At 72.4% G+C, this 225,519-nt stretch carries 203 protein-coding genes and 3 pseudogenes (2 of these 206 cut by a window edge); 120 read left to right on the forward strand and 86 right to left on the reverse strand.

Annotated elements, in window-relative coordinates; translation table 11 throughout:
* Together egtB and egtA are read right to left on the reverse strand one after the other, a co-directional pair.
* Positions 1–760: the 5' portion of an ergothioneine biosynthesis protein EgtB gene (gene egtB, locus ACZ3IJ_RS01905; RefSeq protein ID WP_467465680.1), read on the reverse strand. 557 nt of this gene lie to the left of the window's left edge; 760 of the gene's 1,317 nt are visible here — the first part of the coding sequence; it begins with the start codon at positions 758–760; the stop codon falls past the left edge of the window.
* Positions 760–2,016 carry an ergothioneine biosynthesis glutamate--cysteine ligase EgtA gene (gene egtA / locus ACZ3IJ_RS01910; RefSeq protein WP_467465681.1) on the reverse strand — a complete coding sequence of 419 codons (1,257 nt, stop codon included), beginning with the start codon at positions 2,014–2,016 and terminating at the stop codon, positions 760–762. The genes egtB and egtA overlap by 1 nt, the downstream gene beginning before the upstream one ends.
* 132 nt (positions 2,017–2,148) lie before the next feature.
* Between egtA and ACZ3IJ_RS01915 the strand changes: the two genes are divergently transcribed.
* Together ACZ3IJ_RS01915 and ACZ3IJ_RS01920 are read left to right on the forward strand one after the other, a co-directional pair.
* Positions 2,149–2,973, forward strand: coding sequence for a TIGR02452 family protein (locus ACZ3IJ_RS01915; RefSeq protein WP_467465682.1), 825 nt, complete (start codon positions 2,149–2,151; stop codon positions 2,971–2,973).
* A gap of 117 nt (positions 2,974–3,090) precedes the next feature.
* On the forward strand, positions 3,091–3,255 hold the full coding sequence (locus tag ACZ3IJ_RS01920) for a hypothetical protein (protein WP_352189670.1): 165 nt from the start codon (positions 3,091–3,093) through the stop codon (positions 3,253–3,255).
* Between the two features lie 130 nt (positions 3,256–3,385).
* Here ACZ3IJ_RS01920 and ACZ3IJ_RS01925 read toward each other — a convergent pair whose 3' ends face one another.
* The 5 genes from ACZ3IJ_RS01925 to ACZ3IJ_RS01945 form a co-directional block, all read right to left on the reverse strand.
* Positions 3,386–3,664 (reverse strand): GlsB/YeaQ/YmgE family stress response membrane protein, encoded by a 279-nt coding sequence (locus ACZ3IJ_RS01925; protein ID WP_352189669.1) that lies wholly within the window; start codon positions 3,662–3,664, stop codon positions 3,386–3,388.
* Positions 3,665–3,861: 197 nt separating this feature from the next.
* The gene (locus tag ACZ3IJ_RS01930) at positions 3,862–5,280 is read right to left on the reverse strand and encodes a flotillin family protein (RefSeq protein ID WP_467465683.1); all 1,419 of its coding nucleotides are present in this window, start codon (positions 5,278–5,280) and stop codon (positions 3,862–3,864) included.
* Positions 5,281–5,362: 82 nt separating this feature from the next.
* Positions 5,363–5,581: a hypothetical protein gene (locus ACZ3IJ_RS01935; RefSeq protein ID WP_391796478.1), complete on the reverse strand. Its 219-nt coding sequence runs from the start codon at positions 5,579–5,581 to the stop codon at positions 5,363–5,365.
* 14 nt (positions 5,582–5,595) lie between these two features.
* Entirely contained in the window at positions 5,596–6,303 is a 708-nt protein-coding gene (locus ACZ3IJ_RS01940) for an alpha/beta fold hydrolase (RefSeq protein ID WP_467465684.1), read from the reverse strand.
* A 15-nt stretch (positions 6,304–6,318) separates the two neighbouring features.
* The gene (locus ACZ3IJ_RS01945; protein ID WP_467465685.1) at positions 6,319–7,605 is read right to left on the reverse strand and encodes an MFS transporter; all 1,287 of its coding nucleotides are present in this window, start codon (positions 7,603–7,605) and stop codon (positions 6,319–6,321) included.
* A 154-nt stretch (positions 7,606–7,759) separates the two neighbouring features.
* Between ACZ3IJ_RS01945 and ACZ3IJ_RS01950 the strand changes: the two genes are divergently transcribed.
* The 3 genes from ACZ3IJ_RS01950 to ACZ3IJ_RS01960 all read left to right on the forward strand — a co-directional run bounded on the left by ACZ3IJ_RS01950 (position 7,760) and on the right by ACZ3IJ_RS01960 (position 10,597).
* Positions 7,760–8,782, forward strand: a complete 1,023-nt coding sequence (locus ACZ3IJ_RS01950) for a LacI family DNA-binding transcriptional regulator (RefSeq protein WP_467465686.1) — start codon at positions 7,760–7,762, stop codon at positions 8,780–8,782.
* A 141-nt stretch (positions 8,783–8,923) separates the two neighbouring features.
* Positions 8,924–9,193, forward strand: a complete 270-nt coding sequence (locus tag ACZ3IJ_RS01955; protein ID WP_467465687.1) for a hypothetical protein — start codon at positions 8,924–8,926, stop codon at positions 9,191–9,193.
* A 216-nt stretch (positions 9,194–9,409) separates the two neighbouring features.
* Complete coding sequence (locus ACZ3IJ_RS01960; protein ID WP_467465688.1) at positions 9,410–10,597, forward strand: thiolase family protein; 1,188 nt, start codon at positions 9,410–9,412, stop codon at positions 10,595–10,597.
* An 84-nt stretch (positions 10,598–10,681) separates the two neighbouring features.
* Here the strand turns inward: ACZ3IJ_RS01960 and trxA are convergent, their stop codons facing one another.
* The gene (gene trxA / locus ACZ3IJ_RS01965; protein ID WP_352189661.1) at positions 10,682–11,056 is read right to left on the reverse strand and encodes a thioredoxin; all 375 of its coding nucleotides are present in this window, start codon (positions 11,054–11,056) and stop codon (positions 10,682–10,684) included.
* Between the two features lie 187 nt (positions 11,057–11,243).
* Between trxA and ACZ3IJ_RS01970 the strand changes: the two genes are divergently transcribed.
* Both ACZ3IJ_RS01970 and ACZ3IJ_RS01975 read left to right on the forward strand, forming a co-directional pair.
* On the forward strand, positions 11,244–12,695 hold the full coding sequence (locus tag ACZ3IJ_RS01970; RefSeq protein ID WP_467465690.1) for a dihydrolipoyl dehydrogenase family protein: 1,452 nt from the start codon (positions 11,244–11,246) through the stop codon (positions 12,693–12,695).
* The gene (locus ACZ3IJ_RS01975) at positions 12,692–13,573 is read left to right on the forward strand and encodes a 3'-5' exonuclease family protein (protein WP_467465691.1); all 882 of its coding nucleotides are present in this window, start codon (positions 12,692–12,694) and stop codon (positions 13,571–13,573) included. Before ACZ3IJ_RS01970 ends, ACZ3IJ_RS01975 begins: the two co-directional genes overlap by 4 nt.
* A 62-nt stretch (positions 13,574–13,635) precedes the next feature.
* Here the strand turns inward: ACZ3IJ_RS01975 and ACZ3IJ_RS01980 are convergent, their stop codons facing one another.
* Positions 13,636–14,262: a TetR/AcrR family transcriptional regulator gene (locus tag ACZ3IJ_RS01980; protein WP_467465692.1), complete on the reverse strand. Its 627-nt coding sequence runs from the start codon at positions 14,260–14,262 to the stop codon at positions 13,636–13,638.
* 140 nt (positions 14,263–14,402) lie between these two features.
* Between ACZ3IJ_RS01980 and ACZ3IJ_RS01985 the strand changes: the two genes are divergently transcribed.
* Both ACZ3IJ_RS01985 and ACZ3IJ_RS01990 read left to right on the forward strand, forming a co-directional pair.
* Positions 14,403–15,800: a purine-cytosine permease family protein gene (locus ACZ3IJ_RS01985; protein ID WP_467465693.1), complete on the forward strand. Its 1,398-nt coding sequence runs from the start codon at positions 14,403–14,405 to the stop codon at positions 15,798–15,800.
* 32 nt (positions 15,801–15,832) lie between these two features.
* Entirely contained in the window at positions 15,833–17,494 is a 1,662-nt protein-coding gene (locus ACZ3IJ_RS01990) for an amidohydrolase (RefSeq protein ID WP_467465694.1), read from the forward strand.
* A gap of 61 nt (positions 17,495–17,555) precedes the next feature.
* Here the strand turns inward: ACZ3IJ_RS01990 and ACZ3IJ_RS01995 are convergent, their stop codons facing one another.
* From ACZ3IJ_RS01995 to ACZ3IJ_RS02005, 3 genes are all read right to left on the reverse strand, one after another.
* On the reverse strand, positions 17,556–18,203 hold the full coding sequence (locus tag ACZ3IJ_RS01995) for a DUF305 domain-containing protein (RefSeq protein ID WP_467465695.1): 648 nt from the start codon (positions 18,201–18,203) through the stop codon (positions 17,556–17,558).
* Positions 18,204–18,295: 92 nt separating this feature from the next.
* Complete coding sequence (locus ACZ3IJ_RS02000; RefSeq protein ID WP_467465696.1) at positions 18,296–18,694, reverse strand: DUF6153 family protein; 399 nt, start codon at positions 18,692–18,694, stop codon at positions 18,296–18,298.
* Between the two features lie 86 nt (positions 18,695–18,780).
* Entirely contained in the window at positions 18,781–19,125 is a 345-nt protein-coding gene (locus ACZ3IJ_RS02005) for a tetratricopeptide repeat protein (protein WP_467465697.1), read from the reverse strand.
* A 145-nt stretch (positions 19,126–19,270) separates the two neighbouring features.
* Here ACZ3IJ_RS02005 and ACZ3IJ_RS02010 point away from each other — a divergent pair, with 145 nt between their 5' ends.
* From ACZ3IJ_RS02010 to ACZ3IJ_RS02030, 5 genes are all read left to right on the forward strand, one after another.
* Positions 19,271–20,236, forward strand: coding sequence for a pirin family protein (locus ACZ3IJ_RS02010; RefSeq protein WP_467465698.1), 966 nt, complete (start codon positions 19,271–19,273; stop codon positions 20,234–20,236).
* 122 nt (positions 20,237–20,358) lie between these two features.
* On the forward strand, positions 20,359–20,532 hold the full coding sequence (locus ACZ3IJ_RS02015) for a hypothetical protein (RefSeq protein ID WP_467465699.1): 174 nt from the start codon (positions 20,359–20,361) through the stop codon (positions 20,530–20,532).
* A 79-nt stretch (positions 20,533–20,611) separates the two neighbouring features.
* A complete protein-coding gene (locus ACZ3IJ_RS02020) occupies positions 20,612–20,932 on the forward strand; it encodes a hypothetical protein (protein ID WP_467465700.1) in 321 nt (106 codons plus the stop codon).
* Positions 20,933–21,169: 237 nt separating this feature from the next.
* A complete protein-coding gene (locus tag ACZ3IJ_RS02025) occupies positions 21,170–23,017 on the forward strand; it encodes an N-acetylmuramoyl-L-alanine amidase (protein ID WP_467465701.1) in 1,848 nt (615 codons plus the stop codon).
* Positions 23,018–23,145: 128 nt separating this feature from the next.
* Entirely contained in the window at positions 23,146–24,492 is a 1,347-nt protein-coding gene (locus tag ACZ3IJ_RS02030) for a PP2C family protein-serine/threonine phosphatase (RefSeq protein WP_467465702.1), read from the forward strand.
* 45 nt (positions 24,493–24,537) lie between these two features.
* Here the strand turns inward: ACZ3IJ_RS02030 and ACZ3IJ_RS02035 are convergent, their stop codons facing one another.
* Entirely contained in the window at positions 24,538–24,957 is a 420-nt protein-coding gene (locus ACZ3IJ_RS02035) for a VOC family protein (RefSeq protein ID WP_467465703.1), read from the reverse strand.
* A 100-nt stretch (positions 24,958–25,057) separates the two neighbouring features.
* Entirely contained in the window at positions 25,058–25,897 is an 840-nt protein-coding gene (locus ACZ3IJ_RS02040; protein ID WP_467465704.1) for a class II glutamine amidotransferase, read from the reverse strand.
* A 163-nt stretch (positions 25,898–26,060) separates the two neighbouring features.
* Here ACZ3IJ_RS02040 and ACZ3IJ_RS02045 point away from each other — a divergent pair, with 163 nt between their 5' ends.
* From ACZ3IJ_RS02045 to ACZ3IJ_RS02055, 3 genes are all read left to right on the forward strand, one after another.
* Complete coding sequence (locus ACZ3IJ_RS02045; protein WP_467465705.1) at positions 26,061–26,525, forward strand: DUF3618 domain-containing protein; 465 nt, start codon at positions 26,061–26,063, stop codon at positions 26,523–26,525.
* Positions 26,522–26,788 carry a DUF4235 domain-containing protein gene (locus tag ACZ3IJ_RS02050; protein WP_467465706.1) on the forward strand — a complete coding sequence of 89 codons (267 nt, stop codon included), beginning with the start codon at positions 26,522–26,524 and terminating at the stop codon, positions 26,786–26,788. Before ACZ3IJ_RS02045 ends, ACZ3IJ_RS02050 begins: the two co-directional genes overlap by 4 nt.
* A gap of 188 nt (positions 26,789–26,976) precedes the next feature.
* A complete protein-coding gene (locus ACZ3IJ_RS02055) occupies positions 26,977–27,534 on the forward strand; it encodes a DUF3291 domain-containing protein (RefSeq protein WP_467465707.1) in 558 nt (185 codons plus the stop codon).
* Positions 27,535–27,540: 6 nt separating this feature from the next.
* On the opposite strand, the gene ACZ3IJ_RS02060 is transcribed toward ACZ3IJ_RS02055, so the two are convergent.
* The 3 genes from ACZ3IJ_RS02060 to ACZ3IJ_RS02070 form a co-directional block, all read right to left on the reverse strand.
* Positions 27,541–28,815, reverse strand: coding sequence for a ricin-type beta-trefoil lectin domain protein (locus tag ACZ3IJ_RS02060; RefSeq protein WP_467465708.1), 1,275 nt, complete (start codon positions 28,813–28,815; stop codon positions 27,541–27,543).
* A gap of 218 nt (positions 28,816–29,033) precedes the next feature.
* Positions 29,034–29,684: a DUF4360 domain-containing protein gene (locus tag ACZ3IJ_RS02065; RefSeq protein WP_467465709.1), complete on the reverse strand. Its 651-nt coding sequence runs from the start codon at positions 29,682–29,684 to the stop codon at positions 29,034–29,036.
* 263 nt (positions 29,685–29,947) lie between these two features.
* A complete protein-coding gene (locus ACZ3IJ_RS02070) occupies positions 29,948–31,663 on the reverse strand; it encodes an ABC transporter ATP-binding protein (protein ID WP_467466254.1) in 1,716 nt (571 codons plus the stop codon).
* A 370-nt stretch (positions 31,664–32,033) separates the two neighbouring features.
* Between ACZ3IJ_RS02070 and ACZ3IJ_RS02075 the strand changes: the two genes are divergently transcribed.
* Complete coding sequence (locus ACZ3IJ_RS02075; RefSeq protein ID WP_467465710.1) at positions 32,034–32,399, forward strand: hypothetical protein; 366 nt, start codon at positions 32,034–32,036, stop codon at positions 32,397–32,399.
* 82 nt (positions 32,400–32,481) lie between these two features.
* Positions 32,482–32,934 (forward strand): YbhB/YbcL family Raf kinase inhibitor-like protein, encoded by a 453-nt coding sequence (locus tag ACZ3IJ_RS02080; protein WP_467465711.1) that lies wholly within the window; start codon positions 32,482–32,484, stop codon positions 32,932–32,934.
* Between the two features lie 138 nt (positions 32,935–33,072).
* On the opposite strand, the gene ACZ3IJ_RS02085 is transcribed toward ACZ3IJ_RS02080, so the two are convergent.
* The 3 genes from ACZ3IJ_RS02085 to ACZ3IJ_RS02095 form a co-directional block, all read right to left on the reverse strand.
* Positions 33,073–33,879: a crotonase/enoyl-CoA hydratase family protein gene (locus tag ACZ3IJ_RS02085; RefSeq protein WP_467465712.1), complete on the reverse strand. Its 807-nt coding sequence runs from the start codon at positions 33,877–33,879 to the stop codon at positions 33,073–33,075.
* A gap of 72 nt (positions 33,880–33,951) precedes the next feature.
* Positions 33,952–34,569 (reverse strand): RNA 2',3'-cyclic phosphodiesterase, encoded by a 618-nt coding sequence (gene thpR, locus ACZ3IJ_RS02090; protein WP_467465713.1) that lies wholly within the window; start codon positions 34,567–34,569, stop codon positions 33,952–33,954.
* A 53-nt stretch (positions 34,570–34,622) separates the two neighbouring features.
* Positions 34,623–36,233 carry an FAD-binding oxidoreductase gene (locus ACZ3IJ_RS02095; protein ID WP_467465714.1) on the reverse strand — a complete coding sequence of 537 codons (1,611 nt, stop codon included), beginning with the start codon at positions 36,231–36,233 and terminating at the stop codon, positions 34,623–34,625.
* A 67-nt stretch (positions 36,234–36,300) separates the two neighbouring features.
* Between ACZ3IJ_RS02095 and ACZ3IJ_RS02100 the strand changes: the two genes are divergently transcribed.
* Positions 36,301–36,930, forward strand: a complete 630-nt coding sequence (locus tag ACZ3IJ_RS02100; protein WP_467465715.1) for a TetR/AcrR family transcriptional regulator — start codon at positions 36,301–36,303, stop codon at positions 36,928–36,930.
* A 5-nt stretch (positions 36,931–36,935) separates the two neighbouring features.
* Here ACZ3IJ_RS02100 and ACZ3IJ_RS02105 read toward each other — a convergent pair whose 3' ends face one another.
* The 8 genes from ACZ3IJ_RS02105 to ACZ3IJ_RS02140 all read right to left on the reverse strand — a co-directional run bounded on the left by ACZ3IJ_RS02105 (position 36,936) and on the right by ACZ3IJ_RS02140 (position 45,229).
* Positions 36,936–37,547 carry a TetR/AcrR family transcriptional regulator gene (locus tag ACZ3IJ_RS02105; RefSeq protein WP_467465716.1) on the reverse strand — a complete coding sequence of 204 codons (612 nt, stop codon included), beginning with the start codon at positions 37,545–37,547 and terminating at the stop codon, positions 36,936–36,938.
* The gene (locus ACZ3IJ_RS02110) at positions 37,544–38,503 is read right to left on the reverse strand and encodes a 3-hydroxybutyryl-CoA dehydrogenase (protein WP_467465718.1); all 960 of its coding nucleotides are present in this window, start codon (positions 38,501–38,503) and stop codon (positions 37,544–37,546) included. Before ACZ3IJ_RS02110 ends, ACZ3IJ_RS02105 begins: the two co-directional genes overlap by 4 nt.
* 131 nt (positions 38,504–38,634) lie before the next feature.
* On the reverse strand, positions 38,635–39,807 hold the full coding sequence (locus ACZ3IJ_RS02115) for an acyl-CoA dehydrogenase family protein (protein ID WP_467465719.1): 1,173 nt from the start codon (positions 39,805–39,807) through the stop codon (positions 38,635–38,637).
* Between the two features lie 44 nt (positions 39,808–39,851).
* Positions 39,852–41,024, reverse strand: coding sequence for an acyl-CoA dehydrogenase family protein (locus ACZ3IJ_RS02120; RefSeq protein WP_467465720.1), 1,173 nt, complete (start codon positions 41,022–41,024; stop codon positions 39,852–39,854).
* A gap of 48 nt (positions 41,025–41,072) precedes the next feature.
* Positions 41,073–43,229 (reverse strand): acetate--CoA ligase family protein, encoded by a 2,157-nt coding sequence (locus tag ACZ3IJ_RS02125; protein ID WP_467465721.1) that lies wholly within the window; start codon positions 43,227–43,229, stop codon positions 41,073–41,075.
* Between the two features lies 1 nt (position 43,230).
* Positions 43,231–43,428: a ferredoxin gene (locus tag ACZ3IJ_RS02130; protein ID WP_467465722.1), complete on the reverse strand. Its 198-nt coding sequence runs from the start codon at positions 43,426–43,428 to the stop codon at positions 43,231–43,233.
* Entirely contained in the window at positions 43,425–44,780 is a 1,356-nt protein-coding gene (locus tag ACZ3IJ_RS02135; protein WP_467465723.1) for an NADH-ubiquinone oxidoreductase-F iron-sulfur binding region domain-containing protein, read from the reverse strand. Before ACZ3IJ_RS02135 ends, ACZ3IJ_RS02130 begins: the two co-directional genes overlap by 4 nt.
* The gene (locus ACZ3IJ_RS02140) at positions 44,777–45,229 is read right to left on the reverse strand and encodes a hypothetical protein (protein ID WP_467465724.1); all 453 of its coding nucleotides are present in this window, start codon (positions 45,227–45,229) and stop codon (positions 44,777–44,779) included. Before ACZ3IJ_RS02140 ends, ACZ3IJ_RS02135 begins: the two co-directional genes overlap by 4 nt.
* A gap of 482 nt (positions 45,230–45,711) precedes the next feature.
* On the opposite strand from ACZ3IJ_RS02140, the gene ACZ3IJ_RS02145 reads away from it, so the two are divergent.
* From ACZ3IJ_RS02145 to ACZ3IJ_RS02185, 9 genes and pseudogenes are all read left to right on the forward strand, one after another.
* Positions 45,712–46,938 (forward strand): aromatic ring-hydroxylating oxygenase subunit alpha, encoded by a 1,227-nt coding sequence (locus ACZ3IJ_RS02145; protein WP_467465725.1) that lies wholly within the window; start codon positions 45,712–45,714, stop codon positions 46,936–46,938.
* Between the two features lie 363 nt (positions 46,939–47,301).
* Complete coding sequence (locus ACZ3IJ_RS02150; RefSeq protein WP_467465726.1) at positions 47,302–48,432, forward strand: polyamine ABC transporter substrate-binding protein; 1,131 nt, start codon at positions 47,302–47,304, stop codon at positions 48,430–48,432.
* 64 nt (positions 48,433–48,496) lie between these two features.
* Entirely contained in the window at positions 48,497–49,318 is an 822-nt protein-coding gene (locus ACZ3IJ_RS02155) for an ABC transporter permease (protein ID WP_467465727.1), read from the forward strand.
* Positions 49,315–50,151 carry an ABC transporter permease gene (locus ACZ3IJ_RS02160; RefSeq protein WP_467465728.1) on the forward strand — a complete coding sequence of 279 codons (837 nt, stop codon included), beginning with the start codon at positions 49,315–49,317 and terminating at the stop codon, positions 50,149–50,151. The genes ACZ3IJ_RS02155 and ACZ3IJ_RS02160 overlap by 4 nt, the downstream gene beginning before the upstream one ends.
* A 5-nt stretch (positions 50,152–50,156) precedes the next feature.
* Positions 50,157–51,311, forward strand: coding sequence for an ABC transporter ATP-binding protein (locus ACZ3IJ_RS02165; RefSeq protein ID WP_467465729.1), 1,155 nt, complete (start codon positions 50,157–50,159; stop codon positions 51,309–51,311).
* A gap of 26 nt (positions 51,312–51,337) precedes the next feature.
* Positions 51,338–52,666, forward strand: a complete 1,329-nt coding sequence (locus tag ACZ3IJ_RS02170) for a flavin monoamine oxidase family protein (protein WP_467465730.1) — start codon at positions 51,338–51,340, stop codon at positions 52,664–52,666.
* Positions 52,659–54,077 carry an aminobutyraldehyde dehydrogenase gene (locus ACZ3IJ_RS02175; RefSeq protein WP_467465731.1) on the forward strand — a complete coding sequence of 473 codons (1,419 nt, stop codon included), beginning with the start codon at positions 52,659–52,661 and terminating at the stop codon, positions 54,075–54,077. The genes ACZ3IJ_RS02170 and ACZ3IJ_RS02175 overlap by 8 nt, the downstream gene beginning before the upstream one ends.
* Before the next feature lie 219 nt (positions 54,078–54,296).
* A pseudogene (locus tag ACZ3IJ_RS02180) lies at positions 54,297–54,626 on the forward strand (amino acid permease); the annotation flags it as partial.
* Positions 54,627–54,903: 277 nt separating this feature from the next.
* Positions 54,904–55,242, forward strand: a complete 339-nt coding sequence (locus ACZ3IJ_RS02185) for a hypothetical protein (RefSeq protein ID WP_391796430.1) — start codon at positions 54,904–54,906, stop codon at positions 55,240–55,242.
* A gap of 43 nt (positions 55,243–55,285) precedes the next feature.
* Here ACZ3IJ_RS02185 and ACZ3IJ_RS02190 read toward each other — a convergent pair whose 3' ends face one another.
* A complete protein-coding gene (locus tag ACZ3IJ_RS02190; protein ID WP_467465732.1) occupies positions 55,286–56,599 on the reverse strand; it encodes an ROK family transcriptional regulator in 1,314 nt (437 codons plus the stop codon).
* A gap of 189 nt (positions 56,600–56,788) precedes the next feature.
* Between ACZ3IJ_RS02190 and ACZ3IJ_RS02195 the strand changes: the two are divergent.
* A pseudogene (locus ACZ3IJ_RS02195) lies at positions 56,789–57,575 on the forward strand (type 2 periplasmic-binding domain-containing protein); the annotation flags it as partial.
* Between the two features lie 429 nt (positions 57,576–58,004).
* Here ACZ3IJ_RS02195 and ACZ3IJ_RS02200 read toward each other — a convergent pair.
* Positions 58,005–58,553 carry a hypothetical protein gene (locus tag ACZ3IJ_RS02200; protein WP_467465734.1) on the reverse strand — a complete coding sequence of 183 codons (549 nt, stop codon included), beginning with the start codon at positions 58,551–58,553 and terminating at the stop codon, positions 58,005–58,007.
* Positions 58,554–58,677: 124 nt separating this feature from the next.
* Between ACZ3IJ_RS02200 and ACZ3IJ_RS02205 the strand changes: the two genes are divergently transcribed.
* The 4 genes from ACZ3IJ_RS02205 (at position 58,678) to ACZ3IJ_RS02220 (ending at position 65,657) form a co-directional block, all read left to right on the forward strand.
* Complete coding sequence (locus ACZ3IJ_RS02205) at positions 58,678–61,608, forward strand: AfsR/SARP family transcriptional regulator (RefSeq protein ID WP_467465735.1); 2,931 nt, start codon at positions 58,678–58,680, stop codon at positions 61,606–61,608.
* Positions 61,609–61,747: 139 nt separating this feature from the next.
* Positions 61,748–62,608, forward strand: a complete 861-nt coding sequence (locus ACZ3IJ_RS02210) for an ABC transporter ATP-binding protein (RefSeq protein WP_467465736.1) — start codon at positions 61,748–61,750, stop codon at positions 62,606–62,608.
* Positions 62,605–63,585 (forward strand): ABC transporter substrate-binding protein, encoded by a 981-nt coding sequence (locus ACZ3IJ_RS02215; protein WP_467465737.1) that lies wholly within the window; start codon positions 62,605–62,607, stop codon positions 63,583–63,585. Before ACZ3IJ_RS02210 ends, ACZ3IJ_RS02215 begins: the two co-directional genes overlap by 4 nt.
* Before the next feature lie 5 nt (positions 63,586–63,590).
* Positions 63,591–65,657: an iron ABC transporter permease gene (locus tag ACZ3IJ_RS02220; RefSeq protein WP_467465739.1), complete on the forward strand. Its 2,067-nt coding sequence runs from the start codon at positions 63,591–63,593 to the stop codon at positions 65,655–65,657.
* A 100-nt stretch (positions 65,658–65,757) separates the two neighbouring features.
* On the opposite strand, the gene ACZ3IJ_RS02225 is transcribed toward ACZ3IJ_RS02220, so the two are convergent.
* Together ACZ3IJ_RS02225 and ACZ3IJ_RS02230 are read right to left on the reverse strand one after the other, a co-directional pair.
* Positions 65,758–68,154, reverse strand: coding sequence for an ATP-binding cassette domain-containing protein (locus tag ACZ3IJ_RS02225; protein ID WP_467466255.1), 2,397 nt, complete (start codon positions 68,152–68,154; stop codon positions 65,758–65,760).
* A 99-nt stretch (positions 68,155–68,253) separates the two neighbouring features.
* Positions 68,254–68,610, reverse strand: coding sequence for a VOC family protein (locus ACZ3IJ_RS02230; RefSeq protein WP_352189957.1), 357 nt, complete (start codon positions 68,608–68,610; stop codon positions 68,254–68,256).
* Between the two features lie 672 nt (positions 68,611–69,282).
* On the opposite strand from ACZ3IJ_RS02230, the gene ACZ3IJ_RS02235 reads away from it, so the two are divergent.
* From ACZ3IJ_RS02235 to ACZ3IJ_RS02245, 3 genes are all read left to right on the forward strand, one after another.
* Entirely contained in the window at positions 69,283–70,365 is a 1,083-nt protein-coding gene (locus ACZ3IJ_RS02235) for a substrate-binding domain-containing protein (protein ID WP_467465740.1), read from the forward strand.
* A 107-nt stretch (positions 70,366–70,472) separates the two neighbouring features.
* Positions 70,473–71,252 carry an ATP-binding cassette domain-containing protein gene (locus ACZ3IJ_RS02240; RefSeq protein ID WP_467465741.1) on the forward strand — a complete coding sequence of 260 codons (780 nt, stop codon included), beginning with the start codon at positions 70,473–70,475 and terminating at the stop codon, positions 71,250–71,252.
* Entirely contained in the window at positions 71,249–72,550 is a 1,302-nt protein-coding gene (locus ACZ3IJ_RS02245) for a sugar ABC transporter permease (RefSeq protein ID WP_467465742.1), read from the forward strand. Before ACZ3IJ_RS02240 ends, ACZ3IJ_RS02245 begins: the two co-directional genes overlap by 4 nt.
* Positions 72,551–72,602: 52 nt before the next feature.
* On the opposite strand, the gene ACZ3IJ_RS02250 is transcribed toward ACZ3IJ_RS02245, so the two are convergent.
* Both ACZ3IJ_RS02250 and ACZ3IJ_RS02255 read right to left on the reverse strand, forming a co-directional pair.
* A complete protein-coding gene (locus ACZ3IJ_RS02250; RefSeq protein ID WP_467465743.1) occupies positions 72,603–73,520 on the reverse strand; it encodes an oxidoreductase in 918 nt (305 codons plus the stop codon).
* A 39-nt stretch (positions 73,521–73,559) separates the two neighbouring features.
* Positions 73,560–74,159 carry a sigma-70 family RNA polymerase sigma factor gene (locus ACZ3IJ_RS02255; RefSeq protein WP_467465744.1) on the reverse strand — a complete coding sequence of 200 codons (600 nt, stop codon included), beginning with the start codon at positions 74,157–74,159 and terminating at the stop codon, positions 73,560–73,562.
* A 64-nt stretch (positions 74,160–74,223) separates the two neighbouring features.
* Here ACZ3IJ_RS02255 and ACZ3IJ_RS02260 point away from each other — a divergent pair, with 64 nt between their 5' ends.
* Positions 74,224–75,081, forward strand: coding sequence for an alpha/beta fold hydrolase (locus tag ACZ3IJ_RS02260; protein WP_467465745.1), 858 nt, complete (start codon positions 74,224–74,226; stop codon positions 75,079–75,081).
* A 109-nt stretch (positions 75,082–75,190) separates the two neighbouring features.
* Entirely contained in the window at positions 75,191–76,159 is a 969-nt protein-coding gene (gene opcA, locus ACZ3IJ_RS02265) for a glucose-6-phosphate dehydrogenase assembly protein OpcA (protein WP_467465746.1), read from the forward strand.
* Here the strand turns inward: opcA and ACZ3IJ_RS02270 are convergent.
* Entirely contained in the window at positions 76,072–77,316 is a 1,245-nt protein-coding gene (locus ACZ3IJ_RS02270) for a 4-hydroxybenzoate 3-monooxygenase (protein WP_467465747.1), read from the reverse strand. The genes opcA and ACZ3IJ_RS02270 overlap by 88 nt on opposite strands.
* Positions 77,317–77,470: 154 nt before the next feature.
* Between ACZ3IJ_RS02270 and ACZ3IJ_RS02275 the strand changes: the two genes are divergently transcribed.
* On the forward strand, positions 77,471–79,159 hold the full coding sequence (locus ACZ3IJ_RS02275) for an IclR family transcriptional regulator domain-containing protein (protein WP_467465748.1): 1,689 nt from the start codon (positions 77,471–77,473) through the stop codon (positions 79,157–79,159).
* A gap of 76 nt (positions 79,160–79,235) precedes the next feature.
* Here ACZ3IJ_RS02275 and ACZ3IJ_RS02280 read toward each other — a convergent pair whose 3' ends face one another.
* A complete protein-coding gene (locus ACZ3IJ_RS02280; protein ID WP_467465750.1) occupies positions 79,236–79,694 on the reverse strand; it encodes a MarR family winged helix-turn-helix transcriptional regulator in 459 nt (152 codons plus the stop codon).
* Positions 79,695–79,869: 175 nt separating this feature from the next.
* On the opposite strand from ACZ3IJ_RS02280, the gene ACZ3IJ_RS02285 reads away from it, so the two are divergent.
* From ACZ3IJ_RS02285 to ACZ3IJ_RS02330, 10 genes are all read left to right on the forward strand, one after another.
* On the forward strand, positions 79,870–80,622 hold the full coding sequence (locus ACZ3IJ_RS02285; protein WP_467465751.1) for a CoA transferase subunit A: 753 nt from the start codon (positions 79,870–79,872) through the stop codon (positions 80,620–80,622).
* The gene (locus ACZ3IJ_RS02290; protein ID WP_467465752.1) at positions 80,619–81,308 is read left to right on the forward strand and encodes a CoA transferase subunit B; all 690 of its coding nucleotides are present in this window, start codon (positions 80,619–80,621) and stop codon (positions 81,306–81,308) included. Before ACZ3IJ_RS02285 ends, ACZ3IJ_RS02290 begins: the two co-directional genes overlap by 4 nt.
* Positions 81,309–81,325: 17 nt before the next feature.
* On the forward strand, positions 81,326–82,096 hold the full coding sequence (pcaH, locus tag ACZ3IJ_RS02295; RefSeq protein WP_467465753.1) for a protocatechuate 3,4-dioxygenase subunit beta: 771 nt from the start codon (positions 81,326–81,328) through the stop codon (positions 82,094–82,096).
* A 6-nt stretch (positions 82,097–82,102) separates the two neighbouring features.
* The gene (gene pcaG, locus ACZ3IJ_RS02300) at positions 82,103–82,675 is read left to right on the forward strand and encodes a protocatechuate 3,4-dioxygenase subunit alpha (protein ID WP_467465754.1); all 573 of its coding nucleotides are present in this window, start codon (positions 82,103–82,105) and stop codon (positions 82,673–82,675) included.
* Positions 82,672–84,021: a 3-carboxy-cis,cis-muconate cycloisomerase gene (gene pcaB / locus ACZ3IJ_RS02305; RefSeq protein WP_467465755.1), complete on the forward strand. Its 1,350-nt coding sequence runs from the start codon at positions 82,672–82,674 to the stop codon at positions 84,019–84,021. Before pcaG ends, pcaB begins: the two co-directional genes overlap by 4 nt.
* Positions 84,018–85,169 carry a bifunctional 3-oxoadipate enol-lactonase/4-carboxymuconolactone decarboxylase PcaDC gene (pcaDC, locus tag ACZ3IJ_RS02310; RefSeq protein ID WP_467465756.1) on the forward strand — a complete coding sequence of 384 codons (1,152 nt, stop codon included), beginning with the start codon at positions 84,018–84,020 and terminating at the stop codon, positions 85,167–85,169. Before pcaB ends, pcaDC begins: the two co-directional genes overlap by 4 nt.
* 200 nt (positions 85,170–85,369) lie before the next feature.
* Entirely contained in the window at positions 85,370–86,110 is a 741-nt protein-coding gene (locus tag ACZ3IJ_RS02315; protein ID WP_467465757.1) for an amino acid ABC transporter ATP-binding protein, read from the forward strand.
* A 38-nt stretch (positions 86,111–86,148) separates the two neighbouring features.
* Positions 86,149–86,991, forward strand: coding sequence for a glutamate ABC transporter substrate-binding protein (locus tag ACZ3IJ_RS02320; RefSeq protein WP_467465758.1), 843 nt, complete (start codon positions 86,149–86,151; stop codon positions 86,989–86,991).
* A 10-nt stretch (positions 86,992–87,001) separates the two neighbouring features.
* Complete coding sequence (locus ACZ3IJ_RS02325; protein ID WP_467465759.1) at positions 87,002–87,667, forward strand: amino acid ABC transporter permease; 666 nt, start codon at positions 87,002–87,004, stop codon at positions 87,665–87,667.
* Positions 87,664–88,578, forward strand: coding sequence for an amino acid ABC transporter permease (locus ACZ3IJ_RS02330; protein ID WP_467465760.1), 915 nt, complete (start codon positions 87,664–87,666; stop codon positions 88,576–88,578). The genes ACZ3IJ_RS02325 and ACZ3IJ_RS02330 overlap by 4 nt, the downstream gene beginning before the upstream one ends.
* A 174-nt stretch (positions 88,579–88,752) precedes the next feature.
* On the opposite strand, the gene ACZ3IJ_RS02335 is transcribed toward ACZ3IJ_RS02330, so the two are convergent.
* Positions 88,753–89,505 (reverse strand): anti-sigma factor, encoded by a 753-nt coding sequence (locus tag ACZ3IJ_RS02335; RefSeq protein ID WP_467465761.1) that lies wholly within the window; start codon positions 89,503–89,505, stop codon positions 88,753–88,755.
* On the reverse strand, positions 89,502–90,089 hold the full coding sequence (locus tag ACZ3IJ_RS02340) for a sigma-70 family RNA polymerase sigma factor (protein ID WP_467465762.1): 588 nt from the start codon (positions 90,087–90,089) through the stop codon (positions 89,502–89,504). The genes ACZ3IJ_RS02335 and ACZ3IJ_RS02340 overlap by 4 nt, the downstream gene beginning before the upstream one ends.
* Positions 90,090–90,309: 220 nt before the next feature.
* On the opposite strand from ACZ3IJ_RS02340, the gene ACZ3IJ_RS02345 reads away from it, so the two are divergent.
* Complete coding sequence (locus ACZ3IJ_RS02345) at positions 90,310–90,942, forward strand: fasciclin domain-containing protein (protein ID WP_467465763.1); 633 nt, start codon at positions 90,310–90,312, stop codon at positions 90,940–90,942.
* A gap of 89 nt (positions 90,943–91,031) precedes the next feature.
* On the opposite strand, the gene ACZ3IJ_RS02350 is transcribed toward ACZ3IJ_RS02345, so the two are convergent.
* Both ACZ3IJ_RS02350 and ACZ3IJ_RS02355 read right to left on the reverse strand, forming a co-directional pair.
* A complete protein-coding gene (locus ACZ3IJ_RS02350; protein ID WP_467465764.1) occupies positions 91,032–93,149 on the reverse strand; it encodes an MMPL family transporter in 2,118 nt (705 codons plus the stop codon).
* A 184-nt stretch (positions 93,150–93,333) separates the two neighbouring features.
* Entirely contained in the window at positions 93,334–93,828 is a 495-nt protein-coding gene (locus ACZ3IJ_RS02355) for a MarR family winged helix-turn-helix transcriptional regulator (protein WP_467465765.1), read from the reverse strand.
* Between the two features lie 135 nt (positions 93,829–93,963).
* On the opposite strand from ACZ3IJ_RS02355, the gene ACZ3IJ_RS02360 reads away from it, so the two are divergent.
* Both ACZ3IJ_RS02360 and ACZ3IJ_RS02365 read left to right on the forward strand, forming a co-directional pair.
* Entirely contained in the window at positions 93,964–95,562 is a 1,599-nt protein-coding gene (locus tag ACZ3IJ_RS02360) for an SDR family oxidoreductase (protein ID WP_467465767.1), read from the forward strand.
* 123 nt (positions 95,563–95,685) lie between these two features.
* Positions 95,686–97,059, forward strand: a complete 1,374-nt coding sequence (locus ACZ3IJ_RS02365; protein ID WP_467465768.1) for a cryptochrome/photolyase family protein — start codon at positions 95,686–95,688, stop codon at positions 97,057–97,059.
* Between the two features lie 9 nt (positions 97,060–97,068).
* On the opposite strand, the gene ACZ3IJ_RS02370 is transcribed toward ACZ3IJ_RS02365, so the two are convergent.
* On the reverse strand, positions 97,069–98,109 hold the full coding sequence (locus tag ACZ3IJ_RS02370) for a MerR family transcriptional regulator (protein ID WP_467465770.1): 1,041 nt from the start codon (positions 98,107–98,109) through the stop codon (positions 97,069–97,071).
* A gap of 133 nt (positions 98,110–98,242) precedes the next feature.
* Between ACZ3IJ_RS02370 and ACZ3IJ_RS02375 the strand changes: the two genes are divergently transcribed.
* The 9 genes from ACZ3IJ_RS02375 to ACZ3IJ_RS02415 all read left to right on the forward strand — a co-directional run bounded on the left by ACZ3IJ_RS02375 (position 98,243) and on the right by ACZ3IJ_RS02415 (position 108,083).
* Positions 98,243–98,902, forward strand: a complete 660-nt coding sequence (locus ACZ3IJ_RS02375; RefSeq protein ID WP_467465771.1) for a sigma-70 family RNA polymerase sigma factor — start codon at positions 98,243–98,245, stop codon at positions 98,900–98,902.
* Between the two features lie 144 nt (positions 98,903–99,046).
* Positions 99,047–101,125, forward strand: coding sequence for an ATP-binding protein (locus tag ACZ3IJ_RS02380; protein ID WP_467465772.1), 2,079 nt, complete (start codon positions 99,047–99,049; stop codon positions 101,123–101,125).
* A gap of 203 nt (positions 101,126–101,328) precedes the next feature.
* A complete protein-coding gene (locus ACZ3IJ_RS02385) occupies positions 101,329–102,585 on the forward strand; it encodes an NAD(P)/FAD-dependent oxidoreductase (protein WP_467465773.1) in 1,257 nt (418 codons plus the stop codon).
* 104 nt (positions 102,586–102,689) lie between these two features.
* A complete protein-coding gene (locus ACZ3IJ_RS02390; RefSeq protein ID WP_467466256.1) occupies positions 102,690–103,391 on the forward strand; it encodes a DUF1365 domain-containing protein in 702 nt (233 codons plus the stop codon).
* A complete protein-coding gene (locus ACZ3IJ_RS02395) occupies positions 103,388–104,701 on the forward strand; it encodes a class I SAM-dependent methyltransferase (RefSeq protein ID WP_467465774.1) in 1,314 nt (437 codons plus the stop codon). Before ACZ3IJ_RS02390 ends, ACZ3IJ_RS02395 begins: the two co-directional genes overlap by 4 nt.
* On the forward strand, positions 104,698–105,507 hold the full coding sequence (locus ACZ3IJ_RS02400; RefSeq protein ID WP_467465775.1) for a DUF1295 domain-containing protein: 810 nt from the start codon (positions 104,698–104,700) through the stop codon (positions 105,505–105,507). The genes ACZ3IJ_RS02395 and ACZ3IJ_RS02400 overlap by 4 nt, the downstream gene beginning before the upstream one ends.
* On the forward strand, positions 105,504–106,178 hold the full coding sequence (locus ACZ3IJ_RS02405) for an alpha/beta hydrolase (RefSeq protein WP_467465776.1): 675 nt from the start codon (positions 105,504–105,506) through the stop codon (positions 106,176–106,178). Before ACZ3IJ_RS02400 ends, ACZ3IJ_RS02405 begins: the two co-directional genes overlap by 4 nt.
* A 120-nt stretch (positions 106,179–106,298) precedes the next feature.
* Entirely contained in the window at positions 106,299–106,694 is a 396-nt protein-coding gene (locus tag ACZ3IJ_RS02410) for an STAS domain-containing protein (protein ID WP_467465777.1), read from the forward strand.
* A 171-nt stretch (positions 106,695–106,865) separates the two neighbouring features.
* Complete coding sequence (locus ACZ3IJ_RS02415; protein WP_467465778.1) at positions 106,866–108,083, forward strand: RNA-guided endonuclease InsQ/TnpB family protein; 1,218 nt, start codon at positions 106,866–106,868, stop codon at positions 108,081–108,083.
* A gap of 14 nt (positions 108,084–108,097) precedes the next feature.
* On the opposite strand, the gene ACZ3IJ_RS02420 is transcribed toward ACZ3IJ_RS02415, so the two are convergent.
* Entirely contained in the window at positions 108,098–111,088 is a 2,991-nt protein-coding gene (locus ACZ3IJ_RS02420; protein WP_467465779.1) for a carbohydrate binding domain-containing protein, read from the reverse strand.
* A 335-nt stretch (positions 111,089–111,423) separates the two neighbouring features.
* Between ACZ3IJ_RS02420 and nadE the strand changes: the two genes are divergently transcribed.
* The 6 genes from nadE (at position 111,424) to ACZ3IJ_RS02450 (ending at position 115,569) form a co-directional block, all read left to right on the forward strand.
* On the forward strand, positions 111,424–112,254 hold the full coding sequence (gene nadE / locus ACZ3IJ_RS02425; RefSeq protein ID WP_467465780.1) for an ammonia-dependent NAD(+) synthetase: 831 nt from the start codon (positions 111,424–111,426) through the stop codon (positions 112,252–112,254).
* 113 nt (positions 112,255–112,367) lie between these two features.
* Positions 112,368–112,754, forward strand: coding sequence for a VOC family protein (locus tag ACZ3IJ_RS02430; RefSeq protein ID WP_467465782.1), 387 nt, complete (start codon positions 112,368–112,370; stop codon positions 112,752–112,754).
* Positions 112,755–112,849: 95 nt separating this feature from the next.
* Entirely contained in the window at positions 112,850–113,107 is a 258-nt protein-coding gene (locus ACZ3IJ_RS02435) for a DUF6381 family protein (protein ID WP_467465783.1), read from the forward strand.
* A 145-nt stretch (positions 113,108–113,252) separates the two neighbouring features.
* Positions 113,253–113,933, forward strand: a complete 681-nt coding sequence (locus ACZ3IJ_RS02440) for an ABC transporter permease (RefSeq protein ID WP_467465784.1) — start codon at positions 113,253–113,255, stop codon at positions 113,931–113,933.
* Positions 113,930–114,604: an ABC transporter permease gene (locus tag ACZ3IJ_RS02445; RefSeq protein WP_467465785.1), complete on the forward strand. Its 675-nt coding sequence runs from the start codon at positions 113,930–113,932 to the stop codon at positions 114,602–114,604. Before ACZ3IJ_RS02440 ends, ACZ3IJ_RS02445 begins: the two co-directional genes overlap by 4 nt.
* On the forward strand, positions 114,601–115,569 hold the full coding sequence (locus ACZ3IJ_RS02450) for an ABC transporter substrate-binding protein (protein WP_467465786.1): 969 nt from the start codon (positions 114,601–114,603) through the stop codon (positions 115,567–115,569). The genes ACZ3IJ_RS02445 and ACZ3IJ_RS02450 overlap by 4 nt, the downstream gene beginning before the upstream one ends.
* Positions 115,570–115,580: 11 nt before the next feature.
* Here ACZ3IJ_RS02450 and ACZ3IJ_RS02455 read toward each other — a convergent pair whose 3' ends face one another.
* Positions 115,581–116,744, reverse strand: a complete 1,164-nt coding sequence (locus tag ACZ3IJ_RS02455) for a betaine/proline/choline family ABC transporter ATP-binding protein (protein ID WP_467465787.1) — start codon at positions 116,742–116,744, stop codon at positions 115,581–115,583.
* A 171-nt stretch (positions 116,745–116,915) separates the two neighbouring features.
* On the opposite strand from ACZ3IJ_RS02455, the gene ACZ3IJ_RS02460 reads away from it, so the two are divergent.
* From ACZ3IJ_RS02460 to ACZ3IJ_RS02480, 5 genes are all read left to right on the forward strand, one after another.
* A complete protein-coding gene (locus tag ACZ3IJ_RS02460) occupies positions 116,916–118,379 on the forward strand; it encodes a cellulase family glycosylhydrolase (RefSeq protein ID WP_467465788.1) in 1,464 nt (487 codons plus the stop codon).
* Positions 118,380–118,499: 120 nt separating this feature from the next.
* Complete coding sequence (locus tag ACZ3IJ_RS02465) at positions 118,500–119,798, forward strand: alpha/beta fold hydrolase (protein WP_467465789.1); 1,299 nt, start codon at positions 118,500–118,502, stop codon at positions 119,796–119,798.
* A gap of 132 nt (positions 119,799–119,930) precedes the next feature.
* Complete coding sequence (locus ACZ3IJ_RS02470) at positions 119,931–120,830, forward strand: SIS domain-containing protein (protein ID WP_467465790.1); 900 nt, start codon at positions 119,931–119,933, stop codon at positions 120,828–120,830.
* 19 nt (positions 120,831–120,849) lie between these two features.
* Positions 120,850–121,602 (forward strand): PIG-L deacetylase family protein, encoded by a 753-nt coding sequence (locus ACZ3IJ_RS02475; protein WP_467465791.1) that lies wholly within the window; start codon positions 120,850–120,852, stop codon positions 121,600–121,602.
* 96 nt (positions 121,603–121,698) lie between these two features.
* Positions 121,699–122,532 (forward strand): enoyl-CoA hydratase/isomerase family protein, encoded by an 834-nt coding sequence (locus ACZ3IJ_RS02480; protein ID WP_467465792.1) that lies wholly within the window; start codon positions 121,699–121,701, stop codon positions 122,530–122,532.
* A 24-nt stretch (positions 122,533–122,556) separates the two neighbouring features.
* Here ACZ3IJ_RS02480 and ACZ3IJ_RS02485 read toward each other — a convergent pair whose 3' ends face one another.
* From ACZ3IJ_RS02485 to ACZ3IJ_RS02500, 4 genes are all read right to left on the reverse strand, one after another.
* Positions 122,557–123,741 carry a hypothetical protein gene (locus ACZ3IJ_RS02485; RefSeq protein WP_467465793.1) on the reverse strand — a complete coding sequence of 395 codons (1,185 nt, stop codon included), beginning with the start codon at positions 123,739–123,741 and terminating at the stop codon, positions 122,557–122,559.
* Positions 123,742–123,852: 111 nt separating this feature from the next.
* On the reverse strand, positions 123,853–124,632 hold the full coding sequence (locus ACZ3IJ_RS02490; RefSeq protein ID WP_467465794.1) for a VOC family protein: 780 nt from the start codon (positions 124,630–124,632) through the stop codon (positions 123,853–123,855).
* 119 nt (positions 124,633–124,751) lie between these two features.
* Positions 124,752–125,651: an SDR family oxidoreductase gene (locus ACZ3IJ_RS02495; RefSeq protein WP_467465795.1), complete on the reverse strand. Its 900-nt coding sequence runs from the start codon at positions 125,649–125,651 to the stop codon at positions 124,752–124,754.
* 41 nt (positions 125,652–125,692) lie between these two features.
* A complete protein-coding gene (locus ACZ3IJ_RS02500; RefSeq protein ID WP_467465796.1) occupies positions 125,693–126,661 on the reverse strand; it encodes an NAD(P)/FAD-dependent oxidoreductase in 969 nt (322 codons plus the stop codon).
* Positions 126,662–126,724: 63 nt separating this feature from the next.
* Between ACZ3IJ_RS02500 and ACZ3IJ_RS02505 the strand changes: the two genes are divergently transcribed.
* The 4 genes from ACZ3IJ_RS02505 to ACZ3IJ_RS02520 all read left to right on the forward strand — a co-directional run bounded on the left by ACZ3IJ_RS02505 (position 126,725) and on the right by ACZ3IJ_RS02520 (position 130,652).
* Positions 126,725–127,321: a helix-turn-helix domain-containing protein gene (locus tag ACZ3IJ_RS02505; RefSeq protein WP_467465797.1), complete on the forward strand. Its 597-nt coding sequence runs from the start codon at positions 126,725–126,727 to the stop codon at positions 127,319–127,321.
* 93 nt (positions 127,322–127,414) lie between these two features.
* Positions 127,415–128,383: an NADPH:quinone oxidoreductase family protein gene (locus tag ACZ3IJ_RS02510; protein ID WP_467465799.1), complete on the forward strand. Its 969-nt coding sequence runs from the start codon at positions 127,415–127,417 to the stop codon at positions 128,381–128,383.
* Complete coding sequence (locus ACZ3IJ_RS02515; protein WP_467465800.1) at positions 128,380–129,579, forward strand: acyl-CoA dehydrogenase family protein; 1,200 nt, start codon at positions 128,380–128,382, stop codon at positions 129,577–129,579. The genes ACZ3IJ_RS02510 and ACZ3IJ_RS02515 overlap by 4 nt, the downstream gene beginning before the upstream one ends.
* Complete coding sequence (locus ACZ3IJ_RS02520; protein WP_467465801.1) at positions 129,576–130,652, forward strand: acyl-CoA dehydrogenase family protein; 1,077 nt, start codon at positions 129,576–129,578, stop codon at positions 130,650–130,652. The genes ACZ3IJ_RS02515 and ACZ3IJ_RS02520 overlap by 4 nt, the downstream gene beginning before the upstream one ends.
* 98 nt (positions 130,653–130,750) lie before the next feature.
* Here ACZ3IJ_RS02520 and ACZ3IJ_RS02525 read toward each other — a convergent pair whose 3' ends face one another.
* Both ACZ3IJ_RS02525 and ACZ3IJ_RS02530 read right to left on the reverse strand, forming a co-directional pair.
* Complete coding sequence (locus ACZ3IJ_RS02525) at positions 130,751–131,956, reverse strand: PP2C family protein-serine/threonine phosphatase (protein WP_467465802.1); 1,206 nt, start codon at positions 131,954–131,956, stop codon at positions 130,751–130,753.
* Complete coding sequence (locus tag ACZ3IJ_RS02530; RefSeq protein ID WP_467465803.1) at positions 131,953–133,563, reverse strand: sensor histidine kinase; 1,611 nt, start codon at positions 133,561–133,563, stop codon at positions 131,953–131,955. Before ACZ3IJ_RS02530 ends, ACZ3IJ_RS02525 begins: the two co-directional genes overlap by 4 nt.
* Positions 133,564–133,688: 125 nt before the next feature.
* Here ACZ3IJ_RS02530 and ACZ3IJ_RS02535 point away from each other — a divergent pair, with 125 nt between their 5' ends.
* The 12 genes from ACZ3IJ_RS02535 to ACZ3IJ_RS02590 all read left to right on the forward strand — a co-directional run bounded on the left by ACZ3IJ_RS02535 (position 133,689) and on the right by ACZ3IJ_RS02590 (position 145,018).
* The gene (locus ACZ3IJ_RS02535) at positions 133,689–134,033 is read left to right on the forward strand and encodes a hypothetical protein (protein WP_467465804.1); all 345 of its coding nucleotides are present in this window, start codon (positions 133,689–133,691) and stop codon (positions 134,031–134,033) included.
* Positions 134,030–134,458 carry a response regulator gene (locus ACZ3IJ_RS02540; protein WP_306324902.1) on the forward strand — a complete coding sequence of 143 codons (429 nt, stop codon included), beginning with the start codon at positions 134,030–134,032 and terminating at the stop codon, positions 134,456–134,458. Before ACZ3IJ_RS02535 ends, ACZ3IJ_RS02540 begins: the two co-directional genes overlap by 4 nt.
* Before the next feature lie 354 nt (positions 134,459–134,812).
* A complete protein-coding gene (locus ACZ3IJ_RS02545; RefSeq protein WP_467465805.1) occupies positions 134,813–135,388 on the forward strand; it encodes a DUF6328 family protein in 576 nt (191 codons plus the stop codon).
* A gap of 89 nt (positions 135,389–135,477) precedes the next feature.
* Positions 135,478–136,671, forward strand: a complete 1,194-nt coding sequence (locus ACZ3IJ_RS02550; RefSeq protein ID WP_467465806.1) for a phospholipase D-like domain-containing protein — start codon at positions 135,478–135,480, stop codon at positions 136,669–136,671.
* A gap of 155 nt (positions 136,672–136,826) precedes the next feature.
* Positions 136,827–138,446: an ABC transporter substrate-binding protein gene (locus ACZ3IJ_RS02555; protein ID WP_467465807.1), complete on the forward strand. Its 1,620-nt coding sequence runs from the start codon at positions 136,827–136,829 to the stop codon at positions 138,444–138,446.
* Positions 138,443–139,435 (forward strand): ABC transporter permease, encoded by a 993-nt coding sequence (locus tag ACZ3IJ_RS02560; protein ID WP_467465808.1) that lies wholly within the window; start codon positions 138,443–138,445, stop codon positions 139,433–139,435. Before ACZ3IJ_RS02555 ends, ACZ3IJ_RS02560 begins: the two co-directional genes overlap by 4 nt.
* Entirely contained in the window at positions 139,428–140,264 is an 837-nt protein-coding gene (locus ACZ3IJ_RS02565; RefSeq protein ID WP_467465809.1) for an ABC transporter permease, read from the forward strand. Before ACZ3IJ_RS02560 ends, ACZ3IJ_RS02565 begins: the two co-directional genes overlap by 8 nt.
* Positions 140,265–140,356: 92 nt before the next feature.
* Positions 140,357–141,277 carry an ABC transporter ATP-binding protein gene (locus ACZ3IJ_RS02570; protein WP_467466257.1) on the forward strand — a complete coding sequence of 307 codons (921 nt, stop codon included), beginning with the start codon at positions 140,357–140,359 and terminating at the stop codon, positions 141,275–141,277.
* Positions 141,270–141,977, forward strand: coding sequence for an ABC transporter ATP-binding protein (locus ACZ3IJ_RS02575; RefSeq protein WP_467465810.1), 708 nt, complete (start codon positions 141,270–141,272; stop codon positions 141,975–141,977). Before ACZ3IJ_RS02570 ends, ACZ3IJ_RS02575 begins: the two co-directional genes overlap by 8 nt.
* A 168-nt stretch (positions 141,978–142,145) precedes the next feature.
* Complete coding sequence (locus tag ACZ3IJ_RS02580; RefSeq protein ID WP_467465811.1) at positions 142,146–142,988, forward strand: phosphatidylinositol-specific phospholipase C/glycerophosphodiester phosphodiesterase family protein; 843 nt, start codon at positions 142,146–142,148, stop codon at positions 142,986–142,988.
* Between the two features lie 113 nt (positions 142,989–143,101).
* Positions 143,102–143,296, forward strand: a complete 195-nt coding sequence (locus ACZ3IJ_RS02585) for a hypothetical protein (RefSeq protein WP_352190023.1) — start codon at positions 143,102–143,104, stop codon at positions 143,294–143,296.
* Positions 143,297–143,425: 129 nt separating this feature from the next.
* On the forward strand, positions 143,426–145,018 hold the full coding sequence (locus ACZ3IJ_RS02590; protein WP_467465813.1) for a hypothetical protein: 1,593 nt from the start codon (positions 143,426–143,428) through the stop codon (positions 145,016–145,018).
* A 68-nt stretch (positions 145,019–145,086) separates the two neighbouring features.
* Here the strand turns inward: ACZ3IJ_RS02590 and ACZ3IJ_RS02595 are convergent, their stop codons facing one another.
* From ACZ3IJ_RS02595 to ACZ3IJ_RS02605, 3 genes and pseudogenes are all read right to left on the reverse strand, one after another.
* Complete coding sequence (locus ACZ3IJ_RS02595; protein ID WP_467465814.1) at positions 145,087–145,887, reverse strand: VOC family protein; 801 nt, start codon at positions 145,885–145,887, stop codon at positions 145,087–145,089.
* A 125-nt stretch (positions 145,888–146,012) separates the two neighbouring features.
* A pseudogene (locus ACZ3IJ_RS02600) lies at positions 146,013–146,549 on the reverse strand (phosphodiester glycosidase family protein); the annotation flags it as partial.
* Between the two features lie 147 nt (positions 146,550–146,696).
* Complete coding sequence (locus ACZ3IJ_RS02605; protein ID WP_467465815.1) at positions 146,697–147,074, reverse strand: DUF779 domain-containing protein; 378 nt, start codon at positions 147,072–147,074, stop codon at positions 146,697–146,699.
* Positions 147,075–147,201: 127 nt separating this feature from the next.
* Between ACZ3IJ_RS02605 and ACZ3IJ_RS02610 the strand changes: the two genes are divergently transcribed.
* Positions 147,202–148,281 (forward strand): NAD(P)H-dependent amine dehydrogenase family protein, encoded by a 1,080-nt coding sequence (locus ACZ3IJ_RS02610; protein WP_467465816.1) that lies wholly within the window; start codon positions 147,202–147,204, stop codon positions 148,279–148,281.
* Positions 148,278–148,757 carry a carboxymuconolactone decarboxylase family protein gene (locus ACZ3IJ_RS02615; protein WP_391796347.1) on the forward strand — a complete coding sequence of 160 codons (480 nt, stop codon included), beginning with the start codon at positions 148,278–148,280 and terminating at the stop codon, positions 148,755–148,757. Before ACZ3IJ_RS02610 ends, ACZ3IJ_RS02615 begins: the two co-directional genes overlap by 4 nt.
* A 12-nt stretch (positions 148,758–148,769) precedes the next feature.
* Here ACZ3IJ_RS02615 and ACZ3IJ_RS02620 read toward each other — a convergent pair whose 3' ends face one another.
* A complete protein-coding gene (locus tag ACZ3IJ_RS02620; RefSeq protein ID WP_467465817.1) occupies positions 148,770–150,347 on the reverse strand; it encodes a GMC oxidoreductase in 1,578 nt (525 codons plus the stop codon).
* A gap of 160 nt (positions 150,348–150,507) precedes the next feature.
* On the opposite strand from ACZ3IJ_RS02620, the gene ACZ3IJ_RS02625 reads away from it, so the two are divergent.
* Positions 150,508–151,107 (forward strand): DUF6197 family protein, encoded by a 600-nt coding sequence (locus tag ACZ3IJ_RS02625; protein WP_467465818.1) that lies wholly within the window; start codon positions 150,508–150,510, stop codon positions 151,105–151,107.
* Positions 151,108–151,157: 50 nt separating this feature from the next.
* Here ACZ3IJ_RS02625 and ACZ3IJ_RS02630 read toward each other — a convergent pair whose 3' ends face one another.
* Positions 151,158–151,886, reverse strand: a complete 729-nt coding sequence (locus ACZ3IJ_RS02630) for a VOC family protein (protein WP_467465819.1) — start codon at positions 151,884–151,886, stop codon at positions 151,158–151,160.
* A gap of 179 nt (positions 151,887–152,065) precedes the next feature.
* Here ACZ3IJ_RS02630 and ACZ3IJ_RS02635 point away from each other — a divergent pair, with 179 nt between their 5' ends.
* Positions 152,066–153,280 (forward strand): FUSC family protein, encoded by a 1,215-nt coding sequence (locus ACZ3IJ_RS02635; protein WP_467465820.1) that lies wholly within the window; start codon positions 152,066–152,068, stop codon positions 153,278–153,280.
* A gap of 44 nt (positions 153,281–153,324) precedes the next feature.
* On the opposite strand, the gene ACZ3IJ_RS02640 is transcribed toward ACZ3IJ_RS02635, so the two are convergent.
* Positions 153,325–153,516 carry a hypothetical protein gene (locus ACZ3IJ_RS02640; RefSeq protein WP_352188955.1) on the reverse strand — a complete coding sequence of 64 codons (192 nt, stop codon included), beginning with the start codon at positions 153,514–153,516 and terminating at the stop codon, positions 153,325–153,327.
* Positions 153,517–153,698: 182 nt separating this feature from the next.
* On the opposite strand from ACZ3IJ_RS02640, the gene ACZ3IJ_RS02645 reads away from it, so the two are divergent.
* Both ACZ3IJ_RS02645 and ACZ3IJ_RS02650 read left to right on the forward strand, forming a co-directional pair.
* Positions 153,699–153,977, forward strand: coding sequence for a hypothetical protein (locus ACZ3IJ_RS02645; protein ID WP_467465821.1), 279 nt, complete (start codon positions 153,699–153,701; stop codon positions 153,975–153,977).
* Positions 153,978–154,392: 415 nt separating this feature from the next.
* Complete coding sequence (locus ACZ3IJ_RS02650) at positions 154,393–156,237, forward strand: S8 family serine peptidase (protein WP_467465822.1); 1,845 nt, start codon at positions 154,393–154,395, stop codon at positions 156,235–156,237.
* Here the strand turns inward: ACZ3IJ_RS02650 and ACZ3IJ_RS02655 are convergent.
* On the reverse strand, positions 156,234–156,455 hold the full coding sequence (locus tag ACZ3IJ_RS02655; protein ID WP_467465823.1) for a hypothetical protein: 222 nt from the start codon (positions 156,453–156,455) through the stop codon (positions 156,234–156,236). The two genes, ACZ3IJ_RS02650 and ACZ3IJ_RS02655, sit on opposite strands and share 4 nt — an antisense overlap.
* Positions 156,456–156,492: 37 nt before the next feature.
* Positions 156,493–157,038, reverse strand: a complete 546-nt coding sequence (locus ACZ3IJ_RS02660; protein WP_467465824.1) for an EF-hand domain-containing protein — start codon at positions 157,036–157,038, stop codon at positions 156,493–156,495.
* Positions 157,039–157,094: 56 nt separating this feature from the next.
* Here ACZ3IJ_RS02660 and ACZ3IJ_RS02665 point away from each other — a divergent pair, with 56 nt between their 5' ends.
* Both ACZ3IJ_RS02665 and ACZ3IJ_RS02670 read left to right on the forward strand, forming a co-directional pair.
* Positions 157,095–158,369: a M28 family peptidase gene (locus tag ACZ3IJ_RS02665; protein ID WP_467465825.1), complete on the forward strand. Its 1,275-nt coding sequence runs from the start codon at positions 157,095–157,097 to the stop codon at positions 158,367–158,369.
* An 85-nt stretch (positions 158,370–158,454) separates the two neighbouring features.
* Positions 158,455–158,751 (forward strand): antibiotic biosynthesis monooxygenase, encoded by a 297-nt coding sequence (locus ACZ3IJ_RS02670; protein ID WP_352188949.1) that lies wholly within the window; start codon positions 158,455–158,457, stop codon positions 158,749–158,751.
* Positions 158,752–158,763: 12 nt separating this feature from the next.
* Here ACZ3IJ_RS02670 and ACZ3IJ_RS02675 read toward each other — a convergent pair whose 3' ends face one another.
* A complete protein-coding gene (locus ACZ3IJ_RS02675) occupies positions 158,764–159,225 on the reverse strand; it encodes an RrF2 family transcriptional regulator (protein ID WP_467465826.1) in 462 nt (153 codons plus the stop codon).
* A gap of 141 nt (positions 159,226–159,366) precedes the next feature.
* Here ACZ3IJ_RS02675 and ACZ3IJ_RS02680 point away from each other — a divergent pair, with 141 nt between their 5' ends.
* Positions 159,367–162,117: an FAD/NAD(P)-binding protein gene (locus ACZ3IJ_RS02680; protein WP_467465827.1), complete on the forward strand. Its 2,751-nt coding sequence runs from the start codon at positions 159,367–159,369 to the stop codon at positions 162,115–162,117.
* A 7-nt stretch (positions 162,118–162,124) separates the two neighbouring features.
* On the opposite strand, the gene ACZ3IJ_RS02685 is transcribed toward ACZ3IJ_RS02680, so the two are convergent.
* Positions 162,125–163,354 carry a Tm-1-like ATP-binding domain-containing protein gene (locus tag ACZ3IJ_RS02685; RefSeq protein ID WP_467465828.1) on the reverse strand — a complete coding sequence of 410 codons (1,230 nt, stop codon included), beginning with the start codon at positions 163,352–163,354 and terminating at the stop codon, positions 162,125–162,127.
* A 103-nt stretch (positions 163,355–163,457) separates the two neighbouring features.
* On the opposite strand from ACZ3IJ_RS02685, the gene ACZ3IJ_RS02690 reads away from it, so the two are divergent.
* The 3 genes from ACZ3IJ_RS02690 (at position 163,458) to ACZ3IJ_RS02700 (ending at position 165,388) form a co-directional block, all read left to right on the forward strand.
* Positions 163,458–164,036: a Type-2Aa cytolytic delta-endotoxin gene (locus tag ACZ3IJ_RS02690; protein ID WP_467465829.1), complete on the forward strand. Its 579-nt coding sequence runs from the start codon at positions 163,458–163,460 to the stop codon at positions 164,034–164,036.
* 77 nt (positions 164,037–164,113) lie between these two features.
* Positions 164,114–164,734 carry an L-threonylcarbamoyladenylate synthase gene (locus ACZ3IJ_RS02695; RefSeq protein ID WP_352188944.1) on the forward strand — a complete coding sequence of 207 codons (621 nt, stop codon included), beginning with the start codon at positions 164,114–164,116 and terminating at the stop codon, positions 164,732–164,734.
* 15 nt (positions 164,735–164,749) lie between these two features.
* Positions 164,750–165,388: a DUF4232 domain-containing protein gene (locus tag ACZ3IJ_RS02700; RefSeq protein WP_467465830.1), complete on the forward strand. Its 639-nt coding sequence runs from the start codon at positions 164,750–164,752 to the stop codon at positions 165,386–165,388.
* Positions 165,389–165,562: 174 nt separating this feature from the next.
* Here ACZ3IJ_RS02700 and ACZ3IJ_RS02705 read toward each other — a convergent pair whose 3' ends face one another.
* Positions 165,563–167,233: an FAD-dependent oxidoreductase gene (locus ACZ3IJ_RS02705; protein ID WP_467465832.1), complete on the reverse strand. Its 1,671-nt coding sequence runs from the start codon at positions 167,231–167,233 to the stop codon at positions 165,563–165,565.
* Between the two features lie 39 nt (positions 167,234–167,272).
* A complete protein-coding gene (locus ACZ3IJ_RS02710; RefSeq protein ID WP_467465833.1) occupies positions 167,273–168,187 on the reverse strand; it encodes an AurF N-oxygenase family protein in 915 nt (304 codons plus the stop codon).
* A 261-nt stretch (positions 168,188–168,448) separates the two neighbouring features.
* On the opposite strand from ACZ3IJ_RS02710, the gene ACZ3IJ_RS02715 reads away from it, so the two are divergent.
* The 4 genes from ACZ3IJ_RS02715 (at position 168,449) to ACZ3IJ_RS02730 (ending at position 175,452) form a co-directional block, all read left to right on the forward strand.
* Positions 168,449–171,262 (forward strand): hypothetical protein, encoded by a 2,814-nt coding sequence (locus ACZ3IJ_RS02715; RefSeq protein WP_467465834.1) that lies wholly within the window; start codon positions 168,449–168,451, stop codon positions 171,260–171,262.
* Between the two features lie 201 nt (positions 171,263–171,463).
* Positions 171,464–172,270 (forward strand): N-formylglutamate amidohydrolase, encoded by an 807-nt coding sequence (locus tag ACZ3IJ_RS02720; RefSeq protein WP_467465835.1) that lies wholly within the window; start codon positions 171,464–171,466, stop codon positions 172,268–172,270.
* 42 nt (positions 172,271–172,312) lie between these two features.
* Positions 172,313–173,905, forward strand: coding sequence for a molybdopterin-dependent oxidoreductase (locus ACZ3IJ_RS02725; protein WP_467465836.1), 1,593 nt, complete (start codon positions 172,313–172,315; stop codon positions 173,903–173,905).
* A gap of 101 nt (positions 173,906–174,006) precedes the next feature.
* Positions 174,007–175,452: a glyceraldehyde-3-phosphate dehydrogenase gene (locus tag ACZ3IJ_RS02730; RefSeq protein ID WP_467465837.1), complete on the forward strand. Its 1,446-nt coding sequence runs from the start codon at positions 174,007–174,009 to the stop codon at positions 175,450–175,452.
* A 74-nt stretch (positions 175,453–175,526) separates the two neighbouring features.
* Here the strand turns inward: ACZ3IJ_RS02730 and ACZ3IJ_RS02735 are convergent, their stop codons facing one another.
* From ACZ3IJ_RS02735 to ACZ3IJ_RS02765, 7 genes are all read right to left on the reverse strand, one after another.
* Positions 175,527–175,769, reverse strand: a complete 243-nt coding sequence (locus ACZ3IJ_RS02735) for a hypothetical protein (RefSeq protein ID WP_467465838.1) — start codon at positions 175,767–175,769, stop codon at positions 175,527–175,529.
* Position 175,770: 1 nt separating this feature from the next.
* Complete coding sequence (gene mmsB / locus ACZ3IJ_RS02740; RefSeq protein ID WP_467465839.1) at positions 175,771–177,024, reverse strand: multiple monosaccharide ABC transporter permease; 1,254 nt, start codon at positions 177,022–177,024, stop codon at positions 175,771–175,773.
* Positions 177,021–178,571 carry a multiple monosaccharide ABC transporter ATP-binding protein gene (mmsA, locus tag ACZ3IJ_RS02745; RefSeq protein WP_467465841.1) on the reverse strand — a complete coding sequence of 517 codons (1,551 nt, stop codon included), beginning with the start codon at positions 178,569–178,571 and terminating at the stop codon, positions 177,021–177,023. Before mmsA ends, mmsB begins: the two co-directional genes overlap by 4 nt.
* A gap of 28 nt (positions 178,572–178,599) precedes the next feature.
* Positions 178,600–179,706: a multiple monosaccharide ABC transporter substrate-binding protein gene (chvE, locus tag ACZ3IJ_RS02750; RefSeq protein WP_467465843.1), complete on the reverse strand. Its 1,107-nt coding sequence runs from the start codon at positions 179,704–179,706 to the stop codon at positions 178,600–178,602.
* 4 nt (positions 179,707–179,710) lie between these two features.
* A complete protein-coding gene (locus tag ACZ3IJ_RS02755; protein WP_467465844.1) occupies positions 179,711–180,697 on the reverse strand; it encodes a hypothetical protein in 987 nt (328 codons plus the stop codon).
* 150 nt (positions 180,698–180,847) lie between these two features.
* Positions 180,848–181,873, reverse strand: coding sequence for a zinc-dependent alcohol dehydrogenase (locus tag ACZ3IJ_RS02760; protein ID WP_467465845.1), 1,026 nt, complete (start codon positions 181,871–181,873; stop codon positions 180,848–180,850).
* Positions 181,870–183,036: a mandelate racemase/muconate lactonizing enzyme family protein gene (locus tag ACZ3IJ_RS02765; protein ID WP_467465846.1), complete on the reverse strand. Its 1,167-nt coding sequence runs from the start codon at positions 183,034–183,036 to the stop codon at positions 181,870–181,872. The genes ACZ3IJ_RS02760 and ACZ3IJ_RS02765 overlap by 4 nt, the downstream gene beginning before the upstream one ends.
* A gap of 201 nt (positions 183,037–183,237) precedes the next feature.
* On the opposite strand from ACZ3IJ_RS02765, the gene ACZ3IJ_RS02770 reads away from it, so the two are divergent.
* Positions 183,238–184,008: an IclR family transcriptional regulator gene (locus ACZ3IJ_RS02770; protein ID WP_467465847.1), complete on the forward strand. Its 771-nt coding sequence runs from the start codon at positions 183,238–183,240 to the stop codon at positions 184,006–184,008.
* Positions 184,005–184,853 carry an SMP-30/gluconolactonase/LRE family protein gene (locus ACZ3IJ_RS02775; RefSeq protein WP_467465848.1) on the forward strand — a complete coding sequence of 283 codons (849 nt, stop codon included), beginning with the start codon at positions 184,005–184,007 and terminating at the stop codon, positions 184,851–184,853. The genes ACZ3IJ_RS02770 and ACZ3IJ_RS02775 overlap by 4 nt, the downstream gene beginning before the upstream one ends.
* Before the next feature lie 46 nt (positions 184,854–184,899).
* Here the strand turns inward: ACZ3IJ_RS02775 and ACZ3IJ_RS02780 are convergent, their stop codons facing one another.
* Both ACZ3IJ_RS02780 and ACZ3IJ_RS02785 read right to left on the reverse strand, forming a co-directional pair.
* Positions 184,900–185,718, reverse strand: a complete 819-nt coding sequence (locus tag ACZ3IJ_RS02780; protein ID WP_467465849.1) for a hypothetical protein — start codon at positions 185,716–185,718, stop codon at positions 184,900–184,902.
* Positions 185,719–185,722: 4 nt separating this feature from the next.
* Positions 185,723–186,817 (reverse strand): AI-2E family transporter, encoded by a 1,095-nt coding sequence (locus ACZ3IJ_RS02785; RefSeq protein WP_467465850.1) that lies wholly within the window; start codon positions 186,815–186,817, stop codon positions 185,723–185,725.
* Between the two features lie 151 nt (positions 186,818–186,968).
* On the opposite strand from ACZ3IJ_RS02785, the gene ACZ3IJ_RS02790 reads away from it, so the two are divergent.
* Positions 186,969–187,820, forward strand: coding sequence for a DMT family transporter (locus tag ACZ3IJ_RS02790; protein ID WP_467465851.1), 852 nt, complete (start codon positions 186,969–186,971; stop codon positions 187,818–187,820).
* Entirely contained in the window at positions 187,817–189,034 is a 1,218-nt protein-coding gene (locus ACZ3IJ_RS02795) for an MFS transporter (RefSeq protein ID WP_467465852.1), read from the forward strand. Before ACZ3IJ_RS02790 ends, ACZ3IJ_RS02795 begins: the two co-directional genes overlap by 4 nt.
* 97 nt (positions 189,035–189,131) lie before the next feature.
* On the opposite strand, the gene ACZ3IJ_RS02800 is transcribed toward ACZ3IJ_RS02795, so the two are convergent.
* From ACZ3IJ_RS02800 to ACZ3IJ_RS02815, 4 genes are all read right to left on the reverse strand, one after another.
* The gene (locus tag ACZ3IJ_RS02800) at positions 189,132–192,017 is read right to left on the reverse strand and encodes an NHLP bacteriocin export ABC transporter permease/ATPase subunit (RefSeq protein WP_467465854.1); all 2,886 of its coding nucleotides are present in this window, start codon (positions 192,015–192,017) and stop codon (positions 189,132–189,134) included.
* 1 nt (position 192,018) lies between these two features.
* Entirely contained in the window at positions 192,019–194,283 is a 2,265-nt protein-coding gene (locus tag ACZ3IJ_RS02805) for an NHLP family bacteriocin export ABC transporter peptidase/permease/ATPase subunit (RefSeq protein ID WP_467465855.1), read from the reverse strand.
* The gene (locus tag ACZ3IJ_RS02810; protein ID WP_467465856.1) at positions 194,280–195,086 is read right to left on the reverse strand and encodes a biotin/lipoyl-containing protein; all 807 of its coding nucleotides are present in this window, start codon (positions 195,084–195,086) and stop codon (positions 194,280–194,282) included. Before ACZ3IJ_RS02810 ends, ACZ3IJ_RS02805 begins: the two co-directional genes overlap by 4 nt.
* A 97-nt stretch (positions 195,087–195,183) precedes the next feature.
* Positions 195,184–195,435 carry a hypothetical protein gene (locus tag ACZ3IJ_RS02815; RefSeq protein WP_391796311.1) on the reverse strand — a complete coding sequence of 84 codons (252 nt, stop codon included), beginning with the start codon at positions 195,433–195,435 and terminating at the stop codon, positions 195,184–195,186.
* Between the two features lie 349 nt (positions 195,436–195,784).
* On the opposite strand from ACZ3IJ_RS02815, the gene ACZ3IJ_RS02820 reads away from it, so the two are divergent.
* The 5 genes from ACZ3IJ_RS02820 to ACZ3IJ_RS02840 all read left to right on the forward strand — a co-directional run bounded on the left by ACZ3IJ_RS02820 (position 195,785) and on the right by ACZ3IJ_RS02840 (position 202,939).
* A complete protein-coding gene (locus ACZ3IJ_RS02820) occupies positions 195,785–197,833 on the forward strand; it encodes a prolyl oligopeptidase family serine peptidase (RefSeq protein WP_467465858.1) in 2,049 nt (682 codons plus the stop codon).
* A gap of 316 nt (positions 197,834–198,149) precedes the next feature.
* Positions 198,150–199,604: a globin domain-containing protein gene (locus ACZ3IJ_RS02825; protein WP_467465859.1), complete on the forward strand. Its 1,455-nt coding sequence runs from the start codon at positions 198,150–198,152 to the stop codon at positions 199,602–199,604.
* Positions 199,601–200,401: a pyridoxamine 5'-phosphate oxidase family protein gene (locus ACZ3IJ_RS02830; protein WP_467465860.1), complete on the forward strand. Its 801-nt coding sequence runs from the start codon at positions 199,601–199,603 to the stop codon at positions 200,399–200,401. The genes ACZ3IJ_RS02825 and ACZ3IJ_RS02830 overlap by 4 nt, the downstream gene beginning before the upstream one ends.
* A 101-nt stretch (positions 200,402–200,502) precedes the next feature.
* The gene (locus ACZ3IJ_RS02835; RefSeq protein ID WP_467465861.1) at positions 200,503–201,144 is read left to right on the forward strand and encodes a DUF998 domain-containing protein; all 642 of its coding nucleotides are present in this window, start codon (positions 200,503–200,505) and stop codon (positions 201,142–201,144) included.
* Positions 201,145–201,367: 223 nt separating this feature from the next.
* Positions 201,368–202,939, forward strand: a complete 1,572-nt coding sequence (locus tag ACZ3IJ_RS02840) for a pectate lyase family protein (RefSeq protein WP_467465862.1) — start codon at positions 201,368–201,370, stop codon at positions 202,937–202,939.
* 43 nt (positions 202,940–202,982) lie between these two features.
* On the opposite strand, the gene ACZ3IJ_RS02845 is transcribed toward ACZ3IJ_RS02840, so the two are convergent.
* From ACZ3IJ_RS02845 to ACZ3IJ_RS02855, 3 genes are all read right to left on the reverse strand, one after another.
* The gene (locus tag ACZ3IJ_RS02845; RefSeq protein WP_467465864.1) at positions 202,983–203,765 is read right to left on the reverse strand and encodes a hypothetical protein; all 783 of its coding nucleotides are present in this window, start codon (positions 203,763–203,765) and stop codon (positions 202,983–202,985) included.
* 107 nt (positions 203,766–203,872) lie between these two features.
* A complete protein-coding gene (locus ACZ3IJ_RS02850; protein WP_467465865.1) occupies positions 203,873–205,126 on the reverse strand; it encodes a serine hydrolase domain-containing protein in 1,254 nt (417 codons plus the stop codon).
* 231 nt (positions 205,127–205,357) lie between these two features.
* Positions 205,358–206,161, reverse strand: a complete 804-nt coding sequence (locus ACZ3IJ_RS02855) for an endonuclease I family protein (protein ID WP_391796303.1) — start codon at positions 206,159–206,161, stop codon at positions 205,358–205,360.
* Positions 206,162–206,451: 290 nt separating this feature from the next.
* Between ACZ3IJ_RS02855 and ACZ3IJ_RS02860 the strand changes: the two genes are divergently transcribed.
* Positions 206,452–207,801 carry a flavin-containing monooxygenase gene (locus ACZ3IJ_RS02860; RefSeq protein WP_467465866.1) on the forward strand — a complete coding sequence of 450 codons (1,350 nt, stop codon included), beginning with the start codon at positions 206,452–206,454 and terminating at the stop codon, positions 207,799–207,801.
* 21 nt (positions 207,802–207,822) lie between these two features.
* On the opposite strand, the gene ACZ3IJ_RS02865 is transcribed toward ACZ3IJ_RS02860, so the two are convergent.
* From ACZ3IJ_RS02865 to ACZ3IJ_RS02895, 7 genes are all read right to left on the reverse strand, one after another.
* Positions 207,823–209,052 carry a tryptophan dimethylallyltransferase family protein gene (locus ACZ3IJ_RS02865; RefSeq protein ID WP_467465868.1) on the reverse strand — a complete coding sequence of 410 codons (1,230 nt, stop codon included), beginning with the start codon at positions 209,050–209,052 and terminating at the stop codon, positions 207,823–207,825.
* 102 nt (positions 209,053–209,154) lie between these two features.
* Entirely contained in the window at positions 209,155–210,510 is a 1,356-nt protein-coding gene (locus ACZ3IJ_RS02870; protein WP_467465869.1) for a cytochrome P450, read from the reverse strand.
* 15 nt (positions 210,511–210,525) lie between these two features.
* Positions 210,526–211,119, reverse strand: a complete 594-nt coding sequence (locus tag ACZ3IJ_RS02875) for a GTP-binding protein (protein ID WP_391796299.1) — start codon at positions 211,117–211,119, stop codon at positions 210,526–210,528.
* Complete coding sequence (locus tag ACZ3IJ_RS02880) at positions 211,094–211,474, reverse strand: DUF742 domain-containing protein (protein ID WP_467465872.1); 381 nt, start codon at positions 211,472–211,474, stop codon at positions 211,094–211,096. The genes ACZ3IJ_RS02875 and ACZ3IJ_RS02880 overlap by 26 nt, the downstream gene beginning before the upstream one ends.
* Entirely contained in the window at positions 211,471–211,872 is a 402-nt protein-coding gene (locus ACZ3IJ_RS02885; RefSeq protein WP_352188906.1) for a roadblock/LC7 domain-containing protein, read from the reverse strand. The genes ACZ3IJ_RS02880 and ACZ3IJ_RS02885 overlap by 4 nt, the downstream gene beginning before the upstream one ends.
* Entirely contained in the window at positions 211,869–213,038 is a 1,170-nt protein-coding gene (locus tag ACZ3IJ_RS02890; RefSeq protein ID WP_467465873.1) for an ATP-binding protein, read from the reverse strand. Before ACZ3IJ_RS02890 ends, ACZ3IJ_RS02885 begins: the two co-directional genes overlap by 4 nt.
* A gap of 281 nt (positions 213,039–213,319) precedes the next feature.
* Positions 213,320–214,300, reverse strand: coding sequence for a LuxR family transcriptional regulator (locus ACZ3IJ_RS02895; protein ID WP_467465875.1), 981 nt, complete (start codon positions 214,298–214,300; stop codon positions 213,320–213,322).
* A gap of 152 nt (positions 214,301–214,452) precedes the next feature.
* Between ACZ3IJ_RS02895 and ACZ3IJ_RS02900 the strand changes: the two genes are divergently transcribed.
* Positions 214,453–215,865: an aminopeptidase P family protein gene (locus tag ACZ3IJ_RS02900; protein WP_467465876.1), complete on the forward strand. Its 1,413-nt coding sequence runs from the start codon at positions 214,453–214,455 to the stop codon at positions 215,863–215,865.
* Between the two features lie 88 nt (positions 215,866–215,953).
* On the forward strand, positions 215,954–218,020 hold the full coding sequence (gene recQ, locus ACZ3IJ_RS02905) for a DNA helicase RecQ (protein ID WP_467465877.1): 2,067 nt from the start codon (positions 215,954–215,956) through the stop codon (positions 218,018–218,020).
* Positions 218,021–218,059: 39 nt separating this feature from the next.
* Here recQ and ACZ3IJ_RS02910 read toward each other — a convergent pair whose 3' ends face one another.
* Positions 218,060–219,169 carry a MarR family winged helix-turn-helix transcriptional regulator gene (locus ACZ3IJ_RS02910; RefSeq protein ID WP_467465878.1) on the reverse strand — a complete coding sequence of 370 codons (1,110 nt, stop codon included), beginning with the start codon at positions 219,167–219,169 and terminating at the stop codon, positions 218,060–218,062.
* 120 nt (positions 219,170–219,289) lie between these two features.
* The gene (locus ACZ3IJ_RS02915; protein ID WP_467465879.1) at positions 219,290–220,237 is read right to left on the reverse strand and encodes a methionyl-tRNA formyltransferase; all 948 of its coding nucleotides are present in this window, start codon (positions 220,235–220,237) and stop codon (positions 219,290–219,292) included.
* Positions 220,238–220,488: 251 nt separating this feature from the next.
* On the opposite strand from ACZ3IJ_RS02915, the gene ACZ3IJ_RS02920 reads away from it, so the two are divergent.
* The 3 genes from ACZ3IJ_RS02920 to ACZ3IJ_RS02930 form a co-directional block, all read left to right on the forward strand.
* Complete coding sequence (locus tag ACZ3IJ_RS02920) at positions 220,489–221,841, forward strand: lysine N(6)-hydroxylase/L-ornithine N(5)-oxygenase family protein (protein ID WP_467465880.1); 1,353 nt, start codon at positions 220,489–220,491, stop codon at positions 221,839–221,841.
* Between the two features lie 148 nt (positions 221,842–221,989).
* Positions 221,990–223,033 (forward strand): iron-siderophore ABC transporter substrate-binding protein, encoded by a 1,044-nt coding sequence (locus ACZ3IJ_RS02925; RefSeq protein WP_467465881.1) that lies wholly within the window; start codon positions 221,990–221,992, stop codon positions 223,031–223,033.
* A gap of 175 nt (positions 223,034–223,208) precedes the next feature.
* Positions 223,209–225,519, forward strand: the beginning of a protein-coding gene (locus ACZ3IJ_RS02930; protein ID WP_467465882.1) for an amino acid adenylation domain-containing protein. The gene runs 11,996 nt beyond the window's last position; the window shows 2,311 of its 14,307 coding nt (coding positions 1–2,311); it begins with the start codon at positions 223,209–223,211; its stop codon lies beyond the right edge, outside the window.

Below are 225,519 nucleotides of genomic sequence, written 5' to 3' on the forward strand. Positions count from 1 at the left end.
ACGGCGCGGCGATGTCGTGCCTGCGGATCTGCTCCCAGCCCTCCGCATGCCACCAGCGCTCGTCGGTGTAGCCGCCGTCCGCCAGGAACGCCATGTAGGCGCCGTTGGTGACCGGCACGGTGTCCATGAAGAACGCGGGGACGACCCGGGTGTGCGCCGGGCGCTCGTTGTCCAGGGCCCAGGCCTCGTCCGAGGTGCCCATCGTGAACGCGCCCCCAGGAACCAGGACTTCGGCAGGAAGGGGGCCGATGTCCGTGACGGGCGGCGGGGGTGCGCTGAGCGCCTGCGGTCCCTTTCGCAGCTGATGGGTGATCAGCATGGTCTCGTCGTGCTGCTGTTCGTGCTGGGCGATCATCCCGAAGGCGAACGCCGCCTCCACCAGCGGCCGTCCCTCCAGCGGTGTGCGCTCCAGGATGTCCAGGACCCGGCTCCGGACGTCCGAGGCGTACGTACGGGCCTCGGCGGGCGCCAGCAGCGGAAGGGTGGGGCGGGACGCGCGGGGGTGCTCGAAGGCGTCGTAGATCGAGTCGATCTCCGGGCGCAGCGCGTCACGCCCGGCCACCGTCCGCCAGAGCCACTGCTCCTCCTGGTTGCCGATATGGGCCAGGTCCCACACCAGCGGGGACATCAACGGCGAGTGCTGAGCGGTGAGTTCGTCGTCCTCGACGCACGAGGTGAGCAGCGCGGTGCGGGCCCGCGCGGTCGTGAGCGCGTCCAACGCCCGCCGCCGCAGCGCCGTCGGCTCGTCGGTCACGGTCATCACGCCACCTCCTGGTGCTCGTCGGCGGGACAGCTGCCGGTCCGTACATGGCGCTCGTGGAAGTCGGCCACCGCCTGCCGGACCGCCTCGCTCGCCCCGATCCGGGGCAGCGCCTCGAGGGCCGCGGGGAACGCGACCAGCGCGGCCGCGTGCAGATCGGGGTCGGTGAGCCCGTCCCGCGCCGCCGCCAGCCAGAGTTCGTTGCGCGGAGCGGCCAGTGAACCAGCCCGCTCAGCAAGGGGTTTGACGGCCCGGTAGACCGTCTCGGCCGCCTCCGCGTCGTCGAAGAGCGCCGTGGTCACGGCGACCGGAACGATCCAGCCGTCCGGGCCGGGTTGGGCGTCGATCATCCGCAGCTCCAGATGCCCGCGTGGCCGCACCGGCGGGAAGAGGGTCGTCAGGTGATAGCGCAGATCGTCCTCGTCGGCAGGCCGGGGACGCCCGGTGCGCAGCCACTCCCGGAACGTCAGCGCCTCCGGAACGTCCCAGGGCGTCTCCGCGCCGCGTACGCACATCACCGGGGTGTCCAGCACATGCGCCGCCCAGGCGGCACGCGGCTCGCCGTCCGGCGGCGGGGCGAGCGCCCGCGCCGGGTCGAGATCCGTCCACAGGGCCTGCCGGGTGGACCGCCAGCCGGTCCGGCTTCCGCCGTGGACGGGGGAGTTCGCGAACGCCGCCACCAGTACCGCGCCCAGCAGATGCGCCATCTGCCAGCGGCGGTGGTAACCGAGCGGCCCCGGCTCCTCGTGACCCGCGTCCAGGCAGACCTGCACGGACGCCGAGTCCCGCATCATGGCCCGGCCGGCGGGACCCGTACGGTCGAGTGCGGTCTCCATCGCGTCGTAGCGGGGCTCACGCAGGATCCGCTCGCGCGGCGCGTTCCACGGATCCACGCCGTACCCGTTGAGGGAGAGTCCGAGAGGGGAGAGGGCGCCGCGCACCGCGCGCAGGTCGGCCGAGAGGGTGTCGACGCAGCTCATGAGGGATCCGGCGGGCGGCGAGCTGAGCTCCAGCTGTCCACCGGGTTCGAAGGTGATGGCCGAGGCCAGGGGCAGGGACCGTACGGTGTCGACGGCCGCGGCCAGTCGTTCGGGCGGGACGGGAAGCCGCGGATCCCGCAGCTCGTGGACGAGCCATTCCACTTCCACCCCTACCGTGCGGGGTGGACCCGTCTTGAAGCAGATACATCGGAGCAGGTCTTCGGCCTCGTCCACGCTGAGGCCCTGATCGCCCTGCGGTATGCCGCTCGACGCCATGTCGTCTCCTCCTTCTCGTGAGGCGCTGATTCCACCTAAAGCCACCACCGACGGGCGTGCAAGAGCGCCTCACCGGCCCCGCGGTGAATATCCCGTTGCTCAGGGTCAACGGAATCGATCAAGCTTGCGTTCATGAGCGCACGACTGCGGGGGATCGCGAAGCAGACCGAGGAGATCGTCGAGGCGGGCCGTTACCGGGCCCCCGGCGGCCGGGCGGTCTCCATAGAGAAGGCCCTGAGCGCCGCGCTCGCGGGCACGACGCTGTACGGCCCCGAGGCCGTGCCCGTCACGCCGGACACCGATCGCTCCACCTCCGTCGAGGTCACCGACGAGAGCAGTCTCGTCGCCGCCCGGCGCCTGACCGGGGCCGATCCGGCCACGCCGGTGGCCGTCCTGAACTTCGCCTCGGCCCGTAACCCCGGTGGGGGATACCTGAACGGCGCGCAGGCCCAGGAAGAGGCCCTCTGCCGGGCCTCCGCCCTCTACACGACGCTCCTGCGCGCCCCCGAGTACTACACGCACCACCGGGCCGAGCGAGACGCCTTCTACACGGACCGGGTGATCCACTCGCCCGGTGTCCCCGTCTTCCGCGACGACCGCGGCGGACTGCTCGACGAGCCCTTCACGGTCGGTTTCCTCACGTCGCCCGCCCCCAACGCGGGCGTGATCCGCCGGCAGACGCCCGCGCTCGCCGACCGTGTCCCGGCCGCCCTCGCCGCCCGCGCGGAACGGGTCCTGGAGACGGCCGTGGCGGCCGGCTACCGGCGGCTCGTCCTCGGCGCCTGGGGCTGCGGGGTCTTCCAGAACGACCCGGCCGAGGTCGCGGGCGCGTTCCGGGCACTGCTCATGGACGGCGGCCGGTTCGCCGGCCACTTCGACGAGATCGTCTTCGCGATCCTCGACCGCACGGCCGACCGGAGGACGCTCGGCGCGTTCCGGCGCGTCGTCACCGGCTGACCCGCCCCCCGATCTCCTCGGAAATCCGGGCACGCGCCCCTGACGTGCGGCGTCCGTACGCCCGTGCGAGGCTGAAGACGGCCCCAGCGTCCGAGTTCCGGTACAGGAGGCACGATCGTGGGCAAGAAGCAGACCCGGGTGAACCGCGGTGCCCGTACGGGCGGCCACGAGCACAGGACCGAGGCGACGTCGAAGGAACAGACTCCGGCCGTACGGGAGACCCCGCGCCCGATCATCGAGCAGGTCTCCCACAAGAAGGAACGGAAGTTCGGTCACAACTGACCGTTCCGAACGGACTTGCGTGCCCGGTGGGCGGCAGCGGGGCGGGCCCCCCCCCGGGGGGGCCCCCCCCGGGGGGGCCCCCCCGGGGGCCCCCCCCGCCCCGGTACGCCGTCTCCCGCCCCGCGAGAGGTCAGGCGTGCCGGTGGGAGCGTCGGTTCCCGGTGAAGAGGCGGTACAGCGCCAGCAGGATGAGGGATCCCACGATCGCGGCGACCCAGGTGGAGAGGTCGAAGAAGCCGTCGATCGAGTCGACGCCGAATATGACCTTGCCGAGCCATCCGCCGAGCAGGCCGCCCGCGATCCCGATGAGCATGGTGATGATGATGCCGCCCGGGTCCTTGCCCGGCATCAGGGCCTTCGCGATGAGACCGGCCAGCAGTCCGATGAGGATCCAAGCGATGATGCCCATGATGCGTCTCCTACCTCGCGTGATAAGAACGGTGTCAGACAGTCGTCTTTACCCGTTCGGCCCGTCCAAACACGGGGACCCCGGTACGGCACACCGGGGGAGGGGAGACGCGCGGAGCAGCATCGTGGCGCGTGAACGGCACGGCCGGGGCCCGGCGCCCACCGGCGCCGGGCCCCGCCTGTCCCGCTCCCGCACGGCTACCCCTGGTCGCCGCCGACCGGGATCGCCTCCGTCCGGGGAGCGGGCGCGGTCGCGCCGTTCACCGAGGGCGCCGCAGCCGCCTGGGCGCCCGGATTCATCGTCGAGAGCAGCTGACGGGCAAGCCCCAGACCCGTCCCGCCCATGGTCAGCGCCTTGGCGAACATCTCCGCCATGCCGTCGGCACCGTTCAGCAGGACCATCTGGTCCACATTGCCGAAGGCCGACGCGCCGGCCTCGACGATCTCCGGCCACCTCTCGGCCAGCTGCTGCGCGACCACGGCCTCCTGGTTCTCGGCCAGCGCCGCGGCCCTCGCCTTGATCGACTCGGCCTCCGCGAGACCCTTGGCGCGCGTCGCCTCGGCCACGGCCAGACCCCTGGCGTGCTGGGCGGCGGCCTCCGCCTCACCGGTGAGCCGGGTCGCGGTGGCCTTGGCCGCGCTCGCCAGCTCGGTCTCCTTCGCCTCCGCCTGCGCCGCCGAGATCCGGGCGTCGCGCTCGGCCTCGGCCAGCGTGCGCGTCTCGTAGGCCATGGCGTCGGCGGGCTTGCGGACCTCCGCCTGGAGCTGCTGCTCCTTGCGGTGCCCCTCCAGCTCGGCGACCCGGGTCTCCTGGACGACGACCTCCTGGCGCGCCCCCGCCTCGGCCAGCGGACCGGCCTGCCGGGCCTTCGCCGAGGCCTGGTCCCGCTCGGCCTGGTAGCCGGCCTGCAGGATCTCGCTGTCCCTGGTGGCCTCCGACATCCGGGCCGCGGCCTGCTGCTCGGCCTCGGTGGCCCGCCGGTTGGCCTCCGCCTGCGCGATCCGGGCGTCGCGCTGAACGGCCGCCGCGTGCGGCGCGGCCAGGTTCTTGATGTACCCGGTCGGGTCCTCGATCTCGTGGATCTGCAGCGAGTCCACGATCAGACCGAGCTTCTCCATCTCCGTGCCACAGGCCGAACGGGCCTGCCCGGTCAGCTTCTCCCGGTCACGGATCATGTCCTCCACCGTCAACCCGCCGACGATGGCGCGCAGATGACCGGCGAAGACGATGTGCACCCGCTCCGACATCAGCTTCTGCTGGTCGAGGAAGCGGCGGGCCGCGTTGGCGATCGACACGAAGTCGTCGCCCACCTTGAAGATCACCACACCACGGACCTTGAGCGGAATGCCCTGATGGGTGACGCACTCCACCTGCAACTGGGTCTCGTTCAGGTCGAGCGACAGCTTCCGTACGGCCTGGACGCCCGGCATCACGAGCGTGCCGCGCCCGGTGACGATCCGGAAGCCCATGCCCTCGCCGAGCCCCTCCATCTTGTGGTTGGAGCCGGAGATGATCAGCGCCTCGTTGGGTTCCGCGACGCGCCACATGAGTTTGAACAGTGCGATGAGGACGAGGACGGCGACGACAGCGCCGCCCGCCAGGATGCCGATTCCCATGGGCAGCTCCCCCTTCACCGGAGCCGGTGCGGATCCGGTGAAGGGAGTGTGCGCCTCGCCGGACAGGCGCTCAATGGATCGGTCAGCCCTCGTACGCGGCTGTGACATAGACGGTGCGTGGAGGGAGATGTTCCACGACCATCACGACCGTTCCGAGACCGATCCGTTCCGTGGCGTCGGCCGCGTACGCGAGGAAGTGCTCGGCTCCGCCCCGGATCCTGACGATCACCTCGCCGACGAGTCCCGGCCCGACGGTGCCGGTGACCCGGCCGACCATGCCCACCATCGAGAGCTCGTCCATGACCACACGGTACGTCAGATCCATCCCTTCAAGGCGGTCATGAACCCGTCGAAGTCGTCGCGGTGGATCGTGTGTCCCGCGCCGACGACCGTACGGAGTTCGAAACCGCGCCCGGAGAGCATCCGGGCGTCGTCCGCGGTCACGAGCGGGCTCGGGTCGGCGAGGGCGACCAGCGAGGGCACGGCCGGTCCCGCGGGCCACATGTCCCGGCCGGCGAGGGCCACGAGACTCTGCGCCGTGCGCTCGTCCCACAGCCCGACGGTGTCGATCTCGATGTCGAGATCCTCCTCCGCCCAGCGGGGGTTGAAGACCCTGATGTGCTCACGGGTGAGCCGCTTGGCATGCGCGAAGAGCTCCGCCCGGGCGCTCGCGTCCCCCGCCGGGAGATGCCAGGCAGGGTCGACGTACACCGCTCGACGCGGGGCCAGGCGCTCCACCGCGGTGGCGAGGGCCAGCGCTCCGAGCGAATGCCCGATCGCCAACTCGGCTCCCGCGGAGAGGGTTTCGACGAGATCGTCGGCGTAGCTCTCCGGTGTGTACTCCTCCGGCCCGGCGGCCCGGCCGCTGGCGCCGTGCCCGCGCAGATCCACCGCCACCACCCGGTATCCCTGCTCGGCCAGGGCCGGTCCGACCCGCCGCCAGGTGCGGTGGTCGGACATGATGCCGTGGATCAGCAGGGCGACCCGGTCGCCGGATCCCCAGGTGGTGGTGTGCAGGCGCACGTCGTTCCCTCTCGGTCAGCGCACGGTACGGATCGGGCGCACGGCGAGTGCCCCGAGGACCGACAGTACGGCGGCGATCACGAAGAGGGCCGTGTACCCGCCGCTGAGCGAGACGATGAGCGAGGCCACGAAGGGCGCGACGATCTGCGGTCCGGCGTTCGCCACGTTGAGCACGCCCATGTCGCGGGCCGCGTCCTCCGCCTTCGGCAGCACCATGGTGACCAGGGCCGTGTCCACGGCCATGTAGCAGCCGAAGCCGAGGCCGTTGACGACGGAGAAGACGAGCATCGCGCTCCAGCTCGTCGAGACGGCCGGTATGACGAGCGCGACGGCGGCCAGCGCGGCCGAGGCGCCGACGAACAGCTTGCGGCGGTCGTAGCGGTCCGAGAGCCAGCCGCCCAGGACGGTGGAGACCACCATGGCGACCGAGTTGACCGGCATCAGGATGGCCACCGCCTCCTCCGGGGTGAGCCCGCCCGGCAGGTCGGTGTGGTCCTTGAGGATGTACAGCTGGAAGCCGGCGACCGCGAAGTAGCCGAGGACGAGCAGCGCGCGCCCGATGAACGCCCAGCGGAAGTCGTGGTCCTTCAGTGCGCTGCCGAAGGCGGCGATCTGCTGCCTCACGGGCAGGGGTGCCTTGGCGGGCATCCGCTGCTCGGGGGCGCAGGTGGTGAACAGGACGGCGGTGGCCGCCACGATCACGCCGAAGACCAGGTAGCCGGTGCGGTAGTTCTCCGAGAAGGCGGCGCCGATGAGCGCGCCGACGGTGGACCCGATGGGCATGCCGAGCCCGACGGCGGCCGATGCCTTGCCACGTGCGGCGAAGGGCACCCGGTCGGGCACGACCGAGGTGATCGCCGCCTGGTAGATGTTCATGACGGCCTGGCCCAGACACCAGGCGATCGTCACGAGCAGGATGGTGTCCACGCTGCCCAGCAGGAACATCACCGGTATCGCGAGCAGTCCGCCCGCCAGGATCCACGGGTTGCGCCGGCCCGAGCGGTCGGACAGCGCGCCGGCGACCGGATTGAACACCGTCGCGAAGATCGCGGAGACACCCGAGACCAGGCCGAAGTTGGCGACCTTGTTCGCGGGGTCGATGTCCTCGATCTGCAGGGCGAGCAGCAGGCCGGGGACGCCGATGTAGAGCGCGTACATCGCCGTGTTCCCGGCGAGGAGGAGGGACAGCAGACCGCGGGTGGGCCGGGGCTCCGCGGGGGAGCCGGCTGCGGCTGCGGCGGGGGTTTCGGGTCCGGTTCCGGTGCCGACGTCGGGTCCGGTGTCGGAGGAGGAAAGGGCCACGGTGCCCTCCTGGTGAAGATCGCCCGATGCGGGGGCGAGGAGCGGATGTGCGAGAGGTGACACGTGTCAGTGACACGCGTCAGCATTGTGTAGCACCCGAATCCGGCCATCCGGAAGACCCTGGCTCGGATTGGTCTGGAAAGATGCCGGAGCGATGACCAAGTCACCCGAACAGTCCGCCGAACGTCCCGTCCCGACGAGCGCCGATGTGGCGCGCCTCGCGGGAGTGTCCAGAGCGACCGTCTCGTACGTCCTGAACAACACCGCCGCCGTACGGATCAGCGAGCCGACCCGGCAGCGGGTGCGCGAGGCGGCGGAGGAGCTGGGATACGTCCCGCACGCCGCGGCGCGCAGCCTGCGTGCCGGTCACAGCCGGATGGTGCTGCTGCCCACCGCCCATGTGCCGATCGGACCCCTCTACAGCCGTTTCTTCAACGAGCTGCAGTGGGCCCTGCGGCGCCTCGACTACACCGTCGTGCAGTACGGCAGCCTCGGCCTCGAAGGCGACGAGGCCGCCCGTGCCTGGGCGGAGCTCCGTCCGGTCGCCGTGGTCTCGCTCGGTGAGGTCCAGCTCTCCCCGCACGGCGTCGAGATCCTGAAGCGGTCCGGGGCGAAGGCCGTCATCACCGTCGGCCCGCACCGGGTCGACGGCGCGCACGCCCTCGTCATGGACCAGGGCCGGGTGGGGCGGGTCGCCGTCGAGCACCTCCTGGAGCGCGGCCGGCGCCGGATCGGCGTGGTGATCCCCGAGGAGCCGGGGCTCGAGATGTTCTCCGGGCCGCGGCTCGAAGGTGCCCGGCAGGCGGTGGCGGGGACGGAGGCCACCGTCGTACCGCTGCCGCTGCGGTACGAGGAGGAGTCGGCGAACGGGCTCGCCGGACGCTGGCGCGAGCTGGGCCTCGACGCGGTGTTCGCGTACAACGACGAGTACGCGATGCTGCTGATGCGGGCCCTGCAGGACGCGGGGATCTCCGTCCCGGACGAGACGGCGGTCGTCGGCTCGGACGACCTGCTGCTCGGGCGGCTGCTGCGGCCGCGGCTGTCGACGGTGCAGATCGACATGGTGATCGGCCGGCATCTCGCCGAACTCGTCGACAGCACGGTCCGCGCCCCCGAGAGCACGCCCATGGCGCAGGAGCTGATGGCCTCGCGGGTCGTCGCCCGCGAGTCGAGCTGAGCCGTGCCCGCGGGGCGGCGGGCGTGGCAGGCGCGGGGCGGCGGGCGCTGGGCGTCGGGCGCTGGGCCTAGGGGCGTCGGGCGGTGAACGCGGGGCGCCGGGTGGCGGGCGCCGGTCGGCGATGCGGCTTAGCGTCGAAGCATGAGCACAGTTCCGCGGCGCTTCGAGATCCTGCTCGTCGCCGAGCACGTGGAGGACCGGGGCGGCGCGTCCGTGGAGGACAGCGCGGTCCGGACCGCGGTGGTGGAGGCGACGGGCCACACGGGCTCGTCGGGCTACCCGCGCTACGAGGGTCACGGCATCGCCGCCGACATCGACCCGGAGACCCGCACGGTCGAGGCGCTGCTCGTCGACGGCCGTGAGCTCGACTACGGTCTGACGGCGCTGGTCAGGGTCCCGACGGGGTCCTGAGCGGTGGCGGTGTCGTCTGGGTTCACACGCCACGTACGGGACGTCCGGCACCGTTGACAGAAGCCGCCGCCGGGCGGAGACTCGGCGCGCACGTCAACGAAGGAAAATTCACCAGGCGAACGCAGCCCGGCAGGCACGCGCACGGCGCACACGTACAAGCACACGCACGCGGCCCGTACGCAACAGCCCGCCCGAGGGTCACGTGGGAGAGAACCGATGAGCATCCGCGACGTCTACATCGTCGACGCCGTCCGCACCCCGATCGGCAAGTTCGGAGGCGCGCTCTCCTCCGTACGCCCCGACGACCTCGCCGCCCATGTCGTCGCCTCGCTCGTGAACCGGTCGCCCGACCTCGACCCGGCCAGGATCGACGACGTCTACTTCGGCGACGCCAACGGCGCGGGCGAGGACAACCGTGACGTGGCCCGGATGGCCGTCCTGCTCGCCGGGCTCCCCACCTCCGTGCCCGGTGTCACCGTCAACCGGCTCTGCGGCTCCGGTCTGGAGGCGGTGATCCAGGCCGCGCGCGCGATCGCCGTGGGCGACGCCTCCGTGGCCGTCGCGGGCGGCGTCGAGTCGATGTCCCGCGCTCCCTGGGTCCTCCAGAAGCCCGAGCGCGCCTTCCCGGCCGCCCACCAGCAGCTCCACTCCACGACGCTGGGCTGGCGGATGACCAACCCGAGGATGCCCGCCGAGTGGACCGTCGGCCTCGGCGAGGGCGCGGAACTGATCGCCGACAAGCACGCCCTCACCCGCGAGCAGCAGGACGCGTTCGCCCTGGCCAGCCACCAGAAGGCGGCCGAGGCGTGGGCGAAGGGGCTGTACGACGGCGAGGTCGTGCCCTACGAGGGCGTGGAACTCGACCGGGACGAGTGCATCCGCGACACCACGTCCCTGGAGGCGCTCGCCAAGCTGAAGCCGTCCTTCCGCCGTGAGGGCGGGACGGTCACGGCGGGCAACGCCTCGCCGCTCAACGACGGTGCCGCCGCGCTGCTCCTGGTCGACGAGGAAGGGCTGCGGGAGACCGGCCGTGAGCCGCTCGCCCGGATCCGCGCCTCGGCCGTCACCGGCATCGAGCCTCAGCTCTTCGGGCTCGGGCCCGTGGAGGCGGTGCGGCGCGCGCTCGGGAAGGCGGACCGGTCCTTCGCCGACCTGACCACGTTCGAGCTCAACGAGGCCTTCGCCGCCCAGTCCCTCGGCTGCCTCGCCGAGTGGCCGGATCTCGATCCCGCCGTCGTCAACCCGCGCGGCGGTGCCATCGCCATCGGGCACCCGCTCGGCGCCTCCGGCGCACGGCTCGCGGGCGCGGTGGCGCACCAGCTGGCGGCGGCCGGCTCGGGTACCGGACTCGCGGCCCTGTGCATCGGCGTCGGCCAGGGTCTCGCGCTGGTCCTGGAGCGCTGACCCCGAGGAGTACCGACCTCCGAGGGACACCACGCACGCGGGGGGCGGTACGGGAGATCCCGTACCGCCCCCCGCGACGCGCCGTTACTGCTGCTGCTGTTGCTGGGCGTCCTCGATCGACTTGCGCACCTGGTCCATGTCCAGCTTGCGCGCCTGACCGATCACGTCCTCGAGCGCCGCCTCCGGCAGCGCGCCGGGCTGGGCGAACACGGCCACGTTGTCGCGGACGATCATCAGCGTCGGGATCGAGCGGATCTCGAAGGCGGCCGCCAGCTCCTGCTGCGCCTCGGTGTCCACCTTGGCGAAGACCAGGTCCTCATGGCGCTCGGAGGCCGCCTCGAAGACCGGTGCGAACTGCCGGCACGGACCACACCAGGAAGCCCAGAAGTCGATCAGAACGAATTCGTTGTCGCTCACGATCTGGTCGAAGTTGTCCTTGGTGAGCTCAACAGTGCTCATGTTTTCTGCCTCTCCGGGTCTCCTGGTGGGTGTCCTCACGGTCCCCTGGGGACTCGACCCGCACAACGGCGTATCGAGTCGCGCTATTCCACGCGGTTCCGCTCCTGTGCACGGCCCTCGTCGCGGGCGTGCAGGGCCGCACCTTCCCCTGTGGCCACGGTGCACACCTGCCAGCAGACTGGGGCTCATGACACATGAGGTGGAGCAGGAGTACGACGTGGTGGTCCTGGGCGCGGGACCCGTGGGCGAGAACGTGGTGGACCGGGTCAGGGCCGCCGGTCTGAGCGTGGCTGTGGTGGAGAGCGAACTGGTCGGCGGCGAGTGCTCGTACTGGGCCTGTATGCCGAGCAAGACCCTTCTGCGCCCGGCCATCGCCCGCTCGGACGCGCGCAAGGTCCCCGGCCTCCGGCAGCTGGTACAGGGACCGCTCGACGCTGCGGCGGTCCTGGCCCACCGCGACTACTACGTCTCCGACTGGAAGGACGACGGCGCCGTCGACTGGCTGGAGTCCACCGGGGCCCGCCTCTACCGTGGCCACGGCCGTCTCGCCGGCCCCCGGAAGGTCGTCGTGGAAGGCCCCGAGGGCGATCGGCATCTCCTCTCGGCCCGTCACGCCGTCGCCGTCTGCACCGGCAGCCGCGCGGCGCTGCCGGAGCTGCCCGGCCTGACCGGGGCCCGGCCCTGGACGAGCCGCGAGGCGACCAGCTCACACACCGTTCCCGGCCACCTGATCGTGGTCGGCGGGGGAGTGGTCGCGGCGGAGATGGCCACCGCCTGGCAGGCGCTCGGCTCGCGGGTGACCGTCCTGGTGCGGGGCAAGGGGCTGTTGCCGCGCATGGAGTCCTTCGTCGGCGAGCACGTCGCGGACGCGCTGACCGAGGGCGGCGCCGATGTGCGCACCGGCGTGTCCGTCGCCGCCGTGGTACGCGACGGAGGCACCGGCCCGGTCACCGTCGTCCTGGAGGGCGGCGACCGGATCGAGGGCGACGAGGTCCTGTTCGCGACGGGCCGGAGCCCGCGCACCGACGACATCGGTCTGGAGACCGTCGGCCTGGAGCCCGGCTCGTGGCTCTCGGTGGACGACAGCCTCCGGGTCGAGGGAAGCGACTGGCTGTACGCCGTCGGCGACGTCAACCGGCGGGCCCTGATGACCCATCAGGGCAAGTACCAGGCGCGGATCGCCGGTGCGGCCATCGCCGCGCGCGCCGCCGACGACGCCTCCGTGACGGCCACCCCCTGGGGCGCGCACGCGGCCACCGCCGACCACGCGGCCGTACCCCAGGTCGTCTTCACCGACCCCGAGGCCGCGGCGGTCGGGCTCTCCCTCGCCGAGGCCGAGAGCGCCGGTCGCCGGGTCCGCGCGGTCGACCTCGACCTCACCTCCGTTGCGGGTGCCGGGCTGTACGCCGACGGCTACCGCGGCCACGCCCGGATGGTCGTCGACCTGGAACGCGAGATCGTCCTCGGCGTCACCTTCGTGGGGCCCGGCATCGGAGAGCTGCTCCACTCGGCCACCGTCGCCGTCGCGGGGGAGGTGCCGATCGACCGCCTCTGGCACGCCGTTCCGGCGTATCCGACCCTGAGCGAGGCCTGGTTGCGGCTCCTCGAGGCGTACCGGGACGGCGCGACCACGGCATGAGTCCCGGCGCCCCCGACCTCACCAACGCCTACGACGGCCGCTGCGCGGTCTGCGGGTCCGTCGTGCCGGCGGGGACGGGGGTGCTGCGCCACGGCCACGGCCCCAAGGACGGCTGGGAGGTCTTCCATCCGGGGCACGTGCCCGAGGACGGACCGCCGGCCCGGCAGGACCTGCCGGGCTGGCACCGCCGCCGCCTCATGGCGGTGGACATCGTGACCACCGGATACCGGGCGGCCGTGGACCGGATCCTCGCCGCTTCGGTACGGACGAGCGACGGCGCGGGCAACGGAGATTGGATCCTGGATCCTGGATCCGATCTCCTCGATCCGGACGGCGGGGCGGGACTCGGCGCCGCCGTCGAGCGCGCCCGCGCCGAAGGCGCCCCCGCTGCCCGCGCGCTCGACGAGCTCACGACCGTCCTCGCCGGTCACCTGGCCGCGAACGAGGTGCTGGTCGTCTGGTTCGCCCCCCACGTCCTGACCACCCTCCACGCCGAGCTCCGGCGCCATGACCTGGCCCCCCTCACCGCCCGGCTCCCGCACGGAGTGGCCCCCGTCTGCGACCCGCTCGTCCTGGACCGCCACGCCGACCGCTACCGCCCCGGCAGCCGCTCCCTGCGGGCCGTCACCGCGTGGTACGGCGTCCCGCACGCCCGCCCCGGAGACGCGGCCTCCGACGCCGAGGCGTCCCTCGCCCTCGCCCGGGTGATCGCGGACTCCTATCCCGCCGTCGCCAAGCTGTCCCGCCCCGGACTCCACGCCGAGCAGATCCGCTGGTACGCCGACCAGATGAGGCGCCACCCCGACGCCCTCGAGTGGCCGTACAGCGCCGTCGGGCCGCTCCCGTGGGAGGACCCGCCGACCGCCGCCGGTGCGTAGCCGCCGCTCACCCCCCGAGGGATCAGTCGCGCGACCTCAGCCCGCGACCTCAGCCCGTGGGATCAGCCCGCGGGATCAGCCCGCGGGATCAGCCGCGCGGCCGCCGCCCGAGCCGTGTCGATCGCCGGGCGCGGGTCGGGGCCGTACTCCTGGCCCAGCACCATGCGGGTGCTGAGACCGTCGAGGAGTGCGAGGAGTTCGGAGGCGCGCTCGGTCACCTCGGCCGCGTCCATGGGCGCGAACCGGGCCTGTGTCACACCCTTCGCGAGCAGGGCCTCCAGGTCCTCCTGCCAGCCCCTATCCAGCTCCTGCTGCGCCTCGCGCAGCGTGTCGTTCCCCTGGGTGCGCGCCCAGAGTTCGATCCAGAGCATCCACCGGGGATCGCGCGGACCCTGCGGCAGATAGAGCCGCAGGAACAGGTCGAGCTTGCGCTCCGCCGTCAGCCGCCGGCCGAGCAGCGCCCGACGCTCCTCGGTGAGGGCCGCCTCGCTCCAGCGCAGCGCGGCGAGCAGCAGCAGGTCCTTGCTGCCGAAGTAGTACAGGATGTGGCCGCCGCTGGTCCCCAGGCGCTCGGCCAGCGCCGACATGGTGAGCGCCGCGAGACCGTTCTCGGCGATGGCCGCCATGGCCTCCTCGAGCATCCGCTCCTGGGCGATGTGCCCGTCGCGCCGTCGTGCTGACCCTGCCACCCGTGCCGCCTCCATCCCCGTCACCCGCCAGGTCACGACTTTAACCGCAGGGCCCGGAGGTCTTGACGCGGCCGTCATCTCTCCCACATCTTGAATGCTGTTCTAAGTTCTAGAACACCATTCAAAGTCTGGGAGTGGGCATGCTGCACCAGGAGAGAACGGCGGACGCCGGCCGCGACGAGGTCTTCCAGGTCGAGGGCCACGGCATCGACCCCATTCCGGACGCCGAGCGCCACGGCGGCGCCAAGGACCTGTTCTGGCTCTGGTTCGGCTCCAACCTCACCTTCACCTACGTGATCAACGGCGCCCTCGCCGTCGCCTTCGGCCTCTCCTTCTGGCAGGCCACCGCGGCCGTCGTCATCGGCGGCCTCTCCTTCTTCGCGATCAGCGCGGCCGGGCTCAGCGGCGTCCGCACCGGCACCGCCACCCTCGTGATCTCCCGCGCGGCCTTCGGGGTGCGCGGGAACTGGCCCGCCGGACTCCTCAACTGGGTCGTCAGCATCGGCTACACCATCGTCAACACCGTTGTCGGCACCCTCGCCCTCGAAGCCCTCCTCGCCGACCTCGGCTGGGCCACGGGCGGCCACACCGCACGAGCCGTCGCCCTGCTCGTGACGCTCGCGATGACCTTCGCCGTCGCCCTGTGGGGTCACGCCACGGTCCAGTTCGCCGAACGCTGGATGGCCTACGCCCTCGCGCTCGGGTTCGCCGCCCTGCTCGTCTTCGTGCTGCCCGGCGCCGACACCACCGCCCCGGCCGAGGGGCCCGGCGCCGCCGGCTGGAGCCTCGCGTTCGTCGTCGTGCTCGCCGGCCCCATCTCGTACGTCCCGATGCCCGCCGACTACACCCGTTACCTGCCGCGCACCACCTCACTCAAGGCCCTCACCTGGAGCGGTGGGCTCGGCGGCTTCCTCTCCTCCGTCGCCCTCGGCATCGCAGGCGTCGCCGCCGCGACCCAGGCCGACATGACCGACGCGGTCGCCGGGGCCGAGGGACTGCTCCCGAGCTGGTTCCAGCCGCTCTTCCTCGCCCTGATCCTCGGCGGCTCGGTCACCAACTCGATCATCACGCTCTACTCCTCCAGCCTGAACCTCCAGGTCCTCGGCATCCCCTGGAGCCGCTCGCGCGCCATCGTGATCAGCGCCGCCGTCACCGCCGTCGGCTCCCTCGGTGCCCTCTTCCTCACCGACTTCACCACCTCTCTGCTCGCCTTCCTCTCCCTCCTGATCATCGTCTTCGCCCCCTGGGGCGGGGTCTTCCTCGCCGACATGGTCCTGCGCCGCTGCACCTACGACTCCGACGCCCTGCACGCCGGCGAGCGCGGCGGCTACTGGTACCGCTCCGGATGGAGCCCCGCGGGAACGACCGCGCTGCTCGCCGGGATGGTCTTCGCCGCCCTCACCTGCGACTCCGAACTCTGGACCGGCCCCCTCGTCGCCCCGCTCGGCGGCGCCGACCTCACCCTCCTCGGTGCACTCGTCTCCGCGCTCGTGTACGTCCTCCTCGCGCGCCGCGCCGCCACCCCCGTACAGCCGTGACACCTTTGCCAGGAACTGGAGTTCGCCCCCTCATGAACAGCGCAATCCCCGCCGACCTCGTGCTCACCGGGGCCCGCATCCACACCGTCGACCCCCGGCTGCCCGAGGCCGAGGCGCTCGCCGTGCGCGACGGACGCATCGTCTGGCTCGGCACGGACGCCGACGCCACGCGCTGGACCGGTCCCGGCACCACGGTCCTCGACGCGGGCGGCCGCCTGGTCCTGCCCGGCTTCGTCGACGCCCACAACCACGTACGCCTCGGTTCCGACGACGCCTGCGTCCAACTCGCCGGGGCCCGTACCCTCGACGCGATCCACGAGCGCATCGCCACCTGGCGCGCCGCCCACCCCGAAGCCGCCTGGATCGAGGCCGAGGCGTTCGACTACTCCGCGATACCCGGCGGGCGCATGCCCACCGCCGCCGACCTCGACCCCGTCACCGGGGACACGCCCGCCCTCGTGCTCAGCTACGACGTGCACACCGCCTGGCTCAACACCGCCGCCCTGCGCGCGCTCGACGTCACCCGCGACCGCACGGACCTGCCGTTCGGCACCGCCGTCATCGACCCCGGGACCGGCGAACCGACCGGCTTCGTCAAGGACTTCGCGATCAAGGGCCTCTCCCGGGCCGGCCACCGTGCGCTGCGGGAGCTCGGCCTCCCGTGGGCCTCGCCCGACCGCCAGTACGGCCGGCTCGCCAAGAGCCTGGACGACGCGATCGCGTTCGGCATCACCACCGTCGTCGAACCGCAGAACTCCCTGGACGACCTCGCCCTCTTCGAGCGCGCCCGCGCCGAGGGCCGGCTCCGTTCCCGGATCGTCGCCGCGCTCTTCCACCCGCGCGGCACCACCGACGCCGAACTGGACGAGTTCGCCGCCGCCGCCCGTACGTTCGCCGACGACCGGCTGCGCGTCGGACCGCTCAAGCTGTACATCGACGACGTCGTCGAACCCCGCACGGCCGCGCTCCTGGAGCCGTACGCGGGCTGCGGGCACCACCGCGGCGACACCTTCTACCCGCCGGAGGAGTTCGCCGCGCTGCTCACCGGGCTCGACGCGCGCGGCTTCCAGTGCTTCGTCCACGCCACCGGCGACCGCGGCATCCGCACGGTCCTCGACGCCGTCGCCCGAGCCCGCGCCGCCAACGGGCCGCGCGACGCCCGCCATCAGGTCGTCCACGTGGAGTGTCTCGACCCGGCCGACACCCCGCGCTTCGCCGAACTCGGTGTCGTCGCCTGCATGCAGCCCCGCCATGCCGCACCCGACATCGCGGGCCCCGGCCAGGACTGGGCCGAGAACATCGGCCCCGACCGCTGGCACAAGGCGTGGCCGCTGCGCAGCCTCCATGCCGCAGGGGCCGTCCTCGCCCTCTCCAGCGACTGGAACGTCGCCGAGATGGACCCCATGGTCGGCATCTACACAGCCGTCACCCGCCGTCCGCTGCACGGCGGGGGAGAGCCCTGGACGCCGGAGGAGACGATCGACGTCGCGACCGCCGTCGAGGGCTACACCATGGGGTCCGCCTTCGCCAACTTCCTGGAGGACGAGCGGGGTTCGCTGACCGTCGGCAAGCTCGCCGACTTCGTCGTCCTCTCCCGCGACATCCTCCGCGTCGACCCCGAGGAGATCCCGGGGACGGTGGCCGAGACCGTCGTCGTGGGCGGCGACATCGTCCACACGCGTACGGGCGCCTGAGCCCCCGTACGGCGGGCCTGCGGCACCCCGGAATCCGGGGCGCCGCAGGCCCGCGCCCGGGTCAGAGCCGGTCGAGGATCCTCTTCAGCTCGGCGATCTCGGCGGACTGGGTCCGTACGACGTCGTCGGCGAGCTTCTTCGCCGTGGCGTCGCGGCCGTCCGTCTGCTCGGTCCTCGCCATCTCGACCGCCCCCTCGTGATGGGCGATCATCAGCTCGGCGAACTTCCGGTCGAAGGCCTTGCCCCGGAGGGACTCCAGCTCCTTCATGTCCTGCTCGGACATCATCCCGGCCATGGCGTGGCCACTGCCGTGTCCGCCGCCGTGACCGCCCTCGCCCGCCGACTCGGGCTTGCCCCAGGACTTGAGCCAGGACCTCATCGTCCGGATCTCCGGGTCCTGGGCCTTCTCGACGTCGGCGACGATCTTCCTGACGCCGGCGTCCTCCGCCCTGCCCTCGGCGAGCTTCGCCATCTCCAGGGCCTGCTGGTGGTGCGGGATCATCGCCTGGGCGAACGCCACGTCCGCGTCGTTGAACGCGCCGGCCGCGGAGGAGCCGGGAGCCGAGGCCGCGGCGCCCGGCTTCGTCCCGCCGGCCGCGTCGTTCGCGGAGTCTCCGGCGGAGCCGCAGGCGGCGAGCAGCAGGGCCGCGACGGCCGCGGCGCCGGTCAGCGTGAGCTTCCGGGCGGTGGGATGGTCGAACGTACGCATGTCTGTCACACCTCGTGTGCTGTGAAGGTTCGGAAGGGTCGAAGCGGCGCGTGTGCGGGCAGCGCGAGGCGCGCCCGCGGTGGCGGTTCGGCCTATATCCGCAGGATCGACAGCTGAGCGAGGCCGGGAGATATGGGTGGCGGGGCGTTCGGGGCGAGCGACCGGGTGAGCCGGCCGAGCAGCCGGACCAGCCGGTCGGGACGCCGTCCGAGGGCGGCGAGGACCAGCCGGGCGAGAGCCCAGACCCCGAGGACGGCCACGCAGAGCGTGCTCATGTCCGTCGCCATGCCGGAGTCGTGCGACGGGGCGGCGGGAGCCTCGGTGCCCGGGGGGTGGACGGGGGCGTCGTGGACGGGGGCGGAGACGTGCGACATGCCGTCCGTCCCCGTGTCCGAGGCGCTCTCCGGGTGGCCGACCGCGTGCATCACGAAGACGCCGAGGGCGAGCACCACCACGAGCATCAGGTGCGCGACGGCACCTCCCGCTCGCATGCGGCTCCGTCCCACTCGTCCCGTACGCACGGCCGAACCTCCCGCGACGACCCTATCGAAGGCCGCCGCGGGACCGGCTCAAGGGCCTACTCCGGCAGGTCGCCGCTCATGGCGGCGGCGAGCCGGAGGTGCGGGGCGGCCTCGGCGGGGCGGCCCTGCCGCTGCAGGGTGCGGCCGAGCATGAGCCGGGCGTAGTGCTCCACCGGGTCGCGGTCGAGCACGGCGCGCAGCTCGGTCTCGGCACGGGACAGCTGGGCGGAGTGGTAGTACGCGCGGGCCAGCAGCAGGCGCTGGGCGGTCTGTTCGGGGTGCTCGGCGACGAGACCGCGCAGGATGCGCGCCGCCGACTGGTACTCCTTGGCCTCGAAGAAGAACCGGGCGCGGTCCCAGCGCTCGCCGGCCGTGCCGAACTCGTAGTACGTGTCGTTCACTCGCGCTCCCTCGTGGCGTCCATACCCTGCCACCCGGTGGGGTGGTGCCGTCGTCGTCAACATCGCAAGATGATTGAACATTCCACTACTATTTCCGGGTGGAGACACGCCCACCTCGTCCCGTGAGAGGAATAGGTTGACTGGCATGAGCAATCTAGATCGTCAGGCCGCCCTCACCGTGTGCGGCGGCCGCGGCTTCGTCGTCGCCGAGCCGGTCCGGGAACTCCTCAGCCCCCGTCACGTCCAGCTCGGCGAGTCGACCGAGGTCCGCCGTCTGCTCCCCAACCTCGGCCGCCGCATGGTGGGCGCCTGGGCCTTCGTCGACCACTACGGTCCCGACGACATCGCGGACGAGCCCGGAATGCAGGTTCCGCCGCACCCGCACATGGGACTCCAGACGGTGAGCTGGCTCCACGAGGGCGAGGTCCTGCACCGGGACAGCACGGGCAGCCTGGAGACGATCCGCCCCCGGGAACTGGGCCTGATGACCTCGGGCCGGGCGATCTCCCACTCCGAGGAGAGCCCCCGCTCGCACGCGCGCTTCCTCCACGGGGCCCAGCTCTGGGTCGCGCTCCCGGACGCCCACCGCCACGTCGAACCCCACTTCCAGCACCACGCGGACCTCCCTCAGGTCACGGCCCCCGGCCTCACGGCCACCGTGATCCTCGGCGAACTCGACGGCGCCGCCTCGCCCGGCACCACCTACACCCCCCTGATCGGCGCGGACCTCGCCCTGACGGCGGGCACGGAGGCGAGTCTCCCCCTGGATCCGGACTTCGAGTACGCGGTCCTGTCCATGTCCGGGGAGGCCCACGTCGACGGCGTCCCCGTCCTCCCGGGCTCGATGCTCTACCTCGGCTGCGGCCGCACCGAACTCCCCCTGCGCGCGACCTCGGACGCGGGCCTGATGCTCCTGGGCGGCGAGCCGTTCGAGGAGGAGATCGTCATGTTCTGGAACTGGATCGGCCGGTCGCACGAGGAGATCGCGCAGGCCCGGGAGGACTGGATGACGGGCACCCGCTTCGGCGAGGTGAAGGGCTACGACGGCCTCCCGATCCCCTCCCCGGAACTCCCCCCGACCCACCTGAAGCCCCGGGGCAGGGTGCGCTGACCGCGAAGCCCGCGGCCGCGGTGGACCAGGGCGCCCCGGTCTGTCGCCGGTCGAAGCCTCGCCCTCGGCGTGGACCGGCGATGCGGGGGCAGACGGACAGCACCCTTCGAGAGGAGCTGTTCATGCTTGGCATAGTGGCTGCGGTCCTGTTCTTCATCGCTTGGCTGATCAACGCCGCGGACATCGGTACCAACGACGTCTTCTCCTCGGCGAACGTGATGCTGCTCGGGTTGACCGCCCTCGCCCTTCACGTGGCGGGTGTCGGGGCCGGCCGCACCTTCAAGCGCCGCCGCTGACCTTGCCGGGGCAACCCGCTGGGACGTTCTGACGTCTCGTTCTCCGGAGGACGTCCGCCGACCACACCCGGGAGAGCACGTGGCGAAGAAGAACGAGACGACGGACGCGGCGGCGGAGAAGGACCGCGAGAAGTGGATGGCGCGTTTCCAGGTTCGGCTGGCCAGGCAACCGGGCGTGGACCGGGCAGTCGTGCTGCGGGCGGTCAAGGAGGTCACGGCGCACTGCGCGGAGACGGGAGAGCATCCGCGGGTCGCCTTCGGTGATCCGGACGCCCACGCCGTGCAGGTCGCCGAGCGGCTCGTGCCGGCGGACCGGGCGGCCGAGGCCCGGCGTCGCGACGCCGGGGTGGACGCGCTCGACTCCGTACTCAAGAGGGCACGGGACATCGCCGGACTCTGACCGCCCGCGCCACCTCGCTCCCGGTGGGACTCGTCGTGTCGTGGCCGGCGACTGCTCCGGTGCGGTGACGGACCCGCACGCATGCGGCGTGTCGGCCGGAACGTAAAGCTGTCGCCCCAAGGATTGTGGCGGCCGCTGGACCGGCCTCGACGACGACTCCGACCGCCGAAGCGAATGGGACGTGGTGTGGCCAGAAGACACAGGGGGCAGCGGCGTCTCGGCGCGACGGGTGTGGCAGTGGCCCTCATCTGGGGGTGCGCCGGCGCCGGGACCGCCCGGCCGTCCGATGCGACGCCGAGTGACTTCGAGCGGGCGGCCGAGCAGGCGGCCGCGGAGTTCGGCGTACCGAAGGATGTGCTCCTCGGGGTCAGCCACGAGGCCTCCTGGTGGGAGGGCAACCAGGGCCGCCCGAGTACCAAGGGCGGCTACGGACCGATGCACCTGACGGACACGACGTCCGGGAGGACGTACGCCCACCGCCCGGGCGAAGGGCCCGTGGACACCACCGGCACCGACGACCCCTCCGAGCACACCGTGCAGGCCGCCTCCGCACTGATCGGCGTCGCACCACGGACCCTCAAGACCGACGAGCGGCAGAACCTCCGAGGTGGCGCCGCCCTCCTCGCCTCGTACCAACGGCAGATCACCCGGGGGGCCTCGCCGGATCCCGGCAGCTGGTACGGGGCCGTGGCGCGCTACAGCCAGGCGGCCGACACCGCGACGGCCGGCCGGTTCGCCGACGGCGTGTTCAGCGTGATCCGTACGGGCGCGCAGAGGGTGCGCGAGGACGGCCAGACGGTGACGCTGGCGAAGAGGCCGGCCGTTCGTCCGGCGACGTCACAGCTCGCGTCCCTGAGGCTGCGGACGCTTCCCGCGACGGAGGTGCCGGAGTGCCCCACCGAGCTGAACTGCCGGTTCGTCCCGGCCGCCGCCTCGAACTACCAGGTGTCCGCGCGGAATTCCAACGGCATCGACGTCGACTTCATCGTCATCCATGACATCGAGGGGCCCTACGACGCGGGAATCAGCTGGTTCCAGGACCCGTCCAGCGGGGTCTCCGCGCACTACGTGATGAAGGCCGACGGCAGCGCTGCGACCCAGATGGTCGCCACCAAGGACATCGCCTTCCACGCCGGGAACTACTGGGTCAACCTGCACGGCGTCGGCATCGAGATGGAGGGTTACGCCGCCCAGGGGCCTACCTGGTTCACCCCGGCCCAGTACAAGGCGACGGCCGCGCTGGTGACCTATCTGGCACGGCGCTTCGACGTCCCGCTCGACCGCAGGCACATCGTCGGGCACGACAACGTCCTCCCACCGCGTCCGGCCCGCGCGCCCGACGCCCACTGGGACCCCGGCCCCTACTGGGACTGGGAGAAGTTCATGGCTCTTCTCGGCGCAGGCGACCGCCGGGAGCCCGGGGCCGAAGGGCGCGCGGGCGGCGGGAGCATCGGGATCGGGCAAGCGGTCGGCATCGCCCCGGAGTACGGCGGGAACCCGCAGGCGGTCCGGGTGTGCGATCCCAAGTGTCGTACGCAGAACCAGCCTTCGAACTTCCTCTACGTCCGCACGGCGCCGCGTGCCGATGCTCCGCTCGTCTCCGATCCCGCGCTCCATCCGGACGGGTCGGCGGGAACCGAGCGCATCGACGACTGGGGAGCCACCGCGATGTGGGGGCAGGAGTTCGTGGTCGCCGACGTGCGAGGAGACTGGACGGCCATCTGGTTCGGTGGGCAGAAGGGCTGGATCCACAACCCGGCGGGCGCGCACACCCGCCCCGCCCCGAACGCGCGGATCGTCCGTCCCGCGGACGGGGTGACGTCGGTCGCCGTCCACACGACGGCCTATCCTCGCGCCGCCGAGTACCCCCGGGGTGTGGTCGCGTCGGAACAGACGCGGTTCACCATGTACGCGTTCCCTCCCGGTCAGGCGTACGTGGCCGCCCGCACCCCGGTGCGTGCCGACGACTTCTTCCCCGCCACGCCGTCGCGCGCCGAGGTCGTGGTCACCGGTGACCAGAAGTACGACGTGATCCAGTACAGCCGCCGCCTCGCCACCGTGGACCATGCCCAGACCCGCGGCTGAGCGCTTCGTCACCAGGCGGGTCGGGTCGTCCACACAACTGAGCCGTAGCGGTGTGCTGGCGCGCGGATGGCCGGAGGGCTGAGTAGGTTGGCGACAGAGGCATCCCCGGGAAGAGGAGCCGGTGGGCCGTGGAGCTGGAGATCGATTACAGGGCGCTGTTCACCGCGACGCCGAGCCCGTATCTGGTGCTGTCACCGGATCTGGTGATCGTCGATGTCAACGAGGCGTACCTGCGGGCGACCGGACGCAGCCGTGAGGAGCTGCTGGGCCAGCCCTTGTTCGAGGCCTTCCCCGACAACCCCGCGGACCCCGACGCGGACGGTGTGAGCAATCTCGGGGCGTCGCTGGGGCGGGTGCTTGCCACGGGCCAGACGGACATCATGGCGCTGCAGAAGTACGACATCCCCGTGACCGAGCGCCCCGGAGTGTTCGAGGAGCGCTGGTGGTCCCCGGTCAACGCCCCCGTCACCCGTCCGGACGGACAGGTGGCATGGATCATCCACCGGGTGGAGGACGTGACCTCGTTCGTCCGTGCCCGCCGGTTCCACCGTTCCGCCGAGGGCGAGCAGCTGCCCGGGAGGGGAGGCCGAAGCGGGAACGAGACGGGGAGCGGGAAGGAGGACGGCGGCGAGAGCGAAAGCTCGAGCGGGGACGAGAACGGCAACGGGAACGAGAACCAGAGCGAGGACGGGGTGGAGGCCGAGCTGTACGCCCGGGCGCGGGAACTGCAGCTCCTGAACGAGGAGCTGCGCCGTGCGCATACCCGGGAACGGGAGGTCGCGCTCGCGCTGCAGGAGGCGATGCTGCACTCCCCGGACCTGGCCCGGCATTCGGATGTCGCCGTGCGCTACCTGCCGGCCATCGGCTCGCTGAACGTGTGCGGCGACTGGTACGACACCGTCGACCTGGACGAAGGACGCTTCACGGTCGCCGTGGGTGATGTCGTCGGCCACGGCCTGGAAGCCGCCACGGTCATGGGCATGCTCCGCAGCGCCCTGTCCGCCGCCGGCCGGTCGGTGGCGGGGCCCGCGCAGGCCCTGGAGGTGCTGGGGATGTACGCCCGCTCCATCGAGGGGGCGCTCGCCGCCACCGCGGTGATGGCGTTCGTGGACACCAGGTCCCAGCTGGTCGTCTACTCCAGCGCCGGTCACCCGCCACCGGTGCTTCTGCACGCGGACGGCACCTGCGAGCTGCTGGATCAGGCCACGGACCCGCCGCTGGGAGCCAGGCCGGAGCATGTGCTCCGGCCGCAGTCCGGCACCTCCTACCGCCCCGGAGACACGCTCGTCCTCTACACGGACGGGCTGATCGAACGCCGCGACGAGGACATCGACCACGGCCTGGACCGGCTCACCGCCGCGCTCGGCGACCTCCACGGCCATGACCCGGAGCTGCTCGCCGACGAACTGCTCGCACGGCTGGGGGTCGCCGGAGGCGCTCGCGACGACATCGCCCTCGTCGTCGTCCGTCTCTGACCCTCCACGTCAGCCGCACCGAACCACCGGACCGACAGGGGGAGTTCACACCGTCTGACGAGAGCCGTCGGCGGATCGAGCGGCCAGGACGAAGGAGTGCCCGGCCGGATCGGTGTAGCGGCGCAGGTCGGTACGCCGGTCGGACCGCGTACCGTCGCGCACCGCCGCGACGGGGCGCGCACCGAGCGAGACCGCCTCGCGCTCCGCCGCGTCGAGCGCGTCGTGGGCCACGAAGAACTGCAGGTGGGCCTGGAGCGAGTCCTCGGGGCGGGGCCAGCTCGGCGGCGCCTGTCCGAGGTCACGGCGGATCCCGAGGACCACTCCGGCGTCGCCGGAGACGAGCAGCAGATCGGGATCGCCGTCGGCCGGCTCCACGGTGGCGGCCAGCAGGGCCGCGTAGAACTGTGCGAGGGGTTCGGGGTCGGTGCTGTCGAGGACGAGGACACTGGTCTTGGGTACGGTCATGCGACCCGTCTGCCCCGCGCCGCCACGGACAAGCGCACCGGCCGCCGACCACCGGCCGCGGCCCGCTCTCGGCTGGCGACGGCTGCCTTTACGGCCACGCCTACGGCAACTCCGGAACGAACGGAAGGTAGTCGGTCTCCGGACCGGAGGGGATCACCGCGTAACTGGACTCCGGCAGTTCGTTCCACACGCCCGGCAGGTCGCCCAGGGGCTCGGAGACGACGATGCGGGTGTCGTCGGAGATCTCGCTGAGATAGTGGATCTCGGGGTGAAGGCGCCGGACCGCCTCGGCCCTGCTGCTGTAGAAGAGCGAGCGGGACTTTCCCTCACTGGAGTGCCGGAACGCCCAGACGCGCTCCCCGTCGCTCACCGCCACCGTCATCTGCATCGGATCGGGCACGCCGTGTTCCCTGCCGAGGTGCTCCACCGTGCCCACCATACGGGCCACCGCGCCCGGGACGTCCTGGTCGAGGCCGAAGGTGACGGCCAGGTAGAACATCACCTCGGAGTCCGTCGATCCCTCGATGGAGGGGAAGAGCGCCGGGTCGACCGCCATGCAGAGGTCGCGCTGCAGGCGGGGGAAGTCCGCGATGGCCCCGTTGTGCATCCACATCCACCGGCCGTGCCGGAAGGGGTGGCAGTTGGTCTGCTGGACCGCCGAGCCGGTCGAGGCCCGGACGTGGGCGAAGAACAGGGGGGAGCGGACATGCGCCGAGAGTTCGCGCAGGTTGCGGTTGTTCCAGGCCGGCCCGACATCGCGGAACACGGCCGGCGTCCCGTCCCCGTCCGTGCTGTACCAGCCGAGGCCGCAACCGTCACCGTTGGTCGTCTCGACACCCATCCTGGCGTGGAGACTCTGATTGATCAAGGAGTGTTCGGGACGGTAGAGCACGGTGTCGAGCAGCATCGGCGTACCTGAATAGGCGAGCCAGCGACACATACGCCCCATCCCCTTCGGGAGCCTGTTTCGAGCGTACGTGGTGAGCGCCGGAAGTGCCCGTCCGTGACGGCTCCGGGCCGTGTGGACCGGGCCAGGCCGGGTACGCGCGCAGACACGGGGGTCGGAAGACCGTGCACGAAAGATCGACAAGGAGGGCGAAGCGATGACCCCGTCCCGGCACGAACCGCAGAACAACGGCGCCGAAGCGACCGAGAAGCAGCGAGAGAAGGTGCAGCAGACCCGGGAGCAGCTCGGAGCCACGGTCGACGCGCTCGCCGCGAAGACCGACATCAGGGCCACGGCGCACGACACGGCCGCCGCCGTGAAGGACAGGGCGGGCCATGTCGCGACCCAGGTGCGGGACAAGGCCGCCCACGCCGCTCAGGCCGTGCGGGAGAAGACTCCCGAGCCCGTACGGGAGAAGGCCGGCAGCACGGCGGCTCAGGTTCGCGACAAGACCGTGCACACCGCGCACCTGGTGCAGGAGAAGGCACCCGAACCCCTGAAGCAGCGGGCCGGCCAGGCCACCCGCACGGCGCGGGAGAACCGCGTCGCGCTGCTCGCCGCCGCCGGAGTCGGGCTGCTGGCCGCGGCGGTGATGCGCCGACGCAGGAAGGCACGTCGATGAAGGCCTCGAAGGTCGCCTACAAGCCGTTCGGCCTGGCGCTGGGCGCCGCGACCGGCATGATCTCCGGAGTGCTGTTCAGGCAGGTGTGGAAGAAGCTCGGCCACGAGGACGACGCCCCTGACGCCACGGACGAGGAGCGCACCTGGCGCGAGGTCCTCATCGCCGCCGCGCTGCAGGGCGCCATCTTCGCCACCGTGAGAGCGGCCGTCGACCGCTCCGGCGCCACGGCGATCCGCCGGGTGACCGGGACCTGGCCCGGCTGACCTGCCGGGCCGGGCCCCGGAGCGCGTCGGGGAGGAACGCTCAGCAGGGGGGGTGCCTGCTGTTGACTCCCGTGTGCGAGAGGCCACTTGGACAGGGAGAACGCAACTTCGACAAGGCCCGGAGAGGTCGCTACCTTCACCTGGTCCTCGGGCGATCGCCCCGCAGGCACCCCACCAGGGAGAGACACATGCCCCATCTCGCGCTGTACACATTCGGCGTCCTCAAGTCACCTCTCGCCGATGCCGGGCCTCTCACGCGCGAGTTCTACGACATCGGTGAAGCCGTCTACCGGACGATCAGTCAGCAGCCCGGCTACCTCGCGCGTGCCGAAGCGGCGGGCGGCGACCGGGGCATGCTCTTCGAGGCGGACTGGGGTGCGTGGGGAGAGTTCGCCGTACCGAGTTGGTACGGCAAGGGCCGGACGGTGGAGAGCACCGCTCTGGCCGCGACCCTCTCGCTCTGGACAGGCCTGTGCCCTGCCTTCGACGCCGTCTACGCCGGTCCGCACCGTGAGGCGCTGAACAGGCGGCACGACTGGTTCGAGAGGGCAGGGCACCCGAGTCACGTGGCCTGGTGGGCCTCCGACGGTGTGAAACCCACCTGGCAGGACGGGGTTTCCAGGCTGGAAGCCCTCCATGACCACGGCCCCGCGCCGCACGCCTTCACCTTCCACCGCGCTTTCGACCCGGAGGGAACGCCGACCGGGATCGAAGGCGCCGGGCCGAGGAGCCGCCGCGTCCGCTGATGGCGCTCAGCCCACCGTCCACTTCTGGTTCGCCGTTCCGGCGCACGTCCACAGCTGGAGCCGGGTGTTGTTGGCGGAGCTGTTGCCGGTGGCGTCGAGGCACTTGTTCGCCTGGGGGTTCACGATGTCCCGGGCCGCGCCGGCGACCCAGCGCTGGGCCGGGGTGCCGTTGCACTGCCAGAGCTGGACGAGGGTGCCGTCGGCCGTGCCGCCGGAGGCCGCGTCGAGGCACTTGCCCAGGGCTCGGATCGTGCCGTCCGTACCGACCGTCCACTGCTGCGCGGCGGTGCCGTTGCAGTCGTAGAGCTGCACCGGCGTGCCGTCGGCCGTGTTCGCGCCGGCGACGTCCACGCACTTGCCGCCGAGTCCGGTGATCCGGCCGCCGGTGGTCGGGCCGTCGCCCGTGGTGACGCGGACGTGGTCAACGACGAGCTGCTGCGGGAAGACGGTCGAGCCGTCGGGGTCGCCGGGCCAGTAGCCGCCGACGGCGAGGTTCAGGATGAGGAAGAAGGGCTTGTTGAAGACCCAGGAACGGCCGCCCAGATCGGCCGGCGTACGGGTCTGGTACACGGTCCCGTCCACCGACCAGGTGATCCGGTCGGGGGCCCAGTCGACGGCGAAGGTGTGGAACGCGTCGGCGAACGCCTGCCCGCCGGGCAGCGTGTAGCCGGCGCCGATGCCGCCCGAGCCGGAGTAGCCCGGGCCGTGGAGGGTGCCGTGGACGGTGGAGGGCTCGAAGCCCACGTTCTCCATGACGTCGATCTCGCCCGAGTTCGGCCATCCGACCTGGCCGAGGTCGTTGCCGAGCATCCAGAACGCCGGCCACATGCCCTGGCCGCGGGGCACCTTCATCCGGGCCTCCACCCGGCCGTACTGTGCCGTGAAGCGCCCGGCGGTGTTGAGGCGGGCCGAGGTGTACTCGCACCGTCCGTACCAGCACGTGTAGTTGCCGGGGTTCTCGCGGCGCGCGGTGATGACGAGATGACCCTGACCGTCGAGCGCCGCGTTGGCGGTTCCGGCCGTGTAGTACTGCCGCTCGTGGTTGTTGACGTTGTCGCCGGTCTCGAGCTGCCAGCGGCCGGCGTTGACGGCGGAGCCCGCGGGGCCGTCGAAATCCTCCGCGAAGGTGACGGCGGCCGCCTCGGCGGCGGGCGCCGCGCGTATGCCGTCGTCGGCGGGGGATGCGGGGGCGGTGCCGGCGACGCCGAGCAGCAGAGCGGCGCCCGCCAGGGCGGACAGGGCCGCCCGCAGGGCGCGGCGCGGTGGGCGGGAGGAGTGCATGGCTCTCTCTTCCGTCGGATGTGGGGGATGTGGGGGATGGGGTGGCGGAGGTGGCAATGGAGGGGACGGCAGCAGGAAGGCATGCGCATGACATGCCTTCGTCACCTTCATGATTTAAGAAGTAAGTTAAGTGGCCGTCAAGAGGCTTGAGTTGGTCGCCGGGAGACGCGGCCGCCCCCGGCCGGGACGGGGGGCCCGGCCGGGGGCGGCCGCAAGTGTCAGTTCGCCGGACACTCCTTCCAGGCGAGGTGGTACACGGTGCTGATGTCACCGTCGGTGGAGTCCATCGTCATGTAGCTGGTCTTGGCCGGGTTCGACGTGCCGGCGTTCACCCGGAGTTCGGTGTTGATGTTGAAGTTCCGCTGCACACCGCAGGGCGCCCACACGAGCTGAGCCCAGTCGGTGTTGTCGGTGGCCTGCCAGTTGTCCTCGTACGGGCCCTGGAAGGCGTGGGTCCGCGACGCGGTGTTCGGTGAGCCCTGGAAGTAGTACGACGCCTTCTCGGTGCTGCTCGCGCCGGGCTGGAGTGACGCGTAGCCGCGGTAGTCGGCGCTGGCGATCGCGTAGGTGAAGCCCTGGGGGACGTGCACCAGGAGGTTGAGCTGGCAGTTCCTGCGGGCCGCCGTGGGGGCGGAGCCGCCGCCGACCTGTGCCAGGTACTCGCTGTACGTGACGGTGAAGGCGGTGTTGTCCTCGGAGACGGCGATGGCCGCGGTGCCCAGGGGGCAGCCGGAGCCGTTCACCGTCGCGATGTCGATGACGATCCTGTCCGGGGGCGGATCGACGATCGACGACGGGCTCGCCTGCGTCGGCAGGGCCGAGGCGAACAGAGCGGCGACCGCTCCGCTCACGAGCAGGGGGACTCTCATGATTTCTCCGATCCGGTGGTTCGCTGCGCCACGGGGGTGGTCCAACCGGCAACGGTTGAACTATCATGTACATGTCAGACGTGTCTGCTGGGGCTCCCCGCCGGTGTGGGCGGGGGTGGTCGAATGCTAGGCGCCCGGGTACGGCGGGGCAGGGGGGTGCCCGGCCAACAATCCCCCCGCGAACGACCCTCCTTTTGGCGCGGAACAGTGGTTGGCGCCCCCTGAGTTCCACGAGAACCGAGTGCCCCAGGGGTAACGCCGCCTCAGCTTTCGGCGGTGGCCAGGAACTGGGTCGCGGCGAGCTCCGCGTACAGCGGGTCGACGGCGACGAGTTCGCGGTGGGTGCCCACGGCCCGTACCCGCCCCGCGTCCATGACGACGATGCGGTCCGCCATGGTGACCGTCGACAGCCGGTGGGCGACGACCATCACGGTCGTGGTGCGCGCGACGTCCGCCACGGTGTCGCGCAGCGCGGCCTCGTTCACGGCGTCGAGCTGGCTCGTGGCCTCGTCGAGCAGGAGGAGCCGGGGGCGGCGCAGCAGCGCGCGGGCGATCGCGACGCGCTGGCGTTCACCGCCGGAGAGCTTGGTGCCCCGGTGGCCCACGAGGGTGTCCAGGCCCTTGGGGAGCCGCTCGACGAGACCGTCGAGCCGGGTGGTCCCGAGCACGCGCAGCACGTCGGCCTCGTCGGCGTCGGGGTTGCCGAGCAGCAGGTTGTCGCGCAGGGTGCCGGAGAGGACCGGCGCGTCCTGCTCGACGTATCCGATCGCGGCGCGGAGCCGGGGGATCTCCCAGGTGTCCAGGTCGCGGCCGTCGAGGGTGATCCGTCCGGCCTCCGGGTCGTAGAACCGCTCGATGAGCGAGAAGACGGTGGTCTTGCCCGCGCCGGACGGGCCGACGAAGGCGGTCATGCCGCGCTGCGGCACGGAGAAGGTCACGCCGTGGTGGACGTGCGGCAGGTCGTCGGCGTAGCGGAACCGGACGTCCTCGAAGGTCAGCGCGGCGGGCTCCGCGCCGGGCGCGGGCAGTGGTGCCGGCGCCGCCGGCGGCTCGGCCGGGAGCTGCAGGGCCTCGCGGATCCGGGCCAGGGCACCGGCCCCGGCCTGGTACTGCGTCACGGCGCCGACGACCTGCTGGATCGGCGACATCAGATAGAAGACGTACAGCAGGAAGGCGACGAGAGTGCCGACGTCGATCGCCCCGGTGGCGACCCGGGCGCCGCCGACCGCGAGCACGGTGATGAACGCGATCTGCATGGAGAGGCCGGCGGTGTTCCCGGCCAGCGCGGACCACTTCGCGGCGCGGAGGCTCTGCCGCCAGGACTCCTCGGCCGCCGCGTGCACGGCCCGCTCCTCACGGTGCTCGGCGCCGGACGCCTTGACGGTACGCAGCGCGCCGAGGATGCGCTCGAGCGACGCCCCCATGGCCCCGACGGCGTCCTGCGCCTGCCTGCTGGCCTTGTGGATACGGGGCACGAAGACACCGATCACCGTGCCCGCGCCCAGCACGACGCCGAGCGTGACCGCGAGCAGCACCGGGTCGACCACGCCCATCATCACCAGCGTCGCGACGAGCGTCAGCCCGCCGGTGCCGAGACCCACCAGCGAGTCGGTGGTGACCTCGCGCAGGAGGGTCGTGTCGGAGGTGACCCGCGCCATCAGGTCGCCGGGCTCGCTGCGGTCCACGGCCGCGATGCGCAGGCGCAGCAGGTACGACGACAGGGTGCGCCGCGCGCCGAGGACGACCGACTCCGCGGTGCGCTGCAGGACGTACCCGCCGAGCGCGCCGATGGCCGCGTTGGCGACGACCAGCGCCGTCATCAGCAGCAGCGCGCCGGCGATCGGACGGTCGTCGGAGAGCGCGTCGATCAGGAACTTGGCCACCAGCGGCAGCGCGAGCCCGGTGGCTCCGGTGACCAGGGAGAGCACAGCCCCGAGCAGCAGCGTCCAGCGGTGCGGCCGCACGTACCCCAGGAGCATGCGCCAGGCGGGCGTGGTCGGCCCGGCCGGCTCACCGCTCGCGTACCCGTCCCGCGGTGCGGGATCGGTGGGCGGGGCGGACTCTGTGGTGGTGGCCACGCGTGCTCCTCGTCGTCGTGCCGTGCCGTGCCGGGTGGGCGGCCGGGGTCCGCCCCGGACGGGAGGAGGCATCAATGTACGTCCGGGCCGCGAGGGTACGGGCCGTGGGGTGGGCCTCCAGGAAGCCAGACGCGGTACGGGGCGTGGCGGTTGAGGACGTCGGCCGTGTCCGCTCCCCGTGACGTCGGGCACACCGGACGGCGTCCGTGGTTCGGCTGAGGCCACCGGGGCAGGTAGGGCGAGGGGCGGCTGAGGTCAGGGGGGATGCCGCATGATGTTCGGTTACTCGGACGACTGGATGGCCCTGCTGTTCGTCCCGGTGGTGTTCTGGGTGCCGCTCGGGCCCTTCCTCATGGCAGGTTTCGGTGTGTGGTGCGCCCGGCGGCCGGGCTGGGTGCCGCGACTCTGGTCGGTGCTGGTGCCGGCCGTGCCGGTGGGGATCTCGGGCTCCATCCTGGTGTCAGGCCTGATCCGCCTGAAGGAGGAGACCTGGCAGGAGGACCTCACCGGCTATCTCGCTGTCTACGTCTTCGGCATCACCGTGCTGCCCTGGCTGCTCGGCTACGGCATCACGCGCACCTCGCGCGCGCTGCGCGCCCGCCGGAACCGGGTCGCCCCGCCGGCTCGGCAGGGCTGAGCGCGCGCGGGGTGCTCCGCCGAACGGAGGTTTCCGGGCCCGGACCGGTGCCGGGGCCGCCGTGGCGGGTAGGGCGGCGCCTATGAGCGGAATGGAACTCAGCAGCACCGCGTTCGACGACCACACCACGATCCCCCGCCGGTACAGCGGGGAGGGGGAGAACGTCTCGCCGCCCCTGACCTGGTCCGGAGTGCCCGAGGAAGCCACGGAGCTGGTGCTTGTCTGCGAGGACCCGGACGCGCCGGGGGAGACGTTCCTGCACTGGCTGGTGACCGGCATCGATCCGGAGACCACCGGGGTGCCGGAAGACACGAAGCCGCGGGGCGGGCTGCCCTGGCCCAACGGCTTCGGCCGTATGGGCTGGGGCGGGCCGATGCCTCCGCCCGGCCACGGTCCGCACCGCTACCACTTCCGCCTGTACGCCCTGTCCGAGCCGCTGCCCCTCCACGGTCACCCGGGCGTCGAGGAGGTGCACGGCGCGCTGAAGGGCCGCGAGCTGGCCTCCGCCACGCTCCTCGGGACGTACGAGCGCTGAACGCGTCGGTCATGCCGTCAGGCCTGATGCCTTCATGCCGTAAGGCCCCAGGCCCCAGGCCCCAGGCCCCAGGCCCCAGGCCCCAGGCCCCAGGCCCCAGGCCCCAGGCCCCAGGCCCCAGGCCCAGGCCTCAGTCCGTCAGTCCGTGAAAGACCCGTGGCGACCCGCCCCGCGTGCGAAGCGTGCGGCGCCGGAGAGGGTTTCGCCGGCCGACAGCGGCACCATGCCGTGACGCAGCTCGGCCGCCAGCGCGTCCGGTTCGGGGAGCCCGTGCTGCTCCCGTACCGAGAGCCGGTCGTGGCGCAGGCAGAGCTGAGGGAACGCGGCGATCTCGCGGGCGAGTTCCTCGGCCGCCGGCCGGGACCGCCCCGGGGGTACGAGACGGTTGGCGAGTCCGATCTCGTACGCCTCGGCGGCCGGGACCGGGCGGCCGGTCAGGATCAGGTCCATGGCGCGGCTCTCGCCGATCAGCCGCGGCAGCCGGACCGTGCCGCCGTCGATCAGCGGGACGCCCCATCGGCGGCAGAACACCCCGAGGACCGCGTCCTCCTCGACCACGCGCAGGTCGCACCAGAGAGCCAGTTCGAGCCCGCCGGCCACGGCGTGACCGGCGACGGCCGCGATCACCGGCTTGGTCAGGCGGAGGCGGGTCGGGCCCATCGGGCCGTCGCCGTCCGGCTCCACCCGGTTTCCGTCCTCCGTGCCGACGGCCTTGAGGTCGGCGCCCGCGCAGAACGTCCCGCCCTCACCCCACAGCACCGCGACCGACGACTCGTCGTCGGCCTCGAACGCCCGGAACGCGTCCGCCAGTTGCCGGGCGGTCGGCCCGTCCACCGCGTTGCGGGCGGCGGGCCGCGACAGCACCACGGTGGTCACCGGCCCGCTCCTTTCCATACGTACGGCAGGGGCCAACGAGGCGTCCGGTGCGGCTGGGGTGTCGGTCATGGGGGCATTCTCACGCGCCCACGGCCCGAGGGCCAGAGCGCCGATCACGACGGCACGAGGAAGCCGGCCGTCTCACGGCGTTCTTCGCCGAACCGACGTCTCAGGGCCCTCGACGCCGCCGAAGCTCCACGCCTCGATGTCGCGGTAGTGGATCGGTCCGGGGCCGCGGCCGAAGTTGCTGCCGACCAGGTGCAGTCGCCCGGCCGGCCAGGTGCGGCCGATGAACGCGGCGAGCCCGGCAGCGGTCTCCACCACGGGAGCGGTCTCGTTGCGGCGGGCCCGGGCGAGCGTGAGGTGCGGGCGGAGCGGCCGGTCCTCGAAGGCGATACCGCACGAGCGGACCACGGCCCGCACCTCCGACGCGAGCACGTGCAGACCGTCGAGGTCCCCGTCGATTCCGCTCCAGAGCACGCGCTCGTCGAAGTGCCCGCCCCCGCGCAGAGCCAGTTCCAGGGGGCGGCGGGCCGCCGCGAGTGCGGCCAGCGGCGGACGGAGGAGCGGCACGGTCTCCACGGGGAGTTCCCCGAGGAACGCCAGCGTGATGTGCCAGTCCTCGATCCGGTTCCACCGCAGGTCCGGGTACGCCCCGTAGGCGGGCCGCAGCGCCCGCGCCAGCTCGTCCTTGGCGTCGTCCGGAGGGGCGAGCGCGACGAACACCCGAATGGTCGAGGAGTGGTTCTGATCGTTCACAGAGCACTTCGTACCTCACCCCGAGCGGTTCGGTCACCTTGTCTTCGCGGCGCTCAGTCGACGAGGACGCCGGGGTTGAGGATGCCCCGGGGGTCGAGTGCGCCCTTCGCGGCCCGCAGAGCGAGGGCGAACGGCTCGGGGCGCTGGCGGTCGTAGCCGGGGCGGTGGTCGCGGCCGACGGCGTGGTGGTGGGTGATCGTGGCCCGATGGCGGTGCAGTACCTCGCTGGCCACGGCCTTGAGGTCGTCCCAGAAGGCCACCTCGTCGCCGGGGCGGCCGGCGGCCAGGACGGTGAAGTACGGGGCCGCGCCGTCCGGATAGACATGGGTGAGGCGGCAGTTGACGGTCGCCGGGTGGCCGGTGGCCTTCAGCGCGGCATCGCCGACCTCCGTGCGCACCGCTTCGATCAGGGCGGGGATCCGGTCCCATGTCGCCGCCGTCTCGAAGGTCTCGGCCACGGCCCCCATCCTGGCCAGGCCGTCGCGGAGATACGGCATCCGCAGGAAGGCCGAGCGCCAGGCGCTCACGGCGGCGTCGGCGGGCGCGCCGTCCGCCGAGGCGGTGTCCGCCGTACGTCGGCCGCCGTGGGAGCGGGCCAGGTCGACGGCCTGTGCCAGGCGCGACGTGACCGGTCCGTCCGCGGACTCGAACCCGAGGACGAGGACGGCGGAGCCGTCGTGCGCGGCCCCGGAGAGCGCGGCCTCTCCGGAGTCGAGGAGCCGGCAGTTGGCCGGGGAGAGGTCCGACTGGGCAAGTGCGCGTACGGCTTCGAGTGCGGTGTGGAAGTCGGTGAACGAGAGGGACGTGGACGCCTTGTGGGCGGGGCGCTCCTGAAGCCGCACCCATGCCTCCGTGATGACGCCGAGCGCTCCCTCGGAGCCGAGGAAGAGCCGGTCGGGGGAGGGGCCGGCGCCCGACGCGGGGAGCCGCCACGAGGCGCTGGTGCCGGCCGGGGTGACCACGCGCAGCGACTGGACGAAGTCGTCGATGTGCGTCCGGCCGGTCGCGTAGTGGCCGCCGGCCCGGGTGGCGAGCCAGCCGCCCAGGGTGGAGAACTCGAAGCTCTGCGGGAAGTGCCGCAACGTCAGCCCGTGCGGCCGCAGCTGGTCCTCCAGGCTCGGACCGAGGGTGCCGGCCTCGATGCGTGCGGACCGGCCACGGACATCGACCTCCAGGACGCGGTCCATGGCGGTCAGATCGAGGGACAGCACGGCGCGGTGGGCGTCACCGCGGTACTCCACGCCGCCCGAGACCGAGGACCCGCCGCCGTACGGGACGACCGCGACCTGCCGCTCGCCGGCCCAGTCCAGCAGGTCGGCCACCTCCTGGTCGTCCGTCGGGCGTGCGACGAGGTCGGGGATGCGGCCGGGGCGCCCGCGCAGGGCGCGTGCGACATCGCGGTACGCCTTGCCCATGGCGTGCGCCGCGCGCTGCCGGGGGTCGGTGTCGACCAGGTGGGCGAGGCTCAGGGGCGGCGCGACGGCGGGGTCCTCGATGCGCAGGTCGCGGACGCGCGGAACGGGGAGCGGACGGGCGAGGGTGCCGGGGAGCAGGGCGCCCATCGCGGCGCACTCCGCGTCGTCGGGATGCGCGTCCTCCCACCCCCAGCCCCACCAGGAGCGGGTACGAGGAGAGGGAACGGGCTGCGTCGTCGTGCCGGACATGGGTGCGCTCCCGAAGTCGCCGAATGAATTTACCTAGCGGTAAATTACTTACTGATAATATCGGCGCATGGCAACCCCCCGCTCGAAGGCAGGCACCAAGGGAGTTCCGCGGCAGCACCGTCAGCAGCAGATGCTGGAGGCCGCCACGGAGGAGTTCGGCACGCGCGGCTACGCGGCCGCCTCGCTCGCCGCGATCGCGGAGCGCGTCGGCGTCACGAAGACGCTGCTGCACCAGTACTTCGGTACGAAGGAGGACCTGTACCTCGCCTGTCTCGTACCGGTCGGGGACCGGCTCCTGGACACCATCCGCACGGCGATGGGCGAGCACGGGACCACCGGGCAGACGCCCCTGCGCGTGCTGGACAGCATCTTCACCGCGCTGGAAGGGCAGCGGGAGGCGTGGTTCGTCCTCTACGACACCTCACTGCCGGCCGGTGGCGAGGCCGCGCGCCGGGCCGCCGAGTACTGGACGGCCATCGACCGGCTCGCGGCCGGCGGCACCGCCGACCTGCTCCGCGCGGCCGGATCCACCGACCCGTCGGACGCGGACGCGCTCCGGTACGTCTGGCGCGACCTGGTCGCCACCCTCGTCCGCTGGTGGGTCAAGCACCCCGACGAGTCCCCCGAGGCCATGACCCGGCGCTGTGCCCGCCTCTTCGCGGCCGCCGCCGCCCTCACGGCCGACCCGGCCGACTGAACCCCTCAGACCTCGGGGAACGCGGGGTCGATGCCGAGCGTCGGGGCGATCGTTCCCCAGATCGTCGAGCGGGCCGTCGCGAGGTCCACGCGGGGGTCGTCCAGCATCAGACGGATGCCGAGGCCGTCGCAGAGGGCCAGCACCTGCGTGCACAGCGCGTCGACGTCGCAGTCGGCGAACTCCCCGGACGCGACGCCGCGTTGCACCGCACCGCCGACCCAGACATGCAGCTGGTCGTACAGGTCGACGGCCAGATCGCGGGCCGCCGTGTCGCGCAGGGCCCGCACCCACAGCTCCTGCCAGAGCTTCCAGTCCTGGCGCAGCTCCGCGTCCGTCGGCAGCATGCTCCGTAGGATGCGGGCCAGGGCGACGGCCGCCGGGACCGCTTCGGCGCCGTCCTCGGCCTCCGTACCGGTCTGGGCGAAGGAGTGCGTCATCGCGTCGGCGAAGAGCTTCTCCCGGGTGTCGAAGTGATAGTGCAGCAGGGCCTTCGACACTCCGGCGTGCTCGGCGACCTTGCGCATGCTGACGTTCTCGAAGCCGATGTCGGCGATGACTTCGCACGCGGCCGTGAGGATGCGCTCTCGCGTCTCCAGTGCGCGTTCGGCCTTGGTCACGTCGGCTGCTCCCCGTGTCGGTGTCCGTGGACCGGGCGGGCGGACCCGGTCGCCCGGTCCGCCACTCCGTCATTCTCGCGCATCGCGCTTGCCCGGCCGCCGTAGGTGTGGAAGCCCCGGCCCGTCTTGCGGCCCAGCAGACCCGCGTCGACCATGCGGGCGAGGAGCGGCGGCGGGGCGTAGAGGGGCTCCCGGTACTCCGCGTACATCGATCGTGCGATGGCCTGCACCGTGTCCAGGCCGATGAGGTCGGCAAGGGCGAGCGGGCCCAGGGGATGCGCGCAGCCCAGGGTCATGCCCCGGTCGATGTCCTCGGCCGACGCCGTCCCGCACTCGGCCATGCGTACGGCGGCCAGCAGATACGGCACGAGGAGGGCGTTCACGACGAACCCCGCCCGGTCCTGGGCGCGGACGACCTCCTTGCCCAGGACCTCCACGGCGAACGCCCGCGCCCGCCGGACCGTCTCCTCACCGGTCAGCAGGGAGGGGACCAGCTCGACCAGGGGAAGCACCGGCACCGGGTTGAAGAAGTGGAGGCCGACGACCTGCGCCGGCCGCGAGGTGGCGGCCGCCAGACGGATGACCGGGATGGAGGAGGTGTTCGTCGCCAGGACGGCGTCCCGCCGCTCCACCGTCCGGTCGAGCACGGCGAAGACCTCCAGCTTCGCCCGCTCGTCCTCCGCCACCGCCTCGACGACGAGGTCCCGGTCCGTGATGCGCTCCATCTCGGTGGTCACCGTGATCCGGCCGAGGGCGGCGTCCCGTTCGGCGGCCGTCAGCCTTCCCGATGCCGCGGCGCGTTCCAGGGAACGCGCGATCCGCTCCCGGCCGGCTGCCGCGGCCGTACGGCCCGACTCGACCACCACGACGTCCCGCCCGGCGCGGGCGCAGACCTCCGCGATACCGGAACCCATCAGTCCGCAGCCCACGACCCCGACCCGCTCGACGTCCGTCACCGGTGCGTCCTCCCTCCCCTGATCCTGTGGTGCCTCGGCTGTTGCGTACGCGTACGAGGTGCGGGTGGTCCGGACGGCGGCGCGGAGCATCGAGCCGCCGGGCGCCGGCCGGACCACCCGGGAGAAGGCGTCTATCCGGCGGACGGCATGTGCAGGACGCCCGTACCCCGCTTGACCAGTTCGCCCGCGATGATCAGACGCTGGATCTCGGAGGTGCCCTCCCAGATCCGGTCCACGCGCAGTTCGCGGTAGAGCCGCTCGACCGGGTACGAGCGGTCGTAGCCCCGGCCTCCGAAGATCTGCAGGCACCGGTCGATCACCCGGCCGGACGCCTCGCTCGCCGCCAGCTTGGCGATGGCCGCCTTGGCGTGCAGCGTCTTGCGGTCGGCCAGCCCCTCGTCGACCTCCCAGGCGACCTGGTGGGTGTAGGCGCGGTTGACGGCGATGTCGACGGCGGAGTCGGCGAGCATGCCCTGGATCAGCTGGAAGTCGGCGATGCGGGAGCCGAACTGGCGCCGCTCCACCGCCCAGTCACGGGCCAGTTCCAGGCCTCGTTCCGCCGCTCCGATCGTCCGCGCGGCGATCATCAGCCGCTCCTCCGTGAACCAGGAGCGGGTGATGTCGTAGCCCTGGCCCACCTCGCCGAGCACCGCGTCGTCGGGTACGAAGACCTCGGTGAAGGTGAACTCGGGGTGCTCGTACACGAAGGTGTGCATCCAGCGCGGCACCCGCGTCATCTCGATGCCCGCCGTGTCCTTGTCGACGAGGAACAGGGTCGGAGCGCGCTCCTCCCCGGCGGCCGCGAGCACGATCATGAAGTCGGCGTGGTCGCCGACGGTGACGAACCACTTCTCGCCGTTCAGCACCCAGCCCCCGTCGGCCCGGGTCGCGGTGGTGCGCAGGCTCTGCGGGTCGGAGCCGGCCTCCGGCTCGGTCACCGCGTAGCAGTCCCGGCGCTGCCCCCTGATCACGGGGACGAGGTACCGCTCGCGCTGCTCCGGGGTGCAGTAGGAGAGCGCGTTGGCCGGGCGCCACACCATGTCCCACAGCGCGCCGGTGAGCCGTCCGAGCTCCGCCTGGACCGTCACCTGCTCCAGGATCGTGAGCCCGGCGCCGCCCCATTCCCGCGGCATGTTGACCGCCTGGAGCCCGCTGTCGAGGACGGCGTCGCGGATCTCGGCGTGGGCCCGAGGGGGCAGCCCGTTGTTCTCCTCGCAGTCGAGTTCGTACTTCATGATGACGTCGGTGAGGGCGCGCGCCGCGTCCCGGAGCTCTTCCTGGCGGGCGGTGAGGCGGAAGTCCATGGGTGTGTCTGTCCTCTGGGTCGGGGTGGGCGGGCGAGCGGTCGTCAGGAGTGGGGAAGGGCGAGGGCCCGGGTGCCGCGCTTGATCAGCTCGTTGGCGATGATCAGGCGCTGGATCTCGGAGGTGCCCTCCCAGATCCGGTCGACGCGCAGTTCGCGGTACATGCGCTCGACCGGGTACGTGCGGTCGTAGCCGCGGCCGCCGAAGATCTGGACGCACCGGTCGACGACCCGCCCCGCGGCCTCGCTCGCCGCGAGCTTGGCCGTCGACGCCTTGGCGTGCAGCGTCTTGGGATCGGCGTCCGGCCGGTCGGCCTCCCAGGCGACCTGGTGGGTGTAGGCGCGGTTGACGGCGATGTCCACGGCGCAATCGGCGAGCATGCCCTGGACGAGCTGGAAGTCGGCGATGGGGGAGCCGAACTGGCGCCGTTCGACGGCCCAGTCCCGGGCGAGCTCCAGGGCCCGCTCGGCGGCGCCGACGGTACGGGCGGCGATCATCAGCCGCTCGTCCGTGAACCACTCCTTGGTCAGTTCGTAGCCGTTGCCGACGCCGCCGAGCACGTCCTCGTCGACGACGAAGACGTCGGTGAACGTGAACTCGGGATGCCCGTTGACCGCGGAGTGCATGAAGCGGGGGACACGGGTCATCGCCACACCCGGCGCGTGCTTGTCCACGAAGAACAGCGTCGCCGCCCGCTCGGGTCCCGCGTCGGCCTGAACGAGCAGGAAGTCCGCGATGTCACCGCAGGTCACGAACCACTTCTCGCCGTTGAGGAGCCAGCCGCCCTCGGTCCGGGTCGCCGTGCTCGTGCCGGAGGCCGGGTCGGAGCCCGCGCCGGGCTCCGTCACCGCGAACGCGTCGAACCGCTCGCCCCGGATGACCGGCAGCAGGTACTTCTCCCGCTGCTCCTCGGTGCCGTACGCGAGGACGTTCGCGGGCCGCCAGGGGATGTCCCAGAGGCAGTTGGTGACCTTGCCGAACTCCTCCTCGACGATGACCTGGTCCAGCAGGGAGAGGCCCGCGCCGCCCCACTCGGCCGGCATGTTGATGGCGTAGACCCCGGCGTCGATCGCGGCGCGGGTCAGCTCGCGGACCGTGTCGGCGGGCAGCGGGCCGCCCGCCTCCTCGGCCTGGTCCTCGTACGTCATCAGGAGGCGCGTGTAGGCGGCGGCGCGGCCCTTCAGCTCGGCCTGTTCGGGTGTGTAGCGGAAATCCATGTGTCCTCCAGGGCACAGATGGCGGGGTGGTGGGTCCGGCAGCCGGCGTCAGCGCGGATCGGCGGGCCGGGCGAGATCGGCGGGCGGGGCGGAATCGGCGGCCGACGCGGAATCGGCGGGCGGGGCGAGGACCGCGCGGGCGTCCAGGGCGAGTGCCCCGTCCGGGCGTACGAGCAGCGGGTTGACCTCCAGTTCGGCGATCTCCGGGTGCGCGGCGGCAACGGTGGTGATGCGCTCGACGACGGCCGCGGCCGCGGCCACGTCGACGGCCGGCCGCCCGCGCACGCCGTCCAGCAGCGCGGCGCTGCGCAGGCCGCGCAGCAGGGCTTCGGCCCGCGACGCCGGTACGGGCGCGAGGGCGAAGGCCACGTCCCGGAGCGTCTCGGTGAGCACCCCGCCGAGCCCGACCAGGGCGACCGGCCCGAACCTCGGATCCCGGTTCACGCCCACGATCAGCTCGACACCGTCCGACAGGTCGGCCATCGCCTCGACCGAGTAGGCGGGCGCCCCGAGCCGGGACCGCATCTCCCGGTACGCGGCGAGGAGGGCGTCGCGGTCGGGTAGCCGCAGCGCCACACCGCCGGCGTCGGACTTGTGCAGGACGTGCAGGGCCTTGAGTACGTACGGTCCGTCGAACTCGGCGGCCGCGGCCAGCAGTCCGGCCTCGTCCGTGATCTCGCGCGCCGCCGGGAACGGCACGCCGGCGGTGGCGAGCAGCGCCCGCACCCCGTGATAGCCCGGCTCCCGCAACGGTTCGGCGACGGGCGGCAGCGGTGGGACGTCACTCGTGCCGGCCGCCGCCCGGCCGGTCATCGCCGCCAGCGCGCGGGCCGCGTCCTCGGTGGCACCGAACACCGGAACCCCGGCCTCGGCGAGCACCCGGCAGCTCGGCGACCGCGGGTACATCGACTGCACGACGAGCGGCTTCGGCGCGACGGCGAGGCGCGCGGCGATCTCCTTGGCGGCGCGGGTCTCGCCGTCCGCGAGTACGGAACCGCCGGCCGGACCGCCGCCCAGACCGCCGTCGGACGCGGCGTAGCCGCCGAAGTACCCGGTCATCAGCACGGCGTCGACCTCGTCGGCGGCGAGGAGTTCCCCGACCGTGTCGGCGTACGACAGGGGGCGCTGCTCGCCCATCCCCGCCAGATCGACGGGGTTGCCGACCGAGGACTGCTCCCAGAGCACGGCCCGCAGCCTGTCCTGGGCCGGCCCGCCGAGTTCCGGCACGTCGAGCCCGGCGTCCTCGGCGGCGTCCGCCGCGATCGCGCCGTGACCGCCGCCGTCGGTGAAGACCGCGGTACGCCGGCCGGCCGGACGCGGTCGGGTGGTGCGAGGCCCCGTGCCCAGCGCGGCCAGGACCACGGTCATCTCCCGTGGTGTACGGACGAGTTCGACGCCCGCGTCCCGGCAGGCGGCGGCCACCACGTCGGACGAGGTGGTGAGGGCCCCGGTGTGCGACTGGGCGCTGCGCGCGGAGGCGGTGCCCCGGCCGGCGGTGAGCAGCACCACCGGCTTGCCCGCCGCGGCGGCGGCCGCCGCGAACGCCCGGCCGTCGCCGAAGTCCTCGGCGTACACCGCGATGGCCGACGTGGCGTCGTGGCGGGCGCAGTCCTCGACGAGGTCGACGAGCGTGACGTCGGCCTGGTTGCCGAGGGAGACGAAGCGGGAGAACCCGAGGCCGTGCGGCTCGCCCCGGAGCTGGAGTTCGAGAGCGAGGTTGCCGCTCTGGCTGAGCAGGGCGACACCGCCGGGGGCGAAACGGTCGGAGGCGAGGTACAGCTCCGTGGTGTTGTCGGCGATGCCCAGGCAGTTGGGCCCGACGAGGACGGCTCCGGCGGCGCGTACCCGGGCGGCGACCGCCCGCTGCCGGGCGAGGCCCGCGGGGCCCGCCTCCGCGAAGCCCGCGGTGATGGCGACGATCGCCTTCGCCCCGCAGGCGAGGGCCTCGTCGACGGCGGCCTCGAAGCCGGCGCCGGGCACGGAGATCACGACCAGGTCGACGGGCTCGCCGATCGCGGTGAGGGAGGTGGCCGCCGTCCTGCCGAGGACGGTGCCGCCGCGGCGGTTGACCAGGTGCACGGGCCTTCGGTCCGGAGCGCGCAGCGCCTGGGAGGCCACCGCGTGGCCGTACTTCGCCGGGTCGTCGCTCGCGCCGACGACGGCGACGGAGCCGGGGTCGAACAGGGCGGTCAGGTCGCGTGCCATGTCATCCCTCCACGCGGAGGGCGGAGTTGGGGCAGCTCTCGACGCAGGCACGGGCGCGGGCGGCGGCCTCGGGACCGGACGGGACGTCGAGGGCGATGACCCGCGCGTAACCCCATTCGTCGAGTTCGACCAGGTCGGGCGCGGGTTCCTGACACAGTCCGTAGCCCTGGCAGCGGGTGGAGTCCAGAAGGAGTTTCACGGCGTTCCTTTCAGCGCGGGCAGCGGGAGGGCGGGGGAGGAGAGGGGCGAGACCGGGGAGGGGAGCGGAGAGACGGAGGAGGGGAGAGGGGCGCGGGTGCGGCCGGCGTCGGCTTCCGCCGGTGGCACGGACACGGTCAGACGGCGGCCGTCCGGGGGAGTGGCGGCACATCGCGGGCAGGGCGCGTCGAGATGGGAGCGGACGAGCCGGGGGAAGGCGCGGAGCAGGCTGCCCGCGATACCGGCGGAGGCGTCGAGCAGCCCGCAGGCGCCGCGTCCGGGCAGGCCCTGCGACCAGCGGTGCAGGCTGTCGGCGGTGTCCGGGCCCGCGGTTCCGGCGGCCAGTGCGCCCAGGGCGTCGCCGACGGCCCGGGTCCCGGAGACGCAGACCCCGCACTGCCGTGCGCTCTCGGCCGCGAGATGGGCGGCCGCGTCGGCGGCGGCGGCCACGGGGCAGTCGCCGGGGGAGAGGAAGCGGATCGCTCCGCATCCAAGGGCGGTGCCCGCGGCGGTGAGCGCGTCCGGTTCCAGGGGGAGGTCCAGGGCGTCCGCGCCGACGAGTCCGCCGAACAGCCCTCCCATCAGCGCTCCGGTCGCGTCGGGTACTCCGAGCTCGGCGGCCAGTACGCGCAGGGGGACTCCGTACGGGACTTCGGTGAGCACCGGGGCGACCGGGCCGCCGGAGAGCGTCACCAAGGTGCCGAGGGCGATGGAGCGCCGCAGGTCGGGCCGGGCTGCCGTGAGGGCGATCCGGGCGAGGGTCTCGACGTTGGAGACCAGGGTGGGCTCACCGCCGACCCCGTGCTCGAAGGGGCGGGGCGGCTTGGCCGTGGGCAGTGCGGGTCCGCCGTCGATCCTGCGGACCACCGCCGTCTCCTCGCCGGCGACATAGGTGTGTCCGGTCTCGACGATCTCGACGGGCAGGGGCGGCGGGTGCTCGACGAGGGCCCGGCGGACGCTCCCGGCCGCCACCGGGTCGGAGAGGTACACGATGCCGCGTGCGGCCCCGATGACCGAGGCGGCGCGGGCGAGCCCGTCGAGGACCAGATGGGGACGGGCCCGCAGCAGCCAGCGGTCCTTGACCGAGCTGGGCTCGCCCTCCTCGCCGTTGGCGACGACCACGGGGGCGCCGCCGCGGTCGCGTACGGAGCGCAGCTTGACGGCGGCGGGAAATCCGGCGCCACCGCGGCCGCGCAGTCCGGATTCGGCGAGGTGGGCGAGGAGGTCGTCGGGCGCGGTGCCCCCGTCGTAGCCGCCGGTGGCGCGGTAGTCGTCGGCGGTCTCCGTCAGGCCCGGAGCGGCCCCGAGGACGGTGCCCGGCGGGTTCGCCGTCGGGAGCCGGATCGTGGTCATCGGCTGGTGCCTCCTGTCCGAGTGGGGGCCTGGGGGCCGGTGGGGGTGGGCGTGGGGGTGTGGCCGCGAAGGGTCCGTACGGCCTCTTCCAGCGCGGCGCGGTCGCCCGCCGTGCGGCCGTATCCAGGACCGGGAAGGCCGATGAGCATGCGGTGGTGGTCGAGGACGACCTCGCCGGCGAGCAGGGCCGCGGCGGGATCACCCGCCCGCGACCCGGTGGCCACGCCGGTCACCAGATCGGTGACCTCGGCGAGGTAGCGGAGCCAGGTGTGACGGCTTCCGCGCAGGACCAGCCGTTCGACGCGCCGCCGCTCCGCCGCCGCCAGGTCCTCCGCCCGCCGCGTCGGCGCGCCGGGTACGGAGGCGCGCAGGGCGGCCACCGCGGTGGGGAGTTCTCGCTCCGGTTCGGGGGTGAGCCCGAGCCAGTCCAGACGCCGACGACCGCTCATGCGTGCCTCCGGAGGTTGGGTGCCGCCCTGCCGGTCCGGTGCCTCGCGGAGAGCCTTCGGTACGGGGAGGCCGATGGCTCGATGTGCGTGGGCGCCGACCTGGTGGGACGGCCGGATGTCGGGGGATCGAGGAGAACGGATGGATCGAGGGGGAGGGGTTCGAGACCGCGAGGAGCGCGGGGCCCGGCCTGCCGGGCGGGCCGCCCCACTGCTTCCACGCCTGTGAACAGGGCGAATGAGGAGCAGCGCCGGGGCGGCGACATGAGAACACGTTTGCTGACCGATCGGTCAGGCAAGAATTACGCTAGCTGACCGATCGGTCAGTGAACAAGTCTTGACCCGACGGAAACGAGCCAGCAATCTGGCTGTCCAATCGGTCAGCCCGGTCCGGCTTCCCGCCCCGACCGCCTGTCCGCAGCTCGGTCGTACCGACATCGCACGCCCATACCGATCGCCGCACCGGCGGCACGGAGGAGTCACCGATGTACTCCAGAGCACCGGAGAAACCCGAAGTCGCTCAAGCACCGGCAGTCACCGAAGCATCAGGAGACGCCGGAGCGCCGTCGGCCGCCGGAGCGCCGTCGGCCACCGAGACGCCGGTGGCCCCCGCGCTTCCGGCGCGCTACTACACCGACCCCGCCACCGCCGCCGCGGAGACGCGGCATGTGTTCGGCAGGTCCTGGCAGCTCGTCTGTCACGAGTCCGACCTGCCGAACCCGGGGGCCCGCCTCGCGGCCACCGTCGCGGACCGGGAGGTCCTGGTGGTCCGCACCGAGGACGGCGACCTCGCCGCCCACCTCAACGTCTGCCGTCACCGCGGCACGCGCCTCGTCACCGCCCCCGAACCGGCCGGCAAGGCGATCCGCTGCCCATACCACGGCTGGACGTACCGCCTCGACGGAAGCCTGGTCGGCGCGCCGGAGGCACGGCAGATCCCCTGTCTCGACAAGCCGAAGCTCGGCCTGTTCCCCGCTCGCGTCGAGTCCTTCCTCGGCTTCGTCTTCGTCAACCTCGACCTCGACGCGGTACCGCTGGCGGAGAGCTGCGCCGGGCTCGAAGCGGCGGTCGGCCACTACGCCGGAGCCGACCTGGTGCCGGTGGGCCGCGCCCGTATCCACGACCTGGCCGGCGCGGAGGTGCAGCACGCCAACTGGAAGGTGGCCGTCGACAACTACCTGGAGGGGTACCACGTTCCGGTGGCTCACCCCGGCCTCATGCGGCTGCTCGACTACCAGGGCTACACGCATGAGATCGAGGAGTCCTACGCCCTCTTCGCCTCGCCGCTGCGCGACAAGCCGTCCTCGAACTGGGCCGAACGCCTCTACCAGCGCATCGCCGCGCCCATGCCCGGCCTCGCCGAGGCGGACCGCCGGGTCTGGCGGTACGCGGTCATCTACCCGAACACCCTCATCGACTTCTATCCCGACCACGTGCTGGCCTGGACCGCGATCCCCACGGCGGTGGACCGCGTGGCCGTGCCCGGAGCCTTCTACACCCGCCGCGGCACCGGACTGCGCACCCGGCTCGCCCGGCGCCTGAACATCCACATCGGCTGGATCACCAACGACGAGGACGCCGAGCTGGTAGCCCGTGTCCAGAAGGGGCTCACCACGCCCGGGTTCGAACCCGGACCGCTGTCGCGCCGCGAGTCGGCGGTCGGCTGGTTCGCCGACCGCGTGCGGGCCGACCTCGACGGCGCCGCGCCGTAGCGGGACCGCCGTCCAGCCCCCGTACGAGGAGGTCCGACGGCCGCGACGCGCACACAAGCAGACCGGGCCGCACGCCGTCACCGAGCACACGCCCGCGCCGCGACCGGCGCAACCCCGACCGGCCCGCGCACCGCACGGCCCGCCCGCACCAGGCCACCTCCCTCAGGGGGCCCCACGCTCCCGCCAGGCCGCCCCCCCCGTGCCCCGGCCGAGGCCCACGCCCCACGTCCTCCCGCACGCTCTCACCGGCCGCAACCGACTCCCCCCGCACCGCCGGCGACCGTGCCCCCACCCCACCCACGACCGAGCCCCGACGCCCCGCTCGTTCCCGCCGTCCCCCTGCGGCCCTACGGAGAGGACCCCATGTCCCCCGAGGCACTCCCCCCGACCCGTCGCTCCTTCCTCCGCGCCGGAACCGCCGCCGCTGTCGCCCTCACCGCTGCCGGCTGCGGCTTCAGCTCCGCCGACGACCCGGCCGGCAAGGAGCGCGCCGAGACCCCCGTCGACGCCAAGGTCGACGGCGATCTCGTCTACTTCAACTGGGCCGACTTCGTCGACCCCGCCGTCTTCGAAGGCTTCCAGAACGAATACGGAGTCAAGGTCGTCCAGTCGAACTACGACTCCATGGAAGGCATGGCGGCCAAGCTCAACGCAGGAAACCGCTACGACATCATCTTCCCCACCGCGAAGTGGGCCGAGCGCCTCGTCGCCGGCGGCCGGCTGCGCAGGATCGACCACTCCCGGCTCCGCAACGCCGAGGCCGTGTTCGGCGGTTACGACTACTTCGCCGACCCCTGGTACGACCCCCGCTCGGCGCACACGGTCCCCTTCACCATGTACAAGACCGGGATCGGCTGGCGCCGGGACCGGCTCGGCGACCTCACCGGTTCCTGGAACGACCTGTGGAACGACAAGGCCAAGGGAAAGGTCTTCGTCCTCGACGACCGCGACGAGGTGCTCGGCCTGGGCGCGCTCAAGCTCGGCCTGGACCTCACCACCGGAGACCGCGAGGACCTCGCCCGCGTCACCGACACCCTGCGCACGCTCCGCCCCCGCCTGCGCGGCTTCTCCAGCGACAGCTACAACAACCTGCTCAACGGCAACGCCGACATGACCCAGGCCTGGAGCGGCGACATGGCCGCCATGCTCGCCCAGGCCGAGGACCCGGACGTCTTCGGCTTCGAAGTCGCCCGCGAGGGCGCCCCGGTCAACTCCGACTGCTACGCCATACCCTCCGACGCCCGGCATCCAGGGACCGCGATGCTCTTCATCGACTACATGCTCCGGCCGGAGAACGTGAAGAAGAACATCGAGTACATCGGCTACCCGATGCCGGTCCGCGGCACCGAGGACACGTACGCCGCGCTCGTCGAACCGTTCCCCCAGTGCTCGGTGACCGCCGACGACCTCAAGGCCGACCTCTTCTTCCGTAACGGCGACACCCAGCAAGAACGGGCCCGCGACGCCGCCTGGACCGATGTGAAGGCCGGCTGACATGGCATCTGGCAAGCGATCCGGGGCGGCGGCCGGGAGGCAGCCCCGACTGTGGACCTGGCTCATGCTCCCCGGAACCCTCTGGATGACGGGCTTCCTCGTCGCCTCCCTCCTCCTGGTGGCCACGCTCTCGCTCGGCTCCACCGACCCGCTCGGCAACCCGCGCTTCGGGTTCGACCTCGGGAACATCACCGCACTGGCCGACCCGGCCTACAGCACGGTCCTGGTGCGCTCCCTCGGCTACGCGCTGATCACCTGTGTGATCTGCCTGGCCGTGGCCTACCCCGTCGCCTACGCCATCGCGCTGCGCGGGGGTCGCTTCAAGAACCTGCTGATCGCCGCGATCGTCGTGCCGTTCTTCGCCAACTACCTCGTGCGGATGTACGGCTGGTCCGTCGTCCTCTCCGACGACGGGCCGCTCCTGAAGGGCCTGCGTGCCATCGGTCTCGCCGACGACGGCACCAAGATCCTCCAGACCGGTGCGGGCGTCGTCGCCGGACTCGTCTACGGCTTCGTCGTCTTCATGATCATCCCGCTCTACGCGGCGATGGAGCGCATGGACACCTCGCTCATCGAGGCGGGCCGCGACCTCTACGGCGGCCCCCTGCGCACCTTCCTCTTCGTCACCGTCCCCGCCACCCGGCAGGGAGCGGCCGCCGGCTGCGTCCTCGTCTTCCTGCCCGCCATGGGGGACTTCGTCAGCGCCCAGCTCATGGGAGGTCCCGACCAGATCATGATCGGCAACCTGATCCAGGACAAGTTCTTCCAGGGCCAGAACTGGCCGCTCGGATCCGCCCTGACCATGCTCCTCATGGCGGTCCTGTTCCTCGGGATGCTCGGGTACCTGCGACGCACCCGCAAGGACGAGACGGAGGCCGTCCGATGAGCGCCCGGCAGCGCCGCCGCCGCGGCGCCGAACGGCGGCCCCGGTTCGCCGTCGCGGTCACCGCCGTCTTCTTCGCGCTCCTCTACCTCCCCGTCGGCGTCGTCGTCCTGTTCTCCTTCAACTCGCAGAAGTCCCTCACGGTCTTCGAGGACGTCAGCCTCCGCTGGTACGAGGCGTTCGTCCACGACGACGTGCTGCTCTCGTCGCTCGGCATGAGCCTGCGGGTCTCGCTGGTCGCCATGGCGGGATCGCTCGTCCTCGGCGTCGCCCTGGCCCTGGGCCTCGTGCGCGGCCGCAGCCGGCTCGGCTCCTTCGCCGGCCTGGTGATGCTCGTCCCGCTGATCACACCGGAGATCGTGACCGGTGTCGCGGCGATGCTCCTCTTCAAGGGCCTGGGCATCACCCTGTCCACGACGACCGTGATGCTCGCCGAGATCACCTTCTCCATCTCGTACGTGACGGTCATCCTCCGTTCCCGGATCGCCGCGCTCAATCCGGAGGTGGAGGAGGCGGCGACGGACCTCGGCGCCACCCGCCGGCAGGCCTTGCGCCTGGTCACCCTGCCCGCGCTGCTCCCGAGCATCCTCGCGTCGGCGGTGCTGATCTTCGCCCTGGTCTTCGACGACTTCGTCCTCGCCTACTTCACCACCGGCGTCGACCCGCAGCCCCTGTCCGTACGCATCTACTCGGCGATCCGGTTCGGCGTGCAGCCGACCATCAACGCCGTCGGCACGCTGATGCTGGCCGGGTCCATCGGCCTCATCGTCCTCGCACTCGCCATCCCGCGCCTGTTCGGGCGGCGCGGCGGCCTCGATCTGCTCTCCGGGAAGTGACACCGATGCACCCGACCTCCGCGAACCCGAACCCCGACGCCCCGACCTCCGCGCACTCCGACCCCGACGTCCCGGACCCCGACGTCCGGACCCCCGCCGTGCGGCTCGACCGCGTCAGCAAGCAGTACCCCTCCGGCGACGGCACGTACGCCGTACGCGACGTGGAACTCGACATCGCCCCGGGCGAGTTCTTCTCCCTCCTCGGCCCGTCCGGCTGCGGGAAGACCACCCTGCTGCGGATGATCGGAGGCTTCGCCGACCCCACCGAGGGCAGCGTCCTCCTCGACGGCCAGGACGTCACCGGGCTGCCGCCCGACAAGCGCAACGTCAACACGGTCTTCCAGAGCTACGCCCTCTTCGACCACCTCTCGCTCGCGGACAACGTGGCCTTCGGCCTCAAGCGCCGGGGCGTCGGCCGCGCCGAGATCCGGCACCGCGTCGCCGACATGCTCGACCTCGTCCAGCTCGGGCACCTGGCGGACCGCAAGCCGTCCACCCTCTCCGGCGGCCAGAAGCAGCGGGTCGCGCTCGCCCGTGCCCTGGTCAACCGGCCGCACGTACTCCTGCTCGACGAACCGCTGGCCGCACTCGACCTCAGACTCCGCCGCCACATGCAGGTCGAGCTCAAGCAGATCCAGCGGGAGGTCGGCATCACCTTCGTCTTCGTCACGCACGATCAGGACGAGGCGCTGAGCATGTCCGACCGCCTCGCCGTGATGAACGACGGGCGCGTCGAGCAGTGCGGCACCCCCGAGGACGTCTACGAGCGCCCCACGAGCAGCTTCACCGCCTCCTTCATGGGCACCTCCAACCTCGTCCCCGGCACCTACCGTTCCGGCCGCGTCGTCCTCGACGACGGGCCCGAACTCCCCGTCGGCGACCGGCCGGCCGTCGCCGACGGCAGCAGGGTCAACCTGTCGATCCGACCCGAGAAGATCTGGCTCTCCGACCTGGAACCCGACATGGCCCGCGTCAGCGGGGTCGTCCGGGAGACGGTCTACTGCGGCCCGACCACCACCTACCTGATCGAACTGGCTCCCGGCGTCACGGTGTCCGTGCTGGAGCAGAACACCGACCGCTCCCGCATGGAGGACCGCTGGAGCGGCGGCGAACACGTCGAGGTCGGCTGGAGGCCCGAGCACTGCCTCGTCCTGGACTGAAGCGGCACCGACCGAAGGAACACCCCATGAACCACGACGTCATCGTGCTCGGTGCCGGCCTGGCCGGCCTCACCGCCGCACGCGACCTCGCCGCCGGCGGAGCCGACGTCCTCGTCGTCGAGGCCCGCGAGCGGGTCGGCGGACGCGTCGAGCAGACCGAACTCCCCGACGGGCGGCTGGTCCAGCTCGGCGGAGAGGTCGTCGGCCGCGCCCACACCGCGTACACGACCCTGGCCGCCGAACTGGGCCTCACCCTGACCCCCAGCTACGTCGCCGAGCCCGGCGCCCTCGCACGCGCCACCCCCGAAGGCGTCTCCGCAGGCGACCCACCCCACTGGTTCGGCCCCGGCGACGACGCCTGCCACCGGAAGGTCACCGCCGCCTTCCGCGCCCTCGCCCGCACCGTTGCCCCGGACGACCCCTGGGCCCACCCCGAGGCCGTCGCCCTCGACCGGCTTTCCGTCGCCGACTGGCTGCGTGCCGAGGGAGCGACCCCGGCCGTGGTACGGCTGTGGGAGATCGGCCAACTCGCCCTCGCCGACGGTTCGTACGAGCGCACCTCACTCCTCGCCGCCCTGCGCAAGCACGCCGCCGTACCCGTCGCGGGGGAGGGCCCCGAGCACTACGACTACGAGGCCTGGGAGGGGCTGCGGGTGGCCGAGGGGTCCGCGACGGTGGCCCTGCGCATGGCCGCCGCCCTCGGCGGGCGGATCCGCACCGGCTCGCCCGTGGAGGCGGTCGCCGTACGAGGTTCCGGCCGCTGCTCCGTACGGCTGGCCGGGGGCGAGACCCTCACCGCCGGCGCCGTCGTCAGCGCCCTGCCCGTCGGCCCGCTCCGGTCGGTCGCCGTCACCGGCGTCTCCGAGGAGCGCCTCGCCTCCCTGCACCGCCAACGCCAGGCGCTCGCCGCCAAGTTCGTCGCCGCGTACGACCGGCCGTTCTGGCGGGACCTGGGCCGCAGCGGACTCTCCGAGTGCGAAGGCGTCCTCGGCAGCACCTGGCCGCAGAGCGAGGGCATCCTCTCCGCCCTCGTACCGCCCGAGAGGCTCGGCGTCCTGCTCGGCATGCCCACCGCACTGCGGACCGGCGAACTCCTCGCCGACATCGCCCGCCTCTACGGTGACGCGGCGCACCGGCCGCTCGCCGCCTTCGTGCGGATGTGGGGCACCGACCCGTGGACCCAGGGGTACGTCACCCAGTGGACCCCCGGCGACGTCACGGCCGTCGGCCCCCTCCACGGCACCCACGAACCCCGCTTCTACGTCTGCGGATCCGACCAGTGGGTCGCCGGCTACATGGAAGGCGCCGTCCGCACCGGACGCGACGCGGCCAGGGAGGCGCTGCGCCGTGGCTGAGACCGTACGGAACCACATCGCGGGCACGGACCGGCCCGCCGCCTCGGGCGCGACGATGGAGCTGGTCGACCCCGCCACCGGCCGCGTGCACCGCCACGCCCCGCGCTCGGGCCGCGCCGACACCGACGCCGCCTGCGCGGCCGCCGCCTCCGCGTACCGGCACTGGTCCACGACCACGCCCGTCGAGCGGCAGCGGGCCCTGCTCGGCCTCGCCGACGCCGTCGAGGAGCACGCGGACGCGTTCACGACGGCCGAGACCGGGGACACCGGCAAGCCTCCCCACCAGTTCAGGGCGGAGGAGCTCCCCGCGATCGTCGACACCCTCCGCTTCTTCGCCGGAGCCGCCCGGAACCTGCCCGGTGTCGCCGCCGCCGAGTACACCGAGGGCCGCACCTCGCTCCTGCGCCGGGAACCGGTCGGGGTCTGCGCCCAGATCACCCCGTGGAATTACCCGCTGATGATGGCCGTGTGGAAGATCGCCCCGGCGATCGCCGCAGGCAACACGACCGTGCTCAAGCCCGCCGACACCACCCCCTCGTCGTCCGCGCTGCTCGCCCGTCTCGCGGCGGAGCATCTGCCCCCGGGCGTGCTCAACGTGGTCTGCGGCGACCGCGACACCGGTCGCGCGCTCACGGCCCACCCCGACGTCGCCCTGATCGCCGTCACCGGCAGTGTCCGGGCGGGCCGGGAGATCGCGGCCGCCGCGGCCGCCGACCTCAAGCGGGTCCACTTGGAGCTCGGCGGCAACGCCCCGGTCCTCGTCCACGACGACGTGGACGTCGAGGCGACCGCCGCCACCCTCGCCGCCGTCGCCTACTACAACGCCGGCCAGGACTGCACCGCGCCCACCCGGATCCTGGTCCATCACCGGGTCCACGACGCGTTCCTCGCCGCCTTCGCGGCGGAGGCCCGCAAGCTGCGCACCGGCCCTCCGGAGGAGCCGGGGATCGACGTCGGTCCGCTCAACAGCGCCGCTCAACTCGCCTCGGTACAGGGGCTGCTGGAACGGCTTCCGGCGCACGCCGAGATCGTGACCGGTGGCGTCCGGCCGCCCCGGCCCGGCTTCTTCCACGAACCCACCGTCGTCGCCGGCGTGCGCCAGGAGGACGAGATCGTGCAGGAGGAGATCTTCGGGCCGGTCGTGACGGTGCAGCCGTTCGCGGACGAGGCGGAGGCGCTGCGCCTGGCCGACGACGTCCGGTTCGGGCTCGCGGCCAGTGTGTGGACGGCGAACCACGACCGCGCGATGCGCGCGACCCGCGCCCTGCACACCGGCATCGTCTGGGTGAACACCCATGGCACCACCGTCTCCGAGATGCCGCACGGAGGTGTCAAGCACTCGGGCCACGGCAGCGATCTCTCGATGTCGGGCCTGCTCGACTACACCCAGGTCAAGCACGTGATGCTGTGAGTCCCTCACCGTTCCCGCCCCGGCTCTGCCCGTCCGCTCCGGGTCGAGACGCGGTGCGTATCGGAGAAAAATGATCATTTCAGGCTGGATTTCCCTTCGATGGGCCGGCTCAGGGCGGGCGTCGCCCCCTCTCGAAGGGGAACGGGTGACGGACGAAGCGCGGCCCGCCGACACGGACGGCGAACCGGCGGTCACACTGACACTGCCCACCCTGACCGGGTCTTCTCCCTCCCGAGCCGTTTCGCCCAGGAGACGGGTGTCGCCGGGACGCTCATCGCTGGGCGGTCGCGGGCTTCGGGATGCTCATGCTCGCCTTCGTCTTCCAGACCCTGGCCGTGCGCAGACCGGACCTGGACGCCGGTGTGTACGCGTACGCGAAGCCGGGCTTCGGGGAGTACCTGGGCTTCTTCTCGGCGTTCGGCTCCTGGGCGAGCGCCTGCGTCGGCAACGTGACGTAGTGGGTGCTCATCATGTCGCCGATCGGCGCGATCGCTCCGGCGCTGGGCGACGGCGGCACCGCCCCTGGCCATCGTCCTGTCCTCGGGGCTGTAGGCGTTCTTCCTGCTGATCCGACGCGTCGTGAAGGCGGTGCCGAACTGGGGCGTGGTCGCGGCGGCGGCCACTGCATGACGTGCCCTCACGCCCGGGACGCCGTCACGTTCTACCACGCGCGGGCGGGGTCGGCGGTCCTGACGTCCGTCGGTTCATCTCTTGTGTGACGAGATGGAGTTGGGGACATTCGGGTGGAAGGCGGGGCGGACCGCAACTGCGCCGGGTGCTTTCGTAGTCGTCCTCCTCAGTTGCACCACGAACTGAGGAGGCACTCATGACCGGGTTTCAGGGTTTCGCCACTGGCACCGCTGAGCTGCTGGATCTCGACCCGTACCGTTTCCCCGCCATGCTCATGGCCGACGAGCCCGAGGCGACGTCCATGACCCGCGGGGTCATGGAGTTCGGCGACTACGTCCTGCCCGCCCCGGCGCCGGAGAGCCGTCTGTCCTTCCCGCTGGCGCCCGCCGACCGCCGCCGGCTCGACCTGCACGCCGCGCTCACCACGGCGGGCATCGCGCCCCTCCCCGGCGACCTCGGCGCCATCGAGGCGCTGTGCGGGCTCGACGACACCATCCACGACGCGCTGCTGCGCTGGATCACGCCGGAGCGCTGACCGGCCCCAGGGGGTGCCTCGTGGATCAGACCTCCGGCACCCCCTAGGACGTCGCGCGGTGCCGGAGGGCGGGTTCCCAGGCGGGGACCGGCTCCTCCGGCGGGGCCTCGCTGTGGCGGCCGCCCCGGGCGAAGAACGCCTCGAGAGGCAGGATCGCGGCCCCCACCGTGACGGCGTCCGGGCCGAGCGTGCCCAGCTCGATCCGGGTCCGGCTGGCCGGGTAGCGCAGGGCGAAGGCCGCGGCGTGGGGCTTGACCGTCTCCAGGAAGCGGGAGCCGAGCTGGAGGCCGGCCCAGCCGCCGACGAGGATGCGCTCGGGCTGGAAGAGGTTGATCAGGTCGGCGAAGCCCGCGCCCAGGTACTCCGCGGTCTCCTCCAGAACGGCGAGCGCCGTCGCGTCGGGCTTCCGCTCCGCTCCGTGCGGCGGGTAGGCGGCCGCGATCATCGACGTCAGCGCGGTCTCCTCGTCCGCCCCCGCGGGCGGCTGCCCGCCCGCCTCCCGCCAGCGGTCGAGGAGCGCCTCGGCACCCGCGTACGCCTCCAGGCAGCCTTGGGAGCCGCAGCGGCAACGGCGCCCGCGCACCCGGACCGTGAGGTGGCCCCACTCGATCGCCCGGCCGGTGCCCATCCCCTCGCCGATCACGCACGCGCCGACACCGGAGCCGAAGAGGACGACCACGGCGCTCGCGGTGCCGCGCCCGGCCCCGAACCACATCTCGGCCTGGCCGAGTGTCTTGGAGCCGTTGTCGATGTAGTACGGCACGCTCGCGGGCACCGCGTCGGTCTCCCGGAGCAGCCGCTCCAGGGGCACGGCGTCCCAGCCGACGGTCTGGCCGTGGACGACGGCGCCGTCCTCGGGCGTATGCGCGACGATGCCCGGGACGCCGATGCCGACGCCGAGCAGCCGCTCCGGCGGCACGTCCGCCGCGCGCAGCACCGTGGCGATGCCGTCGCGCACGTGGCCGACCACGACGTCGACGTCGTAGCCGCCGTGCGGGCCGGTGTCGTCGGGCGACAGCGGACGCTCCACGCGTGCCAGCTCGGTCAGGGCGAGATCGAAGAGCTCGACCCTGATGCGGGTCTCGCCGACGTCGATACCGATCATGCAGCCGCTGGCCGGGCTGACGCGCAGCAGGGTGCGGGGCCGGCCCCCGGCGGAGTCGACACTGCCGGCCTCCTCCACCAGGCCCTCGGCCAGGAGTTCACCGACCACGTTGCTGACGGAACCGGAACTCAGCCCGGTGGCCGGGCCGAGCGTCAGACGGCTCTGCGGCCCGTCGAAATACAATCGTTGCAGAACCGCGGTGCGGTTCTCCCGCCGCAGGTCACGCACCGTACGACTGCTCTTCGCTCGCACCCTGCCCCCTGTTCGTGAAGTCTCTCCTCGCAAGATACCCCTGCCGGGGCCCTTGACGCGCTCTTCTCTCGGTATTTAACTCACATCCTAAAATAAGCAGGGGGTCGTCCGGTGCCGTTCACCCCCTCCTCCTCCCCACCGCCGCCGCCTGCGGAGGCGGCGCAACCGACGGTTCGGGCTCCACCTCCCAGCCGCATCCTCACCGCGACCACCTCCGACCACTCCGGCCAGAGCCCCGTCCCCAACATGGGCAACACCTGGAGCGCCACCCTGCCGTCCACCGGCGCCCTGCCGGCCTGGGACGCCGCGAACCTGGAGAAGATCGGCGGCAAGGATGTTCAAGGACGCCGGCGTCGACAAGCCCCCGGGCGCCTGGGACGAACTGGTCGCCACCGACAAGCGCCTGAGCAGGACGGCAAGTGGGCCATCGGTGTCGAGGGCGCCAACCTCTCGAACAACATCCACCAGGTCTTCGTCCTCGGCAAGCAGCACGGCGCCGACTTCGTCACCGCCGACGGCAAGGCCGACTTCACCTCCTACGGAGCCGTCGCCGCGGTCAAGCAGTACGTCGACCTGATGGCCGCGTCCAGGATCGTCGCTCCCGGCGACGCGGAGTACGCCCAGAACCCGTGCTTGAGCGACTTCGCCAAGGACGGGACGGCGAGGGTCCTCTGGGAGATCCCCTCGCAGGCGTTCGCCTCGCAGGGGATGAGGGAGGACGAGTGCGGCGTCGCCCCCGCGCCCCGCCGGTCAAGACCGCTCAGCAGGACCCCGCCTTCTCCGCGCCGTCGCTCACCGTCATACGCGACACGCTCGCCACCAGCGCCTCCGCCCTGCCGCTGGTCCCGAGGAGTCCCCGTTCGAGACCGCGGTCGGCACCGCGGTCAAGGAGCTGTTCGCCGACGCCGCGGGCGGCCGCCCCGTCACCGACGCGTCCGTGAAGGACGCGCTCGAAAAGGCACAGCAGCAGATGCCGAGAAGTAGGCACGGGACCCGTCATGACCTCTACCGTCACGCCCTCGGCGGCACGGGCGGTGCGGAAGGCCCCGCCCGGAGAGGCAGGCTCCCCGCGCCGCCGCTCAGGGCGGCTGCGCCGCATCGGGCTGCCGTGCCTGCTGCTCCTGCCCCGCCCTGGCCCTCGAACTCCTCGTCCACCGCGTGCCGATGGCGATCGGCATGGCCATGAGCTGACATCGGAGCGCCCACGGCCGGCAGCGACACCATCCCCTCGACCGTCGTCTTCTTCCCCTGACCCAGTCTCCACCCTCCCGGGCGGGGGGGGGCCCCCCCCCCGCCCCCCCCCCCCCCCGCCCCCCCCCCCCCCCCGGCGGGGGCCCCCCCCCCCCGGCGCACCCCGGCCCTCCGGCCCCCCGTCCCCCGTTCGGGGGGCCGATCCGGGACGCCCTCAGACCGCGGAGCGTTCGCCCGTCGGCTCGACGATCACGATCCGGACATGCGACGGGGCGTAGCCGCGCGCCTTGCGGACCAGCTTGGGCAGGCTGAACTTGGCCCGCTGTACGGCGACATGGATGGGCGCGGGCATCGCCGGGTTCGGCGGCGGAACGACGGCGCCGGGCGGCAGGGCGGCGCCGGGGCGGAGCCGGACACCGATCAGGGCGTGCGGATCGTCCGGTGGGGTCGCCACGGCGAACTGCGCGACGTCGGTCCACGGCAGCAGCACGTTGCCGACACGCACACCCGCCGCGTCGAACTGGAAGGCCGTGCGCCGCTGTTCGAACCAGGAGATGATGAACGGCAGGGCCGCGACGATCACCACGCCGCCCGCCATCTCCAGGGCCCAGCCGAGCAGTAGGGCGAGCGCCACGACCCCGATGATCGCCCCCCACAGGCCCGCCAGGTCGGCGGGGGAGAACGGGCGGGTGACCCGGAAGCGCTCCCATCGCGCACCACGGCGGGTGGGCGGGGTCCCGGTCGGGCGATCGACGTTCGACATGGTGGCTGGTCCTCTCTCGCTGACGTGGCCGACCCTCTCGCGAGACGCTGGAAAGGCGATGAAATCCTGCTGATGCGAGCCGGACGGTCACGCGAGCGGGCGACGACGGGGGAGGCCAGGGGGCATGGGGGATTCGGGGATGGACGGGGATCCGGCGGCACGGCTGCGGATCGACCTGCTGGGACCGGTCGGCGTCCGCCGGGGCGAGGCGCGGCTCGACATCGGTCCCGTACGGAGGCAGGCGGTCCTCGCCGCGCTGGCCTTACGGGACGGGACCCTGATCACGCGTCAGCAGCTGCTCGACGACGTGTGGGGAACGGAGCCCCCGGGGACGGGCCACCGGGTCCTGCCGAGCTACGTCTACCCCCTGCGGAAGGCGCTGGACGCACCCGGCACCGCGACCGCACGGTCCGTGATCCGGGGTGAGCGCGGGGGCTACCGCTTCGTCGCCGGCGCGGCGAGCACCGACGTGGCCGAGCTGACCGAGCGGGCGGCCGGGAGCCGGCGCGCCAAGGCCGCGGGCAGCCTCGACGGCGCACTGGAGCTCTGCACGCGGGCCCTGGACCTCTTCCGCGGCGAACCGCTGGCCGGGCTGCCGGGACCCTTCGCCGAGGCGGAGCGCCAGCGCCTCGCCCAGCACCGGCGCGCGCTGCGGCACGAGCGCGCGGAACTCCTGGTCCTCCTCGGCCGCTTCGCCGACACCCTGGACGGCCTCGCGGCCGCGGCCGTCTCCCAGCCGTACGACGAGGCCCTCGCCGCCCTGCGGATGCGGGCGCTGTACGGCAGCGGCCGGCAGGCGGAAGCCCTCGCCCTCTACCGGGAGATGCGCGACCGGCTCCTCGAAGAGCTGGGCCTGGAACCCGGCGACGAGCTCCGGCGGATCCACCAGGGCGTCCTGCGCCGGGACGATGCCCTGCTGCTCGGCGACGGCGCCGAGGGCGCGCCCCCGGCCCGGTCCGCCGCCGCGCGCCCGCGCAGGCCCCGCGTCGACCTGCCGGGCGACACCGCGTGCCTCGTCGGCCGCGAGGCCGAACTCGCCCTGCTCACGGCCCCGGTGCCGGACGCAGCCGTGTCCGTCGCGGCCGTGGACGGGACGGCGGGGGTCGGCAAGACCGCGCTGGTGGTCCGCGCGGGCTGGACGCTCCACGCCCGGTACCCGGACGGCTGCCTCTTCGTGGACCTGCGCACGCACGACGGGGCCCACGAGAGCGTCGGCCCGCGCCGTGCCCTGCGCCGGTTGCTGCGCGCCGTCGGGAGCGACGCCGACGGCCTTCCGGACGACCTGGACGAACTGGTCGGGGCCTGGCGCGCGGCGACGAGCGCGCTGCGGCTGCTCCTGGTCGTCGACGACGCCCGCAGCGCGGAGCAGGTGCGCCCGCTGCTGCCGGCCGGACCCGGCAGCCGGGTCCTGGTCGCCGGGCGCGGTCGCCTGCCCGACCTCGACGCCGACCTGCGCCTCACCGTCGAGCCGCTCGGCACGGCAGCGGCGGTCGAACTGCTCCGGCGGCTCCTCGGCGAGGAACGCGCGGACAGCGAACCGCAGGCCGCGCGCGAACTCGCCCGGCGCTGCGGCGGACTGCCGCTGGCACTGCGCATCACCGGCGCGCGGCTGCAGCACCGCCCCTCCTGGACGATGGCCCACCTGGCGGGCCGGATGCCGGACGACGAGCACGGCCTCGACGAGCTGAGGGCGGGGGACCGCAGCGTGGAGGCGGCGTTCCGGCTCTCGTACGACCAGCTCACGCCCGAACTGCGGCGCGCCTTCCGCACGGTGGGGGCCGCCCCGACCCCTGTCTTCGACGGCCTCACGCCTGCCGTGATGCTGGGCTGCACCCGCGAGGCGGCCGAGGACCTCATGGAGCGGCTCGTCGACGCGAGCCTGCTCCAGCAGCCGCGCCCCGGCCGCTACCGGCCGCACGACCTCGTCAGGGCCCATGCGCGGCGGCTCGCCGAGGCGGCACCCGAGGAGGCCGCCGCCGACCGCGCGGCGGTCCTGCGGCTCTACGTCGCCGCGGGCCGCGGTGCCGGAGACTGGGGCCCCGGCGGCTTCCCGACCGGCCCCGCCGGCCTGGGCTCGCCCTTCGGCGACTGGAGGGCCGCGGCCGCCTGGCTGGAGGCCGCCGGCGGTGAGCTGGTGGACGTCGTGGCCTACGCGGTGGCCGCCGGTGAGTACGACCACGCCTGCTGGATCGCCGAGAGCCTGGTCGACCCCCTGGTCCGCCAGGGCCGTTCTCACGAGTCCCGCGCCGCGCTCGAACTCGTCCTGCCGTACGCGGAGATGAGCACCGACCGGCGGATGCCCGCCTCCCTGCGCAACTGTCTGGGCGTCACCGACATCTACGGAGGGAGGCTGCGGCAGGCGCGCGCCTGGTTCGCGGACGCGCTGCGCCGTGCCGAGAGCCAGGGTGACCCTCTCGACCGGGCGCGGGCGGTCGCCGGCCTCGGAATCGTGGAGTGGCCCCTCGGCGACACCGAGGAGGCCGTCGCCCGGCTGAACGAGGCGGCGGAGCTGGCGACCGGGCTCGACGACACCTGGCTGGCCGGGATGGTGATCTGCAATCTGGGCGGGATCCACGGCCGGCAGGGGCGTCATGAGCTGGCGTTCGAGCACTACGACACCGCCCTCGCCTTCGCGGAGAAGAACGGCCGCCCCGGACTGATCGCCCGCTTCCTCTGCTTCGCGGCCGACGCCCAGCTGGCCCTCGGCCGCCACACCGAAGCGGCGCGACTGGTGGGCCGGGCAGCCGAACTGGCCCGTGAGGCGGGCGAGGAGGAGCTGCGCACGGTCACCCTCTCCCGCCTCGGAACGGTGGAACACGGCAGGGGCTGTCTGGACCGGGCCGTCGACCTCCACCGGGAGGCGCTGTCCACGCTCACCGAGCGCACCAGTACGTGGCTGGAGATGGATGTCCGTATCCGGCTGGGCCAGAGCTACGCCGCGGCAGGCCGTCGGGCCGAGGCCCGGCAGCAGTTCCGGGAGGCCCTCGCCCTCCCCGGGGCCGACGCCCACGTCCCCGCGTACGACACGGCGCTCGATGGTCTGAACGCCTGCTGAGCACCCGTCGGCCGATCCGGAGCAGCCGGAACCGACCGAACGTCATCTGACCGGATATAACCGAATTTGCCCGGCTTGTCCGGTCCAGCTTCGGGCACCCGGTATTCAGAGTTAATTAGGTTAGGCTAACCTGCATGGCGTGAGAGTTGGTGAAGAAAGCCCGCAGGCCACGGCCGTGCGCGGTCACGCCCTGTCGGCCCGAGAGGTCACCGTCGCCTACGACGGTGTCGACGTCGTGCACGACGCGTCCGTGACGTTGCGACCCGGCGAAGTGACCGTGCTCGTCGGGCCGAACGGAAGCGGGAAGTCGACGCTCCTGCGGACGATCGCCCGTCTGCAACGGCCCCGCAGCGCCACGCTGACCATCGACGCCGAGACGGACGGCCTCGCCCTGACGCCCCGCGAGTTCTCCCGGCACGTGGCCCTGCTGACGCAGGGTCGCCCCACGCCGAGCGGCCTGACGGTACGGGACGTCGTCGAGTTCGGCCGGTACCCGTACCGCGGCCGCTGGGGCAAGGCGGACCCGGGCGGCAGGCTGGCGGTGGACCGCGCGCTCGGCATGACGGGCGTCGAGGAGTTCGCCGACCGCGGCGCCGAGTTCCTCTCCGGAGGGCAGCTCCAGCGGGTCTGGCTCGCGGGCTGCCTCGCCCAGGAGACCGGTGTGCTGCTCCTCGACGAGCCGACGACCTATCTCGACCTGCGGTACCAGATCGAACTCCTCGACCTGATCCGCGACCTGGCCGACGACCACGGCATCGCCGTCGGCGTCGTCCTGCACGACCTCGACCAGGCCGCGGCCGTCGCCGACCGGATCGTCCTGCTCCGCGCGGGACGGATCATCGCCGAGGGCCGCCCCGAAGACGTCCTGACCGCACCGCGGCTGACGGACACGTACGGCATCCGCATCGAGGTCGACACCGACCCCACGACAGGCCGGCTGCGCACCCGCGCCATCGGCCGCCACCACACGCGAAGCGAAAGGCTCGGCACCACCTCATGAGACGCCTCCTCCTCACCGCCGCGGTCGCCACCACGGCGGCCCTCACCCTGACCGCCTGCGGGACCACCGAGCCCGCCGAGGACGACGCGAAGAAGTCCGCGGAGCCCATCACCCTCACCGACTCCACCGGCGTGAAGGTGACCCTCGACGGACCCGCCAAGAAGGTCGTCGGCACCGAGTGGAACGTCGTCGAGACCCTGATCTCCCTCGGCGTCGACCCCGTCGGCGTCGCCGACGTCAAGGGCTACAAGACGTGGGACACCGCCGTCCCGCTGAAGAACGACGCCAAGGACATCGGCACGCGCGGCGAGCCGAGCGTGGAGACCGTCGCCGGTCTGAAGCCCGACCTCGTCGTCGCCACCAACGACCTGCCCCCGGCCGCCGTGAAGCAGCTGCGGAAGATCGCCCCGGTCCTGGAGCTCAAGGCCGCCGACGCCGCCGACCCGATCGGCCGGATGACGAAGAACCTCGACCTCATCGCCCAGGCCACCGGCACCACCGAGAAGGCCGGCAAGCTCAAGACGGAGTTCGAGGCGAAGCTCGCCGAGGGCAAGAAGGCCCTGGCCGACGCAGGCCTGGCCGGCAAGCCGTACGCCTTCGCCGACGGCTACGTCGTCTCCAACCAGGTCTCGATCCGCCCCTTCACCGGCGGCTCCCTCATCGGCGCCGTCAACGAGAAGCTCGGTCTGAAGAACGCCTGGACGGTCGAGGGCGACCCGGCCTACGGCCTCGGCACCACCGACGTCGAGGGCCTCACCAAGCTCGGTGAGGGCACGCACTTCGCGTACATCAGCAACAACGGCGACCCGAGCAGCACCCCGTTCGACGGCGTCCTGAAGAAGGACAAGGTGTGGACCTCGCTGTCGTTCGTGAAGAAGGGCGACACCCACCGGCTGCCCGACGGCATCTGGATGTTCGGCGGGACCGAGTCGATGAACCAGTACGTCGACTCCGTCGTCAAGGCGCTGACGAAGTAACCCCCATGGCCGTCACCGCACCTTCCTCCGCCACCCTTCCGTCGGCGGCCGCGTCCCGGACGGGCGCGGCCGCGGTGACGGCCGCACTGCTCCTCCTCGTCGCCGGCTTCGCGCTCGTCGACATCACCCAGGGCACGGCCTCCGTCGGCGCGTCCGAGGTCTGGAAGGCCCTCACCGGCCGGGCCGACCCGTCCGACGCTTCCGTCGTCATCGCCTCGCGCCTGCCGAGAATGGCAGCCGGACTGCTCGTCGGCGCCGCGCTCGGCATGGCCGGCGCCGCCCTCCAGGCCGTCAGCCGCAACGTGCTCGCCTCGCCCGACACCCTCGCGGTGAACGCGGGCTCCTACCTGGCCCTCGGACTGGCCGCCGTCAGTGGAGTCTCACTCCCGTTGCTCGCCTCCTCGGGCGTCGCGTTCGTCGGCGGACTCGCCGCGGCGGCCGTCGTCCTCGGCCTCTCCGGCCTGGGCGCGGGTACCGTGCGGCTCGTGCTCGCCGGCAGCGCGCTCCTGCTCGGCCTGACCGCCGTCACCGAGGGGCTGCTCCTGCTGTTCCCCCAGCAGACGGTGGGCCTCTTCGCCTGGAACCAGGGCAGCATCTCCCAGAACGGGTTCGACGGTGTGCTCCAGATGGCACCGATCGGACTCCTCGGCCTCGTCGGGCTGCTGCTCATCGCCCGCAGGGTCGACGCGCTGGCACTCGGCGACGACGCGGCCCGCGGCCTCGGCGTGCCCGTGCGCTCCACCCGCGTCACCGCGGTCGTGCTCGCGTCGATGCTCTCCGCGGCGGCCGTCACGCTGGCCGGCCCGATCGGCTTCGTCGGTCTGTGCGCCCCCGCCCTCGTGCGTCCGCTCGTCCGCCGCTACCGCGGCTTCTCCCGCGCGCGGGCCGGACTTCCGGTGGCGGGTCTCGTCGGCGCGGCCCTCGTCATGGGTTCGGACGTGCTGCTGCGCGCCATCGTGCCGGCGGACACGGCGGTCGCCGTGCCGACGGGTGTCGTCACGAGCCTGGTCGGCGCCGTCTTCCTCATCGTGATGGCGACACGGGCACGCGACACCGCCGGAGCCGCCGCGGCCGACCGGCTGCGCATCCGAAGCCGGGCCGTCTTCCTGACCACCACCGCCGTACTGGTGGCGGTGCTGGCGGGCGTCACGATCGCCGCCGTCCTGCTGGGCGACAGCAAACTGCTCCTCGGCGATGTCATGAACTGGGCGCAGGGCAGGGCGGGGCAGACCACGACCTTCATCCTGGACAGCCGGGTCCCCCGGGTCCTCGCGGCGCTCCTCGCCGGCGCGGCACTCGCCCTGGCCGGAACGCTCGTCCAGGCCGTCACCCGCAATCCGCTCGCCGAGCCCGCGACCCTGGGCGTCTCCGGCGGCGCCGCGCTCGGCGCCGTACTCCTCGTCACGACCGTTCCGCTCGCGACTTCGTGGAGCGTCGCGGCCGCCGCCTTCGTGGGCGCGGCGATCAGTTCGGTCGTGGTCTTCGGACTCGCCGCCCGCGGCGGCTTCCAGCAGAACCGGCTCGTCCTCGTCGGCTTCGGAGTCGCCACCGGTACGGCCGCGCTGATCAACCTCCTCATCGTCCTCACCGACCCGTTCAACGCGACCAAGGCCCTCACCTGGCTCTCCGGCTCCACCTACGGGCGGACCCTGGCGGACGCGGTGCCCCTGGTGGCTGTGCTCGCCGTGGGCGGGGTCGCCGCGGTCCTGCGGCGTACCGAGCTCGACCTCCTGTCGCTCGACGAGGACACCCCACGGCTCCTGGGCCTCGGCGTGGAGCGCGGCCGGCTCGGCTTCCTGGTCCTGAGCGTCCTGCTCACTGCCACCGCCGTCGCCGCCGCGGGCACCATCGGCTTCGTGGGCCTCGTCGCCCCGCACGCGGCCCGCGCCCTCGTGGGCAGGCAGCACACGCGCGTGGTTCCGGTCGCGGTCCTCCTGGGCGCCGTACTCGTCTGCACGGCGGACCTGTTGGGCCGTACGGTGATCGCCCCGGCACAGCTCGGCGCCGGGATGATGACCGCGGTGATCGGCACGCCGTACTTCCTCTACCTGCTCGTCCGCAGCCGCCGCTGACACGGATACGTCGGAGCCTGAGCGAGGACCAGCCGACGCGACACGAGCCCCGCCACCGCCCTTCCGGCGGCGACGGGGCTCGTGCGGTGCCGTGCCTCGCTCAGGCTCCGACGTACGCCGCGAGGTGCTCGCCGGTGAGGGTGGAACGGTCGGCGACGAGCTTCGCGGGCGTCCCCTCGAAGACGATCTTCCCGCCGTCGTGGCCGGCGCCGGGGCCGAGGTCGATGATCCAGTCGGCGTGCGCCATGACGGCCTGGTGGTGCTCGATGACGATGACCGACTTGCCCGAGTCGACGAGCCGGTCGAGCAGCCCGAGGAGCTGCTCCACGTCCGCGAGGTGGAGGCCGGTGGTGGGCTCGTCGAGGACGTAGACACCGCCCTTGTCGCCCATGTGGGTGGCCAGCTTGAGCCGTTGCCGCTCGCCGCCGGACAGGGTGGTCAGCGGCTGGCCGAGGGTGAGGTAGCCGAGGCCGACGTCGGTGAGCCGCTCCAGGATCTTGTGCGCGGCCGGCGTGGCCGCGTCGCCGGATCCGAAGAACTCCTCGGCCTCGGTCACCGACATCGCGAGCACCTCGCTGATGTCCCGGCCGCCGAGGTGGTATTCGAGCACCTCCGCCTGGAACCGCTTCCCCTCGCAGTCCTCGCACGGGGTGGCGACGCCCGCCATCATCGCGAGGTCGGTGTAGATGACCCCGGCGCCGTTGCAGGTCGGGCACGCACCCTCGGAGTTGGCGCTGAAGAGCGCGGGCTTGACGCCGTTGACCTTCGCGAACGCCTTGCGGATCGGGTCGAGCAGACCCGTGTACGTCGCCGGGTTGCTCCGCCGCGAGCCCCGGATCGGCGTCTGGTCGACCGACACGACGGGCTCACCGGCCGGGATCGACCCGTGCACGAGGGAGCTCTTGCCCGAGCCGGCGACACCCGTGACGACGACCAGCGCGCCGAGCGGGATGTCGACGTCGACGTCCCGCAGGTTGTTCGCCGCCGCGCCGCGGATCTCCAGGGTGCCGGTGGGCGTGCGCACCGACTCCTTGAGCGCGGCCCGGTCGTCGAGGTGACGGCCGGTGATCGTGTCGCCGTCCCGCAACTCCTCGACCGTGCCCTCGAAGCAGACCGTCCCGCCCGCCGTTCCGGCACCGGGACCGAGGTCCACGACATGGTCGGCGATCGCGATCGCCTCGGGCTTGTGCTCGACGACGAGGACGGTGTTGCCCTTGTCGCGCAGCCTCAGCAGCAGGTCGTTCATCCGCTGGATGTCATGGGGGTGGAGCCCGATGGTGGGCTCGTCGAAGACGTACGTGACGTCGGTGAGGGAGGAGCCGAGGTGCCGGATCATCTTCACGCGCTGCGCCTCACCGCCCGACAGCGTGCCCGCGGGCCGGTCGAGCGACAGATAGCCGAGGCCGATCTCGACGAACGAGTCGAGCGTCCGCTGCAGCGAGGCGAGCAGCGGTGCCACGGACGGCTCCTTGAGGCCGCGGACCCATTCGGCGAGGTCCCGGATCTCCATGGCGCAGGCGTCGGCGATCGAGATCCGCTTGATCTTCGACGACCGCGCGCCCTCGCTGAGCCGGGTGCCGTCGCACTCGGGGCAGGTGGTGAAGGTGACCGCGCGCTCCACGAACGCCCGGATGTGCGGCTGCATCGACTCCTTGTCCTTGGACAGGAACGACTTCTGGATCTTCGGGATCAGTCCCTCGTAGGTGAGGTTGATGCCGTTGACCTTGATCTTGGTCGGCTCGCCGTAGAGAAAGGCCTGCATCTCCTTCTTGGTGAACCTGCGGATCGGCTTGTCCGGGTCGACGAAGCCGGACTGCGCGTAGAGCTGCACGGTCCACTGGCTGTCCGACTTCCAGCCGGGGATGGTGAACGCGCCCTCGGAGAGCGACTTGGAGTCGTCGTAGAGCTGCGTGAGGTCGATGTCGGAGACCTTGCCCCGGCCCTCGCAGTGCGTGCACATGCCGCCGGTGCGCTGGAACGTCGCCTTCACGGTCTTCGTCTTCGCGGCGCCGCGGTCGACGGTGATGCCCCCGCTCGCCCGGACCGAGGCGGTGTTGAAGGAGTACGCGCTGGGCGGTCCGATGTGCGGCTTGCCGAGCCGGCTGAAGAGGATGCGCAGCATCGCGTTGGCATCCGTGGCGGTGCCGACGGTCGAGCGGGGGTCGGCGCCCATCCGCTGCTGGTCGACGGTGATCACCGTCGTCAGACCGTCCAGCACGTCCACCTCGGGGCGGGCGAGCGTCGGCATGAAGCCCTGGACGAAGGTGCTGTACGTCTCGTTGATCAGCCGCTGCGACTCCGCGGCGATCGTGTTGAACACCAGCGAGCTCTTGCCCGAGCCGGAGACCCCGGTGAACACCGTCAGCCGGCGCTTGGGGATCTCGATGCTGACGTCCTTGAGGTTGTTCTCGCGTGCGCCGTGCACGCGGATCACGTCGTGGCTGTCGGCACCGTGCGGCGTCGTCGGCCGCGCGCCCTTCCTCGTGGCCATGCTGATCGTGTCTCCATCTGTGAGCGGGTACGTCTCTGGGGCTACGTCGTCGTTCTACGTCGTCGGCGCCCCGGCGGCAACGCCCGGCGGCCGGGGCGCCGGCGCTCACCGGTCCTGGACGAGCCCGAGGACGTTGCCGTCGGTGTCGGTGACGGTGGCCACGAGGCGGCCGCCGCCGACGTCGTGCGCGGGCTCCTTGACGGTGGCGCCGGCGGCGGTGACCTCGGCGATCTTGGCCTCGATGTCCGGTACGTGCCAGTAGGCGACCGGCGAGGTCATGCCCTGCGGTCCACCGCTCGGCACCAGCCCGATGTGCTGGCCCCCGGCCTCGAAACCGACGTAGTACTCCCCGTCGACCTGGGGATCGGTGCCGAGCAGCGCGGCGTACACCGCCTTGGCCTTCGCGAGGTCGGAGACGGGGTGCAGCACGGTCTTGACGCCCTGCGTGGAAGAGGCGCTCATGGTCACTCCTGGAGTCGTGGGTCATGGGGACCCGGTGGCGTGGCGGAGACGGAAACCAGGTCCGGGCGGGTAGCTCCGCGGCCCGCCCGTCCCCGTACGACAGCCACGCTACGTGCGGCCTGGAGCGGGCGCTTCTCGATTCCTGACCGTTCCCGTGACGGGATCCGGGACCGGACCGGGGCCGGGATCCGGGGCCGGACCGGGGCCGGGACCCGGGGCCGGACCGGGGCCGGGTCCGGGACGCCTACGAGCGCCAGGCACGGGGTCGCCGCGGGGGTGCGGCCGGCGCGGCTCCGGACCACGTACTCCACGCGCGTCGGCGCGTCGGTCACCTCGGCCGCCCCGGGAGCCGGGGCACGAAGGCGGCCGGGAGCAGGGCGGCGGCGAACTCCTGCGCGACGAGCCGGGCCATCAGGAGGTCCGCGGTGCTGACCTCGAAGGCGACGTCCCGGCGGAGCCCGGCGGCCGAGAAGGCCTGGTCGCCGCGCTCGGCTCCCCCTGGCTCGGCGTCGTCGGCGGTCTGTGCCAGCTGCCCGCGGGTCGACGCCCGGCGCGGTCACCCGCTTGCCGGTCCTCCAGTTGCGGCTAATGTCGTATTAAGGCCATAAGTACACCCCTTCGACTCCCGCGTTCACCTGGTGAAGGGAAGGGGGCGTACGGAAGGAGCCCCCGATGACCCGCACATTGCGTGGCGCGATAGCCCTGGTCGGAGCCGCGGCCCTCTCCTTGGGAGCCGTCTCCGTCAGCAGCGCCCAGCCCGGCGCCGCGCAGCAGGACGACATCAAGATCGGCCTGCTGCTCCCCGAGAGCAAGACCACGCGCTACGAGAAGTTCGACCGGCCGTACATCGAAGAGAAGATCAAGGAACTGGCGCCCGACGCCCAGATCGACTACTACAACGCGGCCGAGAGCGCCACCACTCAGCAGCAGCAGGTCAACACCGCGCTCGCCAAGGGCGATCAGGTGCTGATCCTGGACGCGGTGGACTCCAAGTCCATCCAGTCGTCCGTGCAGAAGGCCAAGGACGCGGGCGTGAAGGTCGTCGCGTACGACCGGCTCGCGCAGGGCCCCGTCGACGCCTACGTCTCGTACGACAACTTCAAGGTCGGCGAGTTGCAGGGCCAGGCACTGCTGAAGGCGCTCGGCGACAAGGCCGACAGTGGCCAGATCGTCATGCACAACGGGTCTCCCACCGACCCCAACGCCGCCGAGTTCAAGGCCGGTGCTCACTCGGTCCTCGACGGCAAGGTCGACATCGGCAAGGAGTACGACACGCCGAACTGGGACCCCAACAACGCCAACCAGCAGATGTCGGGCGCGATCAGCGCGCTGGGCAAGGACAACATCGTCGGCGTGTACTCGGCCAACGACGGACTGGCCGCCGGCATCGCCACCGCCCTCAAGGCGTCCGGCATCAATGTGCCGTTGACCGGGCAGGACGCCCAACTCGACGCCATCCAGCGGATTCTGCTCGGCACCCAGACCATCACCATCATGAAGCCCTACAAGCCGGAGGCCGACATCGCCGCCACCATGGCGGTCAACCTGGCCGAGGGCAAGGAGCTTCCCGCGTCCCTGGTGCCCACGACCGTCACCAGCGGCAGTGGTGAGAAGGTTCCGGCCAACCTGCTGACGCCGATCGTGGTCGACAAGAACAACATCGGCGACACGGTCGTCAAGGACGGCCTCTACACGGTGGACGAGATCTGCACGCCCGCGTACGCGTCCGCCTGCGCGGAGGCCGGTCTGGAGTAAGGAGCCCGCGGCGCGCGGCGACCGCGAGGTCGCCCGCGGCGCGAGCCGTACCGGCCGGACAGGATCGTGAGCGAGTCCGCCGGGATCCCGGCAGGAGGCGGTTGACGGTGCTCGGAACACCTGTGCTCAGTCTTCGGGGAATCTCCAAGCGGTTCGGAGCCGTCCAGGCACTCTCGGAGTTCGACCTGGAGGTCCACGCCGGAGAGGTCGTCGCCCTCGTGGGCGACAACGGCGCCGGCAAGTCGACCGCCGTCAAGGCGATCGCCGGGGTGAACCCGCCGGACGGCGGAGTCATCGCCTGGGAGGGCAGACCGGTCTCCATCCACCGGCCCCACGACGCCCAGTCCCTCGGCATCGCCACCGTCTACCAGGACCTGGCGCTCTGCGACAACCTGGACGTCGTCGGCAACCTCTTCCTCGGCCGTGAGCTCAAGAGGTGGGGTGTGCTCGACGAGGTCCGCATGGAACAGCGCTCGCGCGAACTCCTCGACACGCTCTCCATCCGCATCCCCAGCGTCCGCATTCCCGTCGCCTCGCTCTCCGGCGGCCAGCGCCAGACCGTGGCGATCGCCCGCTCCCTGATCGGCGCACCGAAGGTCGTCATCCTGGACGAGCCCACCGCCGCGCTCGGCGTGGAGCAGACCGCCGAGGTCCTCGACCTCGTCGAGCGGCTCCGCGAGCAGGGGCTCGGCACCATCCTGATCAGCCACAACATGGTGGACGTGATGGCGGTCGCGGACCGCATCGCCGTGCTGCGCCTGGGCCGGAACAACGGCGTCTTCGACAAACGCGCCACCACCACCGAGGAGATCATCTCCGCCATCACCGGCGCCAGCGACAGCGCCGTGACCCGCCGTCAGGCGCGGAAGCGGGAGGAGGAGCGATGAGGCGCGACCGAGGCCCGCACGACCCCTCCACACCCGGATCCGGCGACGCGGCGGGCCAGGAACCGGCCCATGACGCCATGCCCGCCGTGGACGCCCGGCTGATCGTCCGGGAGGAGGGCATCAAGGGCTACCTCGGGGAGTTCAAGCGCAAACTGCGCAGCGGTGAGCTGGGCTCCCTGCCGGTGGTCATCGCCGTGATCATCATCTGGACCGTCTTCGGCTCCCTGGACAGCGCGTTCCTCTCGGCGCAGAACCTGTCCGACCTGAGCCAGCAGATCGTCGGCACGGGCATGATCGCCATCGGGATCGTCTTCGTCCTGCTGCTCGGCGAGATCGACCTCTCCGTCGGCTCGGTCAGCGGCCTGTGTGCCGCGATCTTCGCCGTACTCAACGTCCTGAACGGCATGAACGAGTGGCTCGCGCTCCTGGTCGCCGTCGCGGGCGGAGCCGCCGTCGGACTTATCCAGGGCTTCTTCTTCGCCAAGGTCGGCGTGCCCGCGTTCGTCGTCACGCTCGCCGGCAACCTGGCCTGGAACGGACTCATGCTCCAGGTGCTCGGCACCAGCGGAACGGTCAACATCCCGAGCGAGAGCATCGTCTCCGAGCTCTACTCGAAGATCTTCCACTCCTCGGCGGCCTCCTACGTGACGGCCGCCGTCGGTGTGGGGCTGTTCCTCGCGGCCTCCCTCCTCGACGCCAGGCGCCGCCAGAAGGCCAGGGTGCCGTTCCGGCCGATCGCCGAGATCGTGATCCGTACGGCGGTCATCGCCGCGATCGCCTTCGCCGCGGCCTACATCCTCAACCAGTACCAGGGGCTCCCGCTGGCGCTCCTGATCTTCCTGATCGTGCTGGTCGTCATCGACTTCGTCCTGCGCCGGAGCACCTACGGCCGGCAGGTCTTCGCCGTCGGCGGCAACATCGAGGGCGCGCGCCGGGCCGGCATCAGCGTGCCGTTCATCCGGATGACCGTCTTCTCGATCTCCGGCACCATGGCGGCGGTCGGCGGCCTCTTCCTCGCCGGGCAGATCCAGTCCGCGAGCCAGACCTCCGGCGGCGGCAACCTGCTGATGAACGTCATCGCCGCGGCCGTCATCGGCGGCACCAGCCTGTTCGGCGGGCGCGGTTCGGTCTGGTCCGCGCTGCTCGGCGCGCTGGTGATCGGGTCGATCCAGTCGGGCATGAACATCATGGGCGTCAGCAACGCCGTCCAGTTCATGATCACCGGTGCGGTCCTGCTGGCCGCCGTCGTCGTCGACTCGCTGTCCCGCCGCAGCCAGAAGGCCGCGGGCCGCGCCTGAGGGGAAAGGCCGGTGCGGCGGTCTGCGGACGCACCGCCGCGCCACCCCGGTACTACGCCTCGCCGCGACGGTGCAGGGCGTCCAGAGTCTCCCGTTCGTCCTCGGTGAGGCGCAGCGCCCCTGCCGCGATGTTGGCCTCCAGGTGCCCCAGGTCACCCGTCCCGGGAATGGCGAGCATGTGCGGACCCCGGTGCAGCGTCCACGCGATGCGCACCTGCGCCGGACTCGCTCCGTGCGCCCGGGCGACGGCCAGCACCTCGGCTTCCACCGCGGCATGGGCGGCGCCCGCCTGGCCCGCCGCTCCGGCGATGGAGTAGAAGGGGACGTACGCGATGCCCTGTTCGCCGCACTCGCGGACGAACGCGTCGTGGTCCGGACGCACCCCTATCCCGTACCGGTTCTGCACGCAGACCACCGGGGCGATCTCCTGGGCCTCGGCCACGTGGTGGGGGTGGACGTTGGAGAGGCCCAGGTGGCGGATGAGTCCGGCCCGGCGCAGGTCGGCCAGCGCCCCGAAGCGCTCGGCGATCGAGTCGGTGCCGAGGATCCGCAGGTTCACCACGTCGAGGTGGTCGCGGCCGAGCTGGCGCAGGTTCTCCTCGACCTGCGCGCGCAGCTCCCGCGCGGTCGTGGCGTGCGCGGCCCACCGCCCCGCCGCGTCCCGGCAGGGTCCGACCTTGGTGGTGACGACCAGGTCGTCACCGTAGGGCGCGAGGGCCCGGTTGATCAGCTCGTTGGCGGAGCGCAGGGGTGAGAAGTAGAACGCGGCGGTGTCGATGTGGTTCACGCCGAGCTCGACGGCCCGGCGCAGTACGGCGACGGCCTGGGCCCGGTCGCGGGGGACGGCGTTCTCGACGAGCGCCTCTCCGGTCTGCGGCAGGCGCATCGAGCCGAAGCCGATCCGGTTGACCGTGAGGTCGCCGAGTGTCCAGGTGCCCGAGGCGGCTGCGGTGATCGTTTCCGTGGTCATCCGGAGATGATCTCCCGCCGGCGGCTCCGGGCGCCAGGGTCAGCCGTCGGTCCGGAGCCGGTCGCGCTGCAGCTGGTGGGCGAGGGTGCGGCGCATCGAGGGGGTGGCCGAGGAGGGGGCGGGAGCGGACGCGGCGGTCTTCGCGGGGACGTCGAGAGCGCGGCTGATCTCGTCGTACGCCGCCTGGTACGCGGTCCGACGGGTGGCGGGGAGCCGGTCCCGGTGCGCCCTGAGGTCCTCCTCGACCAGACGGCGCAGCTCGTCGACGGTCCGGGCGGTGAAGCGCTTCCGGCCGCGCGCGAACGCGTGGACGTACGGCGTGCAGTGGGCGGTCTCGCCGCAGGACTCGGAGATCGCCTCCGCGAGGCCCCACAGCCGCCCTTCGAGCCACGGGGTGTCGCCCTGCCGGAGGGAGAGCGCCATCGGCGCCTCCGGCGACCTGGCCCTGACCTGCTTGGACACGGCCGGCTGGCTCATCTCCGTGAGCCGTGCGATGCGTTCCTGTGTCCAGCCGTAGCCGACGAACACCTTGATCATCTCGCCCCGCAGCCGCCGCATGTCCTCGCCCGCCCGGATGACCTCGTTCATGGCGGCGAGCATGCGCGCCGCCTGCTCCTCGGTGATCTCCTCGCTGTCCATGACTCGGTTATACAGGGTCATAACCAGGTTGTACTACTCGGTTGTGGATGGCAGGGTCCTCTTTATGCCCGCCTACTTCGCCGCATCGGACGGAACCCGCCTCGCCCACCGCACGGAGGGCCCGGCGGAACCGGCCGGCGACCCCGTCATCTGCCTTCCCGGAGGCCCCACGGACTCCCGCTACCTCGGAGACCTCGGCGGCCTCTCCGCGTACCGCCGCCTCGTCCTTCCCGACCCGCGCGGGACGGGGGACTCCGCCGTCCCCGACCATCCCGCCTCCTACCGCTGCGACCGCGTCGCCGAGGACGTCGAGGCGCTGCGCGTCCACCTCGGCCTGGACCGCGTCGACCTGCTCGGCCACTCCGGGGGCGCCAACACCGCCGTCACATACGCCGCCCGGTATCCGCACCGGGTGCGCGGCCTCGCCCTGATCGCCCCCGGGACGGCGGCCGTCGGCATCGAAGTCCGCGGTGAGGCGCGGCGCACGGCGGCGCTGCTCCGGAGGGGCGAGCCGTGGTTCCCCGGCGCGTTCGCCGCCCTGGAGGCCCTCACCGAGGGCAGGGGCGCGGACTGGGACGCCATCGCCCCCTTCTTCTGGGGCCGTTGGGACGAGGCTGCGCGCCGCCACCACGCGGGCGCACGGCCGGGCAACGCGGAGGCGGTCGCGGGCTTCGCAGCCGAGGGCGCCTTCGACCCGGAGTCCGCCCGCGCCGCGCTCGCCGCCCTCCAGGCCCCGGTCCTCGTGCTCGCCGGGGAGTTCGACCTGAACAGCCCGCCCGGTCCGGTCTCCGAACTCGCCGCGCTCTTCCCCGGCGCCGCGTTCGCCGTGCAGTCGGGGGCGGGTCACTACCCGTGGATCGACGACCCCGAGGCGTTCACCGCCACGGTGGGAACCTTCTTCTCGGCGCCCTCGCCCCGCTGACCGCCCTGCCCGCGGTACCCGTGGACGGGGCGGGAGCCTCGCCGTCCGCGTAGGCTCGGGGGGACAGTCCGCAGCGAGCGCTGGGCGACGGAGGGAACGGGCGCGGGCCATGAAGATCGACCTCACGGACACCACTTCCAGCAAGATCAACAAGGCGATCGTCGAGGGCCGCAGGGCCGTCGGCACACCCGCCGTCGGCATGGTGCTCACCCTCGTGATCGTCACCGACGAGGAGAACGCCTACGACTCGCTGAAGGCCGCCAACGAAGCCTCGCGCGAGCACCCCTCGCGCACGCTCGTCGTCATCAAGCGACACGGCCGTTCACCCCGGCGGCGGTACGAGGACCGGCTGGACGCGGAGGTGCGCGTCGGCAGCGACGCCGGCTCGGGGGAGACCGTCCTGCTCCGGCTGCACGGCGAACTCGGCGCCCGTGCCGACTCCGTGGTCCTCCCGCTCCTGCTCCCCGACGCCCCCGTCGTCGTCTGGTGGCCGGTCGACGCCCCCGACGTGCCCGCCAAGGACCCGCTCGGCTCGCTCGCGCAGCGCCGCATCACCGACGCGTACGCCGTCGAGGACCCACTCGGCGCACTGGCCGTCCGAGCCGCCTCCTACGCCCCGGGCGACACCGACCTCGCCTGGACCCGGCTCACCCCCTGGCGCTCGATGCTGGCCGCCGCCCTCGACCAGGCCGCCGCGACGGTGGTCTCGGCGGCCGTGGAGAGCGAGGCCGACAACCCGAGTGCCGAGCTGCTGGCCCGCTGGTTCGAGGACCGGCTGCGGGTCCCGGTCGAACGGGTCGTCACGGACGGGCCGGTCGTCACCGCCGTGCGTCTCGGCACGCCCGACGGCGAGATCCGCATCGACCGGCCCGAAGGCCCGGTCGCCCGGCTCTCCATCCCCGGCCAGCCCAACCGGGTCCTCGCCCTCAAGGTCCGTACGACGGCCGAGCTGATCGCCGAGGAGATGCGCAGGCTCGACCCCGACGAGATCTACGCCTCGGCGCTGCGGACCACGGCCTCCTCCGCTCCCGCGCCTGCCACGACGTCCACGCCCTCCTCGATCGGCAACCCCACGTAGTTCTGGGCGAGTTCCGCCGCGGCGTGCGGCGAACTCGCGATCCGGTCCAGCTGAGAGAGCTGGAGTCGGGTGTCGAAACCGGACTGGGCCGGATCGGTGTGCAGGGTCGTCGTCATGGCGTACGAGAAGTGCTCGGCGCGCCACACCCGGCGCAGGCACGCGTCGGAGTAGCCGTCGAGCAGCCGCGTCGAGCCCGTCGCCGCCCGGTGGGCGAACGCCCGCGCCAGGACGATCACGTCGGCGGCGGCGAGGTTGAGCCCCTTCGCACCGGTCGGCGGAACGATGTGGGCCGCGTCCCCGGCGAGGAACAGCCGGCCGTACCGCATCGGTTCGGTCACCGAACTCCGCATCGGAAGCACCGACTTCTGGGTGATCGGGCCACGCCCGAGACGCCACTCGGGAGCCTCGCCGAGCGCGAAGCGGGCGTCGAGCTCGTCCCAGATCCGGTCGTCCGGCCAGTCGGCCGGGTCGGTCCCGTTCGGCACCTGGAGGTAGAGCCGGCTCACGGCGGGGGAGCGCATGCTGGCGAGCGCGAAACCCCGTTCGGAGTGGGCGTAGATCAACTCCTCGTACACGGGCGGGGCTTCGGCGAGGATGCCGAGCCAGGAGTACGGGTACGTCCGCTCGTACGTCGTCCGCTCACCCTCCGGCACCGCCGTGCGCGCGACCCCGTGGAAGCCGTCGCAGCCGACCACGTAGTCGCAGGTCAGGATCCGTTCGCGGCCCTCATGGGTGTAGTGGATCGCCGGGCGGTCCGTCTCGACGCCCTCCACGGACCGCACCTCGGCACCGAACAGCAGCGGCCCGCCGTCGGCGAGTTGAAGGGCGATCAGGTCCTTCACCACCTCGGTCTGCGCGTAGACCCAGACCCGGCGGCCGCCGGTGAGCGCGGGGAAGTCGACCCGGTGGGCGCGGCCGTCGAAGCGGAGCTCGATGCCGTCGTGGGCCATCCCCTCCTTGTCCAGCCGCGCACCCGCCCCCGCGGCCCGCAGGGCGTCGACGGTCGCCTGCTCGAGAATCCCGGCGCGCTGCCGCTGCTCCACGTACGACCGGTCGCGGGACTCCAGGACCACGGTGTCGATGCCGGCGCCCCGCAGCAGACGGGCGAGGAGCAGCCCGGAAGGGCCGCCGCCGATGATGCCGACGGTGGTGTGCATCGAGCCTCCATGTTCGTATAGTGAAATAAACTTCACCGAAGAGTGGGCCGAGTCTGCGCCCGCCGTGCCCCGCTGTCAACGCCCCGCGTGGACGCCGCGGTCCGCCGCGGCGTCCGTCCTCTACGGTGTCCCCCAGATCGTTCAGGGAGAGTCCATGCCATCGACCGGAACCGTGCCGCCCGAGGCCGTCGCGCCGCTGATGCGCGGGCTCATGGTGCTGCGCCGGCTCACCGACGCCGACGGGGTGCTCAGCCTCAGTGAGCTGGAGCGCATCACCGGCCTGGCCCGTTCCACCGTCGACCGGGTGACCGGCACGCTCGCCCGCATGGGATACGTGCGCCTCGACGGCCGTGATGTCTTCCTCGCGCCCCGGCTGATGGATCTGGGCAACGCGTACCTGGCCGCACTCGGGCTCCCCGGGCTGCTCGGCGGCCCCGCCGACGCGCTCGCCGACGCACTGGACGAGTCGGTGTCCCTCGCCGTCGCGGACGGCGACGGCGTCCGCTTCGTCCACCAGGCCACCCGTCGGCGCGCGATGTCACTCAGCTTCCGCATCGGCGACCTGCTCCCGGCCGAACGGACCGCCCCGGGGATGCTGCTGGCCGCCGACTGGACGCTGGAGGAGTGGGCGCGGTGGCGGGCGCGCAGGGCGGCGGACCCCCGGGCTGCCGGTTTCCCCGCCGTCCCGCCCGGCGACGGGCCGGACGAGAGGGAGTTCGCCGCGCGGGCGGCGCGGGCCGGTGAGCGCGGCTGGGCCCTGGACGACCAGCTCATCGAACCGGGCCTGGTGGCGCTCGCGCTGCCCGTACGGGACACCGACGGCGCCGTCGCCTGTGTGGCGAGCGTGGTCAGCCACACCAGCCGTCACACGGCCGATTCGTTGCGCGAGGCGATGCTGCCCCGCCTGCGGACCGCGGTCGCGGAGTGGGAGGCCCTGCTGAAGGGACAGAGGCAGGGGGAGGGGCAGGAGGCGGTCGGCGGTCCGCGTTCCCGTCCGCGGGAACCGGCAGACCCTGCGCCCGGCCTCGCCGACTGGACCCATGCCTCGAAGCAGGAGCTCGGCCGGGGCTTCATCGAGTCCCTCGCCCGCGGGCTCACCGTCCTCACCGCGTTCGGCGAGGGCCGGGCCGGGCTCTCCCTGAGCGCCGTCGCCGAGGCCACCGGGCTCGCCCGCGCCACCGCCCGCCGCGCCCTGATCACCCTGGAGCATCTGGGATACGTGGAAGCCGAGGGCCGCCTCTTCCGGCTCGCCCCGAGAGTCCTGGCGCTCGGCTACCCGTACCTCTCCCGGCTGCCGCTCCCGCAGATCGCCGCACCGCACCTCGCCGAACTCTCGCGGCGCGTCCACGACTCGGCGTCCCTCGCGGTGCTCGCCGGCCATGACGTCCGGTACACCGCCCGGGTGGCCACGCGCCGGATCATGAGCGTCCACATCACCGTCGGTACCCGCTTCCCCGCCCACGCCACCTCGCTGGGCCGGGTGATGCTCGCCGATCTGCCGTCCGACGCCCGCGCCGCGTGGCTGTCGGAGACCGAGCCGCAGGCCCTCACCCCGTACACGCTCACCTCGGCCGGAGAGCTCGCCGCCGTCCTGGACCGGGTCCGGGAGCAGGGGTACGCCCTCGTCGACGAGGAGCTGGAGCAGGGGCTGCGCTCGATCGCCGTGCCGGTGCGCGACCGCGCGGGCGCGGTGGTGGCCGCCGTGAACGTGGCCATGCACAGCAGCCGCCGCACGGTGGAGGAATGCGTCGGCGAGGTCCTCCCCGAACTGCGCGCCACGGCGGCCCGGATCGAGGAGGACCTCCGCACGGCGGGCCGCTTCACCCCCGTACCCGAAGCCTGACAGGCCGGGTCCCCGTACCCGAAGCCTGACAGGCCGGTCGCTTGCGGCGCCCTGCCGCCACCGTCCCCGGATGCCGTCAGGAGTCGGCTGACTCCGACGGGTCCCGCAGGCGTTCCGCCGCGTCCGACACCCGCAGCAGCAGGCTCATGAACTGGGCCTGCTCCTCCGTCGAGAGAGGGGCCAGGAAGACCTGGTTCATCCGCGCCGTGCGGACCGTCAGCCGGCGGTGCGTCCGGCGGCCGTCCTCGGTCAGGCGCAGCAGGAAGCGGCGGCCGTCCTCGGCGTCGCGCACCTTGTCGAGCAGGCCGCGGCGCGTGAGCCGGCCGACGACCTCGGCGATCGTGGAGCGGTCCAGGCCCACGCGCTCGCCCACCGTGCGCTGATCGAGCCCCGGCTCGGCGGTCAGCGCGTTGAGGACGCCGAACTGCGGGGAGGTGATCTCCTCCGAGACCATCGTCGTCCACAGCAGGTGGTGCGCCTGCTGGAGCCGTCGGGCCAGGTGCCCGGGATGGGTGGTCAGATCGACCGCGGCCATCGTCTGCCTCCGGTTGAGTTCGTCGGTGTACTGAACGATACGCCCCTGTCGCTGGTGGCTATTGACGCCCACGAGTGACGATGCCAGCATGGCGGCATCGCTCAGATGCTCAGTGCACTGACTAATTTCGATGACTGCTTCTCGATCCCTCGACTCGACTTCGGAGGCTCCCCGTATGGACAAGGTCGTCCCCACCGCAGCCGACGCGGTGGCCGACGTGGGCGACGGGGTCTCGCTCGCGGTCGGCGGCTTCGGCCTCAGCGGCGTGCCCGTCGTGCTCGTCGACGCCCTCCACCGACGCGGCTCCACCGGGCTGCGCGTCGTCTCCAACAACTGCGGGGCGATGGACACCGGCCTGGCCGTCCTCCTCGCAGCGGGCCGCATCGCCCGGGTCACGGGCTCGTACATCGGCGCCAACAAGGAGTTCGCACGCCAGTACCTCGCCGGCGAGCTGGAGGTGGAGCTGATCCCGCAGGGCACGCTGGCCGAGCGGCTCCGGGCCGGCGGCTGCGGCATCCCCGCTTTCTACACCCCCGCGGGCGTGGGTACCCAGATCGCCGACGGCGGCCTGCCCTGGCGCTACGACGGCGAGGGCGGCGTCGCCCTCGCCTCGCCGCCCAAGGAGGTACGGGAGTTCGAGGGCGTCGCACACGTCCTGGAGCGCGCCATCCGCACCGACTTCGCGCTCGTCCGCGCCGCGCGCGGGGACCGCCACGGCAACCTCGTCTTCCGCAAGTCGGCGCGGAACTTCAACCCCCTCGCCGCGATGGCCGGAAAGATCACGATCGCCGAGGTGGAGGAGCTGGTCGAGCCGGGCGAGCTCGATCCCGACGCCGTGCACCTCCCCGGCGTCTTCGTCCAGCGCGTCGTCGCCCTGACGCCCGAACAGGCCGGGGCGAAGCGCGTAGAGAGGAGGACCACGCGATGAGCTGGACCCGCGAGCAGATGGCCGCCCGCGCCGCGCGCGAGCTGAGGGACGGCCAGTACGTCAACCTCGGCATCGGACTGCCGACCCTGATCCCCAACCATCTCCCCGAGGGGGTCGAGGTGATCCTGGAGTCGGAGAACGGAATTCTCGGCACAGGGCCGTACCCCACCGAGGACGAGGTCGACCCTGATCTGATCAACGCGGGCAAGGAGACCGTCACCGTCCTGCCCGGTGCCTCCTACTTCGACTCCGCCCTGTCCTTCGGGATGATCCGCGGCGGGCACATCGACGTCGCCGTGCTCGGAGCCATGCAGGTCTCCGCCCGCGGCGACCTCGCCAACTGGGCCGTGCCGGGCAGGCTCGTCACCGGCATCGGCGGCGCGATGGACCTCGTCCACGGGGCCAGGACGGTCATCGTCGTGATGACCCACACCGCCAAGGACGGGACGCCGAAGATCGTGGAGGAGTGCACCCTCCCGCTGACCGGCCGGGGCTGCGTCGACCGGATCGTCACCGACCTCGGCGTCCTCGACGTCACCGACGACGGCCTCGTCCTCACCGAGACCGCGCCCGGCGTCGACCTCGCCGACCTCCTCGCCAGGACGGCCGCCACGGTCCACCTCGCCATCCCCGCCGCCCCCGCCCCCGGCATTCCCGCCTCCGCCGCCGGCACCTCCGCCCGCTGACACCTCCGGGAACCTCCATGGCACTCACCCAGTCGGACATCGACACCGAGATCGACGAGCTCCAGAACGCCTACGACAGGGAACGGGCAGCCGGCGCCGCGCCCCGCGTCCACCCGCCCCGCGCCTACGCCCCGTACCGCAGCTCCCTGCTCCGCCACCCCCGGCTGCCGCTCGTCGCCGTCGACGGCGGCGACCCCGAGACCGTCGAGCTCTCCGGCCCCGTCTTCGGCCCCACCGACGTCACCGAGACCGACAACGACCTCACCCGCCGGCACGCGGGCGAGCCCCTCGGCGAGCGGATCACCGTCTCCGGGCGCCTCCTCGACCGGGCGGGCCGCCCCGTACGCGGACAGCTCATCGAGGTGTGGCAGGCCAACGCCTCCGGCCGGTACGCCCATCTGCGCGACCAGCACCCGGCGCCGCTCGACCCGAACTTCACCGGCGTCGGCCGCACCCTCACAGACGGGGAGGGTCGTTACACGTTCACCACCGTCAAGCCCGGCGCCTACCCGTGGCGGAACCACACCAACGCCTGGCGCCCCGCCCACATCCACTTCTCCGTCTTCGGCACGGCCTTCACCCAGCGCCTCGTGACGCAGATGTACTTCCCCGGCGACCCGCTCTTCGCCCACGACCCGATCCTGCGCTCGGTCACCGACCCCGCGGCCCGCGAACGGCTCGTCGCCCGATACGACCACGCGCTGTCGCGGCCGGAGTTCTCCCTCGGCTACGCCTGGGACATCGTCCTCGACGGTCCCTCCGCCACCTGGATCGAAGAAGGGCGCTGACCCGCGATGACTCTTCTCCCCACTCCCTCCCACACCGTCGGCCCGTTCTACGGGTACGCCCTGCCCTTCCCCGACGGGGAGCGCATAGCGCCCGACGGCCATCCCGACCGGATCGTCCTGCACGGACACGTCTACGACGGCGAGGGCGCACCCGTCCCCGACGCGCTCCTCGACTTCTGGCAGGCCGCGCCCGACGGATCCCTCACCGGTGCGCCCGGCTCGATGCGCCGGGACCCCGTCACCGGCGGCCATCTCGGGCGCGGCGGAACCGACTTCACCGGGTTCGGACGGGCGGCCACGGACGCCGACGGCCACTACGCACTGGCCACGCTGCCGCCCGGCAACACGGGCCTGCCGTACATCAGCGTCTGCGTCTTCGCCCGCGGCCTGCTGCACCACCTCTTCACCCGGGCATACCTCGGGGACGGCCCCGACACGCTGCTGGACGCCCTCCCGCCCGAGCGCCGCGCCACACTGGTAGCCAGGCCCGACGGCGAGACGGTGACCGCGCCCCGTGCGTACCGCTTCGACATCCGCCTCCAGGGCGAGGGTGAGACGGTCTTCCTGGAGTTCGCATGACGGCCGACCTGATCGACGTGGGCCTCCTCGCGCCGGGGCGCGCGGGCTCACCGGCCGAGGCGGCGACCGGCGACACCGCGTTCCTGCGGGCGCTCCTCGACGCCGAGGCGGCCCTCACCCGCGCCCAGGCCGCCGCCGGGCAGGTGCCCCACGGAGCCGCCGAGGCGGTGACGGCGGTCGCGGCGGACACCACCCGCTTCGACGCACGGGACATCGCCCTGCGCGCCCGGTCCGGCGGCAACCCCGTCATCCCCCTCGTCGCGGACCTCACGAACGCGGTGCCCCAGGAGTGGCGTCCGTACGTCCACCGGGGGGCGACGAGCCAGGACATCATGGACACCGCGACGATGCTGGTCGCGCGCCGCACGCTGGACCTGGTCCTGGACGGACTCCACGGTACGGAGCGGGCGCTGCGCACACTCGCCGCCGCGCACCGGGACACGGCCATGCCCGGCCGTACCCTCACCCAGCACGCCGTGCCCACCACCTTCGGCCTCAAGGCCGCCGGCTGGCGGGCGCTCGTACTCGACGCGCGCGACCGCATCCGTACGGTACGGGACGCACTGCCGGTCCAACTCGGCGGCGCGGCAGGAACGTTGGCAGCCTTCGACGCCTACGGCGAAGGGGTGCCGGAGGGTGCCGACCGGCTCGTGGCCGCCTACGCGCGGGAGACCGGCCTCGCCGAGCCCGCGCTGCCCTGGCACACCCTGCGCACCCCGGTGGCCGACCTCGCGGGAGCCCTCGCCTTCACCGCCGGAGCCCTCGGGAAGTGCGCCGCCGACGTCCTCACCCTCTCCCGTACCGAGATCGCGGAGGTGGCGGAGGGGGCGGGCGGGGGCTCCTCCAGCATGCCGCACAAGACGAACCCCGTTCGGGCGACGCTCCTCGCCGCGGCCGCGCGGCGGGCCCCGCACCTGGCCGCCGCGCTGTACAGCTCGCTGGCCGCCGAGGACGAGCGGCCAGCGGGCGCCTGGCACACCGAGTGGGAACCGCTGCGCGAACTGCTCCGCCTCGCGGGCGGGGCGGCCCGCGACGCCGCGGAACTGGCCTCGGGGCTACAGGTCCACCCCGACGTCATGCGTCACCACCTCGACCTCACCGGCGGGCTGATCGTCTCCGAGCGCCTCTCCGCGGCTCTCGCCCCCGTGCTCGGACGCCCCCGTGCGAAGGAACTCCTGACCGAACTCGCCCGGCGCTCCCGCGCCGAGGGGCTCCCGCTCGCCGAACTGCTCGCCGGAGTACCCGAGCTCCGCGACCTCGGCCTCGACCTCGACGAGCTCGCCGACCCCACCCGTTACACCGGATCCGCCCGAGCCCTGACCGACCGCGCCCTGGAGCGACCGTGACCGTCACCGCCACCCCGCCGCCGCACGCGGGACTGCACCACCGCGTCGAGGGGCCGCCCGGCGCGCCCGTGCTGATCCTCGGCCCCTCCCTCGGCACGTCCACCGCCCTCTGGGACGCGGTCGCACCCGAGCTGTCGGCCACCCATCGGATCGTCCGCTGGGACCTGCCCGGCCACGGCGGCTCACCCGCCTCCCTCATCGGCCCCGGAGCGACCGTCGCCGACCTGGCCCGCCTCGTGGGCGACCTCGCCGACGCGCTCGGCGCCGACCGCTTCTCGTACGCCGGAGTCTCCCTCGGCGGCGCGGTGGGCCTGCACCTCGCCGCACACCACCCCCGGCGGGTGGAGCGGCTCGCGGTGGTCTGCTCCTCCGCGCACTTCGGGCCCGCCGCGCCCTGGGCCGACCGCGCGGCGACCGTCCGTCGCGAGGGTCTGGCCGCACTCGCCGAGACGGCACCCGCGCGCTGGTTCACCCCGGGCTTCACCGTTCCGCGTCTCGTCGACGACCACCGCCGCGCCGACCCCGAGGCCTACGCCGCCTGCTGCGAGGCCCTCGCCGCCTTCGACCTGCGGGACCGGCTCGCCTCGATCACCGCCCCCACGCTCCTCGTCGCCGGGCGCGAGGACCCGGCGACCCCGCCGGCGCATCTGCGGGAGATCGCGGACGCGGTCCCCGGCGCGACGCTCACCGAGATCCCGGGCGCCTCGCATCTGGCCCCGGCGGAACGGCCCGAGGCCGTCCTCGCCGCACTGCGCGGTCACTTCACGGACGGCGGCGCCAAACGGGGCATGGAGGTCCGCCGCCAGGTGCTCGGCGACGCGCACGTGGACCGAGCGCAGGCGGGCCGGACCGCGTTCACGGCGCCCTTCCAGGACTTCATCACGCGCTACGCCTGGGGCGAGATCTGGACCGACCCCACGCTCTCGCGGCGCGAGCGGAGCCTCGTGACCCTGACGGCCCTGGTGGCCCGCGGTCACCTCGACGAGCTGGCGATGCACGTGCGTGCGGCCCGGCGCAACGGCCTCACGCCGGAGGAGATCGGGGCCGTCCTGCTCCAGACGGCGGTCTACTGCGGTGTTCCGGCGGCCAACGCGGCCTTCGCCGTGGCCCAGCGCGTCCTCGCGGAGGAGCCCGCGCCCGGGGAGTGACCGATTCCGCCGCCCGCCGCCCCCGCCCGCCGACGGACCATCGCCCGCCGCCGGGGCCTCCGATCGATACGACAATCGTTTTCATCGCGTTGGTTCGGCGCGTGGACTCCGCCGTGTGGCGGACGCCCGGCGTGCGGTCCACCGGCCGAGGGCGGAGCATGAACGTGAGGAGGGTGGGGGCGGCGAACCAGGAGGCTGCCATGCCCGACGCGCTCGTCGTGCTGAAGGACGTCGACAAACACTTCGGCGCCCTCCATGTGCTTCAGGCCATCGACCTGACCGTCGGCCGAGGCGAGGTCGTCGTGGTCATCGGACCCTCCGGCGGCGGGAAGTCGACCCTCTGCCGTGCCATCAACCGTCTGGAGACCATCGACTCCGGCGAGATCGTCATCGACGGCAAGCCGCTGCCCGCCGAGGGCCGTGAGCTCGCCGCGCTCCGTGCCGACGTCGGCATGGTGTTCCAGTCGTTCAACCTCTTCGCGCACAAGACCGTGCTCGAGAACGTCACCCTCGGCCAGATCAAGGTCCGTAAGAAGGACAAGAAGGCCGCGGAGAAGCGGGCCCGTGAGCTGCTCGACCGTGTCGGGGTCGCGTCCCAGGCGGACAAGTACCCCGCGCAGCTCTCGGGCGGCCAGCAGCAGCGTGTCGCCATCGCGCGCGCGCTGGCGATGGAGCCGAAGGTGATGCTCTTCGACGAGCCGACCTCCGCGCTCGACCCCGAGATGATCAACGAGGTACTGGAGGTCATGCAGCAGCTCGCCCGTGACGGAATGACCATGGTCGTCGTCACGCACGAGATGGGCTTCGCACGCTCCGCGGCCAACCGTGTGGTGTTCATGGCGGACGGCAGGATCGTGGAGGAGACCACGCCCGACCAGTTCTTCAGCAATCCGAGCAGCGACCGCGCCAAGGACTTCCTCTCGAAGATCCTTCACCACTGACCGCGGTCGCCGTGCCCAGCAGCCCCAGGGGTGATCACATGAATCCGCGCAAGCGCACCAAAGCCGTCGTGGCGGCCGCCGCCGCTCTCACCCTCTCCTTCTCCCTGGCCGCGTGCAGCGACGACAGCGGGAACGGGTCGAGCGGCGACGAAGAGAAGATCACCGTCGGCATCAAGTACGACCAGCCCGGCGTCGGACTGAAGACGCCGGACGGCACGTACACCGGCTTCGACGTCGACGTGGCCACCTACGTGGCCAAGCAGCTCGGCCGCGATCCCGGCGACATCGAGTGGAAGGAGGCCAAGAGCGCGGACCGGGAGACGATGCTGGAGCGCGGCGACGTCGACTTCATCGCCGCCTCGTACTCCATCAACGACGAGCGGGCGCAGAAGGTCGACTTCGCGGGTCCGTATCTCCTGGCCCACCAGGACGTGCTCATCCGCGCGGACGACAACTCCATCAAGCAGCCGTCCGACCTCAACAACAAGCGGCTCTGCTCGGTCACCGGCTCGACGTCCGCGCAGAACGTCAAGGAGAAGCTGGCCCCGCAGGCCCAGCTCCAGGAGTACGGCGGGTACTCGGAGTGCCTGACCGGTCTGGAGAACGGCGTGATCGACGCGGTGACCACCGACGACTCGATCCTCGCCGGCTACGCCTCGCAGCCCGAGTTCGAGGGCAAGTTCAAGCTCGGCGGCTTCAAGATGAGCAACGAGAACTACGGCATCGGCGTGCAGAAGGGAAGCGAGCTCAAGGAGCAGATCAACGACGCGCTCGAGCAGATGGTCGCGGACGGCTCCTGGGACAAGGCGGTGAAGGACAACTTCGGTCCTGCCGAATACCAGAACGAACCCGCGCCGGAGATCGGCGTCGTCGTCAAGTGAGTGGGCCTCCGTGTTCGATTTCCTCGAAGGCTACGACCTGCTGGGAGCTTTCTGGGTGACGGTGCAGCTCACCGTCTACTCCGCGATCGGCTCCCTGATCTGGGGGACGCTGCTGGCCGCCATGCGCGTCAGCCCCGTCCCCCTGATGCGGGGCTTCGGCACCGCCTACGTGAACATCGTCCGTAACATCCCCCTCACCGTCATCATCGTCTTCACCTCGCTCGGGCTCTTCCAGACCCTCGGCGTCAACATGGGCGCCAAGGACTTCACCACCATCAACTTCCGGCTCGCCGTCCTCGGTCTGATCGCCTACACCGCGGCGTTCGTCTGCGAGGCGGTGCGCTCGGGCATCAACACCGTCCCACTCGGTCAGGTCGAGGCCGCCCGCGCCATCGGGCTCAGCTTCCCCCAGGTCCTGCGCCTCATCGTGCTTCCGCAGGCCTTCCGCTCCGTGGTGGGGCCGCTCGCCAACGTCCTGATCGCCCTCACCAAGAACACCACGGTGGCCGCCACGATCGGCGTCGCCGAGGCCGCCCTGCTGATGCGGGAGATGATCGAGAACGAGGCTCAGCTGCTCCTCATCTCGGCGATCTTCGCCTTCGGCTTCATCTGCCTGACGCTGCCCACCGGGCTCTTCTTCGGCTGGCTGAGCAAGAAGGTTGCGGTGAAGCGATGAAGGAACGGCCCACCGTCCTCTACGACGTCCCGGGACCGCGCGCGAAGCGCCGCAACGTCCTCTACACGCTGCTGTTCCTGATCGCCCTCGCCGCCGTGATCTGGTGGGTCCTCGTCAGCCTCGCGGACAAGAACCAGCTCGCGGCGGACAAGTGGGAGCCCTTCGTCACGGACTCCCGGGTCTGGACGACGTTCCTCCTCCCGGCCCTGAAGAACACCGTCATCGCCGCGGCGCTCTCCATGCTCATCGCCCTGCCCCTCGGCGCCCTCTTCGGCATCGCCCGGCTCTCCGACCACCGGTGGGTACGGGGCGCGGCCGGCACGGTCGTGGAGTTCTTCCGCGCCATTCCGGTGCTCATCCTGATGCTCTTCGCCAACGCGGCCTACTCCGAGTTCACCGACATCAGTCCGGAGAGCCGCCCCCTCTACGCGGTCGTCACCGGACTCGTCCTCTACAACGCCTCGGTCCTCGCCGAGGTGGTCCGGGCAGGCATCCTCTCCCTGCCCGGCGGCCAGTCGGACGCCGCGAAGGCGATCGGCATGCGCAAGGGCCAGACCATGGCGTACGTCCTGCTGCCCCAGTCGGTCACCGCGATGCTCCCGGCGCTCGTCAGCCAGCTCGTCGTCATCGTCAAGGACACGGCGCTCGGCGGAGCCATGCTCGGCTTCTCCGAGCTGCTCGCCTCCGTCCGTCCGATGAGCGCCAACTACGGCGCCAACACGATCGCCAGCTTCACCGTCGTCGCCGTCATCTTCGTGATCCTCAACTTCGCGCTCACCACTTTCGCCGGCTGGCTGGAGCGCCGGCTGCGCCGCGCGAAGAGGTCCACGGGCGCGGTCGTCGGCGCGGGCGCGGTGGAGGAACTCGCCACCCCCGGCGAACACGTCGGCCCCGCCGACGAGACCAAGTGACGGCTACCGGCCCCTCGGCCGACGCCCCCGAGGGATGGAGACGCCGGCCCGGGGAAGCGGCGCCGGCCCGAGGGAGCGGCGCCGGCCCGGGGGAGCGGCGCCGGCCCGGGGGAGCGGCGCCGGCCCGTGGGAAGGCCCGGCGCCCCCTCCCACCGGGGGGCGCCGCCCGACGTGTCAGCCCCGGGGGAAGGCGAGGACGACCACCGGGTCCGAGGTCGGGTGGTCCGACCCGCCCGCCGGTTCCACGGTGATGCCCATGCCCGACGCCCCGCTCACGGGGCCCTCCAGCAGGGTCGCCTCGGTGGTGGCGCGCGGGTCCATCAGCCCGGCCGGGCGCATGGTGCCGGCGTCGTCGTACCAGAGCTGGTAGACCTTTCCGCTCGGCGGCGCCGCCATGCCGGCCGCCGCGAACACCGCCCGGTCGAGCGAGCGGGAGACGACGACCGTCCCCACGGCGCCCCCCTCGACGCGGGTGGTGGAGATCCGGGCGTCCGAAGCGGCCAGGACCGCGGCGACCGCGTCGTTCGCCCCGCGCGCCTGGCGGGCCTCCTGCCGCGCCTCCTCCGCCTGCCCGTACTGCCAGACCGCGACGCCACCCAGCCCGACGGCCCCCGCCAGACAGGCCGCGAGGGCCCAGTGGGACAGCCTGCGCAGCCCGCGACGCCCCGGCAGGGAGCGCCCCGCCGACGTCGCCGGCGGATCCTGGCGTACGGTCGCGATCCGGCCCATCACCCCCGTCCGCAGCGACGCGGTGGGCGCCACGGCGACGGCGAGACCGAGCCTGGTCACCGTCTCGGAGAACTCCCGCACCTCATCGGCACACGACGGACACCCCGTCAGATGCCGCTCCACCGCCTCGCGCTCCCCGGAATCCAGCGCGTCGAGCGCGTACGCGCCGGTCAAGGTGTGCGGATCCATCGCGTTCACGCGCTCACTCCCAGGCAGTCCCGGAGCCGGATGAGACCGTCCCGCAGCCGCGTCTTGACGGTTCCCAGCGGCAGAGTCAGCAGTTCGGCGACCTCCCGGTACGTGAGGCCGCGGTAGTAGGCCAGCGTCACCGACTCGCGCTGCAGCTCGGTCAGACCCCGCAGACAGCGCCGGAGCTGTTCCCGTTCCAGCCGGAGCTCGACCTGTTCCACCACCTCGTCGTACGCCGGTGTGTGTTCCAGGAGGGCGACCCGTGCCTCCCGGTCGCTCGCCGCCTGTTCGGAGCGCACCCGGTCGACCGCCCTGCGGTGCGCGAGCGTCAGGACCCAGGTCATCACCGAACCCCGCGAGGGCTGGTAGCGGGCCGCCGTCCGCCAGACCTCGACGAGCACCTCCTGCGCGACCTCCTCCGACTGCGCGGGGTCCCGCAGCACCGTGCGGACCAGGCCGAGGACCGGCCCGGAGACCGCCTCGAAGACCGTGGCGAACGCCTGCTGGTCCCCCGTGGCCACGCGCGCCATCACCTCGGGCAGGTCCGGAGCCGGGGACGGGGCGGCCCGGCCGATCTGCACGTTCTCTCTCACCGGGAAGGCCTCCAGAAGCACTCGGGGTCGAGGGGTATTCGGAGCCGTCGGCCCGCCGGACGGGTCGCGTTCCGGACGTGTCCGGGCGCGGGCCCGTGCCGCCGAGGGCGACAACCGTTCCTCATGACTCTTTCGGGTGAGAGAGCCATCCGGAGGCGCTCGCGTGACGAATAAGCGGCGTGGGTCACCGATCGGTGGGCCCCCCGACTCAGGAGTGATCATGAACAGCCAGAGCTACCGCCGCGCCGCCGTTGCCGTCACCGCCGCCGTGCTGCTGCCGCTGGGCCTCTCCGCCTGCGCGGGCGGCGGGTCGGAGAGCGAGGCCGCGGCGGCGCCGGACGCCGCCACCTCGCAGCCGGCCTCGGGCGGCACGACGGCCGACGAGCCCTTCGGCCCCGCCTGTGCCTCGGTGCCGAAGGAAGGCGCCGGGTCCTTCGACGGGATGGCCGAGGACCCGGTCGCCACGGCCGCCTCGAACAACCCGGAGCTGTCCACGCTGGTCGCCGCCGTCAAGCAGGCCGGCCTCGTGGACACCCTGAACAACGCGGAGAACATCACGGTCTTCGCACCGACGAACGACGCCTTCGCCAAGATCCCGAAGGCCGACCTGGACAAGGTCCTCGCCGACAAGGAGCAGCTGACCAACATCCTCACGTACCACGTCGTCGGCCAGAAGCTGACGCCGCAGCAGATGGAGAACGGCACGTTCGAGACCCTTCAGAAGAGCACGCTCACCACCTCGGGCTCGGGGGAGAGCTACACCGTCAACGACTCCTCGAAGGTCGTGTGCGGCAACGTGCCCACCGCCAACGCCACGGTCTACATCGTCGACACGGTGCTGATGCCGAAGTAGTCCGAGCCCCGCTCGCGCGGTACTCGCGCCGTACTCCCGCCCTACGTGGCCGCCACCCGCCCCTCCCGGGCCGGGTGGCGGCCACGGCCTCACCCGGTGGTGGCCGGGTCCTTGCGGCGGCTGAGCTCGCCGGGCCACCAGGCGACGGGGCCAAGGTCCCGTACGAGGGCCGGCACCAGCAGGGAGCGGACGACGAGGGTGTCCAGGAGGACGCCGAAGGCGACGATGAAGGCGATCTGCACCAGGAACGCCAGCGGAATGACGCCCAGCGCCGCGAAGGTGGCGGCCAGGACGACACCGGCCGAGGTGATGACACCACCGGTCGCGGTCAGCCCGCGCAGAACGCCCTCACGGACCCCGTGCCGCAACGACTCCTCCCGGACCCGGGACATCAGGAAGATGTTGTAGTCCACGCCGAGGGCGACCAGGAACACGAACCCGTAGAGCGGGACCGAGGAGTCGGTGCCGGTGAAGCCGAACACGTGCTGGAACACCAGCGCCGAGACGCCGAGCGTGGCGACGAAGTTCAGCGCCACCGTGGCGACGAGGAGCAGCGGCATCAGCAGGGAGCGGAGCAGGCCGACGAGGATGACCAGGATGATCGCGAGCACCACCGGCACGATGAGCATCCGGTCCCGCTCGGCGGTCTGCTGGGTGTCGTACCGCTGAGCGGTGTACCCGCCGACGAGGGCGTCCGCCCCCGGCACCGCGTGCACGGCCGTACGGAGCCGGGCGACGGCCTCCTTGGCGGCTTCGCCGTCCGCGGCGTCGGCCAGGGTGACGTCGACCCGGACCCGGCCGTCGACGACGAGCGGGGCACCGGCCCCGGGCCGGCCGGAGGCGGTGACCGCGGTGACCGAGTCCACGCCGTCGACGCCCTCGGCGGCCGAGGTGACGCCGTCCAGCGCGTCGGCGTCGGCGATCACGATCGCCGGATTGCCCGCGCCGCCGGGGAAGTGGCGGCCGAGGGTCTCCTGAGCGGCGACGGAGGGGGCGTCGTTCACGAAGATCTCGTCGAGCGGAACCCCCTGGGAGTTCAGGGTGGGTGCGAAGGCGGCGCAGGCGAGGAGCCCGGCCAGCGTCGCCGCCCAGACCTTGCGCGGCGCGCGGTCCACGAGCGCGGCCACCCGGCGCCAGATGCCGTGGCCGCCCCTCTCGGCGTCACCGCTCACGGGGTCCGCCGGGCGCGGCCGTGCGGGCCAGTACGCGGCGCGGCCGAGCAGGACGAGGACGGCGGGCAGGAAGGTCAGGGCGCTCAGCACGGCGCAGACGATGCCGATGGCCCCCACCGGGCCCAGCGCCCGGTTGTTCGTCAGATCGCTGAAGAGCAGGGCGAGCAGGCCGAGGGCAACGGTGGCCGCGCTGGCCGTGATCGGCCCGGCGGACCGCCGCAGCGCGGCGCGCATGGCGGGGAACCGGTCGCCGTCGCGGCGGGAGAGCTCCTCCCGGTACCGGGCGGCGAGGAGCAGCGCGTAGTCGGTGGCGGCGCCGATGACCAGGATCGACAGGATGCCCTGCACCTGGCCGTCCACGCGGACGACGTCGTGGTCGGCGAGGACGTACACGACGGCGCAGGCGAGGGCGAGCGAGAACACCGCGCCCAGGATGATGACGAGAGGCAGCAGCACGCTGCGGTACACGAGCAGCAGGATGAGCAGCACCGTGACCAGGGCGACCGCGAGGAGCAGCCCGTCGATGCCGGCGAAGGCGTCCGACAGGTCGGCCTGGGTGGCGGCGGGGCCCGCGAGCCAGACGGTGGTCCCCGGCACCGAGGACGCCGCCCGGTCGACCGACTGCAGCGTGGGCGCCAGCTCCTCGCCCAGGTCCGGGCGGAGCTGCACGACTCCGCGCAGCGCCTCCCCGTCCTCGGAGGGCAGGGCGGGGGAGGGCGTACCGACGACTCCCGGCTCTCCGGCGAGGGTGGCCAGCGCGCGGGTGGCGGCGGACCGCTGCTCCGCGCCGATCTCGCCACCGCCGGGCGCCGTCCAGACGACGAGCGCGGGGAGGGTCTCCTCCTGCCGGAAGGCGCGCTGGGCCTCGATCACCCGGGTCGACTCGGCGCTGCGGGGGAGGAAGGCGGCCTGGTCGTTGGTGGCCACCTCGCCGAGCTTGCCCGCGTACGGGCCGAGCCCGCCTCCGACGGCGAGCCAGACGACGAGCAGGACGAGGGGCAGCAGACGGCCTGCCCATCGTGTGGGGCTGGACATGCGGACTCCAGGGACGAGGTCTCTCACGGGCAGAAGGTATCTCGAAGGAAAAGAATCTCAATGATTGAGAGAGATTGAACCACGGTGGATCTCGGACACGACGGCACGGGGCAGCCTCGGCTTCGAGGAGTCCCGCTCCGGAGCCCCTTCCGGCGCGCGAGCCCGTCCGGATGCACCGACGAGTTCAGCGACGGGGTACGCGCAGTGCGCCGAGTTCGTCGTTGAGCGCGCTCAGGAACCGCAGCGCCACAGCCAGCTCGTCCTCGTCGAACCGGAGCCGGGCCCGCTCCGTGGCCTGCGCCAGCGGCATGAAGTAGCTGCGCGCGGCGGCCTTCGCCCCCTCCACGTAGTGCACATGGACGACCCTGCGGTCGGCGCTCTCGCGGGAACGGCGGATGTGTCCGGCCCGCTCGAGCCGGTCGAGACAGGCGGTGACCGCCCCCGAGGTCAGCCCCAGACGCTCCCGCAGCCGGCCCGGCGTCAGCGGCTCGCTGCTGTCCAGGACCACCGACAGCGCCTGCACGTCCGTGGGATGCAGACCCTGCGCGAGTGCGAAACCGTGGACTAGCCGGTTGATCTCTCCGTTCGTCCGCCGCAGCTCGACGGCGAAACTCTGCAGATCGCCCGGTGCGCGCTCGGACGCGGTGTCCCCGGTCTCGGATTCCTCGGTGCTGGCCACACGATCAGCCTATAGAAACCGGTCCGTGCATCCACAGCGGCCGTGCCCCGGGAAGAGTCGGACGAACAACACCCGGCCGTCGGGGCGGCGCGGCACACGCCCCACCTCACCCGACCGGCGGAACGGAGCACCTCGATGACGGACGCACCAGGACATGGGGCCCCCGAGCCCACCCCCGGGCCGCTCTGCCTCGTGACCGGCGCCAGCGGCTACATCGGCGGCCGCCTCGTCCCCGAACTCCTGGCGGCCGGATACCGGGTGCGCTGCCTGGCCCGTACCCCCGCGAAACTGCGGGACCATCCCTGGGCCGAGGAGGTGGAGACCGTACGCGGCGACGTCACCGACGCCGAGAGCCTCGCCTCCGCCTTCCGGGACGTCGAGGTCGCCTACTACCTGGTGCACGCCCTGGGCGGCGGGTCCGACTTCGAGAGCACCGACCGCAGAGCGGCCACGACCTTCGCCGAGGAGGCCCGCGCCGCCGGCGTCCGGCGCATCGTCTATCTCGGCGGGCTCGCTCCGCGCGGCGTCCCCGACCGCGACCTCTCGCCGCACCTGCGCTCGCGCGCCGAGGTCGGACGCATCCTCCTGGGATCGGGGGTCCCGACGACCGTCCTCCGCGCCGCGGTCATCATCGGATCCGGCTCGGCGTCCTTCGAGATGCTCCGCTACCTCACCGAGCGCCTCCCGGTGATGGTCACCCCGAGCTGGGTGCGCACCCGGATCCAGCCGATCGGGGTCCGGGACGTGCTGCGCTATCTCGTCGGCAGCGCGCGGATGCCCCAGGAGGTCAACCGGGCCTTCGACATCGGCGGGCCCGACGTCCTCACGTACCTCGGGATGATGCGCAGCTACGCCTCGGTGGCCGGGCTGCCGCGACGGCTCATCTTTCCCGTACCGGTCCTGACACCGCGTCTGTCCAGCCTGTGGATCGGCCTGGTCACACCGGTTCCCCGGTCCATCGCCCGCCCCCTCGCGGAGTCGCTGAAGTACGAAGTGGTCTGCGACGAGCACGACATCGCGGACTGGGTGCCGGATCCGCCGGGCACCCCCCTCAGCTTCGGCCGGGCGCTCTCCCTCGCGCTCCAGCGGGTACGCGACGCCCAGGTCACCACACGCTGGTCCTCCGCGGCCCTCCCGGGCGCCCCGAGCGACCCGCTCCCGACCGACCCCGACTGGGCGGGCGGCAGCCTCTACACCGACGACCGAGAGCTGACGGTCGACGCGTCACCGCAGGCGCTGTGGCGGGTGGTCGAGGGGATCGGAGGGGAGAACGGCTGGTACTCCTTCCCTCTCGCCTGGGCCGTACGAGGCTGGGTCGACCGGCTCGCCGGCGGCGTCGGGCTGCGCCGGGGCAGGCGCGATGCCACGCGGCTCAGGGTCGGCGACTCGCTGGACTTCTGGCGGGTCGAGGAGATCGAGCGCGGCCGGCTGCTGCGGCTGCGCGCCGAGATGCGGCTCCCGGGACTCGCCTGGCTGGAGATGTACGCCGAACAGGACCCGGACGGGGCGACCCGCTACCGCCAGCGGGCCCTCTTCCACCCGCGGGGCCTCGCCGGACACCTCTACTGGTGGAGTGTGTCGCCCTTCCACGCCGTGGTCTTCGGCGGCATGGCCCGCAACATCGCCGAGAAGGCCCGGGCCACCGAGACCACACCGACCCCGGCCGCCACTCCTCCCCCCGCGCCTCCGGGCAGCCACGCGCCCGCCACGACGGAGACGGACGGTGACCGGTGACCGGCGGACGGGCCGCCGCATCCGGCGCGGCCCCGGCGGGCGAATGGACCCGCAAGGTCAGCGCAGTGACCCTCGCGGGCGCCCGTCGGGCGGCCGTCCGGTGACGAAGCCAGGAGCGGTGCCATGAACGTCTCGGTCGTCCTGTTCACCTCGGACCTCCGCGTCCACGACCATCCGCCGCTGCGCGCGGCGCTGGGGCCGGGGAACGAGACCGTGCCCCTCTTCGTCCGGGACCCGGCCGTCGACGGAGCGGGCTTCGCGGCCCCGAACCGGCTCGCCTTCCTCGCGGACTGCCTCGGCGACCTCGACGCCGGACTGCGTGAGCGCGGCGGGCGGCTCGTGGTGCGCTCCGGCGACCCCGTCGACGAGGTGCGTGCCGTCGTGCGCGAGGCCGACGCCGACGAGGTGCACATGGCGGCCGGTGTCAGTGCCTTCGCCCGGCGCCGCGAGGACCGGCTCCGCCGCGCCCTGGAGGAGGACGGACGGCGCCTGTACGTCCACGACGGCGTCGTCACGGCGCTGCCCGCGGGGGCCGTCACCCCGGACGGATCGGACCACTACGCCGTCTTCACCCCCTACTTCAACCGCTGGTCGCGCGAGCGGCTGCGGGAGCCGCTCGCGGCACCGCACAAGGTCCGGGTGCCGCGGGGCGTCCGCTCCGAGGACCTCCCCGCCCGCGCGGACGTGCCCTCCGTCTCCGAAGGCCTGGCCACCGGCGGCGAGAAGGAGGGCCGCAAACGGCTCACCGCCTGGCTCGGCCGGGGCGCCGACGCGTACGAGGAGCGGCACGACGACCTCGCCGGCGACGCCACGTCCCGCCTGTCCCCGTACCTCCACTTCGGAGCGGTCTCGGCGGCCGAGGCGGTCCACCGGGCCAGGACCCGGGGAGGACCGGGCGCGGAGGCGTTCGTACGGCAGCTCTGCTGGCGCGACTTCCACCACCAGGTCCTGGCGGCGCGACCCGAGGCCGCCGAGGACGACTACCGCTCCCGGTCCGACGCGTGGCGGCACGGGACGCAGGCGGATGCCGACCTCCGGGCCTGGCAGGAGGGCCGCACCGGGTACCCCGTCGTGGACGCGGCGATGCGCCAGCTCGCCCACGAGGGCTGGATGCACAACCGGGGGCGGCTGCTCGCCGCGTCCTTCCTCACCAAGACGCTGTACATCGACTGGCGCGCCGGAGCGCGCCACTTCCTCGACCTGCTGGTCGACGGCGACGTGGCCAACAACCAGCTCAACTGGCAGTGGATGGCGGGCACGGGCACCGACACCCGCCCCAACCGCGTGCTCAACCCGGTGACCCAGGGCAAGCGGTACGACCCCCAGGGCGCGTACGTGCGACGGTGGGTGCCGGAACTCGCCGGGCTCGAAGGCCCCGCGGTCCACGAGCCGTGGAAGCTGCCCGGACTCGAACGCGCCCGTTACGACTATCCGGACCCCGTGGTCGAACTCCCCGACGGGCTGGCCCGGTTCCGGCGCGCCCGGGGCCAGGACTGAGCCGGAGGCTCAGGACCGACCGGCGGAGGAGGCGGGAGAGGCGGGGGAGCCGGGAGCGGCGGCCGGTTCGCCGCCCCGCGCCGCCTCGCAGAGCCCGCGCAGCAGGGCCAGGGCCTCCCGGAGCCCACCGGGGCGCAGCATTCCGGGGCCGGGGGTCTGCCCCGCCCAGCCGGGGCCCGCGAGAAGGACGGTCGTCCGGGCCCGGGCGCCCTTGACGCCCCAGGAGGTGTCGGCCACGTGGCGGGCCAGCGGATGGTGCGCCGTGGACCGTGCCTGGGCCCACAGCACGACCGCGGCGGGGCCGGTCCTGCGCACCGCCTGGTCGAGCGCCTCGGGCGGCACGGCGGCACCGAACATGCGGGTGGGCAGGGCGAGTTCCGCCAGGCCCGCGGCGAGCGCCTCCAGCGGCAGGGTGTGCTGTTCGTTCGGCACGCAGGCGAGCAGGACCGGGGGAGTGTCCGCCGCCCGCGCCGTACGCCCGGGAGCACCCACCCGGCGCAGCGCGGTCGACACGTGCCACGACAGCAGGTGCTCCACCTCGACGTACCGGTCCTCCGAGGTGTCCCACTGGCGGCCCACGGCGTGCAGCGCGGGCGCCATCACGTCCTCCCAGGCAGCGACCAGACCCCGCCTCGCGAGCACGGAGTCCAGCAGCTCGTCCATGGCGGCGGAGTCGAGGCGGACGGCCGCCCGGCCCAGTCCCCGGCGCTCCTGGCGCACCTCGTCCGGGAGCGCCGGCCGCTTCTCGGGGAGCGGCGGCCCCTTCTGCGGAAGCGGACGCGCCGGCGGTACGTCCTCGACCGCAGCCGGGGAGGCCGCCGCGGCGCGGGCGGCGCGTGCCGCCTCGGCGGGCGGGACTCCCGACGCCGTCAGACGGCACATCTCCTGGAGGACGGCGATGTCGCCGGCGGTCCACCGGCGGTGCCGCCCGCTCTCCCGGGACGCAGGCCCGATGCCGTAGCGCCGGTCCCAGGAGCGCAGTGTGGTGGGCGCGACCCCGAGGCGGCGGGCCACCGCCCCGCTGGTGAGGCCCGGGGTGGGTTCGGTCATGAGTCCAGCATACGACGCACAATCGATGCGAGTGGTGTGAGGCAGCAGCCGGATCGGAGTCTGGAGGTGCCCCGCACCCGGGGCTCCGCCCCCGACCGATCCTCTCCGGTCCCGGCCGTCAGGAGCAGTCGTCATGACCGTCATGACCGCACCGCCCGTCGTCTCCCCGCCTCCCGGCCTCGACGACGGCCTCCCCGCCCGCGCGTGCCTCTCCGTCGACGAGTGCCTCTCCGACCAGGACGTGGCCCGGGGGTTCGTACGCGGCGAGGAGCGGTGCCTGATCGTCGCGTACCACCGGTGGAACGGCCTCGTGCGCACCCTGGCCGCACGCACCCTCGGAGATCCGCGGGAGGCCGAGGACGTGAGCCAGCAGGTCTTCCTCGCCGCCTGGAAGGGCCGTGCGGGCTACCGGCCCGAGCGCGGGCCGTTCCCCGGCTGGCTCGTCGGCATCACCCGGCGGAAGATCGCCGACGCGCTCTCCGCGCGCACCCGGCGCCGGGACCTGGTCACCGCGGCCGGAGTCCGGCTGCCGCGCGAGGGCGAGCCGGCCCCCGGCCCCGACGCGGTCCTGGATCGGCTGGTCGTCACCCGCGAGCTGGCGCGACTCCCCGCCGTCCAGCGGGAGGTACTCGCCATGGCCTTCTACGGGGACCTCACCCAGGTGCAGATCGCCGAGCGCACCGGAATGCCGCTCGGCACCGTGAAGAGCCACGCGCGGCGCGGGCTGCACCGGATGCGCCGCGCGCTGAGCGAGGGCCCCGACCGTCACCCGGCGACGGGTGCGGTCCGCTAGCGACGCACAATCGATGCATTCGTCCTGGCGGCGGCCAGGGGCCGGGACCGGAGACCACCGCTCCCGATCCGGCGGGACCGCGTCACCGTGGAATGACCCGGGGCGGGGGGTCCGTTCGAGCGAGACATGAGGGACACTGCTGCCGTGCGTGGACATCTCCCGGACGAGAACACCAGTTTCGTGGGGCGCGACAGGGAACTGGACCGGCTGGCAGCGCAGTTGAAGGACCGCCGCCTGGTCGTGGTCACCGGGGTCGGAGGCGTCGGCAAGACGCGGCTGGCCCTCCACACCGCGGCCCGCCTCGCCGACGGCTTCCCCGACGGCGCGTGGTGGGCCGACCTCACACCGCTGGAGGGCGACCGGCTGCTCGTGGCGACGGTCGCCGACGCCGTCGACCTCACCTTCCACACCCCCGGCATGCCCGCCGCCGTCCTCGGCCGATGGCTCGCCGACAAGCGGCTGCTGCTGGTCCTCGACTCCTGCGAACACGTCACGGACGCGTGCGCCCGGCTCCTCACCGACCTGCTCGCCGCCGCTCCCGGGCTCACCGTCCTCGCCACCAGCCGACGCCCCCTCGGGCTGCCCGAGGAGAAGGTGCTCACCCTCGAACCGTTCGCCGCCGCCGGGCGCGACGCCATGGACCTGCTCCGGCAGCGCACCGCGGCGGGCCCGAGGCGCGGCGCCCGCGTCCCCGCCCAGTGGGCTGCCGGGCCCGCCGCCGAGATCTGCTCCCGGCTGGAGGGAATCCCCCTCGCCCTGGAACTCGCCGCTGCCCAGATGCGCCTCCAAGGCGTCGAGCCCGTCCGCGAACAGCTCGACTCCCGCCTCGAACTCCTCGTCCACCACGAGCGCGTGTGGCCCCAGCGGCACCAGACCCTGCGCGCCGCGATCGGCTGGAGCCACGAGCTGTGCGACCCCCTCGAACGGCTGCTCTGGGCGCGGCTGACCGTCTTCCGAGGCCCGTTCGACCTCGACTCCGCCGTCTTCGTCTGCACCGGGGGCCCGCTGACCCGGGAGACGCTCCCCGCCGCCCTCGACGCGCTCGTCCGCGCCTCCGTGGTCCGCAGGGAGGGCGCCCGCCACCGTCTCCTGGACACCATCCGCGAGTACGGGGCCGGCTGGCTCGCCAGACTCGGCGAGAAGGAGGCGGTCGCCGACCGGCACGCCGCCTACTGCCTGGACCTGGCCCGGCGGGCCGACGCCGGATGGCTCGGTCCCGAGCAACTCCACTGGTACACCACCGTCGACGAGCACTACACCGACCTGTGCACCGCACTGGACCGGCTGCTGCGCACCGACCCCGACGCCGCACTCGCGCTCGCCGGGGCCGTCGGCTTCTACTGGTCGTGCAGCGGCCGGCTGCGCGAGGCCCGCGACTACCTCGAACAGGCCCTGGTCCTCAGCGAGGCCAGGGGCGCAGACCGGGCCCGTGCCCTCTGGGCCCTGGGCGTGGTCCTGACCCTGCAGGGCGACTTCGTGCCCGCCCAGGACGTCAGCGAACGCTGTGCGCGCGAGGCCTGGCACGCCGAGTACGCCTCACGGACAGCGGCCCCGCCCACCAGGCCGGCCGGTGTGGGGACCGACACCCTGGACGCCGCCTACCTCGCGGGACTGCTCGCGCTCATGACCGGCCGGCCGATGGCCGCGCTCGTCCTCGTCGGACACGTACTCGACGCGGCCCCCGGCCCTCCGACCGACTCGGCCGCCCGCCTGCGCTGCCTCCTCGTCCGGGTCTTCGGACTGACCGGACTCGGGAGGTTCGACGAGGCCCGTGTGGAGGCCCACGCCCTCCGGACGGCCTGCGTGGAGCTCGGCGAGCACTGGACCCGCGCCTACCTGGACTACCAGCTCGCGCTCATCGGCCTCCTCGAAGGGGAGCCCAAGGCCGCGGCCGACCACGCCCGCGAGATGCTGGCGGGAAAGCGGAAGCTCGGCGACGGCTTCGGCGTCGCCCTCGGCCTGGACGTCCTCGCCGCCGCGCTCGCCGCCTCCGGGGACGGCGAACTCGCCGCCGACGTCTCCGGCACCGGCGAGTCGTACTGGCGCTCCACCGGCCACCCCCAGCGCGGCATGCCCGAACTGCACGCCCTGCGCCTCAAGTACGAGGACACCGCCCGCGCGACGATCGGCTCGACCGCCTACGAGGAGATCTTCCTGCGGGCCCTCTCCGGGCTCGCGCAGGACGGCCTCGAACGCGCCCTGCGCGGGTCACGGCACACCTGACACCCGTCCCTCCGCCCTGCTCCGGGGCCGGGAGCGCCGCGCGGACCCGCGTCTTCCCCCGCGAGGCGCCGGTCGGATGCGGTACGACCCGAATATCGGACCATGGGACCAGATCCCCATCCGGCAGCCCCTCAGCTCCGAAGTACCTCCTGAGACACCCGCGCGCACCAAGCGCGCGGTCCGACAGGGAGGGGTCGAGGAACGTGGAACGGCAGAGGGTCGCGGTCGTCGGCGGAGGAGTGGCGGGGCTGACCGCCGCCCACGTGCTCCGCCGCGCGTACGACGTGGTGCTGTACGAGGCGGACGACCGCCTGGGCGGCCACGCCCACACCCACGAACTGCCCACCGGAGACGGCGGGACCGTCCACGTGGACAGCGGATTCATCGTGCACAACGAGCGCACCTACCCCCACCTCCTCCGGCTCTTCCGCGAACTGGGCGTCACCACCCAGGACTCCGAGATGAGCATGTCCGTGCGCTGCGACGGCTGCGGCCTGGAATACGCCGGAGCGCGCGGCCCCGCCGGTCTCCTGGGCGGCGGAAACGTGCTGCGCGGCCGGCACCTGCGCATGCTCGCCGACGTCCCCCGCTTCCACCGGGCCGCCCGCCGGCTGCTCGCCTCCGGGGACGACGCCCCGACCCTCGGGGACTTCCTCGAAGCACACCGGTTCTCCGCCCACTTCACCGGCCACTTCGTCATCCCGCTGGTCTCGGCCGTCTGGTCGTGCGCCCCCGGCACCGCGCTGCTCTACCCCGCCCGGTACCTCTTCCGCTTCCTCGCCCACCACGGACTCCTGTCCGTCACCGGATCGCCCCAGTGGCGCACCGTGACCGGAGGATCGGCCACGTACGTCGCCCGGGCCGCCAAACACCTCACCGCCGTACGGACCTCCACCCCGGTCCGCGCCGTCCGGCGCGCCGCGGACCACGCGCGCGTGACCACCGAGGACGGCGACACCGCGACGTACGCCGCCGTCGTGCTCGCCGTCCACCCCGACCAGGCGCTGCGGATGCTCGCCGACCCCACGGACGCAGAGCGGCGCGTCCTCGGAGCCTTCACCTACTCCCGCAACCCCACCGTGCTCCACCGCGACACCTCCCTGCTCCCGCGCGCGCCGCACGCGCGCGCCTCGTGGAACTACCGGCTGCCGTCCTGCACCGCTCGTCCCGACGCGGTCCAGGTCAGCTACGACATGAACCGGCTGCAGCGGCTGGAGACACCCGACCCGCACATCGTCACGCTCAACGCCGGCGACCGCGTCGACCCCGGCACCGTGCTGGCCCGGATGGTCTACGAGCACCCCGTCTACACCCCCCGGTCCGTCGCCGCGCAGCGGGAACTGCCCGGTCTGAACACGACGGTCACCGCCTTCGCCGGCGCCTACCACGGCTGGGGCTTCCACGAGGACGGCTGCCGCTCGGGAGTCGCGGCGGCCGAGGCCCTGGGGGTGACGTGGTGAACACCCGCCCCAGGGAGCCGGACCGGCCCCGCGTTCCCAAGGGGGACCGGCCCCGTGTCCCGGAGCCGGACCGGCCCCTTGTCCCGGCCCTCTACGAGTCGACCGTGGCCCACGCCCGCCTCGCGCCCGTCCGCCACGTCTTCCGGACACGCACCTACTTCTGGCTCGTCGACGTCGACGACCTCCCCCGGCTGCCGCGCGGCCTGCGCGCGCTCGCCCGCTTCGACACCCGGGACCACTTCGGCGGCCGGGCACCGACAATCGGCGCCGCCCTGCGCGGATACCTGCGCGCGAACGGGGCGCACGACGCCGACGGGCGCGTCCTCATGCTGACCCAGGCCCGGGTCCTCGGCCATGTCTTCAACCCGCTGACGCTCTACTGGTGCCACGACCGCGACGACACCCTCGTCTGTGTCGTCGCCGAGGTCCACAACACCTACGGGGAGCGCCACTGCTACCTGATGCGACCCGACGCGCACGGCCGCGCCGACGTACCCAAGGACTTCTACGTCTCGCCCTTCTACGCCGTCGAGGGCACCTACCGCATGCGGCTGCCCGTGCCCCGGGACTCCCTCGACCTGACCGTCCGGCTGCACCACGGCGCGGGCCGGCCGCCCTTCACCGCGACCGTGCGCGGCCGCCACCGGCCGGCGAGTCCCCGCGCGCTCCTCTCCGTCGCCCTGCGCCACCCCTGGTCGACCGCGAAGGTCTCCCTCGGCATCCGCCTGCACGGCATCCGTCTCTACCTCCGCGGACTTCCCGTCCAACCCCGACCCGTCCATCCCACGCACGAAGGAACGCTGTGACCGCTCCGCACTCTCGGGCGCAGACGAGGGCCGACGAGCCCCTCCCCGAGGCCGCGCCCGGCACCACCCCGACCACGCGCCGGTCCGACGTCGCCGAGCCGTCGCGCGGCTCGGCCCTGCGCACCGCCATCGCAAGGCGGATCGTCGAACGGGCCTTCGCCCGCATCCCGTTGCGCATACGGCACGCGGACGCCGGCGCGCCCGGCATCCCCGCGGTGCGCGGCGCCGCTCCCACCCTCACGCTGCACGACCCCGAGGCCTTCCACCGCCGGATCGGCGCCGACGGACTGATCGGGTTCGGCGAGTCCTACATGGCCGGCGAATGGGACAGCGACGATCTGGTCGGCCTCCTGACCGTGCTCGCCACCCACGTCGACGACCTGGTCCCGGCCCCGCTGCGCCGGCTGCGCGGCGCGTGGGTGCGCCGCAGGCCCGCCCACCAGCGCAACACCCCGGACGGCGCCCGGGAGAACATCCACTGCCACTACGACCTCTCCAACGAGCTGTTCGCCCTCTTCCTCGACGCGAGCATGTCCTACTCCTCGGCCGTCTTCGCCGCGTTCCCCGCCTCACCCGCGACGTTCACCGCCGCCCAGCACCGCAAGATCGACCGGCTGCTCGACCTGGCCGACGTCGGACCGGGCACCCGGCTCCTGGAGATCGGCACCGGCTGGGGCGAACTGGCCCTCCGCGCGGCGGGCCGCGGCGCCCGGGTCCTGACCGTGACCCTCTCCGAGGAACAGGCGGAGCTGGCACACGCGCGGATCGCGGCCGCCGGGTTCTCCGACCGGGTCACCGTCGAACTCCGGGACTACCGGGACGTCAAGGGATCCTTCGACGCCGTCGTCAGCGTCGAGATGATCGAGGCCGTCGGCGCCGAGTACTGGCCCGCCTACTTCGCGACCCTGGACCGCCTCCTCGCCCCCGGCGGCCGCGTCGCCCTCCAGTCCATCACCATGGAGCACGACAGGATGCTGCGCACCGCCCGTACCCACACCTGGATCAGCAAGTACATCTTCCCCGGCGGCCTCATCCCCTCGCGCGAGGCCATCGCGGCGGAGAGCGCGGCCGTGGGCCTGCGGATCACCGAGGACACCGGCTACGGCGACCACTACGCCGAGACGCTCCGGCTGTGGCGCGAGGAGTTCGTGCGACGCGCCGACGAGGTGGCAGCCCTGGGCTTCGACCACGTCTTCCGCCGTATGTGGGAGCTGTACCTCGCCTACTCCGAAGCGGGATTCCGCTCCCGCTACCTGGACGTGCGCCAGATCCGGCTGGTCTCCGACGACCTGCGGCGAGGGCTCCGGTGAACGGCTTCGACGGCGGTGCCTTCGCCCTGAACCTCGGTGTCGCCGCCGGTGTCGCGCTCGCCGTCATGCTGGCCGCCTTCGCCGTCGGCACCGCCAAGGGGGTGCACCGGATCGTCGACATCGCCTGGGGCGCCGCCTTCGCCGCGGTCGCCGTCGCCACCTGGCTGCTCTCGGCGGGCCACGGCGACGACGGCCGGCGCCTCGCGGTCACCCTCGCCACCGTGGTGTGGGGGCTGCGCCTCGCGCTCCACATCGCGCGGCGCGGCCGGGGCCACGGCGAGGATCCCCGGTACGCCCGCATGCTCGCCCGCGCCCCCGGCGACCCCCGGCTCTACGCGCTGCGGAATATCTATCTGCTCCAGGGCGGGCTCGTCTGGCTCGTCTCCCTGCCCGTCCAGGCCGCCGCGTACCTCACGGAGCCGCTCGGCGCGCTGGGCGCGCTCGGACTGCTCCTGTGGGCCGGAGGGCTGGCCTTCGAGGCGGTCGGCGACCACCAGCTCGCCCGTTTCAAGGCCGACCCCGCCCACCGCGGAATGATCATGGATCGGGGGCTGTGGAGCTGGACCCGACACCCCAACTACTTCGGCGACTTCCTGGTCTGGTGGGGGCTCTGGCTCCTGGCCTGCGCGACCTGGCAGACTGCGGCGCTCACCCTGGTCGCACCGGTGGTGATGAGCGCGCTGCTCATCTGGGGCAGCGGCAAACGACTGCTGGAGGCGCACATGGCGGACCGTCCCGGCTTCGCCGACTACGCCGCCCGTACCAGTGGCTTCTTCCCGCGCCCGCCGCGCCGGGCGGCCGGATGAGCGCCGCAGCCGACCGCCGCGGAGCGACGACGGACGACGAGGGCGCGCTGGTGCTCCGTGCCTCACCGGCCGCGCCGAAGGCGGCCGTCCTGCTGCTGCACGGCGGCCGGGCCGACGGACCGGAACCGCCGCCCGCGCTCAACCTCCCAGCCCTGCGGATGCGGCCCTTCGCCGCGGCGGTCGTGCGCGCGACCCGCGGAGCCGACGTCCTCGTGGCCGAGGTGCGCTACCGGCACCGGGGCTGGAACGGCGACCGGTGCGACGCGGCCAGGGACGCCGCCGCCGCCCTCACCCGCGTCCGGAAGCTCGTCGGCGAGGTTCCCGTGGTCCTCATGGGGCACTCCATGGGCGGCCGCGCGGCACTCCGCGCGGCAGGCGACCCGCACGTCCGGGGCGTGGTCGCCCTCGCCCCCTGGTGCCCGCCCGGCGAGCCGGTGGACCATCTGGGCGGCCGCCGCCTCTACCTGCTGCACGACGAGCGGGACCGGGTGACCTCGGCGGCCCAGTCCTGGGAGTTCGCCCGCCGGGCGCGCAGGGCCGGCGCGGACGCCGTCGCCGTCCGGATGCCCGAGGGCGGCCACAGCATGCTCCGGAGCGCGGGCTCCTGGCACCGGCGGGCGGCCCGGCTCGCCGCGGCCCTGCTCGACGACGCGCCGGCTCCGGACGGCTGAGGAGCCACCCCCGTCTCCGCCGGCCCGGTTGTCCCCCGGAAGTGGATCACTGCCGCGCTCCGGGGTGACCGGGCGGCGCGCCGTTTTCCCGTGGACGGGGCGACCGGTGTTGATGGAGGGGTGAGTACCCAGCGCACCGCACCGATACTGACCCGCATCCCCCGCCCCGTCGTGTGCGACGAGGGCGCGGACACCGCGCCCGGGGACATAGCGGTCCACTCGTGCCGGAACCTCGGCGCCACGGGCCTGCTGGTCCGGTTGAAGGGCGAGGTCGACCACCTCGGCGCGGCACCGCTGCGCGCGATACTGGCGTCCGCCGCCGAGGCCGGGGTCACCGACCTCGTCCTCGACGCCTCCCGCGTGACCTTCTGCGACTCGGGTCTGCTCGGCGTCCTCGACCAGTGGACTTTGATGGGCGGCCGGTACCGCATCGACGCGCCCACGCCGGTCGTCCTGCGGCTGCTGCGGGTCTCCGAGGGGACCCTGCGCGGCCCGCTGCGGCGCACCGACGGCTGACCCGCCGCCTCCTGCCCGGAGCGGGGCGGACGGCGTCACCCCTCGCCGCCGCCCGCCCCGCCCCGCCCACGCCTGCGGAACGGCGGCGCGCTCCTCGGCGCAGTCGGGAAGCGTGTCGAATGCTCTGGTACTCGGTGTAGCTGTGGCATGACTTTAAGTACGATCAGGGGCATGCAGCTTCGGTACAGCTTCCGGCTGTACCCGAACGGTCCTCAGCGCTCGGCGTTGGCCAGGGCGTTCGGGTGTGCGCGGGTGGTTTACAACGATGCCCTTCGGACTCGTGAGACCGCCCGTGCTGCGGGGCTGCCGTTCGTCACCTCGGCGGAACTGTCGAAGCAGGTCACGGTGGCGAAGCAGACCCTCGAGCGGTCCTGGCTTGCCGAGGTGTCGGCCGTTGTGTTGCAGCAGTCCCTTCGAGACCTGGATTCCGCGTACCGGAACTTTTTCGACGGCCTCAAGGGCAAGCGCCCACGCATGGGTGCACCCCGCTTCAAGTCCCGTCGGGACACCCGGCAGTCGGTGCGATTCACGGCGAATGCCCGGTGGAAAGTCACTGCGGGCGGTGACCTCTCGTTGCCGAAGATCGGCGATGTGCGGGTGAAGTGGTCGCGTGCCCTGCCGTCTGTCCCGTCCACGGTGACTGTGGTGAAGGACGCGGCGGGTCGGTACTTCGCTTCATTCGTGGTCGAGACCGGTGCGGACGAGGCACTGCCGGAGGTGATGCCCGTGGTCGGGATCGACCTGGGGCTGACGCACTTTGCGATCCTCTCGGACGGCACGAAAGTCGACAGCCCGCGCTTCCTGCGTCGGGCCGAGAAGAAGTTGAAGAAGGCCCAGCGGGACTTGTCCCGTAAGGCCGAGGGCAGCAACAACCGGGCGAAGGCCCGGCTCAAGGTCGCCCGCGCTCACGCACGCACGGCCGATGCGCGGCGCGAGTTCCACCACCAGCTCTCCACGAAGATCATCCGCGAGAACCAAGCGGTCGCAGTGGAAGACCTGGCGGTCAAGGGACTCGCCCGGACCCGTCTCGCGAAGTCCGTGCACGACGCCGGATCGTCTGCGTTCCTCGCGATGCTGGAGTACAAGGCCGCTCGGTACGGGCGCACGTTCCACCGAATCGGACGCTTCGAGCCGACATCTCAGATGTGCTCGCAGTGTGGCGTCAAGGGCGGCCCCAAACCGCTGAACGTCCGCGTATGGGAGTGCTCGGCGTGCGGGGCCGTCCTTGACCGGGACATCAACGCGGCGGTCAACATCGCCAAGGCCGCCGGACTGGCGGTGCCAGCCTGTGGAGCGCGGGTAAGACCGGGACTCGTCCCGGCACAGCGCGGAGAAGCAGGAACCCACCGAGACGGTCGACCGACCGTGGTAGGAACCTCCGTCCCGTAGGGCGGGGGCGGAAGTCAATTCAGGTATGGTCCCGCGGTCCCGATCCGGCCGGGCCCGTTCAGGACGTACACCCGCAGGTTGCCCTTGCCCGGCGCGGCGACGCTCAGGGTGCCGTCGGAGACGACCCGCCGGTCGCCGGTGACGGCGTCGGTGTAGGTGCCGTTCGGGATGCCGGTGAAGGTGGCCGCACCGCTGACGGTGACGAGTGCGAAGCTGTCGGTCGTACCGCTGGTGTAGCGGCGCTTGTACGCCATCGAGCCGCTGATGCCCTCGGTGGAGTACTGACCCGTCTGCAGTGCCGGAACGGCCCGGCGGATCTGGTTCAGCCGCTGGACGTGCCGGACCAGCGGCTGGGCCAGGGTCTGGGCGACCGCTCCGCTCGCCGACTCGACGGTGGAGAATCCGGAGGCCTTCACGTCCCCGGCGAGATGGTCGCCGAAGTAGGCGCGGCCCGTGGTCGCCAGCGGGCAGGTGGGTCCGCAGTCGATCTTCCTGCCCTTCTGGAACTCGATCTCGGAGCCGTAGTACAGCGTCGGGATGCCGCGGAAGGTCCACATCAGGGACATGTTCTCGGCCCACGCGTCCGTGCCGCCGGCATAGCGCTCGCTGCTCTTGTTGGGCCCGTAGTCGTGGCTGTCGACGTACACGACGTTGTAGGTGGCGTCGTTGTAACTGTCGTCGGAGTCCTTGCCGTTGCCGAAGGCGTTCTGTGCGTCGCCGAAGTTCATGTGCATGCGCATGTCGATGACGTTCATTCCGGAGAACCTGCTGTGGTCCGGCGCGTGGTAGTTGTTGCCGTCGAGGAACGCGTTGTTCGAGGTGGGCTGGTTCCCCGTGCCCTGCTGCTGCTCGTAGTCGTACATCTCCAGCGCGGCTCTGGTGTCGTCGGCGTCGTACTCCCTGCGTTCCTTCCAGGTGTAGAACTGGGCGGAGTGGTTGACCGAGCCGCGGTTCCACTTGTCGTTGACGAAGGCGGCGACCTCGCCGAAGACGAAGAAGTTCTTCGCCGCCTCCGCGCCGAACCTCTGCGTGACCCGCTCCTGGATGGCGGGCAGGAAGCGCCGGTTCCAGGTGGTCCGCGGGATGTGGACGGCGGTGTCGACGCGGAAGCCGTCGACGCCCATGTCGATGTACTTGTCGTAGGCGCCGATCAGGTAGTTCTGCACGGGCGCCGACTCGGTGTTGAAGTCGGCCAGATCGTCGTGCAGCCAGCAGGAACGGGAGTCCTCGCCCTCCCAGTTGCCGATCCAGCAGGTGTGGTAGAGCGACTTCGGGAACATGCCCGACGTGGGGTTCGGCCACTGGCAGTTGTAGATCCGGTAGCCCTCCGGGGAGGTGTACGGGGTAGGGGTGCCCCAGTTGACGCAGGTGTTGCCGGTCGGTTCGGCCGTCGACCAGAGGTCGCCGTTGTAGTAGGACTTCCCCGACTTCGGTTCGACGCTCAGCCCGTCGTACTCGAACGAGGAGTTCGGCTCGTCGTAGTACCAGCTCCACTGGCTGTCACGGACGCCGTACGTCCTGGGGGTGAAGAGCCCTTTGGCGCCCCAGCGGGAGGAGTGGTTGTAGACGACGTCCTGGTAGATCTTCATGCCCTTGGCGTGTGCCGCGTTGATCAGGTCCTGGTACGAGGCTCCGGCCGACTCCAGACGGGCGTCGACCTCGTAGAAGTCGTAGCCGTGGTAGCCGTGGTAGTCGTAGTCGGACCGGTTGAGCACCACGGGGGTGATCCAGACGGCGGAGAAGCCGAGCCCCTTGATGTAGTCGAGCTTGTTCACCAGCCCCTTGAAGTCGCCCCGGAACATCGGATCGCCGTTGGCCGCGTTCCCCGACTTGGTGTGCTGGCTGCCGCCTCGGTTGTTCGACGTGTCGCCGTCCTCGAAGCGGGCGGTAAGGACGAAGTAGATCGGGTCCTTGCGGGGGTCGGTGCCGAGCGGCCGGCCCGGGTCGGGAGCCGGGGGCGCCGTGCCGGTGGTCGCCCGGGCGGGCGCGGAGTCGGCGGAGGCGTTGCCCGCGGCGTCGAGGGCCCTGACCGTGTAGGTGTAGGCGGTGTTCTCCGCCAGGCCCGTGTCGGAGAGCACGGTGGAGCCGACGTCCGTGACCGTCGTGCCGCCCGTGCCTCCGGTACGGGTCACCTGGTAGCCCGTCACCCTCGTGTCGTCAGTGGAGGGTTCCCACGTCAGGACGACGGAGGTGCCGTCGGCGTTCGCGGTGACCCCGGCCGGCACGCTGGGCGCCCGGGTGTCGGGGACCTCGGCGGCGCACGGATTCGCGGCGCCGCCGGTGACCACCCGGTCCTTGACGGTCGTCGTGCCGGCGGACAGCGCGTAGTTCGCCCCGTTGTTGTTGTCCCAGACGCCGTTGCCGTTGTTGAAGACGGCGCTCAGGGTGGTGGCGGCGCCGAGGTCGACGGTCCGCTTCCACCAGCCGGCGCAGGCCGTCTCCATGCCGATGCCGGGGACGGTGGTCCAGGCGCCGCCCGCGGGGGCGTAGTGCAGGTTGGCGGTGGTCCAGCCGAGCGCGGCGGTGGAGTAGTAGACGGTGGCCTGGTTGCCGGGGTCGGCGGGTCCGCCGGGATCGTCGGCGCACGGGTCGGAGTGGGCGACCACGCCGTCCTTGACCGTGATCGTGCCGGTGCCCAGGTCGTAGTTCTGTCCGCCGTTGTTGTCCCAGGTGCCCGCGCCGTTGTTGAAGGTGGCCTGGAGCCCTTCGGCCGAGCCCAGGGCGACGGTCTTCTTCACCCAGTCCGTGCAGGCCGCCTCCATCGCCACGCCCGGGACGGCGGTCCAGGCGCCGCCGTCGGGGGCGTAGTGGAGGTTGTGGGCCGACCAGTTCTTCGTCTTCGTGTAGTAGAAGACCGTCGCCGTGTTCTCCGCGGCCGCGACGGGCACCGAGGGTGCGGTGGCCGGGCCGGCCGGGGGTGTGGCGGAGAGCAGTCCGATCAGACAGGCGGCTGCCAGGGGCGCGGCCGGGGCGCGACCGAAGCGCGGAACGGGGGAGCGTCGCATGCGTCTCTTCTCCGGGACAGGGCCATGGCGGGGAGGCCGCGGCAGGGGAGTTGAAAGTTCGTTCGGCAACTTGCTGCAAGCGCTTGCGTGGGCCGAAAATTACCCGTGCATGACAGGGCCGTAAAGAGTCGCGGCAGCTTCTGTGGCGAACGGGGCCGGACGCGCGGGATGCGGGCTCCCGATGGAGCCGGAGTCGGGAACCAGGCCGGGCGGGGCCGGGAACGGGGCGCCGGGCGGGGCCGCATAGAGTCGGCTGTGGCGAGGATCCGGCGCCTCACCCGCGCACCGGACCCGCGCCCGTCCCCGTACCGTCGCACCACCCCGAGGAGCACCCCGTGACCGACGCGGCGTCCACCGCCCTGCAGCAGCAGATCGCCCGGGAACTCGAGGTGTCCCCGACCTTCGACCCGCTCGTCGAGATCGAACGCCGGGTCGCCTTCCTGGCCGAGCGCCTTACCTCCACCGGTCTGCGCAGCCTGGTCCTCGGCATCAGCGGCGGCGTGGACTCCACGACCGCGGGCCGGCTCTGCCAGCTCGCCGTGGAGCGGGCCCGCGCGGCGGGCCACGACGCCACCTTCTACGCCATGCGCCTGCCCTACGGCGTCCAGGCCGACGAGAAGGACGCCCAGCTCGCCCTGGGCTTCATCGCCGCCGACCGGGTCCTGACCGTGGACGTCAAGGCGTCCAGCGACGCCGCGCTGGAGGCCTCCCTGGCCGGCGGGGTGACCTTCCGGGACGCCCACCACCAGGACTTCGTCCAGGGCAACATCAAGGCCCGCCAGCGCATGATCGCGCAGTACGCCGTCGCGGGCGCCCACGACGGGCTCGTGGTCGGCACCGACCACGCGGCGGAGGCGGTCTCCGGCTTCTTCACCAAGTACGGCGACGGCGCGGCGGACGTCGTCCCGCTGACCGGCCTGACCAAGCGTCGCGTGCGCGCCTGCGCCGAGGCCCTCGGCGCCCCCGCCGAGCTGGTGTGGAAGACCCCGACGGCCGACCTGGAGACCCTCGACCCGGGCAAGCCCGACGAGGACGCGCTCGGCGTCACGTACGACGACATCGACGACTTCCTGGAGGGCAAGCCGGTCGCGGAGGCCGCGTTCGCCTCGATCGTCCGCCGCTACGAGCTGACCGACCACAAGCGTCGGCTGCCGATCGCTCCCTGAGGGTGACCGGCGACGACCATCCGGCCGTCAGCCCGCGTGGCGGGCGTTCGGATGGTGGTCCGCTGGGTGTGCCCTCGGAGATCCCGAACGGCACACGCGAAGGAGACAACGGCATGTTCGGACAGTCGAAGGCGTTCAGCGGCTTCTCGGTCGACGACATGGACAAGGCGCGACGGTTCTACGGAGAGACCCTCGGCCTCCAGGTGGAGGACACCGGTGGCGGACCGATGCGGATGCTGACGATCAAGCTGGGGAGCGGCGCGAACGTCTTCGTCTACCCGAAGGACGACCACACGCCCGCCTCCTTCACGATCCTGAACTTCCCCGTCGACGACATCGACGTCGCCGTCGACGAGCTGGCCAAGCGGGGCGTGACCCTCAAGCGCTACCCGGGGTTCGAGCACGACGCCAAGGGCGTGGTCAAGGGCCCCGAGGGGCCGGCCGCGATCGCCTGGTTCACGGACCCGGCGGGCAACGTCCTCTCCGTCATCCAGGAGTAGCGAGCCGTACGCCGAGGCCCGGCCCCTCGCTCGGGTTCGGGCCGACGCGTTTCCCTCGTCGTCGTACGGGAAGCCGCCGGCCGAGGAGGTGTGCCATGTCAGGACCCGACGGCAGGGGCCCCGAGGGCGGGGCAGGGGAGAGCGGAAGAGAGGGCGAGGCGGCGCACGCGCACGCCCAGTACCAGCGCGACAAGGCGGAGAACCTTCTCCAGCGGGCCCGGCAGAGCGCCGACCCCGAGGAGGCGGCCCGGCTTCGCGATCAGGGCGAGGAGCTCAAGGAACGCAGCGAGAAGGCCTTGCGCGAGGAACACGAACCCCGGCCCGACGACCTCCACGAGCGCTATCCGGGCTGAGCCCGTCTCCTTGCCGCGCGGACGGGCCGCGCGCGGACAAGCCGCGCGGGGGCGATCGGCGCGCGGGGGTCGCGAGGGCTCCGGGGTGGTGCTCGAACGGACCGTTCGGGGTGCGAACGCCGGGGGCTGCGCCTGCAATGGGGGGATGACCGCGCCTCCCGACGACTGCCTCGCGCGCAACGAGTGGATCTGCGGCGCTTATCTGACCTCCCGGAGCGAGATCCTCGGTGACGCCGTCGTCCAGCATCTCCAGCTGACCTTCCTCTCCGTGGCCCTGGCCGTGCTGCTCGCCGTACCCCTCGCCGTCGCCGCCCGCCGCTGGCGGTGGGCCGCCGGGCCCGTCCTGGGCGTCACCACGATCCTGTACACGATCCCGTCCCTCGCGATGTTCTCACTGCTCCTGCCGGTCTACGGCCTCAGCGCCTCGATCGTCGTCGCCGGGCTCGTGCTCTACTCGCTCACCCTGCTCGTGCGGAACATCCTGGCCGGCCTCCGCGCCGTCCCCGAGGACACCCGGCAGGCCGCGCGCGGCATGGGCTACGGACCGGTCCGGCTGCTGCTCACCGTCGAACTGCCGCTCGCGCTGCCCGCCTCGATGGCCGGACTGCGCATCGCCACCGTCTCCGCCGTCTCCCTCGTCACCATCGGCGCGATCGTCGGCCACGGCGGCCTCGGCAACCTCATCTACTCCGGGATGAACACCTACTTCAAGGCGCAGGTCCTCACCGCCTCCGTCCTCTGCGTGATCATCGCCGTCGCCGCCGACCTGGTGCTGCTCGGCGCGCAGCGGCTGTTCACGCCCTGGGTCGGCAGGAAGGCCGCGTGAACACCGTCACCGCCGGCTGGGACTGGCTCACCAGCGCCGCCAACTGGTCCGGCGACAACGGGATCTGGCACCGCCTCGCCGAGCACGTCCTCCTGACCGCCGTCTGCCTCGCGCTGAGCTGCGCGATCGCCCTCCCGGTCGCGCTCGTCCTCGGTCACCTCGGCAAGGGCGGCGCCCTCGCCGTGAACCTCTCCAACGTCGGCCGCGCCGTGCCCACCTTCGCCGTCCTCGTCCTGCTGCTGCTCAGCCCGATCGGCTCGTACGGGGAGTGGCCCACGATCATCGCCCTGGTCCTGTTCGCCGTCCCGCCGCTGCTCACCAACGCGTACGTCGGCATGCGCGGCGTCGACGCCGACGTCGTACGGGCCGCGCGGGGGATGGGGATGACCGGCAGGCAGATGCTCCTCGGGGTGGAACTGCCTCTCGCGCTCCCGCTGATCCTCACCGGTGTCCGGATCGCCGCCGTGCAGCTCGTGGCGACCGCGACCGTCGCCGCGCTCGCGGGCGGAGGCGGTCTCGGGCGGATCATCACCGCCGGGTTCAACCTCGCCTCCACTCCGCAGGTCGTCGCGGGGGCGGTCCTCGTCGCACTCCTCGCACTGGTGGTCGAGGGCGTCTTCGAGGGCGCGCAGCGCCTCGCCCCGTCCTGGGCGCGGGGGAGCGCCGGATGAGCGGGTGGCGCGTCCCGGCGTGCGCGGTGGCCGCCGTGCTGAGCCTCTCCGTTCTCGGCGGCTGTGCCACCGGCCCGTCGCTCGAGAATCAGGGTGAGGTCACCGCGCCGCCCGGCGACAGCCGCGACCTCACGGTCGGCTCGGCCGGCTTCACCGAGAGCGATCTGCTGGCCCAGATGTACGCACTGCTCCTCGAAGAGGCCGGCTACGGCACGAAGATCATCTCCGTCACCAACCGCGAGATCTACGAACCGGCGTTGGAGAGCGGTCGGATCGACGTCGTGGCGGAGTACGCGGCCACGTTCGCGGACTGGCTGAACGCGAAGGTCCACGGGCCGGACGCGCCGACCGTCGGGTCGCCGGACCTGACCGCCACCATGGCCGCCCTGCGCGGACTCGCCGGACCACGCGGACTCACGGTCCTCGACGCGGGCCGCGCCGTCGACCAGAACGCCTTCGCGGTCACGCGCGCCTACGCCGCCGAGCACGGTCTGAAGACCCTGAGCGACGTCGGCGCGGCGAGACTTCCCGTACGGCTCGCGGCGGGCGACGAGTGCGTGCAGCGGCCGTACTGCGCACCCGGTCTGAGGGAGACCTACGGCATCGACGTCACCGGCGTCGACCCGAAGGGTGTGGGCACGACCCAGGCCAAGCAGGCCGTGCAGAGCGGTGAGAACCAGATGGTCCTGACCACGACCACCGACGCCACGCTCGACGAGTTCGGCCTGGTGCTGCTCGCCGACGACAAGAACCTCCAGAACGCGGACCACATCGTCCCCGTCGTCAACCGCTCCCGGGCCGGCGGCGAGCGCGTCACCGCCGCCCTGGGCAGCCTCAACACCGTGCTGACCACGGCCGATCTGGCGAACCTGAACGAACAGGTCGACAGCTGGCGCCGCCTCCCGGAAGACGTCGCGCGGACCTATCTCCGGGAGAAGAGGCTCCTCCCCGCCGAACCGGGCTGACCCCGGACCCCTCACGCGTCGGCGACCGAGTCGAACTCCACCTGGTCCCGGGCCAGGCCCTGCGCGTCGGCGTCCACGGAGCGGCGCAGGGCCTCGTGGAGCTTCGCCGGGGTCAGGACGCCGAGGAAGCGGGTCCCGTCGAGGACGGCCACCCAGCCCGCGTCGTGCTGGAGCATCTCGCTGAACGCCTGCTTCAGCGGTGCCCCGACCGGAACCCAGGCCTCCATCCGGCGGGTGAGGTCGCCGACCGTGCCGGCCCGGCCCGCGAGCGCGAGGACGTCGGTGGCGACCCAGCCGTGCAGATCGCCGTCCGCGCCCAGGACGACGGCCCAGCGGGACCCTCGGCCGCGCAGCCGGGCCGCCGTGTCCGGCGCCGGCTCGTCGAGCCGGACCACGGACGGCTGTTCCAGGTCGGCCGGTTCGATCGTGGTGACCGAGAGTCGCTTCAGCCCCCGGTCGGCGCCCACGAACTGGGCGACGTAGGGAGTGGCGGGCGTGCCGAGCACGGCCGCCGGGGTGTCGAACTGCTCGATGCGGCCCTGTCCGTAGACGGCGATCCGGTCGCCCATGCGGACCGCCTCCTCGATGTCGTGGGTCACCAGGAGGACGGTCTTGCGCACGGTGGCCTGGAGGCCCAGGAACTCGTTCTGGAGGTGCTCGCGGACGACGGGGTCCACCGCCCCGAAGGGTTCGTCCATCAGCAGGACGGGCGGGTCGGCGGCGAGTGCGCGGGCGACCCCGACGCGCTGGCGCTGGCCGCCCGACAGCTGTGCGGGATACCGCGGGCCGTAGATCCCGGGGTCGAGGCCGACCAGGTCGAGGAGTTCGGCGGCGCGGGCCCGCGCCCTGGACTTCTTCCAGCCGAGCAGCGCGGGCACGGTCGCGGTGTTGTCGAGGATCGTCCGGTGCGGAAAGAGCCCGACCTGCTGGATCACGTAACCGATGGTCCTGCGCAGCTCGACCGGATCGACCTTCGCGATGTCCTCCCCGTCGACCAGGATCCGGCCCGAGGTCGGTTCGATCAGCCGGTTGACCATCATCATCGTGGTTGTCTTGCCGCAGCCCGACGGGCCGACCAGTGTGACCAGTTCGCCCTCGGACACGTCGAAGGAGAGGCCGTCGACCGCGGTGGTGCCGTCCGCGTACACCTTGCTGACCTGCTCGAACCGGATCATGGATCCACGCTAGGAGGCGCGGATGCGCCGCGCACGGGGGCCGGGACCGTCCGGGGACCGACAGCCCGCTGAACGCCGTCTCTTGTCATGACCCTTGCGAGCCGCTCTCCCGGGCTGCTATTCAGTCCGTTAGGAAACTTTCCTTCCAATCCATCGTTCCGGGAGACCCCCATGACATCGGCACGATCGGCACGTCTCCGGCTGCGCTCCCTGGGCGGAGCCGGCACCGCGGCGGCCGCACTCCTCCTCGGCCTCGCCACCGCACCGCCCGCGGCGGTCGCCGCCCCCGTCACCCACGAGGCGGAGACCGCCACCGTCTCGCGGGGCGTGGTGGAGTCCAACCACGCGCGCTTCACCGGCACGGGCTTCGTCAACTACGACAACGCCGCCGGCGGTTACGTCCAGTGGAACGTCAACGCCACCCAGGCCGGCCAGGCGACCCTGACCCTGCGCTACGCCAACGGCACCACGGCCAACCGGCCCATGGACATCGCCGTCAACGGGACCGTCGCCGCCGCCGGCAAGGCCTTCGCCGGCACGGGCGCCTGGACCGCCTGGGCCACCACCACCCTCACCGTGAATCTCAAGGCGGGCGCCAACACCGTCCGCGCCACCGCGACCACCGCCAACGGCGGCCCCAACGTCGACCACATCAAGGTCGACACCGCCACGGCGCCCCCGGTCGGCGACACCCCGGTCGCGATCAACGGACAGCTCACGGTCTGCGGCGTCAGGCTCTGCAACCAGTACGGCAAACCCGTCCAGCTCCGCGGCATGTCGAGCCACGGCACCCAGTGGTACCCGCAGTGTCTCACCGGCGGTTCGCTGGACGCCCTCGCCAAGGACTGGAAGGCGGACGTCCTGCGCGTCTCCACCTACGTCCAGGAGGACGGCTGGGAGACGGACCCTGTCAGGTTCACCAACCTCGCCCACACGCTGATCGACCAGGCCACGGCCCGTGGCATGTACGTGATCGTCGACTGGCACATGCTCGACCCGGGTGACCCGCACGCCAATCTCGACCACGCGAAGAGGTTCTTCACCGACATCGCCGGCCGGCACAAGGACAAGAACAACATCTTCTACGAGGTCGCCAACGAGCCCAACGGTGACAGCGTGACCTGGTCGAGGATCAAGAGCTACCACGAGCAGATCGTCCCGGTCATCCGGAACATCGACGGCAACGCCCCGATCCTGCTCGGCACCCGCGCCTGGTCCTCCCTGGGCGTCTCGGACGGCGGCAGCGAGACCGAGGTCGTCAACAACCCCGTCAACGCCACCAACGTCATGTACACGTTCCACTTCTACGCGATGTCCCACCGCGAGGAGTACCTGAACACCCTCTCCCGGGCCGCCGACCGGATCCCCGTGTTCGTGACCGAGTTCGGCACCCAGGACTACGCGGGTGAGGGCGCCAACGACTTCACCATGACGCAGAAGTACATCGACCTGATGGCCGCCAGGAAGATCAGCTGGACCAACTGGAACTTCTCCGACGACCACCGCTCGGGCGCGGTCTTCAAGACCGGCACGTGCGACGGCAACGGTCCCTGGACGGGCACCTCGTCCCTGAAGGAGGCCGGCGTCTGGATCCGTGACCGGATCAGGTCCGCCGACGACTTCCCCACCTCCTGACCCCTCCCCGGCCACCTTCCGCACCACCTCCTGACGCACCTGCCGACCCACCTCGACGCGCCCCCGTCCCATGCCCTGTGATGCACTGGGCGGGCGGGGGCGCATCGAACAGGAGCCGCATTGACCAGCTACCGCCAGCCCGGCCTCGTCCTCACCGACCGCCGCTTCGCCGTTCCGCTCGACCACGCGGACCCCGGCGGCGAACGGATCGAGGTCTACGGCCGTGAGGTCGTCGCCGGCGACCGGTCGGCCGACGACCTCCCGTGGCTGGTGTACCTGGAGGGCGGGCCCGGCTTCGGGGCCCGCCGCTTCATCGGCCGGCAGGCGTGGCTGGGCCGGGCCGTCCAGGACCATCGCGTCCTCCTCCTCGACCAGCGGGGGACCGGCCACTCCACCCCCGTCAACCGCCAGACCCTGCCCCTGCGCGGCACCCCGCGCCGGCAGGCCGACCACCTCGCCCACTTCCGGGCCGACTCGATCGTCAAGGACTGCGAACTCATCCGGAAGCGCCTCACCCGCGGCGCCCCCTGGACCGTCCTCGGCCAGAGTTTCGGCGGCTTCTGCGCCACGCACTATCTCTCCACCGCCGCCGAGGGCCTGCGCACGGCCCTCGTCACCGGCGGACTGCCCTCCCTCCACGCCACCGCCGACGAGGTCTACCGCGCCGCCTACCCCCGTGTCCGGCGCAAGGTCGAGGCCCACTACGCCCGCTACCCGCAGGACGTCGACCGCGCCCGCGCGATCGCCGCCCACCTGCTCGAACGCCCGGCGACCCTGCCGAACGGCGGGCTCCTCACCGTCCAGGCCTTCCAGTCGCTCGGCATCCTCCTCGGCGGCGGCGAGGGGACCCACGAGCTCCACTACCTCCTGGAGGAGGCCTTCGTCCCCACGCCCGGCGGCCCCGCGCTCTCCGACGCCTTCCTGGAGAACGTCCAGGGCCGGCTCTCGTACGCGGGGCACCCGCTCTACGCCGTGCTGCACGAGGCCATCTACGCCCAGGGCCACGGGCCGACCGCGTGGGCCGCCGAACGGGTCCGCGCCGAGTTCCCGGAGTTCGATGCGGAGAAGACCCTCGCCGGCGACGCGCCGCTCCTGTTCACCGGCGAGACCGTCCACCCCTGGCACTTCGAGACCGATCCGGCGCTGCGCCCGCTCCGCGAGACCGCCCACCTCCTCGCCGAACGGGCCGACTGGGCACCGCTCTACGACCCCGCGCGTCTCGCCGCGAACGAGGTGCCCGTCGCCGCGGCCGTCTACCACGACGACATGTACGTCGACACCGCCCACTCGCTGGAGACCGCGCGCGCCGTCCGGGGGCTGCGGACCTGGGTGACGGACGAGTTCGAGCACGACGGCGTACGGGCCGCAGGGCCGAGGGTGCTCGACCGGCTGCTCGCCCTCGCCCGGGACCAGCTCTGACCGTCCGCGCCACGGAACGACCCCCGACCCGGACCCGCGCAAAAGTCCAAGCAGTGCGTCCTGATTACTCATGGTGCGTGCGGGTCCGGCGGGATAGAACTCCTCCGGAGCGCACCGAGGAGAGGACCGGAGATGACCACCCACGTCAGTGCCGAGATCGCCGCACAGCCCGACTGCTGGCGGCGTGCGGCGGACATCGCCGCCGACCACGCCGGGCTGCTGCCCCGGCCGGGTGAGCGGATCGCGGTCGTCGGCTGCGGCACCTCGTACTTCATGGCCCGCGCCTACGCCGCCCTGCGCGAATCCCTCGGCGCGGGCGAGACCGACGCCTTCCCGGCCTCCGACGAGACCCCGCTCGGCCGCGGCTACGACCGGATCGTCGCCCTCACCCGTTCGGGAGCCACGACCGAGGTGGTGACCCTGCTCGCGCGCGCCTCGGGCCGGATCCCTGCGCTCGTCCTGACCGGTGTCCCCGGCAGCAGGGCCGCGCACCACGCGGACCGGTCGATCGTGCTCGACTTCGCCGACGAACGCTCCGTGGTCCAGACCCGGTTCGCCACCACGGCCCTCCAACTGCTGCGCGCGGGCCTGGGCGTGGATCTGACCCCCTCGATCACCGACGCGGAGCTCGCCCTCTACGAACCGCTGCCCACGGTCTGGGAACGTCGCACCCAGTTCACCTTCCTCGGCACCGGCTGGACGGTCGGACTCGCCGACGAGGCCGCCCACAAGCTCCGTGGCGTGGCGCGCGCCTGGGCGGAGTCGTACGCCGCGATGGAGTACCGCCACGGGCCGATCGTCATCAGCGACCGTACGAGTCTCGTGTGCTGCCTCGGTCCTGAGCCGGCCGGACTCCGGGACGAAGTGGAGGCCACCGGAGCGCTGTTCGCCGCCGACGCCATCGACCCCCTGGCCGCAGTGGTACGCGCCCAGCGCCTCGCCGTCACCGTCGCCGCCCGGCGCGGCCTCAACCCGGACCGCCCCCGCCACGCGTCGCGCTCGGTCATCCTTTCCGCCGCGATCCGCGGGTGAATCCCCGTATCCTGCGCCCATGATCGACACGAGCAGCTCACCCCTCGACGACATGCCGGACGACTGGCAGCGCGCGCTCGCCGTGGTCGCCCACCCGGACGACCTCGAGTACGGCTGCGCCGCGGCCGTCGCGGCCTGGACGGACGCGGGCAAAGAGGTCGTCTACGTCCTCGCGACCCGCGGCGAGGCCGGTATCGACTCGCTCGCCCCGGCCGCCTGCGGCCCGCTGCGCGAGCGGGAGCAGCGGGCGAGCGCGGAGGTGGTCGGGGTGTCGACCGTGGAGTTCCTCGACCACCGGGACGGGGTGATCGAGTACGGACTCGGTCTGCGCCGCGACATCGCGGCGGTCGTCCGCCGGCACCGGCCCGAGCTGGTCATCACCCTGAACCACCGCGACACCTGGGGCTTCGGCCCCGGCGGGTACTGGAACACCCCGGACCACCTGGCCGTGGGCCGCGCCACGCTCGACGCCGCGGGCGACGCGGGCAACCGCTGGATCTTCCCCGAACTGACCGAGCAGGGCCTGGAGCCGTGGAACGGCGTGCGCTGGGTGGCGGTCGCCGGAACGAGCACACCGACCCACGCCGTCGACGCCACGCCCGGCGCCGAGCGCGCCGTACGGTCGCTGCTCGCCCACCGCGCGTACATCGAGGGCCTGACGGACCAGGACCCCGAGGAGTACGTCCGTACCTTCCTGGCGCAGAACAACGACCGCTTCGCCGCCCGCTACGGCGACCGGCCGGCGGTCGCCTTCGAGCTCTTCTCCCGCTAGGGCGTGTCTCGGCCGGGGCCTTCCTGTGGCAGTGCTGACCGCCTAGCCTGACCCTCTGTCTGACGGTACGTCAGGAATCAGGGGTGAGGTGAAGCTGTGATCGACACGCTCGACACGGAGATCCCGGAGGGCGAGGAGCGCCTCGCGCTCACGGTCGAGGACGGCGTGGGCGTCCTCACGCTCTGCCGGCCGGAGCAGCTCAACGGCTGGAGCTGGGAGGCCAGCCGGCAGCTCGGCCTCATGGCCGACCGGATCCGCTTCGACGAGCGCGTACGGGTCGTGCTGCTCCGGGCCGAGGGGCGGGCCTTCTGCGCGGGCATCGACGTCACGGCACCCGGCGGCGGGATCACCGGCCGGACGGGCGCCGCGAGGATGCAGCGGTACGACGAGGGCATCCGCTGGGTCCACGAACGCTTCGCGGTCTTCGCCCGGCTGCCCCAGCCCGTCGTGGCCGCCGTCCAGGGCTACTGCCTCGGCTTCGGCTTCGAGCTCGCGCTCATGGCGGACATCCGGATCGCCGCCGACGACGCCGTATTCGCCCTGCCCGAGGCGGGGATCGGTGTCGCCGTCGACGCGGGCGGCGATCTGCGGATCGCCCGCGAGGCCGGCGCCGGCTGGGCGAAGTACCTGGCCCTCACCGGACGTCGGATCGACGCCGCCACCGCCGAACGGCTCGGCCTCGTCCAGGTCGTCACGGGCCGCGACGACCTCGATCGCACGGCCCGCGAGACGGCGGACGCCATCGCGTCCGCCGCGCCGCTCGCCGTCCGCGCGATCAAACGGAACATCGACGCCTACGCGGACCAGGGCCTGACCGCCGCCCTCGACCGTACGGCTCTGTCCGCCGCGCTCACGCTCACCTCCGACGACGCCCGCGAGGGCTACGCCGCGAAGGCGGCCCGCCGCACCCCGCGCTTCGAGGGCGGCTGACACACCCCCATGTGGCTCGTCCCGCTACGGCGTGTATCCGGAGGTGACGAAGTAGGCCCCGTACGTGAAGGAGAGGAACGCCAGCGCGGAGAGCGCCGCGACCCGGGTGAGCGGCTTCGCCCTGGCCAGAGCGACGGCCGCGGGCAGCAGCAGAGTGAAACAGGGCAGCAGAAAACGCGGCTTGATCTGGATGAAGCCGCTCACGCCGACGGCCACGGCCACCAGGACCAGGGTGAAGACGACGACGGCCGTCGGCGGACGTGAACTCAGAAGAGCCCACAGGAGGACGAGGCCCGCGATCACGATGAGCACGGATGCCTGTTCCACCGCGCTCACATGGCCGGCGGCCACCCTGCTCGTGGCCGCGATCACGGACTCGCCGAAGTCGACCTCTGTCTTCCAGTCGCGCTGCACGTCGAAGTAGCCGAGCGGTCGCCCGGTGCACAGCCCGGCCCACACGGCATAGCCGAGCAGCCCCAGGGGCGCGATCAGGACCGGGGTGAGCGTGCGGCGCCCGCGCGGCGAGGCGAGCAGCGCCGTGACGACGACGGCGGCCACCACGGCGATGCCCAACGGGCGCGTCAGGCCCGCGGCCACGGCGAGCACGGACGCCGTGATCAGGCGTCGCGTCACCAGGGCGTACAGCGTCCAGGCGCACAGCGCGGTGAACATCGCCTCCGGGTAGGCCATGGACTGGATGAACGACTGCGGCAGCAGACCCCACAGGACGGCGAGCAGGACCCCGACGCGATGGCTGTGCAGGGCCGTTCCGAACGCGTGGATCCCCCATGCCGCGACCACGGAGGACACACAGGTGATCAGCAGCGCGGTACCGGTGAGCGTCATCGGCAGCAGCTCGCCGGCCGCCCGCACGGCTCCCGGATACAGCGGAAAGAACGCGAGGTCCTGCCATCGGCCGGCCGGGCCGCCGCCGTAGCCGGGAATCAGATCCGCGTGACCGTAGCCGTGCTGTGCGATGCCCAGGTACCACCGCGCATCCCACACGTAGCCGAGCGACGTCTCGAGAGGCATGCCGCTCTCCGCGGCTCGCACCGCGATCCAGCCGACCCCCAGGACCTTGCACGCCAGGTAGCAGAGGATCGCCGGCCTGGCGCGCCGGTACGACAGGAAGGCGCGTCGGACGAGAGGGTTCCGTGGTGACGTCCGCGGAACCGCCTGCCGGGTCTCCGCGCCGGTGTCGACGGTCAATGCGTGCCCAATCGTCGGAGCCGCCCTGGAAAGCGCGGTCGTGAACCGGTGACGCTCCGGACCCTACGCAGAGCGCGACCGGGAATCGCCGCCAAGGGCGCGGAACACGCCCTAGTTCGGCGGTTCGGGCTTCAGTACCGCGAACGGGGCGCCGAAGGGATCCGCCAGCCAGGCGATCCGCCCGACGTCGGGGATGTCGGCCGCCGGCATGAGGACCGACCCCCCGTTCCCCTGGGCGCGGATGACGATGTCGTCCGCGTCCGCGACACCGAAGTACGGGATCCAGCGCGCCTCGTTCCCGCCCTCCTGGAGCTCGGCGACCCCGCCGAAGGTGGCGTCCTCCAGGTCGCCCTCGGCGGTGGACAGCACCCGGTAGGTCATACCCGGGGCATCCATCTCCTGCGAGCGCCAGCCGAAGAGCCTTCCGTAGAAGTCCAGGGCGGCCGCCGGGTCGGGCACATGCAGCTCGGCCCAGCACAGCGTGTTGTTCTCCGAGGTCCTGTCCAGGCCCTTCGTCTCACCCGGCTGCCACACGGCGAAGTCGGCGCCCGCCGGGTCGGTCAGCTGGGCCATCCGTCCGGCCGTCATGACGTCCATCGGCTCGGCGCGGACCGCGCCGCCCGCGGACTCGGCGGTCTTCACCGTGGCGTCGGCGTCCGGCGTCTGGAAGTACAGCGTCCACGCGCTGCTCGCCCCCTGCTCCGTCAGCGGACCGAGGGCGGCGACCGTCCGGCCGTCCTGCTGGAAGAAGCCGTAGCCTCCGGCATCCGGGCCGGCCGACGCGAACTCCCAGCCGAAGACGGCGGTGTAGAACGCGGCGGCGACCGCCGTGTCGGGGCTGCCCAGGTCGACCCAGCTGGGCGATCCCTTGGTGAAGTCCGTACCGAGCATGTGATGTGCCCTGCCTTTCCGCGTCTGGAGGTCGTCCGGTCACCCTCGCCGATCCTCGCCGTTCTCCCACGCCCGCGCAGCCGCAGCCGCCCGGGTTCATCCGCGTGGACCAGCGGGCGTCACTCCCCGAACCTGCCGCGCCCCAGCTGCTCGCGCAGCGGCACCACGGGATCGTTGACGAGGGCCCGGCGCTGCCAGTTCGCGCCGTCCACCACCAGCGTGTGCCCCGAGACGAACCGGGCGTAGGGAGAGGCCAGGAAGGTCGCCGCCCAGCCCAGCTCCCGCGGGTACCCCACCCGCAGGGCGGGCTGCCGGGCGTCCTTGCCGGCCGCCCGCGCGAGCGCGCCCCGGATGTCGTCCGTCATGTCCTCGTGCGGCATCAGCCCCGGCACCAGGCCGTTGACCTGGATCCCGTACGGCCCCCACTCCACCGCCAGCGTCTCGACCAGGTTCTTCACACCGGCCTTCGCCGCCGCCGAGTGCGCGAAGCCGGGACCGCCGGTCCAGGCGTAGGAGGCGCCCACGTTGACGACGGACCCGGGCGTACGGGCCGCGAGGTGGCGCCGGGCGAACTCCCTGGTCATGAACCAGGTCCCGGTCAGCGTGATGTCGACGACCGCGCGCCAGCCGTTGGGCGACAGCTCCTCCGCCGGCACGGGGAAGTTGGCCGCCGCGTTGTTCACCAGGACGTCAGGCCGGGAGCCGAGGGCAACCTCGCAGGCGTCGAAGGCTCCGGCCACGGCGTCGGGATCACGGATGTCGCAGACCGCGGTCGCCACCCCGCTCCCGCCGGTCTCCGCCAGCTCCCCGCGCGCGGACTCCAGCCGCGCGGCCGTCCGGCCGACGAGCATCAGCTCCGCGCCCAGCCGGGCGAACTCGGCCGCGACGGCCTTCCCCAGACCCGAACCGCCCCCGGTCACCAGGACCGTCCTTCCCTCGTACGTCCCCGGTGGCAGTGCGCTCGCGCCGAGCGGGGGAGGGGCGGGCAGTCCCGGCGGATCCGTCTCCGTGTGCGTCATGCCGCATCGATAGCGTGCCAAGGGCGAGAACTGAAGCCCTGTCAGCCCGCCGCGGCAGCGGCCTTGCGGTCCAGGTCCTCCATGAGCAGCTCCGTGTTGATCGCCACGCCGGCCCGGTAGCCGCCACTCGCCGCGTTGATCACCTGTTCCTGCGCGCCGATCGCGTTGCCCGCGGCCCAGACGCCGGGCACGCTGGTCCGGCCGGTCTCGTCCACCGCCACGAAGTCGCCGAGCGGGGTCTCCCGGGTCTCGGCGCCCAGCGCGGTGAGCAGCCCGTCCCGGGGCGTCATGCGCGGTCCGACGAAGAGCACCTCACGCGCGACGACCCGGCCGTCCGCCATCCGTACGCCGGTGAACCGGTCGTCCTCGACGACCAGGCCCGCGACCTCGCCCGTCACGACCTCGACCCCGGCCGCCGCCACCCGGGCGCGCTCCTCCTCGGAGAGCGGCCCGGCCGTGTGCGCGAAGAGGGTCACGTCCGGGGACCAGTGGCTGAGGATCAGCGCCTGATGGGCCGGCATGCCCGGGTGCGCGATCACCCCGAAGGCCCGGTCGCGGACCTCCCAGCCGTGGCAGTACGGGCAGTGCAGCACGTCCCGTCCCCAGCGTTCGGCGACGCCGTCGATCGCGGGGAGTTCGTCGACGAGTCCGGTGGTGACGACGAGCCGGCGCGCGCGGACCAGGTGGTCGTCGTCCACGGTCACCATGAAGCCCTCGGCGTCGCCGAGCTCCCGGACCGCTCCCGTCACCTGTCCGTTCGTCCACTCCACCCCGTACGCGGCGATCTCGCGCCGGCCCACCTCCAGGAACTCCGCCGGGTCCATCCCGTCCCGGGAGAGGAACCCATGCATGTGGGCGGACGGGGCGTTGCGCGGTTCGCCCGCGTCGACCACCAGGGTCCGACGCCGCGACCGGCCGAGGATCAGGGCGGCGCTCAGCCCGGCCGCTCCACCGCCGGCCACCACCACGTCGTAGGACTCGGGCTCGTGCGGGCTCGTGTGTTCGCTCATACCAGCAGCGTCTCCCCGACCGGCGAGGTTGACAAACGCGTTTGCTGTTTCTGCAATGGAGGGATGAGTGAGACAGATACCGGGGACGACCGCATCGACGCCGTGCTGAACGAGGTCGGGCCACGGCTGCGCCGGATCCGGCGCGATCGCGGCGCCACGCTCGGGGACCTCTCCGCCTCCACCGGGATCTCCGTGAGCACCCTCTCGCGTCTGGAGTCCGGGCAGCGCAGGCCGAGCCTGGAGCTGCTGCTCCCCATCGCGCGGGCCCACCAGGTGCCGCTGGACGAGCTGGTCGGCGCGCCGCCGGTCGGCGACCCCCGGGTCAAGGCCAAGCCCATCGTGCGGCACGGCCGGACGATGTTCCCGCTCACCCGCCAACCGGGTGGACTCCAGGCGTACAAGGTGGTGCAGGAGAAGCCGCACGAGGACCCGGACCCGCGGGTCCACGAGGGGTACGAATGGCTCTATGTGCTGTCCGGGAGGCTGCGCCTCGTCCTCGGCGAGCACGACGTCGTGCTGGGGGCGGGGGAGGCCGCCGAGTTCGACACGCGCGTACCGCACTGGTTCGGGCCCACGCCCGACGGGCCGGTGGAGTTCCTGAGCCTGTTCGGTCCGCAGGGTGAGCGGATGCATGTGAGGGCCCGGCCCAAGCAGTCCTGAAGAAGTCCCCGGCGCATGGTTCCACCAGGCACAAGCGACCGCTTAGTATGCGACCGACCGCGCAGTACGGACGACGGCTGGTGGAGGACCGCGATGCAGGCATGGCGAGTGCACGAGAACGGCGAGCCTGGCGAGGTGATGCAGCTCGACGAGGTGGAGGCGCCCACCCCCGGTGAGGGGCAGCTCCTCCTCAGGGTCCGCGCGGCCAACGTCAACTTCCCGGACGCCCTGCTCTGCCGGGGCCAGTACCAGGTGCGGCCCCCGCTCCCCTTCACGCCCGGGGTGGAGATCTGCGGGGAGACCGAGGACGGGCGGCGGGTCATCGCGACCCCCGCCCTGCCGTACGGCGGCTTCGCCGACTACGCGGTGGCGGACGCGGCGGCGCTGCTGCCCGCCCCCGAGGCCCTCGACGACGCCGAGGCGGCCGCCCTCCACATCGGCTACCAGACGGGCTGGTTCGGGCTGCACCGGCGCGCCGCCCTCAAGGAGGGCGAGACCCTGCTCGTCCACGCCGCGGCGGGCGGTGTCGGCAGCGCGGCCGTCCAGCTCGGCAAGGCGGCCGGGGCCACCGTCATCGGCGTGGTCGGCGGAGCGGAGAAGGCCGAGGTCGCCCGGGCGCTCGGCTGCGACGTCGTCGTCGACCGGCGCTCCGAGGACGTCATCGCCGCCGTCAAGGAGGCCACCGGAGGACGTGGCGCCGACGTGATCTACGACCCCGTGGGCGGCGACGCCTACACCCAGTCCACGAAGGTCGTCGCCTTCGAGGGCCGCATCGTGGTGGTCGGCTTCGCCAGCGGGGTCATCCCCTCGGCCGCGCTCAACCACGCCCTGGTCAAGAACTACTCGGTCGTCGGGCTCCACTGGGGCCTGTACAACCTCAAGGATCCGGCCGCCGTCCTGCGCTGCCACGAGACGCTCACCGCGTACGCGGCCAAGGGCCTGATCAAGCCCCTGGTCAGCGAGCGCGTGCCGTTCACCGGAGCGGCGGACGCCGTACAGCGCGTGAGCGAGGGCGTCACCACCGGCCGTCTCGTCGTCGTCCCGGAAGGAGCCGCCGGATGACCGCCGCCGCCCCGGACGCAGCCGAACTGCGCGCCCGTACACAGCGGTTGATCGCCGAGCACCCGCCCGCGACCACCGACCGCACCGACTTTCTGCGCGCCCGCTTCGACGCCGGACTCGCCTGGGTCCACTACCCCGTCGGCCTCGGCGGCCTCGACGCCCCGCGCTCCCTGCAGGCGGTCGTCGACGCCGAACTCGCCGCGGCGGACGCCCCCGACAACGATCCGCGCCGGATCGGCATCGGCCTCGGCATGGCGGCGCCGACCCTCCTCGCGTACGGCTCCGACGAGGTAAAGCGGCGCTTCCTCAGGCCGCTGTGGGTGGGCGAGGAGGTGTGGTGCCAGCTCTTCAGCGAGCCCGGCGCCGGCTCCGACCTCGCCGCCCTCGGCACCCGCGCCGTCCGCGACGAGGCCACCGGCGACTGGATCGTCAACGGCCAGAAGGTGTGGACCTCCAGCGCCCATGCCGCCCGCTGGGCCATCCTCATCGCCCGCACCGACCCCGGCCTCCCCAAGCACCGGGGCATCACGTACTTCGTCTGCGACATGAGCGACCCCGGCGTCGAGGTCCGGCCGCTCCGCCAGATCACCGGCGAGGCCGAGTTCAACGAGGTCTTCCTCAGCGACGTCCGCATCCCCGACGCACACCGGCTCGGCGAGACCGGCGACGGCTGGCGCGTCGCCCAGACCACCCTGATGAACGAGCGGGTCTCGATCGGCGGAGCCCGCATCCCCCGCGAGGGCGGCATGATCGGGCCGGTCTCCACCACCTGGCGCGAACGTCCCGAACTGCGCACCCACGACCTCCACCGACGGCTGCTCGACCTCTGGGTGGACTCCGAAGTGGCCCGGCTCACCGGGGAACGGCTGCGCCAGCAGCTCGTCGCCGGACAGCCGGGACCCGAGGGCAGCGCGATGAAGCTGGGCTTCGCCCGCCTCAACCAGGCCATCAGCGGTCTGGAGGTCGAACTGCTCGGCGAGGAAGGCCTGCTGTACGGGGACTGGACCATGCGCCGCCCCGAGCTGGTCGACTTCACCGGCCGTGACGCCGGCTACCGCTATCTGCGTTCCAAGGGCAACTCGATCGAGGGCGGAACGACCGAGGTCCTGCTGAACATCGTCGCCGAACGCGTCCTCGGACTGCCCGCCGAGCCCCGCAACGACAAGGACGTCGCCTGGAAGGACCTCGCGCGATGACTGACCTCCTCTACTCCGAGACCGAGGACGACCTGCGGGCGGCGGTCCGCTCCCTGCTCACCGACCGGGCCGGCCCGAGCGTGCTGCTCGGCCGGATCGAGACCGGCGACCCGTACGTCCCCGGCCTCTGGAAGTCCCTCGCGGGCGAGATCGGCGCGGCCGGGCTGCTCGTCCCCGAGAAGCTGGGCGGCCAGGGCGCGAGCCACCGCGAGGCGGCCGTCGTCCTGGAGGAGCTGGGCCGCGCGGTGACCCCGGCGCCGTACCTCACCAGCGCCGTCGTCGCGACCGAGACCCTGCTCGCCCTGGACACCGAGAGCGCCCCGGTCGCCGAGCTGCTCGCGGGGCTGGCCTCCGGGCGCAGCGTCGCGGTGCTCGCGCTGCCGCTGTCCACCGCGCCCGACGCGGAACCGCTCACCGCCGGCACCGTGCACGGTGTCGCCGACGCCGCCCTGGCCGACGTCTTCCTCGTCCCGCGGGCCGACGGCCTCCACGCGGTCGCGGCGGACGCCGCCGGCGTGGAACCGCAGACCCCGCTCGACCTGACCCGGCCCCTCGCGAGGGTGACCCCCGCCGACGCGGGAGGCGTCCGGCTCGCCGACGCGGAGGCCTCCGCGGCGGCGGTGCGGCGCGGCCTGCTCGCGGGCGCGGGGCTGCTCGCCTCCGAGCAGCTCGGGCTCGCCGAGTGGTGTCTGGAGGAGACCGTCCGCCACACCCGCACCCGCTTCCAGTTCAACCGGCCCGTCGGCTCGTTCCAGGCGCTCAAGCACCGCATGGCGCAGCTCTGGCTGGAGGTCGTGAACGCCCGGGCGGCGGCCCGCGCCGCCGCCGACGCGCTGGCCACCGGCAGCCCCGACGCGCCCCTGACCGTCGCCGTCGCCCAGGCGTACTGCGCGAAGGTCGCCGTCCACGCGGCGGAGGAGTGCGTCCAGCTCCACGGCGGCATCGGCATGACGTGGGAACACCCCGCGCATCTGGCGCTGAAGCGGGCCAAGTCGGACCAGATCGCCCTGGGTTCGACGGGACGCCACCAGGACACCATCGCCGCCCTGGTCGGCCTCCCCGCGCCCGCCTGACGAGCGACGGCGGGGCGGAGGCCTTCCGCCCCGCCGTCGCGGCCGGGGTGGCCCCTCGTGGGGGACGGCCCCGGCCGCACGTCGTGAGCCCGTCGGGGTCAGCTTCCCTCCGAGGGCCCCCGAGGGCCCCAGTCGAGGCGCAGCACGGCCAGGTCGTCGGTGTGCCGTCCCGCGTTGAGCGCGCGCGCCTCCTTGATGAGGAGGTCGACGTGCGTACCGGGATCCGTCGGCGGCAGGCGGTCGATCAGGGCGAGCAGACCGTCGACCCCCAGGCGGCGGTCCGTGTCACCCGCGTACCCCTCGGTCAGGCCGTCCGTGTAGAGCGTCAGCCCTCCGGTCGCCGGCAGCGGGATGACGGTCTGCGGCCACTGTCCGAGCTCCGGGGCGATGCCGAGGGCGATGCCGTGCGCGGAGGACACCTCCAGAGTGCCCTGATCCGTGCTCAGCAGGGGCGCGTCGTGCCCGGCCAGGTGCAGGGTCGCCGTCCGGGCGCCCTGGTCGAGCGTGATCAGCGCACAGGTCGCGAAGAGGTGCGGCTCCCGCCGCTCCGCGCTCAGGATGCGGTCGAGCAGTCGCAGCAGCTCGGCCCCGCGGTGGCCGCCGAGGACGAGCGAGCGCCACGCTATGCGCAGGCACACCCCCAGGGCGGCTGCGTCGGGGCCGTGGCCGCTGACGTCACCGACGATCCCGTGCAGTACACCGTCGTCCTCGACCGCGTCGAGGAAGTCGCCGCCCAGCAGCGCCTGTTCCCGCCCCGGCAGGTAGCGGGTCGTGATCGTGACGGCCCGGGTCTCCAGGAGGGGCTGCGGAAGGAGCCCGCGTTCCAGCCGCTTGTTCTCCTGCGCCTGGAGCCGCGCCGCCTGAGCCTCGACGGCGGCGCGCTCGCTCCTGCTCCGGTACACCGCGTACCGCACGGTCCGCCGCAGGAGATCGGGCTCCACCTTGCCCTTCACCAGGTAGTCCTGCGCTCCGGCCGCCATGGCGTCGGTGCCGGCGTGCCGTTCGGACAGGCCGGTCAGCACGACCACGGCCGTGTGCGGGGCGCTCGCCCGCACGGTCGCCACGGCGGCCGGCCCCGAGGCGTCCGGCAGGTGCAGGTCGAGCAGGATGCAGTCGGCGGGCTCGCCCGCGAGCTCGGCGCAGGCATCCGCCAGCGTCGTCGTCACCGTCAGCCGGAAGGGCAGCCCGGTGTCGTGCAGCAGCTCCTCCACGAGCAGGGCGTCGGCCTCGTCGTCCTCGACGAGAAGCACCCGGTACAACGGGTCGTCCGCGTACGTGGCGAATGCCGGTGCCGTGGCGGTCACAGCGCTCTCTCCGTTCCGGTGCTCGTGGCGTCCTGCGTGCCGGACCCGAGCTCCTCGGCGGTCTGGGGCTCCTGGGCCAGGGTGAAGACGATTCGGGTCCCCTCGGTACAGCCGGTGTCGATCGCGATGGTCCCGCCGTGGAACTCGACGATCTTCTTGCACATGGCCAGGCCGATGCCACTGCCCGGGTACGCGTCCTTGGTGTGCAGCCGCTGGAAGATGACGAAGACCTTCTCCGCGTACTCGGGCGCGATGCCGATGCCGTTGTCCGTCACCGTGAACCGCCACGACGAGCCCTCCTGCTGCGCGTCCACCGAGATGCGGGGCGCCACGCCGGGGCGGCGGAACTTGACGGCGTTGCCGATCAGGTTCTGCCAGAGCATCCCCAGCTGGGTGGGGTCGGCGACGACGGTCGGGAGCGGCGAGCGGGTGATCTCCGCGCCCGACTCCTCGATGGAGACACTGAGGCTCTCGAGGCAGCCGTCCAGCACCTTGTCGAGGTCCACCCGCTCCAGGGCGTTGTGGATCCGGCCGACGCGGGAGAAGTCGAGCAGGTCGTTGATCAGGGTCTGCATCCGGTTGGCGCCGTCCACCGCGAAGCCGATGTACTGGTCCGCCCGGTCGTCGAGCTGCCCTCCGTACCGCCGCTGCAGCAGCTGGGTGAAGCTGGAGACCTTGCGCAGAGGCTCCTGCAGGTCGTGCGAGGCCACATAGGCGAACTGCTCCAGCTCCGCGTTCGAGCGGCGCAGGTCGGCCGCCTGGGCGTCCAGGCGGGCCCGCGCCTCCTCGGTGAAGGACAGCTCCCGGACCAGCCGCCGGCGCATGACGTCGAACTCGTCGGCGAGCCGCGCCAGGTCCGCCGGCCCCGTGGGGGAGATGGCGTGGGCGAAGTCCCCTCCGGTGACCGCGCGGGCGTCGGCCCCCAGCTGTTCCAGCGGCTCCTTGATCCCTCGGCGCAGCCCTTCGAAGACGAGGGCGGCCAAGGCGGCGACGACGACGGCGATGGCGCTGAAGATCCAGTTCCTCAGCGTCATGATGCCCTGGAGTTCCCGCCGCATCTGGTCCCGGTCGGCGCTCAGGTGCCGCTGCAGATCGCCGACGGCGTCGCGTACGTCGTCGAAGGCGGCCTTGCCCCGGGTCGCCCGCTCGACGGCCGCAGGGGAGGACGCACCGGCGGCCGTGGCGGCGATCGGCCGGGCGGTCTGCTCCTGCCACGCCTCCAGGGCCTCCTCGGCCTCGGCCAGGGCGGCCCGCCCGGCCGCGTCGTCGACCAGCAGCTCCGAGAGCCTGGCGGTGGACGACTCCTGCGCGCCCAGACCCTCGCGGTACGGATCGAGGAAGTCGGTCCTGCCCGTGAGGGCGTAACCCCGGATGCCGGTCTCCTGGTTCAGCACGGCGAGCTCCAGTTCGCCCGAGGCCGTCAGGGCCACCGAGCTGACGTCCACCAGCTCGCCGCTGATGGCCGCGGTCCGGCTGAGGACCCAGCCGCCCGTCAGGCCGAGAGCGGTCAGCACGACCAGCCAGACGGTGATGCCCACACGCAGCCACGTCCGCGTCGTCCACGTGGAGAAACGCCGATCGGACGGTCGTCCCTCATTGCCGGTCACTCTGTACACCCCTCCACCGAAGCCACCGTCCTCCGTCCTCCGTGGAGGTACGGCCCGCACACTCTAGAGCCCCCGGTGACAACGGCAGTTGTCGAGGGGGCGTTCCCCCGCCTACAGTGCGGGGCATGGACGGCATGACAACCTCCGCGCCCACCCCGCGGCTGGACCTTGCCTCCGTCGCGGACACAGGAGTCCATCAGTTGGCCCAGAGCCTCACGCACCATGTCCTGGACACCTCGTCCCGGCTCGGGTCGGATGCTCGGACACCGGCGCTGACACGACTGTTCGTGCTGGAGGAACTGCGCCGGGCCGCCGAACGGCTCCAGCGGGCCGCGGCGGCCGAAGCCGCGAGCGCGGGCGCCGGATATCCACAGATCGGCGAAGCCTGCGGCATGACCCGGCAGGGCGCGCGACGCCGCTGGCCCGGACTCCTCGACCACCCCCACGACCACTCCACGGAGCAACGATGACGACCGCCCCCTCCCGTCCCTTCGACGTTCTCCTCGTCGAGGACGACATCGCCGACGCGATGCTCATCGAGGAGGCGCTCTCCGAACGGGGGACCCGCAACCTCGTCCAGGTCACCGACGGGGTCGCCGCGCTGGAGCACCTTCGCGCGCCCGACAGCGCCCGCCCGGACCTCATCGTCCTGGACCTCAACATGCCCCGCATGAGCGGTCGCGACCTCCTCCAGGTCCTGAAGAACGACGAGGCGCTCCAGACCATCCCCGTCGTCGTCCTCACGACGTCCTCGGCCCCCGAGGACATCTCCGGGGCGTACAGCAGCCACGCCAACGCCTATGTCACCAAGCCGGTCAACCTCGACGAGTTCGAGCGCGCCGTGCAGAGCATCGACGCCTTCTACCTCGAAACGGCCGTGCTGCCGCGTAGCTGAGGCACCGTCCTCCGGCCGCCCGGAGCGCCCTCGCACTCCGGGCCCGGGCGGGCCGCTACCGCCGGGGCGGCGCGTGCCCCGTCCGGCCCCGTGCGGAGCGGCTCGCCGTCCCGCCCTCATCGGCCTCATGCCTCGGTACCCTCCCGGTCGTCCCACGTTCCGCGCGCTCACCTGCCCCCGCCGGGGCCGGACCACGCTCCTTCGTCCGGGTGGATCGCGGATCGGCGGGACGATCCACGCCACGAGGCGACCTTCCGCCCGGTTCGTCCGCGATCGCCCGGACGGTCTCCGGGGGAAGTCCACGATTTCGCGCGGAGTGCGTATACCGCCGTGGCGACCGGGCATCCGGGCGCCATGGATACGACGAAGCCGGCCCCCGGGGCCGGAGACGACACCGCCGGAAGAAGCAGCGCCGAGCAGAGGTCGACCCGACCGAGCACGGCCGAGGAACGTGGCGCCGGACGCCGGGAGACGGAGGACGAGCGGGCGGACCGCCGCTGGCAGGAACTCATCCAGGAGATACGCGTCGCTCAGACGGGCGTCCAGATCCTGCTCGGTTTCCTGCTCACGGTCGTCTTCACCCCGCATTTCCAGTCCTTGGACTCGACGGACAAGACGATCTACCTCGTCACGGTCGTCCTCGGCTCCCTGGCCACCGGAGCGCTGATAGGCCCGGTGGCCTTCCACCGCATCGTCTCCGGCAGGCGCATCAAGCCCGAGGGCGTCGTGTGGGCCTCCCGCCTCACCTTCACCGGACTGGTGCTCCTCCTCGTCACCCTCGCGTCGGCGCTCTTCCTGATCCTGCGCGTCGCCACGCACGACAGCCACGTGCCGTGGATCGTCTCCGGCGTCTGCGCCTGGTACGTGCTCTGCTGGTTCGTCCTCCCCTCCTGGGCGCGCGTCCGCTACGCCACCGGCTCCGAGAGCTGAGCGGCCCCCCGGCCCAGCACGGAGACCGCCCGCCCCCGGCCCAGCACGGAGACCCCGCCTCCCGGCCCCTCCCGACCGAAGGACCCCACGTGACCCTCCTGGAACAAGGACAGAGACCCGCCCCCGCCGCCGCCCGTGTCCTGCGCCTGCGCCGGCGCCTGGAACGGCTCATCGGCATCGCGGCGACGGAAGGGAACCAGCTTCTCGCCCTTCGCAACGGGGACGAGATCTTCCCCGCGATGCTCGAAGCCGTCGAGGAGGCCGAGCACACGATCGACATGATGACGTTCGTGTACTGGCGCGGGCAGATCGCCCGCGACTTCGCCGCGGCCCTCGCCCGGCGGGCCCAGGACGGGGTGCGGGTCCGGCTGCTCCTGGACGGCTTCGGAGCCAGCCGGATCGAGCCGGAACTCCTCGACGCCATGGACGCCGCCGGCGTCCAGGTGGCCTGGTTCCGCAAACCCCTCTGGCTCTCGCCGATGAAGCAGAACCACCGCTGCCACCGCAAGGCGCTGATCGTCGACGAGCGCACCGCGTTCACCGGTGGCGTCGGCATCGCCGAGGAGTGGTGCGGCGACGCCCGCGACCCCTCCGAATGGCGTGACACCCATGTGCGGGTCCAGGGCCCCGCGGTCGACGGGATCGCCGCCGCCTTCGCCCAGAACTGGGCCGAGTGCCACGACGAGTTGTACGACGAGCGGGACCGCTTCGTCGAGCACGACCAGCCGGGCGGCAGCATCGTCCAGGTCGTCCGGGGCTCGGCGAGCTTCGGCTGGCAGGACATGCAGACCCTGATCCGGGTCATGCTCACCTCCGCCGAGCACCGCTTCCGCCTGGCCACCGCCTACTTCGCCCCCGACACGTACTTCGTCGACCTGCTGTGCGCGACCGCGCGGCGCGGCGTGACCGTGGAGATCCTGCTGCCCGGCCCCCACACGGACCAGCGTGCCTGCCGGCTGGCAGGGCAGTTCCACTACGAACGGCTGCTGGAGGCCGGTGTGTCGATCCGCCAGTTCCAGCCGACGATGATGCACGCGAAGATCATGACGGTCGACGGGGTCGCGGCGCTGATCGGATCGACGAACTTCAACCGCCGGTCCATGAGCCACGACGAGGAGGTCATGCTCGCCGTCCTGGACGAGGGCTTCACCGCCGGACTCGACGAGGACTTCGACGCCGACCTGCGGCGCAGCGTCGCCGTCGACCCGGCCCGGTGGCGGCGCCGGGCCGCGCTCCAGCGCGTCGCCGAGGCCGCCGTCCTGCCCATTCGCCGCTTCCTCTGACACGGGCCCCTGGTCCCGCCCGCGCCCGTCCCTCGTCCCGCCCGCGTCCGCCCCCGTCCGGCCCGGTCGGGGCGAGGGGAAGGGTGCCCCCACCATGCTGTTTAATTGCGAGTCGTTCGCAATAACAGTTGATCTTCAAGAGGGGTGTGGGCACGATGACCGCCCGATCCATACGCGGCATGGCGGCCGCGACGCTCGCGGGCTCCCTGGCCCTCACCGCCGCGGGCTGCTCGAACCCGGGTGGGACCGGTGCGGGTTCGGGCGGACCGAAGGACTCCGCGGTCGTCGGCATCGCCTACGAGCCCGAGACCCTGAGCCCCCTCCTCGGCTACGGCAAGGACGGCAACTCCAAGATCTTCGACGGGCTCCTCGCCTTCGACGCCGACATGAGGCTGAAGCCGGCGCTCGCGGCCGAACTGCCCAAGGTCGGCCGGGACGGGCTGACGTACACCTATAGGCTCCGCAAGGGCGTGACCTTCAGCGACGGCGCCCCCTTCACCGCGAAGGACGTCGTCTTCACCTACCGGACGGTCCTCGACCCGAAGACGAACAACCCCTCCCGCAGCGAACTCGACGCACTCAAGAGCGTCGAGGCGGTGGGCGACGACACCGTCGTCTTCACCCTGAAGTACCCCTACGCGCCCTTCGCCGAGCGCACGGTCCTCGCCATCGCCCCCGAGCACGTCGCGGGCAGGCAGGACGTCAACACCGGCGCCTTCACCACCCGGCCCGTCGGCACCGGCCCGTACGTCCTCACCGACTGGTCCAGGGGCGAGAAGCTCAGCTTCAAGGCCAACCCCACCTACTGGGGCGGCGCGCCGGAGGTGAAGAAGTTCACCATGGCGATCATCAAGGACGACGACGTCCGTGCCACCCGGCTCCGCTCGGGCGACCTCGACGGCGCCATCCTGCCGCCCAACCTCGCCGCCGGCTTCAAGGGCGACAAGGCGAGGAAGACGTACGCCGCGAAGACCTACGACTACCGCACCGTCACACTCCCGACCCACAACGAGGTCACCGGGGACACCGCCGTCCGCCGCGCCCTCGACGTGGCCGTCGACCGGCAGGCGATGGTCGACAAGATCCTCGAAGGCGCCGGCAAGCCCGCCTACGGCCCCGTCCCCACCGACAGCGAGTGGTTCGCCAAGGGCACCGAGCGCCGGCACGACCTCGACGCCGCCAAGAGGATCCTCGACGAGGCGGGCTGGAAGCCCGGCGCCGACGGCGTCCGCGAGAAGGACGGCGTACGGGCCGAGTTCCCGCTCTGGTACCTCTCCGGCGACAAGCTCCGCCAGGACCACGCCCTCGCCTACGCCTCCGACGCCAAGAAGGCCGGCATCGCGATCAGGACCCAGGGCGGCACCTGGGAGGTCATCGAGCCCCGGATGAAGACCGACGCGGTCCTCGCCGGCGGCGGCTCGCCCGGGGACCCCGACTTCGACCAGTACCTCCTGCTGACGTCCGGCCTCGGCGGCGACGGCTTCAACAACATGGCCTGGTACGACAACAAGGCCGTCGACAAGGCCCTGGAGGACGGCCGCCGCACCGACGACACCGTCAAGCGGCGCGCCGCCTACTCCCTCGTCCAGCGCGAACTGGTGAAGAACCCCGGCTACACCTTCCTCACCCACATCGACCACCTGTACGTCGTCGACGACGACTGGGACGGCCTGACCACCCAGACCGAGCCCCACGACCACGGTCTCGCCTCCGGCCCCTGGTGGAACGTCGAGGCATGGAAGCCCAAGGGCGGCGCGGAGAAGGCCGACCAGTGAGCCGACGCCTCCCCTGGGGGGCCATGGCACGGATGACGGGACGGCGGGCCCTGTTCGCCGTCCCCGTCCTCCTCGCCGTCACCTTCGCGGTCTTCGCCGTCGCCGAGGCCTCCCCCTTCGACCCCGTCAAGGCGTACGCCGGCACCGCCGGACTCACCGCCTCGCAGGAGAACCTGGACCAGCTCCGCGCCAACCTCGGCGTCGACCGGCCGCTCACCACCCGCTGGTGGGAGTGGCTGACCGCCGCGCTCCACGGCGACCTCGGCGACTCCGGCGTCATGCGGCAGCCCGTCGCCGACGTCATCACCGAGCGCGTCGGCTGGTCCGTGCTCCTCGCCACCACCGCCTTCCTCCTCGCCATCGTGCTCGGCACGGTCCTCGGCGTCCTCGCCGGGCGCCGGCGCGGCGGGCTCCTCGACCGGGCCGTCAGCTCGGCCGCGTACACCCTGGAAGCCGCCCCGGCCTTCTGGCTCGGACTGCTCGCCATCTGGTTCTTCGCCCTCACGCTCGGCGCCCTGCCGGCCGGCGGACTCACCGACACGGCGAGCGACACCGTCACCGCCGGCCAGGTCGCCACCCACCTCGTGCTGCCCGCCCTGGTCCTCGGCGTCTCCCAACTGCCCTGGTTCTTCCTGTACGTCCGGCAGGGCGTCGGGGACGCGCTGGAGGAGGACCCCGTACGCGGCGCACGGGCGCGCGGACTGCGGGACCGGACCGTCCTGATCGGCCACGCCCTGCGCTCCGGCATGCTCCCGATGCTCACCCTCGTCGGCTCCCGGGTCCCCGAACTCATCACCGGAGCCCTGCTCGTGGAGACCGTCTTCAGCTGGCCCGGGATCGCCGCCGCGACCGTCCAGGCGGCCACCTCCGTCGACTTCCCGCTGCTGGCCGCGCTCACCGTGCTCGCCACCGCCGCCGTACTCCTCGGCAACCTCCTGTCCGACCTGCTGTACGGACTCGCCGACCCGAGGGTGGGCTTCGATGGCTGATCCCCGCACCCGCCGACTGCGCCTCTGGTCCTCCGCCGGGACCGTCGGCGTGGTCCTCCTCGCCGTCCTCCTCGTCCCGCCCCTCGTCCAGCTCGACGAGCAGGCCGTCGACCTGTCCCTGAAACTCCTGCCCCCGTCCCCGGAACACCCCTTCGGCACCGACGACGTGGGCCGCGACCTGCTGCTGCGCTGCGTCTACGGTCTGCGGATCTCGCTCCTCGTCGGCCTGGTCGCCGCGCTCGTCGCCACCGTCATCGGCACGGCCGTCGGCGCCGCGGCCGCCTCCCTCGGCGGCTGGACCGACCGGCTCGTGATGCGGATCGTCGACGCCTTCTCCTCCGTACCGCACCTGCTGCTCGGCATCTTCATCGTGGCCATGTTCCGGCCGGGAGTGTGGCCGGTGATCGTCTCCGTCGCGCTCACCCACTGGCTGTCGACCGCCCGGATCGTCCGATCCGAGGTCCTCTCGCTGCGCTCGCGCCCCTACGTCGACGCGGCGATCTCCGGCGGCGCCTCGCGGTGGCGGGTGACCGTACGCCATCTGCTGCCCGCCGTCCTGCCGCAGGCCGGACTCGCCGCCGTCCTGATGGTGCCGCACGCCATGTGGCACGAGTCCGCGCTCTCCTTCCTCGGCCTCGGGCTGCCCAGCCACCAGGCCAGCCTCGGCAACCTGGTCCAGTCCGCGCGCTCCTCGCTCCTCGCCGGCGACTGGTGGCCGACGCTCTTCCCCGGTCTGCTCCTCATCGTGCCGACCCTGGCCATCGCCGGGCTCGCCGGAGTGTGGCGGGACCGCCTCAACCCGCGCCGCCGATCGGAGCTGATGCTGTGAACCCGCGCGTCGCACGAGCCCTGGAGGCCGTGACCGCCGAACGCGGCCACAAGGCCGTCCTCAGTGTCCGCGGGCTCTCCGTCCGCTTCCGGATGCGCGGCGGACGACACGTCGCCGCCGTCACCGAAGCCGACTTCGACCTGGCGGCGGGGGAGTGCCTCGCCCTCGTCGGCGAGAGCGGCTGCGGCAAGTCGGTCCTCGCCTCCGCGCTCCTCGGGCTGCTGCCCGGGAACGCCGAGGCCTCGGGCACGGCGCTGCTCGACGGCGTCGACCTGCTCGCCGCCGGCGAGCGGACCCTGGCCCGTACGGTACGGGGACGGCGCATCGGTCTCGTGCCGCAGAGCCCCGCCGCCCACCTCACCCCCGTCCGGACCGTGCGCGCCCAGCTGGAGGAGACCGTCCACGAGCTGACCGGCACCCCGCGGCGGGAACGGCGCGCCGCGGCCGAGGCGGCGGCGGAACGGGCCGCGTTCCCGGCCGGCCACCTCGACCGGTACCCGCACGAACTCTCCGGCGGCCTCGCCCAGCGCGCCGCCACCGCGCTCGCCCTCATCGGCGACGCTCCGCTCCTGCTCGCCGACGAGCCGACCACCGGTCTCGACCGCGACCTCGTCGAGCGGACGGTCGACGAGCTGCGCCGTCACGCCGACGACGGCCGGGCGCTGCTGCTGATCACGCACGACCTGGCGGCGGCGGAACGGATCGCCGACCGGGTGGCCGTGATGTACGCGGGCCGGATCGTCGAGACGACGGCCGCCCGCCGCTTCTTCGGACGGCCCGGTCCCCGCCACCCCTACGCCCGGGGCCTCCTGAACGCCCTGCCCGACCGCGCGTTCACCCCGATCCCGGGCATGCCCCCCGAGCTGACCGCCCTGCCGTCGGGCTGCGCGTTCGCCCCGCGCTGCGAGCGGGCGACACCGGCCTGCGACACGTTCCCGCAACCGCTCGCGGGCGTCGCCTGCCACCACCCGACGGGGCAGCCGGCCGACCTGCCAGGAGTGCCCCGTGCTTGAACTCGAAGCCCTCACCGCCGGCTACGACCGTCGTACGCCGGTCTTCGTCGACACCTCTCTCACCGTCGCGCCGGGCGAGTCGGTCGGCCTCCTCGGGCCCAGCGGCTGCGGCAAGTCGACGCTCGCGCGGGTCGCCGCGCTGCTGCACCGGCCGGACGCCGGGAGCGTCACCGTCGACGGCGAGCGCGTACGGGGCTGGCGGCACCGCGCGCCGCGCGCTCTGCGGACCGCGGTCGGCGTGGTGTTCCAGCAGCCCCGGACGTCGGCCGACCCCCGTCTTCGGCTGGCCGATCTGATCGTCGAACCGCTGCGGGCCGGCGGCCGCCGCGCCGAGGCCCCCGAACGGCTCGCCCGACTCGCCCCCGCCGTGGGGCTCACCGACGACCTGCTGGCCCGCCGCCCACACGAGGTCAGTGACGGACAGTTGCAACGTGCCTGTTTGGCAAGGGCGTTGGTGCTGCGGCCGCGCTGGCTCGTCTGCGACGAGATGACCGCCATGCTCGACGCCTCGACGACCGCGGCGCTGGTCGCCGCGGTGGAGGCGTACCGCGCCGAATCGGGCGCGGGCCTCCTCGCCGTCGGTCACGACCGTGTCCTCCTGAACCGCTGGTGCGACCGCACGGTCGAGTGGTCCGACTGCGCGGGCGGCGGAGGCGGCGGTAGGGAAGCCGGTCCCGGGGCCGCCTCGAAGACGCGCTGACCGGACCCGGGGGCCCTCCGCCCCCCGGTCCGTCTCCGGAGGGCGGGCGAACCTCCGGCGACCGGACGGCATCGCGTCAGCCAACTCTTCGTCCGGCACGGTCCGTTGGGAGCCCGGCCCGCACATACTCGTGCGGGTCCGCCCTCCCGACACCTCCGGAGTCGTCCCATGGCGCCCCTGTCCCGCCGTACCGCCGTCGCCGCCCTGGCCGCCGCCGCGACCTCGGTCGCCCTGCCCGGCACCGCCCTCGCCGCCCACCGCGTGCGCCCCCTGCCGCTCGCGCACGCGCACAACGACTACCTCCACGACCGTCCCCTCCACGACGCCCTCGACCACGGGTTCACCAGCGTCGAGGCCGATGTCTTCCTCGTCGACGGGGAGTTGCTCGTCGCCCACGAGCCTGCCGGGCTCGACCCGAGCCGTACCCTCCGCTCCCTCTATCTCGACCCGCTCCTCGCCCGGGTCCGCGCCCACCACGGCTCCGTGTACGCCGGTCACCGCCGTCCCGTGCAGCTCCTCGTCGACATCAAGGCCGACGGTGTCGCCGCCTACCGGGAACTCGACCGCCAGCTCCGCCCGTACCGGCGGATGCTGTCCACCGTCACCGACGGCCGCGTCCGCCTCGGTGCCGTCACTCCCGTCGTCTCCGGCGACCGCGCCGCCCGCGGCCCCATGGAGGCCCAGCGCGTCCGCCACGCCTTCTACGACGGCCGGCTGGACGACCTCGCGGCGCAGAACCCCGCGCCCGCCTCCTTCATCCCGCTCATCAGCTCCAACTGGACCCAGTCGTTCGACTGGCGAGGCGAGGGACCCTTCCCCGCCGCCGAGCGGGCCCGGCTGACCTCGATCGTCGGGACCGCCCACGCACGCGGCCAGCGGGTCCGCTTCTGGGCCACCCCCGACCAGCCCGGACCCGCCCGTGACGCCCTCTGGGGCGAGCTGCGCGCCGCCGGTGTCGACCACATCAACACCGACGACCTCGCCGGGCTCCGGGACTTCTTGAACCGCTGACGGCCAATCCCACCCGTTCGGCCGACATGCCGTACGGCCGGACGGCGCTCCCGCTGCGCCACACTGGCCGCCGAACGCCGCGATTCCGGCGCGGCGCAAGGAGGGTGTGGGCGATGGCCGTGTCCGTTTCTGTCGTACTGCTGCTGCTCGTCCTGGCGGTGATCTTCCTCCGCAACGGCGGCCTCAAGTTCTCCCACGCGCTGGTCTGCGCCCTGCTCGGCTTCTTCCTCGCGGGCACGAGCATGGCGCCGACCATCCAGAACGGGGTCGCCGCCACCGCCAACGTCGTCAGCAGCCTCAAGCCCTGAGCCACCGCGCCGTCACGTTTCACGGCCGTGAAGTGGGCATGAAACCAGCGGCAGTTCCATGTACATCTCACGCACTCGGGCCTAACGTCGGCCGCCGGCGCGACCGACGAACGCACCCGAGGAGCCGCTTTGACCACGCCCCCACGACGAGCCCGTGTGCTCGCCCTGATCGCCGCGGTGAGCGCCGTCGCGCTCGCGTTCGCCACCCCCGCCGCCGTCGCCGACGAGATACCCCTGGCCCCCGGTCACCGCCTCGTCGAGCACTATGACGGCGCTCCCGCGCCCGCCCGGCCCGTGCCGGGCGACGCGCCCGCCCAGCATCCGTACCTCGCGCCCAACGGGCGCAGCGGCATGCACGCCGACGGCGCCGGCAGCGGCACGCACCCCTTCTCCGGCCCGCTCGGGCGCGACCCCGAGGTCTCCAGCGAGAAGATCGCCGCCGTCGGCGGCGAGTGCGCCACGGTGACCTTCGACGCGGGCGGCCGTCTTCTGACCGTCTGCGGAACCTTCTCCGGCTTCCTGCTGAAGCTGCTCGACCCGCGCACGCTGGACACCCTCGCCGAGTACAAGCTGCCGCAGCGCTCCTCCACCGTCGAGGCCATCACCCGCCTCGACTTCGAGAGGATCTTCAAGGACACCTCCGGCGGCGCCTACTTCTACCTCGACGACCGGGACCGGGTCGTCCTGGCCGACTCCCGTCAGCACGTCCTGCGCATCGCACACCGTCAGAAGCCGGACGGGGCGTGGGAGTTCGTCGTCGAGGACGACTGGGACCTCACGCCTCTCGTCCCGCACGACTGCGTCAGCTGGACCAATCTCTTCCCGAGCGGCGTCTGCGACCCCGTCACCTCCGTCATGCCCGACTGGGACGGCCGCATCTGGTGGGTGACCCGCCTCGGCCGGGTCGGTACCGTCGACCCCGCCACCGGAGCGCTCCGCTCGATCCGGCTGAACGGCGAGGAGATCCAGAACTCCTTCTCCGTCGCCGAGGACGGCGTCTCCATCGTCTCCGACCACGCCCTCTACAGCTTCCGCGCCGACGCCGACGGCACCCCGCGGATCCAGTGGCGCCAGACGTACGACCGGGGGACCGGCACCAAGCCGGGTTCGGTGAACCAGGGTTCGGGGACCACGCCCGACCTCTTCGGCGACGGCGGCTCCGCCGGGCCGTACGTCGCGATCACCGACAACGCCGACGACCGGATGAACGTCCTCGTCTTCCGCCGCGGCGCCGACGTCCCGGCCGAGCGGCGCCTGGTCTGCAAGGTCCCGGTCTTCGGCTCCGGGGCCTCGACCACCGACAACTCCCTGATCAGCTGGGGTGACAGCCTGGTCGTGGAGAACAACTACGGCTACGAGAACCCGACCACGCTGACCTTCGGGCGCAGTGTGGTCGGCGGCGCCGCCCGGATCGACGTCCGGCCCGACGGCAGCGGCTGCGACACCGTCTGGGAGAGCGACGTGCGCTCGCCCTCCACCGTCCCCAAGCTCTCCACCGCCAACGGCCTGCTCTACTTCTACGAGAAGCGGCCGAACCCGCTCGGCGTCGACGCCTGGTATCTGACGGCGGTCGACTTCCGCACCGGGAAGCGTGCCTGGCAGCGGCTGACCGGCACCGGCCCGGCGTACGACAACAACTGGGCTCCGATCACCATCGGCCCCGACGGCACCGCGTACGTCGGCGTCTTCAACGGGATCGTCGCCGTCCGCGACGGAGGCTGAGCGGGCGCGGCGCGAGGATGCCCGGGGACGGAGGGAACGACCCCGGGCACCGCGTGCCTGCCGTGCGCTCAGACCATGTCGGGCACGTCGCCCACGGTGGTCCTGGTGTCGATCACGGCGAACGCCGCGCCCTGCGGGTCGAGGATCGCGGCGAAGCGGCCGAAGGGGCTGTCCATCGGCCCGAAGACCTTCTGCCCGCCCAGCTTCACGGCCCGGTCGACCGCCTGGTCGCAGTTGTCGACGGCGAAGTAGACCTGGATGTACGACGGGACCTCGGCCGGGAAGTCCTCCGGCGTCATCGTCATCCGCCCCAGGACGGGCATCTCGTCGCCCAGGTCGAAGACCTTGTAGTCCATGGTCTCGTCGACCATCTTCTTGGCGTTGTACCCGAAGACCGACGTCAGGAAGTCGTCCGACTTCGCGGGCTCCCGTGTGAAGACCTCGGCCCAGGCGTAGGAGCCGGTCTCGCCCTCCAGCTCGAAGCCCTCGTGGACGCCGGGCTGCCAGATGCCGAAGATGACACCGGCCGGGTCCTGCGCCAGACACATGGAACCGAAGTCGCCGACCGCCATCGGCTCCATGATGACCGTGCCGCCGCTGTTCCTGATCTTCTCGGCCGTGGCGGCGACATCGGGCGAGGCGAAGTAGAGACACCAGGCGGTCGGCTGGGAGCCGTCCTGGCCGGGCATCGGCGGAACGACGGCCGCGACCGCCTTGCCGTCGCGGTACGCCTGGGTGTAGTTGCCGAACTCCGAGGACGATTCGCCGAAGGTCCAGCCCAGCACCTCGCCGTAGAACGTCTTGGCGCCCTCGAAGTCGTTGAACATCGCGTCGGCCCAGCAGGGTGTGCCTTCACGTCGTGCGGCCATGACTCTGACTCTCTTCCGATCGATGGGGCTCGCCGGTGTTGCCGAGTCCCACGCTAGTCAGGGCGGGCCCTGGCCGCTCGGTGACGGACCGTGTCCGTACGGGGCCGGTGTCGGACGGGCGGCGTTCAGCGGCGGGAGAAGATCCCCACGGCGTTCGGCACCGGCCGCTCGGCGCCGCCGGAGGGTGGTTGCGTACGGTGACCGACGCGGCGCCCGGGTCCCGGGTCACCAGAGTGGACGAACCACCGCCGTCGAGGCTGAAACCGTCCTTCGCCCCCACCTGGTCGAGGAGTGCCGCCACCTCGGCGACCGTCAGCCCGGTGCGGAAGCCGGGGGGCGCCGTCCAGCGCCAGGAGCAGCAGCCGGCGTCCGCCGTCGGCGACACCCGCCGCGGAGCGGACGGCGGCGGTGCGCGGGTCGAGACCGGGCAGCGGCGCGCCCGCCCGCAGCACCGGATATCCGCCCACCGCGAAGACGTAGGGGACGCGGGGGCCCTCCGCGACCATCCGGTGCCGTACCCCCACCCGGTCGCCGAGTGCCAGCCCCCGCAGTGACCGCGCGCCCGCCTTCCGGCCCACGAGGACCTCGCTCTCCTCGGCGATCGGGCCGCGCCCCGGCGAGTCACCGGTCGCGACGACCCGCCCGTCGCGCACCGTCACACGGCCGTACCCGGCGTGGCCCGGCCCAGCAGGGCGCAGCAGGCCAGCAGGAAGGCCGCCGCCGCGCGCGTGCGCGTACCCGGACTCCGCATGATCCCCTCCCGGCGACCCGGCCCCTGTCCCGCTCGCACCAGAAGATCTGATCAGGCGTCAGTGGCCGGCTTCCGGAGAGGAGTCGACGAGCCGGGAACGGATGAGGAAACGGACGCCTTCCGGTGCCTCCAGGGAGAAGCCGCTGCCCCGGCCCGGCACGACGTCGACGATCAGCCGGGTGTGACTCCACAGCTCGAACTGCGCCTTCGACATCCAGAACGGCACCGGCTCGGCGACACCGGCGACGTCGAGCGAGGCGAGCAGTACGTCCGCCGCGCCCGTGCGGAACTCCCCCTCGGGATAGCACATGGGCGCACTGCCGTCGCAGCAGCCGCCCGACTGGTGGAACATCAGCGGACCGTGCGACTCCCGCAGCCGCCGCAGCAGGTCGGCCGCGTCGGGCGTCAACTCCACCCGCGCTCCGGGTCGATCCATCTCCCGCCCCCTCCTCGTGCGTCCGCCGGGGCTCCAGCGAACACCGCCGGAGGTTGCGAGAGGGTTGCGTCCGCCGAAATCCGCCGCACCTCTAGGAACTGACGGTCCGTCAGGTTACTCTCCCCGCATGATTCCGACCGTTGTCTGGGGAACCGGGAATGTCGGCCGCGCGGCCATACGGGCCGTCGACGCCCATCCGGCGCTCGCCCTCACCGCCGTCCTCGTCCACGACCCCGGCAAGGTCGGCCGTGACGCGGGTGCGCTCGCCGGACTCGACCGCTCCCTCGGGGTGGCGGCGACCGACGACATCGACGCCGTGCTCGGCGCCCGCCCCCGCGCGGTGGTGTACGCCGCATCGGGCGACATCAGGCCCGACGAGGCGCTCGCCGACGTCGTCCGGGCCGTCCGCGGCGGCGCGGTGGTCGTGACCCCGGCGCTCTACCCGCTCTACGACCAGCGCGGCGCCCCGCCGGAGTTCCGTGACCCGGTCCTCGCCGCCGTGGCGGAGGGCGGCGGCTCCCTCTTCGTCTCCGGCGTCGACCCCGGCTGGGGCAACGACGTCCTGCCCCTGCTCATCAGCGGTCTCGGCACCCTCGTCGACGTCGTCCGCTGTCAGGAGATCTTCGACTACTCCACGTACGAGCAGGAGGACTCGGTCCGCCATCTCATCGGCATGGGGCACCCCATGGAGTACGAACCGCTGATGCTCGCCCCCTCCATCCCGACCATGGTCTGGGGCGGCCAGATCCGGCTCATGGCGCGGGCCCTCGGCGTCGAACTCGACGAGATCCGCGAGACCATGGAGCGCCGCGCCCTCGACACCACCGTGACCACCCGCACGATGGGCGTCTTCGAGGCCGGCACCCAGGGCGCCGTACGGTTCGAGGTCCAGGGGATCGTCGACGGCGAACCCCGCATCGTCATCGAACACGTCACCCGGATCCACCCCTCCTGCGCCCCCGACTGGCCCACCCCGCCCGACGGCGCCGGCGCCCACCGGGTGGTCATCGAGGGCCGCCCGCGCATCGAGGTCACGGTCGAGGCCACCGACGAGGGCGAGAACCGCTCGGCGGGCGGCAACGCCACGGCCGTCGGCAGACTCGTGAACGCCGTCGACTGGCTCGTGGACACGAAACCCGGACTCTACGACGCGCTCGACGTCCCGCTGCGCCCCGCGGTGGGCCGACTGGGAAGGAAACGGCCATGAGGATCGACGTCCCCGAGGGGAGGCACCCGATCGAGTACGTCTGGGGCGAGATCGTCCCCGAGATCGGGACCGCCGCAGCGAACTTCTCCCTCTCCGTCTACGCCCACACGACCCTGGGCCTGCGCGAGTTCGAGGCCGCGCGGCTGCGGATCGCGCAGGTCAACGGCTGTCTGTTCTGCCTGGACTGGAGGACGGACCGGGACGGCGAGAAGGTCGAGGAGTCGTTCGCCGACGCGGTGACCCAGTGGCGCACCACCGATGCCTTCGACGACCGTACGCGGCTGGCCGCGGAGTACGCCGAGCGGTACGCCCTGGATCATCACGGTCTCGACGAGGACTTCTGGACTCGTATGACCGCTCACTACAGTCAGCCCGAGATCGTGGAGCTGACGATGAGCATCGGCTCCTGGCTGTCGTTCGGCCGGCTCAACCGGGTGCTGGGCCTCGACGCCGTGTGCGTGCTGCCCACCCAGTGAACCGGAGGCGACTCAGAGGTCGGTGGCGATGATCTTCTCGATGTTGCGTTCGGCGAGGGCGGTGATCGTGACGAACGGGTTGACGCTGGTGTTGCCCGGGATCAACGCGCCGTCGATCACATAGAGACCCGGATGCCCTTGGAGACGGCCGTAGTTGTCGGTGGCCCGGCCGAGCACCGCGCCGCCGAGCGGGTGGTAGGTGAGGTGGTCGCCCCAGATCTTGTACGCGCCGAACAGGTCCGTGCGGTAGATCGTCCCCTCCTTGGCGTTGATCTTGTCGAAGATGGTCTTTGCCGCGTTGATGGACGGCTGCTTCCAGGCGGTCTGCCAGTTGAGCTCGACCCGGCCCGTCGTGGGGTTCCACGAGAACTCGGCGCGGTTCGGGTTCTTGGTGATCGACAGATAGAACGAGGCGTACGTCTCGATGCCCGTGGGCAGCGGCGCGACCTCGGCGAACGCCCCGCCCGCGTCCCAGTTGTCGATGCCGGCCGTGGGCATGGACGCCTGGAGCTTCCCCGTCGGGTCCCACATGTGGTTGGCGCGCCCGCACATGACGTTGCCGTTGTCGCCCCAGCCCTTGCCGACCTCGCCGTTGAGACCGGGCAGCGCCCCGGTGGCCCGCAGCTTGGTCAGCAGCTTGCTGGTGCCGACGCTGCCCGCGGCGAAGAACACCCGGTCCGCCAGGATCGTCTCGGTGGACGTGGTGTTCCCCGCGGTGTCCAGCCGGTCGACGAGGACCGCGTAGCCGCCGCCCGCCGCCGGGGACACCGACGTCACCCTGTGCAGCGGTGAGACGGTGACCCGCCCGGTCGCCCGGGCCTGCGCGAGGTAGGTCTTCTGCAGGGTCTTCTTGCCGTGGTTGTTGCCGTAGAGCACCTCCCCGGCCAGCGCCGACTTCGGTACGGCGCCGGCGGCCTCCTGCTTCATGTACTCCCAGTCGTAGACGTTGGGCACGAAGACGAAGGGGAAGCCGGAGCGCTGGGCGTGCTTGCGGCCCACCCGGGCGTACTGGTAGCACGCCGCGCTCTCCCACCAGGACGGGTCGACGTCGTTCACGCCTAGCCCGGCGTTGGCGCGCGGGTAGTAGACGCCGTACATCTCGTCGACGTCGACCGACGGGAGGATCGCGCCGAACCTCTCCCGGCGCGGGGTGACGGCCATGCCGCCGTTGACCAGGGAACCGCCTCCGACGCCCCGGCCCTGGTAGACGGTGATGCCGCCGAACTCCTCGGCGTCCAGGATGCCCGTGTGGCGGGGGACGTCCTTGTCGAGCGGGAAGCCGAGGAACTGGCTGAGGGGCTGCTTGGTGCGGGTGCGCAGCCAGAAGGACCGGTGGTCGGGGGTGGTGGTGTTGGCGAAGATCTTGCCGTCGGGGCCGGGGGTGTCCCAGGCCATGCCCATCTCGACCATGCGCACGTCTACACCCGCCTGGGCGAGCCGCAGCGCGGCGACGGATCCCCCGTAGCCGGTGCCGATCACCAGAGCGGGGATTCGGGACTGCGTGGCCGAGGCGTAGGCGTGCGCGGGGAGTGCGAGAGTGCCGAGAATAGAACCTGTTCCCGTGATGAATCCACGGCGTGTAACAGCCATGAGGAGCCCTCACTGTCGGTGGAATGGGAACGAGTTCTACTGCCGCCCGCATGGGAAGTCACGGCATACCGATTGGTAACTTTTGGCTGGATCGCTCAAGAATGTTCCGGGCAAAGCCGACATTCTGATGACTGAAGGATCCGCCGAGACCGGAGCGCCCATGTCCCTGCCGCCCCTGGCCCCCGACGTCCTCGACCGGGCGGCCGCAGCACTCCACGACACCGCCGCGTGGCAGGAGATCGTCCGCCACTGGGACGCTCCGTACGAGGAGCCGCCCGCGGTCCGGGACGAGTGGCGCGGGCTGCTCTCCGTCCCCGTGGACCAGCTCGTGGCCACCGCCCTCGCCGGCCTCACCGCGCCCCCGCCCGCCGAACGGCGGCTCCCGGGCCGGCTCGGCGCCGTCCTGCCCGACCGGCTGCACACCTGGCGCCGCATCGGTCAGAGCGATGTACGCCCCTCCGTCCATCTCGCCCACGCCCGCCACGTCCTCGTCGAGTGGGGCTGGCAGAACAGGCCGTACCGCCTCCGCGACGCCCGGGGCGCCCGCTGTCTCTGCGGCGCGCTGCTCGCCGCCCACCGCCTCGGCCACGGCAGCGCCGACACCATGAACCGCTCCGCCGCCTGGATCGTCACCGAACTGCGCGCGCAGGGCTGGACCGGGCTCATCGGCCCCTGGAACCGCGCACCCGGACGTACCGCCGACGAGGCCCTGGCGCTCCTCGACGCCACCATCCGGCGCGCCGCGCACGCGGGGGAGTGACCGGACCCGTCACGCGGGACCGCGCGGGGAGCCCCGTCACCGCCCCGGCCTCACTCCACGCTGTCCGCCACGGTGAACAGCCCGCCGTCCGGATCGCAGAGCGTGATGCGCCGCCCGTTGCCCGAGGGGCTCACGGGCGAGACCGTCTTCCCCCCGAGCCGCACGGCCGCCTCGGTCGCCTCGTCGACGTCGGGGACCCGGAAGTGGACATGCCAGCGCGGCCGTACCTGAGGGTCGGGGGCCGCCTCCACCGCCCCACCGAAGAGCCGGGCGACCGTGACACCCGCATGGCTCAGAACGACATGATCGTCCTCGTAGCTCACCTGGCAGCAGCCCGGCCGCTCGCCGGCCCAGTCCAGCACCTCGGCGTAGAAGATCGCCGCGTCGAAGGCGTTCCGGGTCCGCAGTTCGAGCCAGGCCGGAGCCCCGCCCTTGCCGACGCTCCAGTCGGGGATCACCTCGCCCTCCCAGATGCCGAAGACGGCACCCTCCCGGTCGGAGGCGAGCGCGGCCCGCCCGGTCCCGAAGCGCAGCGGCCCCACTGCCACCGTGGCGCTGCGCTCCCGGATGCGCGCCGCGGTCAGATCGGCGTCGTCGACGGCGAAGTACGGCGTCCAGGCGACCGCCACCGCGAGGCGCGGCGCCAGCGCGCCGATCCCGGCCACCGGAGCCCCGTCGCGCAGGGCGACGGAGAACTCCTCACCCAACCGGGTGGACCGGAACTCCCAGCCGAACACACCCCCGTAGAACGTCTCGGCGGCGCGGAGATCGCGGGTCATGAGACTGACCCAGCAGGGGGCGCCGGACACCGCATGGCTCGAGGTCGACACAACCTTCATCCATCCGTCGTGGACGCGTGATCGGTTCTCATCCCACCGTACCCCCGGAGAGATCGCCATTCCGGCGGGCCGTACCGGTACGGCGTGCGAAGTCCCCAGCGGTACGAAAGCCTGAAAGTGTGAGGGACGTGCGCGCTGCGCTGCGAAAAGTGGTGGCCGACCTGTACGCGCGGCGCCGGGACCCGGCGGTCGTGCAGACCGTCAGGTCCGCGGTCGCGGCCACGATCTCCTATGTCGTCGCTCTCCAGCTGAGCAGCGAACCCGCCCCCCTGACCGCCCCGCTCACCGCGCTGCTCGTCGTCCAGGTGACCCTCTACTCCACGCTCACCACCGGCATCCGACGGGTCAACGCGGTGGTCGTCGGCGTCGTCATCGCCATCGCCTTCAGCGCCCTGGTCGGCCTCACCTGGTGGAGTCTCGGTCTGATCATCCTGGCCTCGCTGGTGGTGGGCCGCTTCGTGCGCGTCGACGAGTTCGTGCCCGAGGTCGCGATCAGCGCGATGCTCGTCCTCGGCGTCACCCAGGTCACCGACACCGCCTGGGACCGGGTCCTGGAGACCCTCATCGGGGCGATCGTCGGTCTGACGTTCAACACCGTCCTCGCCCCGCCGGTCTGGGTCGGCTCGGCCGGTGAGTCCATCGAGGACCTGGCGCGCCGTATGCGCCGGCTGATGCTGGGCATGGGCGAGGAACTCGCCACCCCCACGACCGTCGCGCACGCCGCCGCGCGCCTCCACGAGGCACGGCGGCTCGACAACGACGTGGCCGACGTCGACGCGGCCCTGCGCCAGGCCGAGGACAGCCTCCGGCTCAACCCGCGCGTCAAGGAGCAGGAAGGAGTCCTGTACCGCATCGTGCTGCGCACCGGGCTCGACACCCTGGAGATCTGCGCCGTCGTCCTGCGGGTCATGGCCCGCACGCTCACCGACCTCGCCAAGGAGCGCAAGGGCGCGGAACTCTTCCCCGAGGACCTCGCGCTCGCGCTCGAGGACCTCCTGGCCCGCGTCGCCGACACCCTCGTGAGCTTCGCCGTCCTGGTCTCCACCCACGTCAGCGAGGACGCCGACGCAGCCGAGGAACGGCTCGCCGGCGAACTCCGCGCGGCTCGCGCCGTCCGCGACCACACGGCCGGCCTCCTGCTCCAGGTCGTCCAGCGCGACCCCCGCCACTGGCAGCTGTACGGGGCGCTCCTGGCCGAGATCGACCGGATCCTCGACGAGCTGGACCTCGACCACCGCGGGCGCCGTCTCATGGAAGAACTCGACCGCCACTCGCGCGAACGCGCAGGGCGGCGGCCGAGGCTGTCGGCGCTCCGCGACCGACTGGGGGTCTGAGGGACTTCGGCTGGGGGACATGGGGGAATTCGGAAATCCGGACGTCAGCGCCGGTCGTTCATCAGCTCCTGGAACGAACTCATACAAGGGGTGCAGTGACGGTCGGTCCTCTCGCGCTCCTCCAGCGGCTCCTCGTGGAGCGACTGCCCGCAGAGGGCGGTCGCGGTGCCGATGGCGGCCACGTGCCAGACGAAGATCCCGTCACGGGGCGCTATGCCGACGTGCATTTCGTACATGGTCGTCTCCATGCTCGGCGGACTCTTGCCCTTCCAGTGCACCCGACGGAGGGCCGGTTGCACGCCCGGAGGGCGGCTGTTCGGGTGACGCGCCCCGCGCCGCCGCCTGCCAGGCTGCCCGGGGGCCGGATGGCTACGCTGGAGCAGGGGGCGAGGACGGCGAGCCGGTCGGAGGCGACCCCATGAGACGACGCCACCACTTTCACATCGACCACGCGGGGCACTCCGTCAGCGTCACGGTCCAGACCGGCCACCAGGCCGTCGTCGAGGTCCTTGTCGACGGCAAGGAGACGGGGTACGCCACGACCGGTCACGACCGCCCCGTGACCGTGCACATCGAGCTGCCGACCAACCCGCCGACGCCCGCGACGGTCCGCGCCGCGGCCGGTCCCGGGATCCCCCGCTGCGTCCTGGAAGTCCCGGGCACCGAGCCGCAGGTCATGTCACCTCGCCTCTACTGACGGCCCGCGCCCGCCGGGCTACCACGCGCGCGCCCGTGACACACCCGCCGCCGCGTCCTCGGGCCGGCGGCGCCGGCCGCGCGCCGGACGACGTCCTTCCGCACGTCCCGCCCGCACGCCCCCGCCCGTACGCCTCGCCCGCACGCCCCCGCCCTCACGTCGGCGGGGGCGCTCCGTTGTGCCTGACGACCGGCACGACCCGCGGCATCCGCATGCCCACACCCCGACGAACCCCCCACAGTGGGGGAAACCCGACCCGACCGACACACCGTCAGGTCAACACTGGGTAACGCCAACGGGCTTATGGGGTTGAACACTTCCTTCCGCATGCCGGTCTCTGGGATCTTGCGTCCCACCCCCTACAACACAGGGCCCGGCAGGCGCCACCAGCGTCACCGGGCCATCGGAGGACGCATTGTTTTCCCACATATCCAGCCGGCTGAGACTCTCCGCCGTGGCCGTCGCCGCTCTCGGCTCGGCCGTCGCGCTCACCGTGCCCGTCGGAGCCGCCCAGGCCGCGCCGACGACCATTCCGGAGCCCACGGCCGCCTCCGCGGCCCAGGCCGGCTCCACCGCCTCTGCCGCGTCCGCCGCCTCCGCCGCCCGCGCGGCCAAGGCGGCCGTCCCGGCGGCCTGGGCGGCCGGCACCCGGGCCTACCTGGTCATCACCGCTCCCGGTGACACCACGGCCGTCCGCACGGCGGTCGCGAACAACGGCGGCACCGTCTTCGCCTCGTACGACGCCATCGGCGTCGTGGTGGCCCACTCGACGTCGACCGGCTTCGCCCCGGCGATGCGTGCCGTCTCCGGCGTCCAGCAGGTCGGCGCCACCCGCACCTCCGACGTCCCGGCCGACGCCTACAACCCGGCGCTGCCCGCCAACCCGTCCCAGTCCGCCGCGCCGTCCACCGAGCCGGTCCGCTCGGACATGACGCAGATCAAGGCCGACCAGGCCTGGGCGATCAGCACCGGTTCCCCGACGGTCAAGGTCGGCATCCTGGACACCGGCGTGGACGACCAGCACCAGGACCTGGCGCCCAACTTCAACGCCGCCGACTCGGTCTCCTGCGCGTACGGCAAGACGGACACCCGGGCCGGGGCGTGGCGCGACGTCGACACCCACGGTACGCACGTCGCCGGTACGGTCGCGGCCGCCAAGAACGGCAAGGGCGCCATCGGCGTCGCGCCGGGCGTGAAGATCTCCTCGGTCCGCATCGCCGAGCCGGGCAGCACGCTGTTCTTCGCGGAGAACACCATCTGCGGGCTCGTCTGGGCCGGTGACCACGGCTTCAAGGTCACCAACAACAGCTACTACACGGACCCGTGGCAGTTCAACTGCCCGAACAACGTGGACCAGGCGGCCATCCTGGAGGGTGTGGGCCGCGCCCAGAAGTACGCGGAGGGCAAGGGCTCGCTGCAGGTCGCGGCGGCCGGCAACGCCAACTACGACCTGGCGAACAAGACCACCGACACCTCCTCGCCCAACGACTCCACCCCGGTGACCCGCACCATCACCAACGACTGCCTCGACATCCCGGCCGAACTGCCGGGCGTCGTCACGGTCGCGGCGAACGGCACCAACGGCTCGTCCAAGGCGTCCTTCTCCAACTTCGGCCGCAACGTCATCGAGGTGTCGGCGCCCGGCGAGTCCGTCTACAGCACGGTCCCCGGCGGCAAGTACTCCTCGCTGAGCGGCACCTCCATGGCCTCCCCGCACGTGGCGGGCGTCGCGGCGCTGCTTGCGAGCGCCAACCCGGGCGCCACCCCGGCTGACATCCGTACGAAGCTGGGCGTCCAGGCCACCGACCTGGCCTGCCCGTCGGACAGCCGGTGCACCGGCACCACGGCCAACAACAGCTTCTTCGGCGAGGGCCGCGTCGACGCGCTGAAGGCGGTCAGCGGCACCACCCCGCCCCCCGGCGCGTACTTCGAGAACCTCACCGACATCGCGATCTCCGACAACGCCACCGTCGAGAGCGCCCTCACGGTCAGCGGGGTGACGGGCAACGCCCCGGCCACCCTCAAGGTCGGGGTGGACATCAAGCACACGTACATCGGTGACCTGAAGGTCGACCTCGTCGCCCCCGACGGCACGGTCTACACCCTGCACAACCGGACCGGCAGCGGCACGGACAACATCCTCCAGACCTACACCGTCAACGCCTCCGCGGAGGTCGCGAACGGCGTCTGGAAGCTCCGCGTGAACGACAACGCCAACCAGGACACCGGCAAGATCGACGCCTGGAACCTGACCTTCTAGGCCTTACCCGGGCGCCCCTCACCGTTCCGGCGGGGGCGCCCGGACTCCGGGCCGGAGTAGAGGTGGTCGACCTCGGGCCGCAGATCCAGTATGTCGAGGAACTCCGCGAGCTCGGCCCGGTCGGTCGTCCGGCTCGCGACGGCCCGCCGAGCCGCACGACGGCGCTCTCCGGGACTCCGGGGCCCGGACGAACCGTCGCTCTCCTCAGTGACGTCCATGACGAGATCCGACCACACCACGGGCCCCCGCGCACGGTCAGTACACGCCGAGGAAGACGCCTCCGGGCGTGTCGAGGTTGTCGTTGTGCAGGTGGAACGCCCGCAGCGACCGGGCGATCTCGCGCTGCGAGAGGAACGCGTCGCGGTCCAGGTCGAGACGCTCGAAGACGCCCGGGTCCTGCTCCCCGGTGACACCCCAGACGGCGAGATACGCGGTGAACTCCTCGCCGCTGACCCGCTTGTCGCCCTTGGTGTCCATGATGCGGAAGACGGCCGCCGCGAGGTTCTCGAGCAGTTCGGGCCGGTCGCTGTCGTAGCCCACCGCGCGATGGGCGGCGACGAAGCCGTCCTGGTCCAGCCGCTCCCGTCCCGGCACCGACTGGGTGAGCAGCCCCAGCCACTGCGCCCAGTACGCCCGCTCCAGGGCCTGGATCCGGGGATCGTCCGCCGTCAGCCCGTAGACCGTCGCGTACGCCCGCACGATCCGCTCGTGGTCGGACCAGGTGACGAATCCGTCGCCGTCGGTGTCCAGCACCTCGAAGAGGCGCCGGAGCCTGCGGGTGATCGGATCGAGCGTCGGCATGCGGGGATCCTTCCGTCGGAGGGGGTCGTACGGAGAGGGACGGCAGAACCTCCAGTGTGGTTGCCCGCGAGCGCCCCGGTGTGCCGCACCACCCACGCGCCGCGCACGAGAAGGAGCGCGAGACGGCGCACGAGAACGCGCGCGGACCGGCGCCGTACGCCACCATCGACGCCATGGACCACGGTCCCGGCGTTCCCGCGCACGTCGTGTCCGCGCTCGTCCGGGAGCTGACCCGACGGGCCGATCCGCTGCGCCTGCGGCAGGACGTCGACGTCCTCGCCGACCGCCCGCGCGGCCGAACCCACGCGCCCGACGCCATGCTCCGCGCCGAAGCGTATGTGGCCCGCCGGCTGGCCGAGGCGGGCTGGCTGAGCGAACGGCGGCCGTTCGACGTCCGGTGGCGCCCCGGCTGCACCGACCGCCCCGGTGGCGCGCGCCTGTCGCCCGTCCGCTTCCGCGTGCACCGGCGGCTCACCGGAGCCAACCTGCTGGCCCGGCTGCCCGACGGAGCAGCCCGGGACGACCGGGACGACCGGGACGACCGGGACGACGAGGACGTCCGGAACGACCGTGGCGTCCTGAACGACCGGCCCGCCGTGCTCGTCGGAGCCCACCTGGACACCGTCGAGGGCAGCCCCGGCGCCGACGACAACGCCTCCGGAGTCGCCGCCCTGCTGGAGGTGGCACGGCTGCTCGCCGGCCTGCCCCGGCCACCCGCGGTGCGCCTCGCCTTCTTCGACATGGAGGAGCTGGGGTTCGTAGGCGCGCGGGTCGTCGCCCGCGCGGCCGGCCGGGGGCAGCGGATCGCCGGGATGCTCTGCCTGGAGTCCGTCGGCTGCTTCGACACCGAGCCCGGGACGCAGACGGTCCCGCCGGGATTCGGGACGGTCTTCCCTGGTGCGGCCGGAGCCGTCCACGCGAACGGGCGGCGCGGCGACTTCGTCCTCGTCGTCCACCGCCGGTCCTCGGAGACGGCAGCCGGCCTGTGGCGCCGGGCGGCCGCGGCCGCGGATCCGCCCCTCCCCGTCGTCACCCTCCGGGACCCCCGCCCGGACGGCCCGCTCGGCACCCTCGCCGGACTCGCCGTGCCTCCGGTCAACCATCTCGGCCGCAGCGACCACGCGGCGTTCTGGAACGCGGGCATCCCGGCCGTCCTGCTCACCGGCACGGCGAACTTCCGCAACCCCCGCTACCACCGCCCCACCGACACCCCGGACACCGTCGACCACGAGCGCCTGACGGCCGTCGCCGTCGCCACCGCGGTCACCGCCGCGCTCTGGCGCCCACCCGGCCCGTCCCGTCCCTTCCGCCCGCGCCGTCACCGCCGGTAGCCGTATCGGAGGCGGAATCGGGCCCGCGGACCTACCGTGGTCGGACAGCGCGATCACGACCGATCCCGTTACCGAGGAGGCTGCGATGGAGCAGCGCTTTGTCTGGGTGACCACGCGCCGCATCACGCCGGGCGCCCTGGAGGAGTTCGAGCGGGCCTGGCGCCCCGGGTTCTCCCCCGACGGCCTGCACAAGGCCTACGCCTACTGGACCGAGGACGGCCAGGAGATCACCGGCGTCTCGCTCTGGGACTCCAAGGAGGCGTGCGACGCCTGGCGGTCCTCCGACGCGGAACGCCAGCGCCGCGAGACGATGGCGCCGTTCGTCGTCGAAGAGAACGAGGCCTTCTACCGGGGCGGCGAACTGGGCCTGCCCGGACGGTGACCGCGCACGGCGCTACGGATAGGTCCGTACGTCGTCGGTGTACTCGCGGGCCCGTTCCCGGACGAGTTCCGGCAGCGTCCCCGAGGCCAGGTCCGCGAGGGTCGTCCCCTCCAGGACCTGGCGCAGACTCGCGCGCACCGCGCGCCAGACGTCCGGCATCGGCGCCGCCGCACCCTGGTACTCCAGGCCGGTCAGCTTCAGGTCGCGCACGCTCACCAGCGGACCGTCCATCGCCCGGATGACATCGGCGAGGGTGATCTCCTCGGACGGCCTGGAGAGGGTGTAGCCGCCGTCCGGGCCGCGCACGCTCCGCACCAGCCGGGCCTGCCGCAATTCGCTGAGGACGACGAAGAGGAAGCGGACCGGGATGTCCTGCCGGCCCGCGATGTCCTCCGCCTTGAGCGGCCGGTCGGGGGAGCAGGCGAGCTCCGCCATGGCCCTGACCGCGTAGTCCGTTCGCGCTGAGATCCTCACCGCCTCAATGTCTCACGCCTGGCGCGAAACCGATCCGGCCCCCGGCGTACGGGGCGGGGCGGCCTTGTCATTGCACATTGTTCATCGACATAGTGAACAACGTTCCGCAGTGCCCGCCCCGGCCGGAGGTCCCTCGTGCCCATGCCCGTGCCCCAGCCCGCGTCCGTCCCCGCGCCGACGGTCCCGGGCCGTCCGCGGCCGACCGTGGCCGTCGTCGGCGCGGGCGCGGCCGGCGCGCTCGTCGCCGTCCAGCTGTGCGAGACGGCCGCCCGCCGGCGGATCCCGCTCGACCTCGTCCTCGTCGACCCCGCCGCCGAGGCCGGACGCGGCACGGCGTACGCCACCGAGGTCCCCGAGCACCGGCTCAACGTGCCGGTCGGCGGGATGAGCTGCTATCCGGACGACCCCGGCCACTTCCGGCGCTGGCTCTGCCGCCACGGTGAATCGACCGTCACCGAGCGGGACTTCGCGTCCCGGCATCGCTTCGGGTCCTACCTCGCCGACACCCTGGGACGCGCCATCATCACGGCCCACGGAACGGTCGCCGTGCGCCGGCTGCGGACGCGGGCGATCCGCTGTGCGGACACGGCCGACGGGCGGTTCGCACTGCGCCTCGCCGACGGCGGGACCGTCACGGCCGACACCGTCGTCCTGGCCACCGGGCCCGCGGCGGGCACCGCGCGCTGGGCCCCGGCCGAACTGCGCGGCTCCGAACGGTTCGTCGCAAGCCCCTGGGCGCCGGGCGCGCTCGACGGGGTGGGGCCGCACGACGACGTGCTGCTCGTCGGCGCGGGCCTGACCGCCGTCGACCTCGCGCTCGTCCTCGACCGGCCCGGCCGCACCGTGCACGCCCTCTCGCGCAGCGGTCTGCTGCCGCGCCCCCACGCCGTCGCGCCGCTGCCGCCCGTACCCGCCCCGCCCGGCCTCACGGCGCTCCCGCTCCGCCGGCTGCGCACCGCGCTGCGGCTCCACTTCGCCGCCTCGCTGCGCGACCACGGTGACTGGCGCCCCGCACTCGACGGACTGCGCCCCGCCATCGCCGCGCTCTGGCAGGGGCTCACCGACGACGAGCGGGCCGAGTTCCTCGAACGCGACGCGACCCGGTGGAACGTCCACCGCCACCGGATGGCTCCGGCCACCGCCGAGACGATCGCCCGGGCCCGCGCCGCCCGCCGCCTGCGCGTCCACGCCGGCCGGATCGCCGCCGCCCGCACCACGGACGACGGCGGGATCGCCGTCGCGCTCGCCGACGGCCGGGAGCTGACGGCGGGGTGGGTCGTCGACTGCACCGGTCCCGGGCTCCGGACCGACCCGGCGGACGACCCGCTGTGGGGCGGGCTCCTCGCCGACGGCCTCGCCGCCCCCGGCCCCCTCGGCATCGGCGTCGCCACCGACGCCGGCCGGCTGCGCGACGCCCACGGCGGCACCGGCAGGCCGCTGTTCACGCTCGGTGCGCCCCGGCGCGGCGAGCTGTGGGAGACGACCGCGATCCCCGAGATCAGGGCACAGGCCAGGGAGGTCGCCGAGTCCGTGCTCGCCCCCCTCACCCGTACCCCGCAGCCGACCCGCCGACGGCCCACCGACCAGTTCGGGCTGCCGCTGTCGACCCACGCCGCGGCCGCCGCCGCCTTCCGCAGCGGCCTCGGCCGGGTCGTCACCGTACGGGCCAAGGCCGCCGACGCGTTCGCACGGGCCACCGCCCTCGACCCCGGCTTCGCCCTCGGGCACGCCGCGCTCGCCCTGCTCGGCCACGAGTGCGGCGCGGACCTCGACGTACAGCGCGAACTCGCCGACGCCCAGCGCAGCGTGGCCGAGCGCGGCGACGACCGGGAACGCTCCTTCGTCGACGTCGTCACCCGCCGGATCCGGGCCCATGACGCCGGCGGTCCGGCCGAAGGCGACGGGGGAGCGGACGGCGACCGGGCCCTCGTGGCCCACCTCGACCGCTACCCCGGTGACGCCTTCGCGCTGAGCATCGCCGTGCCCACCATCGCCTTCTCCGGCGTCGGCGACCTCGACGGCTCGCTGGCCCGCCGTATCGTCGAGCACACCGCGCCCGCCTACGACGGTCACTGGTTCCCCACCTCGCTGCTCGCCTTCGTCCGTCAGGAGCAGGGCCGCATCGACGAGGCGGGCGCCCTCGCCACGGCGGCCCTGGCCGTCGAACCCGCCTCAGGACACGCCGTCCACGCCCTCGCCCACGTCCACTACGAGTCCGGCGACCACCGCGCGGGCCGCGACTGGCTCGACGGCTGGATCGGCGGCCAGGGCCGCGGCGCCGTGCACCGCGCCCACTTCTCCTGGCACGTGGCGCTCCACGAACTCGCCCTGGACGACTCCGAGGCGGTCCGTCGCCGGTGGTTCGCCCAGCTCGCACCGCGCCAGGTGAACGGCGTCCGCGCCCTGGTCGACTCCGGCTCCCTCCTGTGGCGGGCCAGGATGACCCGGAACTGGACCGGAGCCGTACCCGTCGACGGGGTCCTCGACGCCGTCGAGCGCGACCTCCTCGAACGACCCGCGACGGCGTTCACCGCCCTCCACGGGGCGGTCGCCCTCACCGCCGCCGGCGATCTGCCCGCGCTCCGGAGGCTGCGCACCCACGCCTGCGGCGCCGACCCCGTCCAGCGCGAGGTCATCGCCCCGCTCTGCCGCGCCCTGGAAGCCGTCCTGGAGGAACAGTGGACGACCGCGGTGGAGGGGCTGCGTGCCCTGCAGCCGGCCCTGCGCCGGGTGGGCGGCAGCGCCGCCCAGCGCGAGATCGTCGAGGAGACCCTCCTGTACGCCCTCCTCGAAGCCGGTCAGAGCGACGCGGCCCGCCACCTCCTGGAGGAACGGCTCGACCGCCGCGCCTCTCCGCTCGACCGGCGCCGCCTGGCCGACCTGCCCGGGTGAACGTCGGTCAACCCCCCTCGATCAGACGGTGCAGGAGGTCCGCGGCGGCGCGGCCGAACGACGGGTCGTTGAGGTGCGTGTCCGCCTCCACCACGTCGACCGCGCTGCCGCGCAGCCCGTCCCGGACGGCGTCGAACAGCGCCTCGTCCACCTCCGGATCGTGGTACGGCCCGCCCGGCCCGCCGAGCGTGGACAGCCCGCGCAGCGGCAGGAGGACGGTCGTGGGACCGGTGGCGGACCGCAGCTTCGCCGCGACGCGCGCGCCGAGCTCCGCGCACTCCTCGGCCGTCGTCCGGACCACCGAGATCGACGGGTTGTGCACCCGCACGTCACGGTCGAGTACCCGCTCGGGGACCGTGTCGAGGGGGCCGAACTTCACCAGGTCGAGCGCTCCCGGGCTCACCACCTGCGGAACCCCCGCGCGCCCGGCGGCGAGCAGCCGGTCGGGCCCCGCGGTCAGGATGCCACCGCAGAGGTCGTCCGCGAGTTCGCAGAGCGTCAGGTCCAGGACGCCCGCGAAGAGCCGCTGCTCCGCGAGCGACTCCAGGGTCCGGCCCCCCGCCCCGCTCGCGTGGAAGACCAGCACCTCGTAGCCGAGTTCGGTCAGCCGCTCCCGCGCCGCGTCGACGCCCGGCGTCGTCACCCCGGCCATGCTCGCGGCGATCAGCGGCCGCTCGCCGTCCGCCGCTGCCGCGGGGACGGCCGTCGCGAAGCCCCGCGCCATACCGGCCACCGCGTCGACGGCGTTCGCCAGTATCGGGGCCGACACCCGGTTGACCCCGGCGATGTCGACCACGCTGTACATCAGCGTGATGTCCGCCGAGCCGACATAGGGCGCGACATCGCCCGAGGCCATCGAGGAGACCATCACCTTCGGCACCCCCAGCGGCAGCGCCCGCATCGCCCGTGTCGCGATCGACGTACCGCCGCTGCCGCCCAGCGCCAGCACCCCGTGGAGCCTGCCCTCCGCGTGCAGCCGCCGGACGACCTCCGCCGCCCCGCGCGCCATCGCGGTCACGGCCGCGCCACGGTCCCCCTCGCTCCGTAACCGTTCCAGGCGTACGCCCGCCGCCCGCGCCACCTCGGCGCGCGGGACGTCGGCGGGTATCCGCGGGCTTCCGATCACCCCCGTGTCGACCACGATGACCTCGACCCCGCGGCGCTCCAGCCGCTCGCGCAGCCACCCGTACTCAAGACCCTTGGTGTCCAGCGTGCCCACCAGCACTACGATCGCCATCCCCGTACTGTCCGGCGAAGTCGACAAGACGACAAGGGTGTGGCGGCCCGACGCCAGACGGCATACTGACCCCCCTTGATCACCACGACGTACGAGGAGATTCATGACCGCCAGTTTCAAGACCGTCATCGAGGTGGGTCCGGACCATCTCGACCAGGCCCGGGCCATCGACCGGCTGTTCCAGGAGGCGATCGCGCCGGCCACCGTCAACTTCGACTTCGAGAACATCCACCAGGCCGCGGCGGCCGTGCCGGACAGCGCCGTCGTGAAGATGGTGCGCGGCTGGGGGCTCCAGGAGCAGGCTCCGGTCATGGTCATGGTGCTCTCCCTCAAGGAGGCCGTGCGCCAGGCGCTGCCCGGCGAGTTCGCCGACGCGTCGTTCTGGGACACCGTCGAGCGGGAGCTCGCCGACGCCTTCACCGGACTCGCCGCGCAGGAGGGCGGACCGGGACTCGCGTACTACGACGAAGGTCCGGACCGGACGAGTTACTACCGGGACCTGTTCTTCGCCCTGCAGGACGAGGAGACCGGGGACCACATGTACGCGATCGCCTTCTGCATCGACGTGACGGTCGGACTGGAGAAGGAGAAGGCCGCCGCCCTGGAGATCACCGACATCGCGCCGTACGCGATCCGGCTCAACGCGATCGTCCTGCGCCAGGAGTTGCGCCTCGCGGCCTGACGGCCGCCCGGACGTGCGGTGAAACCGCACCGGCCCGCCGTCCCGGGCCGGACCCGCGGGGAACCTAGACTGACCGCATGGCGAAGTACTTCGACGTGCACCCCGAGAACCCCCAGCGCCGCACCATCAGCGGTGTGGCCGACAGCATCCGCTCCGGCGCGCTCATCGCGTACCCGACGGACTCCTGCTACGCGCTGGGATGCCGCATCGGCAGCCGTGACGGCATCGGCCGGATCCGTTCGATCCGTGAGCTCGACGACCGCCACCATTTCACCCTGATGTGCCAGAACTTCGCGCAGCTCGGCCAGTTCGTGCACGTCGACAACGACGTGTTCCGCGCCGTGAAGGCGGCGACGCCCGGCAGCTACACCTTCATCCTGCCGGCGACGAAGGAAGTCCCGCGCCAGCTGCTGCACCCCAAGAAGAAGACCGTCGGTGTCCGGATCCCGGACCACGTGGTGACGCAGGCGCTCCTGGAGGAGCTCGGCGAGCCGCTGCTCTCCAGCACGCTGCTCCTGCCCGGCGAGGACGAACCGATGACCCAGGGCTGGGAGATCAAGGAGCGGCTCGACCACGCGGTGGACGCCGTGCTCGACTCCGGTGACTGCGGTACCGAGCCGACGACCGTCATCGACTTCTCGAGCGGCGAGCCGGAGGTCGTACGCCGGGGAGCGGGCGACACCGCGCGGTTCGAGTAGCCGGGCGTTCGCGACATGACCGCCCTATCTCCTCGCCACGTCCTTCTGCCGGCGGCGGCCGCTCTCCTGACGACCGCCGGATGCGGCCTCGGGGCCGAACTCGACCGCGAGGCCGACCCCGAACGGACCGGTGCCCACGCCTCCGAGGCCCCGCGGCCCATGGAGGTCCCCGCGCCTGGTCCGTCCGGCCCGGGCGCGCCGCCCGCTCCGACCACCACGGAGGGCTGTCCGGAGTCCGGTGTCCGGGTGACGACCGGAATGGTCAACGTGGCCATGGGGCTGCGCGCCATGCCGGTGACGCTCACCAACTGCGGTACGGGCGAGCAGCGCGTCAAGGGCTATCCGGACGTACGGGTACGGGACGTCGAACGCCGGCCCATGGACGTCACGGTGCTGAAGGGGCCCGGGCCCATCACCACGCTCGACGACCCGGGACCGCACCCGGTGGCGCTGAAGCCCGGGGAGTCCGCGCGCAGTGTCTTCGTCTGGCGCTACTCGGCCGTCGAGGCGTCGACCCTGGCGGGGAGCGGCGTCTACGTCGAGATCGGCCCGGCCGCGGGCGCGGAGCGCCAGACGGTGGTGCCGGAGGGCGGCCTGGACATCGGCGAGACGGGCCTGCTGGGCACGACGGCCTGGGAGAAGGTCACGGACTGACACGGGGCCGGGGGACGGGGCCGCGAGACGGAGCCGGGGGCCGGAGCCGGGGACGGAGCCGCGAGACGGAGCCGGGGGCCGGAGCCGGGGACGGAGCCGGGGGGCGGAGCCGGGGGCCGGAGCCGGGGACGGAGCCGGGGGGCGGGGCCGCGTGGGCCCCGCCCCCGGGCCACGTCAGACCGGGCGCCGCAGACGGGTGGTGCGGGCGGCGGCCACCAGCTCGGCCACCGTGGCGAGTTTGACCCGGGGCCTGCCGGTCTCGTGGCCGCGGCCGCGTTCGGCCCGGTCGATCGCGGCCAGGCCACGGGCGTCGACGACCTCAGCGCCGCGTCTGCGGACCAGCCGCCGGAACGCCTGCGGGGTACGGGACGGGGTGGGCAGGGCGCCCGCGACGGCGTCGGCCAGGAGCGTGCCCACCGTCTCCGCCGCGCAGGTCCGGTTGGCGCCGATCCCGCCCGAGGGGCCGCGCTTGATCCAGCCGACCACGTACGTCCCGGGCATCCCGGTCACCCGGCCGCGCTCGTGCGGCACGGTGCCGGTCGCCTCGTCGAAGGGCAGTCCCGGCACCGGCACGCCCCGGTAGCCGATCGCCCGCAGCACCAGACCGGCCGGGATCTCCCGCTCGCCCGGACCCTCCGTCACCCGTGCGGCCCGTACCGCCCCCTCGCCTGCCAGGGCCACCGGCGCGGAGTGGAACCGGAGCACGATGCGCCGCTCACCCTCCGACGACGACGGCGGCGGCGGCGGGAGCGTCCAGTCCACGGCCTCCCGCGCCACGCCCCGGAGCAGCGCGGCCTTCTCGCCCGGCACGGCGCCGTCGATCGCGGCGCCGGTCCGCGGATCGTGGTCGTCCACGACGAGCCGTACTCCGGGCAGATGGGTGAGGGCGAGGAGTTCGGAGGCGGTGTACGCCGCGTCCTCCGGGCCGCGCCGTCCGAGCAGCACCACCTCGCGCACTCGCGACGCGCGCAGGGCGGTGAGCGCGTGGTCGGCGATGTCGGTGCCGGCCAGGCTCTCCGGGTCCATGACGAGGATCCGGGCGACGTCGAGCGCGACGTTTCCGTTGCCGACCACGACGACCCGCTCGGCGCCGGTCACGTCGATCGCGTCGGGGGCGCACTCGGGGTGGGAGTTGTACCAGGACACGAACGCCGTCGCCGAGACGCAGCCGGGCAGCTCCTCGCCCGGGACGCCCAGCCGGCGGTCGGTGGAGGCGCCCACGGCGTAGACGACCGCGTCGTGGTGCGCGGCCAGTTCCTCCGCGGTGACGTCCCTGCCGATCTCGACGCCCAGCCGCATCCGTACCCGGGGGTGGGTGTGGAAGCGGGCGAAGGTGTCACCGACCTTCTTGGTCGCCGGGTGGTCCGGCGCCACGCCGTACCGGACGAGACCGCCCGCCACGGGCAGCCGGTCGACCAGGGTCACCTCGGCGTTGGTGTGCAGCAAGAGGTCCTCGGCGGCGTACATGCCCGCCGGTCCGGTGCCGACGACCGCGACGCGGATCGGCGCGAAGTCCGAGGGCAGGCTCCGCTCGAAGGCCGGCGCGCCCCAGGAGTGGAAGTTCGGCCCGGGGGACCGGGCCGGAGGCTCCCGGTCGGCGAAGTACGCGGCGTTGACGGCCGCGTACCCGGCGTGTGCCGCCGAGAGGCTGTCCACCGGGAAGATCGCGTCCACCGGGCAGGCGTCGGCGCAGGCTCCGCAGTCGATGCACGTGGCCGGATCGATGTGGAGCATCTCCGTGCTGCCGAACTCCCGTTCCTCCGGCGTCGGGTGGATGCAGTTGACGGGGCATACGGCGACGCAGGTGGCGTCGCTGCAGCACGTCTGGGTGATGGCGTAGGTCATGTCGTCGGCTCAGCTCGGCTCGGTCCGGTCGGGCTACGGTCAGATCAGGTGGGCGCGCTTGTAGAAGACGAGGGCCGGCCGGGTGAGGAGCCCGGCGGAGGAGAGGAACTCCATCAGGCCCGCGCAGCTGGACCGCATCAGCGACTTGTGGTGCTCGTTCGCCCTGGCCTCGCGCACGGCGCGTTCGACGTCGAGCCCGGCGCTCTCGTAGACCTTCCGGCCGACCATGCTGGTGACGATGACGTACGAGGCGATCGCGATGACCAGCGCGTGGAACTGACGACGCGCCCGGCTCGCGCCACGGAGCCGCCTGCGCGTCTCCTCGCGGGCGAACTTCATGTGCCGTGACTCCTCCACGACATGGATGTTGTTGATCGTGCGGACGAACGGCACGACCCGCTCGTCGCGCATCCAGTCGCGCTGCATCACGTCGAGGACCTCTTCGGCGACCAGGATCGCCGCGTACGCCGCCTCGCCGAAGGCGACGGTCTTGAAGGCCCTGCCGAGTTCGACCGCGATCCGGCGCGGCCGGTAGGCGGGCGCACCGAGCTTCGCCGCGCCCCGGGCGAACATGATGGAGTGCCGGCACTCGTCGGCGATCTCGGTGAGCGCCCACTGGAACCGGGGTTCGGTCGGGTCCTTGGCGTACATGTCCCGCAGCACCATCTGCTGGAGGATCATCTCGAACCAGATGCCGGTGCTGGCCACCGAGGCGGCTTCCTGGCGCGTCAGCTCCTTGCGCTGAGGCTCGGTCAGTTCGCCCCAGTACGCGGTGCCGTAGAGGGTGCTCCACTCCGGGCTCGCGCCGTGGAAGTCCTTGTCCAGCGGGGTGTCCCAGTCGACCTCGGTGGCGGGGTCGTACGACAGTTTCGCGGCCGAGTCGAGCAGCCGCCGGGCGACCTCCTGCTCGGCGTGCCGTTCCTCGCTCCCTGGTCGGACGGTGCTGCTCGCCATGTGCGGCTCCTTGGATCGAGACGTCGCACGCTTGTTAGATGCGGCGTCTAGCAAGCTGTTAGACGGAACGTATAACAAGGGGGCCGTGCGGGCCTACCCCCGTGCGGGAAATCCGCTCGATCTCTCCACGTGTCCCGGTCCCGTCCACGACCGGACGCCCCCATGAGGCAACCCACGGCGGCCGGTTGCCGTCCTCCGGTCACGACAGAGGCACCCGCCGACCACGAGGTGCCCGCACGACCGATCGTGAGGAAGACCGCTTTGATACGTGTCACACGCGCGGTGACCGCGGCCGTGGCGTTACTCGCTCTGGCCGCGGCGTCGCCCGGAACGGCGTTCGCCGAACCGTCCCCGGGTTCCCTGGCGCGGGCGGGGAACCCGCGTGGGGAGGGGGGCGAGGGAAGACTCCCCGAGGGCTGGCGCCTCACCGGCGAGGGCGCCGACCGGCAGCTCGTCTGGACGTCACGCGACGCCGTGCCCATGGGCGACGCCCGCGTCGAGTTCCACTCCGGGAACCGCCTGCTCGGCATCCCCGTGCCCGCCGCCGACGGCAAGGCGTACCGGCTCCGGGCGGACGGCCTGCGGCTCGGCTCGGCGGACCAGCTGAAGGTGGTCGCCGGCGGGCGCCGCCTGGACGCCGACGCCCCCGCGCCGGCCCGCGCCTCCGGCGCCCGGCCCCCGGCGCGCTCCGCGCTGACGGAGCCGCCGTTCCCGGCCAACCCGGTGGACCCCGGAGTGCCCGGCGGCTACCGCACCGTCAGCGGGGAGTACGACCTGACTTCCGTACGGCTGCCCGGCTACGCCGAGCCCGTCGAGATGCGGGCCATGGTCGTCGGACCGAAGGGCGCGGAGGGCAAGCGGCCGCTCGCGCTGTTCCTCCACGGCCGTCACAGCACCTGCTACGGCTCCGGCGAGGAGGTGACCGGCGCCTGGCCCTGTGCCCCCGGCACCCGGCCGATCCCCAGTCACAAGGGATATCTGCGAGCCCAGCAACTGCTGGCCTCCCAGGGCTATGTGACGGTTTCGATCTCCGCCAACGGCATCAACGCCCAGGACAACCTCGCCGAGGACGCCGGAGCCCAGGCCCGCTCCTCCCTGGTCCGGCAGCACCTGGCCCGCTGGGCCGAGTGGTCCGAGAACCCGGCGGGCGCCCCGTCCGCCGTACGGGCCGCCTCGCCCGCCGACCTCTCCCGCGTGCTGCTCGTCGGCCACTCCCGGGGCGGCGAGGGCGTCAACCGCGCCGCGCTCGACAGCCTCCACCGTCCGCCCGCCGACCAGGACGGACACCAGGGCCCCGTGCGCTGGACCATCCGCGGCAACGTGCTGATCGGGCCCACGATCTTCGGCCAGAACCCGGCCCCCGACGTGCCTTCGATGACCATGCTGCCCGGCTGCGACGGCGACGTCTCCGACCTTCAGGGCCAGATCTACGTCGACGGCACGCGCGGAGTGGGCGGCGGCGCCGCGCTCCAGAGCGCGGTCTACATGCCCGGTGCCAACCACAACTTCTTCAACAGCGAGTGGACCCCGGGACAGGCGGAGGCGCCCGCCTGGGACGACTTCTTCGAGGACGACTCGCGCGACCCGGTGTGCTCGCCGGGTACCTCCACCCGGATGACCGCCGCGCAGCAGCAGACCGCGGGCGCGACCTACATCGCGGCCGCGGCCCGGCTGTTCGTCGCCGGCGACGACCGCGTCCGCCCGCTCCTCGACGGCAGCGGCCGGCGCGCACCCTCGGCCGGCACCGCGCGCGTCCTCAGCCACGCCGTCGGCGCGCACCGCACCCCCGCGTTCCTGCCCGGCCCGTCGACCGCCGTGACCGGCGGCCGGGTGTGTGCCCAGATCGACCCCGACCCCGACCGGGCCTGCCTGGCTCCCGACGCGAGCGGCCGGTCGCCGCACTTCGCCCACTGGGAGGCATCGCCCGAACCGGGCCGCGACGCCGTCGCGTTCCGCTGGAAGAAGGGGGCCGTCGGCCCCCCGGTGACGATCCGGTCCGCCGGTCCGGTCTCGCTCAAGGGCTCCGAGGCGCTGGCGCTGCGCGTCATCCTTCCGCCCAACAGCACCGGCACGCACCTGGACGCCGCACTCGTCGACTCCACCGGCAAGCGGGCGCGCCTCGGCGCGGCAGCCCGGATCGACGGCCTCCCCGGCAGCGACCGGACCACGTCCCTCTGGGCCCGTGAACTCCGCTTCCCCCTGGCCGCGGCCGTAGGGTCCGGCCTGGACCTGAGCCGGGTCACGACCCTCGAACTGACCCCGCGCGGCGGGGCCGGAAGCGCGTGGCTGATGGACGCCTGGGCCTGGCGCCCCGGCACGCCGGAGGTCCGGCCGACCGCCATGCCCCGCGTCGACATCGGCCGGCTGACCGTCGACGAGGGCGACTCCGGGGTCCGTACCCTCCGGGTCCCCGTCACCGTCTCGGGCCAGGGCACCGGACAGCTCCGCCTGTTCGTCCCCCGGCCGGGTACGGAGGAGGTCACGTCCACGGTCGTGACCGTACGCCCCGGCAGTCAGGACATCGACGTGCCCGTCGAGGTGCGGGGCAACACCCGCTACGGCTACGACGTCACCCAGGACGTCTCCGTGAAGGCCGTACGCGGCGTGGCCGTCGGCTCGCACCGGGGCGGGGTGACCGCCCGGAACGACGACGCGATGCCCACGGTGACGCTGACCCCGGTCGAGGCCGACGTCACCGAGGGCCGGCCGCTGACCTGGCGGCTGACCCTGTCCGCCGCCGCCGACGTGGAGGTGGGCGGCTCGCTCGCCCTCCTGCCGGTGGCCGGCGGCGCCGAGTTGTCCACGGCGGACGTCGGACGGAGCTGGCTGGAGGAGCACTTCGGCGAGCCCCCGGCGCGTCCGGTGCCGCTCTCGGGCCTGTGGGAGGGCGAGGCCCCGGCCTTCTCGGTACAGGTGCCCGCCGGGCGGACGACCGCCGAGGTGAGCATTCCCACGGTCACGGACACGGTTCGCGAACCGACCGAGTACGTGCGCAGCCGGCTCATCACGTACGACGCGGACTGGGAGCCGCACGAGGGCCCGGAGTTCAAGGGCTCGGTACGGGACGCCGCGTAGAGCGGGCCGACCCCTGGGCCGGACGGCGGGCGCGAGCCCCGAAGCCCGCGCGCGCCGTCCGGTCCGCGCGCCGTCCGGTCCGTGCGCCGTCCGGTCCGCAGGCCGTCGCCGGCTCTGAGCCCACGGTCCACAACCCTCGGCGTCCGAACCCGGCTCCGTCGATCATGCTGGTGCCGACGCCGCCGTACAGCGAGGACCGCCATGACCGACACACCGCACTCCTTCCAGCTCCTGCCCGGAGCGCCGGACTCGCCGGTGCTCCTCCATGTGCCCCACTCGTCCCGTGAACTGCCCCCGGACGTCCGGGACGGCATCGTGCTCGGCGACGAGGAGCTCGCGCGCGAGCTGGACCACATCACCGACTCCCACACGGCCGAGATCGCCGCCGTCGCCGCCCGGACCGCGGCCGCCACGCCCTGGCGGTTCGTCAACCGGCTCTCCCGGCTGGTCGTCGACCCCGAGCGCTTTCCCGACGAGCGCGAGGAGATGCGCGCGGTGGGGATGGGCACGGTCTACACCCGCACCACGCACCGCGCCGGACTCCGGCCGGACACGTTCGACGCGCGGCCGCTCCTGGACCGCTACTTCACGCCGTACGCCCGGGCCATGACGGCCGCCGTCGAGGAGCGGCTCGCGGCCGCCGGCCGGGCCGTGATCATCGACGTGCACTCGTACCCGACGGAAGCGCTCCCCTACGAGCTGCACGGCGACGGCCCCCGCCCGCCGATCTGCCTCGGCACCGACGCCTTCCACACACCGCCCGCGCTGCTGGACGCGGCGCGCAGGGCGTTCGCGCCGTTCGGCGGGACCGGGACGGACAGCCCCTTCGCGGGAACGTACGTACCGCTGGGTCACTACGGCCGTGATCCGCGCGTCACCGCCCTGATGATCGAGATCCGCCGCGACGTCTACATGACGGAGCCCGGCGGCCCCGCCGGACCCGGCCTCGACACGCTCGGCGCGGCCCTGGCGGCCCTGGTCGAAGAGGCCGGGGCGGCGCGCGGCTGAAATCCCCACTGCGGCGGCCCTCTCCGGCCGATGCTGTGACGCATGAACGCCACTCGCCCCCTCCGGCCGCCGACCCGAACGGACCGGCTGCTCGCCGCGGTCGGCGGGGTCCTCTCCGGCTATGTCGCCCTGGCCGTCGCCGACCTCCTCGCCGGGTGGATCCGCCACGAGGCGGGCCCGGTCACGGCCGTCGGCGACGCCGTCGTCGACCGGACCCCGACCGCGGTCGAGCAGTGGGCGATCCGTACCTTCGGCCAGAGCGACAAGGCCGTCCTCCTGGCGGGCATCCTGCTCGTCCTCGCCCTGCTCGCCGCCGCGCTGGGGGTGCTCGCGCTGCGCCGGCGCCGGGCCGCGGCCGCCGGCGTCCTCGGCCTCGGTGTCGTCGGCGCCCTCGCGGCCGTGAGCAGGCCCGACTCGGACTCCGCCCTCGACGTCGTGCCCTCGCTCGTCGGCGCGGCGGCCGGAGCCCTCCTGCTGTACGTCCTCATCGGCCGGCTCCTCGCCCCGGACACCGGGGAGCTGCCGGACGCGGCCGCCCGGGCGGATCGCAGGAGCTTCCTCGTCGTCGCCGCAGTCACGGGCCTCGCGGCGACCGGCGCCGCCGCGCTGGGCCGGGCCTCAGGTTCCGTCGCGGGCGAGAGCGCCACGGCGTCCCGCGACGCCCTGCGGCTGCCCCCGCCCGCCTCGCCCGCGCCGGCCGTGCCCCCCGGGGCCCAGCTCGACGTTCCGGGCATCGGGCCCTTCATCACCCCGAACAGGGACTTCTACCGGATCGACACCGCGCTGGTCGTCCCCAAGGTCGACGCCGACGACTGGCGGCTGCGGATCCACGGGAGCGGCGTGAGCCGTGAACTCTCCCTCACGCTTCCGGAGCTGATGGCGCGCACGGTCGTGGAGCGGGACATCACCCTCGCCTGCGTCTCCAACGAGGTCGGCGGAGACCTCGTCGGCAACGCCCGCTGGCTCGGTGTACGCCTCGCCGACCTGCTCCGCGAGGCGGGGGTGCGCCCGCCCTCCGAAGGCGGACCGGCCGACCAGCTCGTGGCCCGCTCCGTCGACGGCATGACCATCGGCACCCCCGTCGAGGCCGTGATGGACGGGCGGGAGTCCCTGCTCGCCTTCGGTATGAACGGCGTGCCCCTGCCCCTGGAGCACGGCTTCCCCGTCCGCATGATCGTCCCCGGGCTGTACGGATACGTCTCCGCCTGCAAATGGATCGAATCCGTCGAGCTCACCACCTTCGACGCCTACGACGCCTACTGGGTCCCGCGAGGCTGGGCGGCGCAGGCACCGGTCAAGACCCAGTCCCGCATCGACACCCCACGCGCGCTCGCCCGCCCGGCGGCGGGCACGGTCATGATCGCCGGGGTGGCCTGGGCCCAGCACCGCGGCATCGCGCGCGTGGAGGTCAGGGTCGACGACGGTCCGTGGGAGGCGGCACGCCTCGGCGCGGCGGACGGCGTGGACACCTGGCGCCAGTGGGTGCACCCCTGGCAGGCCGCCCCCGGCCGTCACACGCTCACGGTCCGGGCCACCGACGGCACCGGCGCGACCCAGCCCGAGGGGCGCACCGACACCATGCCGGACGGGGCCGAGGGGTGGCACTCGGTGACGGTGACCGTCGAGGAGTCCTGAGCCGGGCAGGCCCCGCGGAGACCCCCGGGAAGGGCCCCCGAGAAAGATCAAAAGTTCGACGGGTTAGCATATGAGCACCACCTAGCTCGAAAGATGAACTCGTGACTGTCAATGACGACTCGTTCACCAGCTGGAAGAACCGCGAGGAGATCGCGGAGTCGATGATCCCGGTCATCGGGAAGTTGCACCGGGAGCGGGACGTCACGGTCCTGGTCCACAGCCGATCCTTGGTGAACAAGTCGGTTGTCAGCATCCTCAAGACCCACCGCTTCGCCCGCCAGATCGCCGGCGAGGAGCTCTCGGTCACCGAGACCCTGCCCTTCCTGCAGGCGCTCACCACGCTCGACCTCGGCCCCTCGCAGATCGACATCGCGCTGCTCGCCGAGGCCTACAAGAGCGACGACCGGGGTCTGTCGGTGGAGGAGTTCACCGCCTCCGCGGTCGCCGGCGCCACCGGGGACAACAAGATCGAGCGCCGTGACGGCCGTGACGTCGTCCTCTACGGCTTCGGCCGCATCGGCCGCCTCGTCGCCCGTCTGCTGATCGAGAAGGCCGGCTCCGGCAACGGTCTGCGCCTGCGCGCCATCGTCGTCCGCCAGGGTGGTGACCAGGACATCGTCAAGCGCGCCTCGCTGCTGCGGCGCGACTCGATCCACGGCCAGTTCCAGGGCACCATCACCGTGGACGAGGCGAACAGCACGATCGTCGCCAACGGCAACACGATCAAGGTGATCTACGCCAACGACCCGTCCGAGGTCGACTACACGGCGCACGGCATCAAGGACGCCATCCTCATCGACAACACGGGCAAGTGGCGGGACCGCGAGGGCCTCTCCAAGCACCTGCGCCCCGGCATCGACAAGGTCGTCCTGACGGCTCCGGGCAAGGGCGACGTCCCGAACATCGTCCACGGCGTCAACCACGACACGATCAAGCCGGACGAGCAGATCCTGTCCTGTGCCTCCTGCACCACCAACGCGATCGTCCCGCCGCTGAAGGCCATGGACGACGAGTACGGCGTGCTGCGCGGCCACGTGGAGACCGTCCACTCGTTCACGAACGACCAGAACCTGCTGGACAACTACCACAAGGCCGACCGTCGTGGCCGCTCCGCGCCGCTGAACATGGTCATCACCGAGACCGGTGCCGCCTCCGCCGTCGCCAAGGCGCTCCCGGAACTCAAGGCGCCGATCACCGGCAGCTCGATCCGCGTCCCCGTCCCGGACGTCTCGATCGCCATCCTCAGCCTCCGCCTGGGCCGTGAGACCACCCGCGAGGAGGTCCTCGACCACCTCCGTGACGTCTCGCTGCACTCGCCGCTGAAGCGCCAGATCGACTTCACCACCGCGCCCGACGCCGTCTCCATGGACTTCGTCGGCTCGCGCCACGCCTCGATCGTCGACGCGGGCGCGACGAAGGTCGACGGCGACAACGCGATCCTCTACCTCTGGTACGACAACGAGTTCGGCTACTCGTGCCAGGTCATCCGGGTCGTCCAGCACGTCTCCGGCGTCGAGTACCCGACGTACCCCGCCCCGGCGGTCTGATCCGGACCCGCCGGCGCGCACGCGCGAAGGCCGGGGCCCCTGCCGCTTTCCGGCAGGGGCCCCGGCCTTTCCCGCTACGCGGTGCCGCAGCCGGCGACACCGAAGACCAGCGCGGCCGCGAGAGCGATGAGCAGGGCGCGGCCGCCGGAACGCGCGGGGCGTGGCGGCCGGTACGTGGGGTGGTGCGGGCCGTACGGCGCGCAGGCCGGTGCCGTACGGCCGTGCCGGCGCAACCGGAGCCCGCCCGGCCCCCCGGGCGAGGCTGTGAGGATCGCGGAAAGGCCGCCGGTCGTGGTGCCACGACCGACGGCCCCCACTTCAGGAACCCACCCTGCGCTTGTTCCACACGTCGAAGCCGACAGCGGCGAGCAGCACCAGGCCCTTGATCACCTGCTGCCAGTCCGTACCGATTCCGACGAGGTTCATGCCGTTGTTGAGCACGCCCAGGACCAGCCCGCCGACGATCGCGCCGAGGACCGTTCCCACACCGCCGCTCATCGACGCGCCGCCGATGAACGAGGCGGCGATCGCCTCCAGTTCGAAGTTGATGCCCGCCTTGGGCGAGGCGGCGTTGAACCGGGCGGCGAAGACCAGTCCGGCGAGCGCCGCGAGGACCCCCATGTTCAGGAAGACCAGGAAGGTGATCTTCCTGTCCCGGACACCCGAGAGCTTGGCGGCCGGCAGATTGCCGCCGATCGCGTACACATGGCGCCCCACGACCGCGTTCCGCATGACGTACCCGAAGCCGACCAGGAGCGCCGCCAGGATCAGCAGCACGACCGGCGCCCCCTTGTAGCTGGCGAGCAGCAGGGTGAAGACCAGAACCGTGGCGACCAGCGCCCCGAGCTTCACGGCGAACAGCCCGACGGGCGCGACCTCCAGGGCGTACTCCCGCTGGCGGCGGCGGTCCCGCACCTCCTGCCACACGATGAAGACGATGAGGGCCAGGCCCAGCAGCAGGGTCAGGTTGTGGTAGTCGGTGCTCGGCCCGGCCTCCGGCAGGAAGCCGTTGGAGACCGTCTGCAGTCCGTCGGGGAACGGCCCGATCGTCTGGCCCTTGAGGAAGATCTCGGTGAGACCGCGGAACAGGAGCATCCCGGCCAGGGTGACGATGAACGACGGAATGCCGAGATACGCGATGAAGAAGCCCTGCATCGCCCCCGCGACCGCGCCGAGCAGCAGCACGAGCACCACCGCCAGCGGCCACGCCATCCGGTGCTCGACCATCAGCACGGCGGCCACCGCGCCGACGAAGGCGGTGAGCGAACCTACCGACAGATCGATGTGACCCGAGATGATGACGATCATCATGCCGATCGCCAGGATCAGGATGTAGCTGTTCTGCAGGACCAGATTGGAGACGTTGCGCGGCAGCAGCAGGTCGCCGCCCGTCCAGACCGCGAACAGGGCCACGATCAGCCCGAGGGCGATCAGCATGCCGTACTGCCGCATGTTGCCGCGCAGTCCGTCGAGGATCAGCCGGCCGACGCCCGGACGGCCCTCCGCCGGTGGGCCGTCCGGTGCCTTCCCGGTGCCCTCGGCCTGGGTCCCGGCCGTGAGATCGGTGCTCATGCGTGTTCCCTCCTGTCCTTCGTCATGTGCCGCATCAGCAGCTCCTGGGTCGCCTCGGCGCGGGACACCTCACCCGTGAGCCGGCCCGACGCCATGGTGTAGACGCGGTCGCACATGCCGAGCAGCTCGGGGAGTTCCGAGGAGATGAAGAGGACCGCCCTGCCCTCGGCGGCCAGCCGGTCGATGACCGTGTAGATCTCGTACTTGGCGCCCACGTCGATCCCGCGGGTCGGCTCGTCCAGGATCAGGACGTCGGGGCCCGCGAAGATCCACTTGCTGAGGACGACCTTCTGCTGGTTGCCCCCGGAGAGCCGGCCGACGGGCTCGAAGACCGTCGGCGCCTTGATGTTCATCGAACGGCGGAAGCCCTCGGAGACCCGGGTCTCCTCGTGCTCGTCGACGATGCCCCGCCGCGCGACCTTGGGCAGGGCGCTCAGCGAGACGTTCCGGTTGATCGTGTCGATCAGGTTGAGGCCGTAGTGCTTGCGGTCCTCGGTGACGTACGCGATGCCGTGCCCGACCGCCTCGGGGACCGTACGGGTACGGATCTCCACGCCGTCCTTGAGGACCGAGCCGCCGCCGTACCGCCCGTAGCTGCGCCCGAACACGCTCATCGCCAGCTCGGTACGGCCCGCGCCCATCAGACCGGCGACCCCGACGATCTCGCCGCGCCGGACGGTCAGCGAGACACCGTCGACGACCTTGCGGTTCCGGTCGATCGGATGGTGCACCGTCCAGTCCCGGATCTCCAGTGCGGGTGCCGCGTCCCGCTCCGGCTCGTGCGGGGTGCGCTCGGGGAAGCGGTGGTCCAGGTCGCGGCCCACCATGCCCCGGATGATCCGCTCCTCGGTGGTCTCCGGAGCCTTCACGTCGAGGGTCTCGATCGACCGTCCGTCCCGCAGGATCGTCACCGAGTCCGCCACCCGGGCGATCTCGTTGAGCTTGTGCGAGATGATGATCGACGTGATGCCCTGACCCTTCAACTCCTCGATGAGAGCGAGGAGTTTGCCGCTGTCCTCGTCGTTGAGCGCGGCCGTCGGCTCATCGAGGATCAGCAGCTTCACCTCTTTGGCGAGCGCCTTGGCGATCTCCACCAGCTGCTGTTTGCCGACGCCGATGTCCGCGACCCGGGTCTGCGGATGCTCGTCCAGACCCACGCGGCGCAGCAGCTCCGCCGCGTGACGCAGGGTCCGGTCCCAGCTGATCACGCCGCGGGTGGCGTGCTCGTTGCCGAGGAAGATGTTCTCCGCGAGGGAGAGGTACGGCACCAGCGCCAGCTCCTGGTGGATGATGACGATGCCGCGCTTCTCGCTCGCCCCGATGTCCCGGAACCGGCAGGGCTCACCCTGGAAGAGCACCTCCCCCTCGTAACTCCCGTGCGGATGCACCCCGCTGAGGATCTTCATCAGCGTCGACTTGCCCGCTCCGTTCTCCCCGCAGACGGCGTGGACCTCGCCCGCCCGGACGGTCAGGGAGACGTCCGACAGCGCCGTCACGCCGGGAAAGGTCTTGATGATCGAGCGCATGTCCAGGACGGGTCCCGCCATGGCACACCCACCCCTCTCCGGTCGAGGTCTAGTTGAGGTCGCTCGCCTTGATGTAGCCGGAATCGACCAGCACGGCCCGGTAGTTGGACTTGTCGACGTTCACCGGGTCGAGCAGGAAGGCCGGGACGACCTTCTTCTCGTTGTCGTACGTCGTGGTGTCGTTGACCTCCGGCTTCTTGCCCTCGAACAGCGCGTCGACCATCTGCGCGGCGACCTTGGCCAGTTCGCGCGTGTCCTTGTAGACGGTCTGCGTCTGCTCGCCCGCGATGATCGACTTCACCGAGGCGACCTCGGCGTCCTGCCCGGTCACGACGGGCAGCGGCTTGCTCGCGCTGCCGTAGTCGTCGGACTTGAGGGCGGACAGGATGCCGATGGAGATGCCGTCGTACGGCGAGAGGACCGCGTCCACCCGCTCCTTCGCGTACGAGGAGGTGAGCAGGTCGTCCATGCGCTTCTGGGCCTGGCCGCCGTCCCAGCGCAGGGTCGTCACCTGGTTCAGCCTGGTCTGACCGGACCTGACGACCAGCTGCTTCCTGTCGATGTACGGCTGGAGGACGTTCATGGCGCCCTGGAAGAAGTAGCGGGTGTTGTTGTCGTCGTTCGAGCCGGCGAACAGCTCGATGTTGAACGGGCCCTTCTTGCTCCCGTCCTTCAGACCCAGCTTCTCGACGAGGTAGCCGCCCTGGAGCTCGCCGACCTTCTCGTTGTCGAAGGAGGCGTAGTAGTCGACGTTCGGCGAACCGAGGATGAGCCGGTCGTAGGAGATCACCGGGATCTTCGCGTCCGCCGCCTGCTGGAGCACGTTGGCGAGGGCCCGGCCGTCGATGGCCGCGACGACCAGGGCGTCGACGCCCTGGGTGATCATGTTCTCGATCTGCGAGACCTGCTGGTCCGGGTCGTCCTCGCCGTACTGGAGCGAGGTCTTGTACCCGTACTTCTCCAGGCTGCTCACCATGTTCCTGCCGTCGGCGATCCAGCGCTCGGAGGACTTGGTGGGCATCGCGATGCCCACGGTCAGCTCCTCGGCGCCCTTCTCCTCCTTGGCGCCGCCCGCGCCGCTCTGGCCGCAGGCGGCGAGGACGACGGCGAGGGCGGTCGCGAGGACGGTGGCGGAGGCGGCACTGCGGATACGCATGGCATCAGTCCTTGTCGGTGTGGTGGATCGGGTCGGGGAAGCGGTTCAGCGGGCCGGGCAGCCGCGAGCCCAGCGGGGACATCCCGCCGTCCGCGCCGTGCCGGGCCAGCAGATCAAGGGCGAGCCGGCCACGCCGCACCCGCTCGCGGGCGGTGGCGAGCACCGTCCGGCGCAGATGCAGGCCGGAGGGGTAGAGCGAAGGCGCCTTCGACAGACCGAACTTGAGGTAGAGCGGTGCGCCCCGGCGGATCAGCTCGGCGACCTCGTACATCCGCACGTAGCCGCCCAGGTCGTCAGGCGCCTCGATGTACATGTCCATCGGCGCGGCGCTCACCCGGCGGATCTCGGTGAGGTGGGCGAGCGGCAGATCGCTCGGCACGTTGACCGAGTCGGCGCCCAGGCGCTCGTGCACGGCGTACGCGGCGGGGTTCACGGGGCCGATCAGCGCGGAGACCTTCAGCGTGGTGCCGGCCGGGATCACGCCGTGGCACCGGGCCCGGTGCAGCGTCCACAGCACGCCCTCGTCGGCCACCAGCAGGCATCGGACGCCCAGTTCGGTGGCGCGGACGGCGTCCTCCACGCAGCCGGCGACCGCGTCGTGCCCACGGGCGCGCAGGCCTCCGCCCCGGGAGTCGCTGCGGACCGAGCCGCCGATGTCCCAGGTGCCGCGAGGGCCGGTGAACAGGCAGACTTCGACGGAGCGTTCGGCGGCGGCCCGGACCATCGCCGAGATCTCGTCGTCCGTCAGCATCCAGACGCCGCTGCCCTGGCTGACCCGGTGGACCGGCACGTCCAGCCGCGCGGACTCCTCGAGGACCGCCTCCAGCGCCTCGGGCCCCTCCACGGAGGGCACCTCGGTCCGCCAGGTGCCGCCGTCCGGGAAGGCGTGCGGGGAGGCGTCGGCGGGGGAGAGGGCGGGGGAGCCGAGCCCGAGGAGGGCGAGGGCGTGTTCGCCGGGCCGGCGGGGCGGGGAAGGCGGAGCGTCGGTCACGAGCGTTCCTCCGTGTTCGGTATGTCGGACAGGGTTCGGAAGCGGCGGTACGGGTGGGTCGGTTCGGGACAGGGGACCGCGGGGCATGCGGTGGGCGCTCGGTTGTCGGGCGGGCGGGCGCGGGCGTCCGGGCGCGGGCGTCCGGGGTCGTCAGGGCCGCAGCAGCACCTTTCCGACCTTGGGGTCGCCGGAGCCCACCAGCTCCATCGCCTGCGGGAACGCCCCGAGCGGCAGCTCGTGCGTCACCAGCCCGGCCAGGTCGAGCAGGCCCGCCCCGAAGACGCGTACGGCATGGGCCCATGCGGCGGGCGGTGCCCCGAAGACCGTGTGCAGGGTCAGCCGGCGGGTGACCAGCTCCGCGGGATCGAGACCGTCCGCCCCGGGGGAGGGGATGCCCGTGAGGACGACCCGGCCGCCCCTGCGGGCGAGGCCCATGGCGGTGCCGGCGGAACCGGGGGCGCCGGCGGCCTCCAGGACCAGGTCGCACCGGCCGCCCGTCTCCTCGACCGACCGTACGACCGAGGTGGCCCCGAACTCCCTAGCCAGTTCCGCCCGTTCGCGCCGGGGCTCCACGACGTGGAGCTCGGCGGGCGACGAGGCCGCCAGCAGCTGGACGGCGATCAGACCCAGGGTCCCCGCCCCGACCACGGCGACACGCTCACCCGGCCGGGGCGCGGCCGCGAGCGTCGCGGCCGCGACACATGCGGCCGGCTCCAGCAGCGCCGCAGCCGTCAGATCGGCCGCGTCGGGGAGCGGGTGAAGGAGCCGGGCCGGAAGCGTCAGCGTGGGCGCCATCGCGCCCGGCCGGGTGAAGCCGGTCTCGTCGTATCCAGCCGTACAGAGCGTGGCGTCGCCCGTATGACAACGTTCGCATGCCTGGCACGAGCGGAACCCCTCGCCCACCACCTTCCTTCCGGCGAGGCCCTCCGGAACGCCCTCGCCGACCGCGGCCACCGTCCCCGACCACTCGTGGCCCGGCGTGAGCGGGTACCGCACGAACCCCTCGGGCCGGGCGCCCCGGTACACCTCGCGGTCGCTGCCGCAGACGCCGCTCGCGTGCACCCGTACCAGCGCCTCGCCGGGGCCGGGCGGGAGCGGCTCGTGCGGGACGAGACGGTGGCGCCCCGGTGAGTCGACGACGACCGCGAGGCCGGGGCCGGCCGGCGGGCGGCTCACGCCCCGCCGCCCCGCGTCGCGGGGGCGCGCCGCTCCCAGCCGTCGGCCCACAGGTCGAAGCGGGCCTGCTGCTGCGGGAACTCGGCCGCCGCGTCCGTGTCGAGCTCGACGCCCAGGCCCGGCGCGTCCGAGCGGTGGAAGTAGCCGTCCACCACCTGGGGCGCGCCCTTGACCACCTTCTTGATCTCCGCGTCCGCGAAGTCGTTGAAGTGCTCCAGGATCTTGAAGTTCGGTGCGGTGAAGCCGACCTGGAGGGACGCGGCGGTGAGCACCGGGCCGCCCACGTTGTGCGGGGCGACCATCATGTAGTGCGTCTCCGCGGTCGCGGCCAGCTTGCGGGTCTCCCAGATGCCGCCGAGATGACCGACGTCCGGCTGGAGGATGTCGACGGCCTGGCTCTCGAACAGCTCACGGAACTCGATCCGGTCGTGGATCCGTTCACCCGTCGCGATCGGGAGGTCCACCTTGGCCGCCACCTTCTCCAGCGCCTTCAGGTTCTCCGGCGGGACCGGCTCCTCCAGCCAGGCCGGGCGGAACGGCGCCATCTCCCGGGCCAGCCTGATCGCCGTGGCCGGTGAGAAGCGCCCGTGCATCTCCAGCATGAGTTCGGCGTCCGGCCCGATGGCGTCCCGCACCGCCTCGATCAGCGAGACCGCGTACAGCGTGTCCTGATGGGACAGTTCGAGGTGCCCGGTGCCGAACGGGTCGATCTTCAGGGCCTGGTAGCCCCGCTCGATCACCGCCCGGGCCGCCTTGTGGTACGCCTCCGGGGTCCGCTCGGTGGTGTACCAGCCGTTGGCGTACGCCTTGACCCGGTCGGTGACCCTTCCGCCGAGCAGCTGCCACACCGGCACTCCGAGCGCCTTGCCCTTGATGTCCCAGCAGGCCGTCTCGACCACCGCGATGCCCGACATCACGATCTCGCCGGCCCGTCCGAAGTCGCCGTACTTCATCCGGCGGACCAGGTCCTCGATCGCGAACGGGTCCGACCCGGCGATGTGGTTGGCCTCCGCCTCGCGGAGGTAGCCCAGCAGCGCGTCGGTGTGGCCGAGCATGCGGGTCTCGCCCACGCCCGTCAGCCCCTCGTCGGTGTGGACGAGCACATAGGTGAGGTTGCGCCAGGGCGTTCCGACGACATGAGTGCTGATTCCCGTGATGCGCACGGCAGTTGCCCCTCGGTCTCGTTCGATATTTCGTCACACGTTCGAAATGTAGGCGTGACCGTAGGGGCTGGTCGGGGACGTGTCAACGGATCGCGCGGCCGTTGCCGGACGAAGTGCCGTGTGGTTAGCCTGTGTTCGCGATACCGATCGTCGGCCGGAATACCGAACGCGGCCGGACACGAGGGATGTGGGGGAGCGGCGATGGGACGACAGGTGCCCGCGGTGGGCAGAGCGCTGGACATACTGGAGCTGTTCCTGACGGGCGACGAGACGCTCTCCGCCCCGGACGTCGTCCGCAGGCTCGGCCTCCCGCGCACCACCGTGCACGAACTGCTCACCACACTGGCGGCCCGCAACTACCTCGTGCCCGTCCCCGACCAGCCGGGACGCTACCGTCTCGGCGTTCGCACGTACCAGCTCGGCAGCCGGTACGCGGAGCAGCTCGACCTCGCGGCCGAGGGCCGGCAGGTGGCCTGCGAGGTCGCGTCGATGTGCGACGAGACCGTGCACGTGGCGCTCCTGGAGGACACCGACGTCATCTACGTCGCCAAGGTGGACTCCACCCACGCGGTCCGGATGGTCTCCGCAGCGGGCCGCAGGCTCCCCGCGCACTGCACCGCCGTCGGCAAGATGCTGCTCGCCTCGCTACCGCCGGCCGAGCTGGACAGCCGCATCGACGGGCGCGAGCTGGTCGCGATGACGCCGAACAGCATCACGGGGCACGACGCCCTGCGCGCCGCCCTCGCCGAGATCCGCGAGCGGGGCGTCGCCGTCGAACACCAGGAGTCCAACCCGGACGTGAGCTGCGTCGCCGCGCCCGTCCGCGACAGCTCCGGGCGGGTCGTCGCGGCGCTCTCCGTCTCCGTCCCCGTGATCCGCTGGAGCGAGGGCCGGGAACGGGAGCTCGCCGAACTGGCAGCCAAGGGCGCCGCCGACCTCTCCGTACGTCTCGGCCACCGCGGCGCGCGATGAGCGCCGGCCTCGAGATCGCGGTCCGCGCGGAGGCGGCACTCGGGGAGGGCCCCACCTGGGACGCGACCGGGCAGCGGCTGATCTGGGTCGACATCCTCGGCTCGCGCGTCCACACCTACGCCCCGGCGACCGGCCGGCGCACCGTCATGGCGACCGAGCAGCACGTCGGCGCGGCGAAGCCCTGTGCGGACGGCGGGCTGGTGGTCAACCTCCGTGACGGCATAGGGCGTTACGACGCCAAGGGCGCCTTCGGCTGGCTCCTGCGCGACCCCCGGCCCGGACGGCGCGGCAACGACGCCGCCGTGGCGCCGGACGGGGCGCTGTGGGCAGGCAGCATGCGGTACGACGAGGCGCCCGGCGGCGGCAACCTGGTGCGCCTCGCCCGCGACGGCACCGCCCGCGAGGCGCTCTCCGGGGTGACGGTCAGCAACGGCATCGGCTGGAGCCCGGACGGCTCCCTCATGTACTACGTCGACAGCCCCACGCGCCGCATCGACGTCTGCCCCACCGGAGCCGAACTGTCCACCCAGCGGCGCCCGTTCGTGACCATCGAGCCCGGCGCGGGGTACCCCGACGGGCTGACCGTCGACGCGGACGGCTGTGTCTGGGTCGCTCTCTGGGACGGCGGCGGACTCCGCCGCTACACCCCGCGCGGCGATCTGGACCGTGTCGTCCCGCTCCCCGTGACGCGCCCCACGGCCTGCGCCTTCGGGGGCGCCGACCTCCGCGACCTGTACATCACGACCGCCCGCACCGGCGACCCCCGCCCCCACCCGTCGGCCGGCTCGCTCCTGGTCCTGCGCAACGCGGGCCACGGCCTGCCGGGCAGCGCCTTCGGGGGCTGAGGGTTCCGGCGAAGAAGGCCACGGCCCCTCGTCGGCGGTGACCGAGTCACCGGTGCCCGGATACGTCCCGCTCCGCGGCGGTCGCCTCGCGGTGGGCCCTGCGGGCCGCCGTCGACGCCTCCTTCGCCGTCTTCCGCGCCGTCCGCTGGGCCGACTTCGCCTCGCGCAGCCGTTCTTCGAGTGCGGCCACCTGCTCGTCCGCCTCGGTCGCGCGGGCCTCCGCCGCCCGGAGGTCCTCGTCCCTGCGGCGTGCTTCGGCGAGCGCCGCCTCCGCGGCCTCCTTCGCCGCCTTCTCCGCCGCTCGCTCCGCCGCCTTCTCCGCCGCGGCCTCGTCGTCCGCGGCACCGGTGGCGGCGGGCTCGGGGCGGGGCGGGACGGACTCCGGGGCGATCGCGCCGAAGCCGACCGGGCCCTGAGGGGGCTTCACCAGCCGGCCCGACGACCACTCCTCCGCGATGCCGGGGTCGGCGAGCACCGCGCGGAAGAGCTGCTCGACCTCCTGGCGGACCGAGGCGCTCAGCGGATGGCCCGCCTCCTCGGCGACCGTCGCCGTCTCCCGGACCTCGGCGGCGATCACCTTGTTCTGCACACCCGCGGCCTCGCGCATCCTCGCCGCGTCCAGCAGCCGGGTGGCCTCGCGGAGCGTCTCGCCGAGCGCGAGCAGCCGTCCGACGTCCTCGGGCCGCTCCCGTACGAACCGGTTCGAGGCCCAGGCGGCCAGCGTGGGGCGGCGCAGTGCGGCGATCCGCTTCGCCCCGGCCGCGTCCCCGGACTTGCGTGCCTCGGCCGTCCGCGCGTCACGAGCCGCCACGAATTCGTCCGGTGCCACCCCGTACAGCTCGTCGCAGACCTGCTCGACGTCCATGCCCTCACTCCCGTACGGCCGGGGCCGCCGCCCCGGGCTCGCCCTCGGCGGCCTCGCGCGCGTCCCGCAGCTCCGTGTAGACCGACCAGACCACCGACACCAGCGGCACCGCCACCACCGCCCCCACGACCCCCGCGGCGATCGCCCCCGCGATCACCGAGATCGCCACCACCAGCGGGTGCAGCCGTACGGCCCAGCTCATCACGATCGGATGCAGCAGATGCCCCTCGATCTGCCCGATGATCACGATCAGTGCGACGACGATCGCCGCCACCCAGGGGCCCTGCGAGGCGAGCGCCACGACGGCGGCGACCGCCAGCGCGATCGGCGAGCCGATCAGCGGGACGAACGCGGCCGCGAACTCCAGCAGCGCCAGCGGGACGGCCAGCGGAACGCCGAGCAGCCACAGGGCGAGACCGACGAGGACCGCGTTCACGGCGGCCACCAGCACGATGCCGTGCGTGTAGCCGGTGAACGTACGCCAGGCCGCCCGGCCGCCGATGTCCATCCGCACGCGCACCGACCCGGGCAGCTGTTCCCTCAGCCACGCCCACTGCCGGTCGCCCGAGTGGATGAAGAAGACCGCACAGAACAGCGCGAGGGCCAGCGTGGTCAGGACCTCCACCAGCCGGTGCGCGCCGCTCATCGCCTCGCTGAGCAGCGCCGAACGATGACTGGAGAGGAACTGGCCGATCCTGCCCTGGACGTCCGAGAGCGCCTCCGGGTTCAGCCGGAAGGGCGGCCGCTCCAGCCAGTCCTCGATCCGGTCGACGCCGTCCCGGAACTCGCGCACCAGGGTGGTCCGGTCCTGCTCCACCGCCTCGCCGACCAGCGCGAGGATCCCCAGGACCAGCGCGATGCTGCCGAGGATCGTGACGGTCACCGCCAGCGGCCGGGGCAGCCCCTTGGCGACCAGGTCGGCCACCGGGCGCAGCAGCGCGGTGCCCACCAGGCCCAGGAACACGGCCACGCCGATCTCGTGGAAACGCCCGAGCACGGCGAAGAGGCTGTAGATCACCGCCCCGACGACGAGCAGCCGCCACGCGTACGCGGCGGCGGAACGGAGGAACGGGATCACGTGCGGCGGAGTGCCTTGCATGGCCAACGACGTACCACCCCGGGCCGTGCGGGCCACGCAAGAGGCCCGGTATTCGGCCGACCGGGCTCAGGAGGTGCGCGTACAGGGTGAACCCGGGGGCCGGGCCGGTGTCGGCGCCGGACCGCCGACCGGTGCCGGTGAGGATCGGAGGATGGGCGTCGTTCTGCCGGTCCTCTTCGCGTTCTGCGCCGCGTTCAGCAACGCGCTCGCCACGGTGCTGCAGCGCCGTGCCGCACTCACCGTCCGTCAGACCGACACGTTCCGGCCCGGTCTGATCCTCGATCTGCTGAAGCGCCCGCTCTGGCTCGCCGGCATCCTCGCGGTGATCGTCGCGGGTGTCGGGCAGGCGGCGGCCCTGGCGACGGGCCCGCTGTCGCTCGTGCAGCCGCTCTTCGTCCTGGAGCTGCCGCTCGCGCTGCTGATCGCCTCGCTGATGTCACGGGAGCGGCTGCCGTCGGCGCAGTGGCTGGCCGTGGCCGCGGTGGTGGCGGGCCTCGGTGTGGCGCTCATGGCCGCCTCGCCGGACGGCAATCGCACGCACGTGCCTCTGGACCGCTGGGTCCCGGCCCTCGTGGTGTGCGCCGCGGCCGTGGTGGCCCTGGCCTTCGCCGGACTGCGCAGGCCGCCCGGCCGGGCCCGTGCCGGTTGTCTCGGTGCCGCCACGGCGATCTGCTACGCGCTCACCGCCGGACTGATGAAGACCTCCATGCACATCCTGGACGAGGACGGTGTGACCGGCTTCCTGACGGCCTGGCAGACGTACGCCTTCTGCCTCGCCGGGATCGCCGCCCTCCTGCTGCTCGAACACGCCATGCAGGGCGGGCCGCTCGTCGCCTCCCAGCCCGCGCTGACCCTGGGCGACGCCACGGTGAGCCTGATGCTGGGCATCCTCATCTACGAGGAGGACGTGCGGATGGGATGGTGGCTGGTTCCGGAGCTGCTGGGCGTCGGTCTGATCGTCTTCGGCGTCTTCGCCCTCGCACGGGCCGGGGTGTCGGGATGAGCCGCGCGGCAGCTCCGTCCCGGAACGCCCCTCGCCGCGACCGGCACCTCGGCTACGTGGCGGCTGCCGTGGTCTTCGCCATCGGCATGGCCGGCACGACGCTGCCCACGCCGCTCTACGGGCTGTACCGCGAGGAGCTCGGCTTCTCCGAGCTGATGGTGACGGTGATCTTCGCCAGCTACGCCGTGGGCGTCATCGCCACCCTCCTGCTCGTCGGCAACCACTCCGACACGGTCGGGCGTCGCCCCGTGCTCTGGACGGCGCTGGGCCTGGCCGCGGTGAGCGCGGTCTGCTTCCTCCTCGAGGACGGGCTGGCGTACCTGTTCGCCGGACGGCTGCTGTCCGGCTTCTCGGCCGGACTGCTGAGCGGGGCGGGGACGGTCACCGTCCTGGAGCTGGCACGACCGGACCGGAAGTCCCGCGCGGGGTTCGCCGCGACCGCCGCGAACATGGGCGGTCTCGGCTGCGGACCGCTGATCTCCGGCTTCCTCGCGCAGTACGCCCCGAGGCCGCTGGAGCTGCCGTTCCTGGCCCACCTCGCCCTGGTCGCCGTGGGCTGCCTCATCGTGCTCCTCCTGCCGGAGACGGTCGCCCAGCCGCGGCTGTGGACCCGGCCGAAGCCGCAGGGCCTGTACGTACCGGCCGAGGTCCGCGGCGTCTTCACGCCCTCGGCGCTCGCCGCCTTCGCCGGGTTCTCGCTCCTCGGCCTCTTCACCGCGGTGGCACCGAGCTTCGTCTCGCACACGCTCGGGATCACCAACCTGGCCGTCTCGGGCCTCGTGGTCTTCTCGGTCTTCCTCTCCTCGACCGTGGGGCAGTCATGGACGTCCAGGATGGCCGTACGCGTCGCCCTGCCCCTCGGCTGTCTCGTGCTGGTGGCCGGTCTCCTCCTGGTCGGCGCGTCCCTCTGGGTGGAGGTGCTGCCCCTCCTGGTGGCCGGAGCGGTCTGCGGAGGGATCGGCCAGGGGCTCGCCTTCCGCGCCGGACTGATCGCCGTCGGCGAGGCGGCCCCGCCCGCGCACCGGGCGGCGACGGTCTCCTCGTTCTTCGTCGTCGCCTACGCGGGCATCTCCCTGCCGGTCGTCGGCGTCGGCGCGCTGACCGAATGGGTCGGCCTCGACAGCGCCGGGCTGATCTTCACCGGCTGCGTGACGCTCCTCGCCGCGGCCACCGGCCTCCACCTGGCCCGCGGCATGCGCCACCCGGAGTCCTGACCCGCTCGTCCTGCCCGGGCCCGGGAAGGGTCCGGCCCGGGTCTCGTCCGGGGCCCGTCGTCCTGTCCCCGGCCCGGTCCTGCCCCGGGCCGACCCGTCAGCTCAGCTGGCGGCGGACCAGTTCGTGGAAGAGGCCGGTCGAGTCGGCCAGCAGCTCCGCGGGCGTGCCCTGCTGGACGATCCGGCCGTCCGCCATGGCGATCACCCGGTCGGCGTCCATGACCGTGGACAGCCGGTGGGCGATCACCACACGGGTCGCGTTCAGCGCGCGCGTCGACTCGATGACCACCCGCTGGGCCTCGTTGTCGAGCGCACTCGTCGCCTCGTCGAAGAAGAGGATCCGGGGCCGGCGGATCAGCGCCTGGGCGATCATCAGCCGCTGGCGCTGCCCGCCCGAGATGGTGCCGCCGCCGTCGGAGAGCATCGTGTGCAGGCCCATCGGCATGGCCTTGATGTCCTCGGCCAGACCCGCCATCGCCGCCGCAGCCCAGACGTCCTCCAGGGGGAACGTCTCCGCGCCGCAGATGCAGTCCAGGATCGAGCCGGAGAACGGCTGGGCGTTCTGCAGCACGACACCGCACTGACGGCGCACCGCGGCCTGGTCGAGTGCCGCCAGGTCCTGGCCGTCGTACCGGACACCGCCGGAGGTCGGTGCGTCGAAGCCGATCAGCAGCCGCAGGAGCGTCGACTTGCCGCAGCCGCTGGCGCCGACGATCGCGACGAACTCTCCCGGGCGCACCTGGAAGCCGACGCCGTCGAGGACCAGCGGACCGTCGTCGGAGTAGCGGAAGGACAGGTTCTCCGCCTCGATCGCCCCGCTCAGCACGCCCGGCTGGGCGCTGGAGCCGCGGACCTCCGGCGCCTCCCGGAGCACCGGCCTGACCTGCTCGAACATCGGCTGCACGGCGGCGGCCGACAGCAGCGCGCCGGTCAGCTGGGTGACCGACGACAGCAGCATCGTCACCGCAGTGCTGAACGTCAGGAACTCACTGGCGGACATCGACCCCCGGGCCGGACCGGCGAGCAGCATGAACATCACGAGCGTGCACAGCGGCAGACAGACCGCACCGAGCACCGTGAGGACGTTCTTGATCCGCCCGACGCGCTGCTGCAGCTCGCGGGTCCGGGCGAACTCGCCCGCCCAGGCGGCGTACGCGAAGCTCTCTGCCGCCGCCACGCGCAGCTTCGAAAGGCCGCGCAGGGTCTGGAACGCCTGGTTGTTGAGCCGGTTGCCGAGCCGGATCAGCTGTCGCTGGTACCGCAGCTGCCACAGCCCGAGGCCCAGGAACACCGCCGCGACGGTCAGCAGCATCGCGAGCGCCGCGAGGGCCAGCGGCACGCTGTAGACGAGCAGCAGGACCAGGTTGACCGTGCCGACGGTGCCCGCCTGGAGGACGACCGGTCCGATGCCGGACAGCACCCTGCGGATGGCACTGATGCCCATGGCCGCACTGGCCAGTTCACCGGTGGAGCGGCCCGTGAAGAACCGCGTCGGCAGCCGGAGCAGCCGGTCCCACACCGCGGGCTGGAGGGTCGCCTCGATCCGGCCCTCCATCCGCAGGACGGAGATGTTCTGCAGCAGCATGAAGGCGGCCGAGACGACGCTCGTGGCGACGATCGCCAGCGCCGTCTGCACGATGAGACCGTTCTCCGCCCGGGGCACGTACTCGCCCAGCACCTTGCCCGTGGCGATGGGCACCAGGGCACCCAGGCCGACCGCGACGAGCCCGCTCAGCAGCAGGGTCCGCAGCTCCGCGCGGGTGCCGAGCAGACTGAACCGCAGCAGCGCCGGCAGGCTGGACGGCCGGTCGGGCAGCGGACGGTAGAGCATCACGGCGCGTGGCTCGAAGGCCGCCGCGCCGGCCCTGCCGAGGCGCTCCCGCTCACCCGTGGCGGGGTCGACGGCCTCGTACCGGCCGCGCCGCCACAGCAGGGCGACCGGGCTCGCGTCCTCCTCGCGGCGCCCCACCAGCGGCCCGCTGTACTCCCGCCACCAGCGGCCGCCGAGCCGTACGTCCCGGGTACGGACGCGGGAGGCGAGCGCGATCCGTTCGACGGGGTCGAGGCGCCCGGGCAGGGCGAGTGCCTCCGCCTGACCGGCCAGCGTGATCCGGGCCTCGTCGGCCACCAGCCTGCACACGGCGTACGTCGCGTCGTCACCCGCCCGCCCGTGCGGGCCACGGCCGGCGCCCGCACCACCCGGGCCGGACCGGCAGATGGAGGCGAGCAGCGCCTGGTCCGCCTCGGTCCTGGCGGCCCGGCCCGCCTCGATCCCGGCCGCCGTACGGTCCTCGTGGGCGCGCTCCAGCTGATCGATCCAGCTGTCCAGGGCGTACGACAGCCGGAACTGCTGGTCGACCATGCCCTGCCACATCGTCGGGTCGACGAGGAGGGTGCCGGCGGAGTCGTCGCCGTACCCCTCGTACGCCGCTCCGTAGCGCACGCTGCCGGGGGCGATCTGCATCCAGAGCACGTCGTCGTCCGCCCCGCCCGCGTCGTTGCCCGGGCGGTCGTCCAGCGGAGCCTGGTAGAGCACGCGCAGACCACGGCCGATGCCGAGGGAGAAGGCGTGTTCGAGGGGGCTGAGCCGCGCTTCGGCCGAGCCGTACGGATCTGGGTCGGCGTACCACTGTCCGTCGTACCACTGCCCGCCGGCGTACGACAGCTCGCGCAGCTCCACCCGACGCAGCAGACACCCCTCCAACGGCCGTCCGATCAGGGTGTGTTCGGGCCCTTCCACCGGTCCGAGCAGCAGCGCGCCCGCCTCCAGCCGGCCCAGGAAGTGCCAGGGGCCGAGCTGTGCGGCGTCGACGGCGAACAGGTCCATGGCGCCCTCGACGACGAGCCACACCACGTGCGGGCCTTCGAGCGAGAGACTGCGCGCACCGGTGCAGTCGACCGCGGTGCCGAGGCCGCCGAGGGCCGCGACGACGGGGTCCGCCACGACCGCGGCCGGATGGGTAGGCTGATGAGGGAACGTCACCTCAGTGCTCCTTGACCAGTTCGGCGTACGCGCCTCCGGAGGCGACCAGATGCGCGTGCCGGCCGCGCTCCACGACCGTGCCCCGGTCGAGGACCACGATCTCGTCGCTGTCGCGCACCGTGCTCAGCCGGTGGGCGATGACCACGCAGGCACAGCCGCGGCGCCGCAGGTTGTCGATGATGATCTGCTCGGTCGCCGCGTCCAGGGCACTGGTCACCTCGTCGAGGACCATGACGGTGGGCCGGCGCACCAGCGCCCGGGCGATCTCCAGCCGCTGGCGCTGCCCCCCGGAGAAGTTGCGGCCGTCCTGCTCGACGCGGCTGTGGATGCCGCCGGGACGGCGCGCGACCACGTCGTACACGGCGGCGTCCTCCAGGGCGGCGGCGACGGCCTCGTCGGGGACGGAGGGGTCCCACAGGGCGATGTTGTCGCGGACGGTGCCCTCGAAGAGGAAGACATCCTGGTCGACGAAGGAGACGGACGCGGCCAGGGCGCCGCGCGGGATGTCCTCCAGACGCATCCCGTCGATCCGGATGGCGCCTTCCCAGGGGGTGTAGAGACCCGAGATCAGCCGGGAGACGGTCGACTTGCCGCTGCCCGAGCCGCCGACCAGCGCGACCTGCTGGCCGGGCCCCACCGTGAGCGAGAAGTCCTTCAGGAGCGGGGGATCCAGCGGGCTGTAGCCGAAGGTGACGGCGTCCAGCTCGACATGGCCCGTGAGACGACGTGTGCGGGCCGGCGGCTCGCGCCGCGTGTAGACCGGGTCGACGGGGAAGTTCTCGACGTCCTTGAGGCGGGCGACGTCGGCGGCGAAGTCCTGGATCCTTCCCGCCACGCCGTTGAGCCGGGTGATCGGCGCGGTGAAGCTCGTCACCAGGGCCTGGAAGGCCACGAGCAGTCCGACCGAGAGATGGCCCTCCACCGCCCTCAGACCGCCGATCATCAGGATCAGCGCGCTGTTGAGGGCGGCCAGGGTGGGCGCGACGACCGCCAGCCAGGCGCTGGGCACGCCCAGCCTCTGCTGGATGTCGAGCGTGGTGGCGTGCTGCCCGGCCCAGCGCCGGAAGAAGCCGTTCTCGCCACCGGTCGCCTTCATCGTCTCGATGAGCTGAAGACCGCTGTACGAGGTGTTGGTCAGCCGGGCGCTCTCGGCGCGCAGCTTCTGGGTGTCGGTGGCCCGCAGCCGGATCACGATCCGCATGGCCAGCACGTTCAGCAGCGCGATCAGCACGCCGACGACGGTGAGCTGCGGGTCGTACGTCCAGAGGAGCACCGCGTAGAGGAGCACCACGACGGCGTCCACGCCGGCGGCGGCCAGGTCGCGGGCGAGGGTCTCGGCGACCGCGTCGTTGGACTGCAGGCGCTGGACCAGGTCGGCCGGGTTGCGCTGGGTGTAGAAGGTGAGGGGAAGTCTCAGCAGATGCCTCAGGAAGCGGGCGCTGCCCAGTGTGGAGGCGATGATGCGCCCGCGCAGCAGGTTGGCCTGCTGGAGCGCGGTGAGGGTCGCGGTGAGGACGAGGGCGGTCGCCATCGCCGCGAAGAGCACGCCCAGCAGCGACGTCTGGTTCCCGATCAGGAACATGTCGATGTACGTGCGGCTCAGCGCGGGCACCCAGGCGCCGACGACGACGAGCAGCAGGCTGGAGATCACCGCGGCGGCCATCGTGCCGGAGGTGCCGCGCAGCCGGGCGGGCAGGGCGCCCATGACGCCCGGCTTGCGGCCGCCGCGCCGGAAGCCGGGCCCGGGCTCGAAGGTGAGCACGATCCCGGTGAAGCTCGTGTCGAACTCGTCCATGGGCACGAACCGGCGTCCCTTGCCCGGGTCGTTGATGTACACGCCCCTGCGGCCGAAGCGGCGCCCCATGCCGTCGTAGACGACGTAGTGGTTGAACTCCCAGAACAGGACGGCCGGGGCCGCCACGTCGGCGAGGGCGGCCAGGTCCATCTGCATGCCCTTGGCCTGGAGTCCGTAACCGCGTGCCGCCTTCAGGAGGTTGCTCGCGCGCGAGCCGTCGCGGGAGACGCCGCAGGCGATGCGCAGCTCTTCGAGCGCCACGTGCCGGCCGTAGTGGCCGAGCACCATCGCCAGGGCGGCGGCGCCGCACTCGACGGCCTCCATCTGGAGCACCGTGGGGGTGCGCACGGTACGCGGCCGACGGCCCTTGGGCGTGGGCCCGCGACGGCGTCGGGCGGGCGGCAGCCGGCGCGCCGATGCCCGGGAACGGGAGCGGCTCCGGTCGCGGGCGGACTCCGGCGGGGCGGTCACGGCAGCAGCCAGTCGACGGGGCGCTGCGCGGAGAGGTGGACGGCGCCCGTGACGGGCGTACCGGAGTCGACCGGGTGCGGGGGGCCGTCCGTGGAGGACCAGCCGTAGCCGGAGGCCGTCGAGGGGGAGCGGTCGAGGCGGACGACCACCGCGACCGGGTTGCCCTGCCGGGAGAGCTGCGCGGCGAGCCCGCTGTCGCCGAGGAAGGCGCCGATCTGGTCCCGTGTCTGGGGTGTACGACCCACCGCCTCGACGCGTCCGCGCAGGAGGCCGTAACGGTCGCGGGGGACGGACTGGACGCCGAGGTCGACCCGCGCACCCGCCCGGATCGCCGTGGCGTCCTCGCCGGGGAGGTACAGCACGGCCACCAGCGGGTCCTCGGGGTCGGTCACGCGCTCCACCGTCGCCACGTCCGCGCCGGTCGTGACGACCGCGCCCATCCGGGCGTAGAGGGTGGTCACCCGGCCGCCCGCCACCGCGCGCACGGGCCGGTCGCCGTCGTCCGTACGGACGGTCAGCACCGGTGTGCCGGGGGAGACGGACCGGCCCTCCTCGACGAGGACGTCGGTCACCTGCCCGGCGACGGGGCTCTGCAGGAGATAGCTGCCCTCGCCGTGGGTGAGGACACCGGGCGCGTTGAGCTTGGCCGCCACCGTGCCGGTGAGGGCCCAGTAGCCCGCGACGGCGATCACGACGACGGTGACGGCCAGCACGAGGCGCCCCTGAGGGCGCGCGAACCGTACCGGCACATCGAGTTCTTCGGGTGATTGCAGCTTGGAAAGCGCCTTCTGGCGGAACTGCACGGACTATTCCCTCGACTGCATTCGAATCGTTCGGATACGGGGAGCCCGTGAACCCCGGAACCGTTGAGGGTTCCGGGGTTCACGGGCGATATTCGGCTCAGAGACCGGCGAGACCGGTGATGCCGGCGGTGTTCACCGAGACGCCGGTGATGCCCTGGGCCAGGCCGGGGACGCCGGTGGCCAGGCTCTCGACACCCTGGACCGTGTTGAGGGAACCGACGGTGCCGAGCAGGCCCGTGACGTCGCCGGTCACGGCGCCGGCGAGGCCACCGGAGACGGAGACGAGACCGCCGGACACGGCGTCCAGGTCGGCGTCGGAGATCTCTACCGTCTCAAGGTCGTGACGCATGATGCGCACCCTTCATTCGTTGGGGGGGAATCCGTTTCTGCGGCCGCAGGTGGCCGATCAAAGCATGCGAACGGGTTACCGGACCAATTCAGTTGACGCTTCGTCGCGGACGTTTGTGTACCTGAGGCGACGTCCGTGACCCCATATTCACGGAATGCCGACACCTTCTTCGCAGGAACGAGTAACAGATTCCGGAGCCACTGAACGCGGGTGGAATGTAACGGACATAACCGGGCCACCCGGACGGCTTCCGTCACCTCCCGGTCGAGGAATCGTGAAGGGGGCCGCTCCCAACACGCTCGCGATGTGCAGGTTTTCGGCAGGCGCGCGGGCGGGGACCGGCGGCACAATGCGGTGTGTGAACGATGACGATCCGTATCTGTGGCTGGAAGACGTCGCGGGTGAGGCCGCGCTGGCGTGGGTGGCCGAGCGGAACGCCGAGACGGCGGCCGAACTGGCCGCCGACGACGGCTTCGCCTCCCTCGAACAGCGCCTGCGGGACGCCCTGGACGCCTCGGACCGCATTCCGTACACCACCCGGCGCGGCGCGTTCCTCTACAACTACTGGCGGGACGCCGAGCGGGTACGGGGCGTGTGGCGGCGCACGTCGCTGGAGCGGTACCGCAAGGACGAGCCCGAGTGGGAGGTCCTCCTCGACCTGGACGCGCTCGCCGAGGCGGAGGGCGTCGCCTGGGTGTGGGCGGGCGCGCGGGTGCGGCGGCCCGAGGACGACCTGGCGCTGGTGTGTCTCTCGCGCGACGGCGGCGACGCCGTGGAGGTCCGCGAGTTCGACCTCGCCACCCGGTCCTTCGTCGCCGGGGGGTTCGTGGTGCCGGAGGCGAAGACGCGGATCGGGTGGATCGACGCCGGCACCGTCTTCGTCGGCACCGACCTCGGCCCCGGCTCGCTGACCGACGCCGGCTATCCGCGCACGGTGCGCCGGTGGCGCCGGGGCACGCCGCTGGAGGAGGCGGCGGTGGTCTTCGAGGCCGAGTCCTCGGACGTGTCGGCCTGGGGGATGCGCGACACGACACCGGGTTTCGAGCGCGACTTCGTCGGCCGAGCAAGGGACTTCTACCGCGGCGAGACCTTCCTGCTGACCTCCGGCGGGGACCTCGTGAAGATCGACGTTCCCGAGGACGCCGAGGCCTACGCGCACCGCCGGTACCTGATCGTCACCCTGAGGTCCGCGTGGCTGGGCCGGCCGGCCGGCTCGCTGCTGGCCTTCGACTTCGACGCCTTCCTGGCCGGCGACCGTACGGCGGAGGTGCTCTTCACCCCCGACGAGCGGACCGCGCTGGCCGGACACTGCTGGACCCGGCACCATCTGCTCCTGGAGACGATGCGCGACGTCAGCACCCGCATCGAGGTCCTCACCCCGGCCGCGGGAGGTGGCGGCTGGGCGCGCGAACCGCTCACCGATGTGCCGCCGCTCTCCGCGGTCACCGTGGTGGACACCGACCCGGACGTCTCCGACGAGTACTTCCTCGACGTGTCGGGCTTCCTGCAGCCCTCCACCCTCTACCGGGGCCGGATCGGCTCCGGGACCGAGATCCTCAAGCGGGCCCCGGAGCGCTTCGACACGGCCGGCCTGGCGGTGGAGCAGTTCTTCGCGACCTCCGCCGACGGCACGCGCGTGCCGTACTTCGTGATCGGCCCCGACCGCGCCCTCACCGGCCCGGGTCCCACGCTGCTCTACGGCTACGGCGGGTTCGAGGTCTCCCTCACCCCCTCCTACGGCGCGGTGCGGGGCCGGGCCTGGCTGGAGCGCGGCGGCACCTACGTGATCGCGAACATCCGGGGCGGCGGTGAGTACGGACCCGACTGGCACCGCGCCGCTCTCGGGGCCGACCGGCCGCGGGCCTTCGAGGACTTCGCGGCCGTCGCAGGGGAACTCGTCGGGCGGGGCATCACCACCCCGGCCATGCTCGGCGCCGCCGGCGGCAGCAACGGCGGCCTGCTCATGGGCGCGATGCTCACCCGGTACCCGGAACTCTTCGGTGCGATCGTCGCCCAGGTGCCGCTGCTCGACATGATCCGTTTCCACCGGCTGCTCGCCGGCGCGTCCTGGATCGCCGAGTACGGCGACCCGGACGACGAGGCGGACCGCCCGCATCTGCGCGAGCTCTCCCCGTACCACCGGCTCGCCGCCGACCGCGTCTATCCGCCGGTCCTGCTGATGACCTCCACCCGGGACGACCGCGTCCATCCCGGGCATGCCCGGAAGACCGCCGCCCGGCTGCGGGAACTCGGGCACCGGGTGCTGCTCCACGAGAACACCGGCGGGGGTCACGCGGGCGCCAGTGACAATGAACAGTCCGCCCGCAAGGACGCCCTGATGTACGCCTTCCTCTGGCAGCACCTCTCACGACGTGAAGAACCCGCGCACATTGTGTGACGCATTCGCGCCAAAAGGGTCGCGATTCGTCGCCAACTCGCCATGAATCTCTCGGTCCATCGTCCAAAAAACCGCTCTGACCAGGGGTGACCCCGGTCGGGCGGTGGGGGCTGAATCGAGCCTTCATGGAATCCCGGGTGCGGGGTAGGGTCATGCCCGTTCGCACATCCGTGCCCCATGTCGAGGGCGGGATATACCACCATTTCGCAGTGACGGGTGCGCTTACGTCGAATTCCGATACGGAGAGGGAAATCGGGGCACACTCGGACCCCATGTGCGAAGACCGACCGAAAGACGTTCGAGGCGAGGCAAACCGATGGATGGTCCGACCACCATGTCGGCCGACGGCGCGAACTCCGGCGGGAACGGCCGGGAGGGGGGCTGGTTCGGTCGCAGCCCGGGAGACACCCCGGGCGGTCCGGCACCCACCCCCCAGGCACCGCCCACCAGGCCCGCGAAGGCCACCGGGCCCTCCGCGCCCTCGGCGCCCGTAGACCCCGCGCCGCCGATGCCGAGCGCACCCGTCGCACCGCAGACGCAGAGCGCACCGAGTACGCCGAGCGCACCGTCCGTGCCCGGGCAGCGGACCGCACCCTCCGCGCCGTTCCGGGCGTTCGGATCCTCCCCCGCCGCGGCCCCCGAGGACACGTCCGACGCCGCGCTGCTGCGCCGTACCCTCGCCGAGATCGAGCCGATCGCCGACAAGGTCACCTCGCACTTCTACGCCCTGCTCTTCCTCAAGCACCCCGACCTGCGCGCCCTGTTCCCCGCCGCGATGGACACCCAGCGGGACCGGCTCTTCACGGCGCTGCTCACCGCCGCGACGCACGTGGACGACGCCGCCACCCTCACCGCGTACCTCTCCGGGCTCGGTCGCGGCCACCGGAAGTACGGCACGCTCCCGGAGCACTACCCGGCCGTCGGCGAGGCCCTGCTCGGCGCCCTCTCCCAGTACGCCACCGAGACCTGGGGGCCGAAGACCGAAGCGGCCTGGGTGGGCGCCTACACCGCGATATCCCAGATCATGATCGACGCGGCGGCCGAGGACGAACTTCGCGCCCCCGCCTGGTGGCAGGCGGAGGTGGTCGCCCATGAGATGCGCACCCGCGACATCGCCGTGGTGACGGTCCGGCCCGACCAGCCGTACCCCTTCCTCGCCGGCCAGTACACCTCGGTGGAGACGCCGTGGTGGCCGCGCGTCTGGCGGCACTACTCCTTCGCCTCCGCGCCTCGCTCCGACGGACTGCTCTCCTTCCACGTCAAGGCCGTGCCGGCGGGATGGGTCTCCAACGCCCTCGTGCACCGGGCCCGTCCGGGGCACGTGATCCGGCTCGGCGCGCCCGCGGGATCCATGACCGTCGACCACACCACGGACAACGGTCTGCTCTGCCTCGGCGGCGGCACCGGGATCGCCCCCATCAAGGCACTGGTCGAGGACGTCGCCCAGCACGGCAGACGCCGTTCCGTGCAGGTCTTCTACGGCGCCCGCCGCGACCACGACCTGTACGACATCGACACCATGCTCCGGATGCAGCAGTCGCACCCCTGGCTCTCCGTCCGTCCCGTCGTCGACGACGCGGCAGGCGGCGAGCTGTGCGGCCAACTGCCCGACGCCGTCTGTCAGTACGGGCCGTGGCACACCTACGACGCCTATCTCTCCGGCCCGCCTGGCATGATCCGGCTCGGCGTCGACACCCTGGTCGGCATCGGCATCCCGACCCACCGCATACGGCACGACTCCATCGAGGAACTGGTCGGGGCAAGGAATTGAGCACTTTCGAACACACCGGCTACCGGCAGCCGACACCGGTGCGCTCCGTCCGCCCGGGGAGCGACGGCGAGCATCTCGTCCAGCAGCGCATGGGCACCACCGAGCGGGCCGACAGGTTCTACGCCGACCAGGTCCTCGAGCGGCTCAACACCCGCATGCGGGAGTTCGTGGCGCGCCAGGAGATGTTCTTCCTGGCCACCGCCGACCGGCACGGCGAGTGCGACAACACCTTCCGGGCCGGCCCGCCCGGCTTCCTCCACGTCGTGGACGACCGGACCCTCGCGTACCCGGAGTACCGGGGCAACGGAGTGCAGGCCAGCCTCGGCAACATCGAGGAGAACCCCCATGTCGGCATCCTCATGATGGACTTCGTCCGGGACCGCATCGGGCTCCACGTCAACGGCCGGGCCCGGGTCGTGCCGGACGAGGTCATGCGCCGCGCCCACGAGGCTCTCCCGTACGACTCCGTCCCGGGCCGCCGCGCCCAGGTCTGGGTCGAGGTCGCCGTGGAGGAGGCGTACATCCACTGCGCCAAGCACATCCCCCATCTGCAGAAGGTGCCCCGGGACGGGAACGGACGCGCCTGGGGGACGGACGACGTGAAGCGCAAGGGCGGGGACTTCTTCGGCGCCGCGGCAGAAGCGCCGGCGCGCGGTCCGTTCCTGCCCCCGCCGCGCGCGGACGCCGCGACCTGGCGGGCGGAGGCGGAGAGGGTCCTGCTGGAGGCTGAGCAGCGCCGGACGGCCGACGAGGCGGACGTGTTCACGGGCTGGTTCGACAGGAAGGTGACCGTCTGACCGTCCCGTCCCCGACGGCGCGCCGCGCTCCGTACCCCCATTCGGACTCCACCCGCCCGTGTACACGCGGCGGAGGCCGCCGAGCGGCTTACGGTGGGCCGATGCGACCTGTTCCTCGATGGGCTCTGGTGTCGTCGGGGTGTGCCCCTGTCGTGCTGGTCAGCGGCTGGATGCTCGCGGCCCATCTGGAGGGGCCCGCCTACGATCCCGTCACCCAGAACATCAGCGTGCTCGGGGCTTACGGGTCCAAGGGCTTCTGGGTGATGACCGGAGCGCTCCTCGCGCTGGGTGTCTGTCACCTGTTCACCGCCTGGGGGCTCCGCCCCGCCGCGCTCGCCGGTCGGGTGGCGCTGGCGGCCGGCGGTGTGGCGGCCTTCGTCGTGACGATGCTCCCGGCGCCCAGCAGCGGCGGGTCCCTGGAGCACGGTTCGGTCGCCGTCGTCGGCTTCGTCCTGCTGGCGGTGTGGCCGGTCCTGGCCGCCGTCCGGACCCCGGCCGCGCCCTGGGGGCTGCGGCTCGCACCCTCGATCGCGGCGACCGTCCTGATGGGCGTCGCCGCTGCCTGGTACCTGATCGAGACGGAGCGTCAGGGGGCTCCGGGTGTCGCCGAACGGCTGGTGACCTGCATGCAGTCGGTGTGGCCTTTCGTCGTCGTCGCCTCCTGTGTCGCCTTCCGGGACCTGAGCGGCGCACGGACGACAGTGGACGCGCGGAGCGACGAGGACCACTCCTTGCCCGACTGAACCACACGCCCCGAAAGGGAAGTTACAGCGGTCCGTAGAGCGGTCGGTGTTCACATCACTGAATTTCGCGACGGCTCGAACCTTGTCAGCCGAACGGACGGCGCCCTATCGTCGCACGGCAGAAAGCGCTTTCTCTCGCACGGGACACCCGGCGGAGGTGACCGACGAGTCGCCTCCGATCCGGCATGCGACGACGCGTGCCGAAGACGAATGGGAGACGAGAATGGGACGAGCAGTCGCACCACGACTCGGCGCGGCGCTGGCCGCAGCGGCGATGGTGGCGGCGGGTGCCACGGCGCTGTCGGCGCCGGAGGCATCGGCGGCCGCCGGCGGCGCCACCGGCTATGCGACCCAGAACGGCGGGACCACCGGAGGTGCGGGCGGGCAGACCGTACGCGCCACCACGGGGACCGCGATCCACGCGGCGCTCTGCGCCCGCCCCGCCACGAGCACCCCCCTGGTCATCGAGGTCGAGGGAACGATCGACCACGGCAACACCGCCAAGGTGTCGGGCGCCGGCTGCAACACCGCGGACGGGGTGATCGAGCTCAAGCAGATCAGCAACGTCACGATCGTCGGCGTCGGAGCCGGTGCGGTCTTCGATCAACTCGGCATCCACATACGTGAATCCAGCAACATCATCATCCAGAACGTGACCGTACGGAACGTCAAGAAGTCGGGCTCGCCCGTCTCCAACGGCGGCGACGCCATCGGCATGGAGAGCGACGTCCGCAACGTGTGGGTCGACCACGTCAGCCTGGAGGCGTCCGGCGGGGAGTCGGAGGGGTTCGACGGCCTCTTCGACATGAAGGACGGCACCCAGTACGTGACCCTCTCCTACAGCACCCTGCGCAACTCCGGCCGCGGCGGCCTCGTGGGCTCCAGCGAGAGCGATCTGTCGAACGGCTTCATCACGTACCACCACAACCTGTACGAGAACATCGACTCCCGCGCACCCCTGCTGCGCGGCGGGACGGCGCACATCTACAACAACCACTACGTGAGCCTCAACGAGTCCGGCATCAACTCCCGGGCCGGGGCACGCGCCAAGGTGGACAACAACTACTTCGAGGACTCCAAGGACGTCCTCGGCACCTTCTACACGGATGCGGCCGGCTACTGGCAGGTCGGCGGGAACGTCTTCGACAACGTGACCTGGTCGAGTCCCGGCACCGACAACAACCCCGCCGGCCCCAACCCGCAGTCCAACACGACGGTCGCGATCCCCTACGCGTACAGCCTCGACGACGCGAGCTGCGTACCGGACGTCGTGAGCCGGACGGCCGGCGCGAACAACGGCCTGCGGGTCTCCGACGGCAGCTGCTCCCCGCAGACACCGGCGCCGACCACCCCGCAGCCGAACCCGACCACCCCGCAGCCGACCACCCCGGCTCCCACGACCCCCGCCCCGACCCCGACCGCGCCCGCCGGGACCAACCTCTCTCTCGGGGCGGGCTCCGACGGATCCGGCAAGGCGGACGGCACGAGCTACGGGAACGTGCGGGACGGCGACCTGAGCACGTACTGGTCACCGGCCGGCCCGACCGGCGCCGTCTCGATCAAGTGGGGCTCGGCGACCACCGTGTCCCGGATCGTCGTACGGGAGGCGACCGGCTCGGCCGGCGCCATCGGCTCCTGGCGGGTCCTCGACGGCGACACCGGAGCGGTCCTGACGTCCGGCAGCGGGGCGGGCGTCATCACCTTCCCCGCGACCTCGCTGAAGAAGGTCACCTTCGAGATCACCGGCTCCACCGCCACCCCGAGAGTCGCCGAGTTCGAGACCTACGCGTCGTAGTCGGTACGCACGCGGCGAGGCCCAGCCGCCGTCCCGCCGAGGCTCACCCGCCCGGCGGGGCGTCCCAGGCCTTCGCCAGCCCCTCCAACCAGACGGGAGGGAGCTCCACCCGGTCCCACTCCTCCCGCAGCGCCTCGGGCGCCGAGACGAGGCGCTCCAGTACGGCGACGCTGCTGGGGGAGTGGAGGAGGGAGTAGCGGCCGTGGATCGAGACGTCGCTGCCGGGGCCGTACTCCGCGTAGAGCCGGCTCAGCCGCTCGCTCCAGGAATCGGCGAACGCGTCCAGATGCCCGGCGTACCCCGCCCGGTCCGCGGTGCTCATCGTGCCGAGGACGGCGACGAGGACGTCCTCCGACACCTCCGGGTCGAGGTCGGAGACATGCGTGAACGCGAGGTAGAGCGGGGTCACGGCCACCTTCGCCCGCTCCACGTCCACCCCCGCGACCGGGGGGTGGACGTGTGCCGTCTCCTCCGGTCCCTCGGCGCCGCCCGGCTCGTCGGAGCCGAGCGCCCGCCGCAGCGCGCGCTCGGTGGCGCGCAGGAGCGCCTCGTCGACGGCCCGGGCGCCGTCGAGCCAGCCGAGGCGGAACCGCTCTCCCCGGTCCTCGGGAGGGCTCGACACGACCCGGGTGACCTCACCGTGGGTCTCCGCGAGGGCACCGGCCTCCACGAGGGCGATCAGCCGCCCCGTCTCGTCCTCGGGCACGCCCGTGCGGGCGAGGAGCCCGAGGAGGGTCGTCCTCGCGTTCCTGACATCGGCCTCGTTCGGAAGGGTGGCCGTGGGGACGTCTGTCGCTCCGTGCGACGGCGGCTGTTCCGAGTTCATGGTCACCATGCTGCCTGACGGCCGTCACGCGCCGACTCCTGATCGCTGGAGTCGGCGCGTGAAGGTGTGGTGTCCCGGCGGATCGCGGTCCCGGCCGGGCCACGGTCTCAGCTGAGCGTCAGCGGCGTACCCGGCGCGAGTTCGGCCGCGATGCGCTCGGCGACGACCTCGGCCGTGTTGCCGGCGGGCGTGTCCGCGGTCTTGGTCGTGGAGACGGCGATGGCGAGACGCTCCGAGGGCAGGTACGCCTGGATCGCGGCGTAGCCGGAGAACGACGGGTTCTGGACCAGCCAGGTGTTGGCCACGATGACGCCGAGCCCGAAGTGCCAGCCCTCGGTCTGCGGCAGACAGATCGTCGCGGGGCAGGTGGCGGTCCCGCCGCCCAGGCCGACCGTGCCCGGATTGACGAAGGTGCGGTACGAGCGGGGCGAGAGCAGCTCACCGGCGCCGATGGCGCGCGCGGAACGGGCCAGATCGCAGATGTCGGTGGTGATGACCGCCCCGGGCGCCGTCGTCCACGAGGGGTTCCAGAAGGTGGACTCCTCGTAGAGACCGCGGTCGGAGGTGAAGGCGTGCAGGACGGGGTCGGGGATGTCCGGGGTGAAGTTGTTCCGCGTGTTGCGCAGCCCGAGGGGGCGCCAGATCCGCTCCTCCAGGAGCCTGTCGATCCGGGTGCCGGTGATCTTCTCCAGGGCGATGCTCAGGAGCAGGTAGTTGGCGTGGGAGTAGCTCCAACTGGTGCCCGGCTCGTACCAGAACGAGTGGCTGAAGGGGTACGCGAGGAGCTCCTGCGGGGTCCACTGGCGGAACGGATGCGACCCCAGCTCGGCGCCGAACGCCGGGTCGGTGACGTAGTCGTGGAGGCCGCTGGTGTTGGTGGCCAGCATCCGCAGGGTGATCCGGTCCGCCTTCGGTACGAAGGGCAGCCAGCGCTCCACGGTGTCGTCCAGACGGACCCTCCGCTCCTCCACCAACTGGAGGAGGGCGGTGCCGATGTGGGCGAAGGCCACGGAGCCGGCGCGGAAGTGCATGTCCGGCCGGGCCGGGACGCCGGTCATGGACTCGCCGAGCGCGTCGGTGACGACCTCGCGTCCGCCGACGGTGACCCGCAGCTCCACGGAGTTCAGCTTGAGGTCGTCCTTGGCCCTGCGGGCGATGTCCAGGACCTCACGCCCCGGCCCGTCGAGGGGGCGTGCGGTCCTCGCGCAGTCCCGCCCGCCGGGGCCGCCGGGCCCTTCGGCGAGCGCAGGTGCGACAGCGGTGGTCTGGACCGTGACGGCGAGGAGAGCCGCGCAGAGCAGGGCCGCCCGGCGGGCACGCGCCCGGACGGGCGCGCGTGTGGGGGAGGGGGTGCGTGTCATGAACCGCACTATGGAGGGAGCCCGGCGGGAAGGCGGCCGAACACTCCGGGGACGGTCCGAGACCCGCCCATGTGGGGCAGGGACACGGCGCCGCAGTACCCCCGGAGTACCGTACGGGACCCGCCCCCGGCGCGCACCCGGGGGCGTCCTGGAGCACGGCCCCTGCCCCCCGGTGGTCCCGGGGGCCGGGCCCCCCGCCCGTGGGCGCGGAGCCCGGCCGACCGCGCGGGTCTACCAGATCGCCTCGACCCATTCCGGGTGGTCGATGAACGGATTGCGGTTGCCCTGGTAGGTGCCGAAGATGATGTCGTTGCGGCGCTCCTCGAAGGCGCTCGGCGGGTCCTGCTCGTTCCACTGCTTCAGGACCGAGAGCCGGCCGTGCCAGGGCACGCTGCCGTTGGACGTCGACTCGTTCGGCTCCAGGTCCGCCCAGGCGTCGTCGCCCTCGTAGCGGACGGCCATGTAGAGGATCATGCGGGCCACGTCGCCCTTGTCCGCGTTGCGCGGCTCGAAGGAGTTGGAGTCGGTGTAGCTGCCGGGCGCGCCGCTGACCGCGCTGCCGCCGTTGTCGAAGTCCTTGTTGCCGCGGATGCTGTTGACCTGGACGTCCGCAGCGCGCAGGTGGTGGAGGTCGGTACCGGGGCCGGCCGAGGTGCCGAAGCTGCCGTGGGACTGGGCCCAGACGTGCTCACGGTTCCAGTCGCCCACGTCGCCGCCGTTGAGGCTCTTGCTGCGCGAGGTGCCGCTGTACAGCAGGATCACGTTGGCGCTGTTGTTCGGGTCCTGGTCCGTGACCTTGAGCGCGTTCCAGACCGCGTCGTACGAGATCCTGCTCTGGCTGCCGATGATCGTGTGCAGCGAGGACTTCAGGCTCGTACCGGTCTTGCCGATCGCGTTCTTGTAGTACGTGCTGTCGTACGCCGTGGTGGTGGCGCTCGCCGGGGTCGCGGCGACCGCCGGGAGGGTGAGACCGATGAGGACCGCGGATATGGTCGCGGCCACAGCCTTCCATCTGCCGTTGGGCACAAAGGACATGGGGGGACCTTTCGGGGGGATGGGGACACGCATGGCGTGGGGCTTCGGCTCAACAGGGGCGTGATCTACGCGTGTTGAATCTCCGCCAGCGGGAGCGTGCCACGGGGCGGTGGCCGAATGTGTAACCCCGAGAAGGCTTTTCCGTGACGTTCTCGCATACGGCGGCCGCCGGCGGCCCGGTACCTCCGAAGATCACTTCCGAACGGTGATCGGTATCGTGAGGAGTCCGGGCTCCCGCACGGGGAGACAGTGGTGCGAACCGCCCCCGGCGCGAGGACGGATGGTGTGCTGTGAAGCGATCCAAGGGCGGATCACGGGCGGTCGGCGGTTCCTGTGCCGCGACCGTGTGTGTCATCGGTGCGGGTCCGTCGGGCCTGGCGACCGCACACGCGCTCGCGGGTCGTGGCATCGACTTCGTCTGCCTGGAGCAGGCGTCGGACGTCGGCGGCATGTGGCGGCGGCCGGGGGCGGGCGAGCCCGGTCCGGGCTACCGGTCGCTGCACCTGAACAGTTCCAAACAGCTCACCGCCTATGCCGACTTCCCGATGCCGGACGCGTTCCCGCTGTACCCCGGGCATGCCGACGTCGCCGCCTATCTGCGCTCGTTCGCCGAGTGGGCCGGTCTCCTCGACCGGGTGGAACTGCGCACCGAGGTGCTCGCCGTACGCCCGGACGGGGACGGCGCCTGGACGGTCACCAGCCGGGATGCCGGGGGAGAGGTGACGGAGAGGCGCTTCGCGCATGTGGTCGTCGCGTCGGGCCACAACACCGAGGCCCTTCCGCCGAACCCCCTCCCGCCGGGTTCCGACTCCTTCGCCGGATCGGTTCTCCACTCCATGGACTACAGCGACGGCAGCGACTTCGCGGGACGACGGGTCGTCGTCGTGGGCATGGGGGCCTCGGGTGTCGACATCGCCGCGGATCTCTCCCGGCACGCCGCGCGGACGTCACTGTCCATCCGCCGCGCGCTGCACATCGTGCCCAAGCAGCTCTTCGGCATGTCCGTGGACCTGATCGCCGACGCCCCGTGGTGGGGTGAGATGACGATGTCCGAGAAGCGCGCCTTCATCGGACAGGCGCTGCTCGTGGCCCGTGGCCGGCTCTCGGACTACGGCCTCCCGGAGCCCGACCATCCGCTCTTCTCCTCGGCGGTCACCATCTCCGACGAGATACTCAGCCTCATCCGGCACGGCGGGGTGATCCCCCGGCCGGAGATCGAGTCCCTGGACGGCGACCGGGTGATCTTCACCGACGGAACCGAGGAGGAGGCGGACGCGATCGTCTACTGCACCGGCTTCCGGATGGCCTTCCCCTTCCTGCCGGCGGGATGCCCCACGGACGGGCCGAACGGACAGGTCCGGCTGTACCGGCGCATGGTCCCGGCCGGCCTCCCCGGCCTGTACTTCGTCGGCCTGATCCGTCCGGTGGGTTCGATCACCCGTCTGGTGGAGGCCCAGGCGCGCTGGGTGGCGCGGGCCGTGGACGGCGACGAGCCCCTGCCGGCCGAGGACGTCATGCGCGAGGAGGTCGACACGTATCTGAAGGGCGTCGAAGAGCGCTACGGCACCAGCCAGGGCGCCTCCGTCCAGGTGGACATCCCGGCCTATCTGCGCGAGTTGCGCGAGCCCCAGGACGCGTAGCACCGCAGGGGCGTACGAGGCTCAGCCGGCGGCTCGCGTCCGCTCGGCCGGCGAGGCCGCGACGGCCGGCGGCCTGACCTCGTACGCCTCGGAGGAGATGTACGCCGTCACCCTCGTCGGCCGGCCCTCCTGGTGGGCGAGCCCCACGTACGCGACGAGCCCCACGCCGTCCCGCAGGCGTCGCGGGGTCACGGCGGAGAGCGAGCGCAGGAGCGGGGCGGAGTCGATGCCGTACCGGTCGAGGACCGCCAGCGCCCGGTCGAGGGACTCCCCGTCGTGCCGGGCGTAGTCGCGGACCGGGATGTAGAGCGTGAAGCCGCTCGGCCGGCCGGTCGCCGTCTCGGTGAAGGCGTGACAGGACTGCACGGGGCGCAGGTCGAGCCGTGGGCCCCGCCCCCCTCCGCCCTCGGCCCCGTCGGCGTCATGGCCGGCCATCGTACGGAAGAACGACGCGATCTCCGCCCGGCCGGGCCCGCCGTTCACACGGGACAGACGCGCGGCGTCCGGGGCCGACAGATCGTGGTGCGCGAGGTAGACCTTCACCCGGGGCTCATCCCAGTCGCCGAGGTCCAGGGCGAAGAACAGATGGCGGTCACCCTCCGGCAGAGCCGCGAAGGCCCGCCGGTGGCCGAGTCGGCTCAGGGCCTCCCGCACCGTACCGGCGGAACGTTCCTGCCCGGACGCCGCCGGGTTCAGGTACACCTTCACCCTGGGCCTCCCACCGGGGACCATCTCCAGCGCGCACCAGAGTGCGAACGGGCCCTGCGGGTCGGGCGGGAAGAACAGGTCCTCCAGCTGGTCGAGACGACCGGTGTCGAAGCCCCAGCGCCGCCCCATCGCACGGACGGTCTCCAGACCGGTGCGACCGTTCCGCGCCAGGCCGGGGGCGCCGCACCCCGGTTCGAGGACGACGCGCAGCGTGGGCGCGGCGCCCGGTGTGAAGGCGAGCGAGAACTCCACCGGAGTGTGATCGTCCGAGAGGAACGAGTCGTCGGGGGACGGCAGATCGAGCGAGCGCTCCCCGACCGGCCCCAGCGCGGTCAGCAGCGTGCGGGCGTACGACGCGGCGTCGGACCCGCTCAACCCGGCGGCCCCGCACAGCCGCAGGAGCTGCCGCGCCGTGTGACCGCCGAGCGTCTCCGCGTCGCGCGGGAGGCCGTAAGCAGATACCCGCCCGGAGGGGCGGGTATCGAGGGGATCGACCGCGCTGGGTCTGTACGGAACACCGGCATCGACGGATATGTGTTCCAACAGATCTCTCCTCATGAGCACGCCGGGAATATTCGGCGTGCTCACTACCCCGGCGCCGGATCGGTCATGCGAGGGGGCGGAGATGAACCGGAGTGGCGTCCGTCACTTCGCCAGCCAGTTGAGGAACTGGCTCCACATTCCCCCGCGTTCGCGCCTGCGCCCCGTCTCGTGCTGGCCCGTGCCCGGGTGCGCCGACGTGTCGGGGTGGGGCTGCGTGTCGTTCCGGCGCGCGGTCTCGACCGGCGTGAAACGGGCGGGCAGCGTGGCGAGACCCCGGTTGAACGGCCCCGGGCGCCAGGTGAGGCTCTCCTCCGGCACCGCGAGTTCGACGTCGGGGAGCTGGTTGAGAAGGTTCTCGATGGCGATGACGGTGATCTGCCGGGCGGGGTCCTTGGACGGGCACGCGTGCGGGCCCGCGCTCCATGCCAGATGGGCCCGGTTGCTTCCGGACTCGCGCGCGGCCGTCAGGGCCGGCCCGGTGTTGGCAGCCGCGAAACTGACCAGCATGAGGTCGCCCGCCTGCAGTTTCTGCCCGGCGAACTCCATGTCGTGGGCCGGATAGTGCGGGGCGAGGTTCGGCATGGGCGGGTTCTCCCACAGCGTGTCGTCGATCGCCTCGTCGATCAGCCCGCCACGGTGGGCGTACGCGTCATGGGTGAGCAGCCGGTGCAGGGTGTTGCCGATGAGGTTCCGCAGCGGCTCGTTGCCCGCCACCAGCAGCACGGCGAGCTGATGGATCATCTCCTCGTCGGTCAGCCTCGCCTCGTGCGCCAGCAGCCAGGAGGTGACGTCCTCGCCCGGCCTGGCGCGCTTCAGCGTGATGAGCTCGCCGACGGCGCCCCACAGCACCTCGACGGCACGTTCGGCGTTCACACCGTCGAACATGCCGTTGATGCCGAACAGCATCCGGTCGCCGATGTCGGCGGGGCAGCCGAAGAGTTCGTTGAAGACGAGGAGCGGCAGCTGCTTGGCGTAGTCGCCCAGCAGGTCGGCGGAGCCGCGGGCGGCGAACTGGGAGACGAGGTACGCGGAGACCTGCTCCGTGGTCCGGCTGAGCTTGCGCGCGTCGATCCGGGCCATGCTGTCGGTGACCGCCTGGCGCAGCCGCAGATGCTCGGCGCCGTCGCTGAACATGCAGTTGGGCCGGTACGCGAGCACGGGCACGACCGGGTTGTCCGGGCCGATGAGCCCCTCGTCGAGGTGCCGCCAGCGGCGCGCGTCCTTGCGGAAGGAGCCCGAGTCCTGGAGCAGTTGCAGCGCGGTCGCGTAGTCCGTGACGAGGGTGGCCTCCACCCCGGGAGCGAGCTCCACGGGCGCGGTCGGACCGAAGTGGCGCAGGTAGGCGTAGTACGCCTGCGGATCGGCCTGGAACTCCGGCCCGTACAGCGGTACCCGGCCGCCGTCGGCGTGCGCGGGGCACCCGGGCGGGGGTACGGGTGCGGTGGAACGAGCGTCCATGATTTCTCTCAGCTTCTAGTGAGCCCGGTCCAGCAGGTAGCGGACGAGGGTGATCAGCGCGTCGGCGGACGACTTCTCGTCGCGCGCGTCGCAGGTGACGACCGGGGTGTCGTCGAGCAGGTCCAACGCCTCGCGCAGCGCCCGCTCCTCGCGGTCCTGCGTGCCGTCGAAGTGGTTGACGGCGATGGCGTAGTCGAGGCCGTACTGCTCGATCAGATCGATGACGGCGAAGGAGTCGGCGAGCCGCTCGGGGTCGACGAGCACCAGGGCCCCGAGCGCGCCGCGGGCCATGTCCTCCCACATCTGCACGAAGCGCTGCTGACCGGGCGTCCCGAACAGGTACAGCACCACGCGTTCGCTGATGGTCAGCCGTCCGAAGTCCATGGCCACCGTGGTGGTGGTCTTGCTCCGGACCCCCTTGAGGTCGTCGTACGACTCCCCGGCGCGGGTCATCGTCTCCTCGGTGGTCAGCGGAGGGATCTCCGAGATCGCACCGATGAAGGTGGTCTTGCCCACGGCGAAGTGACCGACGACGAGGATCTTCACGGCGGTCTGTGTCGCTCCGCCGCGCACATAGGCCTGCTCATCCAAACTTGGCGCGGAGCCCATTCAGGACCTCCTCGAGAATGTCTCGGTCCGCGAGCGCGGCACGCTGCACGGGTGGGCGGGTGATGAGGTAGCCGCCCTCGTCGAGGGCGGAGAGCAGGATCCTCACCACCCCGATGGGCAGCCGCGTGTGGCCCGCGACCTCGGCGACCGAGAGGTAGCCGGCGGTGCACAGGTCCAGCAGGCTCTGCTCCTCGGGAGAGAGACGCGTCGGGCGCCGCCGCTGCCCCTCCTCGGCCGCGGTGACCAGGGTGACCAGCGACAGCTGTGCCTCGTCCGGCAGACCGCGGCCCTTGGTGATGACGTACGGGCGGACTAACTCCGCCGCCTCGGGGCCCAGTTCGTCGAAGCCGCTCATGAGCGGACCCCGAGGTTCTCGCGCGGCGGTGTCGTCAGCGCCTTGCCCAGCTGGCCGACGAGCTGCTGCATCCGGAACGTGATGTCCTGCATGTCGACGTCCGGCGAGGCCGAGACGCCGAGGTACGCGCCCTCTCCCGCGGAGATCAGGAAGACCCAGCCGCCGTCGAACTCGACCAGCGTCTGGCGCCACTGCAGGCGCCCCTCCTGGACGAAGAACCCGAGCGAGCGGCTGAGCGACTGCATGCCGCTCATGGCGGCGGCGACCGTGTCCGCGTTGTCCTTCCCGAAGTCCCTCGTCCGGGCCATCAGCAGACCGTCGGCGGAGACCAGGACGGCGTGCAGCGCCCCCGGTATCTCCAAGGCACTGTCAAGCATCCATGACAGATCGTCGTTCACGAGATCTCAGGCCCTTCGCTGCTCGCATCACGTGTGCTGATCGTCTGGTCCGCCGCGTCCGGGCGCGTGGCCCGACCGGACTGGGTGCCCCGCTGGAAGGCGCCCATGATCGCCGCGGTCTCCGCTCCGGAGCGGGTGGCGGCGGGTGCGGGCGCCTGGGTGCCGCTCACGATGGCCATCGGCCGCTTGCGACGGCGCCGCGGCAGACCGTCGTCGGTCGTGGACGCGGTGACCGCGGGCGTCGGACCGCTCGGGTCGGTCACGGCGACGGCCGGGACGGACGGCGCCGGGGCCTTCTTCTCGGGCATGCCGGTGAGCATCTCGTGCGGCAGGAGGAGGACGGCACGGACACCTCCGTAGGGGGAGCTGGAGTCCACGGACACCTCGAATCCGAAGCGTTCACAGAGCACGCCGATGACGGCGAAACCGAACTGCGGCGGGCTGCCGAGGCCGGAGACGCCGGAGACGCGCTCGCTCGTGAGGAGTTTCGCGGCACGGGCCCGCTCCTCGTCGTTCATACCGACACCGGCGTCGTCGACGACGATGCAGATGCCCTTGGGCACGGTACGGATATTGATCTCGACGACGGTGTCGGGGCTCGAATAGCTGGTGGCGTTGTCGAGCAGCTCGGCGAGAGCGAGTGCCACCGGTTCGACGGCCCGGCTGGTGATTCCGAAGTCGACCTGCGACAGGATCTCGACCCGGCGGTAGTGCCGGATCCTTCCCTGGGCGCTGCGGACCACGTCGTACACCGACGCGACGTCACGCTGCCGTCCCAGCCAGCCGTCGCAGAGGACGGCGATGGACTGGGCGCGCCGGCCGAACTGGGAGTTGGTGTGGTCGATCTCCAGAAGGTCGTGGAGAATGACGGAATCGCCGTACTTGTTCTGCAGACCCGAGATGACCAACTGCTGCTCGGCGGCGAGGCCCTGGAGCGTCCGCATGGCGGACTTGAGGACCGTCTTCGTCGAGTCCTGGGCCCTCTCCTTCTCGTCCTCGACGGACTTCGAGTAACTGTTCTCCAACTCGGCGTAGTGGGCCTTGAGCTCCGTGGTCTCCTGTCGTAAAGTCCGTATCGCTTTGCGCTGGCGAACGATTACGGCCACAGCGCCGAGCACGGCGATCAGGAGGACCCAGAGTGCTGGGTTCTGTGCGTAAGACGTCATAAGGCTCTCTTCAGGCGACTGACGGTCAGTTGCTGAATTCCGTCAATACGGGTGGACCGGCGGACCGTCCGTACCGGGGTGCGTGCCCGGATGGTCGCCGTGGTCGGAGATGTTCGTTTTGCATCCATCCACCGCTCCGCAAGCGTCGTGATCTTATCACCGGGCGCGAACAGGTGACCGATCGTCAATATGGGGACGACTGCGGCCCATTGCTCTCAATACCTGACCGAACCCTCGTGTGAGATCGGCCGCTCACGACGACTCCGCACGCGGAACCCGGCTCACAGCCAACCGGCGCGCTGCGCCTGCAAAGCCAACTGGAAGCGGTTCGCGGCTCCCAGACGGGCCATCAGGACCTCCAGCCGGCGGAACAGCGTGCGGCGGCTGACGCCCAGCTCCCGCGCGATGACGTCGTCCGTCGCACCGCCCGCGAGGAGCCACAGCAGGCGGCGGTCGCCGGGAGGCGGACCGCCGGGTCGGGTGGTGCGGCCGTGGAAGGGAAGGGCGTTCGTCCAGGACTGCTCGAACAGCGCCACGAGCGCGGAGAGCAGCCCGCTCGGCTGCACCACCAGCAGCGTGTTGACCACGTCCGCCTCCCTGATCGAGAGCGACACGAGCGCGTACGCGTCGTCGATGATCAGGAGCTTCACCGGCACCGAGGGCAGCACCCTGGCCTGTTCGCCGGCCTCGACGCACGGTTCGATGGCCTCCCTCAGTCGGCCGGGGTACTCCAGCGACTCCCGCGCGTACACGACCCGCTGCGTCACCCCGCGGGCGAGCGTGGCCAGCGCGTCCTCCGTCGCGCCCGAGTGCGGGAAGTAGGGGGGTGACTCGAGCTGCCGGATCTGCTCGCGGGCGCTCGACCAGGCCCGGCGCATCCTCGGGCCCACGGCGTCCCCGGTGACGACCTCGACGAGATGGTCGTCGTACGCGGCGGACCGCCGCCGGAACGACTCGAACGCGCCGCCGACCGCGATCCGCGACTCCTCCAGCTCGGCCGCCCGGTGCCGAGCGAGGATCTCCAGGCCCGCGGCCGGCGACACCGGAGCCACCACGTCCGCATCCCCCTCCGCGGCGCCGGCCAGCCCCGCGTCGGAGAGTTCTGCGTACGCCACGACGAGCTCCGCGCCGCCCAGGCCCACCGCCCGGCCGATCGCGCTCAGCGGAGCGGGCGCCTGTTCGAGCAGCGCCAGATAGACCCGGCCGGCGGACTCGCCGATGCCCAGGAGCCGGAGGGCCTCGCCGAGTTTCGCGTTCGTCATGGACGCATTATCGACCGCGCCCACGCCCTCGTCGTGGCCGATCCGTGCCAGTGGCACTCCTGGGCACCCGGCGCGCGCGTCCCGGACTACCGTCCGGGGCGCAGTCCAGGAACGCACCACCCACCGGTACCGACGGGAAGAAGGGGAACGCCGTGGCCAAGGGCCGAAAGAACGGTCTGTACACAGGGATCTCCGAGGAGCTGTCCGCCCTCATGCGCACGGGGTGGGCCGACACGGAGCGGCACGACCTGACACTCGACGAACAGGCTCCGTACGCCGCCCGCCGCCGCGCCGCGCTCTCCGCGCGATTCCCCGGCGAGCGCCTCGTCATCCCCTCGGGGAATCTCAAGGTCCGCTCGAACGACGACCCCTACCCCTTCCGGCCGTACTCCGGCTACGTGCACATGACCGGGGACCAGGCACGGGACGGCGCGCTCGTCCTAGAACCCCGCGCGGACGGCGGCCACGACGCCTACTGCTACCAGCTGCCGCGGGACGGCAGGGACGACGACGAGTTCTGGACGGGCGCCACGGCGGAGCTCTGGATGGGCCGGCGGCGCTCCCTCGCCGAGGCGGAACGCGTGCTCGGGCTCGCCTGCCGCGACGTCCGTACCGCCGCCGAGGACCTGGCCGCCTCCTCCGGCGTGCCCACCCGTATCGTCCGTGGCGTCGACCCGTCGCTGGAGGCCGCCGTCACCACCGACGAGGAGCGCGACGACGCGCTGGAGGAGGTGCTCAGCGATCTCCGGCTCGTCAAGGACGCGTGGGAGCTGGCGGAGATGCGCAAGGCCGTGGACTCCACCGTCCGCGGATTCACCGACGCCGTCGGGGAGCTCTCCCGGGCGATCGCGTCCTCCGAGCGCTGGATCGAGGGCACCTTCTTCCGCCGGGCGCGCCTGGAGGGCAACTCCGTCGGCTACGGTTCGATCTGCGCCGCGGGCGAGCACGCCACGATCATGCACTGGACGGACAACGACGGACCGGTGCGTCCGGGGGAGCTGCTCCTGTTCGACGCGGGCGTCGAGACCCGCACGCTCTACACCGCCGACGTCACGCGCACGCTCCCGATCAGCGGCACGTTCACCCCGGTGCAGCGCCAGGCCTACGACGCCGTGTACGAGGCGCAGGAGGCGGGCATGGCCGCCGTCAAGCCGGGCGCCGCGTACCGCGACTTCCATGAGGCGTCCCAGCGCCACCTGGCGGCCCGGCTCGTCGAGTGGGGCTTCATCGAGGGCCCCGCCGAGCGCGCCTACGCACTCGGACTCCAGCGCCGCTTCACCATGGCCGGCACCGGTCACATGCTCGGCCTGGACGTGCACGACTGCGCGCACGCCAGGAACGAGGAGTACGTCGACGGAGTCCTGGAGCCCGGCATGGTGCTCACCGTGGAGCCCGGTCTCTACTTCCAGCCCGACGATCTCACGGTGCCGGAGGAGTGGCGCGGCATCGGGGTCCGGATCGAGGACGACCTGGTCGTCACCGAGGACGGCCACGAGAACCTGTCCGCGGGCCTGCCCAGGTCCGCCGACGACGTCGAGGCGTGGATGGCCCGGACCGCGGGCTGAACCGTGGCGGACGACCCCCGCCCGCCGGGTTCTCCACAGATCCGGCGGGCGGGCCGGGGGTGTCCGCGCCCGCCGTTAGGCTTGTCGAATGGCCCTTCCGGAAGCTTCCCCCGCGATCTCCGACCCTCTCCAGGTGCTGCACCGCGTCTTCGGATACAGCTCCTTCCGCGGTGAACAGCAGGAGATCGTCGAGCAGGTCGTCGGGGGCGGCGACGCCCTCGTCCTGATGCCCACCGGCGGCGGCAAGTCGCTCTGCTACCAGATCCCGGCGCTGGTCAGAGACGGCACGGGCATCGTGATCTCGCCCCTCATCGCGCTGATGCAGGACCAGGTGGACGCGCTCAACGCCCTGGGGGTGCGGGCCGGATTCCTGAACTCCACCCAGGACCCGTACGAGCGGCAGACGGTCGAGCAGGCCTTCCTCGCCGGTGAGCTCGACCTGCTCTACCTGGCCCCCGAGCGGCTGCGCACCGAAGGGACGCAGCGGCTGCTCGACCGGGGCACGGTGTCGCTCTTCGCGATCGACGAGGCGCACTGCGTCGCCCAGTGGGGCCACGACTTCCGGCCCGACTACCTCGCGCTGTCGATGCTGCACGAGCGATGGCCCAAGGTTCCCCGGATCGCGCTGACCGCGACGGCCACCGAGGCCACCCACGCGGAGATCGCGGCGCGCCTCGGTCTGCAGGAGGCCCGGCACTTCGTCGCGAGCTTCGACCGGCCCAACATCCAGTACCGCATCGTTCCCAAGAACAGCGCCCAGAAGCAGGTCCTGGAGCTGATCCGCACCGAGCACGAGGGGGACGCCGGAGTCGTCTACTGCCTCTCCCGCGCCTCGGTCGAGAAGACCGCGGCCTTCCTCGTCGAGCACGGGATCGACGCCCTGCCGTACCACGCCGGCATGGACGCCCGGGCCCGTGCGGCGAACCAGGCCCGCTTCCTGAGGGAGGACGGGGTCGTGATGGTGGCGACGATCGCCTTCGGCATGGGCATCGACAAGCCGGACGTCCGCTTCGTCGCCCACCTCGACCTGCCGAAGTCGGTCGAGGGCTACTACCAGGAGACCGGCCGGGCCGGACGCGACGGGGAGCCGGCCACGGCATGGCTCGCGTACGGGCTGCAGGACGTGGTCCAGCAGCGCAAGATGATCGACGGCTCCGAGGGCGACGAGACGCACCGCCGCTCGCTGGCCGCGCACCTGGACGCCATGCTCGCCCTGTGCGAGACGGTCGAGTGCCGCCGGGTGCGGCTGCTGGCGTACTTCGGACAGTCGGGCGAACCCTGTGGCAACTGCGACACCTGTCTGACCCCGGCCGAGTCCTGGGACGGCACGGTCGCGGCGCAGAAGCTGCTGTCCACGGTCTGGCGGCTCGCGAAGGAGCGGCGCCAGAAGTTCGGCGCCGGCCAGATCATCGACATCCTCCAGGGCAAGAAGACCGCCAAGGTCATCCAGTTCGACCACGACGCCCTGTCGGTGTTCGGCGTCGGGGCCGACCTGGGCACCGCGGAGTGGCGCGGAGTCGTGCGCCAGCTCCTCGCCCAGCGGCTGCTCGCGGTCGAGGGCGACTACGGAACCCTGGTCCTGACGGACGCCAGCGGCGAGGTGCTGGGCGGACGCCGTCCGGTACCGATGCGCAAGGAGAAGGCCCCCGCCGCCGCGGCCCGGACCGGTTCGGGCTCGCGCTCCGGCAAGGGTGCCCGCGTACCCGTCGACCTGCCGTCCGAGGCGGTCCCGGTCTTCGAGGCCCTGCGCGCCTGGCGGGCCGCGACGGCCAAGGAGCAGGGCGTCCCGGCGTACGTCGTCTTCCACGACGCCACCCTGCGCGACATCGCGACCCGGTTCCCGGCGACGGCCGCGGAGCTGGGCACCGTCGGCGGCGTCGGGGAGGCCAAGCTCGCCAAGTACGCCCAGGGCGTCCTGGACACCCTGGGCGAGTGCCGCGCTCCCGGAGGAGGGACCCCTGCCTCCGGAGAGACCTCGGCCGCCGCGCCGTCGTCCCTCGCGACGACGCCCGCGCCCCCTGCTCCCTCCGGATCCGCTCCGTCCGGATCCGCCCGGCGGGGCCCGGAGCCGGAGCCGGACCTGTTCGGCGACGAGCCGCCCGCCGACCCGGACGAGGAGATGGCTCCACCGCCCTGGGACGACGACTGGCGTTAGCGGGGCCGGGTGCGGCGGGGGACGGGGTGGCCTGTCCCGTCAGGGCTGGTGGGCGAGCAGCTCCCCCTCGGAGGGGAAGTACTCCTCCGCCGACATCTCCCGGCCGGCTTCGGTGCGTAAGCGGCGCAGCACGAGCCCGCGTTCGCCGCTCGTGGGGGCATCGGCTCCCGTGACGATCACCACGCCCTCGTCCTCGTGGTGGAGCACGAGGCCGGGGGCGCCGGAGTAGGTCCGCTCGGAGACCGTCGCCGCGAGGAGTTCCAGCCGCCGGCCCTGGTGGTGGGTGTAGGCGGTCGGAAAGCGGTCTCTCCGGGCCTCGACGAGCCGGGCGATCCGCTCGGCCGGGTGCGTCCAGTCGATCCGGCCGTCCTCGACGGAGTCCGTACGCGCCGGGGGGTCGTACCGCGTGGGCTCGTGGACGACGCTCGCCGGTGCCGGTTCGAGGTGACGGTGGACCCGGCGGAGGAGAGAGGCGAGCTGGTCGCGTTCCTCCGCGTCCAGCGGGGCCAGGATGTCGTCGTCGGTCGAGGCGATGTCCGCGTTGAGCAGATCGAGGAACGAGCGGCCCTCGGGCGTCAGCCGTACGACGACGCGGCGCCGGTCGGCCGGGTCCCGGCCGCAGTCGACATGGCCCGTCCTGACCAGATCGTTGACGATCTTCACCAGGTCGCTGGCGTTCATGTCGAGGCGGGACGCGAGGACCGTCTTCATCTGGGGGCCCAGGTCGGCCACCATCGCCATCACGGTCAGATGCCACAGGCGCAGTCCGTGGGCGGTCAGCCGGTCCGTGAGTCTGCGGCGCGCGGCCTTGCCGATGGCGTACATCAGGTAGGCGTTGAGGTTCAGCACGCTCGGTGGTGTCGTACTGAGCGAGGGCGGGCCGGAGGCGACGGGGGTGCGGGGCTCGTCGTCTCCGGATGTCCCGGCGCCGTCGGCTCCCCGCCTCGTGTCGATGCCGGGACCCGTGGCGGGCGACGGGACGGGGGCCGCGGCGGTGATGTCGACGTCGAGGGTGCCGAGCGTCAGATCGGCGTTGGCGAGGGAGCTGAAGACCTGAGCCCAGTCGGTCGGCATGTTCGATATGCCGACGACGGCGAACCGTGTGCCGTTCGCATCGTGCGCGGTGCCGGAGGTAACCCGTGGTTGCATCGATGTACCTGTTCGCAGTTCAAGTTAGGTGACCCTAACCTACTCGTGCCGGAAGGGGAGCCGGCGCCCCCAGGACCGTCTGGGGGCGCCGGAGTTCAGCGGGGCGCGGCGCGGGGGCCGTCAGGGGCGGCTGGTGAGGTAGCCGCCCATCGAGGTGAAGTAGTCGGTGGCGGACAGCTCCTGGCCGTCCTCGGTCCGTACGCGAGTGATCGCCAGACCGTGGTTGCGGCCGGTGCGGGCGTCGGCGCCGGCGACGATCGCCACGCCCTCGCCCTCGCGGTAGAAGATGCGCCCGGGCGTACCGCCGTAACGGCCCTCGGACACCACGGCGGAGAGGACTTCGAGGCGCCGGCCCTTGTGGAAGGTGAACGCGGCCGGGTAGGGCGCGGACTGGGCGCGGACCAGGCGCTCCAGGGCGTCGGCGGGCCAGTCCCAGTTGATCCGGATGTCCTCCTCGGACCGCTTGTGGAAGAAGCTGGCCTGGGAGCGGTCCTGCTTGGTGAACTCGGTCTGCCCGGAGGCGATCAGGTCCAGGGCGCCGACCGTGACGGGGGCGATGAGATCGACGGTCTTGTGGAACAGGTCGGTCGCCGTGTCCGTGGGTTCCACGGTCACCGCGCGCTGGTCCACGATGTCGCCGGCGTCGAGCACCTCGTCCATCATGTGGGCCGTGACGCCGACTTCGCGCTCGCCGTTGATGAGGGCCCAGATCAGCGGCGAGAAGCCCGCGTACTTGGGCAGCAGCGAGTCGTGGACGTTGAGCGTGCCGTGGCGGGGGAGGGTGTAGATCCGCGGCGGGATCCAGGTGCGCCAGTTGTTGGCCACGATGATGTCCGGGTCGGCCTCCTTGAGCCGCTGGAACAGCTCTTCGTCGTCAGGCCTGTTGCGGATGACGACGGGGACGCCGTGCTCCTCGGCGAGGTCGGCGACGGAGTCGCTCCAGATCTTCTCGTAGGCGTGCTCGCTCTTGGGGTGCGTCACGACCATCACGACGTCGTGCTCGGAGTCCAGGAGAGCTTGCAGGGTTCGATGCCCCCAGGTCTGGTAACCGAACATGACGACCCGCATGGAGTTCCTCCTCGGAAGAGCGAATGACCGTCGCCAAGTAAAGCAAGGCTTACCTAAGGATGCAACGGCCCCTGTTTTCACGCGTGTTCAGTGCTGCTTTCTCGCGCGTGACCGATTCGTCCGGTCGACAGCTCGGGGCAAGTCAGGTTAGCTTTACCTAAGTTCGCCCTGGCTGACGCCACCGGCGGGCTCGGCGTCTCGTACTTTTCATCCTCGCCTGACAGGCGGCTGTCCCGCACGATGGGAGTGACATGTCACAGGTTCTTCCTGGCGACGCACCTCTGATCCATGACCTCATAGGAATCGGCTTCGGGCCGTCCAACGTGGCCATGGCGATCGCGCTCAGCGAGCACAACGCTCGCGTCGGCAGGCAGGAGGCGGTCACTGCTCACTTCTTCGAGCGCCAGCCCAACTTCGGCTGGCACCGCGGCATGCTCATCGACGACGCCACGATGCAAGTGTCCTTCCTGAAGGACCTGGTGACGCTCCGTAACCCGTCCAGCGAGTACACCTTCCTGCGCTATCTGCAGAGCAAGGGCCGGCTGATCGACTTCGTCAACCACAAGAACCTCTTCCCGCTCCGCGTCGAGTTCCACGACTACTTCGAGTGGGCTGCGGCGAAGGTCGACGACATGGTCTCCTACGGCCACGAGGTCGTCTCCGTCGAGCCCGTCGTACGCGACGGAGTCGTGGAGTACCTCGACGTCACGGCCCGCTCGGGCTCGGAGACCGTCGTCCACCGCGCGCGAAACCTCGTCATCGGTACGGGACTTCGGCCCCTCATGCCCGAAGGCGTCGAGCGCGGCGACCGCGTGTGGCACAACTCCGACCTGCTCGCCAAGGTCGACGGCCTGGAGGGCACCGACCCCACGCGCTTCATCGTGGTCGGCGCCGGCCAGAGCGCCGCCGAGAACGTGGCGTACCTCCACCGCCGCTTCCCGCAGGCCGAGGTCTGCGCCGTCTTCTCCCGCTACGGCTACAGCCCGGCGGACGACAGCAGCTTCGCCAACCGCATCTTCGACCCCGAGGCGGTCGACGAGTACTACACGGCTCCCGACGACATCAAGCGCCGCCTGATGGACTATCACGGGAACACCAACTACTCGGTCGTGGACATCGATCTGATCGACGAGCTCTACCGGGTGGCGTACCAGGAGAAGGTGCTCGGTGCCGAACGGCTGCGCTTCCTCAACATCTCCCGCCTGACCGGCGTCGAGGAGACCCCGGACACGGTCCGCGCCACCGTCACCTCCCTGGTCACCGGCGAGGAGAACGTGCTGGACGCCGACGTCGTGGTCCTCGCCACCGGCTACAGCCCTGCCGAGCCCCTGAGGCTCCTGGGGGAGGTCGCGAAGAGCTGCCACCGGGACGAACAGGGCCGGGTCCGCGTCGAGCGGGACTACCGCATCTCGACGGACCCCGCGGTGCGCTGCGGCATCTATCTGCAGGGCGGTACCGAGCACACCCACGGCATCACCTCGTCCCTGCTCTCCAACACCGCGATCAGGGTCGGAGAGATCCTGGACTCGATCCTCGACCGCGGTCAGGAGCCGGCCCTGGACGAGCCCCGGCCGGTCGCCGACGGCATCGGCTCGATCCGCTGACCCCGTCCCCGCTCCGCCAGGCCTCCGCCGCCTGCCAGAACCCCACCCCCCATCGCCCCACCAGCTCCACCCGCCCCGGCTGTCTCGTAGCGTCCTCGTACGCGGCGGTCGTGGCACGCACCGTGTGATCCCCGTGAAAGGAACCTCCGTGTCCACTGGTACGCGCCCCGCTCTGACGCGGTTCGTCAGACACTTCCCGCAGGTGGCCGTCGCCACCGTCGCCGCGCTCGCGCTGTCCGCCTGTGGGGGCGGCACCGAGAAGACCGAGTCCAAGCCCTCGGGCGAGGCGAGCAAGTCCTCCGCCGCCTTCCCCGTGACCGTGGAGCACAAGTACGGCTCCACCACCATCGACGCGGAGCCGAAGCGGGTCGTCACCCTGGGCCTGTCGGACCAGGACGCGGTGCTGGCGCTGGGGATCAAGCCGGTCGGCGCGGTGGACTGGTTCAAGGAGCAGCCGTACGGCAAGTGGCCGTGGACGAAGGACAAGTGGGGGTCCGCCAAGCCCGAGATCGTCGGTGAGCGCGACGAGTACAACATCGAGAAGATCGCGGCCCTGAAGCCCGACCTCGTCATCGCGCAGTACTCGGGGATGAAGAAGGAGCAGTACGACACGCTCTCGAAGTTCACCAAGGTCGTGGCCCAGCCCAAGGACCTGCCCGACTACGGCGCGTCCTGGCAGGTCATGACGCGGCAGATCGGCAAGTCCCTCGGCAAGGACGCGGAGACCGAGAAGCTGATCTCCGGCATCGACGCCCGCTTCAAGGCCGTCCGCGACAAGCACCCCGAGTTCGCCACGAAGACCCTCGCCGTCGCCGACAGCTTCGAGGCCGGCAAGTACTCGGCCTTCACCAAGACCGACCCGAAGGCGATCTTCTTCTCCGAGCTCGGCTTCAAGCTGAAGCCCGAGATCGACACCCTGGCGAAGCCGGGCTGGAACGTCGCCGAACTGAGCGCCGAGAAGCTGAACGTGCTCGACGTCGACCGGCTCGTCTGGGTCACCTCCAGCACCGAGGCCAACGACCGCATCAAGGCCGAGCCGCTCTACAAGAAGCTGAAGGTCAACTCGGAGAAGCGCGACCTGTTCGTGCCCTACCAGGACCCGGACATCGGCGCGGCCTTCTCCTTCAACACCGTCCTGTCGATCCCGTACGCCATCGACGAGGTCGAGCCGCTGATCGCGGCCGTCAAGTAACGCCCGTCACCGGCATCCGGCCCGTCCGCCACCCGGCGGAACCGCGCCCCGCTCCCGGCAGCCCCGCGCCACGCCACCGCACTCACGGTGGCCCCCCTCCCCGGCGCGGGGCCCGGGAGCGGGGCGCGCCGGACACACCTCACCGACGCACACCAGGGAAAGGCCCATTCGAACGATGTTTGACGTCGAGTCGGACCGGACGTCCACCTCCGGCATACCCGTCACGGGCGGGCAATCCGGCATCTGGCTTGCCCAGCAGATCGACCCGGACAGCTCCGCCTACAACATCGTGTTCGCCCTGGACCTGCACGGCGACGCCGACGTCGACCGCCTCACCGCCGCCGTGCGGCAGGCCGTCGAGGAGGCCGAGGGCCTGCACGTGCGCGTCCGCGCGGGCGACGGCGGGCCCCGTCAGACCCCCGCCCCCGCCCCCGTCGACCTTCCCGTCGTCGACCTGCGCGGTGCCGCCGACCCCGAGCGGGCCGCCGCCGACTGGATGGCCGCCGACCGCGAACGCCCCATGGACCTCTCCCAGGGCCCCCTCTTCGGCCACGCGGTGCTGCGCCTCGCCGACGACCACGTCGTCTGGTACCAGCGCTACCACCACATCGTCGTCGACGGCATGGGCGTCGCGCTCGTCACCCGCCGGGTCGGCGAGCTGTACACCGCCGGCGACGATGCCCCCGCCCCGCGTGACTGGGCGGTCTCCCGTCTGGTCGACGCCGACCTCGCCTACCGCGCCTCCGCCGCACACCAGGAGGACCGCGCCTACTGGCTGGCCCGCATGGCCGACCGGCCCGAGCCCGTACGCCTCGTCGAGCGCGCCCCGGTCCCCATGACCCGGCGCGTGCGCCGTACGTCCGAACTGAGCTCCCGGCAGGCCGAGCGGCTGCACGCCGCCGCCGAACGCGCCGGCACCCGGCCGTCCCGCCTGCTCGTCGCGGCCGTCGCCGCCTACCTCCACCGGGTCAGCGGCGAGCAGGACCTCGTCCTCGGCCTGCCGATCGCCGCCCGCCAGGACGCGGCCTCCGCCGACGTCCCCGGCATGGTCTCCAACATCGTGCCGCTGCGGCTCTCCGTCCGCCCCGGCACCACCGTCGCCGGACTCCTCGCCGAGGTACGGCGCGCGGTCGGCGAGGCGGTCGCCCACGGGCGCTACCGTGCCGAGGACCTGGCCAGGGAACTGGGTCTGCCCGACGGCGTGCACGAACTCGTCGGCCCCACGGTCAACGTCCTCCCGCGCCCGGAAGACCTGCGGTTCGGTGACCTCGCGACCGAGCTCGAACCCGTCTGGCTCGGCCCGGTCAGCGACCTGGCCCTCAGTTTCGCCGAGTGCGGCGACGGGCGCGGCATCTGCGTCCACCTCGACGCCGACGCCGAGGTCTGCGACGAGGCGACGCTGCGGGACCACGAGCGCCGATTCCTCGCACTGCTCGACGCCTTCGTCGAGGACCTCGACCGCCCGGTCGGCCACATCGACCTGACCTCGTCCTCCGAACGGACGCGGCTCCTCGACGAGTTCGGCGACAAGCCCCGGGAGTCGCCCGAGCTCTCCTGGCCCGCCGCGTTCGAGCGGCAGGTCCGCCGTACCCCGGACGCCGTCGCCCTCGTCTGCGAGGATCGCGAGCTCACCTACGGCGAACTGAACGCGGCAGCCAACCGGCTGGCCCGGCTCCTGGCCGCCCGCGGCGTCGGCGCCGAGGACATCGTCGCCGTCGCCGTCCCGCGCTCCGCCGACCTCGTCGTCTCCCTGCTCGCGGTGATGAAGGCGGGTGCGGCCTACCTGCCGCTGGACGCCGACCACCCGCAGGACCGGATCGCCTACATGCTCGACGACGCCGGCGCGCGCACGGTCCTCACCACCCGCGAGCTGTCGGGCGCGCTGCCCGACGCCCCCGGCGTCGCCCGTCTGCTTCTCGACGAGCCTGCGCTGACGGCCGCGAACGACGCCCTCGACGGCTCCGACCTCGGCCTCGACATCGCCCTGGACCGCGCGGCGTACGTCATCTACACCTCGGGCTCCACCGGCCGCCCCAAGGGCGTGGTCGTCTCCCACGACGGCGTCGGCAGCCTCGTCGCCACCGCCACCGACCGCGTCGGGATCACCGCCGAGAGCCGCGTCGTCCAGTTCGCCTCCGTGGGCTTCGACGTGACGGTCTGGGACCTGATCATGTCCCTGTGCGTCGGCGGCCGGATCATCGTCGTCCCCACCGAGCGCCGTGTCGCCGGTCCCGCGCTCACGGAGTACATCGCCCGCCACGGCGCCACCCACATGATCCTTCCGCCGTCCCTCGTCTCCGCCCTCCCGCAGGACTGCGAACTGCCGGACGGCGCCGTCCTGATCGTCGGCACCGAGGCGGTCCCCAGCGAGCTGATCGCCCGCTGGGCCGGACGCCTCCAGGTCGTGGTCGCGTACGGACTCACCGAGGCGACCGTCAACTCCACCCTCTGGGTCGCGACGCCCGACCGGCCCGGGCCCGCGCCGA

Source organism: Streptomyces sp. NPDC013317, from assembly GCF_055563155.1.

What these genes read in the sequence shown, in the direction of transcription:
- egtA (WP_467465681.1), bottom strand. Translation starts at nt 2,016, where the DNA reads ATGGCGTCGAGCGGCATACCGCAGGGCGATCAGGGCCTCAGCGTGGAC.
- ACZ3IJ_RS01915 (WP_467465682.1), top strand. Translation starts at nt 2,149, where the DNA reads ATGAGCGCACGACTGCGGGGGATCGCGAAGCAGACCGAGGAGATCGTC.
- ACZ3IJ_RS01925 (WP_352189669.1), bottom strand. Translation starts at nt 3,664, where the DNA reads ATGGGCATCATCGCTTGGATCCTCATCGGACTGCTGGCCGGTCTCATC.
- ACZ3IJ_RS01930 (WP_467465683.1), bottom strand. Translation starts at nt 5,280, where the DNA reads ATGGGAATCGGCATCCTGGCGGGCGGCGCTGTCGTCGCCGTCCTCGTC.
- ACZ3IJ_RS01935 (WP_391796478.1), bottom strand. Translation starts at nt 5,581, where the DNA reads ATGGACGAGCTCTCGATGGTGGGCATGGTCGGCCGGGTCACCGGCACC.
- ACZ3IJ_RS01950 (WP_467465686.1), top strand. Translation starts at nt 7,760, where the DNA reads ATGACCAAGTCACCCGAACAGTCCGCCGAACGTCCCGTCCCGACGAGC.
- ACZ3IJ_RS01955 (WP_467465687.1), top strand. Translation starts at nt 8,924, where the DNA reads ATGAGCACAGTTCCGCGGCGCTTCGAGATCCTGCTCGTCGCCGAGCAC.
- ACZ3IJ_RS01960 (WP_467465688.1), top strand. Translation starts at nt 9,410, where the DNA reads ATGAGCATCCGCGACGTCTACATCGTCGACGCCGTCCGCACCCCGATC.
- trxA (WP_352189661.1), bottom strand. Translation starts at nt 11,056, where the DNA reads ATGAGCACTGTTGAGCTCACCAAGGACAACTTCGACCAGATCGTGAGC.
- ACZ3IJ_RS01970 (WP_467465690.1), top strand. Translation starts at nt 11,244, where the DNA reads ATGACACATGAGGTGGAGCAGGAGTACGACGTGGTGGTCCTGGGCGCG.
- ACZ3IJ_RS01975 (WP_467465691.1), top strand. Translation starts at nt 12,692, where the DNA reads ATGAGTCCCGGCGCCCCCGACCTCACCAACGCCTACGACGGCCGCTGC.
- ACZ3IJ_RS01985 (WP_467465693.1), top strand. Translation starts at nt 14,403, where the DNA reads ATGCTGCACCAGGAGAGAACGGCGGACGCCGGCCGCGACGAGGTCTTC.
- ACZ3IJ_RS01990 (WP_467465694.1), top strand. Translation starts at nt 15,833, where the DNA reads ATGAACAGCGCAATCCCCGCCGACCTCGTGCTCACCGGGGCCCGCATC.
- ACZ3IJ_RS01995 (WP_467465695.1), bottom strand. Translation starts at nt 18,203, where the DNA reads ATGCGTACGTTCGACCATCCCACCGCCCGGAAGCTCACGCTGACCGGC.
- ACZ3IJ_RS02000 (WP_467465696.1), bottom strand. Translation starts at nt 18,694, where the DNA reads ATGCGAGCGGGAGGTGCCGTCGCGCACCTGATGCTCGTGGTGGTGCTC.
- ACZ3IJ_RS02010 (WP_467465698.1), top strand. Translation starts at nt 19,271, where the DNA reads ATGAGCAATCTAGATCGTCAGGCCGCCCTCACCGTGTGCGGCGGCCGC.
- ACZ3IJ_RS02015 (WP_467465699.1), top strand. Translation starts at nt 20,359, where the DNA reads ATGCTTGGCATAGTGGCTGCGGTCCTGTTCTTCATCGCTTGGCTGATC.
- ACZ3IJ_RS02035 (WP_467465703.1), bottom strand. Translation starts at nt 24,957, where the DNA reads ATGACCGTACCCAAGACCAGTGTCCTCGTCCTCGACAGCACCGACCCC.
- ACZ3IJ_RS02040 (WP_467465704.1), bottom strand. Translation starts at nt 25,897, where the DNA reads ATGTGTCGCTGGCTCGCCTATTCAGGTACGCCGATGCTGCTCGACACC.
- ACZ3IJ_RS02045 (WP_467465705.1), top strand. Translation starts at nt 26,061, where the DNA reads ATGACCCCGTCCCGGCACGAACCGCAGAACAACGGCGCCGAAGCGACC.
- ACZ3IJ_RS02050 (WP_467465706.1), top strand. Translation starts at nt 26,522, where the DNA reads ATGAAGGCCTCGAAGGTCGCCTACAAGCCGTTCGGCCTGGCGCTGGGC.
- ACZ3IJ_RS02055 (WP_467465707.1), top strand. Translation starts at nt 26,977, where the DNA reads ATGCCCCATCTCGCGCTGTACACATTCGGCGTCCTCAAGTCACCTCTC.
- ACZ3IJ_RS02060 (WP_467465708.1), bottom strand. Translation starts at nt 28,815, where the DNA reads ATGCACTCCTCCCGCCCACCGCGCCGCGCCCTGCGGGCGGCCCTGTCC.
- ACZ3IJ_RS02065 (WP_467465709.1), bottom strand. Translation starts at nt 29,684, where the DNA reads ATGAGAGTCCCCCTGCTCGTGAGCGGAGCGGTCGCCGCTCTGTTCGCC.
- ACZ3IJ_RS02070 (WP_467466254.1), bottom strand. Translation starts at nt 31,663, where the DNA reads ATGCTCCTGGGGTACGTGCGGCCGCACCGCTGGACGCTGCTGCTCGGG.
- ACZ3IJ_RS02075 (WP_467465710.1), top strand. Translation starts at nt 32,034, where the DNA reads ATGATGTTCGGTTACTCGGACGACTGGATGGCCCTGCTGTTCGTCCCG.
- ACZ3IJ_RS02080 (WP_467465711.1), top strand. Translation starts at nt 32,482, where the DNA reads ATGAGCGGAATGGAACTCAGCAGCACCGCGTTCGACGACCACACCACG.
- ACZ3IJ_RS02085 (WP_467465712.1), bottom strand. Translation starts at nt 33,879, where the DNA reads ATGACCGACACCCCAGCCGCACCGGACGCCTCGTTGGCCCCTGCCGTA.
- ACZ3IJ_RS02095 (WP_467465714.1), bottom strand. Translation starts at nt 36,233, where the DNA reads ATGTCCGGCACGACGACGCAGCCCGTTCCCTCTCCTCGTACCCGCTCC.
- ACZ3IJ_RS02100 (WP_467465715.1), top strand. Translation starts at nt 36,301, where the DNA reads ATGGCAACCCCCCGCTCGAAGGCAGGCACCAAGGGAGTTCCGCGGCAG.
- ACZ3IJ_RS02115 (WP_467465719.1), bottom strand. Translation starts at nt 39,807, where the DNA reads ATGGACTTCCGCCTCACCGCCCGCCAGGAAGAGCTCCGGGACGCGGCG.
- ACZ3IJ_RS02120 (WP_467465720.1), bottom strand. Translation starts at nt 41,024, where the DNA reads ATGGATTTCCGCTACACACCCGAACAGGCCGAGCTGAAGGGCCGCGCC.
- ACZ3IJ_RS02125 (WP_467465721.1), bottom strand. Translation starts at nt 43,229, where the DNA reads ATGGCACGCGACCTGACCGCCCTGTTCGACCCCGGCTCCGTCGCCGTC.
- ACZ3IJ_RS02135 (WP_467465723.1), bottom strand. Translation starts at nt 44,780, where the DNA reads ATGACCACGATCCGGCTCCCGACGGCGAACCCGCCGGGCACCGTCCTC.
- ACZ3IJ_RS02140 (WP_467465724.1), bottom strand. Translation starts at nt 45,229, where the DNA reads ATGAGCGGTCGTCGGCGTCTGGACTGGCTCGGGCTCACCCCCGAACCG.
- ACZ3IJ_RS02145 (WP_467465725.1), top strand. Translation starts at nt 45,712, where the DNA reads ATGTACTCCAGAGCACCGGAGAAACCCGAAGTCGCTCAAGCACCGGCA.
- ACZ3IJ_RS02150 (WP_467465726.1), top strand. Translation starts at nt 47,302, where the DNA reads ATGTCCCCCGAGGCACTCCCCCCGACCCGTCGCTCCTTCCTCCGCGCC.
- ACZ3IJ_RS02155 (WP_467465727.1), top strand. Translation starts at nt 48,497, where the DNA reads ATGCTCCCCGGAACCCTCTGGATGACGGGCTTCCTCGTCGCCTCCCTC.
- ACZ3IJ_RS02160 (WP_467465728.1), top strand. Translation starts at nt 49,315, where the DNA reads ATGAGCGCCCGGCAGCGCCGCCGCCGCGGCGCCGAACGGCGGCCCCGG.
- ACZ3IJ_RS02165 (WP_467465729.1), top strand. Translation starts at nt 50,157, where the DNA reads ATGCACCCGACCTCCGCGAACCCGAACCCCGACGCCCCGACCTCCGCG.
- ACZ3IJ_RS02170 (WP_467465730.1), top strand. Translation starts at nt 51,338, where the DNA reads ATGAACCACGACGTCATCGTGCTCGGTGCCGGCCTGGCCGGCCTCACC.
- ACZ3IJ_RS02185 (WP_391796430.1), top strand. Translation starts at nt 54,904, where the DNA reads ATGACCGGGTTTCAGGGTTTCGCCACTGGCACCGCTGAGCTGCTGGAT.
- ACZ3IJ_RS02200 (WP_467465734.1), bottom strand. Translation starts at nt 58,553, where the DNA reads ATGTCGAACGTCGATCGCCCGACCGGGACCCCGCCCACCCGCCGTGGT.
- ACZ3IJ_RS02205 (WP_467465735.1), top strand. Translation starts at nt 58,678, where the DNA reads ATGGGGGATTCGGGGATGGACGGGGATCCGGCGGCACGGCTGCGGATC.
- ACZ3IJ_RS02215 (WP_467465737.1), top strand. Translation starts at nt 62,605, where the DNA reads ATGAGACGCCTCCTCCTCACCGCCGCGGTCGCCACCACGGCGGCCCTC.
- ACZ3IJ_RS02220 (WP_467465739.1), top strand. Translation starts at nt 63,591, where the DNA reads ATGGCCGTCACCGCACCTTCCTCCGCCACCCTTCCGTCGGCGGCCGCG.
- ACZ3IJ_RS02230 (WP_352189957.1), bottom strand. Translation starts at nt 68,610, where the DNA reads ATGAGCGCCTCTTCCACGCAGGGCGTCAAGACCGTGCTGCACCCCGTC.
- ACZ3IJ_RS02235 (WP_467465740.1), top strand. Translation starts at nt 69,283, where the DNA reads ATGACCCGCACATTGCGTGGCGCGATAGCCCTGGTCGGAGCCGCGGCC.
- ACZ3IJ_RS02245 (WP_467465742.1), top strand. Translation starts at nt 71,249, where the DNA reads ATGAGGCGCGACCGAGGCCCGCACGACCCCTCCACACCCGGATCCGGC.
- ACZ3IJ_RS02250 (WP_467465743.1), bottom strand. Translation starts at nt 73,520, where the DNA reads ATGACCACGGAAACGATCACCGCAGCCGCCTCGGGCACCTGGACACTC.
- ACZ3IJ_RS02255 (WP_467465744.1), bottom strand. Translation starts at nt 74,159, where the DNA reads ATGGACAGCGAGGAGATCACCGAGGAGCAGGCGGCGCGCATGCTCGCC.
- ACZ3IJ_RS02260 (WP_467465745.1), top strand. Translation starts at nt 74,224, where the DNA reads ATGCCCGCCTACTTCGCCGCATCGGACGGAACCCGCCTCGCCCACCGC.
- opcA (WP_467465746.1), top strand. Translation starts at nt 75,191, where the DNA reads ATGAAGATCGACCTCACGGACACCACTTCCAGCAAGATCAACAAGGCG.
- ACZ3IJ_RS02270 (WP_467465747.1), bottom strand. Translation starts at nt 77,316, where the DNA reads ATGCACACCACCGTCGGCATCATCGGCGGCGGCCCTTCCGGGCTGCTC.
- ACZ3IJ_RS02275 (WP_467465748.1), top strand. Translation starts at nt 77,471, where the DNA reads ATGCCATCGACCGGAACCGTGCCGCCCGAGGCCGTCGCGCCGCTGATG.
- ACZ3IJ_RS02280 (WP_467465750.1), bottom strand. Translation starts at nt 79,694, where the DNA reads ATGGCCGCGGTCGATCTGACCACCCATCCCGGGCACCTGGCCCGACGG.
- ACZ3IJ_RS02285 (WP_467465751.1), top strand. Translation starts at nt 79,870, where the DNA reads ATGGACAAGGTCGTCCCCACCGCAGCCGACGCGGTGGCCGACGTGGGC.
- ACZ3IJ_RS02290 (WP_467465752.1), top strand. Translation starts at nt 80,619, where the DNA reads ATGAGCTGGACCCGCGAGCAGATGGCCGCCCGCGCCGCGCGCGAGCTG.
- pcaH (WP_467465753.1), top strand. Translation starts at nt 81,326, where the DNA reads ATGGCACTCACCCAGTCGGACATCGACACCGAGATCGACGAGCTCCAG.
- pcaG (WP_467465754.1), top strand. Translation starts at nt 82,103, where the DNA reads ATGACTCTTCTCCCCACTCCCTCCCACACCGTCGGCCCGTTCTACGGG.
- pcaB (WP_467465755.1), top strand. Translation starts at nt 82,672, where the DNA reads ATGACGGCCGACCTGATCGACGTGGGCCTCCTCGCGCCGGGGCGCGCG.
- ACZ3IJ_RS02315 (WP_467465757.1), top strand. Translation starts at nt 85,370, where the DNA reads ATGCCCGACGCGCTCGTCGTGCTGAAGGACGTCGACAAACACTTCGGC.
- ACZ3IJ_RS02320 (WP_467465758.1), top strand. Translation starts at nt 86,149, where the DNA reads ATGAATCCGCGCAAGCGCACCAAAGCCGTCGTGGCGGCCGCCGCCGCT.
- ACZ3IJ_RS02330 (WP_467465760.1), top strand. Translation starts at nt 87,664, where the DNA reads ATGAAGGAACGGCCCACCGTCCTCTACGACGTCCCGGGACCGCGCGCG.
- ACZ3IJ_RS02345 (WP_467465763.1), top strand. Translation starts at nt 90,310, where the DNA reads ATGAACAGCCAGAGCTACCGCCGCGCCGCCGTTGCCGTCACCGCCGCC.
- ACZ3IJ_RS02350 (WP_467465764.1), bottom strand. Translation starts at nt 93,149, where the DNA reads ATGTCCAGCCCCACACGATGGGCAGGCCGTCTGCTGCCCCTCGTCCTG.
- ACZ3IJ_RS02360 (WP_467465767.1), top strand. Translation starts at nt 93,964, where the DNA reads ATGACGGACGCACCAGGACATGGGGCCCCCGAGCCCACCCCCGGGCCG.
- ACZ3IJ_RS02365 (WP_467465768.1), top strand. Translation starts at nt 95,686, where the DNA reads ATGAACGTCTCGGTCGTCCTGTTCACCTCGGACCTCCGCGTCCACGAC.
- ACZ3IJ_RS02370 (WP_467465770.1), bottom strand. Translation starts at nt 98,109, where the DNA reads ATGACCGAACCCACCCCGGGCCTCACCAGCGGGGCGGTGGCCCGCCGC.
- ACZ3IJ_RS02375 (WP_467465771.1), top strand. Translation starts at nt 98,243, where the DNA reads ATGACCGTCATGACCGCACCGCCCGTCGTCTCCCCGCCTCCCGGCCTC.
- ACZ3IJ_RS02405 (WP_467465776.1), top strand. Translation starts at nt 105,504, where the DNA reads ATGAGCGCCGCAGCCGACCGCCGCGGAGCGACGACGGACGACGAGGGC.
- ACZ3IJ_RS02415 (WP_467465778.1), top strand. Translation starts at nt 106,866, where the DNA reads ATGCAGCTTCGGTACAGCTTCCGGCTGTACCCGAACGGTCCTCAGCGC.
- ACZ3IJ_RS02420 (WP_467465779.1), bottom strand. Translation starts at nt 111,088, where the DNA reads ATGCGACGCTCCCCCGTTCCGCGCTTCGGTCGCGCCCCGGCCGCGCCC.
- ACZ3IJ_RS02430 (WP_467465782.1), top strand. Translation starts at nt 112,368, where the DNA reads ATGTTCGGACAGTCGAAGGCGTTCAGCGGCTTCTCGGTCGACGACATG.
- ACZ3IJ_RS02435 (WP_467465783.1), top strand. Translation starts at nt 112,850, where the DNA reads ATGTCAGGACCCGACGGCAGGGGCCCCGAGGGCGGGGCAGGGGAGAGC.
- ACZ3IJ_RS02440 (WP_467465784.1), top strand. Translation starts at nt 113,253, where the DNA reads ATGACCGCGCCTCCCGACGACTGCCTCGCGCGCAACGAGTGGATCTGC.
- ACZ3IJ_RS02450 (WP_467465786.1), top strand. Translation starts at nt 114,601, where the DNA reads ATGAGCGGGTGGCGCGTCCCGGCGTGCGCGGTGGCCGCCGTGCTGAGC.
- ACZ3IJ_RS02455 (WP_467465787.1), bottom strand. Translation starts at nt 116,744, where the DNA reads ATGATCCGGTTCGAGCAGGTCAGCAAGGTGTACGCGGACGGCACCACC.
- ACZ3IJ_RS02460 (WP_467465788.1), top strand. Translation starts at nt 116,916, where the DNA reads ATGACATCGGCACGATCGGCACGTCTCCGGCTGCGCTCCCTGGGCGGA.
- ACZ3IJ_RS02470 (WP_467465790.1), top strand. Translation starts at nt 119,931, where the DNA reads ATGACCACCCACGTCAGTGCCGAGATCGCCGCACAGCCCGACTGCTGG.
- ACZ3IJ_RS02475 (WP_467465791.1), top strand. Translation starts at nt 120,850, where the DNA reads ATGATCGACACGAGCAGCTCACCCCTCGACGACATGCCGGACGACTGG.
- ACZ3IJ_RS02490 (WP_467465794.1), bottom strand. Translation starts at nt 124,632, where the DNA reads ATGCTCGGTACGGACTTCACCAAGGGATCGCCCAGCTGGGTCGACCTG.
- ACZ3IJ_RS02495 (WP_467465795.1), bottom strand. Translation starts at nt 125,651, where the DNA reads ATGACGCACACGGAGACGGATCCGCCGGGACTGCCCGCCCCTCCCCCG.
- ACZ3IJ_RS02500 (WP_467465796.1), bottom strand. Translation starts at nt 126,661, where the DNA reads ATGAGCGAACACACGAGCCCGCACGAGCCCGAGTCCTACGACGTGGTG.
- ACZ3IJ_RS02505 (WP_467465797.1), top strand. Translation starts at nt 126,725, where the DNA reads ATGAGTGAGACAGATACCGGGGACGACCGCATCGACGCCGTGCTGAAC.
- ACZ3IJ_RS02510 (WP_467465799.1), top strand. Translation starts at nt 127,415, where the DNA reads ATGCAGGCATGGCGAGTGCACGAGAACGGCGAGCCTGGCGAGGTGATG.
- ACZ3IJ_RS02515 (WP_467465800.1), top strand. Translation starts at nt 128,380, where the DNA reads ATGACCGCCGCCGCCCCGGACGCAGCCGAACTGCGCGCCCGTACACAG.
- ACZ3IJ_RS02520 (WP_467465801.1), top strand. Translation starts at nt 129,576, where the DNA reads ATGACTGACCTCCTCTACTCCGAGACCGAGGACGACCTGCGGGCGGCG.
- ACZ3IJ_RS02535 (WP_467465804.1), top strand. Translation starts at nt 133,689, where the DNA reads ATGGACGGCATGACAACCTCCGCGCCCACCCCGCGGCTGGACCTTGCC.
- ACZ3IJ_RS02540 (WP_306324902.1), top strand. Translation starts at nt 134,030, where the DNA reads ATGACGACCGCCCCCTCCCGTCCCTTCGACGTTCTCCTCGTCGAGGAC.
- ACZ3IJ_RS02545 (WP_467465805.1), top strand. Translation starts at nt 134,813, where the DNA reads ATGGATACGACGAAGCCGGCCCCCGGGGCCGGAGACGACACCGCCGGA.
- ACZ3IJ_RS02555 (WP_467465807.1), top strand. Translation starts at nt 136,827, where the DNA reads ATGACCGCCCGATCCATACGCGGCATGGCGGCCGCGACGCTCGCGGGC.
- ACZ3IJ_RS02565 (WP_467465809.1), top strand. Translation starts at nt 139,428, where the DNA reads ATGGCTGATCCCCGCACCCGCCGACTGCGCCTCTGGTCCTCCGCCGGG.
- ACZ3IJ_RS02570 (WP_467466257.1), top strand. Translation starts at nt 140,357, where the DNA reads ATGCGCGGCGGACGACACGTCGCCGCCGTCACCGAAGCCGACTTCGAC.
- ACZ3IJ_RS02580 (WP_467465811.1), top strand. Translation starts at nt 142,146, where the DNA reads ATGGCGCCCCTGTCCCGCCGTACCGCCGTCGCCGCCCTGGCCGCCGCC.
- ACZ3IJ_RS02585 (WP_352190023.1), top strand. Translation starts at nt 143,102, where the DNA reads ATGGCCGTGTCCGTTTCTGTCGTACTGCTGCTGCTCGTCCTGGCGGTG.
- ACZ3IJ_RS02595 (WP_467465814.1), bottom strand. Translation starts at nt 145,887, where the DNA reads ATGGCCGCACGACGTGAAGGCACACCCTGCTGGGCCGACGCGATGTTC.
- ACZ3IJ_RS02605 (WP_467465815.1), bottom strand. Translation starts at nt 147,074, where the DNA reads ATGGATCGACCCGGAGCGCGGGTGGAGTTGACGCCCGACGCGGCCGAC.
- ACZ3IJ_RS02610 (WP_467465816.1), top strand. Translation starts at nt 147,202, where the DNA reads ATGATTCCGACCGTTGTCTGGGGAACCGGGAATGTCGGCCGCGCGGCC.
- ACZ3IJ_RS02615 (WP_391796347.1), top strand. Translation starts at nt 148,278, where the DNA reads ATGAGGATCGACGTCCCCGAGGGGAGGCACCCGATCGAGTACGTCTGG.
- ACZ3IJ_RS02620 (WP_467465817.1), bottom strand. Translation starts at nt 150,347, where the DNA reads ATGGCTGTTACACGCCGTGGATTCATCACGGGAACAGGTTCTATTCTC.
- ACZ3IJ_RS02625 (WP_467465818.1), top strand. Translation starts at nt 150,508, where the DNA reads ATGTCCCTGCCGCCCCTGGCCCCCGACGTCCTCGACCGGGCGGCCGCA.
- ACZ3IJ_RS02630 (WP_467465819.1), bottom strand. Translation starts at nt 151,886, where the DNA reads ATGACCCGCGATCTCCGCGCCGCCGAGACGTTCTACGGGGGTGTGTTC.
- ACZ3IJ_RS02640 (WP_352188955.1), bottom strand. Translation starts at nt 153,516, where the DNA reads ATGTACGAAATGCACGTCGGCATAGCGCCCCGTGACGGGATCTTCGTC.
- ACZ3IJ_RS02645 (WP_467465821.1), top strand. Translation starts at nt 153,699, where the DNA reads ATGAGACGACGCCACCACTTTCACATCGACCACGCGGGGCACTCCGTC.
- ACZ3IJ_RS02655 (WP_467465823.1), bottom strand. Translation starts at nt 156,455, where the DNA reads ATGGACGTCACTGAGGAGAGCGACGGTTCGTCCGGGCCCCGGAGTCCC.
- ACZ3IJ_RS02660 (WP_467465824.1), bottom strand. Translation starts at nt 157,038, where the DNA reads ATGCCGACGCTCGATCCGATCACCCGCAGGCTCCGGCGCCTCTTCGAG.
- ACZ3IJ_RS02670 (WP_352188949.1), top strand. Translation starts at nt 158,455, where the DNA reads ATGGAGCAGCGCTTTGTCTGGGTGACCACGCGCCGCATCACGCCGGGC.
- ACZ3IJ_RS02680 (WP_467465827.1), top strand. Translation starts at nt 159,367, where the DNA reads ATGCCCGTGCCCCAGCCCGCGTCCGTCCCCGCGCCGACGGTCCCGGGC.
- ACZ3IJ_RS02685 (WP_467465828.1), bottom strand. Translation starts at nt 163,354, where the DNA reads ATGGCGATCGTAGTGCTGGTGGGCACGCTGGACACCAAGGGTCTTGAG.
- ACZ3IJ_RS02690 (WP_467465829.1), top strand. Translation starts at nt 163,458, where the DNA reads ATGACCGCCAGTTTCAAGACCGTCATCGAGGTGGGTCCGGACCATCTC.
- ACZ3IJ_RS02695 (WP_352188944.1), top strand. Translation starts at nt 164,114, where the DNA reads ATGGCGAAGTACTTCGACGTGCACCCCGAGAACCCCCAGCGCCGCACC.
- ACZ3IJ_RS02700 (WP_467465830.1), top strand. Translation starts at nt 164,750, where the DNA reads ATGACCGCCCTATCTCCTCGCCACGTCCTTCTGCCGGCGGCGGCCGCT.
- ACZ3IJ_RS02705 (WP_467465832.1), bottom strand. Translation starts at nt 167,233, where the DNA reads ATGACCTACGCCATCACCCAGACGTGCTGCAGCGACGCCACCTGCGTC.
- ACZ3IJ_RS02710 (WP_467465833.1), bottom strand. Translation starts at nt 168,187, where the DNA reads ATGGCGAGCAGCACCGTCCGACCAGGGAGCGAGGAACGGCACGCCGAG.
- ACZ3IJ_RS02720 (WP_467465835.1), top strand. Translation starts at nt 171,464, where the DNA reads ATGACCGACACACCGCACTCCTTCCAGCTCCTGCCCGGAGCGCCGGAC.
- ACZ3IJ_RS02725 (WP_467465836.1), top strand. Translation starts at nt 172,313, where the DNA reads ATGAACGCCACTCGCCCCCTCCGGCCGCCGACCCGAACGGACCGGCTG.
- mmsB (WP_467465839.1), bottom strand. Translation starts at nt 177,024, where the DNA reads ATGAGCACCGATCTCACGGCCGGGACCCAGGCCGAGGGCACCGGGAAG.
- mmsA (WP_467465841.1), bottom strand. Translation starts at nt 178,571, where the DNA reads ATGGCGGGACCCGTCCTGGACATGCGCTCGATCATCAAGACCTTTCCC.
- chvE (WP_467465843.1), bottom strand. Translation starts at nt 179,706, where the DNA reads ATGCGTATCCGCAGTGCCGCCTCCGCCACCGTCCTCGCGACCGCCCTC.
- ACZ3IJ_RS02770 (WP_467465847.1), top strand. Translation starts at nt 183,238, where the DNA reads ATGGGACGACAGGTGCCCGCGGTGGGCAGAGCGCTGGACATACTGGAG.
- ACZ3IJ_RS02775 (WP_467465848.1), top strand. Translation starts at nt 184,005, where the DNA reads ATGAGCGCCGGCCTCGAGATCGCGGTCCGCGCGGAGGCGGCACTCGGG.
- ACZ3IJ_RS02780 (WP_467465849.1), bottom strand. Translation starts at nt 185,718, where the DNA reads ATGGACGTCGAGCAGGTCTGCGACGAGCTGTACGGGGTGGCACCGGAC.
- ACZ3IJ_RS02785 (WP_467465850.1), bottom strand. Translation starts at nt 186,817, where the DNA reads ATGCAAGGCACTCCGCCGCACGTGATCCCGTTCCTCCGTTCCGCCGCC.
- ACZ3IJ_RS02790 (WP_467465851.1), top strand. Translation starts at nt 186,969, where the DNA reads ATGGGCGTCGTTCTGCCGGTCCTCTTCGCGTTCTGCGCCGCGTTCAGC.
- ACZ3IJ_RS02795 (WP_467465852.1), top strand. Translation starts at nt 187,817, where the DNA reads ATGAGCCGCGCGGCAGCTCCGTCCCGGAACGCCCCTCGCCGCGACCGG.
- ACZ3IJ_RS02815 (WP_391796311.1), bottom strand. Translation starts at nt 195,435, where the DNA reads ATGCGTCACGACCTTGAGACGGTAGAGATCTCCGACGCCGACCTGGAC.
- ACZ3IJ_RS02820 (WP_467465858.1), top strand. Translation starts at nt 195,785, where the DNA reads ATGCGGTGTGTGAACGATGACGATCCGTATCTGTGGCTGGAAGACGTC.
- ACZ3IJ_RS02825 (WP_467465859.1), top strand. Translation starts at nt 198,150, where the DNA reads ATGGATGGTCCGACCACCATGTCGGCCGACGGCGCGAACTCCGGCGGG.
- ACZ3IJ_RS02835 (WP_467465861.1), top strand. Translation starts at nt 200,503, where the DNA reads ATGCGACCTGTTCCTCGATGGGCTCTGGTGTCGTCGGGGTGTGCCCCT.
- ACZ3IJ_RS02840 (WP_467465862.1), top strand. Translation starts at nt 201,368, where the DNA reads ATGGGACGAGCAGTCGCACCACGACTCGGCGCGGCGCTGGCCGCAGCG.
- ACZ3IJ_RS02845 (WP_467465864.1), bottom strand. Translation starts at nt 203,765, where the DNA reads ATGAACTCGGAACAGCCGCCGTCGCACGGAGCGACAGACGTCCCCACG.
- ACZ3IJ_RS02850 (WP_467465865.1), bottom strand. Translation starts at nt 205,126, where the DNA reads ATGACACGCACCCCCTCCCCCACACGCGCGCCCGTCCGGGCGCGTGCC.
- ACZ3IJ_RS02855 (WP_391796303.1), bottom strand. Translation starts at nt 206,161, where the DNA reads ATGTCCTTTGTGCCCAACGGCAGATGGAAGGCTGTGGCCGCGACCATA.
- ACZ3IJ_RS02870 (WP_467465869.1), bottom strand. Translation starts at nt 210,510, where the DNA reads ATGGACGCTCGTTCCACCGCACCCGTACCCCCGCCCGGGTGCCCCGCG.
- ACZ3IJ_RS02875 (WP_391796299.1), bottom strand. Translation starts at nt 211,119, where the DNA reads ATGGGCTCCGCGCCAAGTTTGGATGAGCAGGCCTATGTGCGCGGCGGA.
- ACZ3IJ_RS02880 (WP_467465872.1), bottom strand. Translation starts at nt 211,474, where the DNA reads ATGAGCGGCTTCGACGAACTGGGCCCCGAGGCGGCGGAGTTAGTCCGC.
- ACZ3IJ_RS02890 (WP_467465873.1), bottom strand. Translation starts at nt 213,038, where the DNA reads ATGACGTCTTACGCACAGAACCCAGCACTCTGGGTCCTCCTGATCGCC.
- ACZ3IJ_RS02895 (WP_467465875.1), bottom strand. Translation starts at nt 214,300, where the DNA reads ATGACGAACGCGAAACTCGGCGAGGCCCTCCGGCTCCTGGGCATCGGC.
- recQ (WP_467465877.1), top strand. Translation starts at nt 215,954, where the DNA reads ATGGCCCTTCCGGAAGCTTCCCCCGCGATCTCCGACCCTCTCCAGGTG.
- ACZ3IJ_RS02910 (WP_467465878.1), bottom strand. Translation starts at nt 219,169, where the DNA reads ATGCAACCACGGGTTACCTCCGGCACCGCGCACGATGCGAACGGCACA.
- ACZ3IJ_RS02915 (WP_467465879.1), bottom strand. Translation starts at nt 220,237, where the DNA reads ATGCGGGTCGTCATGTTCGGTTACCAGACCTGGGGGCATCGAACCCTG.
- ACZ3IJ_RS02920 (WP_467465880.1), top strand. Translation starts at nt 220,489, where the DNA reads ATGTCACAGGTTCTTCCTGGCGACGCACCTCTGATCCATGACCTCATA.